Source organism: Lactiplantibacillus brownii, from assembly GCF_031085375.1.
Taxonomy (GTDB): Bacteria; Bacillota; Bacilli; order Lactobacillales; family Lactobacillaceae; genus Lactiplantibacillus; species Lactiplantibacillus brownii.
Genome location: NZ_JAVCWF010000001.1, coordinates 2,479,874 through 2,710,559 on the forward strand (window position 1 = coordinate 2,479,874; position 230,686 = coordinate 2,710,559).

A 230,686-nucleotide genomic window follows, 5' to 3' on the forward strand; every position below is an offset into this window, starting at 1 on the left:
CTGATTATTGATCGATTCAATACATTCAAAGAGCGTATCTTCTGAATTATGAACCGGCACAATAATCGTTACCCAAGGCCATTTACCTGGCGGGATTAACTTTGGCTCATGTTTGTGCATCCGCATCAACTTAATCGTCGATACGATTGCTGGAATGATTTCCACGACAATTGGGATTAGCGCCCAAGTGATCCAGAAACCCATTCTGGTCAGTGCTAGATTAATCCAGTACATCACAACTTATCGTGCCTCCAATCCAGAAATTCTCGATAGATTCCACGTGCCAACTGTGAATAAGTAAAAACGTTGTAATACAAGGCAATCACTAAAACGTAAAACACCAGTCGTCCAATGATTGAATGGGCAATAAAGAACGTTTCACCACCGCCAAAATGCACGATAACAATCACAACAACCAACCGTAAAACATTAATCAAGTAAATATAAACTAGGCCAAAAAGGCCATAGAACACTTTTTCTTTGCGTTCATACATCGGGAAAAACGCCACCAAAGCAATAAACGCACAGGTTTCAATAATTCCAGAACATTCATAATCAATTGACATCATGACCGCATTTTGACCATTACCGATGTAAACAAGTCCAGATTTAAACAGGACAGTGCACCAATTCGTGATATCACTGAATAGGGCCACACCATGGATAACTGCATGGGTGAAAAACCACACCCAATACGGCCGACTAATCGCTGAAAGGATAAAGAAAAGTCCAGCACTCCCAATAATAAATAAATAAGCGGAAAGCTGGGCTCGCTTTAGCACTGACAGGACGTAAAGCCATACTACAGTTCCCAGTATGATAGTTACGTTCATTTCACATCAGTCCTATTAATTAACTTGTCAAACATTGTAATCCAAATTACTTACCACTCATTCGACGTCCTTTACGCGTCAATAGACCAGCTTTGCGAAGCCGATAATAACCAAATCCCACAATGGCAACACCAATACCAGAAATCAAGATCGGCCCTGTTGACCCACCGGCCACTGTGACTTTCTGACTCGTAATGTTTGGGTTGTACATCGTAATTGTTTGCCCTGTCATCGAAGATACACCAAGCTTACCCAAACTAACTTTAAACTCAGCAATATTATACCCATCTTTACTGGAAACATAGCCAGTCCCAACATCAATGCCTTGGTCGTCAGCCTGGTTATCGGCACCTTTAAAGGTAACCTTTTGCGCACTGCCCTCAGCGACCTGAGAGCTCGGCATGTCTTTGGACCAAACATAAACTTTTTTACCACCAATATCGAAGTCATAATCACCATAGCCTGGCACAGTACCATACTTCATGACAACATAGACATAAACAGCATCGCCATCACTTACCATGGCAAACTTACCACTATCGTATTGACCACCTGTCAGTGTGACATTCTTCCAGTCAGCAAATTTACCATCGATCACAATATTCAGATTATCATTATCGTTATTTGCATTGCCATCCGTGGTCGTGGTGTCTTTCGAACTAGAATCCGCTTTACCATCAATGACCCCGGCAGCCGTTGAGCTAGAGCTGACACTACTGCTAGAGCTACTTGAAACAACACTACTACTGGTGCTACTACTGCTTGAAGCGGCACTACTACTATCACTACCTGAATTTCCCATTGAGGTCACCGTTGTCGTAGCTGCATTACTCCCAATATTAGGGTTAGTGAAAGAGGCTTGTTTTCCGACAACTGTGCCATTAAGTCCAAATGACTTCAGGTTGACTCTAAATTCGCCATAATTATTTTTACCATCATTCATCACATAACCGTTACCCACTGTGCCGTACTGTGTGCCATCATAGTCGGACCCACCAGTGACCGTAACCGCTTTGGTTTTACCACTGTCAACACTAGTATCGCTCAACCATGCATGATAAGTTTTACCATTGATTATAAAAATATAATCACCATGTGTTGGCACATTACCATTTTGCATTTTGACATACACATTGAGGTAACGACCATTATCAACTAATGCGGTTGACCCGTTATAACCATTAGTCAATGTCGCGCCACTCCAGTCCGAGAACTGACCATCAATTGAAATGGCTGAACTCGTACTGTTGGCTGCCGACGAAGCGGCATTAACCGTCGTCGGTCCCGTTAGCGTGACAAGGCCTGTCAAACCTAAAACTGCCGCGCCCAAAATCATTAATCTTCGTAACTTCATAATGTCAGCTTCCCTCCAAAATTAAGAAACTTTCAATACTCTACTCGCTGTCTTCATCGTGCTTGCATCATTATGCTTATTAATTATCGGTTTCTGCTTATACTATGCCACTACCACAATGATTAAACAAGATAACAATTGCCACGCTCAAATCGTCCCTACCACCAAGCTTTTCGAGGCTTAAATGTTCGGCTTGATTACTAACTAATCTTCGTAAAGACACATAAGATTAAGCTTTTAATCAATTGATTCAATCAGTTTAAGTGCTTTAACTATTATTGCTACCAATAAATTTAAGTGGCAACAAATAAAGTTAAACCAATTCGATTTTATAGTCATATCTTATGTCCACCTACATTGTACTAGCTTTCGTCGAAATTGGCGAACGATATTCTCACAAATTGACAACCCTTGCGTTGTGCCACCAATGGCCGCTATAATAGCCTTACTACACTTTATTGGGAGGAAATTTCATGATTAAACCGGTTGTGCATGATCCAGCTATTTTGAGTCAAGTCGCCGTCCCCGCGACTAAATTAGACGCAAACACTGTCACTGATTTATTAGATACATTGCAAGCCAACTCAGCTAATTGTGTCGGGATGGCGGCCAACATGATTGGTGTCAACCAACAAATTATTGTTGTGCAAATGGGGCCTGTCGCAGTACCAATGCTTAATCCTAAAATCATTAAACAACAACTGCCCTATCAAACCACGGAAGGTTGCTTGTCGTTAACTGGTGAGCGGCCCACTAAACGTTACAAACAAATCACGGTTCAATTTTTGGACCGTCAATTTCAATCACAGCAACAAACATTTTCTGATTTTATTGCACAAATTATTCAACATGAAGTCGACCATTTGGCCGGTATTTTGATTTAGCATAGGACTGATAAATTATGGAAACAATCAATTTTAATGGTCGACCGGCAACGCCAATGCTGGCACAACAACGGCGCCATATGGCTCATTTTGCCCTTGGCACCGATATTGATCTGACCCTCTTTGGTAGTGACAGTAACGCTTATCTTCAACACGCGTGTGACTTAATCGACCAATATGAAGATCGGCTGACAGTGAATCGTTCACAATCGGAAGTCATGGCTATCAACCAAAGCGCTCGCGTCACACCGGTTCAAGTTAGTGCCGCCACCTACAGTTTAGTCAAAAAGGCAATTACGTTGAGTCAGCAACATTTTGGCTTTAATGCTTTAATTGGGCCATTAGTAAAGCTATGGCGAATCGGATTCAACGACGCCCAAGTTCCTACACCAGCGGAAATTGACGACCGTCTATTACTAGTCGACCCCGAACAGGTGAGTTGTGACGATCAAAACCTAAGTGTTTATTTAAAACGCCCAGGTATGGAACTAGATCTGGGCGGCATCGCCAAAGGTTACATTGCCGATCGTATCCAAGATTATTGGGAAGCCTTTGGCCAACGTGCCGGCATGATCAATCTTGGCGGCAACCTACTGATGGTCGGTGATTCCCCACTTCACGCAGACCACGATTGGCGCGTGGGCATTCAAAATCCCCTCTCACCACGTGGCAATGCGATTGCCAGCGTCCAAATCGGCCCTTGTTCGGCAGTCACCAGTGGTATTTACGAACGCCACTTGGAGGTAAACGGCAAATCCTACCATCATATTCTGGATTCAAAGACCGGCTATCCTCGTCAAAATGACTTGTTGAGCGTCACTATTTTTTCAAAAGCTTCCATTGATGGTGAGATTGAAACAACTCGGCTTTTCTTCGCTGGTAAACCTGAAGCTGGTTGGGGCATTGACCGTGATGATTTGTATGGCGCAATTTTTGTCACCAAAGAAAAGCAGATTCAGGTTGTGGGCTTACCAACTGCAAGTGTTACTTTGCTGGATGATAACTTTACGATTGATTAAAAAATAACGTCACGACTAATTGACAGCCGTGACGTTATTTTAGTGTAGTGCTTTAAATGATCAAATCTTAATTTGTGGTGATTGTTTTTCCTTCAACGGTAATGCGATCACGACCAGCTTTCTTAGACTGATAGAGATACTGATCTACGCGAGTAAACCAACTCGTAAACGTCAGGTCTTCCGGTTGCAGTTGTGAAATACCAAAAGAAACGGTCACTTGTAAGGATTCCCCATTAAACTTTAACGTTTGGGCTTCTAAATCATGTCGAATCGTCGTAATCGATGTCGTGGCATCAGCCACCGGCACCGCGCGAAAGATGACAACAAATTCTTCGCCACCATAACGGAATAATTCACCATGCGATTTATGTGCCACCAATTCATGTTCGAAATGGTCCGCAACATATTTCAAAACCGCATCTCCCGTGGTGTGACCATGCAAATCATTGAACTGTTTAAAATGATCAATGTCGAACATTGCCATCGTTACTGGCACCCGGGTTCGTTTCCGGTAAACTTCAAAGACTTCAGCGGTGACGGTATCAAAGCTGGCCCGGTTACGCACACCCGTCAGCTCATCAAAGTTCACCTGTTGGCTCAACAACGTGTAACGTTCCATCGCTTTGCTCATCCACTGAATTCCCATATGCAATAGACCAATGTAGCCCATAAAGCCAACCAACATAAATAACGTAAATAATAAATTAAATGGATGGATCGACCAAATGATGAACCACCAAGTCCCACCGTACACAGCTTGAAGTGAAAAGTATTGCCACTTGGAGGCCATGACTTCGGTCCGATGACGAGAGAAATAGATAATTCCGACAATTAATAGCGCAACCATAATGACAAAAATCGGGATATATTGCGTACTTGATCCCAAATAAATCCCCTGGCTATAAATAAAAATTGGCATAATGATATTGATCATTCCAATTGTCGGACCCCACATGGTATACAACGCAAATAATAAAATGGTGAGTTGCGCTGTCGCATAAGACCACGTCAACACGGAACCAGAATTGATCGCATAGACCGCCGAACGGACGATCAACATGCTTAGCAGCACACTGCCTGTTTCAGCGAGATGTACGAGCAACGTAAAATGACGATTTCGTAATCGTAACGCGCGATGCTCAAGGACGTACGTCATAATTGACATCAACGCAATCAGACCGGTTGTCATGAATGCGATGATAAGTGTCTTCATATTAAAAATATTGGTTAGAAATTGGACTAAATGTTGATCTATTTGCACATTAGTTACCTCGTCTGATTAAATCCTAAAAAGATATCGTTGTTAAGCGTACCATGAAATCCAGCACATTGTTAGTCACAAAAAGACGGAAACTAGCAATCAGCGCTTAAATGTAACCGCTTCATAAAATTCTCATGTGATAAAGTTGCTGCCAAAATAAAGTAACCTAAAATTACGTTAATTATTTTGGACGGTTGACTAACCATTCTACTGGCAATCACTACTTTTGGCAATGATTTTCTATCAAGCTGTCGAAATCTATTGCCGTTACCACGTAGTCTTTTAAGTTATTAGCCTAAAAAAATTTGCTAAAAAGCCGACCCGTTTTTCAACGACTCGGCTTTTTTTACAATTATTTAGTGACGTTTGCGGGCAACAACATAGGCCATTGCGCCCATTAATAATGCGCCCAAAGCTTTGAACCAACTCGCATGAGTTTCATCGGTTTGTGGTAATTGATCGCCTTGATCAGCCGTGTGACTGACCGGCTGTAAATTTGAATCATCCGTTCTGGTTGCCACCGGTGCCGGTGTGGCGTGGCGTGGTGTCACGCCAACACTAGGCTGCACTGCCTCAACACGTTTTGACTCAGTAGTAGGTGTTGGTGTGCTAACAGGTTCAGCAGTTTTAGACTTATCAGCTTCCTGATGGCTTGCCACTGATTGACCTACTTCAGGCATTTTATCATCAGACTGAGCAGTTCCTGAATCATCCTGTTCTGGGTGATCTGATTCGGGAGTTTCTAACCCTGGCGTTTCTGAGTCCGAATCATCCTGTTCTTTTTCTCCTGGCTCTGGTGCCCATGGTCCTGGTGTACCCGGTTCTGGTGTTCCTGGTTCTGGTGTTCCTGGTTCTGGTGTTCCTGGCCCTGGATTCCCTGGTTCTGGATTCCCTGGTTCGACGTCAGTTTCAGCAAGTTCATAGACAAATGTTAAGTTCCCGCCATTTTCATCAAAAGTTCCGGTTGCTGAACCCTGGGTTGTCTTCAGACGATAACCGTCAATTGTCAACGCGGCCGTTTCATAAGCACTACCAACTTCACCAGTTAATACGACCTCTTTGGCGATGGCTTGTCCTTTTTCATCAACATAATGAATCGTAAGCGTCCCATTTTTAGCCGCAATTTTTCGATAAATAAACTTGACAGTCTGGGTTTGATCACCCAACGTGCCACTAGTTTCCCCCTCTACTTTGACAAGTTCGTAGCCAGCAATCTGCTTGGCTTCGGCAGAATACGCTTCGCCCATTTTCCCATTAAGGGTCATTTCGTCCGCAATAGTTTGGCCGTTTTCATCCACATATTGAACCGTGATCGGTTGTGCTTCACCCGCATCCGCAGCATCTTTCACATAATGGTAAACCACGGTTGTCGATTGTTTAGCAAACTGACCGGTTTGATTTGCCGGTGTTTCAACGAGTGTATAGCCGTCAATTTCTTTAGGCTCAGTTTGATACGCACTGTCCACTTTACCCGTCAACTTTTCGTCGGCACTGATTGTCTTCCCGTTTTGGTCGACATATTGGACCGTCACTTCACCCGCCTTGCGATAAATAACCGTGTAGCTGTTGTCCCAATCTTGATAGTAAGCGTCAGGTAAGCTATCTGCAAAATAGCCCGGAATCTCTTTAGCCGTTGGGAACTTGATCTGATCGCCAAACTTCCCGGTTAGTTGGACGTCCGCTCCCGCTGAAGTACCATCTTCATATTCATAATGGACCGTCGCCGTTTTTGATTTGATACGGAAGACCAGTTGAATCGTCTGGTCGCCAACGTATTTTCCGTGAACCTGATTACCGGTTACTGTAACCAATTGACCGTTATCCGTGGCTTGCACAAAGTCATAGCCAGGTAAAAATGGTAAAGTTGCTTGCCAGTCATCGCCAAATGTCCCTTGTTGACCAGGAATAGTCGCGTTCGGAATTGGTTGGCCATTTTCGTCTACGACTTCGAAGTTGACCGCTGGCTTCACGGGTGCCAACACATAAGTCAAATGCGCCAGGTCCTTGTTTGGTGTCCAATTTGATGACCCTTTAATTTCTTTGATACCGTAATGTTGTCCCTTCAAGGCCTGTAACCGATCACGAACTTGCTGATCACCATTGACATCATAAGGCTGATCTAGTGGCTGATTGAGCACGACATCTGATCCTAAATGTTGGCCATTTTCATCCACAAACTCAATTTGAATCGAGCCACTGTCATCATTCACGATTTCAAATGGAATCAGAACATAACCGTCACAAGGATAACCATGCGCGCCCATCCAGTCGTCATGCCATTGATACTTCAAATAGCCGCTCTGCTTAAAATTCGTCCATTCAATTGTCGTGTCAGTTAGGTTAGTACCATCCGCATCCGACCCCGCCACTGGTGTAATGGCTAAATTCTTATCCCGGTTTTGTCCAAAGGCAAAAGATGGTGTCACTAATTTGCCAGTTTTTGGATCAACATTTAATTGGACCGTGTCTTTCAGAGTCACTTTTTGATTAGCAATCGTCACTGACTTAGGTAGCGTGGATAGTGAACTTGCTAGCGGTGAAAAGTCAGAAATGTGATTATAGGATAAACTCAACTGTTCCAAATGCAGTCCTGCCAATCCCGAAATATCATCGATGTCATTCATTTGAACATTGATTTCGACCAAATGCTCATGATTTTTTAATGCACTGATATCCTTGAGTTTGCCGTAAATAACTAATTTATCTTGCCATTTCTCATTAGCATCCAAGTCTGGCGTAAACCAGAAATTTTCTAAATTAGTCGCGTATTCTAGTCCCGCTAAGCTAACTGTATTCATCACCGCAAAATAAAAGTCGCGATCCTGTTCTTGATGGTCTGTCGCAATGAAATACTTTTTAAGCTGACTCATCATCGCTTGCGTGATTTGATTGACATCGGTTAGTCCAAGACCTAATTCATCGTTAATAACCCATAATGTCACTAATTGGAAATTCTTATCTGGCATCCAAGTATTGATATCCACTTCAGCTTTAGCATTTCTGACCGGTGCGGCCGTTGCCGATTGTGACATTGGCTTGGCAGATTCTGCTTGCGTTTCAGTTGGCTTAGCCGATTCACTTTCAACAATCGGCTGAGTCAAATTCACATCTGCCGTGGATTCAGCAGCTAAGTCGTCACCGTTGCTCGCAACCGCCATTGAATCGGCAGAAGTTGCGACTGAATCTGGTGCTGAGGTCGCTGAATCGGCTAAGCTGTCAGCCGGTGCTGACTGATCAGTCGTCTCATCGGCACTCGTGGTGCTAGAAACAGGCTTTTGGTCATTAGCACTGGTAGCAGGTTTCGAGGCTGAACTCGTGGTCACTTCTGGCGCAGTACTCGTTGCCGACCCAGTTGCCTCTGGCGCTTCACTGGTATTAGGCGCATTTTCTGCTTCTTGCTCAGTTCCAGTAGCGGTTGACTCAGTTGCAGCTGGTGCTTCACTAGCCTTTGCCGTGCTAGCCGCTGAGGTCTGACCTTGATCTGTCGCACTGGTTTCAGGTTTAGTTGTAACCATTGACTCAGTTGCGGCTGGTGCTTGTGATGTCATCAATTGATCCTTGTCAGCGCTGTCATTTTTAGTTGCATTTAATTCTGGCAACTTGACTTCGATTGGATTCGTGACAGGTTTATCTTTGTCAACGGTTACATTTTGACTAACTGCTTCTGTCGCTGGTTCGTTATTTGCGGCCAACACTTCAACTTGGCTCCCGACGATGGCAATGGTTGCGGTCATTCCCATAATAACCCACATTTTACCTTGTTTGTACATTTTATAATGACGCTTAGTTTTTGATAATTGCATTTGTTTACTCCCCCTGTTTTGGCTTATCGTTATCAATCAACTGCTATAGTATACATTAGGTTTATTCAATTGTTCAACGCTTTTTTGTCAGCAATAAAATTGCGTGCTAACGATTTTACGAGCATTACAGGGTTTCAAAGCACATAAAAAAAGATATTTTTTTTTGGCAATTAAGCGATAAAACAATTGATATCAACAATTTTATAAAACGCTTTCACACGCTAAAACACTGGATTTTCAGCATTTATCCGTCATTATTTGTCAAATTATAATTAGATTGAATAAAAAATTGATCTTTTTCCAGAAATAATGATTCATCCGTTTAAGCCTAAAGTTCAACTCCAAGTCGATTCAACGATTTGCTTAGCGTTCATATAATTGGTATTTCTTATAGTTGTAACTGACCCCAACCCTAAATGCTTTCAGCACAGTGCAAAAAAAGTAGCCAACATCGGCGTCAGCTACTTTTAGAATCAGCTATTAACTTATTTTGGCATCTGTCATCATTTTTGTAACCCTTTATTCCGCTGCTTCCAATTGATCAATAATTGTCCGCACTTCATCAGTCGTCTTTGTCTGCATCAAATCGTTGCGAATTTCCGCCGCGCCCCGCATGCCTCGCACATAAATCTTGAAGAAACGTTGTAATGGCGCAAAGTGCCCTTGAATGCCCATCGCCACGAATTGATCATATAGTGCTAACTGGTAACGTAATAATTCTAGGAGTTCATGGCTCGTATGTGCTTTCGGCGTTTTTTCAAAAGCATATGGGTTTGTAAAGATTCCCCGGCCAATCATGATGCCATCAACACCGGGGTGCTCTTGTGCCAATTTGATTCCGGCTTGATAATCGGCGATATCCCCATTAATCTGCAACAAAGTTTCTGGTGCGAGCGTATCACGCATCTGAACCAAGTTATCAATCAATTCATAGTGTGCAGGAACTTTACTCATTTCAGCCCGGGTGCGAACATGTACGGTTAAGACTGGTACTTGTTGTTTCAATAAGAAAGGTATCCAAGTTTCGTAGTCATTTAAGTCATCAAAACCAAGTCGCGTTTTCACGCTCACCGGCAAGTCCGCTTGTCGCGCGCCTTCAATGACTTCTTGGGCACGGTCAAAATGTCGAATCAAGTCACTCCCACTATGATTTTTGATGACTGCAGAATCCGGACAACCCATGTTCAAATCAATTGCTTCATAACCTTGCCGTTGGACTTCCTTGACGGCTTTCGTGAAGTCGCCACCAGCATTACCCCAAAGTTGGACAATCGGTTTGGGGTCTTCACTGGGGTCAATGTACAGGCGTCCCCGCGTGGTAAATTTTGCCTTTGGATGAGTGATACTTAAGGCGTTCGTGAATTCGGTATAAAAAACATCTGGTGCGGCCGCCCGCATGACGACGCGGCGAAAGACGGACCCCGTCACCGCTTCCATCGGTGCTAAACTAAAAAACGGTCGCTTTTCTGCCTGAGCCTGCGCGGCAATCCGGTTCCAATATGCTGACTGGGTCACCCCGATCATCTCCATTTCAATATTTTACAAAGTTAATAACACTATAGCGATTTTTACCAGCGCAACGCAAGCATTTTACGCGAAAATCGACAAAAAAAGAGTTCAGGATTGCCCCAAACTCACTTGCTAATAATGGCTAAATTAATAAATCAAGATTAATGCCCAAGCTAAAATGCCTAGCATTAAGATAATATTGATAAATTCAATCCGAAAATCGGATAACTTAATCGAGCCGAACGAGACACCGGCACTCGCATCCATATATCGGAAGAAGACCCCACTTAGTAAAATTCCAACCATCAACAAAACTAGGAAAACAACTCCAGTCATCATCATCGAACTCAACTCCCTACAATCCTTATTTAGCGTCTGAGAGTTCCCTCTCAAAGGCCATATTTATTGTCGTTCTCACACCTTGGACTTGCAAGTTATTTCAGCTGAAACCCTTGAGTTCTTAGCATTTTTTTATTAAATAATGAGTTAATAAGACTGTGATTAACAGACTAGTTTTGCCTCCCGTGTTAGAATGAAAACAATTATTGTAAACAACCGAAAGCGGTGACAAAAAGTGACGATTAACGATATTCAAGCCTATATTATGGTTTACGATTTGCGACATATTTCAAATGCGGCGGTCGAACTGCACATGTCACAGTCAGAATTATCAAAACGGATGAGCGCCGTTGAAAATGAGCTCAATATTAAGCTCATTGATACTTATAACAAGCGCCGATTACAAATCACCCCAGCTGGTGAAACTTTTTATCATCATGCCTTAAAAATGATCAACGATTACGAGGCAATGATGCACGATCTCGCCCCCAATCGTCCGACGACGCGCCATCAACTCAAAATTGGCTCAATTCCAGTTTCCGGACAATATAATATCGCGCAAAAAATCGCCAGTTTTGACGCCGCACATGCCGCAGTTGAACTACAACTCATCGAAGACGAAGGCAATCAAGTCCTCCAGCGTTTATTGGATGGTGAATTTCAAGCCGCTATTATTCGCGACACCCAGACAAAAGGGTTACAGCCAACCGAGTTTCAAAAGCAGCCCTTGCTCGCTGACGAATTAAAAATAATTTTGCCCATCGGACATCCCCTTGCCAACCAGAAGACCATTCGGATGTACGACTTAGTTAACACCCCAATCGCCACTTTACCACCGGGTTCTGGTGTCTATGAACCAATCATGGCCTTATTTGCCCGTCAAAACTTGAAGCCGCATATTTTCTTTGAGAGCACCCATATCGAAACGCTATTAGGCATGCTACCAGGCAATAACAATATCACCTTTCTCTTCAAACAATCGGTCACACCATTTATGACTAGCGATTTTGTGATGCGCTCATTGGCGATTCCGTTTATTAGTCAACTTAACTTTGTTTACCCACAACGCGAAGGTAACCAGCTGATGACCAATTTAATTGATTACTTGATGACTAACGCTCAAAAGACGGCAACTAACAAACTATGAAGACTGTTTTAGCTGGACTTAAATGACACGCTCACTTTATTCACAAGGAAGGGACCACATCATGAAAAAGAATGACCGCATCGTTGTCTATCCCGCAATTTTAACGCCAGATCCCGATGAACCAGATTTTTACGCCGTTGAATTTCCAGATGTTTCTGGCGCCCTAAGCCAGGGTAAGGGCATTGCTAATGCGATGGCTATGGGCTCCGAAGCACTCGGCTTAATGCTTTCCGATGCGCGAAATTTACCCACCGCGACCGATATTAAAACGATAAAACAGGCTAATAAAAACGCGATAATCACTTATATCACCACAAACTTAACTGAAATTGCTAAAAAAGTAAGAAAACCACTCGTTCGCAAGAATGTCACTATTCCAGAAAATTTGGCTGAACAAGCAAAAGCTAATGGCATTAATTTTAGTGAGGTGCTGACGCAAGCATTAACCGAACGATTAGAAGCCTAAAACAACCGGTAGACTTGGTATTCGTCTACCGGCTGTTTTAAATTTTTAAGCTAGTCCAACTAAATGGAACCAGAACATTTCAACAATTGCCACGACGAAGACCACTGCCGTCAACGGAATTCCGAGACGCATCACGTCTTTTTGAGTATAACCACCACCGGTATCTGGATCACTACCGACTAAGATGGCCAAATTATGGAATGGCAAAATGTAGTGCAAGTTAGTGACCGAGAAAACTAATAGTGAAACGGCTAATGGACTGATTCCCATATGCGCGGTGGCCGCGACAAACGCTGGAATCGTAATCCCCATAACCGCAATAACAGACCCCATGAACATATGGATAATCATGGCAAAAACGGTAATGACAATCGCTAACAAGTAAATATTTGTTGGCAAATTGCTTGGGATCAACGTCTTAGCAATCCAACTATTCATGCCAGTCACTTTACCAACATTCCCAATCGCAATTGCCGACGTTAAGAAGACGAGCACGTTAACGGGCACACCTTCCCATGATTTGGCCGTCAAAATGCCACCGACGACTGGCAAACTCATCATTAACGCCACAATCAACGTTAACCAACCGACATCGAGACCTGTAATCCCACTCGTTAACCACAGCCCAATGGCAATGATTAACCAGATAATCGTCCGAATTTCTTTACCCGTAATGCCGCCTAATTGTGCTTGTTGCTTTTTCAAAGCTTCAACGTCAATATGAACTTCTTGGCTAGGTTTGAACAAGAATAAGAACAAGAACATCGTCAATAAGGCTGCAATAATCATGGGAACACCCATGTAAACGAAATAAGAAACGAAGTTGACCGATTGTCCAGAAGCAGCAACTGCTAAGGGGTTAAGTGACGTATCACCAGTATAAAAGACCCCTGACAGTGGACAAGATGCCGCAAAAACTGCCAGCCCTAATTTAGCTAAATCGCGTTTAGGCATCTTCGCCGTTTCTGCCACCACGGTAATGACCGACATGATCATGAAAGCTCGTGGCCATGGATGTGGAATGAGTAGTGCTAAAATGAAGGTCAACGCAAAGATAGAAATCACGATACCTTTCCAACTTCGGACAAATTTAATAATAAACGCGTAAGCAATGCGTTGCCCCAAGCCAGATTCATTCACGGCCCCAGCAATCAGGTAAGCCCCGATAACCAGCCACATAATAGAACCCGTCCACGCGGATGAAAAGACTTGAACGGGCGTTGCCACGTTCATAATAATCAGTAACATTAAATAAATACCACCGATGAAAGCTGGTTGCGCAATCTGCGTAGCCCACCAAACGACGGTCATGAGACTTAAGGCTAAGTCCATCTTACCTTTAGCAGATAGACCGGGAATTGGGAGGAGGTAAATGATTGCAAATACGACAATCCCACTAAAGAAGCCAATCGTCTTTTTGTTCATGAGAGCAAATGCCCCTTTCAAATAGTTCACAGAAAATCCGCTATTCCAGCGCAGTTTTAGGCTTGTCGGACTAGCGGATTCCATGCTAAATGTTTATTTTTTTATTGCTATTTTGGCAGATTTACGCCTTTGTCCCCGTTTGGCGGTATAAGGGACCGGTTGGCTCAACTGTCAAAACGTGTTCAACCTTATTTCAAATACTTTTCCCAATCGTCAACCTTCATAAACTGAGCTCGTTCAAATTGATCTTTCATATCGAATGGGACAGTCCCATCGATCACTAATTTTGAACTCATCCCACGGAAACGAATAGATTTAGGATCGTATTGTGGGCGTTCAGATGGATCTAAGGGATGATTCCGCATGCCAGACAAGACCATTAAGTCTTGATCGGCTTGAAAACGGGTATTCATGGTCCAAATAACGTCATTCATATCAAAGATATCCACATCTTCATCAACTAAGATGACGGTCTTTAATTCTTTGAACGCTGAGAAAGCCAGCAATGCTGCTTGACGCTGAATCCCTTCATCGGCTTCATTTTCCTTATGAATCTGCATGATGGTCATTAACTTCCCACCACCAGCTGGCGGATTATAGACATTTTTAACCTTGCCAGGAATCGCACGGTTAACCAACTGCAAGATGCTAGCTTCAGTTGGAATTCCGGCCATGCTGACATGTTCTTCAGATGGTCCGATAACTGATTGCATAATGGCATTTTTACGATGCGTCACAGCGGTCACTTTGATCACTTGTAAAGCAGGATTAGCGTCGCCATCATAACCCGGAAATTCTGGCATGGCTTTACCAGTATGGGTATTGATGTCTTCTTGAATCCGTTCGTTAGGCATGATGTAGCCTTCCAAAGTATATTCAGAACGCGCAATGGCTTTTTCGTCAACCGTGATACCATCAACTAATTGAACGGCCTGATTCCGGATTGCGCCGGCAACGCCTAATTCGTTATAACCGAATGGCGTGGTCGGTGGTTCGAAAGTGGCCCCAATGGTTACGGCTGGGTCCAGACCAATATTAATTGTAATTGGCATTGGTTTATTAGCTTTTTCAAATTCTTCAGCGAATGTCCCAATATGACGCCCACCAGGCATGATGTAAATGCCTAATTTATCTTTATCTTCGAGAACCATCCGATGAATCGTGACATCGCTCTTAGACTTGTCCATGTTCGAGCCAAAGACAACCCCCACGGTAATATATGGGCCGGCATCTTGTGGCGTATTGGTTGGCGCAGCGACTAATTTACGAATATCAAAGCCTTCATCAGTGGCTTTATAAACGACTTCATGTGTTGGCGCATCGGCCTCTTTTACGGTAACTGGCGCGATGGGGTTAGAAACAGAATCGTTCAAGAATTGGCCAAGCGTTTGGTAGTCATGATGGAACATTTTACCAACACGACGCCGGCTAGCCATTAAACCAATTAAAACACGAGTATCAGGGAAGCCTTTCACGTTGTTAAACATCATTGCAGGACCTTCTTTAGTTGGCCGTTCAACGGTACCACCAGCACCGATGTAACGGTAAACACCAGAAAGTTCAGCATCAGGATCAACAGGGACGTCAGTTTCATGATAGTTCTTTGGATCATCTTTGATCTCATCAAGCACACGACGTAGGTCCCATGGTTCTTCTGCCATTAATGTCATCTCCTTTAAAATTTACAAGTTCATCATACGGCCGATTGAAAACGGGTTCAATTCGAAATCGGCCGCGGTATTATTCTGTATTGGAATATTAAGAGTGTGAAGTGACACGGGTTGCTGGCGAGCATTATCGTAGTACGATGATTACTCGGTGATGTTCCGAGTGGTCGTCGTACTGGGATAAGCGGAACCCGTAGCGTCACTGAACACGTTTCGATAAGAGTGTGAGGAGCAGCGGGTAGCTAGTGAGCATTATCGTAGCTAAGTAATTACTCGGTGGGCTTCCGAGTGGTTGCTTAGCTGGGATAAGCGGAGCTCGCTGCTGAACCGAACACGTTTCAGATATAAGTATGAAAATCAGCAAGTAGCTAGTTTCATTTATAACTTGCCGCTCCGGTTGGTCTGGACTGATGCTGGAACGTGGTGGCCACGTTTGTGAGCCAAAGTGCGGTCTCACAAGCCGGGCTTTTCCTAAGCTGGAAGTTCACCAGCAAAGGAAAACTTCACCACTGAGCATCATCCAGCCCGCCTTGCGCTAATCAGTGATTCTAATATCAATTGTTCTTTCGTTAATACTGGGTTTATCAATGTTTCCTTAGTTAGGTCACTATTTAACGCCGGAGTGAACCAGTTCGTTTGCCGTGTTGAGACACTTAGCTGGGTGGTTTTACCCAGGTTAGTGTCTGGCCGATTTTTAAGACGTGGGCTGCGGCTTGAAAGCGCCCTGCAGACCGATTTTGGGCTGCAGGTCTGCCCCCACGGCGAACGTGCTGGTTCACGGAGACGGACAATCAATCGCTTATTTTAACTATAAACATTCCGCCGATACCCCAGCAGAGACACTACTAAACTGAACACAGTCCGATAAGAATGCTGTGTAAAATTTTCTAATGTTTTAAAAGTTATCAACCGTCATTCATCAATGCGCCCAAAACATTAATCAAATTATCCACTTATTCCAGACCAATCCACAGTTAACTGTGCGTAACTGCTGAGTTATCCCCTTTTAATCCCAAATAATTACCTAAACCTAACTTTTATCCACAGGACAAATAAAAAAGGCACCAAATCTTGGTTATCTGTGGATAACTGCTAGATTTGGTGCCTTTTATTAATCAGTAATGCCACGACCGGCTTGAAAAGATTCCCAGCCTTCGCTCGCAATAAAATAGACTAGAATTAAAGCGGCAACCGAATCGGCCCACCACCAATTAAATAGCGTGGTCACGACTGCACCGACTAGCACCGTCCCCGCCATATAGGCACAGGTAATATTGCACATACCGTCTTCGACCAGCGCCGCGGAATGCAAGGCGCGACCCAATCGTCGTTTTCTCAGGGTTAAAAATGGCATCAAAAGAACTGAAGCAATTGCAATGCTAATTCCCATCAAGCTTTCATCAGCCACCTGATGAGTCGCCAAATTATAAACTGAAACCAGCGTCACATAGATTGATAATCCCAGCAAAACCGTTCCCACAACTAACGATGAGCGCCGTTCAGCCTGCTCGATGGTGGCAGCCGGCGCTCCAGTTGCTTCTTTACGCAATCGCCAAATCAGGGTTGATCCTGCAATAATTTCCAAGAAACTATCTAGGCCAAATGCGATTAATAAAATTGAGCCAGCTTGCAGTCCAGCCGTTAACCCAACCACAAACTCAAATGCCATCCAGCCGGTTGAAAAATACTCCGTCCGAATACTTTGTTGAACTAGTCGCTCCTTATTCACCATGCCGGGCACCTCGAATCACGTGGTCAGCATGCGCTAACATTTCATTAATAATATCTAAGATATGTGGATCATCTAACCGATAATAGCTCGCTTTACCGACCTTGTGTGCACTAACTAGCTGGTGCTGACGCAACAAAGCCAATTGGTGTGAAATCACGGATTGTTCCAGTTGTAGCAAGGCGCCCAACTCGCTCACATTCAACTCCTGCTGTTCTAAAACATAGAGTAATTGCAATCGTGTCGGATTACTGAGTAGTTTAAAAATACGATCTGATTCTTGTAACTTTTTGCTTTCAATTAATTTAGGATTCCCCATATCACATGTCATTCCTTTCATATGTTGATATTAACATATGAAAATGCCATTATCAACCTAAAAAAGCCACCTAACCAATCTTGGTCCAGTGGCAATTTTAATATGACGTGGCATACACATCACCCGGAAAATGGGCATTGCCAATTAATTTAGCTAATGACTGACTTGTAAAATAATGTTCATAAGTCCATGTTTCCACACTGTTAGTTTGCGTTAGGACTGTAACGGTTTGTTGTTGATACCGTCGTTGCTCAACGTGGTAATTCGCCCCAGTATATTCCGGCTGATTCCAACCAGTGAGCCGTAAATGATGCTTGCCGACTAATCGTGCAGCACCCCACTGCGGATGCCTGGACCGCTTAAAAAAGCGACTGTTAACTGACCGGACATGTAACGTCATAGTATCCGTCAAACGGTGCGGACTATTTCGATCCACAGCCTTGAATGACTTGGCCGTGAACTCCACCGTGTCAAACTTACCGTTGTTATCATAATGATACCAAGTTCGTTGATACTTTTGGGGGTATTGCGATAACGTTTTGGCAGTTATAACCGTCCTTTTAACCGTCCCTAAAGGTAATATCGCCAACACTACCACGGTCAAAATAGCCAGCCGTTTGCGTCGCATTTTCGTCATCTCCCGTAGATTAGTATAACGTGGTAACGACAAAATTCAACGACTCTGACCACTTCTAACGTCTTACTTAAATCCTTTTAAAACTGTCCGATAGATGCAGATCATTGCGACCATCAAAGTACTAGCAGTTAAAATGGTTTTAAAAAATGCTTTCACTTGTTGCAAGCAGATCACCTCTTTACCGTTTTCGATTCATCCAATCATGTTTACTAATTTGTTGATTTAGCCAACGGAAACTAATCCCGATCAGAAAAAACACCAGCCAAATCACAATGAGGAATGCGAACAAAAAACCGAGCATTGCCCATCGTGACTCAGTCTCCGCTATGAGCCATTCATGGATCAAGCCATGCAAAAGTGGTCGTCCAATGAGCCAGTCAAATGGCATCGTTAATAACGCAAAACCAATGCCATACCATAATAAATGCCACGCATCCTGTCCTGATTTTCTGACCATTTGCCCCACCTCTTTATGGGTAGTATAACAAAAAAGTAGCCATCCACTGACAGCTACTTAAAAATATTAATCAAATTGTGAAGCATCCCCACAATGCCCATGAAAACCACCATCAATACCACACGTTCGACCAATGCTCATCAACTGACTTAACAATAGATTCTGCGTCTGCGTTAATCGAATTTTGTTAGTAAAAACGGTATAAGTAATATAATTTGCGAGTCGATCTACCAAGACCACATCCGTTGTTTGATGGGCATTCAACCGATCATAGACCTTCTGCAAAGCAACCTTGATTTCGGTACTGCCCGCAACTTCTGACTCACGGAAGTTACGCGTCAATTCTAAGATGATACCCTTTGCTTCATTTTGCATATAATCCCCCGATTCCCACTACGCTTTAAGTATACCAACCTTAGAATCACATTAAAAATTGTGCACAACATAAAATAGCTCATTCCACAAAAAAACGTGCGCCCAGTTTGACTGACTGGGGCACGTTTTAAAATTACACAATTTCCAACTGCAGTTGCTGAGAATCGACCCATTTGGCAGCTCGCACGACCCGATAAAGCACCACATAGTCATATTCGTAAAAGCGAGCATTATTGGGGTCCAATCAAGGAATTCAGGCCTAAGCCAGCCAACTTATACGTCGGCGAATAATTGCAAACAATGGTGGCGATCGGAACGGATATGCCGGACCAAACAAAACTTGGGCAATTCCACCGATTTGGTACAAAGCCTGCCAATGGCAGAAATTAGCTAATGATTGCAGTAACAAGCCGATTCCCAAACAAATCAGAATCGCCATTCGAAACCCCAGCAGAAACTTTGTAACCCTCCGCCATCGTTGTCATTTTATGTGTTGATGCCGTAGCATCGGTTGTTTATGTCATATGTAGAACGTTTTTATTAATAATAATTAGATTAAAAACATGTGAGAATGTCTATAATTTAACCATTGATTTGTGAAACTGTCAACCGTTTTGCCAACTTTTTTCATAAAATTGTGTTTGCCAATGATTGACGTCACAAAAAAAAACGGCAACCCATTACGGCTACCGTTGCAAAAAAACTATTTTTCAGGCGCTAAGCCTCGCACTAAGAAATGCGCCGCATCACGACTGGCTTGTTCAACATCAAGATTTGCGTCAATCCCCATTAAAATCTGTGGCACCACATAACTCGCTAATGTCCCCACAATATATCGCGCAATTCGCATCACCGGCCAATCAACTAATTGACCATTGACCTGAAACTGATGCAATAGGTCACCCATGGGGCCAGCAATCAAGCGTTGCAATTTATCCGCAATGCCTTGCGTGATTTCTGGTTTGCGGATGATTTCTTGGACAAAAACCTTCAATTGTTTGCGATTGGCGAGTGCGAACACCATCCGATCTTTAATTGCGTAGGTTAAAAAGCCCTCAAAATCTGAAATTTGTGACGTGTTGATTTCGGTTAAGAATTCAGAAGCGGCCATTGGGACAACTTGCTCAATCATCGGATCAAGCAAGGCTTTCAAAATACCGTCTTTCGTCTTAAACTGTTTGAACACCGTGCCTTCAGATACACCCGCTTGCTTTGCAATTTCACTCGTACTTGTGCGGTCAAAGCCTTGCTCAGCAAATAAATTGAGGCTAACGCTTAAGACCGCTTGTTGTTTTTTAGTCAGTTCTGACTCTTGGAGGGTCTTTTCAAAGAGCTCCTCGACATTATTAACTTGCATGCTAATCCCTCACAATTATTTAAAAACGCTCATTACAGTATAGAACATCTAACTCACCCACGCCAACCAACAATATCTTGAGATTGCCAAGTTGGCGTATAGGCTTCACCATAAGCTTGTTCATACGCAACCTTTTTCTGTTGCCAATCTATCGCCATCATCCGCTGACTATTCTCACGGACACTCAAGCTGTGGTCCGGATAAATTGGACTCAGCACATTACCGGTATAGTGAATTTGATTAAATTGATCATTGTCTGGACGACCTAAATCAGTCATGCTCACAAAACAAGAAACGATTGGAACATTGAAGCGGGCAGCATAGTAATATGGCCCACGCTTGGGTGGCCGTGGTTTACGATAATTAAACCACATTTCTTGTTCTGGGTAGATCAAGATTTGACGTTGTTGCTCAAGTTCTTGCTGCAACAATTTAGGAAATAGTCGGCCCATATATTCTGGTTCCGTGGCAATAGGAATCGTGTCCGCGTAACGCATCAGAAAGCCCACCGGACCCGTCATCGCCAGATTAGTGGTTTCACTGACAATTGCTAAATGTCGGCGACCCGTTCGACGCATTGCCGCGCGAATGACTGAATTTTCCAATGGGTTAAAATGGTTGCTTGTAATGATACTGGCTCCAATCCCAGCGAGATTTTCCAAGCCATGAAAAGTCGTGGTGCGATTGAGAACCGCTGTCATACTTGTTGCGACTTGATTCGCCACCCAATTAGCCGTCCGATAAGTTGGACCATCCAGTCGTTGCAAATAAGCTTCGATCAACGCTGATTGTGCCGCGGGACTTAGAACTGGATCATCAACTTCCACCTTCAGATGCCACTGTTCATTTTGCACGGCCTGTTTAATATTTGCGACGACCAGCCGTTTGTCGCCCCCAATAATCATTGATTGATCAAAGGAGCAGACGTTTGTGCCATTTGAACCGTCCGGGCGATTAACGCTTGGGCACCCTCTCGATCGTGTTCACGTTCGGCAGCCGTATAAGCATTGCGTTGCGCTAACAATTCCGATTCGTAAGGCGTTAAATGTGCAAAATGCCAGAAACGCTCGGCATAGGTCACATTCAGATAATGCCAAGGCTTTTCAAATAAACAAAAATGGATAATCTTGGGGTTGTCCACTTTAGGCGTGGCCATTGAGTTTGCATTCCAAATTTGTGGTAAAAAGACGACCTGTCCCGCACACATTGCATTCAAGTAGTCTTGATCTGGTGCAATCGTTTCAACTGCCGTTGCGGCATGTAGCGCTGCAAAGCGTTCACTGAAATGATCCGCTCGCATTTGAGCAAGATTCATGACCAACACGCCAGAATTAATATACTGATTGATTGGCAAACCCAGTACCTTTTCCGCATAACCCGCTGCTTCAGGATTATTTCCTGCAAAAACATCTGGGGCAGCGGCAATCAGCTTATGACCGAGATTAATCCGTGCCAACTCTGCAATATCACATTCAATAATGGTGTCAGCATCCAGATAGACGGCCTGATCATACTCTGGAAAAAGTTCAGCGATGAATAGTCGGAAGAAAATGGTTAGCGTCATGGTGTCCCCACGCAATTTACCAGTTTCACCAGCTAATACTTGCTTGAACTGATTCCCCATTGAAACTAAATCAACCGAAACATTCTTGCGTGCAAGTTGTTTCAGACTGTGTTGATGTTCGGCAGTCAACCCGTCATTTAACACAATCAGGTGATATTGCTGATCATTCGCCACATGATGAACTAACGATGTCATTGCGACCGTCAACGGTGCAACATACTGATCATTAACGGAAAAGATTACTGGAACTGTCATGATATTACCCTCTAATCAAGTTAATTTTGGGCATCAGTGCTCATTTTAAAAATTGGTTTACTTTGTAAAACTCGCCCACGCGACACAATCATGTCGCATGGCACGGCTTGGTTATGCTAGACAAGCCACTTTAATTAACGACCTATTTTAATAGATCTGAACGCGCGACATTATTAATCAACTTTTTCAGTGAAACTTACTTCCGAATGGCTCGAACAATCTGATCAATTATTTTAGGTAGCGCTTGTGTTTCTGCTAACACGAGCCCAGGCGCATACTTCATTTGAATAATATAACCAACAAGTTGTCCCGCTAGGAGTCGTAAAATGTCCGCGGCGTCAATATCTGACCGCACTTCATTGGTTCGGCGGAACAATAAGACAAGTTGTCCTAAAAAGTTATTATCGCTAGTCAAGAATAGTTGCTTTAACAATTGCCGCATTTCAGGACTAATCATCATCTCAACCGCAATAATTTTGACCGCTTCGGCATTAGCCATAATAAAGTGATACCGATCAGTGACGATGTATCGAATCATCGTCTCTAAAGTCGTATACTGTGCCAAGCCGGCAAAAAATTGATCACGATACTCTGGAAAAAGGTTCGCCATAACAGGTTTGACGACCGCCACTAACAAGTCTTGTTTAGTATGATAATACTTAAAAATCGTTGCTTGGCTGATTTGGGCATGTTTGGCGATATCATTAGTCGTTGTACCATCAAAACCTTGTTCGGAAAACGATGTCATGGCCGCAATCAAAGTTGCTTTTTGACCTTTTGGCATCACTTGACGATCCAGCCAATCATGATAATTTACAAAGATGTCAGCTGCCACCAATCACACCTCCCGCACCATTGCTAGCCAATTAAACTTTTCGATAACGCTTCAACCCAACAATGTTAAGGAAGGTTAAAACAACTAAGAAAATAAGCAAAATACCGATATCAAAACCTAAGTGCCAAATGGAAGTCCCGCGCATGATAATATCGGTGACCGCGTCCCCAGCATACTTAATCGGAATAATGTACGAAATATCTTTGACCCAAGCAGCCATGGAATCCAATGGAATAATTCCTGAGAAGAAGACCTGTGGCACGATGACAATAGGAATGAATTGCATCATTTGGAATTCAGAGTTCGCAAACGTGGACAAGAGAATCCCGAAAGCTAACGCAACTAATGCCAAAATCAAGTTAATGACGATGACACTCGCCATATTGCCGACGACCTCAATTCCGAGCATCCAAACTGTGGCTAACACGATTAAAATCGTTTGAATGATAGCCAAGACACCGTAGCTTAGCATATAGCCAAAAACGATTGATGAGCGTCTAACTGGCGTCGCTAATAAACGATCCAAAGTCCCACTGGTTCGTTCTTTTAACAAGGCCATCCCAGAGATCAGGAAGACGAAGAAGAAGACGAAGAAACCCATTAAGATTGGTAACATTTTAGCAAAGTAGCCAGTATCTTTGTCGCCGTAAACATAATGGTTCGTAATCTTAGGGTTCTTTTGACTAGTGCTCTTAGTAGCAGTCGTCGTCGAAGTTGCCTTAGTTGAAGCAGCCTGTTGCGCCGTGGTTGCGCTACTATTAGATTTAGCAGCGGCGGTTGCAGCAGCTTGTTGTGTTTGGATTGCTTGTAGTTGTGCTTTTAACTTCATAGTGGCTTTGGTACTCTTGGTCAATGCTGACTTCAACTGATTCACGCTGGTAGTCGTCAAAGCATTCTTAAAGGCCATTTTTACGGTCGCCGTTTTAGTTGAATCCGTGTTGGCGTACGTTAAGCTATAGTTGTTGCCATTTTTCTTAACGATAGCATCAATTTTTTCATTCTTTAACGCCTTTTTTGCGGCCTGCTTAGTCCCGTACGTTTTGACAGAAACGTGCTTAATATCTGCCATTTGCTTATTCAATTTGTGACTGACAGAAACCGTCCCAATGCTGACATCCGTTGAGGAATTCGTGTTGAAAATAACACTCATCAGTAGCATGATTAAAATTGGGGCAATAAACATCAAGGCTAGCGTCCGTTTATCCCGGAAAAGTTCCTTGAGTACCCGGTTCATAATTCCAATTGTTCGCATTATTCAACACCCTCCGCCTTCAAAAAGACCTCTTCAATCGTCTTAACTTGGTACGCTTGCTTCAAAGCAACTGGCGTATCAAACGCCATGACTTTACCATCTAGTAGTAGGGCGACCCGGCCACACAATTCCGCTTAGTCCATCACGTGGGTCGTGATCAAAATGCTACGACCTTCATCACGAATCCGACCAAGTTCAGCCCAGATTTGCCGCCGTAATGCGGGATCAATCCCAACGGTAGGTTCATCTAAGATCAATAGGTCGGGTTTACCTAACAATGCAATCGCCAGTGACAACCGCCGCATCATCCCACCTGAATAGCCTGAAACCCGCTTGTCCAAATCCGCGGTTAAATCAACGACCTTGGCCACATAGTTAACTTGTTCATTGAGCGCCGCCTTAGCAATACCTTTCATCAAGCCGTAAAATTTCAAATTTTCTCGGCCAGACAAAGCATCATATAAAGCATCCGTTTGCGCCATGTAACCAATACGTCCAAGCAATTCACGATTTGGCATCGTCGTCCCGAAGACTTTTGCCGACCCGCCACTGGTTACTTCCATGCCGAGTGTCACCTTGATGACTGTCGACTTACCAGCCCCAGATGGTCCGATCAGTCCGACAATTTCACCCGGATTAACCGTTAAATTAATATCTTTTAAAACGGTCTGATTACCAAATCTTTTGGCTAGATGTTGCAAATCAATAATGGCTTGACCCATAATGTTGCCTCCTAATAAATTCATATCATTTTTAAGCCTGCCAGTGAGTAAGTAGTTACTCACTTAGCTTACAAAAGTGAGTATACGCTCACTTTCAATTGCTGTCAATCACATTTCACTCATTCTCTCAAAGTAAGTGAGTCTGTACTCACTTAAAATGCCTGTTTCAGTCGACTTTTGACCAAAAAAAAGATAAATTCTTTTTCCAGAATTTATCTTTTAACCCTCACTTTGTTTAAACCAATATCGTCCATGGTTGTTGACTAGTAATCATTTAAGCTTTGAATCCGAGTTTTGATTTCATCACGAACCTGTCGAAAGACGACTAATTGCTCGGCTGGTGTACCAGGTGCTTGGGCAGGATCTGGTAATGGCCAGTGCAATTTTTGAACAGATGGTGGTGTCACTGGACAACGGTCACGGGCATCACCACAAAGCGTGATCACTAAATCAGATTCCCGTAAATAAACTGGATCGATTTTTTTAGACTGTTGACTGGCAATATCAATCCCAAGCTCTGCCATCACTTGTACCGCCCGTGGATCTAGCCCATGGACTTCCACCCCTGCTGACTGGATAGTCCAATCCGCTGGTAACAATTTTTTAGCGAAGCCTTCTGCCATCTGACTCCGACAAGCATTTCCTGTACATAAGAAATATAATTGTTTTGGCATCTGTATCACCTCTATTTTTTATTAAAACTATTGTAACAGATTACTTGTTTCGCTATCGGCCTGTTTTAATCACTAAAGCCGGCCTCTTTGGCAGCGATAAATTGTAAGACAGTAACGCCAACAATCATGATGGCGCCTAAAATACCATAAAAATTGAATGTTACTCCTAAAAATAACACACTCAAAATCGTAGCGGCTAAAGGCTCAATGGCACCAAGCACACTGGCAGTTGTTGGCATAATGGCTTCCAAACTTTGTAAGAAAAACAAGTAGGCTAGCATCGTCCCAAAAATGACGACAAACCCGACTTCTAGCCAGGCGACCGGTGATAACGTTGGAAAATGACGCCAGGCTTGCGTCGCAATCGCAACAATCAACCCACCGATCAACATCGACCAGCCAACAATCGCGATGGACCCATACGTTTTCAACAATGATTGCGGCATTAACGTGTATACAGCGGCACCAACCGCCGCTAACAATCCCCAGATAAGGGCAGCCACTGGTAACGCTAGTGAATTCAACTGGCCTTCTGTTACAATCAGGATTGTTCCTAAAATCGCCGAGACGACTGAAATAACATCGATTTTACTCGGCCAAGACCAATTCACAAAAGCTAAGAAAATAATGATAATAACTGGTGATAAAAATTGCAGAATTGCTGCGGTCGCTGCATTTCCAGTACTAATCGCCATGAAATACGTCAACTGCACGGACGCCATGCCTAACAGACTAAACGCCACTAATTTGACTGCTGCTCTTGGTTGGTGGAACACGTCGAATACTGGCGCCCGTCGACTCAAACCATATAAAATTAATAATAATCCCGAAATTAGCATTCGAATTGAAACTAACCACAACGGTGAAATTGCGGTGGTATTAAATAAGTGTTGGGCCACCGTTCCCGAACTTCCCCACAAAAATGGTCCGACACTTGCCAAAATTAATCCGACTGTTTTCTTTTGCACACAATCACGCCCCTCTAACGACCTTTCAATCCAGTCTAACAAGACTTTCATCGCTTTCCAAGGGTGAGTCGTCAAAATAGTTAGTCCCACATAATCTTAGTACTCAACCGATATTCTTCACTAACTGGTTAACCAAGTTTACAACTGGCAATTGACAGGTTACGGCCACTAAGCTAATCTAAGAACGTCCACAGGAGGAAATTTATGAAGCATCAAAAATTAATTTATTGGTTGATTGCCATTTTTGCAGTCATTTTTATCGGCGGCGCCCTGATTATTCCAACTCCCGCAGTCAAACAGCGTGTAGTGACGATCAGTCATTTTATTACGGGCCATCAACAAACCAAAGGGGCTACCCGGGAAGTTGCCAATTCTAAGCTCGGACAAAAATACCAACTTTCAACAGCCGAATTAACCCAGCTTAAACAACTAAAAGTTACCGGTATCGGGGACTCCATTATGGTTCGAACCACTGATGATTTGAAACAAGTCATCGGGACATTCAATGTTAACGCTAAAATTGGCCGCCAAGTCGCTGCCGCACCAGCAATTATTACGCAACTACAGGCGAACCATGAGATTGCCAAAAATGTCTTGGTCAATCTTGGGACAAACGGTCCAACGAGTGCGAGTGCTATTGATGGTATTATCAATCAAATTGGCACCGATCATGAAATCTTCTGGGTCAATACTCGTGTGCCAAACAAAAAATGGCAAGATTCGAATAACCAGCTGATTGCTGCGGCCGCTAAGAAATACACCAATGTCCATCTTGTTGACTGGCTATATGTCAGTCAAGACAATGACAACTGGTTTGCGGATGATAATTTGCATCCGAATACCTTAGGCGACCGCGAATATGTCGCTACCGTGGGACCAGTACTTGCTAAGTATGGCAAATAAATCTAAAAGCACGACTTGATTTCAGGCAAACGCCCTAAATCAAGTCGTGCTTTTAATTTATTAACCCATTTCAGTAATCACTCGGTTCCCCCAAGATTCAAGATGTGCTAAATCATGTTGCAACGTCATGCCTTCGTCAGTTAACCCATAGGTATAATTTGACGTGGAGATGACTAGATCCAGTTGTTCTAATTTAGCCAACACCGTCAATAACTTTAGGGTTGAAATACCACGAACTCGGTTGCGTAACACCATGAAATCCACTGGTACTGCAGTCAAATTACTCAACGTTAACGCATTCCATTTGTTGGTCAGTAATTCCAGACCAACTTTGGTCCCAATATTTAAATCTCGCATCACCATCATCTTGCCGCCTCACAATTAATTGTTGTTACAATTTTATAATTGTTTCACGGAAAATGCGACTGATAAGTCTGCTCGCTAAATACTCAATTCAGTCTTTTTAGTCAGAATCAGTCTTCCTTCGTTTCCTGCTGACGTCGTCGGAAAGTAAACCAAGTCCCACCACCAATAACCATCACTGCTAGAATCAACCAGATCATATTAGACGATTGCCGATGTGCGGATGTCACGACAGGTGCGGTTTGTTTGTACTTAGGACTAGCAGTATTCGCAACTTTCTTCGTTGATCTGATTTGACTGGCCTTCTGTTTAGTCATGACTGTCTTAACGACTGGCTCAACAACTAACCGATTTCCTCCTGACAACTTCATCATCTCTACCCGCTGTTTAGGCCTTAACGAAAAGTTGTACTGTCGCGATTGGCTTTCACTTTTCTGACCGCCATTTTTAAAATTGACTATCGTAAACGGCTTAACCACTTGTATCTTAGCTGACATTGGCCGATCATGTTCATCTAGTTGAACACCCTTTAAAGCCTGATTCTTTTGACTATTAGTATCCTTTGTTTCAGGTTTGACGGTTGCCAAATTTTTAGGCTCATTAGCCACTTCGGTTGTTACAGTCAGTTGTTGATCCCCATTAACGCCGATATCGGGATTCAACGTTATCGGCAGACCATCATGACTACCGTTCACATTAAAATCAGGATGTCCTGGTGCAACACTATTTTCCGAATGGTTGTAAGTAGGCTTAGTTCCTATTGACTGCTCGGTACCAGCAGCCGAACCGTTTTGATCATGACTATCATCAGGTTTCGGTACTGGTGCTGGATCTGGCATCGGACTCGGCTTAGGAGTCGGGACTGGACTCGGTGCCGGTTCTGGTTTTGGTGCCGGTTCTGGTTTTGGTGCCGGTTCTGGTTTTGGTGCCGGTTCTGGTTTTGGTGCCGGTTCTGGTTTTGGTGCCGGTTCTGGTTTTGGTGCCGGTTCTGGTTTTGGTGCCGGTTCTGGTTTTGGTGCCGGTTCTGGTTTTGGTCCTGGTTCTGGTTCTGGTTCTGGTACCGGATTCGGTTTAGGTGCCGGGACTACTGGATTTGGCACCGGCACTGGAGTTGGTGCTGGTACCGGTTCTGGACTTGGTGCTGGTGCTGGATCCGGTTTTGGCGCTGGTATCGGATTCGGTTCTGGTGCTGGTACTACTGGATTTGGTGCTGGTTCTGGCACTGGTGTCGGTTCCGGTTTTGGTGCCGGGACTGGACTTGGTGCTGGTTCCGGCACTGGACTTGGTTCTGGCATCGGACTCGGCGCTGGTTCCGGCATTGGTGCTGGATCCGGTTTTGGTACCGGGACTGGACTTGGTACTGGATCCGGTTTTGGAACTGGGACTGGACTCGGTTCTGGTGCCGGTACTGGACTCGGCTCTGGCATCGGACTCGGTGCTGGTACTGGCTCTGGATCCGGTTTTGGAACTGGGACTGGACTCGGTGCTGGCTCTGGTATCGGATTCGGTTCTGGTTCTGGTTCTGGTTCTGGTTCTGGTTCTGGTTCTGGTTCTGGTTCTGGTTCTGGTACTACTGGATTTGGTGCTGGTGTCGGATCCGGTGTCGGCACTACTGGATCAGGTTTTGGCGCTGGTATTGGATTCGGTTCTGGTTCTGGACTCGGTTGCGGTGCTGGATCAGGTTTTGGTGCCGGGACTGGACTTGGTGCTGGATTCGGTTTTGGTGCTGGCATTGGATTCGGTTCTGGTGCTACCGGATCCGGCTTGGGTGCTGGATTTGGTTCTGGTGTCGGATCCGGTTGCGGTGCCGGTACTATTGGATCCGGCTTGGGTGCTGGATTCGGTTCTGGTTCTGGATCCGGCTTAGGAGCTGGTACTGGACTCGGTTCCGGTGTCGGATCCGGTTGCGGTGCCGGTTCTGGTGCTGGTTCTGGTGCTGGTACTATTGGATCCGGCTTGGGTGCTGGATTCGGTTCTGGTTCTGGTTCTGGTTCTGGTTCTGGTTCTGGTTCTGGTTCTGGTTCTGGTTCTGGTTCTGGATCCGGCTTAGGAGCTGGTACTGGATCCGGTTCTGGTGTCAGATTCGGTTGCGGTGCCGGTACTGGATTTGGTACTGGTGTTGGATCCGGTTGCGGTACCGGTTCCGGACTCGGTGCTGGATCTGGTACCGGCACTACTGGATCCGGTTTTGGCGCTGGTATTGGATTCGGTTCTGGTTCTGGACTCGGTTGTGGTGCCGGTACTGGGCTTGGTGCTGGTTCTACTGGATTCGGTTCTGGTTCTGGTGCTACCGGATCCGGCTTGGGTGCTGGATTTGGCACTGGCTCTGGTATCGGATTCGGTTTAGGAACCGGTACTGGATTTGGTTCTGGTTCTGGTATCGGATTCGGTTTAGGAACCGGTACTGGATTTGGTTCTGGTGTCGGTTCCGGCTTAGGTGCCGTTACTACTGGATTAGGTTTTGGCGCTGGTATTGGTGCCGGATTCGGTTTAGGTACTGGTACTGGCTCTGGTACTGGCTCTGGTATCGGATTCGGTGCTGGTACTACTGGGTTTGGTTCTGGTGCCGGTATTATTGGATTCGGCTTGGGTGCTGGATTCGGTACTGGTTCTGGATCCGGCTTAGGAGCTGGGACTGGACTCGGTTCTGGTGCCGGTTGCGGTGCCGGTACTGGACTCGGCTCTGGCATCGGACTCGGTGCTGGACTCGGCTCTGGCATCGGACTCGGTGCTGGATTCGGTTTTGGTACTGGCACTGGAGTTGGTTCTGGCGTCGGACTCGGTGCTGGATCCGGTTTTGGCACTGGTATTGGATTCGGTTCTGGTTCTGGTTCTGGTTCTGGTTCTGGTTCTGGTTCTGGTGTCGGTTCCGGGACTGGCACTATTGGAGTTGGTGTCGGTACTGGATTCGGTTCTGGTGCCGGTTGCGGTACCGGGACTGGACTTGGTTCTGGACTTGGTTCTGGACTTGGTTCTGGACTTGGTTCTGGACTTGGTTCTGGACTTGGTTCTGGACTTGGTTCTGGACTTGGTTTTGGTTCCGGAACTGGACTCGGTACTGGTGCTGGATCCGGTTTAGGTGCAGGGCTTGGACTTGGCGCTGGTTCCGGTGCTGGTTCCGGTGCTGGTTCTGGTTCTGGTTCCGGTGCTGGTGCTGGATCCGGTTCTGGTGTCGGTACTGGATTTGGCACTGGTGCAGGACTCGGTGCTGGTTCCGGTGCTGGATTTGGCACTGGTGCTGGTACCGGATTAGGTTCTGGACTCGGTTTTGGCACTGGTTCTGGTGCCGGTTTAGGGACCGGTACTGGACTTGGTGCTGGTACTACTGGATCCGGCTTGGGTGCTGGATTTGGCACTGGCTCTGGATCAGGCGCTGGTTCTGGATCAGGCGCTGGTTCTGGATCAGGCGCCGGTTTTGGATCAGGCGCTGGTTTTGGATCAGGCGCTGGTTCTGGATCAGGCGCTGGTTCTGGATCAGGCGCTGGTTCTGGATCAGGTTTAGGGGCCGGTACTGGACTCGGCTCTGGTTCTGGTACTACTGGATTCGGTTTTGGTGCTGGTATTGGATTCGGTTCCGGTTCCGGACTCGGTACTGGAGCCGGCTGTCCCCCTTGTCCATCCGAATTTTCCTCATTATTACTATTAGAATGATTGGTATCCGTTTGATGATCTGTTGACTGTCCAGAATCTGAATTACCGATCCCATTTTCATTGGTAGATCCAGTCTGGTCTGTTCCTGAACCATTATTGGCATTGTCAGGTTGATGACTCACATCAATCGCTAAAGTTGCACTATTTTGGGCATCACGAGCAATAGCCGCTGCCGTTTTCTGTTCATGTAATGCCTCAGCTGCTGCCGAAGTTGCGGCTTTCGCGAAGCGATTAGCCAAAGCATTATCGCCTTGTGCTTCGGCCGAGGTCGCGGATTCAGCGTAATCTGCCGCTGCGCTTTGCGCTACTTGAGCCTGACTAGTCGCTAAACTCGCAGCCATCGCTTTTTGACTAGCACTTGCGGCCTGTGATTGATTTTGCTGGGCAAGATCGACGTATACCGTGGTGATTTTCCCATAATTAGTTGTATTATTGAAGGCAACCAATGCTTTTTTAGCGGCTTCAGCTGCTTTTTGCGTTGCAGTCGCAACCACAATCAGCTGGGCTTGCCCTAACTTGATCTGTTGTCGATCCACATTACTACTACCACTAGTTACCATTAAATAGTAATAACCACTGTCATTCAAATCAACATCCGTCTTGTGAAGTGTTGCCTCAGTCTCACCAGTCAGCGCGACATATTTACCACCACGAGTTGGCGAATAGTACCATTGATAAGTAGGAAGCTCCTTGTCATGAACTTTATCACCATTGTCCGGCAGCCAATTTAGCTCACTGCCACTCATGACTGTTTGATTTTCCAAACCATTGCCAATCGTAATAGTTTTAGTGGCTTCAATAAATTGGCCATCAGCATTTTGAATTCGAGCAGTTAATTTAACTTCCCCAACTCGCTTAACAACCAACAGCCCAGCTTCATTAATTGTCGCAATATCAGGATTATCGCTCTGCCAGCTGATTCGCCCAGTCGCATTGCCGGGATTTGTCACAGCCGTATATTGTGCCGTAATCGCATTAATCGCCTGACTATCACCGTTTTTAACTTTAGACAGCGTAATGTAATCAACACCTTGAATCTCAATCTCAGTCGCAGAAATGTTGCTAGCGTAAACATCCACCTCAGCAATATTACTGGCAATCTTTACCATAGTGTATTTTGAAATCCATTGAAATAGTAGTGATCCAACAAAATTCTGATTCACTTTAAAATGTATCAGTCCAAAGTCGGAGCCAGTAAACTTATGTTTGCCATCATTATTCTGGGTCTGCACTGAGGTGAGAATTTCCGGACACTTAGTCACATCTTGCCATTTACCGTTCACACGTACTCGCCAAAAACTACTAGTACTAAGATTAGGAGTACCAAAACCAATTTGAGACGCTGCGGCCAAATCAACCTCACCACCCGCTACCACGGCAGTCATCGGAGCTGGCTGAGCCGTCATACCACTATTGATCACAACCCCAAATATGGCATGAGTATCTCCTGACGGCTTAACTGGAAAATCCAACACATCATTGGTATATTTCACCGCATTTTGGGCCGTCATTTGAGTCGTTTCTGCCGACTGACTGGCTTCAGCCAACGTTTCTTGTGCTTGAAGAACTAACTTAGCAACTTCTTTGAGGCTGTCAACAGCCAAAGTAAGCTGATCCGTATTCATGGCTTTTTCGGCCGTAGCTGTTTTTTCAACGATGCTTCTAGTTAACTGATCCGTAGCCTGAATGAGCTGTTCAGTATTATTAGCATTGTTTTCAGTTTGATCAATCCATGACGTTCCCAACGTAGTATTTTGTTTGACTTGACTATCCGATGTCCAGACAGCCTTCAACGCAGCATTTATCGTGTCTTCCGCGCTTAGATTTTTCTCTCGAATAGCGTTAACTAAATTAGCATAATAATCAGACTGTGCTTGTGCTATCGTGCTAAGTACCATTCGTGTTTTTTCAATTGCCATAGTATTGGCCTGATCAACTTGATGGTTAGCTCCAGCAACAATCTCAGCAGCGGTTGCAGCTGTTTCATAATCTGCAGTTTGAGCGGCTTGAGTTGCCGTACTGGCAGCGGATTGTGCTAAATTAGCTGCTGATTCAGCCTGACTTGCTGCCTGCAACACTACCGCATAATCGCTACGGGCAGCTTCATTGACGTTAGGCGCGGATTCATAGACTTGTCTCGCTTTTGTAGCAGCTTCATTAGCTTTTTCGGCCTGTTCAACAGCTAAACTGGCTTGTTGATTGGCTGCTGCAGCAGCACTAGTCGCTAAATGTTGGGCAACCGCAACATTGGGTTTCGACTGGAGTGCCACTGTCAAAAGTTGTTGCATCATTTGATTGGCCGTCGTAATACTCTTAGACGACTGTGCTACGGCCGTCTGCGCCGCTTTAGTTTTGATTATCAACGTCGCAAGGGCTTGCTTGGCTCCTTGATAATCATTGCTAGCCTCACAAGATGTTACAGTCGTGAAGGCTTTTCCAGCATCGTCAAGTGCTTGAGAAGCCGCCTGTGCTTCGGTGTTAAAGGCCTGTTGAGTAGCCTTTAACTTTTCAAGATTAAGCTGATAAGTCTGATCGGAGTTGGTCGTCACATCAAGCCACTCATCAGTTTGCGAATTAAGCGTCTTAGCGATTTTTTTATTGTCATCAATAATCTTTTTTATAGCTTGAATTTTCTTAAATTCACGTTCAGCCTGCGTTAAATAACTACCGCCAGCTTCGGTTGCTTTGACCATCATGACATTTGACGCAGTCACTACCGCGTGATTATCAAGATAATTATGTTTTGTGGCATGCAATACGACTTGAAAATAATAATTGCCGGCTGCTTCTAGACCATAGTTTAAAGTACCAGTTGCTTCGGAGGTTAGTTGTTGCCAATGGTTGCCATCCATCGAAAAATACCAATCATAAGTTGCCGGTTTAAACACGTGCCAGACACCATTGATATTATATTTTGCACCGCCGCTACTCCCTAAATGACTAATCATGGTCGTTAATTTTGCCTGACTACCGACCGCAATTTCAGCCTGTGCGACATTAAGCTGTATGTTCGCGCCTTTAAGATCAGTTTGAATGTTCGTATAATTAGTTGAAAATTGCTTTGCTAAATTACATGATTGTGTCGCATCGCGCTGTAACTGTTGCATTTGAGCGACTTTAGCCTTAATCGCTTGGGTATCGGTTGCCAAGTGTCCTAGGGATTGATCCGAAGGCAGCGTTGTGAACATCTTTTGGACTGTTTCTAACATCGTTTGTGTCTCATCTGACTGCTTAGTAGCCAAGTCCGCATAAACGCCTGCTTGTTCACCATGATATTGGGCCGCTTGACTTGCCGATAAACTAGCACTACTAGTTGCCGTTTTTGCAGCAATGACCGCCGCTTGGGCTGTATTGATAAAATCCGTTTTGGCCAACTGTTTAATCGCTAACTCATCAGTTTTAACTTGTTCATTAGTCCTTTGAATCGTTTGGGCTTTTTCCGCAATACTTTTAGCATCTCCTAACAACAACTCATAGGCCGCTTTACCGGTCACATAATCCTTAGTCTTGCCCGCCTCATTGATTACTTTAACCTGAACCATCACTGCTGCAACTTGCTCAGTTGTATCCCGCGATAAGCAGTCAGTTTGCCGATTAAGTTGATCAATCGTTTGAAACTTTTGTTTGGCATCTGAATTGGTTAAATCATATTGATAATCCAAATAAGCGGTGTTGCTAGCTTTCTTAATAACCGTTGCTGTGGCCGTAATAGTTGATGCCACCTGATTAACTTGGGCTGCAATCTGATTTGCTAATTGTGCTAAGCTCACCGCAGCAACTTGTTGGGCAACTAGGGCAGCACTACTAGCGGTTTTTAAATTTCCAGTAGCCGCCGTGACTATCGCTGCATCGTTAGCAAGCGCTTGCTGACACTGGACTTGACTATCGGGATTGGCACCATATAAGTTCGCTAAATAAGCATAATGACTAGCCAAATCAGTGTTCACCATTGCTTGTTGGGCAGCGTTGCTGGCGACCATTGCCGCACTTTGAACGACCGACGAATCCGAAACCACTTGGGCACAACCACTAGCCACTGCCGCATAACTAGCGGCGGCGGCCTGTGCTTGTTTAGCAATCATCACGCTATTTTGAGTCTTACTAGCAACTGATACCGTTTGAGATCTCACTGGTTGTTGGCTAGGTTGTGATTGACTTTGTTGCTTGGTCACGGGGGGAACCTTAGTGACCTTAACTTCAGGTTTAACTGCTCGTGACTGAATATCACTTGTTTCCGGCTTTATACTTTCAGCGCGAGTGGCAGTTTGTTTTGGTTGAGATATCGCAACCTTTCTAGTCACCACTGGAGCCGCTTGTGACGCCACTTTAGGCAAGAACGGTTGCCTTGTCGGTGTCGCAATTGTCGAAACTGGCGCTGAATGTTGGTCCGCCCGTGCTGTCACTGTCATCCCGCCGATTAACCCAAGCATCGTCATTATTGCGAAAACCCATTTTTTGCCAGCTTTAAACATCTTATAATGTAACTTTGTGTCAACATTTAAATGCTGTTTCCGTAAACCATTCACAATCGTAGCCGCCTTCTGTTTTATTTGACTATAAGGGGGCAATTGATGTCCAACGAATTAATTACGTCCCTCAATCATTGCTTACATCTATAATAGCATTAACTTTTGAAAATAGGTACGCTCTTTGCCACTTTTTTTCACCTTCAAAAAAAGTGTGGAGAAAGTCAGTGATGCCAGTTAGAAAACACAAAAAGAGCCTGGCATTTTCGCCAGACTCTGAAATAAATTGACAGGTTTGTCTTATTCTTTGAATTGAATCTTAACATAATCCCGATATAATGGCGTATTTGCCATTAATTCTTCATGGGTGCCGTGCCCGCTGACATGCCCATTTTCAATGAAGTAAATGTTGTCTGCGTCTACGATTGTGCTCAAACGATGCGCAATAACCAGCGTCGTGCGGCCTTTCATCAGTTCACCTAAAGCTTGTTGCACCATCGCTTCAGACTCTGAGTCCAAACTAGACGTGGCTTCATCTAACATCAGAATCTTAGGATCACGCAAGAATGCTCGCGCAATCGCCAAGCGTTGGCGCTGACCACCGCTGACTTTCACGCCACGCTCGCCAACTTGAGTCTCTAGGCCGTCTGCCATTGCGCTCACGAACCGATCAGCCGAAGCTAATTTCAAAACGTGCCACAATTCAGTATCACTGAACTTTTTCTTCAAACCATACGTTAAGTTGTCGCGAATCGTCCCGGCCATGATGGCTGAGTCTTGGCTCACGTAACCAATTTGTGACCGCCAATCCGTTAAGTTCAACTCAGCCACATTTTGACCACCAATCGTGACCTGCCCACTGGTGGGTTGATAATAACGTTCCAACAAACTAAAAATCGTTGACTTACCACCACCGGATGGCCCCGCAAAAGCAACAACAGTATTGGGTTTAGCTTCGAAGTTCACATCACGTAAAACTGGTTGATCGTCATCCGCATAAGCAAAATCAACTTTTTTCATCGCCAACGTTTGATCAGCGACCGATTGAACTTCTCCTTCAGTTAACACTTCTTCGGGTTCATTTAATAAGTCTCGAATCCGTTCTGTCGAGCCATTAGCCTTGGATAACGTTGTGAAGAATTGCCCTAAAGTCCCGGCAGGTCCGATGATCTGGAACAGATACATCAGAAATGAGACCAAAGTCCCCATCGTCATCGTGCCACTCGCAACTCGTGCAGCGGCATACACCAACACCCCAACAAACAAGGCCATCATGCTCGCCGTCATCACTGGTCCCGCAACTGAATCATAGATGGCTTCCTTCAATCCAATCCGATAAAGCTTTTGGATCTTATCACCACCAGCAGTCGTTTCAAAATCTTCGGCGTTAGATGACTTCACCAAGCGAACTTCACTCAACGTTTCATCCGCCGTGCCATTAAAATCAGCAAGAGCATCTTGACGTTGACGCCCAATTTTTCCGGTCGCTTTCATAATTGGGAACATGACCAGTAGCACAATTGGAATCGCCACGATCATGACCAGCGTCATTTTCCAATCCATCAACGCCATAATGACCAACGCGCCAATTAATTGCATCAACGAAGTGACCATTTGTGGGAATGAATTCGCCAATAGTTCCTTCACTTGAGTCGAATCATTGACCAAACGAGAAGTCATCTCACCGGTTTTCACATCATCAAAATAAGCGACCCGTAACCGGACCAACTTATGCCACAAAGTCGCCCGTAAATTGGCGACAACGTTCTCACCAAATACCCCTAATAGGGTGCCTGAAATTGCACTAATCACCGCACTAAGCAGGAACAACCCAATCACGCCACCCAACAACATTTGGTTGAGGCCATGGCTAAATCCATTGATTAGTGTTTGGGCAAACTTGGGCACCATTAATTGCGCGCCGGTGGCCAATAAGCCTAAAAACAGACCCAACCATAACTGCCAATAACGCGGCTTGGTTTGCCGAATTAACTGTAAAAACCCTTTTAAATCAAATTTACTTGCGGTCTGACGACCCGCTTGTGGTGCTGCCACTCTTCTTGTCATTTCTCAAATGCCTTCTTTTTGTTAAAGTTAAAACCAACGCCGGCCCCAACCTGGACGTTGTGGCCAATCATGATCACGCTGATTGGTCATGAAATCGTGTAAATCAAGCTCCGGCGCATGTTGAGCCAGCTTGTCTAATAATTTTTGTAACATGACTTGTTCGTCTGCAGACAAACAACCAAACAACTGATCCGACAAGTCATCGACACCTTGGTCCCGATGATCGGCCATTTTTTGGCCTTTTTCACTCAGGCGAACGATCACTACGCGCTTATCCGTCTTGCTTGGCACGCGTTCAACAAGACCAACTTCTTCCAAACGATTAATCGTGGCACTAACTGAACTTGGCCGAATATCCAAAATCTCAGCAATTTCCGCATTCGTTAAGCCTGCTGGCGACTCTGCTAATAATTGTAATAATCGTAATTGACCCCGACCAGTACCATGATGACCACCCATTCCGGCCATATCGTGCTGATGAGCCACCGCCATCAAAAAGACCCGATTTTGCATAAGTTTACCAAAACTATTAAATAATTCTCGACTTTGATCTGACATAAAATTTCCTCCTCGTATTTTTCAATGTCATTATGTTAGCACCATAGTTAGATTAATACAACAAAAACTAACTAAATTGCTAACTTTATAGACAAAAAACGCACTAACCCCTGTGATATCAGGAATTAGCGCTTCAAAAAAGTCATTAGTATTTCATTGTTGGCTCATTCAAACTGACCAGATGTGACCTTAAATAAAATCAGTCAACGTTTTAGCGGCATAACGTGTGGATTCGATCGGTTTTTCTGCGGATTTCCCAATCGCGATAGCCACAACCGGCACAAACCGCTTAGGATCTAAGCCAAAGGTTGTCGCAACTTTGTCTGCCGCATAACCTGCAATGGGATTCGTGTCATAACCGTGACCACGAGCAACCAACATTAATTGCATCGCTGCCATACTACTGTCAATCGTCGCATCGCCGATCAAAAATTCTTGGCTAGCACTTTCATATAATGGCAGGAAAGTCTTAAAAATCTCATCCCGCTTTTCTGGCGTAATGCGACCATCTTCACAAGCCTGATTCCAAACATCCCGATAGGATTCGTATGACTTAGTATCGCCTAAGACAAAAATTATCGCCGAACACGATGCTGTTTGTGGATAATTGAATGGCATCATGACTGACTTAGCCTTGGCCTTGCCTTCATCACTATCAGCAACCACAAAATGCCAAGATTGCAAATTACATGCTGAAGGTGCGCTAGTTGCTTCTTCAATCATTGCTTGTAATTCTTCGTGCGAAATCTTAACTTCTGGATCGAATTTACGAACAGACTGACGTTTGAACATCACGTCCGTAAAATCATTATTGACCATCTTTTTTGCTAAAGTTGTTTGAGTCATGTGAATTCTCCCTTTCTGAAACCGTTTACTTGAATCTAGTATACTCGATTTTGTGTTCAATTTCACATTACAAATTTAAGTCTTACACAAAAAAGAGAGTGGGACAAAAGGCGTTTTGCTACCGAGCATAGCCTAGAAAGTCGAATAATTGGCATTTTCAATCGTTTGACTTTCGTAGCTCGGTTGCATCAAAGCCTTTTGTTCCACGTTTCGGCTATAAATATTAGGAATACTAAAATGAGTCTGGGGTTTTGTCCCAGACTTGATTCAGCATTATTTGGCTTGTGCCACTGCAAAATAGTTTCCTTCTGGGTCAGCAAAATTGAAAGTTAACATGCCATCATGATCAACAATGTCACCAACTGTCGGCAACTTAGCGTGTAGCGCTTTAAACTGCTCACTAAAAAACAGTAATGATGGAGTATTTCCCAAGACTTCAGGCGAATACTTCGCTATGAAGGCCTTCGGAAAAAAAGCTAGTTCCACTGTCGGCGAGATTGTCAGCACAATTGATTTAAAATTATCGGGTAGACTCGAAATCGTTTCAATTCTGGCCTCAAAATAATCCTGCCAAAATTTCACGACTCGATCCACATCTTCAACATAGATCATAATTCGCGTTTTTTGCATGTGACCACCTCATCAATTTCTTCTAGTTATGGTCGATTATACGCAATAAGTCGTCACTTTACCTGCTCAAAGCGCTTCTAAACTCGTTGGCAACTGTTGTAACACCGTTTGGGCGTCGGCCATTAGTCGTTGAACAATCGTCGCGGCCGGTAATGCTTCATTGATTAGCCCCGCAACTTGACCACTAAATATGACGCCGTTCGTCACATCATCAGTGGTCACTGCTAACTTCAGCCCCTGATTCAGTGCTTGATTAAAAACAATCCGATCAGTAGTCTGCGTTTCAAGGGCTTGCAGTTGTTCAGTTTGCTGATTCTTCAACGCCCGGCTAGCATCTCGAATTGACCGGCCAACGACCACGGTCGCCGTATCCGTTGCCTTAATAACCGCTTGCCGCCAGCGGTCACCCACCGGACTTTCTTGGGCAATCGAAAAGATCGTCCCACATTGGACCCCGGCTGCACCTAAGGCCAAGGCGCTCACGACACCTCGGCCATCCGCGATACCGCCGGCCGCAATCAAGGGAATATCAATTGCATCCGCAATTTGTGGCCACAAGACCTGTGACGTCAACTCCCCGATATGGCCGCCACCTTCCATACCTTCTGCAATCACTGCATCCACCCCAAGCGCGGCCATCTTTTTCGCAATAGTGACGTTTGGAACGACGGGTATCACTTTAATCCCAGCGGCTTTCAAAGTGGGTAAATAAGCTTTCGGCGTCCCAGCACCCGTTGTCACGACAGGCACTTGTTCCGCAATGATCACTTGAACTAATTCAGAAGTATTAGTTGCCATTAACATCAAATTGACTGCAAACGGGTGGGACGTCAATTGCTTAGCTTGACGAATCTGGGCACGTAGTTCGGACGCACTCAAGCCCCCGGCTGCGATAACGCCGAGACCGCCACCATTTGAAACAGCCGCAGCTAAGTTGGCCGTTGCGACCGTTTGCATGGCCCCCTGGATCACGGGATACTTGATCCCAAGTAAAGTCGTTATTTTAGTCATTTCCTAGTGCCTGCTTTCATCAGAGATAAGCAGCATTAAGCCACTTTACTTATAATAATAGCGGTTTTTCTGAACGATTTTAACAAAAACGCCCTTAAAAATTTAACGCCACTTTAAAATTCAGCTACAATGAAGGTGGAAGGAGTGGTCTGAATGACCCCAAATGAAATGTTGTCTGATTTGCAAAAGCTTAAGCTATTGCCAAGCCAACCATTACATTGGCAAATTTTCAGTCCAACCAGCCTCTGCGTTGAGCTAGATCAAAAGCGCTACGTTTACCAACTTGATTTAGTTCGCAATGTCGTCACTGTCTATCTTGCCAGCAACGATACCGAAGCGTCAGAGGATTTCCACTTTGCTAAAACCATTCATCTGACTGCGGCACAAAAACAGTTGTTGCATCCTGACACACCGTTAGCCAGCTAGAATCAAAAAGGACGAGCTCATCATTAGAGTTCGTCCTTTTTGATTCTCATTGTGTTGGCGTATCTTGTAAAGTCCAGTTAACTTTACCCGCATAAGTATCGGCGTAAACACTAGGTTGAGCATCCAGCATAATCCCTTTGGTACTCGACCAGTCACCTGTAATTGCAGTATTAGTCGTCCCTGCAACCTTACTCCCAGATGCAATCAGAGTTGAGTTGTCCGTTAAAACGGTTTGGTTGCTGCCATCCTTGTAAACAAGATTGCCCGCCATGGTTCGAGTTGCTGATGTTAATGGCGTAGCGGTTGCGTACACTTGCCAAGTCGCGCCACTAGCCCGGGTATCACTAACATTGACGTCCCAAGCAGTCGCTGGTTGGAATAACGTTTCGCTAGTTGGCACTTCTAAGCTGCCAAAACCAATCTTGTCAGAAATAGTTCCAAACTGTAAAACGCCCACATGATTCGTCACCGTCACCGTGATTGGCTCAGATTTCAAGCCATCACTGTCTTTCGCATAAACCGGTACTGCGAGCGTCTTGCCGTCCGCTAAAGCTTTTAGCTTAGTAGCTAAATCAGTTGTATCTGACGTAAATGTGACCCCATCCGCAGAACTATTATCAGAATATGTGGCCTTAATACCGGCCTTTTTTACGAGCCAACTAATCACATCACTATCGCTATTAAATGAAGCTAGATCATCCGGATAAGTATCAGCGGTAGTGGCCGCGCTAGTGAGTGTCAGAGATTTAGAGGATACTGCACCATCAACACTACCACTGTCACCAAATTCGTTGCTTTCAGTGACCTTAACATTGCTTAGCCCCGATAAGGTTTGACCAAGATCTAAGGTGTAGGTTCCATCTTGACTCACAGTTGTCGTCACACCATTAACATCACTAGAAATGATATCACCAACATTCGTACCAGTCCCTTTAATAACAGTGTCTGACGCATTTAAATCACCAGTAATCGTCGGTTTCAGACTAGCACTTATGGCATTATCACCATAAAACTGCCCAAACCTATACGCAACTTCGCCATCCGCCGAAATATATCGAAATCCAACATATAATGGAAAAACATTTCTTAAATTGGATAGATCTACAGTTAATGTTTGAGACGTCCCTGAAGAACCTAAATCCTTAGAATTAGTTCCGTTAACAACGTAACTAGTTGGCGTCTTGGGCTGCACCGATCTGCCATCAGCCGTCATCACATCATAATACAATTTACTAATATTTCCTTTTTTTGCAGTAATCGTATCTGAAAAGGTAATTTTTATTTGCGTAGTAGCTGTTGTAATACGGTTATTCTTAGTATTATTCGCCGTTACGGCAGTAAGGTTTGGATATAACCCAAGTCCATAACCGGAATTACCGAAAACAATATTCCCAGAAGTTTTTGAGAAAGTTGAGCCAGTTCCAGTGGTTACATCGGTCATAGTGCTAGCAGCATCACTGTTCACTGGCATCACCAGACTCAACAATACCAGTGTAAACAGTGTTAATCCTAACAACTTACCCCATTTCTTACCGTCCCACATGACTAGCCGCCTCCCCACGTTGCGTTTGTTGAATCAATTTTACTAAACCAACCACTAGCAGGAGCATGATCCCCAAGATCAGCCAATAAGTGGTTTTGACTTCATCAGTCTGTGGCAACTGCAGTTGTGAATTAGTGGTCTTCAACCAGCCTGGAATTCGAGCCACCTGCTCAGTTCCAGCCCCCTCAGAATGAGTGGTTGCAATCATTGCTGGGGTCGCGGTTTCACCATTTGGAATCTGTCTGTCAATCACTAAGCTTTGACGATTGATCCGGGTCGTGGCCCCTTGATAAAAGCTCACTTGTCCGGTCGTTTGACCGTTTGCGGCCGCTTGAACGGGTCGCATTAAACCAAAAATACCGATTAACCCTAACCCGATGATTAAAATTATCTTTTTCAATTTGAACGCCTCCCCATTAGCGGTCACTTAGTTATTTTGACGCCGTTTTTTGATAAAGAAGAATAACCAAAGTCCTAATAAGACCAAGATCAACATGCCGAGGGCCCCGAAAACAATAAACCAAATCACATTGATGCCAGAATTATCAACAGACTTTTCATTAACCCTTTTAGCCGCTTGAGCCGTAATCGTAAAGTCCTTTTCAAAGACCCACTTATGGTCACTATTTTTAACGACCATCTTCAAATGATACTTGCCCGCCTGCAACTTGGTTTTCCCAGTCAACATGGGGTAACGATAAACGGAATTTGGCGCTAGTTGAACGTTAGACTTTTTAGCGGTCTTAACCACCTTGCCACTGTTCTTACTCGTAATCGTGGTCGCCATCTTCAAGTTCGGCACAATCACCACAGAAGTATTCCGCAAGTAAGGGAAAATACCACGATGATAGTTACTCATCCCGACTGTCACTTTAGCCAATTTCAACTTAGGTGTTGGGACTTGACCCACGGTATATTTCAGACCAATGACATAGGAATACTGATTTTTGACATTCATCGTTCCTTTAACGTCACTGGTTACTTTTTGGTCGACCCGCTTAAAATACCAACCGCCTAAAATCACACCATTGAAATTGCGGTTAGGCATTTGGACTTTAGCTGAAACGACCTTAGAACTATTCGCCGGAATGGTGATTGTCTTGGCACCTTGAATCGTTGTCAGATCACTCATCTTATAATTTAATGACTGGTCAAACGTCTTCGTCGGTGTCACGTATTCAATCAGACCATTTTCATTTGTATAAGCAGTATGAATCGCCGTACGTACTTTGATATCTTGATTGGTTACATTGTAAACGGTCGTCTGCAAGGTCTCGCTTTGTCCCTTGGTCATTTTCAAATCGAAAAAAGAATTTTTCTTATTTAACTGATTATCAGGAATTTTGGCGGCAACACTAAAACCAATATTGTTGCTTTTATTAGTACTCGTAGCTGCTTGAGCAACTTGGCCCCATTGCAAACTCAACAATAGTGCCACTACCAGTCCTAAGCCATACCATAATTGTTTCACTGTTCGCATCTCATGACTCCCCCTTATGACCTAACTACATATGTATGAAAAAGGTGTGCACCGTTCTCACAATGTCCACCTTTAATAATTAAATTAACGAATTAACTAGCTGGCGTATCACTCAAAGCCCAAGTAATGTTAGTGCTGTAAGTTTCAGCCTTGGCCGTGTTGGCAGGAATGCTTAAGGTAATATTTGCTGGATCAAGTTTATCCACTGTGACCCCAGCACCGGAACCATTCTTGGCTCCTAATAGTTGTTGCGTGCTACCTTTTGAATCAAGATTCAAAGTCGTGATACTGTTTGTTGGTGTGGCGCCATTTGAAGTCCCAGTGACCCCACTATTTGATACCTTCCCACCAGGTAAAGAAATCTGAGCACCTTTGATCGTGTCAGTCCCTAAAGTCTTAGGGGTCGTCGTGCCATCCGTCACATTAGTTAAAGTTCCAGCTGTTGCTGTCAAAGTCCAACCGGCATTCGTCCCACGAACATCAGAAACTTCAAGAACAGCATTGCTCTGCAATAACTTCGTATTGGCACTAGTTGTATCCAAGTTATAAGTTTTGTCGTTTAAGACATCAATTTCATGACTCCCAAAATCAAATGACGTTGGCGCATAAATCAAAGATAAACCGCCCCCAGCATGAGCCCCGTTGTTATCACCAGGATCAATTGGCTTGTTAGGATTATCAGGATCAACAGGTGTCACCGTTTTTGTACTTGGTGTAAATGTTGTCGTAACTTCAGTCGAGCCCGCGCGGTTTTCAGTAGCTGCGGTTGTATCATCCGCATTTGCAACTAATGGTGCAACAACTGTTCCCAATAACGCCCCGGACATTAATAAACTTCCAATAACTTTTTTCATAAATGTGCATCCCCTTTGTGTATTAACCATATTTATAATTTACCACTTTAACTCTTAATATCAATACCTTTTGTTCGTTATAAATCGCCTATATTGTCTAAAGTCAAGCATGTCAACCATTTGGCCGGACAAATTTATTTCAAAAATAAATCACAAATTGGTCTACTTTAGAATTTAGCCGACCATTTCGGGGATTATTTGGTGTGAGCAGGAGGCAATTAAGTCGTTTAAACTGACTGAGTAAGTCTTTTGAATGCTATCATGTCAGTATTGCGTCGTTTTCTCAAATTAATCATTTTTCGTCATGTATTATCATTAACATGCTGTTGATTCAATCAGAAATCAAATCGGTACAAGCCATAATTTGAATATAAGTTATGGTTACCAATAGAAACTAAAATAATAATCACCCTAAAATAAGACTGGTTAACTATTATAGGTAAAAATGAGTCATAGGATTAAAAATCAGTTTAATAATAATATGATTCAAAATATTTCAGATTATTTAACCCTATTAGCTAATAACTTTCGTGTTAATCAACAATTATCAGTTTCTTATTATGTGAATTTGGAAAGCCTTCATGTAACTATTGTTATTACGGAAGGCTTTACCAAATAGACTGTCTGCTTTTCAAGGGCCTAACACAGTACAAAGGGACGAGACTCATGCTTTTAACTTTTCTCGTTTAACGCTAAGCTATCAGCAACCGCTTACTTTACTATTACTGTGTCACATTCCAGTATCAAGCTAGGCAGATACTTAGAAATGTAATAGCTACAATGCTACCCAACACAAAAAACGTGTCTGTAGAATCACTTCTGATTCTGCAGACACGTTTCAGTTAAAAATTCAATTGATTATTCCGAACGTAACGCGGTTGCCGCATCCTTCTTAGCCGCCATCCGTGCTGGAATATGACCACCGAGTACCGTTAATACCGTACTAATAATGATCAAAATAACACCATGCATTGGATTCAAGTGAGCAACATTGTTCAAGCCGGTCACGTTGCTTAAGACCGCATTGATTGGGAATGTCAATAACCAGGCAATAACCACCCCTAAGACACCAGAAGCTACCCCAAGAATGGTGGTTTCAGCATCGAAGACACGTGTAATATCTTTTTTACGTGCCCCTAACGCTTTCAAAATCCCAATTTCCTTGGTTCGTTCTAAGACTGACGTGTAGGTAATAATCGCGATCATGATCATACTTGTCACTAACGAGATACCCGCAAAGGCAATCAAGACGTAAGTAATGGCATCCATCAAGCCACCGGTCAAACTCGAAACCGTTCCGGCTAAGTCCGTATAAATCACTTTATCCGCTTTAGCTTTACCCTTATTATATTTGTCCAAGTAACTCAAAACTTTATCCTTGTTCTTGAAACTATTCGGGTAAATCAAGATGCTAGCTGGTGTGGTAGAACCACCAAGTGTGCTGACCAAAGTCTTGCGTGCATCGCTATCGACTTTCGTTCCAGTCATCACATTAGTATCGCTCGTTTTTTGAGCCTTAACGATACTAGAAGTCTGATTCGTTTTAATAATATTTTGCGTCAATTTATCACTGTAAGCAATCCCAGAAGCTAACACGTTGTCGGAGTCTTTCGTCCGGGCCCGCATCACACCGACGACCTTGATCGTTTGATTGTCGGCCTTGTCGTATAACGCATTAGTGATCTTATTCGGCAAATAATTGCCAGTTGGTAATTTCTGATAGTAATCATTATTGGCGACCACTTTTATTGTGGTACCCACGATTTGGCTAAATTTGAAATTCTCGCCTGCTTTAGCTGAATATCCCAAGTTCTTCAATGCATTGATATTCACCGTATTATCACGGTTTGCAATCAAAACAACTTCATTCGCCTTCGTAGGATATTGCCCAGAAACCACTTTGTAATGCTTTTTCAAGAAACTGGCATCGCCGCTTTGACTCGTTGGGTAAACAGACGTTGCAACGCCGGACATGCTGCTCATCGCCGCTGACATTGACATCGCAGTGGAACTCTTAGTGTTTTGATTCGAAAACGAAACAGATTTTGTTTTGCCATCGACTTGCCGCAATAAGTTCATCCCGGTTGAGTAAGTATAAGTCACGTTCTTACTCAAGCTTGGCGACATATTCTTGATGTACGTGAGGTACTGACTCGTCAAATTGTTCGTGTGCGTTGCTTTATCCGCTTGACTAACTTTCGCGGTCACCGACTGATCAGAATCTTTGGCCGTCTTAATCTTGTCCGATTGCGTCTGCTGTTGTTGCGCCGTTTGTGAGATCGTAATCGGCATTTGAGCCAAGGTGTTCGTCTGGGTTTTATTGACTTGTTTTTGAAAACCAGTCGACAACGACAAGACAACGGCAATCCCGATAATCCCAATACTGGAGGCGAAAGCCGTTAACGCAGTCCGACCTTTTTTCGTTTTAATATTAGTAAAGGAGAGTTTCAAGGCAGTCCAATACGTCATCTTAGTCTTTTGTAAGGCAAACGTTTCATCCGCAGCCTCTTCATCATATGGATTGGAGTCGTGTTGAATCTTCCCATCCGCGAATTCAATGATACGGTTGGCATATTCTTTCGCTAAATCGGGGTTATGCGTCACCATGATGACTAATCGTTCGGCAGACAATTCCTTGATCAGATCCATGATTTGGACACTGGTCTCCGTATCTAGCGCCCCAGTTGGTTCATCACATAACAGAATTTCCGGATCATTTGCAATCGCTCGCGCAATGGCGACCCGTTGCATCTGCCCACCAGATAACTGATTGGGCTTCTTGTTCATATGCGGGCCAAGGCCCACACGTTCCAACGCTTGAATCGCTTTGGCTTTCTTTTCAGTATTGCCAACGCCACTCAGGGTCATCCCCATTTCAACGTTATCCAAAATACTCAAATGACCAATAATATTGTAGCTTTGGAAAATAAACCCGACGGAATTGTTCCGGTAAGCGTCCCAATCACTAGCCTTAAAGTCCTTAGTCGACTTGCCTTTGATGATCAAATCACCAGAGTCATAAACGTCTAAGCCACCGATTCCATTCAGCATCGTTGTCTTCCCTGAACCACTTGGTCCTAGAATCGCAACGAATTCTCGTTTACGAAATGCCACCGAAACGTCATCCAATGCTTTGGTCACCGAATCGCCGACATGGTAATATTTTTTAATGTGTTTGAGTTCCAGCATTTAAATTAATCCCTTCCCTAAAGATCCCATTTTTCTGTTAAACTAGCATTAGTGCAACACTGTGTCTCAAAGAATAACCGAATTTAGCATGACTGACAATCACCAATCTAACGTGATTTGTTGTGAATGCAACAAATTCGCCAAAAATGTTGCAGTTAAGGAGCAAAATCAAATGGTCGCAACCAAAAATAATCGGCGGGCGAAATATAGCCGCCAAACCATTGAAGATACTGTCTTAGAATTACTCGAAACCAAACCCGTTACGGCGATTTCTGTCACTGAAGTTTGTCAGCGTGCAGACGTGAATCGGACAACCTTTTATCGACATTATACTGATATTCCGCAGTGTCTGGAAAGTATTGAGCTCGAATTTTTAAATTCTTATCCTTTTGATAAACAAGCTAGTCCCATGGCCAACGTTGAGAGTATCTTAACCGCCTTTTACCAACAGCCACGACTGAGTAATTTAGTTTTTGTGGAAGGTAAAACAAAACTATTGGCACGGATGCGGATGACTACTCCTGAAGACATCCCGACCACCGATCCTTATCAGATGGTCTACATCTGGGGTGGGGTCAAAGATATTATCCGTTATTGGGTCAAACGTGGCATGCCCGAAACGCCCAAAGCTTTGACCCAAATCATCTTCGATAACGTCCAAGCGAAACATTTACCACCATTAAAGCCAAATTGCTGATCTGTCATCATATTTATAAGTATCTGCCTAATCTGCCGTTCCGGTTGGTCTGGACTGATGCTGGAACGTGGTGGCCACGTTTGTGAGCCAAAATGCGGTCTCACAAGCCGGGCTTTTCCTAAGCTGGAAGTCCACCAGCAAAGGAAAACTTCACCACTGAGCATCATCCAGCCCGCCCTGCACTAATCAGTAATCCTTAATATCAATTGCTCTTTCGTTGATACTGAATTTATCAATGTTTCATTGTTAAATCGCAATTTAACGTCGGAGTGGACCAGCACGTTTGCCGTGTCGAGACACTTAGCTGGGCGAATTGTCCCAGGTTAGTGTCTGGGCCGACTTTTAAGACGTGGGCTTCGGCTTGAAAGCGCCCTGCAGACCGTTCTCTGGCTGCAGGTCTGTCCCACAGCAAACGTGCTGGTTAACGGAGACGGACAATTAATGAGTAGTTTTAATCAATGCACTAGATTACTTTTTAAGTCAAAAAATGATTGATAACGACTCAAAACACTGAGTGGTTATCAATCATTTTTTGACTTAAAGGTTAGTCGTGTAGCGTTTCATCGAATGGCTGCGTCACACCTTCAACTGTGATGCGATCGCGACCGGCTTCTTTTGACAAATATAGATAGTGATCAACACGTTTGAACCAATCTTCAAAATTGGTGTCAGACTTTTGTAGCATCGAAACCCCAATCGAAACGGTCACCGTTAAACTTTTTCCACCATAGTTAAGCGGGGCTTTTTGTAAGGTGTTTCGAATCACCGTGACCACTGGTTGCACTTCCGTCGCACTTTCACCACGGAAAATAATCACGAATTCTTCGCCACCATAGCGAAACAATTGACGTTTTTTATTCGCAACATTTAATGATTGGTTAAAATGCTGGGCGACGTATTTCAGCACATGGTCGCCCGCCAAATGACCATAGTCATCATTGAACTTTTTAAAATGATCAATATCAAACATCGCCATCGTCATTGGTACTGCTGGATTTTGCCGATGAAGTCCGACAACCCCCAGCGTCGTCGCATCAAATTTGGCGCGATTGAGTACTCCGGTCAATTCATCATAATTAACTTCCTGATTAAGTAACATAAAATGTGCCACTAGGCGATTGATTCGCGTGACAAAGAACCGAATAACTAGCATATAAACGACAAATAGCACTAACACATTGACGATATAAAAGAATTGATAACGATAGACCGACCAGATCATTAAACACCACGTCAGTCCATATAGCGTTTGCAAGACGATATAGCGCCACTCTGACGCAATCACAGCTTGCCGATGATGATTAATATAACGTATCGTTGCCGCTAATCCCAGCCACATTACGACAAATAAGGCCAACTGTGGCACGCTATGAGTGGACATCATAGTTTCAGCATAAAATGCCCAAGGCACAATTAAATTAATCACCGTAATGGCTAAATTATGCATCGTATATAAACTCAGTAATAAAATGGTCAATTGCGCAATAATATAACCCCAACTCACCAAATTACCCGGATCACGAGCAACAAATTCTGCCCGCAGCAACGCGACACTACCGATGACCAAGCCGCCTTCAATCAAATGAATCCAACGATGGTAACGTGATGGCATGCGGGTCGCGCGATATTCCAATAAATATGTCGTGGCGGTCATAATGACAATCAAACTAATGGTCAATAAGGTTAAGACCACCGAATCCAAATTTAAAATATCACTGAAAAAATTATTAATAAGAACCAAATGATCACCTCGTTAGCCATTAGCTGAAATTTAATCGTGTATCGTAGGGTTATTTTAAATCATTACTCACTGTCCGTCCTCTATTAATCCGGAGCGGCAGGTTAAGTCAATATATTTATACATTAGCCCTTAACCCTCAATATTCTACTCATAATTAGCACTTATTCAATCTTACATTGTGGTCAATCAAATCATCAAAACTGAATTTATCGCATTAAGGACGGACGATTCAGCGCCTTGAGACAATTAAACCATCACTAAAATCTACATGACTTATCTTAACTCTAAATAAGTATAAAATTATCATTTAATTGAAATTTTTTGCACAAAAAAACACGCTGCACAACTGGTAGCGTGTAAATAATTTAATTAAAGAAAATTAAGTTGTTTTAAGCCTTCAAGAGCTTTTCGACGGCTTCCTTTAACTTGCCTTCGTCCATGTTCATGTAAGGTGCTACTTCGTCAGACGTCTTATCCGTATCATGGTTATCATCATCCATGAAATGATTCCAAATTGCATCTCGTACAGGTAACTTGGCGTCACTCCAATCAAATACATCACTCATTGATTCGTCTAAAATACTAGTCTTTTCAACATCTGCAGCCATAAAAAACAACTTCCTTTCTTTTATTAGGTACAAATACATTATAGTTCAAATTTTGGGGATAAGCCGTTTTTTGCTCACGGAAATGAAAATAATTTGAACCAGTCAAAATTAATTTGCTATAAACGCTGTTATAAAAGGTTTTATAGTGTCATACCAGTTGGTTAGAAAGTCTGATTTTCATCGGCGTTACACCCTATTTTTAGTCGTAAATAAAAAGAATGAGTTTAAAACCCATTCTTTGAAGTCATCCTATTTTTCTTGATCCTTAAGTTGCTGCTCTAAATCCTTGATTCGTTTTTGCTTCCGACGAATGTACCAGATGAGTAATAAGATAATAATCAAAATCAATACGATCAGACTAATGATCAATAGCCATGGCGTTTGTTTCTGCGTAATGACTGCCTTTTGATTTAACTTTTTAGCTGTATTTCCAGTAATCGTAAAATCTTGTTTAAATGTCCAATGCTGTTTTTTGGATGTGACTTTGACAACAGCACTATATTTGCCAGCAGTTAGTGCTTTGTCTCCCAACTTTAATGGTAACTTATAAATTGAATTAGGCGCCATTTGACCATGAGCTGTTTTTTGCTGGTAAACAACTTTGCTGCCACCACGGTGATAGATCTTGACCGACGTAGCGACCTGATTCAAAAACGCTGCCGTGTGATTTTCCAATGGAATACTGATCACATTTCTCGCATTAACCAAGTTTGCTTTAATTTTGCCTAAAGTCAATCGATTGGTGGTTAAATCATGATCCCCATGCAACACGACCGCAATCGTATAAGCATATTGATTGTTGATTGTCATCCCGCTACCAGACTTACTTTTGGCAACCGGCTTAACAAATGTGATTCCACCAGCTAATACGCCATTAAAACTTTTGGCCGGCATTTTGACCTGATAAGTGACGGTTTTAGTTTGTCCACCGGCAAGTTGAATCCGGTTCGTTGAAGTGGTCACTAGGTTTCCCAAGTCAGCGGGTAAATCTTCGCTTTTGTTCATCGCGACTTTCTGATAATTGACCGCACCACTGATACTGGTCGTCGCTTTTGAAACGGAGGTATCAATAGTCAGTGCTTCTTTGTCAGTATTCTTGACCTTGACCGCAATCGTTTCCGTCGCACCCGGCTGCAATTTCAAGTCAAAATAGCCCACTTTCGAATCAACTTGCTTTGATGACGCTACCGGCGCCACTGTAAAACCAACACTGCTTGCTTGGGCGGAAGAAACACTACCTAAGATTGCCATTAAGCTAGTTAAGGCAACCATAATTAACCATTTAAATTTTTTTGACAATTCCCATCACTCCAATTTTCGTGGAAAATAGTCATCATCAAACTAAGTCATGCGTTAACGCCCATTCCCCGATTATTAATCTGTCTTACTTATTTGTTGGTGTATTGCCTAAGTTCCAAGTTAACGTTGTCGTGTAGGCTGAACCAACATATCTAGCTGCCGAAGCTGGTATAGTCAATTTTGACGCTACATAATTCATACTAGATGTACCCAATCCTTGATCTCCAGCGGCAGTCATCAAGGCATGATTATCCCCGGCGTCGGCATTCAGATCAACACCAGGGTCACTGTTTGGAAATGTTGGCCGGTTAGTTGAATCACTTGTTAAAGACCCACTCAATGTGATAACTGCTCCTGTCAAAGCCTTACCATCCGCATTTCTAAATTGTCCTCCCTGAACAACCGTTAAGTTCCAGCCATCACCGGTCCCACGCAAGTCAGCAACAGAGACCGTCGTTTTTGCAGTATTGGCAAAAGTATCCGAACCAGCCGTAATTTGATGAGTTCCAAAATCCAGACCAGCTTCACTTGCATCCAGGGTCAGGTCACCACCAGTAAACGTGACATCACCAGTTGAGTTACTGGTCGTCGTGTCCGCAGTGTCCGCCGCATTCGCTGTAACCGCAGTCCCACCTAACAACGTTGCAGAAAGTAACAATCCTAATAGTACCTTTTTCATGATGAATGCCCCTCTTCTTTTTATCTAGAACACGTCTTAAATACTGCCTGCCAATTAACCTTCAAAAACTAATGTCCGACTTACAATCGACTGATAGCGACACGGCTCACAAGATCCAGGGGACTCATTCTTAAGTGCCTTTAACATTCAACTGATTCCCGCAGTTTTTATGACAAGACAAGTAATTTTATGACTACACAAAATCCAAATTACTTATCGCATCGTTGAGCCTCACGCAGAAAGCGCTGTCATTCCGTGATAATAAATCAGGCAGAACTAGTTTGCTTTTGTTAATTGAACTAATAAACATGATACATTCATAACCACGTCTTTATATTAACACATTTAACTATACGTTCAATCATTTTTACCAAATAATTCAAAATAATTATAAAAGACTATTCTTAAACCAATATTTAAATTGGCAAATTTATCTTTACCAGCTAAAAGTATTTACATTTAGCCGTTTAACGCCACTTAATCAAAATTGGTCTAATTTATTTAAGCCAGCGATTAGCTCAATCATTGCACCTAAAATCACTAGTCGCTGTGTCAGTAGTTCACCATTTAATCACCCCACCCACATGAGTTGTTTCCAAAATCAACTTAGTTATTGGGGACACCCTCAACTACGCCCCATTCAATCTGTCCAACATACTTTTCCGCTCTAGTCGTATTACCAGCAACTTGTAGGTTAAGACCACCCGTGCCAGAGGTCCAATGATCAGTAATGACCACCGGATTCCGACTATTACTTGTCTGCGTCATAATCGATACTGGGCTTGCTTGTCCAATTTCAGTCTGGTCCCCAGTATCCGGCGATTGATAATACAGTTTAGCCGCTAAATTAGCGCCACTGCTTTCGCTAACAAACCCAGCACCAAGCAATTGGGCCGTAACCGTCCATTCGGACCCAGTGCGACGAGTATCCCGAACACTGATCCCCGTTCCAACCGAACTTAAAGGAATCGTCATGGTCCCCGCACTAATTGGCACTGATTTAAAACTCATCGTTGGTGAAGCCGTCGCAAACGACACCAATCCTGTATAACGATACTCAACATTAATCACACCAGCCGCATAGGTGCCAGTCGCATTTTCAGGTTGTTCGGCAATGTTCCCGTAGCCTTCAATGGTTTTGGCTTGAGTTTCATAAGTGTCACCTAATTTACCATACAAGGTATCCGGTTCAGCAATCTGATTGCCATCACTGTCCACATACTTTACGATCACGGTTCCTTTCTTAGCCCAATAATAGTCCCCCGCAGGCATCGTTCCCTCATCATAATTAGTCATCAGCGTTGACGCGGTATAAGACTGCCCATCAGAACCATCTTCATAACACCACTCACGAAAATAAGGGGCTACCGAACTAGCCGCAGTCAGCCCCGCAGTTATCCCATGAAATCTGAAGTTTGGCCCAATTTTTAAGTGTTTTAAGTTATTAGAAGCACCAAACATTCCATTCGAATCAGTCGCTGCACGTGTATCCCAATCTGAAATATCCAGAGACGTGAATTTCGTGTTCGAGAAAGTCTTTGTCAAGTCTGTCACTTGACTGGTATCCCAATGATTAATCGCCAGTTCCGGTATCTTAGAATAAAAAAATAGGCTATCAAAACTCGTTGCGTGACTCGTATCCCAGTCACTAATCTTCAAAGTAGTTGTTTCACAGTATTTAAATGCACCCTTGAATAGTTGCACCTTACTGACATTCCAACTTTGTAAGTCTAAAGTTTTAATTTTAGACCATCCAAAGACTTCTGTAATATCGGTCAAACTGTCTGTATGCCAGTCAGCAAAGTTCAGTTTCAGATCGGGAACACCCATGTTTGTGAAGGCCCGCTGTAGCCCTGTGACTTTGCTAACATCCCAATGATCAATCGGTAAAGTCTCCAAGGCCACGCAATTTTGGAAAATGCCAGACATATCGACGGCACTGCTAACATCCCAGTTTGAGACATCAATTGTTTTTAACAATCTACATCCCGAAAAAGTTTGACTCATCTGTCTCACCGTACCGGTCTCCCAATTTGACACATCCACAGCAGTTAAGTTCTCACAACCCGCAAAGAGATTCTCTATGGTGATTGCCTTTGGCATTCGCCATTTAGAGACATCTAAACCATTGATTACGGTGCAGCCGTTAAAGACATAGGATAAGCTAATGATATTTTCAAGATTCCAATTACCGACAGCTAACGTCGATAGTGACTCGCAATCATTAAAAGCATAATTCATAGTTGTCACCGTTGACGTATCCCAACTGCTTGTGTCTGCTTGTGTTAATCGCCTGCATCGATTAAACATCGCCGCAATACTGGTGATACCAGTTAATTTGAGCTTACCTAAGCCTTCAACCGAGACTAAGGAAGTTAGATTGGCAAATAAATAGCTATATTCCGTACCCGCTAAAGGTGTAATCTCACCATCAATCACGACTTTCGTAATCGAATCACTCAAACTAACCCAAGGTGAGTTCCCATGCAGTGTGGACGTCACATTTTCTTGGTAAGGTTTCAGACTGTCCTCAAAGCTACCACCACTTAAATGTAACTCGCCAGCATCATTAAGATACCACGTCACAGTGCCGAAGGTTTCCGGAATAGGCGTCTCCACCGTGGCCTTAGTTAAAGCAGTTTCACTCGCCGTAGTCTGCTGATCAACTTGCTTGTCAGCGGACCCACTAACTTGGTCAGTAGTCGCCGAACTGCTAGAACTGGCAGCGCTAGTTGCCGTGTCAGCGGGGGCAGCATTAGCAGTGACCATGCTACTAGTTCCCTGTAAAACCTGATCAATTGCCGCATCCGTTTTAACCGTTGTTGACGAGCTAGAAGTTTGGGTGCTCGCTAAAACTAAATTGGCCGTCAATGGTAACGCTGTCATTATCAAAATTGTTAAAACCGCCAACATAATGCGCATGACTGATCGTCGTCTCATGGTTACTGCCCCCCTTTTTCCATGACTAGTTAGAAATAACAATTAACTAACTGACTAATAATTGTTATTTTATATTAACATGTTTAACCATTTGTTCAAGTATTTGAACTCACTATGTTGCAGGGTTCGACTAAAGATCAAGCTCCGGCGCTGCATCCTATTTTAAACAGGCTAGCACATCTTTAGCAGCACTAAAACATGATTTTTGGGCATCAAGAATGGCAAGTCTGAGACGAACATCAGACTTGCCATTTTTTCAGAATTATTAATTATTCTTAACAAGATCACCAAGCGACCATTGAATCGTCCCATGGTAACTCTCAGCCATGGTCGAACCTGCCGAGGTTTGGAGTTCCAACGTATAATCTGACGTTGACCAATTGTTCGAAAACACAAATGACCGCATATCATTATAATACACATGTTTATTCATTATTGGTACGCTACCATTTTGCCCGATTTCAATCGGCTTATTTTGCGTTGATACAGTACCGTTTTGATAATATAATTTAGCATTCAGATTATCATGATACTTATCTCCAACGAAACCAGGCGCAAGTAATTGAGCAGACAAACTAAAATCCGACCCAACCGGACGATTGACCTGTGCAACTAAATCTCCACCAGTTAGCGTGGGCCTTTCTAAAGTCGTTGTTCCAGGCGCAATCTTGTGGCTATCAAATGATATGGCTGTGGGCACATTGGTAAAGTACATCAGGCCATTATAGTGATAGGTCACATCAATAGTCTTTTCAGTATAAGTCGCGTTGGCATTCGCTGGAACCTCACTACTCAGTTCATAACCCTCAATTGTTGGTGCTGAAGTTGTATACGAATCACCAATCCAACCATGTGTGGTCACTGGATTTTTGAGTACCACCCCAGCGCTATCGACATAATGAACGATCACAGTCCCTTCTTTTGCCCAATGATAGCTACCCGCTGGCATGGTCTCACCATCATAGTTAGCCATCATTTCCGCCGGCGTATACGTTTCTCGCTTTTCCCCATTTTCATACCACCATTTACCAAAATAAGGCAGGGGTTGACTCAGTTCCGGTGCCATTAGTCCAGAATTAGTCCCGTTATTTTGGAAAAAGCGGAAATCTTTTCCTAATATTAACTGTTGTAAGTTTGGGTCTTGAAGAAAGGCTCCGTCTCCAACAGTGACTGATTGTGTGTTCCAACCACTCAAATCAAGTGATTTCAGATTAGTCATTGCCATAAAGGCTGCTGACATATTGGTTACATTTTCAACATTAAACTTGCTAACATCCAGTGTTGTCATTGCCCGATCATACGAAAACATCCTATTAATATTCGTTAAACTAGGCGTATTCCATTTTGAAAAATCAATACCGGTTACGCCAGAATCAGCAAACATACTGCTCATATTTTTCACATGACTAACATCCCATTGACTGACATCCACCTGTGCTAGGCTAGAACATTGATTAAACATACTGGCTAAGTCAGTTACATTCGAAAAATCATCCGTTCCAAGATCCACTGAAGTTAAGTTATAACAACGAAAAGCCAACGCACTAGCATTTGAAAATTTCCAGTTCTTAATGATGATCGTTTTTAAGCTTGAGCAACCACTAAAAAAGGCGCTCGCATTAATAGGATTTGAAACGTTCCAATTGCTGATATCATAACTAGTTAATGCCGTACAACCCATTAGAAAGGAACTAGCGTTAGTCAAACTACCAACACGCCAATTGGTTGCGGTGATACTGGTTAAACTAGTGCATCCACCAAACATATCTGTTAAAAATTGGACACTACTAAAGTCTAGATTGGGATCATCCACACGGGTCAAGCTAATACAACTTGCATACATACCTGTCATCGTTTTCACATGGCTAAGATTCGATAATGGCAACTCAATCTTTGTTAATTTTCGGTTTCCAAGAAACATATTCTCAGTACTAGTTACCTTACTAGTATCCCAATTCTCCAAGCCTGTTATCGTCAACTGATAGCAACCATCAAATGTGCCTTCCATCACGGTCACATTACTAGTATCCCAATTTCCAACATTGAGACTGATCAAGCTTGAACAGCCGGAAAAGATATATGCTGTACTAGTTAGACCACTAGTATCCCAATTTGTCACACCGATGGTCGTCAGGGCCTCACAAGAACTAAACATATTTTCCATTGATGTCACTTGGCTGGTATTCCAATTATTCAAGTCCAAGCCAGTTAAAAGTGAACAACCATAAAACATGCCTGACATATTCGCAACATGCTGCGTATTCCAACCAGCAATATCCAGATTAGTCACCTTTTTGCAAAGATAAAACATATTTGATGTATCACTAGCCTGTGATAAATCCAAATTATCAAGATTCGTAAAAGTAACTGCTTCTTCTAAATTTCCGAAAAAATAGTTGAGATTGGCATTAGCGACTGTCGTAATTTTGCCATCAATAACTACTTTTAAAATTTCAGACTCATATTTTTTCCAAGGTGTTGTCCTATCAACCACTGAGCCAAAGGTCCCACCTTCCAAATGCAACTCACCTTGATCATTGACATACCAATCAATTCCGGCGGCACCATCTGTGTTCCCGGCAACACCTGAATATAGGACACTACCATCAGTCGGTATGTCGGTAGAACTAGTCGAAGCAGATTTAGCTAATGACTGTTTGCTTAAGTCCGTAGCAGCTGCTTTATGACCACTCGTGGTACTAGTTGAGGTGCCAACTGACTTAGCAGTCGTGGTGTCGGACTCATTTACTGCCGCATTAGCTGTTTCCATGGCGTTAGACCCTTGTAAAACTTTAGTCGTTGCGGTATCCGTCTTAACTTGATTAGTGACTGAACCACTCTGATCACTTGCCAATACTAAATTAGCCGTTAATGGTAGCGCTGTCATTACTGCTATCACTAAAAACGTCACCACAACTAAACTCACGGATCGCCATTTCATTGTCTCTGCCCCCTGATAGCCATCAACACATTTCAATAATTTTTAATCAATCTAATCATAATCCTCACTTTATGTTAACACACTTAACCATTCGTTCAATGACTTTTACCTAATTTCCATCACTTATTTTTAGTTACATCAAAAAAAGACGACCCTTACAGTCGTCAATAACTTAAATTTTAGGATTGATATATGGATCGTAACGCTGCTAAATCATTAGCAGTCAATTGCGTCCGACCTTGACTGACGGGATACATCACTGATTTGAGATCAGTGCTGTGATCCAGTCCCAGCGCATGTCCCAATTCATGGACCGCGACCGCATCGCTATAAGCCATCCCATAATCACCGTTCAAACTAGCAGTCGCTTGGTTATGATTCCGCGTGCCTTGCCAACTCACTTGTTGATAGATTTTGGGCCCACCTTCACCTAATTCAATACTGGTCTCACCTTGTGGCATCTTTTTATGATAGACCGTAAAAGCAATCGAGTTACTATCTTTAGGTGCTGATCCAGCCACTAAATGCACAATCCCAGTCTGGTTATATTCCGCAATCGCATCTTTAAAGACTTGGCGACCAGCCGCCGATAATTCTTTATCAAAATAGTAATAATAAGTTTTTGACAATTTGACGTTTTGAACAATTGACTCCACCGGCGTGGCATCCGCCGTGGTGGCTGAACTAGCAGTATCATCGCTAGCTGAACTGGCAGTTGTCGAGCTAGCCGCACTGGCTGAACTCGCCGTCTGACTTGAATGGGTGGTTGTCTGAGACTGACTGGAACTTTCCGCGTCTGAACTGATTAACTGACTACCTAAACGACCAGAAAGTGCCGCCGATACTTTTGCCTGAACATTACTGGCAGTTGCCCAAACAACTGGGACTAACGTGGTTCGATTCTGGACGCCCCAGATAACAGCAATAATTGCCACTAGCGACCAGAAGGAACGTTTTACAAATTTCACACCGCATACCCCTTCTATTAATAACCTAACTTCATACTAAAAACAAACTAGGCATTAGTTATACCACAGAAATCACCTCATTTGGGTCCTGAGCGGCTTTCCTTATAAACTCTTACACCTTTTAGTTACGTCAACCACACTCGGTCCCATGTGGCCGACGAAAATAACTTTCCAACCACAACCTTAAATATCTGAGTCACGCTCCAGACTCGTGTTGTGATCCACGTGCATCACACTAAATCAGGTTTAGTACCAAATTCTGGCACGTTTAGCTGACAAACACGTTTTCAGAAAAAGGCTTGCTATTTTCCAAGCGTCTTTGACAGTCTTACATAAAAAGTCATCATACAATGGATATTGAACCGGGTTAATAAATTACCATTGGTTACAAATACAATAGGTTTTAATATGTTGACATAAAGTCAATTATCCAAAATATCAATAGCTTAAAATGCATCGATTCTACAACCAATCTTAGACTGGCTTTGACAACTAGTTTAGCTCAGGTATAATCAAGCTAATATATTGATACTTAACGAACATTCTTTTCAAAAAGGACTGGAGAAAATGAAGAAACGTTGGCTATTCGAGGGGCTAGTTGTGCTGACTTTGATTGGGTTAGCAAACTTTAGCTTGTCGACATCAAAGCAACAGCAAGCCCATTATACTTTGGATCATCAGCGAATCATTTATGACGGTGGCATGCTGAAAAACAAATTTAACGGTCAAGGAAAATTAAAATTAGCCAATCAAGATTATTATGTTGGTCATTTTAAAAATGGCCAATTTTCTGGTCACGGCAATTTCAAATCTCATAAGAATTGGCAATATCAAGGAAATTTCACAGCTGGCGTCCCTGATGGCAAAGGTGTCTTAACCACTGCTAACAAAAAAACTTATCGCGGTCTTTTTAATAAAGGGGAACTCGTTCATGCGGATTAAATGGTTTAGTTTTGTCCGGATTGCAGGCTTACTGTTAGTCCTAACCTATCATTTCTTTAAAAACACCTATCCTGGAGGCTTTATTGGCGTAGATATCTTCTTTACCTTCTCAGGATTCTTAATTACCGCTTTAATGTTGGACGAGTTTGCAGCGACCCAACATTTTCAACTGTTGGCTTTTTATCGCCGGCGTTTCTATCGAATTGTCCCGCCATTGGTCTTGTCAATTTTAGTGGTCGTGCCCCTCACCTACTTGATCAGCCCAAATTATATTACGGGACTTGGCAAACAAATTGCCGCGGCTATCGGTTTTACGACGAATTATTTTGAAATCATGACGGGAGGCAGCTATGAATCCAAGTTCATGCCACATCTCTTCGTACATACTTGGTCACTAGCCGTTGAAATGCACTTCTACCTAATTTGGGGCTTCCTAATGGCGATTTTTACCCAAATCATTCGCCGCTTTAACTTCGACAATGCCCGTAAAGCCCAAATCTTTCGTCTGAGTGTTGGCATCGTCTCACTCATTTTGGCGCTTGAGAGTTTCACTGCCATGGCAATCGGGAGTGCCGGGCTCACTGATTTCTCAAAAGTTTACTTTTCAAGTGTCACACATAGCTTCCCATTTTTCGTTGGCGCCTTACTCGCCAGTTTTACTGGTATCAAGTCGATTCCACGAGCCTTTGAGCGACTAATGGCCCATGCGAATGCTTTCGTCGTCAGTTTTGAACTCATTTTGACCTTTGCTGTCCTAGGTCTTTTAGGCTTACGGTTACAATTTTCAAGCCGCGCGACTTATACTGGCGGTATTTTATTGGCAAGTCTACTAGCCGCCCTGGCAATTCTTTTGGCGCGAATGCTCCATCACTGTACGCCCAATCAGCAAGAACCGCGCTGGGCAACTTTTATCGCTGACATCAGCTACAGTCTGTACCTCTATCACTGGCCATTATTCGTCATCTTCTCACAACTCGTCAGTGTCCCTTGGGCAGTCGTCATTACGCTGGTTATTGGCATCCCTTGCTCGGCGTTGTCCTATTACATCATCGAACCGTTGATTGCCGGTAAACAGCCCCACGCATTGCACAATTTTCACGACTTACGTCCCTTAAAACAAGGGTTGTTGGCCGCAACCGTTGCCTTGATGGCCGTGACCGGTTACACCGCCTACCACGCACCGGTCCTGACTGGTCTGGAACGTCAACTGTGGATTGGTGGTATTTATCAAGCTGCTGACCAGATGACGACCACCAAAAACGTGGTGATGGCCGCTGTAAAACAGCACAAGGTTAAACTTAATGCCACTGCAAAAATTCAAGCACCAAAAGGCGTCTCAATTATTGGCGATAGTGTCACGCTGGGGACCCGCGATTATCTTGGCAAACATGTCGCTGACAGTACGATTGACGCCAAAGGTGAACGAACCATGGATCTCGCGTACCAAGTTATGATGACCCAGCAGAAGAACCATGTTTTACGCCAAAATGTGGTCATTTGTATCGGTACCAACGCCCTAGACGGCTGGCAAGCACAACTTGATCACCTCATCCGTGATTTAGAACCCGGCCACCATCTCATTTTAGTCACCCCTTATGATCAACGGGCAACCCCGGATTGGAATTCATCTAAAGTGGCCGATTATGAACGCACCTTGCCGGCTAAATTTGATTTCATCACGGTTTCGGACTGGCAGCGATTAGCCGCAAAACATCCAGAAGTCTTCAAGGGGACTGATGGCGTTCATTTTGCTGGTCGTGAAAGTGGCGACATCATCTACGCGCAAGCGGTAAACGACGGCTTAAAAGCCGCTGCCAAAACACCGTTGAAAAAGTAGCCCTAATTGATTTCAATGACCCTCAAACAAAAACACTGGTAGAGATGTGCTAACTGAATACGCGTCTCTACCAGTGCTTTTAAGTTTAGAAGTTTCATAGCATCACTAAAATGGGTCTGACAAATCTTTACGCAGCGTTTTTTTGAACCTGATACCCATTAACGAGTAATTGGTTCCGGAACCACGTGTTGAACATGGCGCCATACCAAACTGCGCCGAGAATGTTAATAGCAAGCTGAACGTTGGTAGTAAACAGTGCTTGAACCAACATATTGACCGTCATCAAGGCTAAAAATGGCACTAACGCTTTGATGATAAAAAACGGGGTACGGTAACGAAAACTAAATAACGCAAAGAACCAAGTAAATAGAAATGCCAACCAGTTGAACGACCCGCGGACTACTTTAGTATCCTGCTGGCCATCAACGGTTTTCACTAACACTTGATCGTGTTTGACCCGCCCTTTAAAATTAAACCAATCTGCAAAAGTCACGCCAATGCTTCCTTTCTATTGACTCAATTAATTATGACCCTAGTAAAAAGCCTTATCAATATAATAACAGTAATATTGGCGGAGTTGAAATCTAAGACCGGCGCTAGACCTTATTTTGTCGTTAACAACTGATTTAATTGCCGATACTGACTGAGCATCCACTGCCGATAGTTTTGGTGAGCAGGCATGGTCTCGGTAACTTGTAAAACGGGGACGTTCTGTTTTTTAGCTAAATCGACCATCGCCGTGACCAAATGATCGGTCACTTGTTTATTTTGCACAAAGAAAGCGACTTGATGGGTTTTCAAATCTTTTTGCATGGTTTTAATCACTTGCGGTGACGGATCGGTACCCTTTTCAATCGCGTTCTCAAATGCCACGTTACTGACTTTAAATCCCATTGCAGTTAACGCGTCGTCAAAAACAGGCTCACTAACCAAAACTTGGCAATGAGTCAGTTGATCAGCGCGCTGCCGTAACTGAGTTAATTCCTGTTGAATTGGTTTGAGCGTAGCAATATACGCTTGCGCCCGTTTCTGAAAATAGGCTTTGTGCTTCGGCTGTGCTTGCCCATATTGCTTGGCTAACGCTATCGCCAACTTAGGCATCGTGGTCGGGTCATACCAAAGGTGCTCATTGACCCCCACTTGCTTGCCCATAACATCTTCCCCAACTTGCACAAACTTGGCCTTCGGTGCATTTTTAACCAGTTTTGCCATCCAGTTATCGTAGCCTAGACCGTTCGCCACCACAATATCGGCCTGCGCAACTTGGGTCGCAACTTTACTCGTCGGTTCATAATCATGCGGATCAACGGTTGGCGATTTAATCACCGCCTTGACCTGTACCCGTTTACCCCCAACGGCTTTGGCAACTTCACCGTAAAAATTTGTCGTCGTAACAACGGACAACTTATCCGACGGCGTATTCTGCGACCGTGCTTGCCGACAACCGGCGAGTCCAAGTAGCATCCCGCTCAAGCCTAATATTCCAAACAACTTTAAAAATTTCAATCGCAATTTCCTCCAATAGCCTTTAAATCGTAATCATTACTCTTTAAAGGTTATCAGTAATTGCTGCTTTTGTAAATAGTAATAATTACTTTTTACAAAATTGATTATTAAAGAAAAAATTGTACACAAATAGCTGACTGATTCGAATCAGTCAGCTATTTAAACCATCACCTAAAGGTTGAAAGTTAAAAATTGCCGGTCTGCACCACTACGTCAACAATCCGGTAATGAAAACTAGTCGACTACTGCCGCTTCCGGTTGTTGCCGATAACATGCGGACGAGGGACCGGTTCAAGCCATAGAAACGTCTTGAACCTCGCCCGGAAACTTTGCCAAAGCCGCAAATCTCCCGGACCGTCCGTGGTGTAAGGCCGGCAAAAGAACGCCGGTCAAACACTACCTGCACGCCCGATGCTATCAGCAACAACCTCCAGCTAAGTCAGTAGCTATTTATGCTTAGCGGAGTCAGTCAAAATCGGTGTGCAGTGTCGGCAAGATTAATCGGCGTTCTTTGCTGACTAATCTCGCGGGGCAATTCAAAGACGTGTTTTGTCGGCTTGGAATTGAGGCGTCAGACCGTACCTTGGCTGGCGCCGTCACCCACAGCACACCGATTTTGACTGACGGAGCGCTAAATTTAGGTGAGTCTACTTTAGGCTTATGGGTTTACTACAACATTTGTGATGCTTTTGAGTCTTTCAACCTTTAGACCATTACTTTAAATGACCACCACTAATTTGCCAAAGCTGTGCTTACCTTCAATCTCACGATGAGCCATCGCGACCGTTGCTAAGCTAAAGACTTTAGCTGGCGCAAGGTCAACATGCTGCGCTTGAATGAGATCTAGCAACGCTTGCAAAACTTCAGTTTGAACATCGCCAGAATAAAACGAGGTTAAGTAGCAATTATTAGGGATCGCCGAAATTGGCTCGAAGTCCGTCAGATCCCATTGACCGCCAAGTTCACCGGTAGAGCTCACAATGCCACCAGAATTCAGATGCTGCAACGAATCTTTGACTGTCTTTGGTCCAATTAGATCCAAAACTTTGTCGAAACGGGCTTCTTTAGGCAAATCGGCTTCTCCGCCAATCAACACCTGATCAACGCCCGCCGCAGTCAATAACGCTGATTTAGCAACCTGACGTGTCGTACTTGTGACTTGAATACTTGGATCGATCGCATGGGCCAACTTAGCCGCGGTCACCCCGACCCCACTCGTACCACCACGAATCAACAGTTGGTCATGGGCCTGTAATCGCAATCCTAGTAACGCCCCATAAGCGGTATAACCAGTTTCTGGAATCGCCGCTAAATCGGCCCACGACAAGTCTGTCGTCACTGGATAAATTTGATCATTAGGTAATAGGACATATTCGGCATAACTCCCGCCAAATGCACGACCCATTTCACCCATGAACGACATGACCTTTTGACCAACCGCTAACTTAGGGTCAGCGGTTGATTCAGCGACTTCGCCAACAACTTCAATCCCCAAGATTCGTGGAAAATGTACCGTTGGTGAAAGCCCCTGCCGCGTAAAGATTTCAGAATGGTTAATGCCAAATCCGCGCACCTTGATCAGACTCCACCCCGGCTTAACAGTCGGTTTCTCAACTTCACAATACGTTAGCGCATCCGGTCCACCTGGTTGTGTCACTACAACGGCGTGCATTTTGCTCATGACTAATTCCTCCTTGAATCGTTTAGTTTATTGTAAGCCACAACTGGACAATTTGATGGTTGAAAGCCTTAAAAAAGTGATTGCCAATTGATCGACAATCACTTTTTTAACTTAGGCTTGTAACAGCGGTTTAAATTTCCAATAATAAAATCCCAATCCAATCAAGACCGTTAAGATATCCGCGATTGGTTGTGACCAAACGACCCCCAGATAGCCGAACCACTGATCCGCCACCACGATGACCAGCAAGAACACAAGACCTTGCCGCGCAATCGACATGATAAAAGCACCTAAGGCTTGGCCAGTGGACTGAAAAACCGTTGTGAAAACTAAAATAATGCCAATTAGTGGCGTTGTACTTAATAAACTACGTAATAATAAGCTCCCAGCTTTGACAATAATGGCTTGTGGCATAAACCAGCTCACAATTGTCGGCGCAAAAATCATTAATATTGCCGCTAACACAAAAGCCAAGCCAGCTTCGACAAATAGATCAAAATGAATAATTTGCTTGAGCCGGTGAAACTCTTTAGCTCCGAAGTTGTACCCAATCATCGGCTGAACCCCAAAGGCAAACCCAACAATCAGTAACATCACAATCATGTAAATCTTGCTAGCAATCCCAAAGGCGGCAACTTGGCTCGCACCATAATGTGCCAAATAATTATTCAATAACGCCGTCCCAAAACTTTGCATTAAATTCGTTATTGACGCTGGAATCCCAATGAGCAAAATGGCCTTGATCAAGGCCCCCGTTAAATGCCGCTGATGCCAATCAACACTATTCACCTGGCACTTCGTTAGGACAAAATAGATTAAAATAGCGTCGGTCAAAGCATAACCGATCACGGTCGCTAAAGCTGCCCCAGCCGCACCCAAACCCAACGGAAAAATGAAGATGGGATCAAGGACAATCGTTAAGGCTGTGCCCGAAACCGTCGCAATCATTGATTGTGTCGCCAGTCCTTCGGTTCGAATCATATTGCTAGGAATCAACGAAAAAATGATAAAGCTGGCTCCAAGTGCCATGATACGATAAAATTGCGCCGCATAACGATAGGTTTCACTGGTTGCACCAAATAGGGTTAAGATTTGACGCTCAAAAACGAGTAATAATACCGTCACCACAAGACCAGTCGCTATGCCGACGTAGGCACTAAAACTACTGACCCGACGACTAGTCCCGTCATCCTGTGTGCCGAGTAGTCGTGACATCAGTGCGCTCCCACCGAGGCCAAAGATATCGCCAACTGCCAGCATAAACGAAAATAGTGGCGTACAGAGCGCAACCCCGGCAACTAACGCGGTATTCTGGGTTTGTGAAACAAAAAAGGTGTCGGCCAGATTGTAGATCATACTGGCTAACATCCCGAAAACGACCGGTAAAGCCAGTTGAAAATAAGCCTGTGGAATCGGCTTTTTAACGAATAATTCTTCCATAGTGAATCCTCCAAGATAACTTGTTTGGATTGGCATGATGGCATAACCTAGGTTTAATTCAAAATCATGATTGACTTTGAGACTATCAAACTTGGCTAAATCCATGGAAGCTCGTCTTTTCAACTGGATGGCTTTTGTTCTAATCACATTCTAGATTTGCGCAACGAAGCTAATCATCAGCGTTGCTATTCTGATAAAGCTGATACATTTAGTTTAACAAATATCTTTATTGAATTCACGGGGTGAACGCAAATTTTATGATTTAGCTGACAAGGCGTTGGTACTAGCAATTAAGTATGGTATAACTGAAATTTGTACTGCCGCAGCACAGCTCTCCCAACTAATTAGCCGATGGGCTTGGCCTTGGGAATCAATATATAACTGAAGATAACGGAAAAATGTTGGCTTGCCATCTAATTGTCGAGTTTCCCGAAACATTTTTTGTAAACTAGCGGTCAGCGTAGCCAGCGTCCATTGTTTCATTCGTCGATGGTAGGTCGTAACCATATCATGGTGTAGCTGTAAAATCACTTCATGGTAGCATTGACGATCTGCTTCGGCTATTGGCACATCTAAGGTTTCGTCTAAAGTCGTTAAATGCTTGCGAGCACCATTTAAATCTAAATCAAGCTGGTGCTTTGTCAAAGCTTTTTTCAAAACCATTGGCGTCGTTTGTTTAGGAGTATAATCCCTAACTTGTGGTTCAATTTGCCAGTCCATTAATAATTGTTTAATTTCAACAAGATCAGCGACACCGTCTGTACCCGGAAAAGCCTGCCTGAGATCCGCAGCAGTAATTTTCACCGCATGCTTTTCCGCGACAGATGTGATCAACACTTGATTTCCAGATTTAAGTAATATCGAATAATCGTGTTTATCTAGTAATGATTGAGTTACACAGAAGCCTAAAAAGTCTTGATAAACTTGAAAGCTTGCTAAAATTGTCTCAACATTCCACTCTTCAGTGCCGCCCCAAAAATTTTTCATGAGAAAATAGACATCTGTTGGATCATCAATATCTTCCTCATCAATAAAATCAATAATTTTTGCTGCTTTATGCTGACCAAATTCAAAATACGTATAGGCAATCTGTAATTGTACCGACCGGTATCTGTGATTAATTTGTCTAATAAATTCATTAAAATCAATCTCAACTGTTTTAAAGTGAATTTGATAGCCAGCTTCTGATTGTGAAAAAAATGGCGTTACATTATCACTAACCAGCTTTAGCGGTTGGTTGGCAAAAAAGTCTGGATCTAGTGGCTCACTAGGGTCTGTTTGAAAACATTTATTTTAGGTATAATCTTTGTAAAAACGAATTGAGGTTTTACCATGACAACGCCTAAACGTTATGAACTTGAAGATGATCAGTGGGAACGCATTGCCCCATTATTTCCACCATACCGAACTGGACGTCCATCCAAAATTGATGACCGAACTGCCTTTAACGCCATTCTCTGGGTTATGCGTAGTGGTGCGGCTTGGCGTGATTTACCAGAACGGTACGGCGCTTGGCAAACGGTATATAGTCGTTTCCGTCTTTGGGTTGAATCTGGGCTCTTCGAACGTATCTTTGAAGCACTCATCGATGATCCAGATATGGAAAACCTTAGTTTAGATTCGACGATTGTTCGAGCTCATCAAAAAGCAACTGGTGCAAAAAAAACGCCAAATGTTTGGTCGAGAATCAAGCCATTGGACTAAGTCGTGGTGGCCGTACGACGAAGATCCATGCGGTCGTAGATGGTCTAGGCAATCCGGTTCGCTTTTTACTAACAGGCGGTCAAGTCCATGATAGTCGTGCAGCACAAACTTTACTGGCATCATTGGACATATCTGAATCAAACGTCATTGCGAACAAAGCTTATGGAACCGCCGAGTTACGGCAATATATCACGGCAGAATCAGGGACCTACACGATTCCGCCAAAAGAGAATGCCAAAAATAAATGGGCATGTGATTATTACGTTTATTGTGAGCGCCATTTGATTGAAAATTTCTTTAACCTATTAAAGAACTATCGACGAATAGCAACTCGTTATGATAAATTAGCGCATGTCTTTTTATCAGCGGTGTATGTTGCCTCGATTTGTATTTTACTCAAGTAGTTTTCAAACAGACCCTAATTTCAGGATAATAATTCTTAGTCCGCTTCACAAAAAAAGAGCCCAGATTATCTAGGCTCACAAGTTAAATCGTCTTTTGCATCAAATAATTGGTTAATAAAATCCCCTGCCGTTCAACCTGTTGGGAACAACTGACTTGATAGCCTTGGCATTCGAAAAATGGCCGCGCGGTAATCGATGCAGCGGTTGTATAGCGTTTGACCGCTACGCCAGCTTCCAATGCCGTGACAAGTGCAGTCGCCACCCCTTGACATTGGTAATCTTTCGCCACATACAGGCGATCCAAATAGCCGCTCGTGGTCATGTCCGCAAAACCAATGAGCTGACCAGCCTGAATCGCCACTAACGTCAAATGTGCTGACAAGGATTGTTGCCAAGCGGTCCGCGTTTGCTCATCATCTGTCCCAATCCACGCAGCCAATTGGGGAGCCGAATAATCTTTGGCATTGCTTTGTAAAATGGTCCGTTTAAATAATTGGCGAATCGCCATCAAGTCGGTTGACTGATAGGTTCTGATCTTCATTGCCAAAGTTCCCCCTCCAATCCTCATTATCGCAAAAAAAGCTGGTCATCTGGCCAGCTTTTACGATGTTTAAGCTTTAATTTTTAGCGTTGCCAATTGGTCTCCTTGGGAAATTAACCCAGTCTTGCTAACTTCAAAATCAGTTGCTGACCGTTCAATTAGTCCACAAGTAATTAGCGCCGACTGGTTCGCAGCATGAATCGCATCAATATCTACACTCGCAACAATAACATCTGCTGAGATTGCATCACCCACTGACACTTGCCAATTAACGACTTGATCCTCTAAGTTAGCTGTTAAATCACCCAGTTGTAACAAGTATTCACAGCCGAAATCTGCCGCGATCGTGATCGTTTGAGCCGTTACCTTAGTCACTTGACCTGCAATTGGTGCATGAATTTCGCCTTCCATCGGTTCAATGGCAAAGCCTGCCGTTACCGCAGTTTCCGTTGCTTTTCGTAAATCCACATACATGCCATTAACAGGCGCAGCTAAATTAACGGTGTGTTTCCGTTGAAATAATTTCATCATCATAAAAACCTCCATTAAGTCAGGGTTCAATTACCGGTGGCCACCAGTATCATTAATTTATTAAGCGCTTTCTTAATTCACCTTTAGGATAACTTATCGAACGGGTTTCACGTCAAGGGAATCGGCCAAACTTTTTTGCTGAATAAATTTCCCACTTAATTATTGGTCTGAGTTGATCAGCTCATTTTCAACTAGAAGCTAATTTACGATGAACTAAAATGAGTGACAATGGCTTAAAAACAAACGGACACGGGTCAATCATTTTTTTAAGTTCAAAGCATTCGTTGCACAATTGTCTTCAAGTAAGCTAGTTGTCCTTGCTCAATCCGCATTCTCTCTGCCATATGACACCCCATCATCTCTTATGCCAATTTTTTTATTAAATGCCGCAATATCTTTCGGATCATCATTCCAAATATCGGGAAAGTCTTGCTTACCAGTCGGCACAAACGGCAGCTCATTTGTCTTGGTCAATTCAACCAAAAACATATTAACTGCTGTACTTAAATCGATCCCCATACCTGCGACAACTTCCGAAGCCTGCTCCTTGATTTCTTTGTTCAAGTGAATGGTCAGCGTTGTATCTTTTAGCATTGTCATCACCTCCGCCAGCATTGTGCTACTTTGTGTGTGCAATGTAGCAACACTGTTCCTGCCAACTTTTCCATCTGAAGTAGTTTAAATATAGCACACTCACCGAAACATTCGTTCCCATTTACAGAAACGATATAAAGTTTACCAAATCAATACCTTCGCCAAAACAGCCGTTATGCCTTCATCCCTACTTCTCATAAGATGGGGCCGCCTATAACACCAGAAAACAAAAAAATGTCACCTCCAAATTTGGAAGTGACAGCTATATATTAATCACAATTTATTTTTGATTTAACGATTAGTCGTTTGCCGTGTCCGTACTTCATACCAGATCCAGCCAAGGAGACCAAAGACGACTGGCCCAACCAGCATCCAAATCGTACTTTGAACCTTGCCATGTTCCAAAATTGGTTGCAGCAAGGTGAAAATATTGGCCCCTAAAACCACAACAAACACGACCCAACTAATAATTGTCGTCCAAGTTTGTGATTTATAAACTTCAAATGGTTTATGGATAGCTTTATTCTGTTTGAATTTAGGAAAAGCATATAGCAAGAACAAATATGGGAGCGTCATCGATACGTTCGCCATCAACGTCAAAATATTATAGAACGCTGAAGCATTTGGCGTCACAAATGACGCTAATAAGATAATGACAATTACGACCGTACATTGGACGATCATCGCATAACTAGGCATCCCATTTTGATTTAACTTGGTGAACTTCTTTGGCCACAATGACTTGGGTGTCCCAAGAATCAAGGTCTTTAGTGGTGAATAAGTTAACGTGAAGAATGCCCCTGAATAAGCTAAAAACATGCCTAACCCAGTATAGCGAGCAAACCACAGACCAATCGTGGTGCTTGTTGCTGTGGTCAATCCAAGCGATTGTCCCAACACATAACCGAGATTCTTCATCATCACGTAACTGATATTTCCCATATTCGTGGAAGGATCAGATAAAACGGCTTGCCAGTTCGTACTAAAGCCCCAGCACAAGATTCCTAACGCATAACCTAAAGTAATAATGACCGCCGAAATCATGATACCACGTGGAAAAGTCTTCTCAGGATTTTTCGTCTTATCAACCATACCCCCTAAGACTTCTAGCCCGCCATAGGCAAAGATTGCGAAGACGGCAAAACTCATCAACCCCACTGGTGCTTGATAATCTGGATTTGGCGAATGGAGGATATGCACAAAAGGCTGCGCCAGTTTACCATGGTTTAAGGCCAATACCACGCCCGAAACCACTAACAAAATGGCATTCAAGCTCGTGACCGCTACGCCACCTAAACTCGTCACGCGCACAATACCTTTGACCCCTTTTATTGAGACCACGGTCACTAGCACCATCCATAAGCAAGAGAGAATCCCAATCACTTGGGTCGCATTTAACCCCCATAATGCAAACTTCTGCGTTTGATCACTCCCGAAAAACGTTGTTGTAAAGGGAATCCAAACCTTTGCTGAAGTCGAAACGAGCCAAATGATATAAGAAGCAAACCACATGAATGTCCCCACGAACGCAAACTTGGCATTCACGCTGACTTGCAACCATTGATACATCCCACTACCATCATCCGATTTGACCGCAGCCCCGTATTCTGCCATCATCAAAGCAAACGGAATGAAAAAAAGTACCGCTGCTAATAAATAAAATAGAATTGACGCGTAGCCCATCAGATAAAATGCGACCGTACTGTTGGCAAAGCCGAAGACCGTCGTAAATATCATCATGACTAATGCCGTTAACGTAATTTTATTATCTTTTTCCGCCATTATTTCGCCCCATCGTTTCTGAATTGTTGTAAATTTCCCGACTCTTGGCAAATTCACATTTAACTTTAAGCGTACCGGAAGCACAAAATAACGACGTTGAAATTTGGTAATAAGATTATAATTTCTCTATGTGATTATTGGCATTAAATTTAATTAATTGAAACTAAAGGAAATCATCATGCCCGCAAAAAGAAAACTCAAACTGGTTATTACCCTAATCGGTTTACTAGTATTAGGTGGCGGTTGGCTAATCGTCAGCGCTCAGAATCATCCGTCAAGCCAACCTGCCCAACAAACGCAAGCAAAGTCCAAGCCCAAATATCGCACATTGACCTTGGATGAGTTACATCATGACCCTACTTTGACCTACTGTAGTATCATCTACTATACTGTCAAACACGGTAAAATCCAACGCTGGCAAGAAGTCTCCAAGGTTTCACTTGGCTGGCAGATTGAGCAATATCCAACTAATGATGGTTTCAAAGTACTCGTCTGGCCAGATATGAACATCAAAAAAGAAGCCAAACAACTCCAGCCCAATTGGTTTGCCCTCACCAAAAATGATAGCGTCACTTATCACAGTTTCATCATTCACTCATTTCGTGATGATATGACCGCGACGACCAATCTTAAAACCATTGTCGACCAGATCAACCATGATCATGCGGCCATGAAGGTCCGGCAGATGACGCCCAAAATGCTTATCGTGAAACACAAAAATTCTGCCAACTGATTAACGGTTGGCAGAATTTTTTATAAACTGGCACTGGGCTCATAATTATGGCGGCAGATAACTATGAGTAGGATTTAAGCTAAATCATCTCCATTAGTTTTAATAACTTTTTGATACCAGTAGAACGAATCCTTTTTAAGTCGCTTCAAACTACCTTTACCGGTATCATCTTGATCCACATAAATAAAGCCATAGCGTTTCGACATTTCCGAAGTCGAGAAGCTAATCAGATCGATTGGTCCCCACATGGTATAGCCCATGAGTTGTACCCCATCGGCGACGGCTTCACGCATTTGCGTGATGTGCTTGCGTAAATAATCAATACGATAATCATCATGAATTTGATGATCCGCCGTTAGTTGATCTACCGCACCTAAGCCGTTTTCCACGACAAACAGTGGTTTTCGATAACGATCCCACAATTCATCTAAGGTGATCCGCAAACCAACCGGATCGATTTGCCAACCCCAATCGGATTCTTCCAAATAAGGGTTTCGACCACCCGTGGCCATATTGCCATTGACTTGTTCACCGGCATCAGCTTTGGTGACGGTCGTCATGTAATAACTAAAGCTGATGAAATCAACCGGATACTTGGCCAGAATTGCTTGATCATATGGGGCCATTTTGATTTCAATAGCGTTATCGGCAAAGAACCGATTCATGACTTCTGGATACTCACCACGAGCTTGGACGTCGGTAAAGAACAAGTTCTTATCGTCTTCCAACTGTGCGGCTTGAACATCAACTGGATTGGGGGTTGCCGGATAGGTCTGCATCCGTGCTAACATTGAGCCAATTTTAGCCTTTGGATCAATGGCATGCAATTGTTTGGTCGCAATCGCACTAGCCACGAATTGATGGTGTAGCGCTTGATAGCGAATTTGCATTTGATCATGTTTTGACATAGCGGTATCAATCGCACCAGTTTCATGGAAACCCCACGTCCCAGTGTTGATTTCGTTAAATGTCAGCCAATAAGGCACTTTTCCTTGATAGCGTTTGAAAACTGTTTCGGTAAAGTGGTTGAAGGCAGCAATCGTCTCCCGACTAGCCCAACCATTTTGCTTCAGCGTCAAGTTAATTGGCATTTCATAGTGCGATAACGTCACCAAAGGTTGAATTTTGTATTTGTGTAACTCATCAATCACGCGATCATAAAAGGCTAACCCAGCTTCATTGGGTTGTTGTTCATCACCCTGAGGAAATATCCGTGACCAAGCGATTGAAAAACGATAGACTTTAAAACCCATCTCGGCAAATAATTTAATATCTTCTTTATAGTGATGGTAAAAATCGACACCACGACGCTTCGGATAACGTGTATCGGTTGGGTCCGCAACCGCGGCCTTGATTGAGTCTGTCGTCACGGCATCCATGGACATCTTTTTACGATCCGTGGCTTTTTCCACAACTTCGGCCGTCGTGAGGCCTTTACCATCAACATTCCAAGCACCTTCAACTTGGTTGGCGGCTGTTGCGCCACCCCATAAGAAATCCTTGGGAAAACCTTTGGGATAAGTGGTTTTATACATTAAATCGTGGCTCCTTCCTTGCTAGTAGCTGTTTCAGGCTTTGGTTGTAACTTCAATAACCAGTTACCTTGTGCTTCAGTCGCAGTGGTTGGTTCAACGGCCTGATAGCTGGCAGTATTGGTTACGATGATCATTACCGTCGTGTCATATCCAGCGGCTTTAATTTGGTCGACGTCAAATTTTGTCACAACGTCACCCCGATCAACATGGGCATTTTGTTTCACTAAAGTTTCAAAATACTTGCCGTTCAATTGAACGGTATCAATCCCGATATGGATCAAGATTTCAGCACCATTATCAGAAGTAATCCCGATTGCATGACCAGTTGGATAAACCGCGCTCACGGTTCCGGCAACTGGCGAAACGACTTCACCGTTAGTCGGCACGATTGCTAACCCTTTACCCATCGCTTCAGAAGCGAACACTTCATCTTTGACACTGGTCAACGGAATAATCGTCCCTTCAACTGGTGCCATGATTGTATCATCATCAATTTCGGCTGTTTTTGGTGCTGTCGTAGCCTTAACTGGCACGTCATTCGTCACACCGAAAAAGTAAGTTAAGATTGCGGCACCTACAAAGGCGACGGCTAACCCAATTAATTCACCCGCAAAACCTTGACCTAAATAGGTCGGTAAAGCCAGCAAACTTGGTAACGTAAATGAACTGGCATGCACTTGAAAGGCCCCAGCAATCGCGCCACCAACGGCCCCACCGGCAACGGCACAGTAGAATGGTCGTTTGAGCTTCAAAGTCACCCCATAAATCGTTGGTTCAGTAATACCAAAGAAGGCGGTAATCACCGATGAACCCGCTAAGGCTTTCATTTTAGGATCTTTTGACTTTAAGAAGACTCCTAACGCAGCTCCCGCTTGTGATAAAACGGCGGCACTCAAGATTGGCAACAACGGATCGTAACCCATCTTGGCAATGTTATTCATCATCAATGGTACAAAAGTCCAGTGAACCCCAAAGATTACGAAGACTTGCCAGAAAGCGCCCATAATGAGCCCGGCACCAATTGGTAAGAAGTTGTAAACTGCCATCATACCATTAGCTAACGCGTTACTAATGGCACCACCGATTGGCCCAACAACCATCATCGTTAAAGGCACCATCACGATCAATGACAATAACGGGGTAAAAATATTTCGAATCGCTTCTGGGAATAATTTATCAAATAATGGTTCCAAGTAGGACAAGACCCAAACGGCTAACAGAATTGGAATCACCGTAGACGTATACGTCGTTGGGACGACCGGAATACCGAAGAAATGCAGTGTCGCTGACTTCGACATCACGCTAACTAACGTTGGATAAAGTAACGCTGCCCCCAGTGAAACACTCACAAATTGATTAACATGTAACTGTTTGGCCGCCGTAAACGCTAAGAAGATGGGTAGGAAATAAAAGATTGCATCCCCAGCTGCATACCAAATCTTGTAAGCCCCACTATTTGCGGACAACCAATTTAAAGCGACAAATAAAGCCAATAAGCCTTTCAAAATCCCGGCACCTGCTAAGGCACCCAAGAATGGCGTAAAAATACCAGAAATAAACGCAATGAAGCGGTTCACGATATTTTGTTTTTCACCAGCAGCTTCAACAGGTTGCGCCGCCGCATTATCATTGGCTAAACCAGCCAGATCAACTAAGGCATCGTAGACTTTAGCGACTGAGTTACCGATCACGACTTGATATTGACCGGCACTTTGAACAACTGTAATCACACCATCTAAATTGTTAATCGCATCTGTATCCGCCTTGTCAACCGCTTTCAAGTTGAAGCGAAGCCGGGTGGCACAGTGCCAAGCTTTAACAATATTTTCCTTGCCGCCGATATTCGTTAATATCTGTTGGGCGAGTGCTTTATAATCCATATTCTCTCTCTCCTTACAAAAAACTAAAAACCCAAGTAACCCACTGGTCGCCCTAATAGACGTCGACTGGATTACTTGGGTTTTGCCTAATTTAATAGTTACAATCCCACTAATTATTATTGTGCTTCATTCAACATGCGCTGGATGTGAATGGTTAAATAAATTTGTTCATTCATCGAGACCGGTTGAGCCGTGGTCGTCTGAATGAATGCCACAATTTTCTCAACGCAAGCAAACGCCCGCGGATACTTTTGTGACACATGTTCAAATAAGAATTCGTCTTCGGTTCCTGCCGACTTATCGGCTTGTTTCAGCGTCAAACGCTCGGCAAAGAATCGTAAATGGACTAAGAACCGTTGCAAGCTTAAACTCTCTTCACTCATCGTTAACGATAACTGATATTTGACAATATTTAGAATATCATTGATTAATTTTGTCATGGCCACCGTTTGATCACCATTGGAATCCGCCATACTGTTTTCCACGAACTTCATTGCAATGAATCCCGCTTCGTCATCTGGCAATTGGACTTGAAAACGTTTCGCAATTAAAGCTAACGCCTGATGACCCACTTCATATTCATGATGATAGATTCGTTTGATTTCCCAAAGAATCTCATTTTTAATGTCCATCTGATGTTGATGCCGATAGACGGCAAAATGAATATGATCCGTCAAAGAAATCAATAAGTAACCATTAAATTTAGTTTGGAGCTGTTTTTCAGCCAAATCAATAATTTCAGACGTTAATTCAAAGTAGTCGGGTTCAATATCACTCATCAATGACTGGAAATTTGCCAACCAATTATCAGCGGTCGGTGTATAAGTTTTCGTCACTAAATGCTCATCCACAATTTCGCCCGTTTTCTTTTGAAAACCGAGACCTTTGCCAATCAACACCACTTCGTGACCCTGTTGTTCAGCAAGCAACACATTGTTATTAAAGACTTTCTTGATCCGCATGCCTCACGCCCCTCGACTCTTGGTCCAAAATTAAAAACCCAACAATTTTGCGACCAGTGATAGTTACTAGTATATCACGGTCCACAAAATTATCAGGTTTTGCCCACTAACGTGTTAGCGGTAACAATCCTTATTTACAGTTTCCTAGTATAACGGCGCAGGAAAACGATTGCAAGGATTTTATTTGCGCTTTCATCCTTGGACTTAGCCCAGCTCGGCTAAAATCCCGATTCTGCACCAATCGTCGGCCTAGACCAGTTGCAAAATTAATTGTCAGTTTCAGGTTGACTAATGATCTGTCTGCCACCAGGCAATTAACATTGTCATTTAACGCAACTCGAGGCCTAATCTTGATGACCACTATAAACAGGAAAGGCACTATCATTGCCATAGTCTGCCATTTTAACTGCTTCCAAAGTTGTCATATCAACCGCTGAAATCTCAAACGCTAAGTCGGCATTGTTTTGCATGTGAGCGACACTGCTAGCTTTCGGCAATGGCACTAATCCCAATTGCAACGCATATTTAATGGCTAATTGTGGCACACTAACCTGATACTTTTTCGCCATGCGCGTAATCTCAATCGATTTCATCATCGCACCATGCGCAACTGGTGAATAAGCTTCCACTAAAATTCCTTTACTTTGCGCATAATCAATCAAGTCAAATGGCGTATTTCCAATATGTGCCAAGACTTGATCAACCATTGGTGCCACCTGGCCATTTTCCAGCAAGTTATCAAGATCAACTTTTTCAAAATTCGACACGCCAATTGCCCGCAATTTACCGGCTTGATACGCTTCTTCCAATGCTCGCCAGGCTTCTTGATTACCTTCAAAATAATGATTGCCACTGCGGAAATCAGCCCACGGTTCAGGGCTATGAATAATCATCATGTCAAAGTAATCCAATCCGGCGCGTGTCAATGAATCATCGATCGCCTGTTTTGCACCAGCATAAGTTTTCAAATCAGCCTCTAGTTTCGTATTCACAAATAGTTTATCACGTGACACATCACTAGTGCGAACTCCTTCGCCAACCCCACGCTCATTTCCATAACCTTGGGCTGTATCGATGTGTCGATAGCCGAGCTTAATGGCTTCGCGAACTTTGGCCGCCGCTTGATCATCTTCAATCATCCAAGTACCAAAGCCAAGTTTGGGAATTTTAACCCCATTACTTAATTGAGCCGTTTCATTTAAAATCATTTTGAGACATCCTTTCCTGGTTGCAATTGCTTTATTAAAAAATCCGTACAATATAACTGCTGCTGCCCTCGATGAACCCTTACCAACAATCCTTGCCGATAACGACCGAGCACCAATCGTTGCTGCGGTTGAGATAATTTGAGTACCTGCTCGACTTGTCCCACTGACATGCCAGCATCCTGTAACGCGCTCGCTGTGAGTGATTGTTTCATTTTTACCCTCCTCAACTGAACAACTTGATTATAAAGGGCATTATAAACAATTACTAACACTTCTTTTACATGGCTAGTGATGCTTTTTATTCATAGCTAGATATGATAGGATTAAAATGGATTTTTAGTGGAAATGAGGTCGATTTAATGGACGTTCGAATTTTAAAATATTTTTTAGCAGTTGCTCAGGAACAAAATATCACGCGTGCAGCTGAAACATTACACACATCTCAATCTAACTTGTCCCGCCAATTAGCGGCCCTAGAGGCAGATCTTGGCAAGCCACTAGTCATTCGTGGCAGTCGTCAGATCACCTTAACGGTTGAAGGAATCTTTCTTCGCAAACGGGCGCAAGAAATTACTGATCTAGTTGACCGCACGACAGCCGATCTAACTCATTTCGACGAGGCTATTAGCGGCGATGTTTATCTGGCGGCAGCTGAAACACCCGCCATGCGTTTATTAGCTGATGTCATGTTGGCCGTTCAAGCGACCCATCCACAAATCATCTTTCACGTTTTCTCTGGCAGCACAATTGAGGTCACTGAAAAATTAGACACTGGTTTAGTCGATTTCGGCATTCTGGTTGAACCAGTTGCACTTCAAAAGTACGACCATCTTCGTTTGCCAGTCAATGATACTTGGGGGCTTTTGATGCGTCGAGATAGTCCGCTGGCAAAGTTAGCTACGATTACACCGGCCGACATTCGTGACCAACCCATTCTCGGCTCCCGCCAAATGCTTGATGGCAACGTTCTGTCAGGTTGGCTCGGTAGTGATCCCCATGAGTTGAATGTGATTGCAACATTTAATTTGATCAATACCCCAGCCATGATGATCGAACGAGGAATGGGCTATGCCTTTACTTTCAGTAACTTGATCAACACAACCGGCAATCCCAATCTTTGCTTTCGACCACTCAGCCCTAAACTAGAGACTGGCTTACATCTCCTTTGGAAAAAGTATCAAGTACTCACGCCAGCAAATAAATTGTTCTTGGCCGCACTCCGTAAAAGAATGCAATTTTAATCGTAAAACGTGGGACCAACGACTATTAATCCGTCGTTGGTCCCACGTTTTGTTTATTTTTTCGTAATCGTACTTTCAATCCCAGTATCAATCAGCGTTTCAATTCGGTCCAACAACATTAACAACCAACCAAAAGCCATCAGAAAGCCGACCACTTCAAAGGCCGTCAATGAAAAATAGCCAATCCCCTGAAAAAGGATTTCAGCGAGAATAAGTGCCCCGCCAACACCGTATGACAAGTACAAAAAATCTTTCGAAACATTTGGAAGTAGCCAGCGAATCCCCACGATCAGCGCAATAATCAGATAAACTAATATAATCGCAAACTGATCGTGGACCGCGTGCGACCACGCATTATTGGGAAAAACGCCCACTAATCCCAGATCAACGGCTGTTAGCGTGAGTAAAATTCGCAAAACAAGCAACCGTCGTGAATGAGGAAAAACACCATGCAAACTGACGAACAAATAATCGATCAACGCAATCATCAACAGCGCCGCAAAAATCAAGGTGGCATTAAAGCCCCAACCGCTCGATGCATTGCTAGTCCCAAGAAAGCTCAAATTATGCTGCCACCAATAACGCTGGTTGTTCACCGCCATGGAAATCGCCACACCGCTAATAATCACCAGCGTTAAAACCGTGGATAATAGGCTGGCATCCACGATCAAGGACAGGTAGACCATCGCAAAATTAGTAACGATTACAAAGACAAATAAAATAATACTGGCAGTAAAGAAATCAAACGTGGCGCCATTAAAAAGAACACCCAACAACCACATCGCGCCAATTAGGACTAACGCCAAAATTAAAGCAAAAGATAACACAATGACCGGAAAATTTCGCCAATAAATGTTTTTAATGAAATGATTGTGTGGATTATTGCGGTCATGAATAAAAAAGCCTGCAAATAAGAGCATACCCATGACCACGCCAATTAAAATAATTGCTGTAGCCAACGAGTTATCACCACTTAATTTGATGTACTGAATATTCTGAGTCAAGCAAAAAATATAATAGCCAATACTTGCCAAAAAGGCCATCACTACTGGCCAGATCCACACCCGTTTTTGAAAAATACTCAAACGCGACTCCTCGAATTGAACGACGAGCCGCCCCCTTTTAACAATCAACTTCGCTGAATCTTGATCTTTAAGTTGAAAATGTTCCCCGATTTCTGCCGGGATGGTTAACTGATAATCCTGCTTTTTCATTGATTCCTCCGCGTGTCCTGTGCAACTCATAAGCTTCATTATAGCAAATTATGACACTGGGATTGAACAGTTAACCTGATTAAAAAAATAATTAGCTCATAATTGATAATGATTAAGCTAATACGTGTTTTACAGACGAGGCGATCAACCTTCACACGAGTGTATCGTAGCGATCATATTTATCAATTGTCCGTCTCAGTGGACCAGCACGTTTGCTGTGAGGCAGACCTGCAGCCAAAGGACGGTCTGCAGGGCGCTTTCAAGCCGAAATTCACGTCTTAAAAGTCGGCCAGACACTAACCTGGGTTAAACCACCCAGCTAAGTGTCTCGACACGGCAAACGAGCTAGTCCACTCCGATGTTAGATAGTAATTTAACAAGTGAACATCAATTAAACCAGTATCAACGAAAGGTCAATTGATATTAGGGTGCAGATTAGTGTAGGGCGGGCTGGATGATGCTCAGTGGTGAAATTTCTCTTTGCTGGTGGGCTTTCCAGCTTAGAAAAACCCGGATTGTGAGACCGCCCTTTGGCTCACAAACGTGGCCACCACGTTCCAGCATCAGTCCAGACCAACCGGAACGACGAGCTAAGCAGATATCCATAAATACACTAGCTACCCATATTAGTTTGACAAGTTAATTTATTTACCATTTTTTGGCACATAAAAAAATGGATGGGCACTGCGCTCAAATTAAAAGCAGTACTCACCCATTTCTAAAACTAAACAGACAAAACGACATTAATGAGCTGCGTGCACATCAAAGGCACCCAACAGCATTTCCTTAACACCGGCAGCATCGGGATCATGCCGGCCCTTACCAGTATCTAATTGTTGCATGGCCGTCAACTCTGAATCAGTCAATTTGAAATCAAACAACGCTAAATTACTTTTGATTCGGGAAACATGAACAGATTTTGGAAAAACGATGATACCACTTTGATTTTCAAAGCGTAAGATGATTTGACCGGCGTCCTTGTCATACTTTTCAGCCAATTTCGTAATCACTGGGTCATTTAATAAGGCTTGGTTTCCTTGACCTAGGGGTGCCCAAGCTTCCAACTTAACCTCATCCTTGGCTAACAACTCCCGCAACGGCTTTTGTTGAAAATAAGGATTAAATTCCACTTGGTTCACGGCTGGAATGGTCTCAAATTGTGGCATAAAGTGTTGCCAAATCTTGGGAGTCATATTAGAAACCCCAATCGACCGGATTTTACCCGCTCGTTGCGCAGCACCCATCGCCCGCCAAGCCCCTGGCACGTCGCCATATGATTGATGAATCAAGTAGAGATCCATGTAATCTAAACCAAGCTGGCTTAAAGACGTGTCAATAGCTTTCGTCGCCGCTTCAAAGCCAAAATCTTGAAGCCATAATTTACTGGTCACCCAAATTTCATCGCGCGGAATCCCACTTGCTTTAATGGCTTGGCCCACTTCAGCTTCGTTAAAGTAAGCTACGGCCGTATCAATATGGCGATAACCAATTTTCAAAGCCTCACTAACAGCACGGTAAGTCGATCCGTCATTCGGAATCTGAAAAGTCCCAAAACTGATGGCTGGAATTTCATTACCATCATTTAATTTAATTGTTGGTGTCATCATAATTACCTCTTCAATTTTTTGAGATCAGCGCCGAAAATTTGTTCAATCGTGACTGGATCACGGTGATCAAAGAACTGACTCTCTTTCCGGTCCAAACTCGTCATCGTTTGCATCTCAGCTTCAGTTAATTTGAAATCAAAAACAGCTATATTTTCAGCCATCCGCGCGGGATGCACCGATTTAGGAATCACTGTAATCCCCCGTTGTAACAACCAGCGCAAAATAACTTGCCCAACTGATTTACCATGAGCCTGCGCAATTTTGGCAATGGTTGGATCGGCGAAAATACCATGCTTACCTTCCGCAAACGGCGCCCATGCTTCGACTCGGACTTCTTCACGTTGATTGAAAGCCACTTCTGTCGGTTGTTGATACCAAGGATTCACTTCAATTTGGTTAACTGCTGGTTTCACAGTCATCGTTAACTCTAAATTTTTCAATTGATCCGCATAAAAATTAGAAACGCCAATTGCGCGAATCTTCCCAGCCTGGTAGGCTTCTTCAAGAGCTCGCCATGCGCCCATCACATCGCCGTATGGTTGATGTAATAAATATAAATCAAGATAATCTAATCCTAATCGTTCTAAAGACGCGTCAATCCCCTTTTTAGCACGATCATAAGTAAAATCTGAAACCCATAACTTCGACGTGATAAATAGATCTTCTCGTTTAAGTCCACTCTTCTGAATTGCACGCCCAACTGCCGCTTCATTTTGATAAGCCGTCGCGGTATCAATCAAGCGATAACCGGCCGACAACGCTGCCGTAACTGCGGTTTCACACTCAGCTAAATCTGGCACTTGGAAAACACCAAAACCAAGTTGTGGCATTTCAACACCATTGTTTAATTTAATTGTTGGGATAGTTGTCATCTTATCGTCCTGCTTTCTTCGTTTGTATGAGACTACTTTAACCCCAACCATATTGTCTGAAAATTACTACTTTAGCATGCTAGCATACAGGCAACGTATACTGAGGTGAGGCTAAATGCTAGATAACTACCTATTACAAGAACTCGTCACCTTTTCGGCCACTGGTACCCTCGCTAAAACAGCGGCCAAACTGAACGTCACTCAACCGACCGTCACCCGTGGCATGCAAAAACTAGATATTGCTTTGGGCGTCCGTCTCTTTGAACGTCAACCCAATCGACTTAGCTTAACCGTCACCGGGGAACTGGCAGCAAAAGAAGCCACCAAGTTATTGCAAACCAATCACCAATTGGTTACCACCGTCCGCAATTTTGACCCAAGCCAACAAAGGCTCAGAATTGGCATGAGTGATATTGGGCCATGGCGACAAATCATCCAACGAGCGATTTCCGGCGCACGTTTCTTTTATCAGAAACAACGTGACGCCTTCATTGAAATCACAAAACATTCTGAATAGGCCGGACTATGAGAGTCACCAGTTTAGACTTCGAACCATAAAAAGAACTCATCATCTTATGCCACGATGATGAGTTCTTTTTGTCGAATAGTGATTAGTTAGACTAAAGCTAACACTAAGAAGTTGATTACGAATAGCGCTGAAACACCCCAGATTAAGGGATGGACCGTCTTAGCCTTGCCATTAACTGTCCGAATGATGCAATAGAAAATAAATCCGGCGGCAATACCGTAAGTAATGTTGTACGCAAAGGCCATGATGAACGCCGTCATAAAGGCTGGAATGGCTTCATTTAAATCTGACCATGGAATCTTGCTGAAAGAACTCATCATCATAATCCCAACCAAAATCAAAGATGGCGCGATCGCTGCGGTTGGAATAATTGATAAGAGTGGTGAAGCTAAGGAACTTAGCAAGAATAAGATTGAAACAACCACACTAGTTAAACCGGTTCGCCCACCGGCACCAATCCCGGCAGAGCTTTCAACGTACGTCGTGATGTTGGAAGTCCCGAAGATAGAACCAACCCCCGTAGCGATGGAATCTGCAAATAATGCTTTGTCTAGTTTTGATTTAAAACCAGGCGCCTTTTCCAAAGCTAATTCTTTTTCACCAGAGAAGATTCCCGTCTGACGACCAGTCCCGATAAAAGTTCCTAAAGAATCAAACGTATCTGACAAACTAAATGACAAAATCGTCATCAAAACTAAAATGATCCGATTTTGAGAAGCAAACAGCGACCCCATCCCTTTTGATGAAAATGCCGCGAGAAAAGTTGTGCCTAATTGATGAAACGATGCTCCCAAAGAATAATCACTCGCCAAATGTAAATCAGTGACCCCCATCGGAAACCCAATAATTGTCGTTGCGATGATCCCAATCAATAAAGCTCCAGGGACTTTCTTTACTTTTAGAATGACGGTCAAAATCAAACCAATCAACGCTAAAACCAAAGCTGGCGAATTGAACATTTGTAACGCCGGCGTGACACTCCCGTTAGAAACGACTGTGCTAATACCGTGTTGGAATGTCGTTTGAGCGGCGTGATAGACTTTGCTGTTAATTGATGTGATGCTCGTCGCATCGGTCGTGAAATTAAGAAAGTTCGCGTTTTTCAATCCTGCATAAGCAATAAACGCCCCAATCCCACCACTAATGGCAAGCTGTAGATTGATTGGAATGGCTGAAATCAGCATTTTTCGAATCTTCGTTGCCGTAATCACAATATTGATAATGCCACAGAAGAAAACTAATGCTAGTCCTTCTTGCCAGGTAAAACCTAAGCTCATCACAACGGTATACGTGAAGAAAGCGTTCAAGCCCATTCCCGGAGCCAGCGCGTATGGCACGTTGGCGAACAGTCCCATGACTAAAGTTCCGGCGACTGACGCAATAATTGTAGCCAAGAAAACCGCCTGTTGTGGCATTCCTGTTTGGCCTAAAATCTGTGGGTTAACGAATAAAATATATGACATGGCAAAAAAAGTTGTAACACCCGCACCAATTTCAGTCCCAACAGTCGTTCCTGATTCCTTGAGCTTGAAAAATTTATCCAAAATCAATTCCTCCTTGAAATACGAACAATTCGTGTCAAAAATAATTAAATGTTAACTATTTCATAAATACTATAACAGAACTTTTCATAAAATAACAGTAAATTTTATAAAATAGTTGAACTTTATTTTGTTCATTATCATAATTGTTCGTATTTTACACACCTACGCGTAAAATCTTGGGTTAACCACCTATTTGTTCGTTATTGGCTATATCCTAGTTTTGAATTAGTCTGTCCGTTTATATTTATCCACAAAGTACTGTGGGAATTATGCCACGCTTGCTCGAAACAGCCGCTAAGTATCCTTTTGTTTAATTACCGATTCACTTAATAACCTGTATACTCATAAATTCCGTAAAACACACCAAAAAAAGTCTTTGCCAGCCATAATTTGCTCGCAAAGACTTTATATTTTCCATCATCATAAACTATTTATGACCAATAGACCTCATTTAAACCCAAAATACCTTTCAATATTTCAAACTGGTTGAACTTTCGAACCAATCTTCGCTCGATTCAATAAAACAGAACTCGTGACAACCGAAAGTGAACTAAATGCCATCGCTAAGCCAGCTAATTCGGGGCTTAACGTGAGGCCAATGGCAAAGAAGATTCCAGCAGCGACCGGAATTCCAAGCACGTTATAAATGAACGCCCAGAACAAATTAAGTTTAATACGGTTAAAAGTTTTTCGACTCAAAGCCAGGGCTTTGTCAACATCACGTAAATCATTTTTAACGAGGACAATTCCTCCAGCATCGATGGCAATATCTGTCCCAGAACCCATCGCAATACCCACATCCGCCATGGTCAAGGCCGGTGCATCGTTGATGCCATCACCAACAAAGGCGACTTTACCCGTTTGTTGGAACGCCTTTACTTGGTCGGCTTTATCGCCTGGCAAAACATCCGCAATCACTTCATCGATCCCAACTTGTTGGGCAATCGCTTGTGCAACCCGCTCGTTATCACCAGTCAGCATGACCGTTTTTAGCCCGCGAGCCTTCAACTTCGCAATTGCTTCTGCTGACGTGGCTTTAGCAACATCCTGAATCGCAATCAGCCCAATAATACGCTCGTCTAAACCAACAAATACCACTGTTTTAGCTTCATTTTGCAACCGGATTTCTTGTTGAGCCAACTTATCATCAAGCTTAAAATCAGTCAATAATTTGTGATTACCAACAAAGCCGTTATGCCCATCAAATTGAGCCGCCACGCCTTTTCCTTCAATCGCCCGAAAACCGCTGACCGGTTGTGCCGAGATTTTAGCCGCTTGGGCCCGTTTGAGAATTGCCGCTGCCAAGGGATGCTCAGATGATTCTTCTAAGCTGGCCGCAATTCGTAAAACTTGCGCTTCATCTCCCACGATATCAGTCACTTGTGGTTGACCAACCGTGATCGTTCCCGTTTTATCAAAGACCACTGTTTTGACGTCATTGACTGCTCCCAAAACTTCCCCATTTTTGATTAAAATACCCATTTTAGCACCACGTCCGGTCCCAACCATCAATGCAGTGGGTGTGGCCAAACCAAGCGCGCAAGGACAAGCAATAACTACTACGGAAACCGCAAAAATCAACGCACGGGCGACACTGGCATCCAAGAAAATAAACCAAGTTAGAAACGTTAGGATTGCCAAGATCAGCACGACCGGCACAAAAATGTCGGACACTTTGTCGGTCAACTTTTGGATAGGTGCGTGGCTGTTCTGCGCTTTTTTGACGAGAGTCACAATTTGTGACAGCATCGTCTGATCACCAACTTTATTCGCTTTCAATAGGAAAGTTCCGGTACTATTCATCGTCGCCCCGATGACCTTATCATTAACTTGCTTCGCCACTGGCATGCTTTCGCCTGTGACCATCGACTCGTCGACCGTGGAACGTCCCTTAACGATCACGCCATCCACGGGAACTTTTTCACCCGGTTTCACCCGAATGACATCATTCAAAACGACCGCTGATAACGGTAATTTCACGAATTCACCATCGCGTAAAACTTCAGCGTCCTTGGCCTGTAGGTTCGCTAACTTTTCGACCGCGTCAGACGCATTGTTGCGCATCCGTTCTTCGAAGACCTGCCCTAATAACACAAAGGTCGTCACAAACGCAGCACTTTCAAAAAAAACGGCCTGTTGCGTTAGCATCGCATAAAGACTGTACAGATAGGCCGTGACGGTCCCAATCGCGACTAGCGTATCCATATTGGCGTGATGTTTCTTGAATGATGCCCAAGCACTTTGAGCAAAGGGACCCGCTGAAACCACCATAATGATCGTCGTCAACCCCAGTTGTGTCCAGTTGCCACCCGGCAACATCCAGCCAAATGGCATCAAGATCATATTCGCCAACATCGGTAAGGATAAAACCAATGATAGCCAAAATCGTTTGGTCACAGTCATTAGACAATCACCACTTTTCCATGAAACATATCCATCCCACAACTAAACTCAAATTCACCAGTTTGGTCGGTCGAAATTTTGATCGTTTGGGGCTGATTTAATGGCAGCTCAGTTTCAAAATCCAAAGCCTTAGAATGAACCACGTCTAGACAGCCTTGCGCCTTCGTCCGCGTAAAAGTTAGTTCTGCGGAAAGCCCTTGTTTCAAGGTGACCACTTGAGGTTGGTAACTGCCTGCCACCGTAATGGCCGCTACTTGTTTATTTTCAGTCATGCGCTTTTCCTCCTATTTAATCGTCAATTTGCCATGAAACATATCCATCCCGCAGGCCCATTCATAATCGCCCGGCTTGCTCGTATCAATTTCAATTGATTCACGATGATTCTGCGGCAATTCTTGATTTATCCCAAAATCACTGAAAACCACGCGATCGAGACAAGTTGACGCATCTTTACGAGTAAAGTTTAAGACTGCCGGAACCCCTCGCTTCAAAACAATCTTTTCTGGTGAATACCCACCACTTACTTCGATATCCACAGACTGATGATTATCCTTTACCGCGGCTTCGGCGCTCGTAACCTGATGTTTCCCAAAGAACCACCATACAATAAATCCAATAATAGCAACGCCAACAAGTAAAACAATTAATTTTGTCATCAAACAACTTCCTCTCTTAAACCAGCTTTATTTACGATTACATTTGTAAACCACAAAAACCATCTTAATCGTATCGTTTACATTTGTCAACGATAAAATTCAAACATCGATCTTATGCTTTTTAGGCTGTTTCAACTATTCAAAATAAGTATTGGTTAATTCGGCAACTTGTTCCTATAATTGAGCTGGTTAATTAATTATGAATAGAGGCGTTCTTTAGATGAAAAGTGCAATTTTTATGGAACCTGGTAAGGTAACGGTTGAAGATTTAGCTAAACCCACGTTGAAAGCCCCCGATGACGTCATCATTCACGTTGTCCGGACTTGTGTTTGCGGCTCTGACCTTTGGGCTTATCGTGGTCTGGAACCTAAGGCCGCTCATTCAGAAAATTCTGGTCATGAAGCAATTGGCATCGTTGAAAGCGTTGGTGAAGCCATCACAACCGTTCAGCCTGGCGATTTCGTGATTGCCCCATTTACCCATGGCTGCGGTCATTGTGCCGCTTGCCTAGCGGGTTTCGATGGGGATTGTCAAAATCATGATGACAATTTTAGTGATGGTGTCCAAGCCGAATATATCCGTTTCCAGCATGGTGACTGGGCTTTAATTAAAATTCCTGGTCAACCGGCCGACTACAGTGATGCTATGCTGAATTCTTTACTTAGTCTCGCAGATGTCATGGCGACTGGCTATCACGCTGCGCGAGTTGCGCACGTTAAAACCGGTGATACGGTTGTGGTCGTTGGCGACGGTGCGGTAGGACTATGTGGGGTCATTGCTGCTGAATTACGTGGGGCCAAACGCATTATTGCCATGAGTCGACACGCTGACCGTCAACAATTGGCTTTGTCATTTGGCGCCACCGACATCATCGCTGAACGTGGCGATGAAGCCATCGCAAAGGTTATGACCTTAACTAATCAGGCTGGCGCGGATGCAGTACTTGAATGTGTCGGTACGGAATTATCAACTGAAACTGCGCTAAAAGCTGCCCGTCCAGGAGCGATTGTCGGTCGCGTGGGCTTGCCGCATGAGCCTAAGATGGACATGAGTGCTTCCTTCTATAACAACACAGCGATCGCTGGTGGTCCGGCCTCCGTCACCACTTACGACAAACAAGTCTTGTTGAAAGCTGTTTTAGACGGCGACATCCAACCGGGTAAAGTTTTTACAAAGCGCTTTAAACTAGACGATATCGATGCTGCCTATCAAGCCATGACGGCTCGTGAAGCAATCAAAGCACTGATCGTCATTGACTAATGTCACCGTATTGATCAATAAAAATTTATTTAGCTGGTGGCGCTTTCACATTCGACTTGTGTATATGTTATACTTTAAAAAAGTATACATAAGGAGTCCCGTTAATTATGGCTAAACAAATTTTAAATGATAATACTAAATATTATCGCCGTCATTCCACTGCTGACATTATTTTCGTCGTCGCTTTTCTACTATCAATCTTCATGATGCAAAAACTATATGCCCCAATTTTAGTGATTGTAGTTTATGTTCTTTACGCCGAATTTAGTAAAGTTGTGTTAGTCTCACCGGTCGATAATAAGATCGACAAAATACAGATTGATAAAGCAACTTGGAAATCCTACAAGAAACGGCATCATATTTCTACTTGGACAGAATATAACGCAGCGATGATCGATAACAAAAAATTTTAATCAAAAAAGGCCTGTAATTGCTTGGCATACACCAAGTCGTTACAGGCCTTTTCTAGTCTCAAAATTTACTTTTCGATAGCAAAGCCACCGGTCCAGCCAATCTTTTCTTTGGCTGCTAAAGTCATTTGTAAGAAGCCAAAACGCTCTAATTCACGCGCACGTTTCAACGCACCGGCATCAATAAATGCCACGCCACTATCCTTCAACGCAGCTTCCAAGGTTGCTTTAGCCTCGTTAGAATCACTAGCGGCCATGACCGTCGTTTGTTGATCACCAACTTGACGACTCTTCAAGGTTGCTGCAAACGTCGTGTTGAACCCTTTGATGAGCTTGGAATCAGGTAATAATTGTTTGAGTTGTTCAGCAGCTGAGCTATCAGCTGGCACAACCAAATCATCCCAAGTTTCAAAGTTCAATGGGTTGGTAATATCGATCACGATTTTACCAACTAATGCAGTCGGATTTGCTTTTGCAATACTAATTGCGGCTGGGTATGGCACCGCTAGCACCACGATATCGCCTAAATTTTTAACTGGATCACCATTGCCCAAGTAGCTGACTTGATTGCCACCTTGCTTGAAAACATCACCAATTGCTTGACCCATGTTACCTTTACCAAAAATCGTAATTGCTGCCATATAAAACCAACCCCCTGATTAATTTAAATTTATTTGTTTACGCTTTCAAGTTACGATAATTTACCGCTACTGTCAATTAATCCGTTTATAACGTAAAAAGCTAACCAGCACAATTAACAGGCTGGTTAGCTTTTCTACAATTAATTTTGATCAGTTTCAGTGTGTCTTATTGATGCCGTCGACGTAGCCAAAGGCCAACGCCACCAGCAATGGCTAGTATTACCCCACCTAAAACAGATAAGGCCATTTGAACCTGTTCGCCAGTTTGTGGCAACCAGCTTAATCCACTACCCGAATGCTTAGTATTAGCTGAATGACCACTATTGCTACTGTCATTTCCTGACGTTTGGGCGGTATTTTGATCCGGCTTTGCATCCGCTTCCGCACCATTATTAGCTGTTCCTGGTTTGGTATCTGAACCTGGAGTCGTGTCTGACCCTGGTTTAGTATCAGTACTTGGCTTCACATCTGAACCTGGTTTTACATCTGAACCTGGAGTCGTGTATGACCCTGGCTTAGTATCAGTACCTGGTTTCACATCTGAACCTGGCTTTGCGTCTGAACCTGGCTTTGCGTCTGAACCTGGCTTAGTATCAGTACCCGGTTTCACAACTGGATTTTCATTATCTGCAACCAATTTAGTACTATTGTCTAAATCGACCAGTACTTCTGAGCCTTGTGCTGTCCCCAACATAGCCTGCTTAACCGCAACTAATTTGTCGGCTTTCGTCTTAGCAGGTGTTAATTTAATCGTTGCTAAATTAGCCGTTGGTTGTTTTTTAAAGCTCAGCACAAGTTTCAAAACGCCGTTCTCAATAGTTTGACTCACAATCGTTGTGCCAGTTGGAACTTGAACTTGATCAATCGTCCGACCAGCCAAATCGATATGCATTTCAATTGCACGCGCTTCGTGTGACTTTTGTGCATTCGTTAGTTGCAAGGCAACTTGTTGACTAGATTGTGTTAGCTTAACTGTTTCAACTTGGCGTTGTTTTTTCTTTAAGTCCGTTTGTGCTAAAAAGGCCGTTTTATCGAAGACTTTCCCAGTCATATAATCTGGTTTCGGCACTTGTAAGGCATTTAAAACTAACGCACTAATATCCGCGTTACTCCCACCTTGTAATCGTCGACCACTATCAATGGTTTCGCCACCCATTGCCAAGAAAACATTCGTATTTGGTTCTTGCGTATCTTGACCGTGACCAATCCCGTGACCACCGTGATCCGCATTCGCAATTACTAACGTATCATGAGCATGACCAGTGGCTTCCAATTGATCCATGACCTTTTTAAACAAGCTATCATATTGCGCATATTGCGCCCAATAATTGTCGTTATACCAGCCTTTACTGTGTCCTTGACCATCCATGTAGTCACTTTGCATGTAGACTAAGGACGTATTAGAAAATTCTGGCTTACCAATATAATCAGCAACATCATCGAATGATTTCAGCTTGGCTGATGGCTGTGTCATCACTGCCGCATCTGGTTCTGTAATCCCATTTAGAATCTGTTTCCATTCTGCAAATGCCGCTGTACCTTGATGCGGATTATTTTGTTGTAAGACTTTGAAAATTGACGCAAATTCTGGTTTTGCTTTTCCAAAGTCAGCAAAGTAATGTTGTCCCGCACTGGCATTAGTGGCTTGGTATGGCGCTGGCAAGGTTCCCCATGGTCGGCCATGTAACATTGAAATATAATTTTGGGCCGAAATCGCTGGAATAACCGAATGGGCAGTCGTACTCATGGCAAATTTCTTATTGAATAAATCTAAGGTATACGTATTCTTACGTTTGGCTAAAATATCTGGATTTGCGGTCCACTGAGCCAAATCTCTGTTATTTGGTGAGTAATACATACCATTTGGATCCCAGGGATTGCCCCCGCCATCGGTGGTCAAAACAACCACGTGCTTATAAGGCTTAATTTCGGATTTGGCCGCAATTAAACTTTGTTCGACTTCTGGTGCTAACGCCACGTCACCGATTCCAATCACACCATCATTGTTGTAATCTTGGATATCCTTTGTGTGAATGTTCATTTGTTGTGAGGCAATTTGGGCCGTTTTACCATCTGGCTTAAAGGTTCTCAAATTAGCCCAACCCTGACCACTGGCTTTGGCTTTCAAATTAATATGGGCCAAGCGAGTCACATCATAACGTTCAAATTGTTCGTCGCTCAATTGTGCCGTCGTCGTAATCTTGATAGTTCCTGGCTTAACCGCCTCAACGGTTGTCGCGTCACCACCTAAAGTTTGATTAGCACCGACAAAATCAAAACTAGCCTTATCATAGATCAATTCAAGTGTTGTTGTACCATTGTTACTTTTCTTTGCTTGACGCGCATGGACATTTAACCCATAAGTATGACCGACAACAACATCTTTGGCGCCAACTAAGCCAGGAATTACGATTTGTGCCGTTTGACCGGGATCAACGACAACAGGTTCTTGCTTACCTACTTGTGCTACCTGATTTAAGTTGGCAACTTCAGCGGCCGTTAAAGCCCGCTTATACAATCGGGCTACTTTTACCGCACCGGTCAAGTTTGCTTGAACTTTATTATTAGGAGCACTATCGCCACCGACAACAAAGTTAGAGATGCCGTCGCCCTTTGGTTTGTTTAACGTACCCGGCGCCTTGACCGTTGAAACAAGTTGACCATCTAAGTATAATTTTGCGGTTTGATCCTGTTGATCATAAACGCCGACCGCATGGACCCATTTACCAGTCCGTAATTTCCCTTGGGGCTGCTTGTAGCTCTCCCCAACGTGGGCATAAAATATCACGTTACCGTTCTGAACCCCAAGTCCTAACCCACCTTTTTCTTGGTTAGAAAAGATTTCATGCTCAGTACTTTGGCCGGCATCATCTTTAAAATAGGCTTCAATTGCCATCCCATGTGCCATTTGGTCATAAAGATCATTTTGATAAGGTAACATATATCCAGAATGACCATCAAAACGGGCAACTTTGCCAGGGACAGCCTTGTCCGTCGTCAACTGCGGCTGACCGGTTGTTGAAATAGTTGCATCTGGATGTTTAGTATCCTGTAAAGCTGATTTCGAAAAATCAACATCAACCAACGCATGTTGTGAAAGATCAGCCGCTGGAATTGGCTTTGGTTGAGCAACAACGGCCGCAATTGCTGGCGATGCTACTGTGATGATTGGAGACATTGACGTGATCAAAATCGTTGAACAAGTCAGGGTCGTAATTAAGGCACGAGACTTCATAAAATAAACTCACTCCACTTAAATTAATAGATTTACTAAACTTAAGCATAGTCAATCGATGTAAACTTTTGACACGGTGATTGGTAAAGAAATGGTAATTTTTAGACATAGTTTCATAACCTGACATCAAAGTTGAGTCTCAAGATTAACTCTTTTTAGCTGATTCTAATCAAAAATAAGTCCAGGACAGTTGTCGTCCCCAGACTTATTTTTGAAAACTTATTTAGTTGTTGCCGTTAAAATCTTCGAACTGGAATCAACTTCATTAGTCATGATCTTAAACTTCAACAAACCAACCGCCGTCATATTCGTGATAATCACGATCATCGGTGTTTGTTTGCCAGCCGCTTTGATTGCGGCGAGATCAACCTTAGCGACCACATCACCATGCTTGACGGTTTCACCATCACTCACTTGAACATCGAATGGGGCGCCTTTAAGTTCGACCGTATCGATTCCCATGTGGAGTAAGACTTCTAATCCTGAAGTGGTCTTGAATCCAATCGCATGTTTGGTTGGAAAGACAGTCGTCACAGTCCCATCAACTGGGGCAGTAATCGTGCCAGTCGTAGGTTCGATAGCGAAACCATCGCCAAGCATTTTCTGTGCGAAGGTGTCATCTGGAACTTGTTCAATATCCATATAAGTCCCAGTCGCAACACTATAGAAGTCAGCAGCTAAGCCAGCTTTAACATCACTCATGGGTTCAGTCTCAACGGGCGCAGCCGTGGGTGACGTCACCGTAATTGGCGCATTGGTAGCTTTTAATTGTGACAAAGCATCCGCCACGAACTGGACTTCAGTGCCGACAATAATTTGTAAATTATGCTGATCGAGCACGTTTAGCCCTGGTACACCGGTCCGTTTGATGGCCGCCTCATCGATCTTAGCGGTATCCGCTAATTGTAACCGTAAACGCGTCGTACAATTATCGACCACTTGTAAGTTTTCTGAACCGCCTAAAGCGGCATAAATCTTTTTCGCTTGAATCGTATATTTATCATCAGTACTATCAGCTGGCACATCAATCGCCTCTGCTTCATCCGCAGCGGTCAATGGTTCGCGACCGGGCGTCATTAAGTTGAACTTCTTGATGGCAAAATCGAAACCGAAGTAGTAAACCGCAGCCATGACCAACCCTTGTAAGACAAGCATTAACGGATGGTTGGCAATTGGGTTTTTCAAACTCAAAACAAAGTCTACTAATCCAGCACTAAATGCGAAACCGGCCGTCCAATGCATGAAGGCCGCAAACGCCAACGATAATCCTGTGAAAATAGCATGTAACACGTACAGTGGCCAAGCCACAAACATGAAAGAGAACTCCAACGGTTCCGTAACCCCAGTGAAGAATGACGCGAATGCCCCCGCCATCATCAGTGAGGCCGTTTCAACTTTTCGTTCTGGCAAAGCATTACGATAAATCGCGTAGGCTCCGGCTGGCAACCCGAACATCATCACTGGGAAGAACCCAGCTTGATACATCCCAGTCACCCCTTTGACCCCTTTTGAAGCCAAAAACTTACCAATATCGTTAATGCCAGCAACATCAAACCAGAATACTGAATTCAAAGCTTGGTGTAACCCGGTTGGAATCAGCAAACGGTTGAAGAAACCGTATAGCCCAGCCCCAACTGCGCCTAAACCTAAGATGAACTTACTGAACGCCACTAATACATTATAAACTGGCGGCCAAACTAGCAGCAAAACGACACTGACAACCAGCATCACTAACGCGGCCAAAATTGGCACAAGGCGTTTTCCACTAAAGAACGATAACGCCATTGGCAACTTAGTTTCATGGAAGCGATTATACAGGGCCGCCGCAATCAAACCAGATAAGATCCCGATAAAAACGTTTCCAATTTGTGCAAACGAGGGATCAACAGCGGTAACTTTGAGATTTAATAACGTTGCAACTGATTCTGGCTTCAACACATTGGTAGGCATTTCAAAAGCCACTAACCCTGCTAAAGCCGCCGCCCCATCTTTGTCCTTGGACATACCTAACGCTAAACCAACCGCAAACAAGAGTGGTAATTGACCAAGGACCGCATTCCCACCTGCTTGCAAGAAATGGGCCACGACGTCAGGACTATATGACGCCCACCAATTCCCGATACCGACGAGCAACGCGGCCGCCGGTAGTACCGCAACGGGTAGTTGCAAAGAACGACCCATCCGTTGTAAATAAACTTTCATGTGATTCCCTCCTAGGAATAAATAAGTGCTGTAATCTTAATTCGAAGCTAAGCTTACAGTAAAGAAAGCGCTTTTTCAATCACTTTTCATTGGTCTATACAGGTATTATCAATAATACATATCAGCAGTTCCCATGTGGTCTAGGTTCAATGGAACCCGTTTTATTGATTGTCATGTAAGCAAAAATGTAAGCGTCAAAATTATCGGTCTAAGCTTTTAACCCCAACTAAAAATAATTTTAAAAATATTGGTTTACTACCAAAAGTGTTAGCTATGACGAACAGCCTAGCATCGCCTCGTAACCTCGGCATTTCCAATTATTTCAGCGTGATTGTTGCTACGATCAAAAAACTTTAGAACTCAAAAACTGATTGATAAGGACTCAGTCGTTCAAGTCGTTATCAATCAGTTTTTGTCGGCAAATCACTGAAAGGCTCATCACATCGTGCAACTGAGAGTGAAACCTTTCCAATTTTAAGTTAGTGGAACTATGGCTTCAGCAGTGCTACCAAATCGTCTTTTTGCCATTGGGTAGCTTGGCCGGTTTTGCCGGTAATCGTTTCAAAACGATTAATGTTCGGGCCGAAAATGCGATGGCAATGACCCCGATCACATAAAACCATGGATTATTTTGAATGCTGAAATAAGGACTAACCGCGGCCCACATATTCGTTGGTAAAAACGAATTAATCGTCCCAATCAAGATAACAATGGCTAAGCCCTTTGAGGCGCCCAACTGAGTACCACGCTTTTCCCAATATAAACCAGGCATGATGCCCATTAAAATATTTGTAAAAATATACCATTTGAACATCGCCGGATCGTTCATAAAGACTCGGAATAAATTGACCGTCGCAATCATTACGATGACCCAACCAGCGACCCGGAACCACGCTTCACGAATTGTCACATTGGCGCCCCAAATATCGGCTCGCTCCACATAAACACATTTAATTAAGTTGTAAACCTCAAACAAGGTCCACACTACTTCGGCCACTGCCGCAAAACTGAAAATCCAAAAACCGCCAACCGCATGTGAGGCCGTTGCAAATACCAAGATTCCCATCGAATCAATGGCAAAATAATAAGTATGCATTAATAAATTATAAGGTGACTTACCTTCACGATTCACTAACATGAAACTATAAATGTACTCAATAAAGCCAATGGCGAAAGTCAATCCCGCGACGAACAACGTCCCCATAAAATGCGGATTACTAGGACTAAATGCCGTCACAAAATCCGTTAATTGATAGCCATTCCCATGATAAGTCGCCACTAAACTAGTCAAAAAATGCCACATATTTAATCTACTCCTCGTTATTAATTTGATTGTGTATTATCATAGGCTTATCAATAAAGAGTTTAGCGTCACTTTTATAAAAAGTGTGCATTAACTGGAGATGATTTTTTGGACATCCGCGTTAGAAAAACAAAACAAGCTTTAACCGCTGCCTTATTTGAACGATTAGCAACACAACCCATTGACAGCATTACCGTGACCGCACTTTGTCAGACGGCAAAGATCAGTCGACGGACATTTTATATCCACTATGAACACGTCACGGATATTTTTGAAGACTATCAGTTGCGGCTCGCGGAACAAGTTGCCAATTCATTAAGTGGCCCTCATCTAGACGCGAGCACATTAATCGCCACTTTTGACCATATCTTAATGACCAACTTTTCTGGGTTCAAATATCTCTGTCTTAATCAGCAACAGCATCAACTGGTCGATCAATTACAACAAATGCTATTCGAAACCCTTTACGACACCTTACCCAAATCGCAAAAAACTCCCGCCAATCAGTTGGTCTTAACCTCACTGGCAGCGGGAGTGATGCAAACCTATATTTACTGGTTCAATCACGATCAGGCGTTGACCTATGCACTCGTTACTAAAACGAACCAAGCGTTAATTCATGCTAATCTCACCTTGCTGGAAAATAATTAATTTTCATAAATAAATCGTTTATCTGTAAGCAGTAAATAAGATGACGTATTTTAAGTCCTCCATTTTCTTGATATCCTTAGGTTATCAAAGTTATGGAGGCCTTTTTATGTCAGAAAGAATCATTCCAGTTGCGCTGAGCGATACACCAACAATGTCTTCTACGAAGCCATCTTCAACTAGGCAAGTTATTTGTCAGTTACATTGTAAAGATTGTACCGTAGAGATTTACAACGGCATTCAATCACGGGTGCTCGACACATTGTTGAAAGCCATTTTAAATTATGGATAGTGTCCTAGATTTTAAGCACTTGTCTCAAGTTTTCATTGTTTGTGGCAGAACCGATTTACGTAAAGGCATCGACGGCTTGGCAGCGGTCGTTCAAGAGGAATATGATTTAAATCCTTTTGCGCCGGCATTATTCTTGTTTTGTGGTGTTCGACGTGATCGCTTCAAAGCGTTGTACTGGGAAGGCGACGGTTTTCTATTACTGTACAAGCGTTTTGAGAACGGACACCTACAATGGCCTCGAAGCCGTGAAGATATTATGGAATTGACCACTAAACAATTGCGGTGGCTTTTATCGGGAATGTCAATTGAGTCGACCGTTCGGCCGGCGAAAATTGGTAATTTATATTAATAACACCAAGAGGCTAAAAACACCTAGTCATCTTGGTGTTATTCGTGTACAATTCACTTTATTGGAAGAAGGTGAAAGCGTTGCCAAATACATTAACATTAGAAGAAGCATGGGATATTATCCAGGAACAAAGAAAACAAATGCGACTAATGGAAGAACAAATCAAGTTATTAACTCAAAAACGTTTTGGAAAGTCCTCAGAAAAGAGCGATGATCCAGGACAATTATCAATTTTCGATGACTGTATTAAAAATAACGAGGTTAAAGATAGTCGTGTTTTTGAACAGCCAGAGACAACTGGAAGAACTAGACCTCCCAGATGACGAAAAATTTTGTGCGCATTGTCATGCTCAAATGCAATATGTAGGCCATCGTTTCGTCCGTGAACAAGTCTGCTTTATTCCTGCCAAACTGTTTAGAAAGCAGATTTTTCAGTATACATACCGTTGTCCAAGCTGCATTCGGCACTCCGACGAACCAAATCAATACTACAAAAGCAGTCCAGCACCCACACCGGTCATTGCACATAGTTTGGCATTCTCTTCACTTATAGCAGAAATCGTTCACAATAAGTATGAACTCAGTGTCCCCGGATATCGGCAAGTTAAGGATTGGCAACGGTTGGGTCTTAGCCTTTCAGCACCTACAATTGCCAATTGGCTAATTAAAGCTGCGGAATGGCTTCAACCACTCAATGAGTTATGCCGGAATGAATTAATGAAACAAACACATATCCATGTGGATTCAATTGAGTAGTGTAAATGTTTTTGATCGACTTTTTTGGCAAGTTGATATTGTCACAAAACAATGTACAAATTTTGTAAAAAGCGATAAGAATATTTTGGTTAATCTTGACAAGATTCAATCTCTGGATTTGCATACAAGTAGCATCATCTTCAAAGACGGTAATGAATGTCATGTTTCAAAGTTATACCTTGGAAAATTCCGAAATAATATTCACGTTTCAACACCATAATACAAATAACCTTAAGCAAAGCAAACAAGCTAGCTTCAGTGGGTTACCTAACCTACCTCTGTTGGCTTGTTATTGAGAGGAGACATTTTTATGAGTAAATCATCAAAGACGATATTGGGAATTATTTATATTGTGTGCACCATAATTCCGCCTATTATCTTAATTTTCCAACGAGAACTGATAGTAGTCGGCGGAATTGCATTGCTATTTTTTGCATATCTTGGCTGGTTTATCTTTTTGAAGCAACATACTGAATTATAGAAACACTATACTGTAAACGGGTACGACAGCATTAATTAGCAATATCAGTCCTGAGAACTTGATATTTTCTTTTTGTGAATATATTGGGAAATACAAAAAACAACCTCAGAAATTAAGCCATGCATGGGTTCACGACACTACGCTTCAAACTATTGCATATTCCGGCTAGGATTGTGTCGCATGCGCGTCAAACGTGGATTCAATTGAGTAGTGCAAATGTTTTTGATCGACTTTTTTGGCAAGTTTTACATCGAATACAACATCGATAGTCTCACTTTTTTTCAAAATCTGTTCAACCAAGGGGTCAATCTAAGCAATTTAGGCAACACAGCGTTTCAAGCAATCAAACACCATTCAAATATACTGGTTGTAAATCAAAAATCACGATCTAATTGTGGCTGGAATTTGATCGTGATTGCTTTTTCTTGAAGCTTCGTGAATAGATTGGGCTAAAGGTTGAAAGTTAAAAATTGCCGGTCTGCACCACTACGTCAACAATCCGGTAATGAAAACTAGTCGACTACTGCCGCTTCCGGTTGTTGCCGATAACATGCGGACGAGGGACCGGTTCAGGCCATAGCAACGTCTTGAACCTCGCCCGGAAACTTTGCCAAAGCCGCAAATCTCCCGGACCGTCCGTGGTGTAAGGCCGGCAAAAGAACGCCGGTCAAACACTACCTGCACGTCCGATGCTATCAACAACAACCTCCAGCTAAGTCAGTAGTTATTTATGCTTAGCGGATTGCTAAATTTAGGTGAGTCTACTTTAGGCTTATGGGTTACCGATACTACAACATTTGTGATGCTTTTGAGTCTTTCAACCTTTAGTTGTTTATTTTATAACTGATGAAGTAGTCACCGACACAAAAAATCAACCATGATTGGTTGATTTTAGTCGTTATTAACAAGACTTACCATCCGCAGCCACACCTTGTTCGAACGCTGCCAGAACGGCTTTTCCATCTGCAATTTGTACACCCTGATCTAAGATATGGGCATCATCTTTGATTGAAATTCGACCCTGACCATAATCCAATGTGATTCCAGCCGTCAGAAACATCAAGTCGTAAGCTGAAGTCCACAATTGTATACCAGCCGTATTCGTTAACTGCACTGGGTAATCCGCGTCCGGCTGATCTAGCACAATGATCGTGAACTTAGTCCCAATCGTACAAGCACCACCATGTAAAGAATACTTGCCACCACCATCATCCGTCAGTAACACTAAATTTTTATTGGTGAGTTGTTTCCGCTGTAGTAAGTCCACAAAGGCCTCACTTAACTTAATTGTCGTCATCACAATTACCCCCTCACGACCTTAATCGATCGTCATCTGCATGCGTCCGTGTTGTTTGGAATAATATAAATTTTGATCAACCCGCTGATAAAAATCAATCGGGGTCTGGTCATCCACAATCATCGCACAAAGTCCGACTGAAATCGACAATTCAATCTGGTTAGTCTCAACGGTTACTTGCAAATGATTGACCGCGTCAAAAATCTGTCGGACCATGGGCTCAGCGGTCTCCGTATCATAACCTGGGAGCACCACATTAAATTCCTCGCCACCAGTTCGGTAGAGCCGTACGCGCGTATCGTTAGCCGTAATCACTGTCTGGGCCGTTTCCGTAACGGCTTGTAAGACGCGGTCTCCCGCGGCATGCCCATAGGTATCATTGATATGTTTGAAATGATCGATATCAAACATCATCATCGATAACGGCAACTTATGCTGCCGACTTTCATTAAAAAGATACTGAATGCTCCCACTATAAGCCGCATAATTTTCAGTTCCGGTCAGTGCGTCATGACTGGCAAATTGGGCCAGCTGTTGTTTAAATTCACTTTCACGCGTCAAGAGGTTGACATAAACATAGAGCAACACTTCAAAAATGACCAAATACAGCCACTCTTGTCCAAAGGTGATCCAACTAAAATCAAACTTCAGCTTCATCCAAAACCACAATAGGCCGCCAAATGGGACGGCGATTATCATATAAATCAGTGGCGCGATTCGATGCTGCTGATAATGCTCACGAAAAAGATTTAGTGACCAGAAAAACAGCATCAAAGTCACCGCATGGCACCACGACTCCCAATCAGTCAACGAGCCATTGAACAACATATAGACCAACACGATGGGCACAAAAAAATAGTACGGGACATGAATATCCAAAAAGTAAGCACAGAAAATAATCCCGATAATTTGAAAGTTCATAAACTGCCACGAGTAGTTTGTGCCAACGACGAAGGTTTGAATCCCGAACACAAAGACTAGCATGTAAATAACGCCGTACCAGCGATGGATCTGTTCATCCGCAAAGGGCACATGCCAATCATGTGCCAAGACGGTAATCCAATTAATTGAGAGCCAATAAAGTGCCAACACGCCCAGAACAAAGAAAACACTGGTAACAAATGGTGGGACTTGCCAATTAATCCATGTCATAATTAACCTTCTTTATTGTACTAGTGACAAAACGACTGTCCGATGGGTCTCTTCACTGCTATTATTTTAAATAATCGTTCCGGCTGCAACGTGGTCACCACGTTTGCGACGCACAATCAATCTGATTAATTGGTCCAAATAAACGACCGGAACATTCCTATCATAAGCTAATTGTTTCGTAAATAAAAGCTTAAATTGCTATGTAGACCAAAGACGTCGAACTAACGACGTCTCGGTAGTAGCCTGAAGGAATTGCCGTAACCAATTTGTGATTACGACGATTCCTCATCGGCTTATTGATAATAACTGGCAGCCATTTGACTCATCATTTTCTTAAAGCGGCGTTTTCGGAACCAACCGAGCAGCGTCACACCGATTCGATTGTTTGCAGCGGTTCGCTTGTCTTTTCCCAAGAAAGTCTCCGCGTAAGTCAAACCAGCGCCATCATCGCCATTGCGCGTAAACTGGTAGTCAACCATATAATGATCATGGGGTGTCTCCAACTCGTAAGCGTATCGCACACCTGGTTCGGCATGGGTCACCTTTAGTGAGCCTGTCAAACCGTTTTTCCATTTCTTTTCATATTGCACCCCTTGCAAACTTTGCTTGGGAGCTGGCCGACCAGTTTGCTGCTGAATGTCCGCCTGAGCCGAGTCAATCAGTTGTTGATAAAGATAGTCCACTGGGGCTTTCAACGTCATTTTAATTTGCATTAGTTTGACTCCTTTCAAGTTTGACCACACGACGATAAAGACCGAATAATACGGCACTGACCGCTAACCCTAGTCCGAGCGTTACCCACTGACCAGTCGACCCAGCCATGGGACTCAAAACTACTGTTAACAAGCCAAGATTCATCCCGATGAGTAAACACTGCTTTAAGGTTTTCATAAGTTAATTAATCTCCAATTTGTTCAGGTTTAATTTTATTAGCAGCCTTAACGAATGGCACGTAGATAGCAAAGGCAATCAAGCCATTGACCACTTGTAAGACAACTGAACGCCAGTCCATCGTAGCAACTAAAGCATTCATAATTGGTGGCATCGACCAAACAATATTGTTAGTGATTGGTGCAACCCAACCGGCAGTAATCGCTGCATAAGCAGTGGATACGGTTACAACTGGTGCCAAGATAAATGGAATAAAGTAAATTGGGTCTAAGACAATTGGTAAACCAAACATGACTGGTTCGTTAATGTTGAAGAAACCAGGACCAATGGCTAATTTAGCAACAGAACGTTGGTCATCACGCTTACTAAAGATCAAAATAGCAATCAATAGTAGCAAGGTCGAGCCGGCCCCACCGATCCAAGCGTATAAATCGAAACAGTTCCGTGTCCAGAGGTATGGTACGGCTTTGTGTGCTTGGAAGGCGTTAACGTTGGCCAATTGTGCGGTCAACCAAATCCCATCTAAGACTGGTGCTAAGACGTTTGAACCGTGAATCCCAAAGAACCAGAAAACTTGAACCAATAAGGTCATCAATAAAACGGCCCCATAACCTTGACTCATGTTCAACAGTGGTTCTTGAATAACTTTGGCGATCCATTCGATAACGGTCGTTTGACCAAAATTACTGAATAACCAGTTGATAATTGCCACAACATAGAATGCAGCCGCCGCTGGAATGATCCCAGTAAAGGCATTGGCAACAGCCGGTGGCACCGTGTCAGGCATTTTAATCGTAATGTGCTTCTTCATCAAATAGATGTAGCAGGCACTCGCAATGGCCCCTAAAATCATGACAGTAAAGAAACCATACGAACCAAAGTACGTATTGAAGTTAAAGTAACCCCAAGCAGTCACCTTTTTACCAGCAACCGCCATACCTGAATCCGTTAAGATCTTAGTGGCACCAGCACTTAGAGACTTCGTCAAGGTACCAGTAAAGTTTTGTGGCAAACTCATGATGAATGTTCCGAGTGTCACGATCCCACCGGTAATTGGTTCAACTTTGTATTGAACTGCTAATTGGTAGCCAAAGGTGAACGAGAAGATCAACCCTAAAATGGCTAACGTCCCGGTCCAAACCATCGCGTTGATTCCAATGAGCCATTGCATGGAGTTGACAAACCCCAGCCAACCAAACTTAGTTGGAATGTCTCGAACTAAAGCGTTTAAAACAGTGGCGATTGATCCAGCCATCATGGCCGGCATAATTGCAATAAAAGCGTCACGTAATGCGACTAACCAACGGACTCCGCTGATTTTCGCTGCGACTGGGACTAAATGTTTATTTAGCCACCCAATAAATGAATTCATTTGACTCACTCCTAATGTTTTTTCACGTTGGACGGCTCAGATTCCCCCTCTGATCCGCTTCCCGTACTAATTTTCGAGATCAATATTCTCAGTATGATAGTAGAGTTCCAAATCTTCATAAACGAAAAATGTTTTTGAAAAGTTGAATACGTCGCCATTAGCCAAGTAGTTGATCCCGTCTAAACACATCGTTTTATCGCCTTCTGGCAGACCTACGAGCTGTGCGCGTTCTGCAGTCAATCTGACTTGATGCACATAGTTTTCCGTGGTACTCCCGGTGATGCCATATGCTTCACGTAAAAAGGCAAAAATCGACTGTTGGACACTTTCTTCCGATAAAAACGGCACGATGGCTCTAGGAAAATACGATTCTTCCAGATCATACAAGCATTCTTTGAGATACCGGAGTCGAACGACTCGATAGAGCTCATCACCGATCTCAATGTTGCCTTGCTTAGCAAGTTTTGCGTCTGCCTTGAGCTTATCAAACGTGACGATCTTAGATACCAATGGTCCCCCTTCGACCATGGCCGCGCGGTCAAAACCAATTGATAAGTTCAAAACAGTGGCTGAGTCGTCCGGTTGCTTAATAATAAAGTTCCCACTCCCTTGGACTCGGCGGAGTAAACCGTGCCGAAAGACGACATCGATAGCTTTTCGAATCGTATTCCGGCTCGCATTAAACCGCGCCATTAAAACTTTTTCTGTCGGTAATTTAGTCTCGTATTCATCGGCTATTATCGATTTAATAATATCTTGCGCAATTGCTCGATACATGGAAATTCCTCCTTTCACATGTAATTGGTAGGCCCCTATAAAATTTGTGCCCACAAGTAGGATAACATAATGCGGCTGAAAGCGCTTTAAAATTCAAAATTTTATACCAAAGAATTTTAAAATTGGTCAATACCAATTGTGACGGTGCTTTCACTGGGTCGACCGGTGCTTATTTTTATAAATATTTTTATTAAGCACGTTGATGATTGTACTGTCCGTGTGAGTTTATAGCCGGAAATAGCCCATTAGTTGTCGAATTGTCCGTCTCCGTGGACCAGCTCGTTTGCTGTGAGGCAGACCTGCAGCCTAAAAGCGGTCTGCAGGGCGCTTTCAAGCCGCAACCCACGTCTTAAAAGTCGGCCAGACACTAACCTGGGTAAACTCGCCCAGCTAAGTGTCTCGACACGGCAAACGAACTGGTCCACTCCGACGTTAAATAACGATTGTAATTTAGGCAATAGTAAAGTCAGGCCTGAATTAATATTAGGCTCACTATTTAGCACAGGGCGGGCTGGAGGATGGTCAGTGGTGAAATTTTTCAGAGTGTGAGGGCCAACGGGTTGCTCCTGAGCATTGCCTAGCCATCACAATTACTCGGCGGTTTTCAGAGTTGTTGTGATGGCGTAGCAAGCGGAGGGCGCAGTTGGACCGAACACGTTTCAGTTGCTGGTGACCTTTCCAGCTTAGAGAAAGCCCGGCTTGTGAGACCGCCCTTTGGCTCACAAACGTGGCCACCACGTTCCAGCATCAGTCCAGACCAACCGGAGCGGCAAGTTAATCAGATACTTATAAATATGATAGCTACGGATTAGTTAGCCATGCTACTTCGGTCTGAATTTGACACTGGAACGTGCTAGTCAATGGAGACAACCACATGAATCGTCGCACACAGACAAAAAGGGATTACTCCGATAAAACAAAGTAATCCCATCATGAAATATCGTTTCGTACTGACTTGGCTCACAAAGCAAAATTCAACTAGCCTAGACACTCGTAATTTGCATCCGCCCGTTCCGTTTAGAATGATATAAATTGCGATCCACACGATTGTAAAAATCAATTGGTGAACCATCATTTGGCGACAATGCCGAAACACCGACGGAAATTGAGATTTCGAGAGGCCCATGTTCTGTTGGAACCGACAAGTGGTTAATCGCGCTAAATATTTGTTGCACCATAACCTGTGCTTGTGCTAACTCATAATTTGGAAAGATGACATTAAATTCCTCGCCACCCGTGCGATAAAGTTTTACTTGCGGGTCATTGGCCGTCAACACTACTTGGACAACACTTGTAGCTTGTTGCAAAACACGGTCACCAATCATATGACCATAAGTATCGTTGACCCGTTTAAAATGATCAATATCGAACATCATCATGGTTAAAGCGGTCTGGTTTTGCCGACTAGCTGAAAATTGATCCTGAATGGCGGCCGTATACGCCGCAAAATTCTCCGTTCGCGTGAGCGCATCATGACTTGCAAATTGGGCCAAACGCAACTTCAGCTGGCTATCGTGCGACAGCATCGTCACGTAGATATATAGCAAAACAACAAAAATTGCTAAATATAGCCATTCTTCGCCGAGCGTTTGCCAACTAAAGTTGAACTTAAATTTCATCCATAACCACAAAAGGCCACCAAAACTTACACATACCGCTAAATAACTCAATGGCGCCCACGGATAAGTCGTCACTTTAACACGAATCTGATTTAAGACCCAGAAAAATAGCATTAAAGTCAACGCATGTCCCCAGGATTGCCAATAACCGAGCGATTGATCAAAAACCATGTAAACAAATAAAATTGGGATAAACGCATAGTACGGCACATGACTATTCAAGAAATACGCGCAAAAGATAATCGCAATCAATTGGAAATTCATAAATTGCCAAGCTTCACAGCCACCAACGACTAAAGATTGAATGCAAAAAACGAAGACGACCATGTAAGTGACACCATACCACGTACTAAGTTGATCGTCCGTTACGTTAAAACGTCGCTGATGATGTACCCATGAAACTAGCCAATTATAGGTCACCCAATATAAAGTGAGCATGCCTAAAACAAAGAAAACGCTAGTAATAAAGGGTGGAACTTGCCAATGGGTCCATGTCATGGTCTAACGGCCTTCCTTGCTAATAATTAAAGTAATTCCTCTATTAGTTAAAATCTATTGACCTAAAAAGTCAACCACTGACTAGGCTAATGTCGGCTAGTCTGGAAGATAGTTAAGGCTACACAAAAAGACCAGTCACTGACAAGTTCCCGCCAATCACTGGTCTTTTGATTCTATTAAAGCCTACCGAATCAACTCGTTTTGTCCATTTGAAGCCAAGTAATCAAAAACATCTTGTTGTGTAAAAAGTGGCGTGTCATTCAGCGTCGCTTGTGTTAGCACAGAATTAGCAACCGCAAAATCTAAGGTCTTATCAATCGGCCACTTTTCAATCAAGCCAGTGATCACGCCGCTCGCAAAAGCATCACCACTGCCAATCCGATCTAAAATACGAATTTCACGAGGATGAGACTGAAAAAGCTTCCCCGCATGCATCATAAAGCCTTGAAAATATTTCCGTTGATTATCGTTGGTTCGACGCGTTCCTGCAAAAGTCGTTACGTGGTAATCCGCGGTGAATTGGGCATAACATTCTTCATCTGACCTATCAGGATAATCTAGCAGCTCAACCAAGTCACGTTTACTCCCAAAAACCACATCCGCATACGGTAAAATCTGTTCATATCGTTGCTTCATGGCACGATGAGAATTGCCAGTATTTAGGCTCATCCGAAAGTTAAAATCAAAACACACTTGAATCCCTTTCGCATGTGCTAACTTAGCCAAGGTATACACGGCATTGCGCGTCTGATCAGTCAAACTCAAGGCAATCCCACAAATATGCACGTAGTTTACCCCTTCGAGTGCGGTTTCAAAATCATACGTCGTCGCGTCGGCGGCACAAAAAGAACTGGCTAACCGATCCTGATAAGTCACGCGTTCCGGTCGGGAACCATGCCCTAATTCCACGAAAAAGCTGCCTAAATGGCCGCCAGAATAACCAACGAATTGGTCGGAGATTCCAAGTCGTCTCAAATCTGCCGCGACCCGTCTACCCAACGGATTGGCCGGTAACTTGGTCATCAACACGGTTTGATACCCAAAATGCGCTAAGCTGCCTAATAAATTAACGCCCGTACCCACCGTCGATAATTGCACGAGGTCACTTTGTTCCAACAGCAGGTGATCAGGCACGGTAAAACGTAGTAAGACTTCCCCAAATGCTAATATTTTCATCCGCAACCCCTAAAATTGTTGCAACATCGTATACAACTTAGCCACATCTTCTGGACGAGTCTCACCACTCGCTTGATCAATAATCGAACTATAAACGTGCGGAATAATCCGCTTTACTCCGGCATTTTTAGCAATTGCGACAATTTCTTCAAAATTTTCTAAATCAATGCCGCCCGTTGGTTCAAGGTCAAAGTCATTTTCGGCACAGGCTTGAGCGACTGCCTTGAACTCTTCAATATGCGCTAAACCCTTCATCGGAAAGAATTTGATTGATGAACCACCCATGTCTTTGAGTAAAGCAATCGCCGTCACGATTGGCACTTCGGTCGGGAGTGCTTGGCTGCTGAGTGGCCCAGTCGCAATATTCACCACACCTACTTTACCCGTTGGTGAAACTAATCCGTTGATGATCGTTTCATTTTGCCCCAACAATGCCCGGCTAGCGCCAACGCCTGTAAAGACTTGATTCACATGTTGTGGCTGAACGGCTTTCGCCACCCGAACGACCATGGCGCTTTGATTCGGATCACCAGCACCTAACCCAACGGAGACCGCATTATTAATCACTGCCTTATATTTCAACATATCTTCAATAGCGGCCGCATCAGTCGGGTAATTCTTCGTCAAAACACCCAGCACAACATGGCCTTCAGCCGCGTCATAACACGCTTTAGCATTCTCAATTGAATTCGCTAAGACATTCAAACATAGCCCATTGGCTAAATAGTTCGGTTTTAAATCCATTAGTAAGCCTCCATAATTTCTCGTAATCGCGTGACAATTTGAGCCATTTCGGCCTGATTAACCGCTCGAATATCAAACTCGATCACACCTTCATTGACACGATATTCACGGGCATAAATTGCGATTGATCCCTGTCGTAATTGGTCACAAACCTCAATCGCATGCGCTGTTTTAACACTAGCCCGATAAATTTCGCGACCAGCCCCATCTTGTACAATGCTGACCGCCAAGCCTGGAATCGTCTGTAATTCAGCAACAAATGGCTTTAAACGGGCAATCATGGCCGCCCCTGTCTCTGGTCCTTCAGCCAGATATTGTTCAATCGCCGCTGTCAAACCAATAATATTTTCCTTGCCGATCTTCATTGCGCGGCCGATTCCTTTGCTTTGTAGGCGTGCCCATTGAATCAGCTTCGCTTGACCAAATACGACACCGGAAGCCGGACCTTCAATGGCCTTAGCGCCACTATAGATCACCGCGTCCGCGCCCATTTTTAGATATTTCGTCAGGTCTGATTCCGCGGCCGCATCTAAAACCAGTGGCAACTGATGCTCATGGGCCACGGCAATGGCAGCGGGGATTGACAACATGCTCTTCTGGACAGTGTGATGACTTTTGATATACAAAATTGCCGCGGTTTGTGGCGTAATTTGCATTGCCAAATGTGCGGCGGTGCAACTGTTGGCATATCCGGCCGGCACCATTTTAGCCCCGGCAAGTCCAAGCATCACGTCTACTGGGGCACCGTAATCGACATCGTGTCCCATTGGTAGAATAACTTCGCGTTTCGTAATGCGATTAGTGTACGGGTGATAAACGTGGTACCCACTGCCTTGTCCGATAATCCCGGCCAAGACTTGCACGATTCCGGCTGAAGCCGAATTGACGATTAGTGCATCTTCCGCACCGACTAGCTTAGCCACGTAATGCCCGGTCTGTACAACTAAGTCGGCGATTTCAAAAAAATTCTGGCCTCCTATTTTTTGTGCCGCAACCACTTGATCAGAAACCTTCGAAACACCTAAAATGGTCATTTTGCCATCGGCGTTAATCACGTGTTTCAATTGGTATTTTTCATACAAATCCATTTAGAGTTCCCCAATCATGTAAACTTTTCCACCAACGATACTGTACTCCGGTTTCACTAACCTATCAGTTATCCGGGTGTTACCATCCGAATCCGTTAATTTTTTCGATCCATGTTTGATTTCAAAAATGGTAATATCCGCATCATAGCCAGGAGCCAGTTGACCTTTCGTCGTTAATTTAAAATTCTGAGCGGGCCGACTAGTGACCATTGGAATGATTTCAGACAGTGGATAGCCCAGCAACAACATTTTTTCAATACAGGTTGCTAGATTATAAACCGGACCATTTTCGCGATTGCGATGATAACTATCCGTGCTCAAGGTTTGCGGATACAGCCCCTGTGCAGTCGCCACTGCCGCAGTATGGAAATTAAAACTATCGGTGCCATGACCCACATCAAAAATAATCCCTTGCTCGTAACCACTTTGGACAAACGGCTTAATCCGATCATCCGTCGTCAAAATTCCATTTGCCTTCCCATTAAAGCAGTGCGTCATAATGTCGCCCGGTTTTAATTGCGCCATAATCGCTTGTAATTCAGGTGGATTCGTCCCCACATGGACCATCAAAGGTAAATGATGCATCAACTGTGCCTGAAATTGTTTCGCCAGAATTAGCGGCTGCAGGCCATTTCCAACAACCACTGATCGACTCATCCGGGCTTTCATCCCCACGATAAAATCTGGATATTCATTTACCGCATTCTGAAACGTCTCAAAATTGACCCGACTCAGATCACCTAACTCGTCTTGCGCCAAAATTCCGGTCCTAGAAATGTTCAATAGCGCATAAACGTTGGTTCGTTTAGCACGGGTGCGCGCATAAAAGTCACTAATATTATCAGCACCACACGATCCCGCGTCAATGACTGTCGTGACACCAGTCATATAACCGACTTGATCTGGATCATCGTAGTAAAGTGTCAACTTTTCATAACAGTGTGTATGATCATCGATCCAACCGGCTGAGACAATCGACTGACCTGCCAAATCAATCGTACGGTCGGCGGTCGTCCCTGCTAATTTTTGACCAACTTGCTCGATTTTGCCATTAGTCATCAAAATTTCAATCGGCTGTGATTGCACATCGAGGCCATTCTTCAAATATAGGTCCGCCATTAGTGAATCGCCACAAATTTAAACTTGGCCCATGGCGTCAGGTAGTCTAGCAAGAAGCGTTCTGTTGCTGGGACCGTTGCCACTTTATTTTTCCGGTCATCATGATGTGGTGCCAAGACAACTTGCAATTCATTTTTATACTTGCCAAAACCATCATTACCGATGACGACATCTCCACGCTCAAAATCGTGTGAGCAATTATTTTGGGGATTAGCGGCTTGCTGATATTTTTTCCGGACATCCGTGGAACGCACCACTAAATCCGTAATATCCCCGCGCCGAACATGTTGATTAGCCAACAAAATAGTTCGTTCAACGGGATGAATCTGCTCACAAAGGGTCACGTCCAAAACGACTTGGTAACGATTTAGCCGTCCTAATTGGGCCAACTCTTCATCCGAAGCATAGGCGTTCCCGATAATGACACAATCGATCAGATCCGTTGCGAACAAATGCTTGGCTTGCAGGTCAATCGGTAAATCCCGATGCATCTCTAATGTTGGCAAACCGTCATTCACATTCCACGGTCCAATCTTGCCCACTTGTGACGTCACAAAGGCCGCCGTCTCAATGCCATAGGCTTTAAAACGTTCCGAACAATCATTGAAGAAATCCAGTGGTAGACCCGTTCCACGTTGCGGATAAAAATTGTGACAGCCAAAAATAAAAGGTTGATTAGCCCCATATGACAGAATGTTGTCCAAATAGGCCACGTCATTACTCATGTTGAGCTCAATATTTAATTGCTGAGGATTGTAAGAAATCAGGGCTTCTTGCCGACCATCGAATCCCTCATCCAATCGAATTCCATCTGCACCTAATTCAGCAAAAAAGCTTAAATCTTGATAGGAGATGCCCAATTGATCAAAAATGTTGGGAGCCACATCCAAGGTTGTTGTAAAACCGAGTCCTTTGGCATAGCGGATCAGATCTTGATATTTTGCCATCACGGCGGCCTTGCCGTCACTCACTTCCAACATGCTCATGAAGATTCGTGAGAAACCATTTTTGGCGGCTGTTGCTAAGTAGGCTTTATCTGTCGCCAAATCACTATGATCTGGATAAACCGAAACGCCTAATGTTCGTTTAGTCATTCTTTTTTACCCCTTTCCATCGCTGAGAAAATCACTAAATACTTATTAGAAATCACGGTTGCCAAATAAATCGTTGCTAGAATCACGAGGGGGATTGCTGCTTTGACAACCATTCCCAACACAGCTAGACCAATCAAACTCAAAAGTGATCGTAAAATCAGTTGCCCGGCACGAATATCTTTAAGAAACTTAGGCACCCATTTTTTCTGAGCCGCGTATTCACAAACCAGAAAAAAGACTGCTAAGCCTAGCATATAAGCCATTTCCTACTCCTTTGCAAGTTGTTGCTTCTCGAAAACTTTGAAAAATGGATAGTAAATCGCCAGGTCAATCAAGAAGTTTACACAGCTCAATATCATCGCTGGGATACTCCAATTGGTACTCATAAATGCGCCCAAAGGTCCAGGCATCGTGAACGGTAACCGCGCCATCATCATCGGCACCACCCCGGTCACCGTCATAATATAAGATAAGGTCCCCGTGACTAATGGTCCAACAATGAAAGGAATCCCTAGAATTGGATTCATCACAATTGGTGCCCCGAAAATAACAGGTTCATTAATATTAAACAGACCTGGTAAAATGGCTAATTTTCCTAAATCCTTTAAATAGGCCGATTTAGAAAACATAAATAAGACGACTAACGCTAACGTCCCACCGGCACCACCCAGCCAAATAAACCATTGTAGAAATTGTTCGGTAAAAATGGTTGAGAGATGATGTGCATTCGTGCCACCCGCAAATTCACTCATATTTTGCGCAATCGACATTTCCCAGAAAGGCCGAACGACAGGACCAACGATTGCGGCCCCATGAATCCCCAAAGTCCAAAACCCCGTAATGAGAAAAATCGTCAGCAGACCACCGAACAAACTGTTCCCGACTAAGACCCCTTTTAGCGGCATCAACAAGGTGCCCAAAACAGCCGAAATATCAAAATCAAAAATGTAACGCACAATCCAGAAAAACAATAGAATGATGGCCGCTGGAATTAACGCGACAAATGAGTTCGAAACTTCTGGTGGCACACCCGCGGGCATTTTGATCGTAATATTTCGATTCTTTAAGAACCGGTACATTTCAACGCTTAATAAGCCTGCGACAATTGAAGCAAATAACGATGAAGCACTTAAATTTGCGATGTTGATGTAGCGACCAGCATCAATAACGTTTTTAGCATCCTCCGTCACATGAATCGGTGCAGCTGTCGAAACCAAGAATGCCAACACGGCCAGCATCCCATTCGTTAATTTGTCGAGTTTATAGCTCTCAGCAAGTGAAGAAGCAATTCCAAACGTGGCATACAAGGCTAAAATACCTACCGTATATCGAAACGGAATATCCAAGATTTCCTTATACGGCAACAACGCATTCGCGACTGATTCAATCGGAATGTTGTTAATCAACGTGAAAAATGACCCGACAATTGTTAATGGCAAGGTCGAAATAATTCCCCTACGAATCGCTGTCATGTGGCGTTGAGTCCCAATCTTATTGGCTACTGGCAGCACTTTCGCATTGAGTAAATTGACAAAATTATCCATCGAGGCACCTCCTTAAATTCGAAGACATCATAACATTATAATGTTTTAGTGTAAACGTTTTACACATAATGGTTAGACTTCATAGTCAATTTCATAAGGAAATTTATTCGTATCATAAACCGCAATCGAAAATTCAATTAGGTTGCCAGCACGATCAAATCCTTGTCGTTGCCGCTTCATTGCCAACCCATTCGCACTCTGCAGCACCTTTTGATCCGCGGCATCCAAACGAACCGCTTTAAAGGTATCTTTAAAGTGGTTAATCTCCTGACCGCTGTCCTTTAAAATCTTATACAGTGACCGATGACGGAGTTCTTTGAGTTCACTTTGAATCGCAATATTAGGCAAATAATGTTCAAAAATAATAAATGGTTGGCCATTCAGCGTATAAAGTCGCTTAATGTACAATACTTTTTGATCAGAAGCCTCAAACGGCGTTGCAGTGGGTGAAACCAGCTTGATTTTCAAAATCGTTTTAGTTAGCGTGCCATGTTCATTTACGATTGACGCATATGACTTAGCTTTGGATAATTTATTAAAGAGATTATTACTGATAACTTTAGTACCAATCCCACTCTTCTTTTGCAGGTAGCCTTCAGCAACGAGTAATTCAACCGCTTTACGAATCGTAATCTTGCTGACACCATACATCTTTTCCAGCTGATTTTCAGTCGGAATCAGTGCCCCAACTTCATAATTACCAGCTAAGATATTCTTTTTAATATCTGTCGCAGTAGTTTGATATAATGCCCCATTGATCATGCTGATTCCCCCTTGTCCGAATATTATTTTAATCATATTATATTATGCCATTAATAACCAAAAATGGAAATAATCATCACTAGTCGATGCTAGTTGGTTAACTACCCTTTTGATGAGACTTGTAAATGTGACTAGTCAGAATTGAAATTCATAATAAATTTCAATTTTGGCTATTTTTAAGTCAATTTCAAATCACTTCTATTTTGACTAACTTTTTCAATCAGTCAATAGATCCTAAACCTGATTACTAGCAATTATCGCAACCAGTTAACCTACCCATATAATCACAATTCAAATCAAATGATATTAACATAACGGAAGTTCAATCAACAATTTCAATCTTAAAATACTGATATAACGGTAATTATCTAGCCAATTTGGCTTTTCTTTTTGCAAATAGATGAACCCGTTAACTAACTGTGATAGCATAATGGATAAGATACTTAATTATCAATCATGTGTCTATTTAGTTAAACATTTATTTTTAGGTTGTAATTGTTTATTTTATTAAAAATTATTCATTGTTTAAAGTTCACAAGGTCATCTACATGACCTTAGCAATTAATAATTAATCAACGGGGGGATACACATGTCTAATCAAAAGGAACATTTCCGGATGTATAAAAAAGGTAAAAAATGGCTCTTCGCCGGTGTTGTGACGTCAGTCATGGCTTTAGGGGCCTGGCAAGATCAAGTCGCACAAGCCGACACCAATGCTTCAGGCTCTACAGCTGAATCACAATCAGCAACAACCACAACGACCACCACTGAAAAGCAAGTCACCTTGCGTCATGAAGCTACAGTCACTAATCAACAACCAGCAACTGAATCCACGACGAAAACGCCAACTACTGCACCAGTGGTCAAGCCTGAATCTAGCGTTAAACCTACCGATACCACAGAAACTAACCCAAAACCAACGACGGATACGTCAATAAAAACGACCAACGCCTCGGAGACTAAACCAGCTGAAGTGACGTCAACTACCGATGACCAGCACCACGCAACTTCTGATCAATCGGCAACAACAAAAGTGCCTGAAACGACGGCCACTAAAGCAACCGAGAACACCAAACCTGACACGATCGAGACTAAACCAACAACCGTTGCAGAAACCAAAACCGATGTCACCGCATCAAGTCAGCTGCAAGCAAGTACGCCCAAGTTAGCGGTTCAATCACGGATTACCACTCGTGCAGACGAAAACATCAATGACTGGATGCCGAATAAAACGGTTCAGCAGATGGTTTTAGATCGGTTAAATTCCGACAATCATGGGAAAACTTGGACCAGTGCCGCCGAAATTACCAAGCAAGATATGTTGTTACTCACAGAACTGAGTATTCAATCCTACTCAACTTATATTGATGGCAAAAGTTCCTTTTCGTTAGCAGGTTTAGAATATGCCACTAATCTGACTAACTTGGATTTATTGAATAGCTTAAATACGCCTAATCCACATTTTCGGGGCGACATCACCGATATCAAGCCACTAGCAGCATTAACTAACTTAACCACGCTACAATTGTCTGGCCAACGTGTATCGGATATCACCCCAATCGCCGGTCTAAAAAAACTGGTTGATTTGAATCTTGGTCACGACATGATTGCTGACTTTTCAACTTTAGATGCTGCGCAATACACGAAATACTTCTACATTGCTGGTCAGGCCGTTTACGGTTCAGTTGTTCGTGTCCCACAAACTGGCAAATACACACTAGTCAACCCAATCAAGCTACCTAAAGGGGTTGCCTTGACACTACAACCTTCCGCCGGCCGCGTAGTCGTTGATATTCCAGGTGATTTGCCGACCGCTTCCGGTTGGTTCTTTTACAATGGCGCCACTAACACAATGAACGGCAACAATATCGATTATCAAGTGACCCAAAATCAGATCATGCCCGGGCCAACTACTAGTCCTTATCCCAATGTTGCCGTAAATCAAAATCCTTATACGTACTATTTAATTTCAATTTTTTATGATAGCGACAATATTGAAACCATCGACATTTTCACGCCGTATATCATTGCGGCGGATGCCGCTGCGGTGACGGTAAAATACGTCGATGCCAACAATCAACCACTAGCCGATGAAACCACGCTTTCTGGACTTATTGGTGACACGTATCAAGCGACGGCCAAAACGATTCCTGGTTATCGCTTAAAAGCTGAACCGACTAACGCCACTGGGACTTTTTCAGATACTGCTCAAACCGTCACTTTTGTCTATGAGGAAGCTACTTCGACGGTCACGGTTCACTATCAAGATCAGAATGGTCAACCAATTAAAGCAGATACTCAGACCACCGGCCAAATTGGTTCAGATTATCAATTTGAGGCGCCAAAAATTCTGGGTTACAAGTATCAAACGACCAATGGCAACGCAACTGGGACTTATACTGAAGAACCTATCGAGATCACGTTTATTTACGATGAAGTTCATTCGACCATCACAGTCCATCATCACGACAGAAACGGAAACTTACTCAGAGAAGATACACAAACGACTGGCCGTGTTGGCACCGATTATAAGCTAGATGCACCGGACATTCTCGGTTATAAGTATAGTGACATTATTGGAAGTGCTACTGGGACTTTCACCGAGGAGCCATTTGAAGTTACGTTTATTTATGATGAAGTCAATTCAACGGTCACCGCTCACTATCAAGATAAAAACGGCAAACAACTTAAAGCTGATACCCAAATTTCGGGGCGTGTGGGTACCGATTATCAATTAGATGTACCAGAAATTCTCGGCTACAAGTATAACCACACTATTGGAAACGCTACTGGCACCTACACTGAGGAACCGCTAGAAGTCACGTTTATTTATGACGAAGTTAATTCGACGGTCACCGCTCACTATCAAGATCAAAACGGCAAACAGCTTAAAGCTGATACCCAAATTTCTGGGCAAGTTGGCAGTAGCTATGCGCTAGATGCGCCAGAAATTCTCGGCTACAAGTATAACCACACTATTGGAAACGCTGCTGGGACCTACACTGAGGAACCGTTAGAAGTCACGTTTATTTATGATGAAGTTAATTCGACGGTCACCGCTCACTATCAAGATAAAAACGGCAAACAACTTAAACCCGACACCCAAATTTCTGGGCGTGTGGGTACTGACTATCAATTAGATGCACCAGAAATTCTCGGCTACAAGTACAATAATACTGTTGGAAACGCTACTGGGACCTACACTGAGGAACCGTTAGAAGTCACGTTTATTTATGACGAAGTTAATTCGACGGTCACCGCTCACTATCAAGATCAAAACGGCAAACAACTTAAAGCTGATACCCAAATCACTGGGCAAGTTGGTACTGACTATCAATTAGATGCGCCAGAAATTCTCGGCTACAAGTATAACCACACTAATGGAAACGCTACTGGCACCTACACTGAGGAACCGCTAGAAGTCACGTTTATTTATGACGAAGTTAATTCAACGGTCACCGCTCACTATCAGGATCAAAACGGCAAACAACTTAAAGCTGATACCCAAATCACTGGGCAAGTTGGTAGCAACTATTCATTGACTGCGCCTGAAATTGCCGGTTACAGCTATCACTCAACAGTTGGCTCGGCGAGTGGTCAATTCGACACGTCGGATTCGGTCGTCACCTTTATTTACCGTCAGACCGTTACGCCACCAGTCACACCCGACATGACCGGGCGCGTCATCGTTAAACATATGACCGCGGATGGGGTTTCAATTGCCCCAAATGTTGTTCTCACTGGTAAGGTCGGGACACCCTATCAAACTTTTGCACTAAATAATTCGGCCTATCATTTGATAAAGGCACCAGCCAACGCGACCGGGATCTTTACCAAAGACGACTTGGAAATCAGCTATATTTACGAAGCAGTCACGACGAGTGATGACAAAATCATGCCTGAACAGCCTAGTGAACAACCAGAGCCAGAACCAACACGGCCAACGGTCACGATTCCTACTGATAACACGGTCAAAGCCACTACAGTTAGCACGAACAAGCTCAAACCACTAGTTCCTCTGGCGACCAAATCAACTGCCCAAACATTGCCGCAAACTAACGAACGCCGCGGCACGGCTATGCTTGGCTTGACACTATTAGGCAGTCTCGTTGCCCTAGCAACTGCCTTTCGTCGTCGTAAGAATTAATGACAACATGCTTAAATAATTAGTAAAAGCTTCCCAGTCAATTTTCCGACTGAGAAGCTTTTTATTACTAAATGTGTGGGCAAAAGCTATCAAATCACTTAGACACACCGTACTCTAAAACAACCATTTCGGCCGTTCCAATTTCTCGATACAAATTATTAAATAAATCTTCACTAATTTCATGAGTACCTTCATATTGCTTGAGCAAATATGCGCGTTCGGCTTGAAAAACATTACGGTAAATGACCATTAGTTCACGCATTTGTGCCGCCGTATAGTCGTCATGTTGTACCATCCGCCGCCATTCAGTCATAAATTGCTGCAACGTTGTATGACCATTTTGAGAACGCAAATCAAAAGTCACGGCGTCCTTAAATTCTTGTGAAATCGGCATGTCCCATAGCGTTTGAATGCCAACTTCAATCATCTGTTCTCGCACGGCCGCAATGCGAGTCGCCGCATCAACATCAACTTTAACTTTTGGCAATAACCAACGAAAAACGATGGTCGGCACAATTAAGCTTAAAATAATTAATAAACTTTCAGACATCAAAACTAAATTGAAATCGGCCGTTTTCACCTGAGTCTCGGCTACGGTAAATGCTAGTGCAAATGTGACGGCGCCATGAATCCCACCGAGCGCAAAGATCCAGGCCTCCCGATTAGGTACCCGCCGGACGAGTCGGACATAACCATAGCGCGCCACTAAATTAGCCAGATATAACACGATACCAATCGCAATCCAAATCAAAGACCCATCATAAGTCACGGTACGATCCAAAGTAGTGCGTAGTAAAACAATCCCTAAAACCAGAAAAACGATACTATTCAAAATATCACTCAACAAGCCCACTAACTGATAGATATCGCTGGCTAATTGCGGGTTAGCTAGCGCGCTCCGCTCCCCTTCCGCATTGTGTATCAAGCCAGCAAAAACGACCGCAATAATACCAGATACCCCAATGGCTTCCGCACCAAAATACAGTACAAAGGGTGTCAACAAATAGATTACCTTCAACGGGGTACCGTTATTATAAGTATTATTAATGAAATTCAATTTTGAACGTAGCATGACCTGACGCAGATAAACAATGCCAGCACTAATCACCCCACCAAAAATAATGCCACCACCAGCAGAATAGACAAAATTCCACAAAGTTTGCGAGTAATTAACGTACCCATTGACGTACCAAAGAATCGCCATATTGAGCAAAATAATTCCTGAAGCATCATTAAATAATGACTCCAGTTTAAGACTGGTCTGTTCCCGTATTGGTAAACGGCGGCCCATAGTAACCGACTCAGTCGCGGTGGCATCCGTTGGCGTGCTTATAGCAGCCAAAATAAACGCCAACGGTAAGCCCACACCAGTCAGCAGGGTTGTCCCTAAGCCTGCCACGATCGCACAAAGTATGACCATGCCAATCGTTAAGCTAATAATCTCTCGAACATGACGCCCAACTAAATTTAACCGCGTATTCTGGCCTTCGAAGTAAAGCAAGGGAGCCACAATCAGACCGATGAAGATCTCGGAATCAAATTTTGCAACTAAGCCATTTAAAAACGGGATTACCGCAATTACGGCACCAATTAACATACTGACATAATTCACCGACAATCGTGGTAACCACCGTCGATTGACGACAATACTAATCATCACTGCGGTCACTAACACCGCGGTTGAAATAAGAAATGCCATTTTGGCACACCTACTTTCTTAATTAAATTAACTAATATTGATTATTATGGCTTTAATCACACTTGTAAAATATAAACACTTTTCAACCAAGATTGGCTACCACGAACAATCAATCATGACCAACTTACTTTCCTTTCAGCAAAATTAATTGTGGCGCCAAACCATCATCGATCATGCCACGTATCAACGCAGCTAGTGTCGTGGTCGGCAAGTCCCGTTGTTGTTTGATCCAGCGCTCAATGACAGCAATGACCCCCGATAAGTAAAAATCCACCACATACATCAACTGTGTATCCGTAGTTGCCAATTGATAATTAGTGGTTAACCAGCTTGTAATCATCACCTTTAATCGCTTGGTAAATCGTGCCTGATCACTGTCAGTCAAAACAACCTCATAATAACTAGCCAAGGTCGCGTGCGCTTGACTGAACGCGGTCACAAATGTTTCGGCTAATGTCCCTTGATCAAAACTATTCGCCAAATTTTGCATAATTTGGGTCAAAACCAAATCTTCGATTGCCGTTAATAAGTCATACACATCATCAAAATATTGATAAAAGGTGCTGCGATTATAACCGGCTCGTTGGGTCAATTCACGGACCGTTATCTTGGTCACCGGTTCAGTTTGACTTAACTGGCAAAAAGCCTCAATAAAGTTCTGGCGAGTTGCCGCAGTGATGCTAGGATTCTTGATCATTTCAGACACTTCACTTTCCGACATCATCGCACTAATTGTTGGTTGATGATGTCATCTGACGCTGTTACGCTTTGATTATACAACACGTGTTGGACAATTCTCTGCAAAGGAAGTTATGAAACTTATGAAATTTTATCGTCAAAATTGGTTCTTTATCGGTGGTATCCTCTTCGTCGTGTTAGCTTATTTCACAGGATTTTTCGGCGATCATCTGAGCCATATTCAACTCATCTTGACCTATAGTTATATGGCGATGCTGGTCCATCAATTTGAAGAATACGGCTTACCAGGTGGATTCCCCAGCATTTTTAACATTGCTGTCAATGGCGAAAAAAATGTGCCAGAACGCTACCCCTTAAATGCCAATCAAGTCATGATCAACAACGTTTTCATGGCTTATCCTTTTTATATTTTGGCCATCCTCTTTCCCGGAGCGATTTGGTACGGTCTCATTCAAGTTGGTCAAGGCATGGTCCAGATCGTCAATCATGGCTTTTATAATAATTTCAAACTCAAAAGCTTTTACAATCCCGGTGAAGCTTCCGTTGTGCTGCTACATTGGCCGTTAGGAATTTACTATATTTGGTATGTTGTCTCTAATCAGCTTGCGACCCCCACAGATTTAATCGTTGGTTTTATTGGTGCTTGGGCATCCGTCTTTATATTGTGGCTCGGACCAGTTAACCTTCTAAAAAACAAGCAGTCAAAGTATCCATTTTCACAAAACGAGTTTTACGGTTATGCCAAGGCTAAACTATTACGGCTCAAAAACACCAAATCATAAGACAAGGGCAACGCAAATTCACTTTTCAACAATCACTGCTAGTGCGGCAACTGCGACTGAATCAAGGGCATTTAGCTCTGGTCATCGTTTCATATGCCCCAAGAATAACGTTCTAATTTTCAAAATTTAGCCTTGTCAAAATGGCTGATTTCCGCTAAGATAGACTGAAATATTAATTCCGATAGCGAGTTTTGACTCGTCATGTTACTAGTTAAGCACTGCTTCTAGGCTGGGATAGCCTAAAGGAGTGCTTTTTTGATGAAAAAAATGACCTTATTAATGTTACTTGCCGCAATGAACCTTCGCCTGTCTGTGACGGCGTTACCCCCATTATTTCACCTTATTCAACAAGATCTGATTATCAGTAAGCCACTAATTGCCTTGCTAGTAACGATCCCGCTACTTTGTTTTGGCGCCGGATCACTCTTGGCGCCTCGCTTAATTCAAGAATTGGGAATCAAGACGATGTTGTTACTGACCACTGGCTTACTAATTCTCGCCAACTTAATACGGCCCTTTAATGTCTTCACCCTGATCAGTGGCACATTTTTGGTAGGACTAGCTATCGCCGGTTTAAATATCACGGTGCCCACAATGATTGCCCAAATGAACCAAGCTAATCCGACACGACTGACCAGTGACTATTCCTTGGTCATGACGGTTGTGGCAGCTATCGGTACGGCTGTAGCGCTCCCTTTAGCCAGTCGAATCAGTTGGCAAGCTGTGATGGCCCTATTCGCATTGCCGGCAGTGATCACCTGGCTCTGCACTTATTTCTTATTACCACAAGCCACACGACCTACTAAAACGCCTCACCCATCCCAGCACAACTTGTTGGCGATCTTTAAACATGATCGTCAAGTCCAAAAACTAGCGTTGTTCATGGGTGGACAATCACTGATTTTTTACACCTTAGTCACTTGGTTACCCACAATCTATCAAGCTATCGGCGCCACCAGTACCGAAGCCGGTACCTTATTCGCCGTATTTCAATTTATCGGCGTCCCCGCAGCCGCTTTACTCAATATTTTTCGCAGTCAACGACAAACTTTACGCTGGCTGTTAGTCGGCTACAGTTTAGGCTTTGCCTGTTTAGCTTGGTCAGGAATCGGTTGGTGGCTTTCGGCACTCATCTTAGGCCTGACCTGCGCGTTAATGTTCAGCTTTGCACTCAATCTAATCGCCACCAGTAGCCGCGATACCACGACCATTACCAACCGTTCAGCCATTGCCCAAGCCATCGGTTATTTACTCGCCGCAATCGGTCCGGTTCTGATCGGCCAGTTGCAAAATCTCACTCAAAGTTGGCTGATTCCAATCTTGAGTTTAGTTGGTTTAATGCTACTGACAATCTTGATTGGTTTCAGAACTACCAACGACTAGCTACTGAGGCATCAAAAAATACCGCTCAAGAACCTTAGCTTGCGCTAAATGCTTGAGCGGTATTTGTTATGACCTCAACTTAGTTGTCAACGACCTTTAACAAGGCATTCAAATCGGCCTGTTTGTTTAAAACAGTCACTAGGGTCTGTCCGTTTTTATCATAAGTCATTGACTCAAAAACTTTGACCGCTGGCTGGCCGTTAGTGGTCAACTGTAGTTCCGCCAACTTGGCAAAAACGTTAACACTCGGATTCACATCAAAAACGGCTGCCACATCCGGTAACATTTCTCCCAAGGGCAAGTTATTCGTATAGTTGCCGCTATTAAAATAGGCCCGCAAACAGAACATTAAAATTGCGCGTTCATACATTGAAAGTGTTGACAATTGTTTTTTCAAATCTGACTTCATCTTTAATCGACCATCCTAATTTTTGACTTCCTAATAATCATAGCACACTGAAAATCGCGTCAACACAAAAAGCACTAATCTGAAGTGTGTCCAGATTGGTGCTCTAAGTGACCTAATTTCAGAAAAAGTTCTGAATTAGATGTGATGGTTCTATTTCAACGAGGTAACCTTAATTAAGCTGGACGACTATTTCCAGTCATAGTCGGTCGGATCTTGTAATCCCCGGCCAGTAGCATGATCCAACATGATCCGCTGTTCGAAGTGAGCCACGTTGCGCTTAGTTGCTTCGACCATATCTGGGTTGACGGAGACGTAATCAATCCCACTCTGAATCAAGAAGTTGGTGAAATCAGGGAATTCAGAAGGCGCTTGACCACAAATGGAAACCGTCTTGCCATCTTTATGCGCTGTCGTAATCAAATGACGGATAGCACGTTTAACAGCTAAGTTCCGTTCGTCAAAGAGACTCGCAACGGTATCATTATTCCGATCACAGCCAAGTAGTAACATCGTCAAGTCATTCGAGCCAATGGAATAGCCATCAACGTATTCGTTGAATTTGTCGGCCAAAATGATGTTTGATGGAATTTCAGCCATCATGTAAACTTTGAAGTCGGCATTCCGAACTAAGCCTTCACCTTTCATGATGTCCGTTACTTTTTGGGCTTCATCAAGGGTCCGAACGAATGGAGTCATGACATTCAAGTTCTTCAAGCCAAACTCATTCCGAACTTTCTTGACTGCGGCTAATTCCAACTTGAACGCATTGATATACTTTGGATCGTAATAACGTGAAGCACCACGCCAGCCTAATAAGTCCGCTGGTTCATGTGGTTCAAACTTCTCGCCACCCTTAAGTTTACGATATTCACTCGACTTGAAGTCAGATAACCGTAAAACAACTGGCCGTGGTGACATTGCCCGGGCAACCTTGGAAATCCCGTCGGCTAACATGTCAACGACTTTTTCTGGGTGACCTTCTTCAATCAAATAGAGTGGATGTTCGTGAATATAAGTCGTCCAGAGGAACTCTTCACGCATCAAACCGATCCCATCTGCTGGTAATGAGGAATACTTGTCCGCTAACTCTGGGTCACCTAAGTTCATCATGACACCCGTAGCAGTTGGTGCGAAGGTTTCAGCAGCAACGACTTGCCCAGTCGCTTGTGCAACTGGTGTGGCTTTCTTGAGGATGCTTTCAACTTTGCCTTTATAAACAACCCCATTTTTAGCATCGACCGTCACAACATCGCCGGTCTTCAAGACAGCCGTTGCAGCAACGTGCTTGCTTTCAGTCCCAACGATACATGGAATTTCCATTTCCCGTGAAACGATCGCAGCATGGCAAGTCATCCCACCATTATTGGTCACAATGGCGGCAGCCTTCTTCATAGCTGGAACCCAATCTGGTGACGTCATCAAAGTAACTAAGACTTCACCCTGCTTGAATTGGTCAATGTCCTTAGGATTATCAATGACATGGACGATCCCACTGGCTAAACCTGGGCTGGCAGGTAAACCACGAACAGCAACTTTAGCATCAGCTTCTGCAACCACGTTATCATCTCCAGTAGTACTCGTTTTTGCTTTATTACGCTGTGACCAAACCGTTTCTGGACGTGCTTGCACGATCCATAAGCGATTCGTGTTAGTATCCAAAGCGTATTCCATATCCATGTAACAGCCATAATGCTTTTCAATTTCTTTAGCATACCCAGCGAGTTCAATGACCTGAGCATCCGTGAGAACTTGTTTATCTTGTAATTCAGTAGGAACGGTCTGCTCTTTGGTCCCACCATTAGCGACCCGCATTAATTCAACAGGCTGCTTAACAATATTTCTTTCAACAATCTTTAAAGAAGCCTTATCAATGACAAAGTGGTTAGGAGTAACTTTGCCCAAAACAATATATTCACCTAAGCCACGAATCCCATCGATCACGATCTTGGAATCGTCACCGTTAGCCACGTTGACGGAGAACATAATCCCAGAAGCCTTGGAGAAGACCATCATTTGGACCGCTGCCGACAAAGCCACTTTTTCATAAGGGAATTGTTGCTTGTGACGATAGTAGGTCGCCCGGTCAGTAAATAGCGATGAATAACATTCTTGAACCCGGTTGACGACATCCGCAGCGCCTTTGATATTCAGATAAGATTCTTGTTGCCCAGCGAATGAGGCATTCGGCAAATCTTCCGCCGTTGCAGAAGAACGAATGGCAACGAAGGGATCTGACTGACCAACTTTGTCAGCAAGATCGACATAAGCTTTCTGAATATCATTCGCTAAATCAGTTGGCATTGTGGCACCAACGATTAAATTACGAATCTGTTCACAAGCTTTATGCAATTCATCCGAATCTTCGTAGTCCACAATACCGTTAAGCAAAGCGTTGACTTTATCGTTTAACCCCGTCTTTTGCATGAAGTATCGGTATGCACGGGCGGTGGTTGCGAAACCATAAGGTACTGGAACGTCCATCGAAGAAGTCATTTCTCCTAATGACGAAGATTTCCCACCAACTAAGTTCACATCTTGACGATGTAATTCATTAAACCATAAAACATTTGCTGTATCGCGACTACTCATAATATTACCTCCTCGAAACTATCAACATCAAATTCAGTCAAACAAAACGATTTATTGAAAGCGTTTTCATTTACAACTACATTGTAGTTCAACTATGCACAAAGTTCAAAGGGATTTCTTGGATTTTTTAGTTTGTTTTTTGATAAAAAGCCACTAAAGCGGAATGTTAGTTATCTTTATCATCAGCTAAGTTGATTGTATATTTAGTTCACACTATCACAATGCTCGCATTTTGCGACCATTTAGCGAGTCAACTAGGCCAACCACGGTGAGGTTATTGAGTCATCTACCTGATTTAATTTGCTGGCCTAAAAAAATCTCACCCTGGCTGGCGTAATCCAAACCATGGTGAGATTATAAAAATATTATTGCTTAACTTAATGTTGTTTACGCTTTAGTCCCATACCCGCTAGACTAAACAAGCCAAGTAGCATCATGCCCAACATGCTCAAAAAGCCGGCATGTTGTTCGTTAGTTTGTGGCAAGGTAGTTGTTGTAGCTTTCGCTTTAAGACCGTTAGCAACATTGGTTGTCGTGGCTCCAACTGTCGCCGCTGCATCAGTAAGTGTGACTTCTGTATGATGCGTCGTGGTGGCTAAATTCTGGGCCTTAGGTTGGCCATTAAGTTGACTATGAGTCGTTGCTTCAACCGTTTTAAGCGCTTGTTCACGAGCAGTCGCTTGAGCCAAATTAGCTTTAGCAGTATCTAGCGCTGCTTTAGCCGCTTTTAAGACGGCAGCCGTTGTATTAGCAGCCGCCACTTTTTGATCATAGTCAGCTTTAGCTTGATCATAGGCCGTTTGTGCCTTAGCCAAGTTTGCTGTCGCCGTAGCTAAATTAGCATCGGCATTTTCAAGACCTGACAAGTAGGCTTTAGCTTTGGCAACTTTATTAGCTGCAGCCTGTACGGCAGCTTGAGCCTTGTCATCAGTGGCTTTAGCCGTTGCAAGTGTTTGCTTAGCCGTCTTCAATTCAGCCGTCGCCGTGGCAACATTGGCCTGGGCCGTAACAACCGCGGCCTTAGCACTAGCTAATTCTTCCGGCGTTGCATTGTAGGCTTGTGCTTGCTTGAGTGTTGCTTCATCGGTGGCCAATTGTTGTTTCAAACTAGTTAACTTGTTGGTCGCAGCGGCAGTGGCCTTCTTCGCTGTAGTCAGCTTATTTTGTGCCGCAGACAAGGCTGTTTTAGCAGTCGTCAAGGCTGCAGTTTGTGATTTAAGCGTTGCTTGCAAAGTACTATTTTTAACGACAACATGACTAATTGGTGCCGGCGTCGTTGTATTCTTGAAGAATGAAGAACCTTTAGGAATGATATTGTCATCATTAGAAATTAGGATAAGGTGAATAGTACCCTTAGAATCAAAGGTTGTCACTAAGTATAAATCAAGTGTCTTGTAATCTGTAATGTAGGCATCCCCCGCTTCAGTAGCCATAACATCTAAAATGCTGCCATAAGATGCTCGACTCCCCTCAACAACAGTGTCATCACGTGTATCCAAATGAGTATAGAGATAGTCCGCAATACCTCCCTTTAACTCCGCCATCGTATGATTATTGGTATGGTAAAGGCTCCAAGGCCACTCAGAAAAGTCTTGAATCATTGGATATAAGAACTCCCCATAAGGTCGTCCATCATCAACATAATCAACAACAGGTATTCCAACCTTTACACCAACCCCCTTGGTGAATGATGGCTCACTACCACCTTGCACTCCAAAGGTATCGCCGCTACCCTCATGCTTATTGATCATCAAATAGCCAAGTTTAGCCGAACCGTCTGAAACTTTTATCGGCTTAAATCCAAATTGAGCTCGAACATCATTAATGATCGATGCTGTGAAATTAGATAAATCACGCACTTGTGCCTCTGTTAAATTGCTAACATCATCAATCACTTCATTTTTATCTGCAGTCGTTGGTTGATAATCAATTTCAGTAACTTTCTTTTGAATAGCTGCTAAGGGTTCTAGGGCTTTATTACCCGCGGCAATAGCTTTATCCTGAGCATCCTCATCCTTATCCTTAGCTTTATCAAATACGGCATTGTACGCATTATTGTATAAAGCACTCCTGTTGGCATAAGCTTCTTTATACCCCGCCGGCATCACAACCCCACCAACTTCAACGGTACTATCAGCATTTTTGATCTGTGTATTAGTAGCATCAACAGCTGCTTGTGCGGTTTTAACCGTGGTTTGAGCTTTTGTCACGGTATCATTAGCTTGACTTTGGGTAACTTGCGCATCAGAGACCGTCTTGGTTTGCGTGGCAACATTAGTTTTATCTTGACTAACCGCAGTTTGGGCAGTAGTCGTATCTATTTGCTTAACTTTGTTTTGGGCTTGGTCCAAAGCTTGTTGTGCCGCCGTTACTGCACTGCTCTTAGTGTTGACTTCAGCTTGTGCTTGGTTCGCCGTTGCCGCAGTTGTATCGGCTTGTGACTGAGCCTGGCTTTGAACGGTTGTCGCTGCTGAAACAACTTGCTTAGCGTTGTCGATGTTTTCAGGAGTTGCCGCAGCCTTTGTGGCAAGAGCTGCTTGTTGAGTAGTCGTTGCAGATTGAACGGCTGTGCTAGCTGAATTCAAAACCTTTTGTGCCGTATTCTTGTCTGTGCTGGCATGATTAGCAGCGGTTTGTGCTGTGGTAACCGTGGTTGAGGCCTGACTAACCGCACGTTTGGCAGTAGTCGTTTTAGTTGTTGCTTGACTAACAGCTTGTTGACCATCCGTAGTAGTTGTAGCAGTTGTCTGAGCTGCTGTGCTAGTCGCAGTTGCGGCCTGAGCATTTAACCCTTGATTCCCCACCATTCCGATTGTTCCGGCAGCCGCCGCGATTGTCGCGAGCGTTGCCACTTTTTTCTTTGACATTATTAGTTCCTCCTAAGTATTGAAACTCCTAAAGATTCAGCTTTTCTTGTCATCAGTCTGTTGGACAATTGATTGCGTTTTCATTAACAGCAATAATTGTATCAAAATGGTCTGACACCCTATGTCGTTTTGTGCTATAAAACAAAAATAATGATATATTTTTTAACAAATTAATTATCATTCAATCACCTGCCATCAAAATAACCAATGTTGGCTATAACAAAAAAATGAGCACCAGTCATCAACAAGTCAATCGACTTGGATAAACAGTGCGCATTAAACTACTTTCAACTAGTCAGTTTCCTTTAAACTGGCACTTAGAATGCACTGCCGTAACTGATGCCAACATGATCCATTAGATTCAGTCACTGTTCAATTTAAGCACCAAAGACTAAACTATTAATGACTCAATCTCCCACTATCTCCCGCTATTTCTCAATTCGCTACATTAGTACTTTCTTTGCCACTTGGCTGAATCAATCCTTCTCAGAATCCACCCAAGTTTGTTCACGAAAATAAGTCCAACACCTTTGTCTGTGACTCTCAAAGGTATTGAACTTATTTTTAATAAATCTAAGTTTTTAATTTAAATAGGCCAAGCGCCCCTAATATTTCACTTGACGACAACATATACGACTTTACGAATACTTGACCGTACTTCCAAATTTCAACGGAATAAAGCCATAATGTGTATATCGATCCAAAACCTTTGCATCTACTTGCTTTAGTTGTGGCGCGATAAAATCATAAATATCACGATGTTCTGCTGGTAACCCAGCAATGCGATTCTTGATGTTTAAAGATAAATCCGCTTGTAGTAAAGCGGTTCTTAAACCAAGCATGATTTTAATATAATCCTCATCATGATTCAAAGCCTTAGAGAATTGCGCTAATTGTTGGCTAACCTTATCAAATTTAGGTAATTGTACCTGCTCATAGGCCCGATCTACCAGCGTTGTGAGTTTTTGTCGTTGTTCTTCCATGTGCTCGCCCCCGTTAACATTCTTAACATGCCATCTAAACGAGATTATAAAAATTGCGTCATTCAGAAACCACACTAATAATGGTACACCATTGCAACTTCTAACAAAAACGGCCCGGCTAAGCAACTGCCGTCATATATAACTTTTACTTTAATGCCAGGCTCAAATTTCAAAATTGCTTTGTACGTCGCAACTACTTCCAAAACCAGATTAGAAAGTTACAATTACAGCCATCAGTTAACCAAAATGAGACAATACTGCCACACTCAGCGACTTAATTTCTTCTTGCGTTCTTTTCTCATGTTAGTTTCACCAACTAAACTACTTTTTTCCAACAAGTAAAAAAAGCCTTCGAATTTTGCAATTCGAAGACTAATTACCTCACAACGCAATTGTCAGGATTTTCGAACATGCCCGACCATGGGCAACGTCTACGGATATAAGCATACCATGACTGGTCACCGTTTAACAGTTAAATTTTGTCACGATTATCCCAAAACTCAATCTGCCACTTATTCGATCACGTATTTTTAGACAAATTGCTATCTTCTAAGCACTCAAAATAATATGACTTCTGGATGCTAAAACATCCTGCCACTTGGTAGTATCCACTGATTAACTGATTAGTATTTTTTATATTCCATAATCGAAGTTTTTCGTTTACAATCAACTTTTATCTCCAAAATGCCTTTTGCTAAGATTATCATGTAGCGTTCTTGCTGTCAAAGAATTTTGTATAATGCCGTCTTTACTTTATTAACCGATAATATTGATTAGGAGACGTAGGCGCTGATGCAACCCGCTCTAAAATCCCAATTGTCGTTAAATGTTTCAGTCCATTTCTAACTGAGCTCATGCTATAATTATCAACCGCTGCGGATAACTCACGGGTACGTACACTTCCATGCTCATAAGCTAGCCCTACCGCCGCTTTTTCAATAAAGTTTAGTTTCTGCCAGTCAGCACCAATCTTGGATTCCAAATCATCGTTTTTCCGAAACGAACGCACAATAATATTATTTTTCAGAATCAAATTAACACTATTAGAATCAACTCTATAAACTGGATCATCCAAAAAGTATTTATTCATATCAATATAAATACGATCAACGCCTTCACCAAATTCACGTACCCAACCAGAATCAGTTAGTGCTCGTGCAATATAGGGATTTCTTGAGTAATGGGTATGTCGTATGTTTTCTGTAGTAACTACTGCTGGCAGACCGCCTGGGCTATGAATCTCCAATCGATCATCAAACATTAAGATCCGAATATCATCACCAGTATAATTATATCCGCGATGCGTTACAGCATTAACAATTCCTTCAAGCCAAGCTCCCTTAGGATACTCAGGAACATCGATAAACTTTCCTGATTTAGTGTCCAAGCTAGAAAAAGTTCGCAATTGTGCCTCTAGACTCTCACTTGCTTGTTGCAGCATCTTTGTTAACGGGCCTTCAATTCTAATCTGCTTAACAATATTCATATCCGCGCCAGTCTTCGCTTCTCGTCCTTCATATCGGATAAATCTAATTCTTGCGCCTGGGATAAAAGCAGTTGGATATTTTGAAAGCAGTAAAACACCCGCTACGGTTAATCGATAAATAATATGATCATTTTTATCCCTAATACGTTTAGCCAACCCTTTTGGAAAAAGTAGATCCCAAAGATTATCTCCTTCAAACCCATATAATTTTTTATATTCAGCAACAGTGTCCTCATCTAAATCATCCAAAATTGCTTCATTAACAATCTGACTTTCAAATGCACGAATTCCCTTGTCAAACTCAAGATTTTTACGTTCTTCATATGTTGTCCGATGAGTTTCATCACCTATTCTAAGGTATACTTCATCTTTTTTATTCGCATATATTTTGTCATCAGCTGGCTGTACTGTTAATAACCAAACCTCATCAGTCAATCCTTGAATATTCACGACTGGTTTTCGAGTTATTTCTATCTTTATTGTTGGAACTATTCTTTGCGAACCAATTTGAAGGATATCATTCTGCTTTTGAGGTGCTAGTAAATTCACACCCTCGTATCTTTTATTGTTAATGCCTAAAGCAACTGTCCCACCATCAGCGTTCGCAAATGCAATTAAAATATTCGCAAGCTTATTTAAATCGTATTTAGCACTTTTACGATCAAATGTTTTTCCCTCTGGAATACTTAACAAATCTTTTTTATCGTATTTTGGAATATTCACTATTACACCTCATATTTTATAAAGCATTCGATAGCTTCATTTTTTTGATGAACGTAGTTGTTAGAAAAACTATTTTCAACAATTTAAGACCTATTTAAGCGCTAAATTACTTGCTTCAGCTCCGTAATCCTTGCTTCAGCTCCATAATCCTTGCTTCAGCTCCGTAATCCTTGCTTCAGCTCCGTAATCCTTGCTTCAGCTCCGTAATCCTTGCTTCAGCTCCGTAATCCTTGCTTCAGCTCCGTAATCCTTGCTTCAGCTCCGTAATCCTTGCTTCAGCTCCGTAATCCTTGCTTCAGCTCCGTAATCCTTGCTTCAGCTCCGTAATCCTTGCTTCAGCTCCGTAATCCTTGCTTCAGCTCCGTAATCCTTGCTTCAGCTCCGTAATCCTTGCTTCAGCTCCGTAATCCTTGCTTCAGCTCCGTAATCCTTGCTTCAGCTCCGTAATCCTTGCTTCAGCTCCGTAATCCTTGCTTCAGCTCCGTAATCCTTATTCTAGCTCCACAATGACAACTCTTAATCTATTTTAGTATACCAGCTTTAAAACCAGTAACCATTTCATAATGTGTAAAAAAGGATGGTGTTACCATTTCTGCCAGAATTAAACTGCTTACTTCGTAACGATATGATTCTCAGCCAATATCTATCGGAAGCTACCGCATTCTCTTTCAAATTAATAGTCACCGTCATCCGATGTCTTAAAGAAATGGCGTTAATCATCATTTCACATTGAACCACTACTTGCTAATTCACTGTTTTTCAAGTGAATACGCTTTTATCGACAGAACTGTTGTCACATGTTCTTTTAAAACAAGACACAGACATCAAGGTTGTTCCTGAATAACCAATCAATCTGGTGAAATCTATTACGCTGATTTAGATCCTGCCAGGGTAGCACACAAAAGAAGAAGCGCGTTTGTATTACCTGCCGTGAACGGCCAACCATGACCGCTATGATGCATGAACACAAAAAAAGACTCATCACCAAAAATTGTGCTTGTGTGATAAGCCCTTACCTTCATATTTAATCAACGTATTGTTTTAAAACCGTAGCTAGTTGGTCTTTCATCCGTAACCCGACCATCTGCTCAACAACCTTGCCATCCTTCTTTACAATTAATGTTGGAATGGACATAATTCGAAAAGCAGTCGCCGTTTCTGGGTTGGCATCGACATCCAACTTCGCAAACTTCACTTTATCACCCATTTCAGCATCCAATTGTTCAATCACTGGTCCTTGCATCTTGCATGGTGGACACCAAGTTGCCCAGAAGTCGATCAGGACTACCCCCTCATCCGTTTCTTTTTTAAAATTTTTATCCGTTAATTTTGTTGTCATTGATCATATCCTACCTCTCATTAAAAGTGCTTATTTTTCAACCATTTTTTTATCACGTCATCAGACGGGACCGTCGCATACCTTGCTACGACCTGCCCTTCCACAACTAACACAACGGTTGGCATTTTTGTTATCGCCCACGTTACTGCAACAAAGGGAGCATTATCAACATCTATTTGTGAAAAATCAAAATAGCCTTGCCATTTAGTCGCTAGAGTTAGAAAATGCTCAAATTGCCAATCGCAGCGCTCACCGGCAGTACAGAAACGGGTCGTTAAAATTGTGAGCATCGGTTTAGCGCGACCAAAATCCTCAAAGTTGGTTTCATCTAACGACATCATCAAGTTACTGACCAGCTAAATCATGAACCTTATATGCCAATGATGGGAATACTGGGATGGCCACTTGATGCCACGCCTTTTTAGTCGTGTTTGACCCAATTATATCCACAAAATTATTAATATCATCTACCGCAGTCTGACTGACTTCCGCGGCGCCAACGAGCTGTTCCCGTTGATTAAAAATTAAGGCGAGCTTAGCTTCCATATCGTTGGTCCCAACATAGGCATGGGCCGTTTTAGCTAGATCGTATTCTTTAACCTGATAATCATCACTACTTTGAGCTTCCTCTAGGCTTACCCCAACTTGGGCAATCTGAGGAAAGGTAAAGGCTGCCGTAGCAACTACTGGATAATCTAACTTGCCAGTGACTTGCTGCGTTAAATACGCGCTCAAATATTTTCCTTCATAGTGCGCCGTTGAGGTTAACTTAGGCACTCGTTTCTTAGCAACATCACCTAACGCATACACACCAGTAACGTTGGTTTCAAAATGATCATTAACGATAATCCCTGCTCGATCATAATCGATTCCGGCAGCGGCTAAATTCAGTTTTTCAACGTTGGGCACACGGCCACTAGTATCAACAACCATGTCAGTATCAAGTTTTAAACCTTGCGCTGTCGTAACTTGATAACCCGCTGTGAGCTTTTCGACTTTGGCAACTGCCTGTCCAAAGTGAAAGTTAACGCCCTGTGCACGCATTTCGGCCATGACAATTGCAACGTGTTCCGCATTAAAGGCCTTTAGTGGTCGTTCTGCAAATTCAACAATGTCAACCACTGACCCAGCCGAATTTAGCATTGTAGCTAGTTCCATGCTTACAAAGCCACCGCCAATAAAAGTCACGCGTTTTGGTAAAACTTCCATATTAAAAACATCATCACTGCTCAACGTGTACTCACTACCGGTAATTGGCAATTTGTTAGGTTGTTGGCCCGTGGCGATCATAATATTTGTAGCTTGGTAGCTTTCACCGTTAATTTTCAAGACATGCGCACTAACAAACTCAGCCGTGCCATGAACCGTTTCCGCGCCCAGTGCTTGGTACCCCTTGACTGAATCAGTAGGATAAGGTGCAAAAACTGCTTTTTTTCGTTGAATAAGCTGTTACCAATTTAAAGTTGCTGGCGAGTCAACACCTAAGTTTTGTAATTTTTGCGAAGTTAGGGCGGCAGTGACCGCGCCTTCTAAGAATATCTTAGGTTCACAACCACGATTGGGGCAAACGCCACCGAAATCTTGGTTCTCCACAACTAATACTTTTTTATGCGCCGCGGTTAATCCAGGTACCATTGTAAAAGCAACGGGACCACTACCAATGATAATATCATCGTACATTTTCATCCTAAATTACGCCTTACTTTCTGTGACTGACTTTAGACTTTCCAAATAATTAAATGCTTCCTGACCGGCAATTCCAGCATCACCAACGGCTGTCGTGATTTGACGTAACTTCTTTTCTCTGACATCACCGATCGCAAAAACACCAGGAATTTTAGTCGCCATACTGTCATTCGTTGGAATCCAGCCCGCTTCGTTAGTGAGCCCTAATTCTTTAAAGGGTTCGGTCATCGGGTGAGCCCCAACATAGATGAATACGCCATCACTTGGGACGGTTTCAGTCGTCCCGGTTTGCTTGTCCTGCACAACCACCCCAGTGACCTTCTTACCATCACCAATAATTTCTTTCACCTGGCTATGCCATGTAAAAGCCATTTTGTCATTAGCAAAGGCGCGTTGTTGCAAGATTTGCTGCGCTCGTAACTGATCGCGGCGATGAATGACATTGACACCCGTTGTCAGATTTGCTAAATACATGCCTTCTTCTACGGCTGAATCACCACCACCGATAACCGTCACGGCTTTGTTTTTATAAAAAGCCCCGTCACATACCGCACAGTACGAGACGCCCCGGCCACTGTACTGTTCTTCACCGGTTACCCCTAATTTTCGGCTTTCAGATCCGGTTGCAATAATAACTGCACGGGCCGTTAGTTCTTCACTATCCGTTTTTATCCGCTTGAGACCAGTTGTCGCATCCACTGTCATTGTCTCGACGTTGCCATAAACCAATTCAGCACCAAACTGTGTTGCGCTATGGTACATCTGTTCAGCTAGTTCTGGACCTAAGATTGAAGTGAATCCGGGATAATTTTCAATAGCCGCTGTATTGTTCATTTGACCGCCGTAAATACCGCGGTCTAGCATAGCTACTTTTAAATTTGCTCGCGAAGCATATAGCGCAGCCGTCATCCCACCCGGACCAGCACCAATCACGATCACATCATATGGCTCTTTCATACAACCCGCCTCCGTTTCAAAGATAATAACTAATTAATGTTTTTAGTTGCTCATTGGTCATGTAACCAGTTGCCGTATACAGCACCTTCTGGTCACGTTTAATCACGAAACTTGGGACGGTCATTAATTGGTATTTCGTAACCAACTCAGGAACCTCATCGCGGTCAAATTGGCGCAATTGTAATTGGCTCTGAAATTTGGCTGTAAGCTGCTCAATTATTGGTTGTTCGGTATAACACTGAGCGCACCACTTCGCTTTAAAATACAATAACTGCAATTTGGGCGATTTTACCATTGCCAATTAAGTCATCTCATTTCGTTTGTCATTTTTACATTCAATCAATCAATTGAATGATAATAATATAGCATGCTTATTTTTAATCGTCAACAGTTTTGCTTACTTTTTATTAGTGACTAAAATCAACCCCAACAAAAAAGCCGCTACTATCAAGACTTTTCTCCTGATAATAGCGGCTAAAATTTATTTAATTGCTTGTTGCCAATCGTAGTAACTCTCATTCAAGCTATAAGCGTGGTATCCCTGTTCATTCAATTCGTGAGTCGCCATATTTGCATAGGCACATAACGACCCCCGACAATAAACAATTATTTCTTGGTCTTTTGACAGTTGCGTGACCCGCGCTTGCAGATCATCAATTGGAATGTTTTCTGCCTGATCAATATGACCATGGCTGTATTCTGACTCCGGACGGACATCCAGTAGGACCACGTTACCCTGCTTCATTTTTTCCAAGGTCTCTGGTAACGTGATGCTCTCAATTTGTTCCGAACGGTTAAAATCAGCTTGGATCTGGCGGATTGCTGACAATTGTTCCTCGCCAACATCACGCAATAGATAAAATAACGCGACAACTTTATTCGTCGCCAACGTATAATAGACGAATTTACCTGATTTTTGACGAGCTACCAGGTTCCCTTCACGCAAAACTTGTAGATGACGCGAGGTATTCGCAATGCTCATCTTAGACTCAGTTGAAATGGCTTCGACCGTTTTGGGCCCCTGTGCCAGTAAATCCATAATTTCCAATCGGCGTTCGCTAGAAAGGCTCTTCCCGACCTTTGCCAATTCACCATACAGGCTATCTTTATAATTTATTGCGGTTGCATTTAGCATTCTTTCACCACCCTATATTGCTTGCTGTTATTTTTTGTCAGCTTAGCGTAATTAGTTTCGCTAGTCAATAATTTGTCTTCTGAGCTGAACCATTCGCGCTTAATAAAATAACTATTTTAGTCTAATTGAGCATACCAGTTTTCAAATTAATAGTCACAGTTATCCTGTTGTGTTTAAAAAAAGAGAGTGGCCTTAACCACCCCTTTAAATCGATCTATTTACTTAGCAACAAACTGATTCTTAGCCAATATATCCCGGGTCAGTTGGCGCATATACCGTGATAGATCATGCTTAATTTTAGTCGTGTCGATATCATCGCGGTTCCTAATCTAACCACTCGGAGTTTCAAATTTCCTTGGCAACCAAATTTCTGAGCACTCCTGTGCGTAACGCTTATACCGAAATAGTTATCCCCTTGTAGATAACCAGATAACCGGCCAACCTTTATTCACATATCCCCAGCTTTCTTAAAGAATCGGGGATAAGTCGGTAATACCTTTTATCACTCATCTCAAAGGAACCGGCCGAGGCTTGTTCTTCTAAATCAGCTCATTTTTCGCCAACAACCACCTAAACGAGTTTGTGACCCAATTCTTGCGCAACCCGTAGTTCATCAATCATATACCACATTTCCTGAATTTTCCCGTCTTTATTGAACTTAAAGATACCAATTTCATCCCATTCAATCCGCTTATTAGTTGCAGGCATCTTAGTAAAGGTCCCACTATGCAAAACGTTGTAATGAAAGTGAGCAATAACTTGATTATCTTCAGCAACAATTGACACTACCCGTACTTTTTGATCACTTAATGCCGCGTGCAACACATCCCAACCATCCCGCATCCAATCCATGAAGTTACCATCTTGAGGGATAGCATCGCCCGTTGCCTGATATAAAGAGGCAAAACCAGCACGATGGGTCACAGCACTTGTAGCCACCAAATCTTTAACAGTTGCAACATCATTGTTCACCAGCGCATCCACGATTAATTTTTCTACGATTGTTTTATTTTCCTTATTTGTATTCATCATAAAATCCTCCATTTAATTTATTAAAGTCGTATCAATATTACTTATATTTATCGTCCGTTCTACATATCGCAAATTGTAGATGCATAGGCTTAAAAATAAGAGAAGAGTTAGCTTATAACTCTTCTCTTATTTGTGACCTTAAACTTTGAATGCCGGCCTCATTACGACGATAATACGTCCATTTGCCATGGCGCTCTGAAACTAACAAATCACATTTTTCCATCATTGATAAGTAACTTGAAACAGTTGATTGTGCTAACCCAGCTTTCTTGACCAAATCCTGAACACAAATTCCTCCTCTTTCGGTCATCATAAAGCGTACTGTCTCACAAGAAACCGAGGTAATTTCTTCTTCTGGATTCTTAAGCCACTTAAGAATGTCTAAACGTGTCTGGTTCGACAAAGCTTTAAAAACATTGACATTTAATATCATGAAGATTATTATATCGTTATATTTCGATATGTCAACATATAAACTTTTGGAGGTCTTATTTTGGAAAAAGAAACGCTAGAACTACTCTTACCGCAATGGCAAGGTGGCAATAATCCTGATTATCAGATTGGCAATGAAATATTAGCAGCAATTGTCCCCCACGGACAAAATATTGAACGACTCAAAGTCCCAGTTGCAACCACGCCTCTGCCTGATCAGAATCAGGGTATTGATGGCGAAACTGCCTTACTGACACAGTTTCAAATAACGACTGATATTTTAAAACTTCAGCAACCTCGTCGTGTAATTACTTTAGGTGGAGACTGTTCCATTTCAGAGGCTCCCTTTGACTATTTAAACGGGCACTATGACCGACTTGGTATCATTTGGTTAGATGTACATCCCGATGTTTCTAATCTCAGCAATTCACACCATCTTCACGAAATGGTCCTAGCTAATCTACTAAATGCTGGTGCCCCTGTATTTAACGAACAAGTTAAAAATCATGTTGACCCCAGTCACGTCATGCTTGCCGGGCTTAAATATGATGAACTACGACCAATGGATCAAACCGTTAATGAGTTATCCTTAAATTATGCAACGCCCGATGACTTAGCAAAAGATAATCAGATTATTTCGAATTGGATCGCCACAAACAACATTCAACATGTCGCTGTTCATTGGGATCTAGATGTCTTAAATCCTGATGACTTTCGCTCTATTTATCCCGGACAGCCCCATACCAACCCGGATAACTTTCCGGCCGCCGTTGGTAATATGACTTTAAAGCAAGTTTTTTCATTACTAAACATGATTGGGCTACAAAATGACTTAGTCGGATTAAGCATTGCTGAGCATATGCCATGGGACGCCATCAACCTTCGAAATGGTTTGTCAGACCTTGCCATTTTTAAATGAAAAGTTGTCACATTAATGAACAAATAAGTCTCGACCAAGACTGCCCATCACCCGCGCTATTTGGATAACTAAAGTAATTGCTAGTCCTGCACTTTTTCTTGTAATTAGCGCCGTGGCATCACACACTGATTTATCCCCACTTTCTTTGAGTGACTGCTCAAGAGATCTTTGGCTGGTCGCTAGTGGGAGCCGCGGTACAAACAATGCTCAGCATTTCAGCCTATAAATACTATCAGTATCTCTTAAAACAGCAGTCGAAGTAATCCAAAATGAGCAATTTTTATGGAATGCTTTGCTTGAAAACTCATAAATTAAAATCGGTTACGAAAAATTCAAGGATTTTTCCGTAACCGATTTTTAATTCGAAACGTCTCTGACCCAAAAATCCAACAGCAACCTAAATCGACTAAGGAAGTTACACCAAAGGGAGATATTTAAGACGATTATTGATATTCTGACCATCAAACAACTCTGAATCCACTTGTTCTTCCTAAAAAAAGCAGGTCAATCACAATTCGTAGTCCTACAAAGTCAGCAATATCAAAGCTAACAATAAATTATTCGAATAATTCTTGTATCAAAAGCACCATGTAAATATGCGCAATTACATAGCATGCTTCTATCTCCCGGTATCTCCCGGTATCTCCCGGTATCTCCCGGTATATTTATTTGCTAAGAATTAGATGAGCCAGTACATATCTTGTTGCGCGGCCTACACCAACCTTTTTCAAGATATTGGCGTCAACCAGTTGTTTTAAATATATATTAGCTTGTGTCCCTTTTACTTCCAGAAGCAATTCAACAGTTGCTCTAGTAATGTATGAATGGTCCTTTAAATATTCAACAATCTGTCCTTGCTTATCCACAACTTCCTTGACTGTTCCTGAATCGTCTATCGCTATAACGTTAGGAAATGCTGGCTTAGACAATTGTTTGCCATAATTTAAATTTGGTAGACTAACTTTTACAAAATCCTCACTAGTTTTGAATTCTGGTTTTTTATCTTCATCCGCATAACTGCTCAAAATTCTTCTAATTCCCGTCCCATAATCCTCAATATACTTCAACTTATTAAGAACCTTGACCACCTGGGGATTTCTAGGAAGTGTTTGTCCTGCCAAAACTGCTTTTAATTTCATTCCACCCGGCAAGGGGCCCGGAGACATAATAGTCAATCGGTCGTCAAAAATCTCAATTTGGACAGGAGATTTACTAAAGTAAGAGCGATGTACAATCGCATTAATTACTGATTCACGAATCGCCACACTAGGATAGCTTCTCTTTTCGTCTCTCATCGGTTGCCCAGTAATCCGTGCTGACAAGGAATTATTAAGGCTGATAAATGTTAAAATATCGTCAATTTGCTTTGGCAAACAGCCACTAAACTTTCGTCGATCTTTAAACTGATCAACTGTTACACCATCAAAAATGGCAACTTTTACTGAAAAATAGTTTTGACTACTCATGAGGAAAGCAACATTCGTGAATAGGCCTTGCGGGTTTAAGAACCCTAAAGCCTTAGCTTTAAAGTTGATTTTTTCCCGTTCAAAGACGCTTTTAATTTCATCCAATTTCAGATCTTGCATGGGCGATTCTGTGGCATCAAATGAACTTAAGTCCTGAAGTACCATCATCTTAGTAACACGTTCTTGGGAGGCTTTGACCGATTCTGAACCATTCCTGACGTATGCCCTGCCATCTAAGAAATACGGCTTAGCCTCTCCCGGATGAACCTCAATGCAGAAAAGTTTTTGCCCAGTCCACACGTGTACAGCACCCACAGGGCTCGGGTAATAGGTTGGACTGGATAGCCAGCGTCCCACTTGTTCTTCAACCGCATGCTTCTCATCATCAGTATAGATATGTGTGACTTTACGACTAACATCATTCACGCCAAAGTAAATATAAGCTGTTTGTGTACCATTTAGAAAAGCAGCAATTTCCTTTTTACACTTTTCATTGAATACTTCCTTATATTCTATAGATTCATTCTCTATTGGAAATGGTTGTATATCATCAAGACTCAGCACATGTGCCACCTCGTTTTTATATTCCTTTATTCAATCAAATAACTCAGCAATAACTAAATCATTCTGGTGAGAAATTTTCTGAAACGTGTACTATAAAAACTAAATCTACTTTAAGTATACAGCTTTCATAACAATACATATGACTAAAAAGAGATGGCATTAACCATCCCTTTTAAATCAATCAATGTTGCTTAGTAACTTCATACTTTTGATCCAGCTACAAGTCGGCAATAAGCTAGTCTTGTGTCAGGTATGTTAGTGATTAATTAAGCCATCACCGTTGTCGCTGATAAAATTTGGGAAAAGCCGCCGTCAATTCAGCATGCCCATCTCTAACCGCCTGGCTAATATCGACGCCCTGTGTCTGAGTGCCTTGAATCCGAACCATGTAAAAGGCGTCAAAGCCCATAATTTCAGTAAACATTTTATCCAAGTACATCCGTGAAAATTCCATCGGTGTGTAGCGGTCATTCCGAGTATAAATTGAGCCGCTAGCTTGTAACAACATGACTTTATAATCGTCCGTCATCAAGCCCACTGAACCAGCTTCCGTGTACCGAAACGTTTCTCGCGCCACTAAAATATTATCCATATAATCTTTTAGCTTCGACGTCACGTTAAAGTTATGCAGTGGTGTGGCGATGACGATACGGTGATGCGATTTAAATTGTGCCAGTAACCGCTGATTAAGGTCATAAACATGTTGCTCTGTAGCGCTCAAGCTAACATGTGCTGCTTGCTTTTCCCACACACCCAGCAATTCTGCCGTCGTGGCCCGCGGAATTTCGGTATCATATAGGTTCAAAACATCGACTGTCTCGCTGGGGAAAGCCGCCCGAAACTGTGCTAAAAAATCCTGTGCCATTTGAATAGAGTAGTGAGCAGCGTTACGAAAATCAGGGTGGGCATTAATCAGTAAAGTTTTCATCATTAGTCAGTCCTCATTTCTTTTATCTTTCAACAAGGTCTATACTAACTGTTAAAGGTGCCAAGTGCCGTCACCATTGAAAACTATTTGCGGAGGAATTTAAATGGACCGATCTGAACGTTTAAACCAAGAGTTGATTTTCTTAAGCTACAAAAACGAGTTCCACGTCAACGACTTAATGGCCGCTTTTGACATTTCCAAACGCACCGCTCTGCGTGACATTCAATCCTTAGAACAGTTAGGACTTACCTTTTACGTCGAACCCGGCCGTTACGGCGGTTATAAACTGACTAAACGCCAACTATGGGTTCCCGTATTATTAAATATTCAAGAGATCAACGCGCTCTTTTTTGCCATCAAAGCACTAAGTTTATTATCAGCGACCCCTTTCGAGAAATCTTACACCACGATTTATCAGAAGCTCATGGCCACCTTACCCTTGGCTGAACAACAAAAAGTGACCCGTTTGCAGGAAGTCGTTAACTACTATACGATTCCTAATCTCGATGGGCCTAAACTTTTGCGACCACTGTTAAGCGCCATTTTGAACGAAACTGTGGTCACTCTGCAGCTGAAGGCCTCCAAAATGCCTCAGCGATTTCAGTTATTCGATCTACTTTTCCGTAACGGTGTTTGGTTCGTCAGTGGTGTTAACCTCACGACCCAGAACTGGGAAATCATTCGTTGCGATACGGTGACTGCCCTCACCGAAACCGATCAACCGGCCCAGCTCAGCTATGAAGCTCTCAAGCAACGCCAAACGACCTATGACCAACAACATCACGATATTGCGTATCGGTGCAAACTCACCCCACATGGTCGTGAAATTGTGCAGCGTAACCACTATGCAAACATGCAACTTGAATCTATTGACGGTCAGGACTATTTGTATGGTGGCTACAACCAAGATGAGTATGACTACATGATTCAATATTTATTGGCTCTCGGAACCAATGTTCAAATTTTAGCGCCTGAAGCTTTGCAAACCGGGTATTTAGCGGCTATTGATAGGATCAGGGACATGTACCGCTGAAAGGTGCAGCCCATAATTAAAATTGTCAAAAATCCCTCCGCGATAGTTAGATAAGTGATAACATTTCGTCTAACTATCGCAGAGGGATCATAACATCTAGCACATTTCTAAATGAAGCCCGTGTCAGAAACCAATCTGCACTATTCTGTTTTTTAATGTATAGATAACTTTAGTCAACGTATTGGTTTAAAACTGCTGCCAACTGATCTTTCATGTGTAAGCCGACCAACTGTTCAACAACCTTGCCATCCTTCTTAACAATCAGAGTTGGAATCGACATGATTCGAAAAGCCGTCGATGTTTCCGGATTAGCGTCCACATCTAACTTGGTAAACTTAACCTTATCGCCCATTTCGGCATCTAATTCTTCAACTACGGGTCCTTGCATTTTACATGGTGGACACCAAGTTGCCCAGAAATCGATTAGGGCACTTCAATTATGACATTTCTGAAAACTCATTTTGATTTTGTCCCAGCCCTATTTCCTTTACCCTAGTTTATCGGCTCAGTTTCATCAGCTACTAGCGTCAATTTTAAAATGAACTGTGTCGTCGTCATCAGACAGCGCTATTGAAAATCCAGTCGTGAATATTTGATAACCTATTTGACTCCGTTCGATAACTGGGTATTCCCAACTACCAAGCTCACGCCACCGGTTTAACCGCCAATTTGCGCGCGCCAACAATACCAAGTAACGAGAGTGCGGCCGTCTCCACCATGGTGGCCTGAAACCCGCTCGCAAAAGTTGGGCCAGCAAACTGGTAAAAGCTTATAACTGCAAAGGTCGTTCCTAAGGCACCCCCTAATAGCCGAAAGACGTTATAGATCCCAGAAGCTTTCCCAATAGCTACTTTGGGAACGGCGCCAATGACGGCTTTTTGTAAGGCCGGTCCCGCCATTGATAATCCGACCCCCGCTAGCATTAGCGGCAGCACTAACCAACCGTACGACCGGTGCACAAATCCTGCAATCAGCAGGTAGCCCATTCCCTGAAACAACAATCCAATCATCGCAATTTGACGCTCGCCAAACCGGTCGACCGCCCGGCCCGCAAACGGCGCGACCACGACCAGCGTTCCCGTCCAGGGTAAAAGTTCCAGACCAGCCATTAACGCCGTTGCCCGCGCACTGGCCTGCAAGTACTGGGGAAAAAAGAACACCACGCCGTACATCGATCCGTAAAGGCAGGCCGTTGCTAGATTGCCACCCGTAAAAGTTGCTTTACGAAAAAAGCTCAGCGGAATCATCGGCAGTGCTTCGTGGGCTTGGCGATAAAGTAACCAGCCGCCACCAAGCAAGCTGGTCATCCCAATCAGTAGCGGCCATTTAAGTCGTGCGCCCCCCGTACCACTAGTCATCACCGACAGTGCCCAAATGAGACCCGTCGACGTCCCAATCATCAAGCCGTTATCAATCAGATTAAGCGGCTCGTTTTGACCCCGACTTTCTGGCAAATAGCGTCTGGATAACAGGATGGCGAACACCCCCACCGGAACGTTGATCCAAAAGATCCACTGCCAAGCAAATTGAGCCACAATCAAGCCGCCCAAAGACGGGCCAACAATTAGGGCCAGACCACCGATGCCACCCCAAATTCCTAGTGCGCGTCCCCGCTGGTTATCCGGTAGCGCGGCGCTTAGAATTGCCATTGACATGGGGGTCATGACGGACGCGCCCACCCCCTCAACGATACGGGCAAGAATCAGCCAGTTAATATTTGTGGATAGCGCGCAGAGAACGGAACCCACCGTAAAAATCAACAGTCCCCAATTATAGATTCGGCGTCGGCCCCACCGTTCACCAAACGTAACCCCAACTAGCAAAACCGCCGCAATGGTAATGTTGTACGCGTTTAAAGCCCACTGCAATGATCTAACTGAAATTTGAAACTCCGTTCGAATGGCCGTGGAAGCCGTGGTGACGATCATCGCATCCATCATCGCCATGAAAAAGCCTAACGATGTCAGCGCCAAAACCCACTTAGTACGTCTACCTTGCTCTACCATTTCCAATATTATTCCCCCTAAGTGTCTTAGAATATAGTTCAAAGTATTTTGAACTATATAACCATATCATTACCGTATTATACTGACAAGCCTTTGCAGCAAAAAAGAGCATCCCAACTGGTCTGCTCTCCACTGGTCTAATAACCTATAAGTCTTGCCAGAACTGAATCAAGTACTGGTCAAAAGTTGCCCGGTCTAACGCCACGTATTTTTCGCGTGCGACTTTATGGGTGGTGATCAATCCCGCCGCTTGCAAAATTTTAAAGTGATAGGAACCGGACGTCTTGCCAATCTGCATCGCGCGGTCCACTTCACCGCAAGAAACGCCATGGTCGAGCTGATTTAAGTAACGAATAATCTCCAATCGAATCGGATCAGCTAACGCTTTAAACACCTTGACCCGTGCTTGGGTCGTTTCAGTTTGTTTTGTCATACTCTCATCCTACTAAAATTAGCGTTTAAAGCAAGTCTTAATTCCTGTTAAAATAATGACCGCCTTAACATAATGACTGATGCTCGCACGCTTATTTTGTGGCCGCCATCTTAAACCCAATATTCCGGGTCCCCATCTTGGGATGATTATTTTAAGACGCCGTTAATTTATTCCCCGCGCCAACTCGGCGACTTCCTCAAAACGAACCCTATCCGCTAGTCTCAACTGACTTGACACGTTGGATAACAGTGTTATCATTTATTTAAGATAACACTGTTATCCAACGTGGAAGGAGCTCTTTTATGACGCAACTCATGATGCCCACCAATCAACAAATTATCAACGAAGCCATTCGCCAGATTCATGCCGATGGTTATGAAAAAATTTCACTGAGACAGCTTGCCAAACAAGTTGGTCTAACGACTGGTGCGTTCTATAAACATTTTAATAGCAAAGCCGCATTATTCAAAGAGGTGACCGTTATTCTTTCGGGGGATTTAGCAACTGAAGTCACACCCCGTTTAGATTTAAGTGCGTCACCGCAGTCCCAACTGCTGCAAATGGCCGACTGGTTAATGCAAAAATTCCAAACGGACGCACATACGATGGACTTTTTGTTCTTTAATCCGGTCGCCCAACGGCTCCTGAGTCATCCCGCAGCATCCGATCAGTTCAGCTTTTACCAACTGACCACCGGGCTGATTGACCAGTTGAAGCCACAATATCCCAAGCTCGACTCGCAACGCCTGTTTATTCAAATTTGGGCCTTTATCCAGGGATACGGCCTCTTGATCATCAAACGAGTCGTTCCCTATGAACCAGACCTATTATCGTCAACCTTAACTGCCCTCCTGAAAGCGTGAAAAAATTGTCCAACACCCTTATTATTTATTGCCATCCGTATGATAAAAGCTTTAGCCACGCCGTTTTGTCCGAAGCGCTGAAACCACTGGCCCACAATCAAACTGGGTATCGCTTACTTGATTTATACGCCGACAACTTTAATCCGATCTATGATGAACAAGAACTGCAATTATACGCATCCGGCGCCACCACCGATCCCTTGGTCACGCGATACTTGGCCGCACTAAAAGAAGCTGACCAACTGATTATCATTACCCCCATCTGGTGGAACGACCTTCCGGCAATGCTGAAAGGTTTCTTTGATAAAGTCATGAAGCGAGGGCCCGAACTGGCCTATACGTCAACCAGTCGGGGCGTAGCTGGCCATCTTGACAACATCAAATCAGCACTAGTCTTGACCACTTCCACCTCGCCAACGGTTTATCAGCGCCTATTCTGTGGTGACGCAATCAAGCGGATTCTAATTGGCGCCACCCTCAAACAACTGGGCATTCAAAATGTTAAATGGCACAACTTCGGTGGCATCACGGCCGCTACGGTAGAAAAACGGCGCACCTATTTGACCCACGTTGGTCAGTGGGTCAATCGACTATCCTAAATCACCACCAAATAAATCGGGTGCTGGTTGTAAATCAAAAATCACGATCAAATTCTAATTGTGGATAGAATTTGATCGTAATTGTTTTTTTGACTATTTTGGGGACTCCGTGAATAGATTGGAAATGTTTAGTTTATCAACATGTTAAAAAATTCTGGTATATTCTCAAAAATTGTAATAGTGCATCTACGAAAGACCACAACAATCACTAAAAGACGTATTTTCCATGAAATATGAATAAACTGGGACGTGCTAAAAAAAAAAGAGACGACCGTAGCCATCCCTTCCAATCAATCTATTTACTTAGCTACTTCATGATTCTCATCCAGCATATATTGGAATTCAATGGTTCCACTCAGCAAGTCAGCTTTGAACAAGCCTTGCGTCCCGTTATTTTCATCGGACATGACGACAAAGTAACTGGCACCCTCATCTTCATCCACAACGTGCTGGAAGCTCACGTATTCGCCCTTAAAACCGTTCTTGCGGAACAACCCAATAATCCGGATCATTTCACGCTGTGTTACTTCATTCGCTGCTGTTTCACTCATGCTATTTAAATACCCCTTATCAATTCTTTACTAATCTCAAGCCATCTCTATCGGTGGTGCGGGAGGCCCAGGAGGTGAAATTTCAACCGATGGCCGAGCCTACTTAAATCTTAACTACTAGCGTCCAACTAGTGACCACTACCGGCCTTCAATTCAGCTAGCTTCTCTTCAATCAACTGATTCGCGATGCTAAAAGCTTTTAGTCGGCGTTTGGCAAAAGTCAGTTGAGACTTATACCGTGACGGATCGTCTTTAGCTTCAAAAGTCTTCTCGACTTCACGGATCTTATGCAAGGTCGAATCAATTTGCCGTTTAGCTTCTAATAACTCAGCTTCATCGTACATGTAAAACCCCCTCGATTTTCAGAAAGTTATTTTGACTAATTAAAAAAGTCCCCTGGGCCAAAACTATCTTGGCTCAGAGGACTCCTATCACTTACTTTACGCATAACTTATGCTTCATAATCTATTATTATCAAACATTCAACTTTCCAATCGACTTAGTACGTCGCAATATCAAGAAAACAATATTAATGACAAAAATAATTACGAAGATAATTGCACCCAATCTATAAACACCATTCACAGATGAAGTCCCCGAGATACTACCGAGAAACTTAAGACCGTATGGTGAAATGGATGATCCTAAGTTGGCACCTACTAACAATAATGATGTTGAAAGTGCCTCAGTCCCTTTGGGAGCAATCGCATTTACTTGGTTAAATAAGTATGGTACAACAATCGAGAAAGCAAATCCCACAAACAGTGCACCAATACCGGTCAATAAAATACTATTTGAAAAACTGAAAAGACCATACGCAACTGCCATTGCCAAAATGGCAAATGGTAACGTATATTTCTTTAACGACTTGTAAATCATCCCAAAGATGAAACCTGCAACCATTCCGGCGATCGACATGATACTCAAAATGTTACTTGCGTCAGTAGGAGTCCCATAGCCATTACTAGTCACCAACTCCGCCAACTTCACATTAGATGCAGAAAAGATAATGATAATCACAAGCAAGAAAGTAGCATATCCTAGCACTTTTGGATTCAAACCACTTTTACTTTCCACTGTACCATTGGCTTGTTCTCTGACCTGTTCCTTAGGAATCGCTGGAACAAATAACGTGAACAACACAATAATTGGCAGAATAATAGCGTATACCCAAAAGCTTGTATGCCAATCAATTTTTAGTAATTGACCAGCAACGAATGCTAAAATAGCGGTACCTAAACTTTGAAATGCACTTTGAAAGCCAATCAGTTTTGCACGTTCATCACCATCGAAAAAGTAACTAATCATCGAAACCGCTAAGGAATTAAATAAACCAAAACCAATTCCTAATCCAGCTCTAGACAATAAGATAGCCGTAAAGTTAGTACTAAATACAGGAATCAGACCAGAAATCAATGAAATAATCAGACCTAGCTGAACAGTTTGCTTCGTACCTAACCATTTCGCAAAAAAACTACTCAATAAAACAAAAATCAGAACCATGAGGGCCGGAACAGTGGTTAACATTTCAATAGATGATAATGGAACGTCCGGGAAGCTTTTTGCCATTGCTGGAATATTTCCAGAAATCACACTTGCCGAAGTTAAAACCAATGAAATAGAAAGCAATGAAAACTTCATTAGCCATCCTTTTTTCATAAAAAAACACTCCTAACAAATTTATTTAGCAATCAACAGCAGTGCAATATATTGTTGATCATTTGGCATTTTGAAAAACTTTTTACTATTCAGATTTATTGGAAATACAGTGCTCGTCATATTCCAGGTATCAATCAACTGTGCAGAATATTCCTTATCTGCTGGTAAGAAATCAAAGATTTCAAATCCTGGCTGACTATCTCCAAAATAGATTAGGACCTTATTAAAATCATCTGTTGCACCACCATAAAGTTCCCAGTGTGGGCCCGTGGTGGCGATTGCATTCAAATGCCCTAAATGATTATTTTGAAAGATATCATGTAAATAATTCATTCTTAAATAGCTTTGACCAACAAGCTTTGCACCGTGAAAAGACCATACAGGTGCATGTGGCACTTCACCATCAACATAGGATTCTCCATGAGTAACATAACCGCCGCGTGCAACAATTTTCCAAAATGAATCAGTCATATGCTGAGGAGTTAAATCCCCCCATCCATATTGGGTATTGCCCTCATACCGGCATTCATCAATGACAACCGGCTTACGATATTCTTGTTTCCATTGATCCACAAAAAACAAATTATCCGTTTGAACACTTAAGTGTGTAATCCATGGCTTGGTATGGTCGTACCAGTTCTTAGTAGTTCCTTTATGAATTGGCGGATCATAAAAGTTATGAATGGACAGTAGATGGCGATTAGGATCCTCTAAGTAGACCTTTTCAGCTAAATCATCCCAGTCCGCCAATTTTTTTTGTCCAGTCATATCAGCCAAATCGTATTCATTAGCCATAGACCACCATATATTTTTATATGAAGCCAATCTAGCTACCAAATATTCAATATACTTAAAATCCTCTTGCTGGGTCATAGAACATAGGCCACGTGGCGTATCATTATATGGATGGAAAAGGATTAAATCAACTTGAATATTCAAAGCCGTCAATTCATCAATGCAGTTTTCTAGGTGCTGAAAATATGCTGGATTGAAGATCTGATGATCTAATTCAACCGTATAATTATCAGGATGCTCGGAACTACTCTTTTTATCAATCTTTTCACGTTTGATAACTTTATACGGATAACTTGTATATTCCGTTTGAAACATATAATTCCAAATAGGAAAGACAGTCATCCGTACTTTATTAAACTTATTTTCTTTTAGTGACTCTAAAGTCAGATTTTGTCGCTCATCACTTTGTAAATGCCATCCATACAGGGTAGTCCCAAATGGGGCAAAGTCTGTTCCATCACTATATTGAAAATATGTTTTATTTTTTGTAACAACCATGCCATGATTTTCCTGATTTGGTTGACTACATTCAAAGCTGCCCGTCAGATTAGCAAGTTCTGATATATTTGACTGAGTATAATAATTCCAGATACCTAACTCGGTTGGCATGAATCTTAGTTTAAATAATCCATCACCATCGTAGAAACCACGAACCTTTTTAGTGGTTTTTCCATTACTAAAATATCCAAAAAGTTCGACATCAGAAAAAGGATTTTTTGATTCTGTGTAGGTTTTAGTTAATTCAAACCTTTGATACTGTTCAATTACTTGCATTTCGAGCCTCTCTACTTAATTAGATTTAATACTTAAAATTCTCTACAAACAACCCTAAATATCATATATATAAACGTCCCGATTATTGAAATCGTTTTACGAAACCGTTTACTTGATAAAGTATAGCAATCCTAAATTGTGATACAATATCTATTAACAACCAGTTTTATGTCATAATCAAACCAAGGAGTTAATATGCAAAATGACTTTCTAACCATTATTACTCAAAAAAATATTATCGAAACTACTGCTAATCAACTTCATGAAACCAATGACCTAATTGTTTGTGACTATCTTAATAAGCATTTTATTTTTGACTCACATGGTGTTAGAGAACTCATGGCTGACCAATATATGGATGCCACCGAGCAAATTACCTTTAACCACCACCCTCACTATGTAAACGTTGGTATACACAAACACGACTTCATCGAAATGACGTACGTTTACCAAGGAACTTATCAACAAACCGTTAACGATAAACAGATCACCATGAATGCTGGTGATCTGTTTATACTGGATACTTTCGTAGTTCATTCAATGAAAAAGATACCCGATGACTGCATCGCCGTTAATTTAATGATGCGAAAATCTTATTTCTTAGATAATTTACTATCCGAATTGGCTGATAATAACGTAATGTCGGCTTTCATCACTTCCGCCCTCTATAAAAGTAATTTAACTGGTAACTACTTAATGTTTCACAATAAAAGCAATAAGAAAGTTCGTGATTATATTGAAAATATCGTTCTCGAATTAAACTACAAACAGATTGGCTGGAAAGAAGCTGTAAATAGCCTAATTATCTTACTATTCACCGAAATCATTCGTCAGAATACTACCTTAAATTACGAACAGGATAAGTTGCAAACACAAAATAGTATTTCCATTATTGATGTTTTAAATTATATTAGTGTCAACTTTAATGACCTATCTTTAACAACTTGTGCTCAACATTTTGGTATCCATCCTAATTATTTAACACGTTTTTTAAAAAAGTACACTAAAAAAAATTATACACAAATCATTCAACAATTTCGGTTAGAAAAAGTCATGCATCTACTCCTAAATACAGATTTGTCGATAAATCACATTGCTGAACAAAGTGGTTTTTCAAATCCTAATCATTTTTATAAACTATTCAAAAAAAAGTACCAATGCACCCCTAAAGAATATCGACAAAGGGCTCGTAGTTCCACTTAAAAATCAATTTATCATAGATAAAAAAGCTCCCTCTAGTTTTCATTTTCAACTAGAGAGAGTTTTTAATTTCTATTTTGCTACTGCATGATTTTCATCTAGCATGTATTGGAACTCAATCGTCCCAGTCAATAAATCGGCTTTAAACAGGCCTTGTGTCCCGTTGTTTTCGTCTGACATCACGACAAAGTAACTTGCTCCTTCATCGACAACATGCTGGAAGCTCACGTATTCGCCCTTAAATCCGTTCTTACGGAACAACCCAATAATCCGGATCATTTCGCGTTGCGTGACTTCATTTGCTGCTTCATTCATTTATTAAAACTCCTATCAATTTCTCTTTGTGGATAACCTTTATGCCGTAAAAGTTATCCACCTGTGAGCAATAAATACTCACATCAATCATTCTTTTTATTCACTTATCCCCTTCATTTTAGAAATTCTGGGGATAAGGTCGTTTACTTGGTTTAATTAGTATCTGACATCCTCTACATGGGTAATACGGATATCATGGGTGCCATGTTAAAACTACGCCTTAGTTTCCACAGAGACCACTAGCGCCCGTTCAGCGTCCGTTTTCCACCTAAAATTGTCACAAATTGCCGACTTCATCTAATGATATCCAACATTAATTGCTTTTTAGGATCGAGTAGGAGGTAATTGATTATTTCACAATTACCGACCTCTCACACCACCGTACGTACGGATCCGTATACGGCGGTTCAATAATTTAAGTATTCTGAATAAGCTGGAGTGTCTTGGATAAATTTATCAATCCAAGACGCTCTAGCTTTTCGTTTGTATACGTATATTTCATTGTCTTACTATGAGCCGTTCTCCAATATCCCTTTCGGGTATTGGCATTGGTATTGGCATTGGTCTTAGCTTGCTCTACTGTCATGCCCATTTTCATCAGTTGACGAATTCGGGTTTTGACCTTTTTCCAACGTTTCCAAATCAATTGTCTTATACGACTTCTAAGCCATGTGTCCAATTGCTGAATGAACGTCTTCAATTTACCAATCCCATAATATTGCAACCATCCTTGCATTTTCTGACGAATTTCTTTCATCAATTGTTGCCAACTGATACTTCGGCTTCGAACTGTCATAACTTTAAGTGACTGTTTGACACGTTGCTTGGCAATTCCATGTGGACGCGGATACGCCCCATTTCGATCAACACCCAGCGTAAATCCCAAGAACTTTAGTCTTAATGGTGACCCAACCGTTGTTTTCTTCTTGTTGACTGTCACTTTTAAACTGTTTTCTAGGAATTTAGTAATATTCCTCAGGACTCGCTCACCAGCACGCTTACTTTTGACATAAATGTTACAGTCGTCCGCATAGCGTACAAATTGGCGGCCTCGACTGACCAGTAATTTATCTAATTCATTCAGATAAATGTTGGCTAGCAGTGGTGATAGGTTCCCACCTTGTGGGGTGCCCTTCGTTGTTTTCTGGAACAACTGACCATTTTAGGAACCTGCGGATTAGATGTAATAGCCATGGGTCATGAATTTGCTGTTGAACAAAGTTCATTAGTAAATCATGGTTTACCGTGTCAAAGTAGGCTTTTAAGTCCAGGTCTACCACGTAGTGATAGCCCTGATTATAAAGACTCATGACTTTTTTGATAGCGTCATGCGCACTTCGTCCAGGCCTAAAGCCGTAGCTATTGTCGGAAAATACTTGTTCATAAATTGGTGACAACACTTGGACTACCGCCTGTTGGACCATTCTGTCAATCACAGTCGGAACACCTAGCTTTCTGGTTGACCCGTCCGGCTTGGGAATTTCGACACGTCTGACTGGTTTCGGGCAGTAAGTCCCGTTACGCAAACTCTCTAAGAGTTCATCTCGATGTTTGTAGATATATTCGGATAGCTGGTTGATGGTCATACCATCAATACCAGCGGCTCCTTTATTACGCCTGACTCGTTTAAAAGTGAGGTTAAGGTTGCCTCTCGCAAGCACCAAGTCTACAAATGGAACACCATTCTGCACTGTACTTTCACCGTCAGTAACACTATGCGCCCCAAGATTCCCTTTGTCTTCCAGACTATCTATCCCTTGGTGGTCAGCTTGTTCTGTTTTCTGCAATATTCGCATTACCAACACCTCCAGTATCAGTGAGAATTATTATTGTTCGGTCCTTCGTTTGCCGATTGGCAAACTACTATGACCTCGGCTGACTCCTGAAATACTCAGTTAGCCATCACTGGCTAAGTTATTCCTGTACACCATATCGGCGTTCTAGTCGGGAACTTGTAAATCAGGCCTCCCCGGGTAAGAATGATAGCTTTCGTACCATGCAACTGTTGGCTCTACTCTAGTCATCTTTGAGTAGTATTGGACTTTAGTTTGTTGAGCAACCTTATCCAGATGACTCTAGCCTTATAGCCACTTCTTATTCATCAGTTCAGTACCTTGTTTTAGGCTTCCTTCAGATTCCGTCTCACGGCGGACACCCTTGCCCTCAACTCGTGGTTCCGACTACTACGGCCCACAGCGGACTTACACCGCCTAGTTATCACCCATGCCGGGCGCACCCATAAAAAAGCGCCCCCCACAAGAGCGGGCGCTTCTTGAAAATCTAGTAAATAATCAGCTGATTATTTGCCTAACTTTTCTTTGCCTAATACGTTCAACTTTTCATCGAAGTCATAGACAACTGGTTCGCCAGTAGCCATTTCAAGATTCATGATGTCGTCATCAGAAATCCGTTCGATGTACTTGCTTAAGGCACGTAATGAGTTACCATGGGCTGCGATGATGATGTTCTTGCCATCTAATAACTTAGGTGCAATTTCATCTTCCCTTCCAAATCAATCTATTTACTTAGCAACGGCATGATTCTTATCCAACATATATTGGAATTCAATCGTTCCACTCACTAAGTCTGCCTTAAACAACCCTTGTGTCCCGTTATTTTCATCGGACATGACGACAAAGTAACTAGCCCCTTCATCAACGACGTGTTGGAAACTCACGTACTCGCCTTTAAAGCCATTCTTACGGAATAAGCCAATCAATTTAACCATTTCACGTTGTGTAACTTCATTTGCATTTGTTGCTTCACTCATTTATTCAAATACCCCTATCAATTCTCTTAATCTTGCCTAATCATTCATCTAAGATAGTTTTACAACCAACTACCATGTAACTCCCAGTCAGTGGTGTTGCCCACCAACCATTGAAGCCTAAACGTTTCAACTGCGTTACTTGGACACCAGCTGCTTGTAAAGTCTGACCGTATTCATTCATATTATGACCAGTATCAATAATCATAATCTTACCGTGCGGTTTTAAAACTCGTACAGCTTCATTAATTGCTTGGTCACGCGCCTGCTTATTTTTAATATTATGAATTGCAAAACTTGAAGTAATAATCTCAAAGCTTTCGTCAGGAAAGTCTAACTTAGTCATATCGCCCGTCACTAGATTGACCCGTTCAGTTAACCCCAAATCATCAACGTTCTTCTGCGTCGTCGTCATCTTATTGTTAGATTGATCTCGGGACAGCCACAAATCTAGTCCAACAACTTTCCCTGGCACCTGCACCTGGCTTGCCAACCGTGTTAATAGCGCTCCACGACCACAACCTAAATCTAAGATCTGGTCATGTATGTCTGGTCTTAGTTGTTCAACAGCATGATCAAAGATTCGATATTTTCCGCTAGTCGTTGTATGCCAATAAATTGCGGCCCCAACAATTAAAACAATGCCAATAACTACTTCAATGCCAATCGGATAGTTTGAACGATTCAAAAAGGCATGTCCAAGCAATCCAATTCCAAAAACGGTATAAATCAATAGTGCAAATGGCGCATCAATCCCATAACGTTTTACGTTCATTAGCTTCCCCCAAATCTAAGAACTCTCATTTAGTACACAGAAATTATATAGAAGCTTTAATGGCTAGCGTCCAACTAGTGGCCACTACCTGCTTTCAATTCAGCTAGCTTCTCTTCAATCAACTGATTCGCGATGCTAAAAGCTTTTAGTCGGCGTTTGGCTAAAGTCAGTTGAGACTTATACCGTGACGGATCGTCTTTAGCTTCAAAGGTCTTCACCACTTCACGAATCTTATGCAAGGTTGAATCAATTTGACGTTTAGCTTCTAATAACTCAGCTTCATCGTACATGTAAAAAGCCCCTCGATTTTCAGAAAGTTAACGAACTAACATGAAAGTGGCAGTGTCCATTTAGCGTCCGAATTTGTCACTAATTGCCAAACTCATCCCAAGTTATCTTAACCTAGCTAGTTTTAAAGCCATAAAAAAGCGCCCCCCACTTAGCGGGCGCTTCTTATAAAATCAGTAAATAATCAGCTGATTATTTGCCTAACTTTTCTTTGCCTAAGACGTTCAACTTTTCGTCGAAGTCATAAACAACTGGTTCACCAGTAGCCATTTCAAGGTTCATGATATCATCATCTGAGATGTTTTCAATGTACTTCGAAAGGGCACGTAATGAGTTACCATGGGCTGCGATGATGACGTTCTTACCATCAAGCAACTTTGGCGCAATTTGATCTTCCCAGAAAGGCATGACACGTTCCAAAGTAACCTTCAAGTTTTCGCCACCAGGGACGATGTTAGGGTCTAAGTCAGCATAACGACGATCGTTAACAGCTGAACCTTCGTCATCTGCACTCAATAATGGCGGTAAAACGTCATATGAACGACGCCAGATATGAACTTGGTCGTCACCGTATTTTTCAGCGGTTTCCTTCTTGTTCAAACCTTGTAAAGCGCCATAATGACGTTCGTTTAAGCGCCAAGTCTTGGTTTCAGGAATCCAAAGTTGGTCAGATTCTTCCAAAACGTAGTGCAATGTCTTGATGGCACGAGTCAAAACTGAAGTAAAGGCATAATCAAACTTCAAGCCAGCTTCGGCAACTTTCTTACCAGCAGCTTTAGCTTCTTCAACACCCTTTTCACTTAAATCAACGTCAACCCAACCCGTAAATTGGTTTGACAGGTTCCATTCACTTTGACCGTGACGAATCAATACTAATTTTGCCATAGCAGTTAATGACCTCTTTCATTTATTATTTACTCCACTTATTTTACACTGAAACGCTGAAAAATCAAAATATAATCAGGAGTTATTTCCCGAATCATGGTCAGAATTTAAACTTTTTTTCAAATGAATTTTCGGTTTCAGCCCGTGAACCGGTTTCACGCCGATAATATCCAACACAAAGTTAAAAATTGGTACCCCGACGATCAGTCCCCAAACACCGAATAACCGTTCACTCACGAGCAACACGACGAACGTATAGAATACCGGAATCTCCGTTCGACTAGCCATGAACTTCGGATTCAGCACATACGCTTCTAAGGTATGCACGATGGCAATCATGATCACCATGTAAACCACATATCGCACACCACCAACTGAATAAGCAATCAGGCTCAGTGGAATCAATGAAATAATCACGCCCGCTACCGGAATCAAGCTGAGCAAGAAGATCATCAAGCCCAGACTGATCAATTGTGGCATATGCAAGCAGGCCATAAAGATGACCGTGATCACCGTGTTTACGAGCGCAATCAAGAACTGGGCTTCCAAAACAACCCCAAAACTATTGACGAATTTCTTCGCAAAGAAGTAAACGTCTTGGAAGAACCAGCCAAAGGTACTCGTCAAGAAGCGCTTAGAGAAACGTCTCATCTGCTGATCCTCAACCGTAAAGAAGAAACTGAGCACAAACGACAAGAAGAACGTAATTCCCATATTACCAATATTCGTAATATATTTAAAAACAACTGAAATCCCAGTTTTAACCTGCTTTAAAATCTCAGATTCTTGAAAATAATTCGTGACCCACGCTAAAAATTCGTTCGTGTCGTGCGTCGGGTCTTGATAGAATCGGTAAACCGATTCAAACGTTGAAAAGGTTTGTTTTATCAACTTGGGCAAATACGCCGTCACAGCAAAATACAGCCCCAGTACCACCAACGCATAGACGGCAATCACGATCACCGTACTCGGAATCTTCACCCAGTGCTGCACGAAACGAACCAACCGCGTCACCAGGAAGGTAAAGATAAACGTTAGCAAAATAATACTCAGCATACTCGATGCCAAATACAGCCCCAAACAAATCATCAACAACACGCAAGCTCGCCGCAACCGTACGTTGTGGACAAACTGTGACCAAAGTTCCACGCAACATCCACTCCCTCTACTAGCCTTACGTCCATTCTAACTGAAAACACTAGGATAAACATGAAAAGTCCGTCATTATTACGCAAAAAACGTGTAAAGCCGAAATGAGCTTTACACGTTTGATTACAACTGATTAACTTTATGAGAAATGCATCTTAAGACTTTCGAGACCTAACGCTTGGTGGATAATCTCAGAAGCCCCACCAAGTAAGGCGGCCGATTGAACATTCTTAGTCGCGATAATTGGCACTTGGCGCGTTGGCGAAGACATCTTTGCCGTTGTGTTTCGGAGATCCGTCAACAATTGTGGCAAGATTTCCAAGACACTGGTGTTCAAGACGACCACATCCGGGGCGAAGGCTGTGGAAACGTTTGAAACGACCTTTGACAAATAGTAAACAAAGTCGTCAAAGACTTTCGTGACTTCTGGGTCATGATTAATATAATCATGTTTAACCGCCGTCAAGTCCAACCGGTCCACGTGTTTAATCGCTTTCAATTTTGCCCATAAGGACTTTTCGGAAGCATATTCGTTAGCTGATTCCATATGATTTTCAACGGATCGGTCTTCAAGTAACGCGGTCCCAACTTCACCGGCTTCACCTTCATGACCAGAGTATAATCGTGAATCTGCAACGATTCCGGCATGGATTTCATCACGGACCACCACTGAAACCACATTATCGAAGATTTCATTGTTGTGGAAGTCACGTTCAAATACGGCCGTTAAGTTTGCTTTCTTTTCCAGCATAACTGGGATACGCAGTTTGTCGCGTAAATACTTCGCCAAGTCAAAATGAGCTAAACATTTGATTGGCGTCTTCAAGATTTTGTTTTCGTAAATAATACCGTCTAGTGCAATTGCGACCCCCATCAAGCCATGGACGGTACCATAATCGTCAACATTCCGTAACTGGTCTTCAATCAGATCGATAATATCCGTTAAGGTCATATCGTTCGTCTTGAAGCTTTGGAAATGCAGAATTTTACCGTTTAGCCGTGAATACATTAACTTCACAGCATTAGCCGATAAGTCGATGCTGGCGACAAAGCCATAGTTGACGTTGAGTTCCGCCATCACCGGTTTACGGCCACCATTCTTGGTGCTGACCCCACAACCGATTTCCTTGATAAACTGTGCCCGGAGTAACTGGTTGTAAATATCGGAAACAGTAACTTTATTCAAACTTAAGTTACGGGAAATTTGACTACGACTAATGGGACCTTCGTTAATAACTTGTTGAAGGACTTGCTTTTCGTTCGTACTACGCATGACATGTTTATTAATAATCATACTAAATTTCGGTGTTTATGCCGCATGATCGGATAACCTTAAATGACCAAACTTGACAAACAATCTTGCCCGTTGGCGCTGCCATGTATCCGATCAATCGACCGCACACCTTAACCCCCTAATCTTGTTAATATTCTAAAGCATCAAACAGAAATAGTACACAAAATAGTCATTTTTATACCCGTTTTGACATTAATTTGTAAAAAAATGCCCCAAATAGATATAAATCCGACCGCCCCCATGGTTCAAACGCCACATAAAAACAGAAAATAATCTGTCCTTACTCCTATATTTATAACAGTTTTTATAAAAAAATCACCGATTCGCACTTAATTTCAAGTGTTTTCTCGATGATTGTAAGGTATGCTTCCATACCACTATTAAATTATTAATAAATTATGGTTGTTGCGCCAAGTGTTGCGCAGCTTGAACTGGTGACGTATGTTCCGCCGCCGCTTTTTGCATAATCGCCTGAATTTCAGCATCCGTATAACGGTTCCCATTCAAGCCAGCTTCATTGAATTCCTCACGAGTAGCCTGAATCCCAGCACTATTCGTGATTGAACTCGTGGTTGCTGAAGAACTGGCAGCTGGTGTGCTGTTATTGGTTGCCGAATTGGCACCCGAAGTTGCTGACTGCGTCGTTGTTTGATCCGATTGGGTCGTGGCTGTCTGTTTATCATCTGCACGTTGTGACTTTTGTTGACTATCGTTAGGCTGAGTTGCTGGTGCCGACTGACTTTCACTGGTTTGATTAGCCGAAGTTGTTGCACTTTCCGTTGGATTATCCGTGATTGGTGTTGAACCCGTTAGCGACTTCAAAGCCGCATTGTTTTCTTTACGGAGTGCCTTCGCCTTTTTATAAATATCATTATAATAAGTCCCATGAAACGACTTACTTTGGAACAACACTGCCAGGACTCCGTTAGAATCTGTAAATTCATTGGCCCGATTTAGTGACAGGGCTTTTTGATACTTATCGGTATAATCTTTACGCTTGCTAATAATCTTTTTGACTAACTTAACTGAAGTCTTGGCCCGGTCACCCAGCACACCAGAACCCTTTTTGGTATTTTTGACGGTTGTAAAACTCGCTTGCGCTTCTGAAAATTGATGTGATTTTAACGCTTGGGTCCCGTTCACATAAGTTTGGGTCTGCGTTAAATAGCGTTGTGCCGCCACATCGCTAGCTTTAGTCCGCGTTGCACGTGTAAACGCACTTTCTGCTTGTGTGTACTGTTCAGACTTTAGGGCCTGTTTGCCTGCTTGAATATCCGCGGCATATGCACGTTCTTGCAGTTGCTGTCGCGAATATGAATAACCGCCGACCCCCAATGCAACGACAATAATCGCCAAGACCCACACCCATTTTTTCATGCTGACGCCCCCATTCATTGAATGTCTCATTATACCATTTTGACAAATTAACCGGGGTGCATTGTGCTTACAAAACTGTTTTCATTGGCGTATAATAATGATTGTATTTTTTATGGAGAAAGGATCCTTATTCTAATGCTAGAAAAGACTTTTTATCACACCTTTTTGAGCCGCTCATTCAACATTCCCGTTAAAGTTAATTACTGGGATGGCAGCAGCGAAACCTATGGTGAAGGCACCCCAGAGGTAACTGTGACTTTTAAAAAGGCGATTCCAGTTCGCGAAATCACTAAGAACGCTTCAATTGCGTTAGGCGAAGCTTACATGGATGGCATCATCGAAATTGATGGTAGTATCCAAAAGTTAATTGAATCAGCTTACGAATCAGCTGAAAGCTTTTTCAATGATTCCAAGCTCAAAAAATTCATGCCTAAACAGTCTCATTCTGAAAAGAAGAGTCAAGAAGACATCCAAAGTCATTATGACGTTGGGAACGACTTCTATGAAATGTGGCTTGATCCCACACTAACGTATTCATGTGCTTATTTCCAAAATGAAGACGATAGCTTGGAAACTGCCCAGATCAATAAAGTTCATCACATCATTCAAAAACTCAATCCACAACCCGGTAAAACATTGCTTGATATTGGCTGTGGTTGGGGAACATTGATGTTGACGGCCGCTAAAGAATACGATTTGAAAGTGGTCGGCATCACGTTATCTAAAGAACAATACAACCTCGTTGCCAAGCGGATTCAAGACGAAGGTTTGAGTGACGTTGCCGAAGTTCGTTTGGAAGATTACCGTGAACTAGGTAATGAACAATACGACTACATCACCAGTGTTGGGATGTTTGAACATGTCGGTAAAGATAACTTGGCAATGTATTTCCAAGACGTCAAAAAGTATCTTAAAGACGATGGTGTGGCCTTGTTACACGGGATTACCCGTCAACAAGGTGGCGCAACTAACGGCTGGTTAGACAAGTATATCTTCCCAGGTGGCTATGTTCCTGGGATGACCGAAAACCTACAACACATTGTTGACTGTGGCTTACAAGTCGATGACGTGGAAACCTTACGTCGGCATTACCAACGGACCACTGAATTATGGGACCAAAACTTCAATGCTAAACGAGCTGAAATTGAAGCCAAAATGGGCATCCGCTTTACACGGATGTGGGATCTTTATCTCCAAGCCTGTGCTGCTTCATTCCAATCAGGAAACATTGATGTCATGCAATATCTCGTTTCTAAGGGTGCTTCTTCACGGAACCTCCCAATGACACGTGAATATATGTACGACGACAATACCGTTAAAGCTTAATAGTAAACACAAACAGCACTGAAATCAGGATTGACCTGGTTTCAGTGCTGTTTTTTTATATTTATAACTAAAGGTTGAAAGTTAAAAATTGCCGGTCTGCACCACTACGTCAACAATCCGGTAATGAAAACTAGTCGACTACTGCCGCTTCCGGTTGTTGCCGATAACATGCGGTCGAGGGACCGTCCGTGGTGTAAGGCCGGCAAAAGAACGCCGGTCAAACACTACCTGCACGTCCGATGCTATCAGCAACAACCTCCAGCTAAGTCAGTAGTTATTTATGCTTAGCGGAGTCAGTCAAAATCGGTGTGCAGTGTCGGCGAGATTAATCGGCGTTCTTGGCTGACTAATCTCGCGGGGCAATTCAAAGACGTGTTTTGTCGGCTTGGAATTGAGGCGTCAGACCGTACCTTGGCTGGCGCCGTCCCCCACAGCACACCGATTTTGACTGACGGAGCGCTAAATTTAGGTGAGTTTACTTTAGGCTTATGGGTTACCGGTACTACAACATTTGTGATGCTTTTGAGTCTTTCAACCTTTATATTTATAACACAATGTCCTAGTCAAACTTAATCCATCAGTCAAAACATAATTGCGCTAACTAATTTTAGCGATTATGCAACCTGCATAAGCTTTAGCCATCGAAACCAGTTAAGCTAGGTTTTGTACTCAGGGACAAGGCTACATGAAGTGACCGACATAACTAATCAAGAGGATGATCACTACGGTTTCGGCGGCGCGCAGCCAACCACGATAGTGATGCCACTCAAGATTAGCAAATCGGTGATAAAGCCAGCGATTTAACCAGTGCATCATGACTGGGAGCCCGAAGAAAATAAAGATGGCCGCTAAGAAAGTGACCCGAGTCAGCCAGTTGGTCTCAGTGAGACTCGACAATAGCAGCAGGACCCAGCCAATGGCATAGGCCCACCAGAGGCCTTTGCGAACCGGCGGCCAATAACGACTCACCCAGTGTCGTGCCGGCCGTAATCGCATTACCGGTTTCGTTGGTGGCTCAATCGCTGTCAGCAACGCGGTGGCATTTTGGTAGCGGCGTTGGGGATCAAGAGCAGTCGCTTTTTCAATGATTGGGCGCCAGAACGGTGCTGTCGTTAATTGCGTCAACGAAGCTTGTCGACTCACGGGAACTTTGCCAGTCAATAAGCAGTTCAACACGATGCCCAGGGAGTAAATATCACTACGGCCATCGGTTTGGGCAAAGCCATAGTTCTCCGGCGCCGCAAAACCACTCGTCCCCAGTAATCGCGTATCGCTACTTTGATCACGTTGGTGCTGACGGGCAGCACTGATATCAATTAAATAATAATGTTGATTACTCACCATAATATTGCTTAATTTGAGATCACGATGCACGATTGCCAGCTTTTCTAAATGCTGGAGGCTCTGAATGAGATCAAGCGCCACTTGCTTCACTTCATCGGAACTAAATGTCCCCTGTGCTTGCAGTCGTGCTGCCAACGACTGACCGTTAATCAACGTTTCAATACTAACGAGACAATCGTCCTGATGCAAGATTTCTCGAATCTGGGGCATCAGCGGTGTGGGGTGTGCCTTTAATTGTTGCATGACGGCCAGTTCAGACGTGGCAACTAGTTTAGCCACGTAAACGACCTGTTGTTGCTGTACTAACAACGGAAATTCACGACCCGTCACCAGCGGTCCCAAGGGCGTATATGTATTAGCGGTTAATAGCTGCATCGCTTGGACAATCAGTAGCATGTAAAAACGTCCTTTCTTACAAGACTTCGACACTTAATCACAATTAAAATTTTGGAGGAATTACAATGTCAAAACAAACAATCATCGATGAAAATGGTCAAAAATACGTGCAACAAACAGTCAAAAGTACCCACCGGTCACGAACAGCTGAGTTAGTTTTAGGAATCATCGGCGGGATCTTCGGCATGTTCGGTGGCATTTTAGCCATGGGTCTAGGCGGCTTAGGGAGTGCTATTGGCGCCAGCGGTAGCAGTAGCTTAGGCAGCTTGGGCGGGGCTTGTATTGCCGTGTCAGCACTGGCAATCGTCTTAGCCGCACTGATCAACAAGAACCATAAACTAATGGGTTGGCTCATCATTATCTGTGGCGTTTTAAATATTGTTTTTGTGAGCTATTTTGGCATTCTAAGTGGCTTATTAATCATCATCGCGGGCGGCTTAGCCCTAAGAAAGTAGGCCCATCATGGCAAAAAAGCGCATCGATGCCAACGGGAAAACGTTTATCGCCGTCAAACCATGGTATCAAAAATGGTGGCTGTGGTTACTGATCGTTTTCGGAATCATTTTAGCCATTGGCGTTCTCTCACCAACTCGTTCGAACACTAAGCAGACAGATAAAGTGGCAAAACCAGCTCGTACAACGACACAGATTTTAAAAGTTGGAGAAACTGCCAAGCTTGACCACATGCAACTAACAGTGAATAGCGTGAAAACTGCCAGTAGTTTTGATGACGATCTCAGTAAGCCCAAATCTGGCAATCAATATTATACCGTGAATCTCACTTTAGAAAACATTGGCAAGTCCAAAGTAAGTTACAACCCCTATGATTTCAAAATTAAATCGGCCGGCAACCGCACTGATTTAGATGAAATTAATACCAATGACCGCGACACCTTAGACAGTGGCGAACTATCCGCCAACGGCAAAGTGACTGGTGATCTGATTGGTCAAGCAAAACAGTCTGGGACTGTAACCTTGATTTATACGCCGAATGCCCTTTCTAACCAACATTTAACCGTTAAGTTGCAATGATTTCTGGTACACTTAGACCATTAAATGACTGGCGAGGTGATCGACAAAATGGAACAGAAAACTGAAGAACTACTTAACGAAATTACTCATGCTAAAGGGGCGGATCAGTTTATGACCTCGATTGAGTCCAACTTTGTTCATTTTGAGCCCGCTGAATATTTAGTCGAGTTGCTGCACATTAAAGGACTGACTAAAAGTTTAGTGATTCGACAGGCAAATCTAACCCCAACAACGGGATACCAATATTTCGATGGCAAACGTCGGCCGAGTCGCTCACGCACCATTGCGTTAGGCTTTGGCTTTCAGCTAACCTTAACTGAAATGACCACCATGTTAAAACGGACCGGCTACGCGCCGCTATATGCCAAAGATGAATGGGATGCACTGGTCATCTTTGCCTTAGTCCAACGTTTCGATTTAAACAAAACCGACGACTTACTTTTTCAATACGGCTTAGGCACTATCACTGCCGCTAACTAAAATCAAGAATCGCAAACTGAGTCTGGGGAAATTCCCTAGGCTCAGTTTTCGTTTAAAATGAGTCACTCGGCCCAAAGGCTAGAAAAACAAATAGTAAAGCCCGCTCAACCCGATAAAAGTATAGATACCGCGCCGAACCATGTGCATATTCATCCGTGGTAGAATCCGCCCCGCCAGAACAGTTCCTAAAATAGCGCCCAGCATACCAATCAAAACAATCGGGACATCTGCAGCACTGAGAATCCCATTTGCCACTCGAATACTCGTAATATAGACGACATCAATTAAGAAAAATGTCTGCAAATTGGCAATATAGTCCCCGGTTTCTTTTGACAACGATAAGAAATATAAGGCCATCAATGGGCCCCCAATACCGAACAAGCCATTGAAAAAGCCAGAGATAATCATGAACCCGCCAGCCACATAAAACGGGTAACGCTGCGTGCCGGCTTGTTTGGACACTGTAAAGTAAATTGCCAGTCCGACCAATAAGCCACCCAGCAAAATTCTGAGTAACTGCACATCCAAAACTTTACCTAGGTGGACCGACCAAGCCGCAACACTGGCATAAACGATAAACGGTATCATAATCCGTTTCAACTGAATATGCTGCCGGTAACGGATGACCATGGTGATCACACTCGCAAACATGATCAATCCTGCCACCCCTGCACTCTGATCCATGGGTAACCATTGGGGTAGAAAAATCATCATAATAATTGCCGCACCAAAGCCAGTTAGACCTTGCACTAGACCGGCCAGAAACCCCGGCAAGATCACGAGTAACCATGTCAATTTGAATCCCCCCCTTATGTCGTGTTGGTATGCTAAGGTCAGAATGCGTCTTAGCTTTATAGGAATGCGTCCTAGCTTTATAGCCGAAACGTGGTAAAGTCAACTGCCGCTTCCGCTTGCTACACCAAAGCCAGAATGCGTTCTAGCTTTATAGCCGAAACGTGTTTGAGCCCACTGCGTCTTCCGCTGGCTACGCTAACCAACCACTCGGAAAAACACCGAGTAATTGGTTAGCTAGGCCATGCTCAGAAGCAACCCGTGGGCTCAAACACTCTACAAAAAAGAACCAGCATCCGCCAGTTCCATCATTAACTTCATATTCACATATGCAGGACTAACACAAATATCATCACCGACACTAATCCAATAACAACGGATAACGTCATTGACCGGGTTCGAAAGGCAATTATCCCAACGATGATCGCCGAGATGATCATGCCTAAATTGCCGGTCGTCATGATCTGATACTTGCTGTCGATAAAGACACTTTTGACCACGAGTGCCGTAAATAATGACACTGGCACAAATCGCATCCATTCATTAAACCATTCCGGAATCTTGCGCTTCGTAAAAAACAACAACGGAAAAAAACGTGGAATGAACGCCACAATGGCACAAAAGATGACCAACCAAAAGTGGTCCAAACTACTCATTGAACTGACTGATTGCATAACTAAAACCCCTCTGTGCCCTACTTGTCAGAGTCTTCTTCCATGGCCGATTGACCAGTGGGATCGTGGACTTTATATAATAAATGACTTTCCGGCTTATGTGCTAGTAAGTGACGTTCAATAAAGTAGCCAGTTAACGACGCTAATAACGTCGCCACGACTAACCCTAACGTACTCTTCATCCAAACTAGGAAGAAGATCGTCAGAACCCCAGATAAAGCACAGACTAAAATGGTTAAGCGACTCTTAGTTTGCATAATGGCCATGTAAATAAACAGGGCAGTTAATGCAAAATCTACGACGCTTAAATTAATGGTCAAGGCGCTACCAATTAAACTCCCAATAATATTGCTGACAGTCCAAAATAGTAACGAGTAGTGCTCAACTAGCAATGCTTGACTTGGTTTCCAATGTTTATCCGTCGCAAATTTCAAATAATTCACAGCGTAATTTTCATCATTCATCGAAAATGCAAAAAAGAGGATAAACGGTAGCCGCTGTCCTTTTAAATAACGGGACAGACTTGATCCTAGCAATGCATAACGTAGTTCCAAGAAAAACATCATCAAAATAATTGTTGTCATTGGTGCATTGATGGTCAACATCGATGCAATCAAAAATTGGGCGCCACCGGAAAAGACCATGACTGAAATTAACGCTGTCAGTAAATGGTTGAACCCGGCTGCATGCAATAAAACCCCACAAGCGAGACCAATGGGAATATAGCTAAGCCCAAGTGGCATGACAGTTCGCAATACCACTAACCAATTTGGCTCGTTCTTTTTCACCAAGAATGCCTCCAGTACCTTACCAGTAAAGAATTCTAGCAACATTGTCTGATGTCTATTTGTTTAGACATTCGGGTTTAATTTTAACATGTTTCTAACGGCAATCCTACCTCTAACATTAGATTGTTCGCTTATTAACAATTAGAAAACGTTTACATCATTATTTTCTAGTCGAAATGCTTACCCAAGATCACTAAATCGTTGGCACGATGATCAAGTTCGGCAACGCCTGGTAAAAAGCCCCATTGGTCATAACCAAATTTTTGGAATAATTTGATGCTGGCTAAGTTACTTGAAAAGACGTAGGCCAGCAAAACATTGAGTCCCGCTAACGTGACTTTACCAGGAACCATTTCCAAAACTTGGCTGCCAATCCCTTGGCCTTGAACACTTCGGTCTAAATAAATCGAAATTTCAGCTGTTTTAGCATAGGCAGCTCGGCCATAAAAAGCCGAAAAGCTCAGCCAACCGACAATTAAATCGCCGTTGCTGATCACCCATAATGGATAATGAGGCGCAGTGTGTCCCAAGAACCACTCCCGCCGTTGATCAACGGTCACTGGCTTTAGGTCAGCCGTGACCTGATGACCTGGTATGACTTGATTATAAATATCGACAATAATTGGTAAATCTGACATGGTCGCAGTACGCAGTGTTATCCCCATGACTATTGAACCTCCCATTCACAATGCCCCATTTGTAAAACCCTTACTTATTATACAATTATTCTGGAAAGGCTGATATTTCTTTTTTATGTCACTTTTTCTAACACCTTTCCAAGTGCCCGCCAGCCTTGTCAGAGTCACAAGGACCAGTGAACTCACAAACAAGCCTAACGCAAAAACGAGCCTGAGGTTTCCCCCAGACTCGTTACACAAATAATCACTTGATTCAGTTTAGAACCAACTCTTAACCCCACGCCACATACGGACGAAGATGTTGGCCTTTTCGATCGATTTCTTTGGTGTCACGTTGACCGTGAGTGGCTTGCTCTTTGTGCCATCAACGACTTGAATAGTCTTCTTATTCAACGACAAGTTGGCCGTCCCAACCGTTTTACCATTCTTAACCGGTGCTTGTAATTTTCCAGCAGTCGTAGCTGACTTCTTCAAGCTAGCCTTACCAGTAACCTCAGAAGCATCCGTCCCTGTTGGCAAATAGATCTTTGTGCTAGTCCCATTAGCAACCAAGTCTGATGTCAAAACTTTCCCATCTTGAACATCCACGGCTTTGACACCCTTGATCGTGTTGTTCTTAGCTAAGGTCGTATTAGTATAGTTATGATAAACATATGACATGATCTGGGCCGTTTGCGTGAAACGCTCCGTCCCATTATCATTAGCGGCACCCGCATGCATCACAACCGTAATAATTCGATTACCGTTGCTGAGTTTAACCGTCCCAGTAAAGGCATTCCCGGCCTTAGTAGACGTCCCAGTCTTCAAGCCATCTACTGGCAACGCTGCATAATGCTTAACTAACCCTTTTAACATGTAGTTCCGGTTATCCATCTTCGTTGCGGAACTCGTGCCTTTTTCGAACCAGGCATGGGCAATGCTAGAGGTCGTCAAAACTTCAGGGTATTTAGCCAACAGTTTTTGAGCAACCGTCGCAACATCTTGCGCTGACATTTCGTTTTCAGCGTTAGCCGCAACATTGCTATAACCGATTGCGCTACCGACTTCTTTGTTAGTCAAGCCAGAAGCGTTAATGATCGTCGCATCCGTAATGCCAAATGATTTAGCCGTTTGCCGCATCATCGTGACAAACTTATGTGGCGTGCCAGCGACCGCATCACCTAACGCCGTAATTGCCGCGTTGGCTGAATAAATTTCGGTCGCATTGTATAACTCACGGACTGAATAAGTCTTTGTTGCTAATAATGGCACATTCGCATATTCCGTATTTTGACTCATCTTAGCGACATCTTTGCTGACGCTAATTTTTTGGTTCCAAGATAATTTGCCTTGATGGATCGCTTGTAAGACTAAATAAGTACTCAACATCTTCGTCATTGAGGCAATCGCCATTGGCTTAGTACTATTTTTGTCATACAAGATCTGACCAGTTCCCGCGTCGACCGCGATAGCAGCCTTAGCTGAAATTGATGGCGTGGTAGCGGCTTGCGCCGTAATACCGGCCCCCGCAAGACCTAAACCAGCCGTCGTGAACGTCACCGCCGCAACCAAACTGATCATAACTTTCTTTAACTTTCCCGCAACTCTCATTTCTCAATTATCCCTTTCTTGAACGTGTTAAATTTAAGTTTAATTAATTCTGCGCCCGTACACAAGTTAATTTGAAACTTTTTGTGCGGTTTTTGTTAGCGGGTGATCATGCTTGACAGGTAAATGGATCACAAAACTCGTCAAGGCATCGTCACTTTGCGCGTAAATATAGCCGCCATGGTGCTGTACAATGCTTTGCGCGATAGCCAGACCTAACCCAGAACCACCCGTCGCTTTTGACCGTGATTCCTCCACTCGGTAAAATCGTTCAAATAACATACCTAACGAATCTGCTGGAATCCGCTGTCCATCGTTCGTCACGTGGATCACAACTTCTTCACCACGTTGCTCCGCCTGCAAGATTACCTTGTGCGCGCCAGTCCCATATTTAAAAGCATTTGTGATTAAATTGTTGAAGACCCGACCAAGCTTTTCAGCATCCGCTTCTAAATAAATCGGTTGTTGGCCACTTTCGACTTCCAACGTCAAATGCTTCTTATTCGCTTCCAATTCAAAACTAGCCGCCAATTGTTCTAACATCGCAGTCAAATTTAACCGGCTAATATTCAACGGTGTTTCCGTTTGCCGAACCTTCGTATATTCAAACAGATCTTCAACTAATGATTTCATCTGAGTCGCTTTGAGATACGCAATGTGCGCGTATTTGACCAAATCATCTTCCGATTGATACTGCTGATTCTCAATCAGGCCCAGATAGCCAATAATCGACGTCAGTGGCGTCCGAATATCATGACTCACATTGGTAATCAAGGCATCTTTGGAATGCTCAATTTCGCGTTCCTCGTCCATTGAATGGATTGCTGAATCGACCAATGCATTCACACTTTCGACGACCCGCTGCGTATCACCCGTTAAATTAAAATTAATTCGATGATCAAAATGACCGGCAGCAATGTAGTGCAATTCACTAATAATATGACGTAACTGCATTTGCTTATAACGCCGAATCAGGCGCCAATACAGCACGAAACCATCCGCAATAACCATCAACGCAATAAAGATATTTTCATAACTCCACAATTGATAATTATTGGGACCAATCATAATCGATCGTTTGATCTGGAAAATCCCACTTTGCAAGCCGGGGTTATGCGCAATCGCACTATTGATCAAAACCACGATCGACAAGTTTAAAAGGAGTAGCAGAATAACGGTCACTACTCCTTCAAAAAATAATTCACTTTTTTCGCGTCCTGTTAATTTCAAAAGCTAACCTCGCTATTAGCGTGATTCAATCTTATAACCGACGCCCCAAACAGTTTGGATCACCTTTTCACCATCTGTGGCTTCTTCAATCTTATCCCGTAAATGGCTAACGTGCACCATGACCGTTTTCGCGGAAACAATGCTTTCTTGTTGCCAAACACGTTCAAAAATATCGTCAGCGGAAAAGACCCGATTTGGATGACTAGCTAATAGGTATAGAATTCCAAACTCCAACGCTGTCAGTTGAATATCCTTACCAGTCAACGTTTTTACTTCATGAGAGTCTTTATTGATGGTCAATGGTCCGATGTCCAAAATATCTGGTTCGGTAGTTGTCACGTTGTTTTCTGAACGTCGCAGTAAAGATTTGACTCGCGCCATAATTTCTAATGGATTAAACGGCTTCGTGACATAGTCGTCAGCCCCAGTAATTAAGCCTTGAATTTTATCCATATCACCAGTCTTGGCAGATAATACTAAAATTGGTAATTGGGAATCTTTCCGAACTTCCTTGATAACTTCGATACCATCCATTTCAGGCATCATGATGTCCAAAATCATCAAAGCAATATCGGGATTCGTGTTTAATTTCGTTAAGGCCTCTTTACCATTATAAGCACTAATTGGTTCGTAGCCTTCGTTTTTGATATAAATTTCTAATAATTGCGCAATTTCTTTGTCGTCATCGACTACCAAAATTTTCATATTAAATTTCTCCTTAAGTAATTCTGATTATATTCTACCAAAAAGGACTGCTTTAAGGGCGCTTGACGGCCTTTTTTAGAGAAAACGCAAAGAATTAGGTCAATTTAGGGCTTCTTTATGAGTTTAGTAGTTACGTTTATGAGTATTGACTTAGTTTGCCGTTCCGGTTGGTCTGGACTAATCAGTAATCCTGATAGTAATTGGTTTTCATCCATACTAAGCTACTAATAGCTCACAAACACCCTCTAACGTCGGAATAGAACAATTCGTTGGCTATATCGAAACACTCCGCTGGGTGGTTTTAGCGTCTGACCAACTTTTAAAACACGTGGCCTTCGGTTTGAAAACACCTTACAGCGAACGGACTGGTCAACGGAGACTTAAAATCATAAAAATGAACACTATGATTCACACATTTCCAGATGAAATAAAAAACAGACAAAAAGCTCACAATTGCGATACTTCTAAGGCGATTAAACTAGACAGAAAGCTCACAATTGCAAGGCTATTTTAGAAGCCAAAAATGGCCCGCGAAACTTATCCCGTTTCGCGGACCATTCTAATTAATCGCAGCTAATTACCCATTTACAGAGTAGTTAGGCGCATTTTTCGTAATTTGAATTTCATGAGGATGTGATTCTCGTAAACCGGCGCCAGAAATTTCGACGAACTGGGCATCTTCAATTAAGGCACTAATATCTTTAGCCCCAACATAACCCATCCCGGAGCGTAGGCCACCAAGCATTTGGAAGATAATGTCATTGACACTACCCTTAAATGGTACTCGACCTTCAACACCTTCAGGTACTAACTTGTTGGCTTCGTTGACACCACCTTGGAAGTAACGATCAGATGAACCATGCGCTTGTGACATCGCGCCAACTGAACCCATACCACGATAGAACTTATATTGACGACCGTCATCAAAGACGATTTCGCCAGGTGCTTCCGTCGTCCCAGCTAACATACTGCCGAGCATAACGGCATTACCACCGGCAGCCAAAGCCTTCACGATATCGCCAGAATACTTGATTCCACCATCAGCGATGATTGGTTTGCCATATTCACGCGCCACTTCAGCTGAATCATAAACAGCGGTCAATTGTGGTACGCCGACCCCAGCAACGATCCGAGTGGTACAAATTGAACCAGGGCCAATCCCAACTTTCACAACATCAACGCCGGCATCAAATAATGCTCGCGTCCCCGCAGCCGTAGCCACGTTCCCAGCAATTAAAGTTTGCTTAGGGAAGTGTTCGCGAATTTCCTTAACCTTCCGCAAAACGCCAGCAGAATGACCATGCGCCGTATCGATCACGATGGCATCGGCGCCAGCTGCAAACAAAGCTTCGGCCCGATCAAAGGTATCACTCGTTACCCCAACCGCAGCGACCGCTAACAAATGATTAGATGCGTCAACCGCAGCGTGCGGATGATCAGCGTCTTTTTCGACTGCCTTGACCTTGCTGACTTCTTCAGCTTGGGCTTGAATGCTAAGGTTCTTATGAATAACTGCTAACCCACCTTGGTTCGCCATTGCGATCCCCATGGTAGATTCGGAAACAGTATCCATCCCGGCACTAATAATCGGGATGTTTAATTTCAAATTATCGGCGAGTTGCACACCTAAATCAACTTCATTCGGTAATACATGACTTTCGGCTGGAATTAATAGGACATCATCAAACGTATAACCTTTTTTTCCAAACTTTGATTCCCAATTAGACATAGAACGTTAGCTCCTTATGATTTTATTTTATCTGTAAAGGTAACAAAACATCGGCACAAATGCAAGGATTCGACCAAATTTTCAGTGACTTTTCATTTAAGCGACTTTTTCAAAAAAGAAACCTAAGCGCCTGCCTAGATTTCTCAGTGTAAGTTTAAAATAAACTAGTGGTAATATTAAATTTCCGTTTAAGCCACATCCGTGCGAAGAACACAAGGGCAGCAATCACGAGATAAACCGCAGCTGGTAACGCTGGGTTTAATGCCTTTGGTAACATCGCAGCGGTGGTGAAGATCAACATCCAGACCATTACAGCCAAAATTGACCATAAAATCTTTCGCCACATTGGCACTTTCGGCTTATTCTTGTCTGGTGCCAAATATTCAAACAATTTGGCAACACCCAAACCACCGACCACAGAGGTCAACAGAATCGCGGTGATCCCGTTGGCACCCTGCGATTCTTGTGAAGCTTTGGAAATGAAGCCCATGACCCCATACATCAAGCAGAAGATCATGAATAACATCAGCCCATTATCAAGTGATGTCACCCAATAATTTGCCTTAGCTTGTTCACGTGGCGTTTTTTTAGGACCCGAGATGATTGCTTGCGTCCGTTCTTGAACCGTCCCGTACAATTGACGCGCAGTTGTCCCTTTATGCTGTTCCGCTAACAACGTCGCCATCATTTCATCGAGAGCTGCTTTTTTCTTTTCACCTGACAAAGCTGTCTCATTTAGTGACTTACGCATTTGTCGCATGTATTCATCATTACGCTTCGTTAATTCGGTATCATCCCGTAAAGGATGTTCCGCCGCTTGGATCTGCTTAGCACCCGCTTGAGCATTCCGTGGTTTATTTGGCCCTTCACTCATGAGCAGTTCCCCCTTTTCTTAATTAGACGTTGAATCGGAATTCAACGATGTCGCCATCTTGCATGACGTAATCTTTACCTTCAAGTCGTAACTTCCCATTTTCTTTAACTTTAGCTTCGCTACCCGCTGCATCTAAATCAGCGAATGACATCACTTCGGCACGAATAAAGCCACGTTCGAAATCAGAGTGAATAATCCCAGCCGCTTGCGGTGCCTTAGTGCCACGTTTAAACGTCCACGCACGGGTTTCCTTGCCACCAGCAGTAAAGAAAGTTTCCAAGCCTAAGAGCTTATAAGAAGCCCGAATAAGCTTATTCAATCCAGGTTCTTCGACACCTTCCGCAGCCAAAAAGTCAGCTTTGTCGTCATCGTCTAATTCTGCAATTTCCTCTTCGGTTTCAGCGGCAACGCCAATGGCTTGGGCGCCTTCTTTTTTCGCATAATCCGCAACGACTTGATAATATTTCGAGTTTTCAGGATCAGCCATGTCATCTTCAGCAATGTTCGCTACGTACAAAACCGGCTTCGAAGTTAATAAGAAGAGTCCCCGCACGATTGCTTGATCATCTTCGTCGAAAGTCAATGACCGGACTGGTTGTCCAGCTTCCAACGCTGGCTTGATTTTCTCTAAAACCGCCAATTCAGCCTTAGCTTCCTTGTCACTACCTTTAGCAGCGCGTTGAACTTTGGTAAAACGTTTGTCAACGGCTTCCAAGTCAGCCAAACTCAATTCCAAATTAATGGTTTCAATATCGTCTTGTGGATCAACTTTCCCAGTAACATGTGTGATGTTATCATCATCGAAAGCCCGCACCACGTGGACAATCGCATCAACTTGACGAATGTTCTCTAAGAATTTGTTACCTAGACCTTCACCCTTGCTAGCACCCTTAACGATTCCGGCGATGTCAGTAAATTCAAACGTCGTTGGAACGACCTTTTTAGCGGGAATAATTGACTGAATACGGTCTAAACGTTTGTCGGGGACTTCAACCATTCCCACGTTTGGATCGATCGTCGCAAATGGATAGTTCGCCATTTCGGCGCCAGCCTTCGTAATTGCGTTAAATAATGTGGATTTACCAACGTTGGGTAACCCAACGATACCTGCTGTAAGTGCCATATCGGTTATTCACTCTTCCTTTTAAAATAATTAAGCTTGATCGGCTTTCTTTTCAAGAATCTTCTTCATTTTCTTATCAAATTCACGACGCGGCAGCATGACAATGTGGTCGCAGCCGGTACATTTGATCTTAATGTCCGCACCCATCCGAGTAATCTCCCAACGATTGACCCCACACGGATGCGCTTTCTTCATTTCGACAATATCACCTAAATCATACATGCGCAACGCCCCTTCTCAAATTTAGTCCAAATTAATGTTTAAAATATCCAAGATGCGGCTCAGATCGTCAGTCGATAAATAAGGAATTTCAATCTTCCCGACATCCTTTTTATTCGCTTTCGCTGAAATTGAAACCTGCGTGCCAAATTTTTCTTGGAGTTGTTCTTCACTGGCCCGAATATAAGGCGATTTTTTAACGACTGGCTTAACTGGCTGTTTCGTATCACCGTTATAGTGAATCACAATCTGTTCCAATTGTCGCACCGTTAAGTTCGCTTTGATTGCGCGTTTGGCTAGTGGCACTAACTTGGTCTTGTCTTTTAATGACAACAAAGTTCGTGCTTGGCCCATCGACAATTGGCCTTTTTGAATCATTGCCTTGACGATTGCTGGCAAACCCAACAAACGCAAATAATTGGCAATGTACGGCCGACTCTTCCCTAGACGCTTAGAAACTTCAGCTTGGGTGAGTTTCAAATTTTTCATCAAAGACTCGTAAGCTTCAGCTTCTTCTAGTGGCGTTAAGTCTTCTCGTTGCAGGTTTTCCAACACAGCAACTTCCATCATCTGTTCTTCGGTCACATCACGAACAATCGCGGGAATCGTCGTCTGGTTTGCGAGCTTTGAAGCTCGGAAACGCCGTTCGCCAGCAATTAATTCGTATTTTTTAACTTCAGCATCTGGTTGGCGCACAATGATGGGCTGGAAGACCCCAGATTTTTCAATGGAACTAGCCAATTCTTTTAATGCTGTTTGGTCAAATTTACGTCGCGGTTGATAGGGATTGGCCCGAATCGCCGTTAACGCTAAATCGACAACTGATTCTTCAGTGGCTGGTTCGTCAACATCGGCAAATAAAGCCCCAATGCCACGCCCCAACGCTTTATTTTGATCCTTTTTACTTGCCATGAGCAGCCAACACTTCCTTTGCTAACGCTAAGTAGACTTGCGCACCCTTTGAGCGGGCATCGTAATCGATAATTGACAGTCCATGACTGGGCGCTTCAGATAGCCGCACATTCCGTGGAATAATCGTTTTGTAAACCGCGTCCTTAAAGTACTTACGCACTTCATCGTTAACTTGTTGACCAAGATTAGTCCGCGCATCGTACATCGTTAATAAAACGCCTTCGATTTTCAATTGTTTATTAAAATGTTTTTGAACCAACTTAACCGTATTTAATAATTGGCTCAACCCTTCCAGCGCATAATATTCACTTTGCACTGGAATCAAAATGGAATCACAAGCCGTAAATGCGTTGATGGTTAACAACCCCAGCGAAGGTGGACAATCGATCAAAATAAAGTCGTAGTCCTCACGCACTTCGTCGATGGCGTCTCTTAACCGGGTTTCGCGAGCCATCATCGGAGTCAATTCAATTTCAGCCCCAGAAAGTTGGATCGTGGCTGGCACGATATCTAACCCTTTGTGACTTGTTGGAATAATTGTTTCTTTAATCGGGGTATCATTGATTAAAACATCATAAATTTCATTTTCAATCGCCGACTTTTGAATCCCCAACCCGCTCGTGGCATTTCCTTGAGCGTCCGTATCAATTAATAGTACTTTTTGACCTTGAGCGACGAGACTGGCACCTAAATTAATACTAGTCGTCGTCTTGCCAACGCCACCTTTTTGGTTAGCGAGTGCAATTACGGATCCCATAATTATTGACCACTCCTTGGTTGATTTTTTGGAATTTCAATCGTGATACGATACCCGCTGTCGGTTTCTTCTTCATGGGTCTTCACCGGCAGGCCAGCATCGGTCACCATTTTAATAGACTGTTTAATTGTATTGACCGCGATACGAGTATCACCAGACAAACCGCGGGCCCGCTTCTTTTTGGGCTTCGGCGGCGTGGTCAATTGTTGAATGAGCCGTTCTGTTTCTTTGACCGTCAACTGTTGTGCCAAAATTTTTGTCAGTACCTCAGCCTGTTGTTCTGTAGGCACGGTCAACAAAGCACGCCCATGTCGTTCACTGATCTGCCGTTTTAACAGCGCTTGTTGGACTGGTTGTGCCAGTTTCAACAAGCGTAATTTATTCGCGACAAATGACTGACTTTTACCAAGTTCTTTCGCCAATGCGGCCTGCGTCAATGAATTTAGTTTCATTAACTCTTGATACGCGGTCGCTTCTTCAATGACGGTCAAATCTTGACGCTGTAAGTTTTCAATCAACGCCATCGACGCCGTTTCCCCATCATCCATTTTCTGAATGATTGCCGGCGCATCCGCCCAATGTAAGGACGTAATGGCACGGAATCGGCGTTCTCCGGCAATAATTTCGTATTTTTTAGGCTCGTATTCACGTAACACGATAGGTTGCAACAACCCGTGTTCCGCAATTGTCGCCGCTAACTCGGCAATCCCAGCTTCATCAAACACCTGCCGTGGTTGAAAACGGTTGGGAATGATTGCCGTTACCGGAATCCGCACGATTTGCTGGTTATGATTAGCCGCTGGGGCGGTTTTATTTTTATCTTTATCACGATTAGAACCAAATAAAGAGAATGGCATCTAACTTACCTCCCAACCCTATTCAGGTGCCGTTAACGGCTGTTTTGCTGGTGTTCCAGGCTTCCGTGGATAGCGTTTCGGCGTTGGCCGCTTCTTATCAATCACGATGATATGCCGTGGGTCACCGGTTTCCGGCAACTTAAAGGCTTCATCTGTTACCAGTTGACCACCCAATTGTTTAACCGCGTAGTCACCTTCAGCCGTTTCAGTCCGCGCATTTGACGCTTTGAGCGCGACCATTTGACCACCAATTTTAACTAATGGCAAGCAAAATTCACTCAGCACAGAGAGCCGTGCAACGGCCCGCGCTGTGACCAAATCATAGCTTTCACGATGAGGAGATTTCTTGCCTGCAAAGGTTTCGGCACGATCATGAAAGGTCTGCACCCCAGTCAAGCCTAACGCGGCAATCAATTGTTGTAAAAAGTTGATACGCTTGTTTAATGAATCCACAATCGTGACTTGCAATTGTGGAAAAACAATCTTCAACGGAATCGAGGGAAAACCAGCCCCGGCACCAACATCACAGAGTGTTAGTGGTTGATCACGCAAAGCTGCCACATAAAAAGCCGGCGTCAATGAATCATAAAAATGCTTCAAATACACTTCCGGTTCAGCAGTGATAGTCGTTAGATTGAATTGACGATTAGTCTCAACTAGCAACTGGTAATACGTCGCAAACTGAGCCATTTGATGATCATCGAGAACGATGTCATGGCTCGCCAAAGCTTGTTTAAATTCAGTTGGATTCATGAATAGAACTCCTTAACTAAGGTCGAATTAACCTTACAGTTGTGAAACAACTTGAATGTTTCACGTCACCTCATAACTTTAACTTAAATTCTAGCTAAAATCAATGCTCCAGTTTGGATTATCGACTTGTGAGAAGCCTTGTTAATAAGCTGTTTTGCGTCGTTTAGGTCAGACGTTATTTTCAGTAAAAAAGGTTGCTCATTTTCAATTGTTTTTTTAGGCTACGGGTTAAAGCTCACACAGTTTTCAATTAGTCCGCTTACTTCGTCTCCAGACACCGGCAAGCTCACCGTGGGGCAGACCTGACGCCAAAAAACGGTCGTCAGGGCACTTTTCAGCCGACAACCCACGTCTAAAAAGCTGGCCCAGCCACTAAGCTGGAACACCCCCTCCAGCTAAATGGCTCGACACGGTGTGCTTACCGGTGTCCTCCGACTACGTGGCCGCATTGAACCCTCTATATATGAACATCAACATAATAATGATCAGTCAACATCCATCAAATTCATATTTATCAGATTAGATACTACAACCAGTTAGCGCATGCTTCGTTTCAAATAATCAATTAATTGGCTACCAAGATGTTCATCGTAAAGACACTTTCAAACCAAAAATCACAGCTTAAAAGTCTAATTGACACTAACTTGAGCAAAATCAAGTGACTCACCATAGTAGCCAAGCTGGTCTACTCCAACGTTCATATAGTGATTTCGACAACAGACTATTCCCATGACAATAAAGCTACCAATTTAGCGTAGGGCGGGCTGGATGATGGATGCTCAGTGGTGACCTTTCTCAGAGTGTGAGGGCCAACGGGTTGCTCCTGAGCATTGCCTAGCCATCGCAATTACTCGGCGGTTTTCCGAGTGGTTGCGATGGCGTAGCAAGCGGAGGGCGCAGTTGGCCCGAACACGTTTCGACAAATTAAACATGAGAGAAAGCCCGGCTTGTGAGACCGCCCTTTGGCTCACAAACGTGGCCACCACGTTCCAGCATCAGTCCAGACCAACCGGAGCGGCAAGTTAAGCTTATATTTATAAGTACGGGAACAACAATGTACTGAATTTTTAGAACCCACAAAAAACGACCTCTCAGCCTAAACTGAAAGATCGCTTCATAATCATTATTTATATCAAATTTACCAAACGAATAATCCGACGACACCTGCGGATAAGAGGGAAACTAAGATCCCAGATAACAGCATGTAGCCGACGTTTCGTGAAATAACATCGTTCTTTTCACGGTTAACGATCCCTTTGAACGCCCCAATGATCATACCGACCGTTGAGAAGTTGGCGAAGGAGGTTAAGAATACCGTCAAGACGGCTTTGAAATGGGGTGCAAAGGTATTGACTTTGCTAGTCACTTCACCCATGACAACAAATTCGTTCGTTACTAACTTGGTTCCCATGTAAGAAGCCATTTGGAAGGCATCGTGTGGGTTGAAACCTAGTAACCAAGCAAATGGGAACATAATAATCCCAAAAATATTTTCGAGTGACAAGTTAGAATTGATTAAGCCTAACAGCTTATCGATCAATTTGGCTAACGCGACGAAAGCAATAACGTTGGCAGCGATGATTAAGATCAACTTACCAGCGCCCAAGATTGAATCGCCTAAGAATGAGAAGAATGGTTCGCGAGCGGGCTTAACAGCCTTAACTTGTTCGTCTGCTAAATCTTCTGAGCCACTAGTTTCAGTCGTTTCAGTGTTCTCTTCAACAGCTGCACTACCGCCAACTTTGGCAATCGTGTCTTCTTCAGGAGAAACTTCGACTGGGTTCAAAATTGCTGCAATAATTGCCGCATTTAAGACATTCATTGGTACCGCAGTCAAAATAAATTGACCGGGCATCATTTGAATGTAGGCCCCTAAAATGGAAGCCGTGACACAACTCATCGACATCATGGCGATGGTCAAGTTACGTCGTGCATTCATTTGTTTTAATTGTAATTGTGAAACGGCTAACGCTTCAGTATTACCTAAAAACATCATTTCAACAACGAAGAATGATTCGAACTTTGGTTGACCGGTAATGTAAGCTAATCCGCGGCCGACCCATTTGATAATCCATGGTAAAACGCCGATATATGTCAAGATATCAAATAATGGCACAATCAATAAAATCGGTAACAACGAACTTGTAACAAAGTCCATTTGTTTAACATTGACCCAGCTGGCTAAAGCAAAGGCAATCCCATCATATGAAACATCAACGAGCCAAGTGAACCCATCGGCAGCAGCCTTAACTGCGTCGACACCGACTTGTGAACCTGTCAAGAACCATGCTAACAAGATTTCTAATACCAGCATGATACCGACCGAACGCCAATGAATGGCGTGCTTTTGCTTGGAGAATAAGTAGGCGATCGCGATGAACACCACAATCCCAATAATATTAACAACCAAGTTAAAGACCATGTGACTAATCCCTCTTCCCTATAAATGTTGGCAACCCAATAAGTGACTGAAAAAACTACCTTTATTAATTTAACATTTTCGCCAGGTTTATGGTAGGCATATTTTAAGAATTTCTAAAGCACCAGTCATTGATTGCAAATTAAAAGGCGACCGCACTAATTAAAGTGAAGTCGCCGAAAAATAATCAAGCACGAGACTAATCTAGCCTCGGCCCCTGCCAAGGAACCTCATTATACCCTGTTTAGCCTTTGTGCGAACTAATTAGTTGACCCAACTGCTTAATCGACGTAAACTGTGCTTAATTAATTGAAAGGGGGTGATGCTTTTTGAGTACCAATCGAAATCTTAAAGCATCAGTCTCTGCGCTAAATGGTGCACTGAACTGATAGCCTTTAAGGAGACCCAGCCAAAGATTTGGCTGGGTCTTTTGCTGTTCTCAGCGTCGTTTTTAACGAAATAACCAGTTGCAACTGGCCGCTATTTAAGCTAAGTTTAGTAGCGAACTGAGAAGGATGGCGGGAGACAAAATGAAAACGACAACTAAGCAAGGTTTAGTGGCAGCAACTTGGCTACTGATATTATTTGGCGTCATCGGCGGAACGCTGCTGTGGCAACGCCAAGTTCGACGTCCCAAACAACAAATTGCGACGGTGACCGTGGGCTCGACGACGCGGATTCCTACCATTCTACTACTAGACCATCAAACCACGACGCAACAACGCCGACAATTTGTGGCTGGCCTGCAACGCAATAGTGGTAATCAATCCGTCGTCATCTTGCAAGTCACTCGTCACGGCACACTCAAATTTAGTGGTCGCTTTCAAACCTACGACACCCGCCCTATTTTACATTTGGAATTACCAACCAATGCGTCTGCCATGCAACAAGCCGCTTGGCTCAAAATAGCTTTGCAGCAGGCACAGCAACAGCTCAAATTCAAATCATTTAATCTCATCACTTATGGTACCGGCGGGCTCGCAGCGACGGCTTATTTAGAGCAAGCGCCAACAGCCCAACGTCCCCAACATTTAGTCGCCATCGGGACCCCATTTAATGGAACTAGTACGCAAAAAAATGCGAACATCACGGGCCCAGTGAAGCGCGCCAATCAAACAAACCGTTTGGAAAGTCTCATTGCTAAACAGCTCACGATTGATCCCCAATTACGGGTCTTACTCATTGCAGGTCAAACTAAGGGTCACAGCAACGGCGATGGTGTCGTTCCTGTTCAAAGCGCACTCGCCGGACAGACGATTTATCGGCCAATTGTGAAACACTACCAACAGGCAGTCCTTAATACTTGGCGCGCCAGCCATACAGGCATGTATGATAGTTGGAAACTCGTCAATCTAATTCAAACATTTATCAACTAAATTACCGCCATAACATTTGATCCCCATAGTCATCCGTCAAGAATTGTTTAATAGCCCGAATCATCATCGCGGTCGAAGGGGCCGTCGCTTGAGTTTTATTCGCGACTAACGCAATTTCTCGATTATACGGTTCGGCAAACGGGTAAGTGTTAACTTCCCCGGTTAACTTCTTCAACGCTAATTTTGGTAAAATCCCCATTCCTAAACCAGATTCCACCATCGAAATAATCGACTGATCATCAATCGAGAACCGCAGAAAGTTATTGGTGACGTGGTAATGATCCAAGGCTAGTTTAGTATCCCGGTCATAATCACTTTGTTGCAGAATAAAGTTCTGATCAGCCACATCATCCGTCGTCATAAATTTGCCATTTTCTGGGACAAATCCTGCCGGCGTGACGCAATAGATTGGATCATTGACTAGCGGATGCACGAGCAGGTTATCATTGACCGGCATCGAGGTAAAACCGATATCAATCGTCCCAATCTTGGCCCACTTCGTAATCTCATTAAAGTCCCCCTGCACGACCGAAATCTCGATATCTGGATATTCGTGATTAAAGCGCCGGATGATCCGCGGCAGCCAATTAATGCAAACACTACTAAACCCACCGATTCGAACGGACCCAGAATGCATCCCTTGTATGTTGTCGGCCACTTGGCGTAGGTTGCTTTCCGTATTCAGGATTTCTTGCACATATGGCAAGACTTGCCGGCCATCACTGGTAAGTTCAACCCCCGAACGGTTGCGGATAAATAAAGGGAAGCCGAGTTCCTTCTCCAATTGGTTCACCGAATGGCTCACTGCACTGGGGGTCACGTTCAACGTCGCAGCCGCTTGGTAAAAGGTTTTCTGGGCAACAACAGTCGCAAAAACTTCGTATGAAAAATTAGCCATGCTTGATCTTACTTCCTTTAGATGAATTTTTTTCATGTATGATTGAAAAAGCTGAGCTTTACTAAATCTCACTGCCATTTTATCATACAAGTAATCAATAAATTAATTGTGAGCTAGAAAAATTCAAGTGGGGGATTTCATCATGAAAAAACTATTTGCGAACCGTGTGTTAAACAACGATACTTCTGATCTCGATAATATTTTCAAGAATAGTGCCAATCCGGCCAATATTTCTTTTGCTGGCGGCTTTCCCGATGTCGACTTATTCCCAGCAACTGATTTGAAACGAGCTTATCAAGACGCGATCGATCACGATGGTCCGGCCATTTTCCAATATCAATCCACGCAAGGCTTACCCGCGTTACGGCAAAAATTAGCGCAACGGATGGCCAGTCACGCTGGTGTCATGACCACCGCTGATAACGTCATGTTGACGCAAGGTGGTCAACAAGCTATTGATTTGGTGGCAAAACTACTATTGAACCGTGGGGATTCAATGGTCGTTGAAGGACCAACTTACATGGGCGCGTTGGCGGCTTTCGACACTTACGAACCAACTTACTATGAAGTCCCAGTCGATAACCATGGCATGAACATTCAGAAACTACGGCAAACGCTGCAAGCGCATCCTGAAATCAAATTAATCTACACGGTTCCAGATTTTCATAATCCAACTGGGACGACCTTAACTGCTAAGCGCCGTCAAGAGATGGTCGCGTTAGCCAACCAATATGACGTCATAATTTTGGAAGACAGTCCTTATCGTGACCTACGTTACAGCGGCAAGTCAGTGCCCGCAATCAAGCACTACGATACCGAGGGCCGAGTGATCTTCATTTCCAGCTTCTCAAAGATTCTCTCACCCGCCTTGCGGACTGGCTGGATCGTTGCTGATGACGAAATCATGCACGAGTTAATCGGCCTGAAGTCTGCCATTGACGTACAGTCACCTAACATTACGCTTGCTGCTATCAACGCTTATTTAGACCATCATGATATTGATGAGCACATTAAGACGATTAACCAAGCCTATCGTGTCAAACGCGATGCCATGTTAAAAGCGCTCGATAAGTATATGCCTAATAATAGTCACTATACGCGTCCGGCTGGCGGCTTCTTCATTTGGGTCACCTTGCCCGCAGGTATGGATGCCAACCAGCTTTTAACCAACGTGGTGTTGCCCCAAGCACATGTGGCTTACGTGCCTGCCGCTTGCCAATTCGCCAGTCGCCAAGTCAAAAACGCCTTTCGTTTAAACTTTACGAGTTTAGACCCAGAAACCATTACGACTGGTATCAAGCGACTCGGTGGATTACTTCAAACCAAACTGGCAGTCGTGCCTGCAACACCAATCATGCCAGCGATTCAATTCTAATCACGTTTCTTAGAGACTGCCTTGTGCGTGGTCTCTTTTTAATTTGACAAAAAACGGCCGTAACTATCAGAAGCTCAAATGATGCGCTGTCCAAAATGGCAATACAATTAACAAATTATTACAAAATGGTTTGACATCCCTCATTTTGCGCGCTAAACTTACCCTAATAAATGAAACGTCCCGATAAGATGAGTAGTCTTAATTTTCAGCTCAGAGAGTTGCCAGCACGGGTGCAAGGCAATCTGAAAATACGATGAAGATGGTCTTTAAATGGTTACGGTGAACCTTTGTCAGCCGTAAACGCCCAGTACGCGTTACCCTACTCGAGTTAATTTAACTCATGGAGCTGAATCGTGTGAGCGATTCAGAAACAAAGGTGGTACCGCGATCGCAATCGTCCTTTTTTATTGGATGATTGTTTTTTTTATGGTCAAAATTTAGTTTAGGAGTGGATTGTAAATGCAAAAATGGGTAAAACAATTAGGAATTCTCGCTTTAGGACTCGCCTTGGCTGTCACATTGACTGCCTGTGGCAAAAGTTCCAGTAGCAGTCGTACCAGCGCCGCCAGTTCAGATTTAAAGTTACAACAATCGGGGACTTTAACGATTGGCCTAGAGGGTACCTTCAAACCATATAGTTACCGGAAGAATGGCCAATTGACTGGTTTTGAAGTCGATCTTGGTAAAGCTGTCGCCAAAAAATTAGGCTTGAAAGCAAAATTCGTTCCCACTAAGTTTGATTCTTTAATTGCCGGCTTAGACGTGAACAAATATGATGTCGTGATCAACGATATTGCCGAAACACCGGCTCGCGAAAAGAAATACTTATTCTCCACGCCTTACATTTATTCCAAATCTCAGTTAGCCGTGAAAAAGTCTTCTGACATTAAAAAGATCACTGAAATCAAAGGCACCAAAATTGCTCAGACCACGACTAGCAACAATGCCGCCGATGCCAAACGGTTAGGTGCCACGGTGACCCCGACCGATGGCTTCCAACAATCCATTGACCTCGTGTCACAAGGTCGAGTCGCAGGCACCATTAATTCCCGTGAAGCCTTTTACGCCTACTTCAAGCAAAATAAGCACACGGCGATTCGCCTGATTGACGCCGGTAGTGCCATTAAAACTTCAAAAATTGGCGCTATTTTTACTAAGAAACATTCTAAATTACAAAAACAAGTTTCTAAAGCCATCCAAGAATTACGTCAAGACGGTACTTTGACTAAGCTCTCGAAACAGTACTTTGGTGGCGATGTGACTCAAAAGTAGTCACTTACGCAAAAACCTTAACCATTTTTGGCTATCGTGAATTAAGTTCCTCGGCTATAATAAACACGGTACTTATTTTTTGTCAGTTGTTTCACTTTCAACTATGATGGAATAGTGTCAAAAAAATTAGGGAGTGTTTTGCGGATTATGAAACGATTCATGAAGAAGCTCGGCCTAGCTGTATTCGGGATTGCCTTAGCGGTGACTTTAACCGCTTGTGGCAGCAACAGTTCGAGCAAATCTAGCGCTGCAGGATCAGATTTAGGCTTACAACAATCGGGAACTTTGACCGTTGGATTGGAAGGAACTTTCAAGCCTTACAGTTATCGTAAAGATGGTAAGTTAACTGGTTTTGAAGTTGATTTAGCCAAGGATATCGCTAAGAAAATGGGCGTCAAAGTCAAATTTGTGCCAACCAAGTTCAACTCATTAGTTGCTGGACTCGATACGGATAAATTTGACGTCGTCATTAATAATATGGCCGAAAACAAGCAACGGAAAGAAAAATACTTGTTCTCAACCCCATATATTTACTCTAAGTCAAAGTTAGCCGTTAAAAAGAACAATCAAAAGATCAAAACGATTACCGATATTAAAGGTAAGAAAGTCGCTGAAACCACGACCAGCAACAACGCTACTGATGCTAAGCGCCTTGGCGCAACGATCACACCGGTCGACGGTTTCCAACAATCGATCGATTTAGTTTCACAGGGCCGCGTTGATGGGACCATTAATTCTGGTGAATCCTTCTACTCTTATTTGAAACAAAAACCAAACGCTAATATTCGTTTGATTGATGCTGGCGATTCGATTGCGTCACAAAAGATCGGCGCTATTTTCACTAAGAAACACACTAAATTACAAAAACAAGTTAACAAGGCCATTCAAGAATTACGCAAGGATGGCACGTTGACTAAGCTTTCCAATAAATATTTTGGTGCGGACGTGACTAAAAAATAGTCTGCTCGCCACTGATCACCAGTTCGCTGGTGATTACTACATAGCTCCACAATTATAGTTTCACAGGAGGATCTTCATGGCAGCCATTTGGCACATTATCGTGACCTCGACCCCACAAATTGTGGCGGCCGGGCTCAAATATACAATTCCAATTGCAATTATTTCTTTTATTATCGGACTTATCTTAGCCGTCCTAACCGCCTTAACTAAGCTTTCACCTCGACGCGGTTGGTTTTCAATCGTCAAGGCGATTGCGTACTTCTACGTTTGGTTATTCCGGAGCACCCCATTGCTAGTTCAATTATTTATCGTCTATTTTGGCCTGCCCTACTTAAAGGTTAAAGGAATTTGGCCAAATGGGATTCAGTTAGACCCTTGGACTGCTGGTATTGCGACCTTTTCACTCAATACCGGTGCCTACTGTGCCGAAACCATTCGTGCCTCGATCTTATCGATTCCCGAAGGCCAGTGGGAAGCCGCTTATTCCATCGGGATGACCAAGCCACAAGTTTTACGGCGCATTATTTTGCCACAAGCGGCGCGGGTCTCACTGCCACCGTTATCGAACAGCTTTATTAGTTTGGTCAAAGATACTTCCTTGGCTGCGTCCATTACGATCATCGAAATGTTTGAAGTCAGCCAACAAATTGCCGCCGAAAATTACCAACCACTGGTCATGTATTCCTTGGTCGCCGCGCTATATGCCGTCTTATGCTCCATTTTAAGTTGGCTACAAGGCTACCTTGAAAAACGGACCTCACGTTACATCAGCCCAATTAATTAGGAGGAACAACTTTGATTAAATTTGAACATGTCAATAAAACGTTCGGTGACCATCCCGCTTTGATTGATATCAATACTGAATTTAAAGAACATCAAACAACCGTCATTGTTGGGCCTTCCGGTTCCGGAAAATCAACCTTATTACGGTCACTGAATTTGTTAGAACGTCCAGAAAATGGGCAATATCATTTTAATGATTTAAATATTGATTTTGCAAAGCCCCTTTCGAATAAAACCATCTTAACGTTACGCCGTAAAACCGGGATGGTCTTTCAAGGCTATAACCTCTTTCCACACCTAACTGTCGTCAAAAATGTGATGGAGGGACCCGTTCAAGTCTTGAAACAATCCAGTGCAGCGGCGCAAAAAAACGCCCTCGAATTGCTGGCTAAAGTTGGACTGGCAGATAAAGCCGATGCCTATCCCAGCCAACTCTCCGGTGGGCAACAACAACGAGTTGCGATTGCCCGTTCACTGGCGATGAATCCTGAATATATTTTACTTGATGAACCCACGAGCGCTCTGGACCCCGAACTAGAAGCTGGCGTCTTACGCGTTTTACTGGAGCTAGCTCAAGAAAAAGATTCCATGATCATCGTGACGCATAACTTGGAATTTGCACGAGCTGTCGCTGACAAAATCTTATTCGTTGAAAATGGTAAGATCCTATTCGACGGCACCCCGGCTGAATTCTTTAAGCAGCCCACCCAACGTATTTCAGAATTTCTCGCCGCGATGACCTTCACGGCAATTTCAGATAAAGCTAATCAATAATAATGTTCTCACCAAGTCTGGCCATTGTGTCAGGCTTTTCTTATGCCAATTAACATTGGTCAGGTAGCGTACTTTGAAATCCTAGTGTGGTGTAGCTAGCATATTTATTAAAATAATTTATGAATTGTCCGCCTCCGTTGACCAGCACGTTTGCTGTGAGGCAGACCTGCAGCCAAAGACCGGTCTGCAGGGCAAACGAGCTGGTCAACTCCGACGTTAAATAGTGATTTAACAAGGGAACATTAATAAACCAAGTATCAGTGAAAGATCAACTAATATTAAGGATTACAAGTTAGTGCAGGGCGGGCTGGATGATGCTCAGTGGTGAAATTTTCCTTTGCTGGTGAACTTTCCAGCTTAGGAAAAGCCCGGCTTGTGAGACCGCTTTTTGGCTCACAAACGTGGCCACCACGTTCCAGCATCAAGCCAGACCAACCGGAATGGCAAGCTAGGCGGATACTTGTAACTATGATAAGCCACACCTCACTAGTCCTAACTTTGTGTACCTCAATCTAACCTTTTGAATTTAATTGTTAATTCATCAATATCATTATTTTTATTGACGGATATTATAATACTCGTTATACTATTAATCGAGCAATACTATACGACGTATAATATGATAGGAGGACTAGTGATGGCTATTCAGATTAGTTCGGAACTGCTCGATGGCTGTGTTTTAGCGCTGTTGAGCACCGAGGATTATTACGGTTATGCTTTAACCCAACGATTACAAGCTTCTGTTACCGTTTCGGAATCGACCTTATACCCAGTTTTACGCCGACTAAAGAAAAATAGTTGGGTCACCACCTACGATCAGGCCTTTCAGGGACGTAACCGCCGTTACTATCAGATTACGGCAACCGGGGTCCAACAATTAACGAGTATCCAAAAGGAATGGGAAACTTATCAAGGGGCCATTCAATCATTATTAAAGGGGGCAGCGGCATCATGACGAACTACTTAGACAAATTTGAAGCATTACTCGTCCAGTTGAACGATGATGAACGCGACGAGGTACTTGAATTTTATCGCGAATATTTACTCGACGCGAACATCCAAGATTACGACGATTGTGTGGCAGAATTGGGCACACCCAAACAACTCGCACGGAAAATCTTGGCTGACTATTCAATTCGTTTCAATGAGAATTTAACGGCCGAATCAACCAAGCGTCAAAAAGGGCAAGCCGGTGTCCGGGCCATTTGGTGGGTCGTGTTGGCGTTACTTTCGACGCCCATCACCATTCCAGCGCTGATTGTCATTTTAGCGGTCTTATTCGCCTTAGCGGCCGTTGTCTTCGCCATTGCTGTCGCTGTTTTTGCCATAATTCTCGCTGCGACCCTCCTAGCTTTGTCCGCCATTACCGCCGGAGTCGGAGTCTTCACCCAGTCGCTATGGACCGCCATCTTCTATATTGGTGGTGGCCTCACAATTATCGGGATCGAACTACTGATTTTCCCACTGGTCATGTGGTTCATCAATCTAATCATCCAAGGCGTTTCAACCATTGTGCAACGTCTATATCATCGATTTGTTAAACGTAATCGTGCTGAGAGAGGAGGTCGCCATCATGAAAAAAACCGTTAAAATTGGTTTCTTACTATTAATTTTAGGAATTATTTTAGTTATTTTTGGCGTCGCTAACAACGGCATCAAAACGGTCTACTGGCATAACGGTTTTCATGTCGCCAAACACTACGTCAAAACGAGTCATCCCAGTGAAATTAAGCAAATCACTTTAAAGACGGGGTCTGACGTAATCGTTCGTTCCGGCAGTACTAACAGCGTTCGTGTCACCAGCACCAATGAGCGACCCACGATTAAGAACGATCATGGTCATGTGACGATCAGTTCTAAATCGAAGAATTATAGTTCATTTAATTTTCAATTAACGACCCCCGTCGTGAATCAAACGATCATTACCGTTGCTAAGAACACTAAGCTCGACCAACTTACTGCCGGACAAGCGCAAATTGGGGACGTCCGTCTCAGTGGTCTGACCATTGATAAACTCACTGCACAGCCACAAGGGGCTTTAACGTTACGCGATGTTACCGTCACCCAACCGCTAAAAGACCTCACGGCATACGATGCGCATTTCACCAGAGTCACGGCCCCTAGTCTAACCGTTAAAAGTGACGGCGACCTCACCATTGATCAAAGTCAATTCGAACAAGCCGCTTCCTCACTAACGAGTAACGACGATATGACGATGCGACAAACTAAGCTTAAAAGTGGTCAAATCAACAGTAGTGCCAGCGATGTCAGTCTCGTGGATAATCAATTGTTGGGACAATTGACTGTCAAATCAACCGACAGTGATATTCATGTCAAAACCGATCAAAACAATGGGATCAATGCCCATACCGACACTGGTGATTTATCTATTTTTGGTTGGCACAGTGACACTCAAAAAAGTTACCAACATCAAATTAAAGCCAGTCAGCAATATCGGCTCATCTCAACTAATGGCGACATTACTGTCACTGACTCATAATCATAAAACGGGCCTGTTAATCACGGTGCTCGTTTTTTTATCGAAAATTAATAATTATTTATTGTTTATCGATAACAAGCGGGTATAATTAAACTAAAAAAAGATGAGGTGTTCTGTCATGAAGAAACAGACTTTATTACTCAAATTAGCCTTAATTATTATTAATTTTATGGTGCTAGTCGCCGCGACCATTGTTGTTCCGACCATTACTCGCTCAACGCGCTGGGACTTTGGCATCTGGGTTTGGCCGTTTAGTATCGGATTATACGCAATGCTCGGACTAGTTTTACTGGCGATTACTCAGGCTTGGCAATTGCTTAAATTAATTGACCACCAAGCTGTCTTTACTGCTGCGTCAGTCATTGCGCTCACTTGGATCAAACGGGACGCCTACAGTGTTGCGCTGATATTCACCGTTCTTTTACCATTCTTCTACATCTGGGTCCAAGCGGAAGACGCCCCTGGATTATTATTACTCGCCATTATTCTCACTGGAATCGCCTTGGTCATTGGCCTTTTCGCAAATATTCTGGCTCAATTATTAGCTAGTGCCATTCAAATCAAAGCAGAAAACGAGTTGACGATATGATTACGATCAATTTAGACGTCATGCTAGCCAAACGTAAGATGAGTCTCACTGAACTTTCCCAAATCGTTGGCATTACGATGGCCAACTTGTCGATTTTAAAAAATGATAAGGCTAAAGCCGTCCGTTTTTCCACCTTAGCTGCCATCTGCCAAGCGCTAGATTGTCAACCAGGGGACCTCTTGAGCTACGCTGCCACTACTGAATAGCACATCATAACTAAATATACGCTTAAGTTGCTGCTCCGGTTAGTCTGAACCTAGACCGTGTTTGTGAGTCAAAGGCCGGTCTTCATCAAGCTTTCATTAGACACCGATTTACTAGTATTTTATTGATTACAACCATTATTCAACCGCCGGAGTTGACCAGTACGTTCGCTGTGTCGAGACACTTAGCTGGGCGAATTTCCCCAGGTTAGTGTCTGGGCCGACTTTTAAGACGTGGGCTTCGGCTTGAAAGCGCCCTGCAGACCGACTTTTGGCTGCAGGTCTGCCCCCACAGCGAACGTGCTGGTCAACGGAGGCGGTGTCACAATGAAGACGAAACAAAAACAACTTAAAATAGCGCTGATATCCGCATCAAGCCGAATATCAGCGCTATTAGTTTAACCCACTGCTAGGGTATTGCCTTCTACAGTAATTCGATTACGACCAGCCTCTTTTGACTGGTACAAATAGTGATCGACGCGACTAAACCAATCATTAAACGTGACATCGTTTGGTTGCAATTGTGAAATGCCAAAGGAAACCGTCACTCGCAATTTTTGTCCATTAAAATCAACGGCTTCATTTTGAAGGTCGTCTCGAATCGCGGTGATGGTCGTGCGGGCCTTGTCTGCCGGAGTTCCACGAAAGATCACGACAAACTCTTCGCCACCATACCGAAAGAGCTGACCATGCGTTGTTTGTTTATACAAGGCAACTTCAAAATGTTGCGCAACATGCTTTAAGACTGCATCACCGGTCATGTGACCGTATTGATCATTAAAACGTTTAAAATGATCGATATCAAACATCGCCATGGTTACCGGTAGCTTTGGTCGATCCTGATAAGCTTTGAAGACCTCCGCTTGTACCGTGTCAAAGCTGGCTCGATTGCGAACTCCGGTCAATTCATCATAGTTAACCTTTTGATCAAGCTGCGTGAAACGGTCGATCAACCGACTGATTCGTTGAACACAGAACCGAATGATCCACATATAGACGATAAACACGATCAGCACATTAATGGTGTAAGCGAGTTCAAAACGATGCACGGACCAAATAATGAACCACCACGTCCCGCCGTAAACAAGTTGCAACGCCAAGTAACGCCACTGTGATCCCATAATAGAAGATCGGTGACGAGAAAAGTAAATAATAGCGCTGGAAAGTAACACAGTCATTGTGATAAAAGTCGCTACAAAATGTGCGCCTCTACCAAAGTACATCCCCTGACCGTAAAAGAGAATCGGCATCAAAATATTGATGATTTCGACCGCTAAGTTGCGCATCGTATACAAACTAAATAGTAAAACCGTCAATTGCGCCGTCGCATATGACCAACTTAGCATACTGCCAGAGTTGATCGTAAAAAAGATCTGCCGCAACAACAACATACTCACCACTAAGCTTGCCGCTTCCAACCCATGAGCCACTAATGTTACGCGGGGCTGTCTTAACCGTAATGCGCGATGTTCAAGGAAGTAAGTCAGGATCGTCATCACCGTAATCAGGCCAGTGGTAATCAAGGCAACGATGACAGTATTGATATTAAGAAAATCATTTGTAAAATCTTCAACTAGCTGCACCTGACTCACCTCTTTGACACTACGTCCAAATTTGTTGTCCTATTAAGGATAGTACCATAAAGTGCTTTGAACTGTTAGCGCCTTAAGCAAAAAACCCACCTGTAATTAGACGATAAGAATGCGGTCATTTTGTTTAATGACACACAAAAAGCCCGCCAGGCGGGCTTTATATTGTTCAATAATCAACCGATATTAACCAAATGTTACCGTTAACTTTTTTCAAGGGTGAATCACTCAGAGTTGACCGCTATACAGATCCAACCAAACCATGACAACGGACACGAGCAACATGCCTAGCGTCGCGGCCGCGTGCCACCACTTGTGACGTGCAAAAATTGCGATATATTCTCGAATAATGGCGTCTGGCAAGAAGAACCGTGCTGTCCGGGCACCAATACCATCAGCTTTCAAACCGGCTTGTTTCGCAAACATCCCGGCCCGAAAAGTGTGATAATTATTCGTCACAAAGATCGTGCGCGGCGCCTGGATCTGACCTTGATCAATCAAGCGTTTACTGAACCGCATATTCTCTAAAGTCGTCGTTGATTTGGTCTCAGCCCAACCGGCCGCTGCTGGCAAACCATGTGCAATCGCATAGGCTAACATTGCCTGACCTTCAGGTACCGTTTCATCTGGCCCTTGTCCGCCCGAAAAGATCATGATTGCGGGATGTCCCGTCTTGCGTTGCTGCTTCTGATAAAATTTCACCCCGCGCATGATTCGTTGTGCTAACAACGGCGAAACTTCGTCTCCATTTAGCAAGCCAGCGCCCAGCACAATAATGTAGTCTTGTCGCAACCGCGGATGATTAAACTGATAGATGACCAGCATCGTCAAATAATTATAGAACCAAAAAGCGACATAAAAGATCACCAGATTTGGAAAAATCGTGATGAACGTATTAACAGGTTGTGGCACCCGATTACCAATCGCACTGGCAACGAACGGTAAAATTAAGATAGCTAATCCCAGAATCAGCGTTAACATGTTGGCCAACGTATGACTTTCATGTCGCCAAACAATCCAAGCATTCCATAGTAGTAAGAAAGCTTGTAAAAAGAACAACACCCCTAATAACAGAATAAAGCTGATAAAAATCGCGCCACAAATGATGATCAACCAATGATTATTCGTCCCAAAAATCGTCATCGCCAGTAACGCTAAAAATGAATAGAAAAATAGCGAAAACCAAATGCCATTACTCAAACGAGCCTTATCGTGCCGGTATCGCCAAGTGAAAATCACCCCAAAGACTAGTGGTATCAACCAACCCCAATAGTACTCGGTAGGTATTGGCACCCAAACCGCTGTATTACTCAACCACGCACACCCCCTACAAAATTCAATCTATCCTAGCATAACCAAAATCAACCATTTTTTCACCATAATTATTTCAATTGTTTCTGTTCGCTATAAAAATTTCGATAGGCCAAGTAACAAGCAATAATCGACCCCAAGCTCGTGGCCGATAACAGCATAAACGTGACCATAATCTGGTATTTAATCGCGCGTACCGGATCGACCCCCGCAAAGATCAGTCCAGACATCATTCCCGGTAGACTAACCAACCCCACCGTTTTGGCGGAATCAATAGTCGGTGACATTCCCGTGCGGATGGCTTCACGTACAATTGCAATCGAAGCATCCATTAAGCCTGCACCTAGCGCTAACCGTTCTAAGACCCCTTGTCGTTGATCGTGAAACTGGCTATTCAAACTACGATAAGCCAGGCCAATTGCGACCATTGAATTAGACGCAATCATTCCTGAAATTGGAATCATCTGTGCCGGAATAAATTTGATGGCACCAGCCAACACGAGCACCCCCAAGGTAACGCTTGTGCTGATAAAAATCGCCAAAAATGAGATTGGCAAGGCATGCGCAATCCCGGCACCACGTTTTTGTGCATTCCATGCAGCGTTAAAAATAATGAACAAAATCATGGCGGTCGTTAACCAAAAGTTATTCACTCGGAAGATATATTTCAATAAATAACCCACCAAGAATAACTGAATCACTGCCCGGACAACACCAATAATAATATCGCGATCCAAGCCTAATTTTTGCCATAAACTAATTGCCAACGCAACCAGCACTAACATCGCTGCTAAGAACAACGACGTGTTGTTAACAACTAAATTCATGCGCCCACCTCCAGACGCCCATCGACCACGCGTAACAACTGATCCGCGGTATTAATTTCCGTGGTATCATGCGTAATCATGAGTGTGGTGACTTGCCGTTCCTGATTCAAATGTCGTAACCATTGATGAATAATGGCCTTATTATCAGAATCTAACCCGGCAGTGACCTCATCCAACAATAAAATCCGTGGCAAAAAAAGAATGTTTCGAATTAACGCGACTCGTTGTCGTTCACCGCCAGATAAAGCTTCAATCTTTTGCGACAACATCGTACTAGGCAATCCGACGTAAGCTAGTGCCGCTATAACGTGGGCTTTATCCATTGGTAGCTTGCGGATCTGATAAGGAAAAGCTAAATTATCAGCTACGGTAGCCCCGAATAGCGTCGGTTGTTGAAAGCAATACGAGACTTGCCGTCGATACATGATCGGATCGTAACGCTCAATCGGACGACCTTCAAAAATCAACTCACCACTCGTCTTCGAAATCATCGCGGCCATCAATCGTAACAAGGTACTTTTACCACTACCTGAAGGACCCGTGATCGTATAGTGGGCCCCCGCTGGCACGGTCAAATTAATATCTTTCAGGATCAACTTATCCCCAACCTGATAATTGACCGCTTGCAAACTCATCAAAGTTGCCATGCTCATTCCTCCAAGTAAGCTCAATTTACTTTCAGTTTAGCATGTTCGGATTCAGCTTAGAATTTTTGTTACTTGGTCTAAAGGTTGAAAGTTAAAAATTGCCGGTCTGCACTACTACATCAACAATCCGGTAATGAAAACTAGTCGACTACTGCCACTTCCGGTTGTTGCCGATAACATGCGGACGAGGGACCGGTTCAAGCCATAGAAACGTCTTGAATCTCGCCCGGAAACTTTGCCAAATCCGCAAATCTCCCGGACCGTCCGTGGTGTAAGGCCGGCAAAAGAACGCCGGTCAAACACTACCTGCACGTCCGATGCTATCAGCAACAACCTCCAGCTAAGTCAGTAGTTATTTACGCTTAGCGGAGTCAGTCAAAATCGGTGTGCAGTGTCGGCGAGATTAATCGGCGTTCTTGGCTGACTAATCTCGCGGGACAATTCAAAGACGTGTTTTGTCAGCTTGGAATTGAGGCGTCAGACCGTACCTTGGCTGGCGCCGTCCTCCACAGCACATCGATTTTGACTGACGAAGCGCTAAATTTAGGTGAGTCTATTTTAGGCTTATGGGTTCAACATTTGTGATGCTTTTGATGCTTTTGAGTCTTTCAACCTTTAGTTACTTGGTAAAAAAGGCGCTGGATTTCCCACTTAAAATTACGATGATTAAACGTGGTAATCTCACAGTTTACGTGCCGGTTTCACCCGCACCCTAGATCGACATGCTATAATGATTTGAACGCAGTCAACAGAAAACGAGGTTAGTTAAAGCTAATATGACACAATCGAATCATTATCCAAATCGGCGGCCAGCGCGACCGACTCAACGCCGCCAACCAACCGAAAAAGTCCAAAGCGATATCACCCTTGGTCAACGCTTCCCATTAACTATCAAGCGTCTAGGGATCAATGGCGAAGGCATCGGCTACTATAAACACGTCATTACTTTTGTCAAAGGTGCATTACCTGGTGAAGTCATTGTTGCGGAAGTGACCACGGTCCACCCACGTTACTTAGAAGCTAAAATTCGGAAAATTCGGAAATTTAGTCCTGATCGTGTCGACCCACGCGACGCCTATGCCGATGAAGTCGGTGGCTTCGAACTAGAACATTTAGACTATCCAGCACAATTGACGTTTAAACAAGACTTGATTCGTCAAGCCTTGGAAAAGTATCAGCCAGCTGGGTTTCGTCAATATGATATTCGCCCAACCATTGGGATGGCTAATCCTTATGAATACCGTAATAAGGCGCAATTTCAAGTTCGGCTGATTGATGGTCACGTGGCAGCTGGGCTCTACAAAGAAAACAGTCACGACTTAGTCGACCTCCCCACTTGTTCCGTCCAAATGCCAGTGACCATGACCGTTATGCGGGCCGTGGTAAAGTGGCTAGAAGAACTCGCGGTGCCAATCTATGACGAAGAGCACAACTCTGGTATTGTTAAAACTGTTGTCGTCCGTGCAGCTGCCGCAACCGGTGAAGTTCAATTAGTTTTCGTGACGAATACGCCTAAGTTTCCCAAAAAGCACCAACTATTAATGAAGATTGCTGACAAGTTGCCAATGGTCGTTTCCGTGATGCAAAATGTCAATATCGGTAAAACTTCTTTGATTTGGGGCGACCAAACCACGTTGCTTGCGGGGAAACCAACGATTACTGAAGAACTCGACGGCTTAGCCTTTGACTTGTCTGCTCGAGCCTTCTTCCAATTAAATCCAGAACAAACGAAGAAGCTTTATCAACTCGCACGGACTGCCTTAAATCTGGCCCCACATGAAACTTTAGTGGATGCTTATTCCGGTGTCGGTACTATTGGCTTATCTTTAGCGGATGTCGCGCAAGAAGTTCGTGGGATGGATACCATCCCAGCTGCCGTCGCCGATGCCAATGAAAATGCCAAGCGCAACGGCATCACGAACGCCAAGTATGAAGTTGGCGAAGCAGAAACGTTGTTACCACAATGGTTAGCTAGCGGTTTTGCCCCAGATGCTATTGTGGTCGATCCGCCTCGCACTGGCTTAGATGATGTCTTGATCGACGCTATTTTACAAAGTGCGCCTGAAAAACTGGTTTATATCTCATGTAATCCTTCAACCTTAGCGCAAGATCTACGTCAATTGACGCGCGGTTATCAGGTTGATTACATTCAATCGATTGATATGTTTCCACAAACTGCCCGTTGTGAAGCGGTCGTTCGTTTCACCAAGCGGCATTAATCAGTAAGGGAGTTATTGCTTATGGCAGATACGGATAGCCAAATCGCTTTGACGATGACCTTTAGCTTACGGCCACCGTTCAAGACCCATTTCTTATTGTTGAAAGATTATATTGCCGATGTCCGAATTCCAGAACGCGATGGCATGCTCACGACATTGATTGCCAAGAACATTCCCATGTCACCGGCGTTAGAACAGTTAAAAGCCATTTTTGATGACGTTAAGAATCCCATCTATTGGCAATTGCATGATCACGCCGTGCAAGAATTCTTCGCCAATCATCCTGACAAACGTCCCATTTTGCCGTTGGACTTATTGCAAGTCGTTCTCAACACGCTCAGTGCTCAGGGTTTGACGAATGATCAGTTGATCGTCATTATGAAAGATATTTTTAATCGTCTGCAAACTAATCAGTTCAATGCACAAGCGTCACAACGAATTCTGACGGAATTTACGAAATAAGAGCCAAAAAAATCCAGCGTTGGCTGGATTTTTTTATCTTCACTTTTAGGCAAAATACTGATCTAAAACTTGTTGTATCCCATTATGATTATTATCGGTCGTCACGACAGTTGCGGCAGTCTTTACCGCTGCGGGGGCATTGCCCATCGCGACCCCAACCCCAACGAGCTTCAACAACGCTAAATCATTAAAGTTATCCCCAAACGCAATGGCTTGAGCTGGGGATAACTTTTCATCTGCAATTAAAGTCTGCAATGCCGCTGCTTTTGACACCCCAGCCGCCACAATTTCCAAATAAGTTGGTTTTGAGCGATACGCTGAAATACCAGCGAAGACGGGTGCTTGTAAGGCCTGTTCAATGGCTTGAATTACCGCCGGAGCTGCCATGATCATCACTTTATGACTCACTGCGGTTGGTCGTTGTAGCCAAGCCGCTTGGTTAACAACTTCCGGTTGATAGCCAATCCCAGTTGCTTCCTGTGTTTCCCATGACCCCATTTCTGAGACCAACCACTGATTGCCCGTATAAATGTTAATTGAGGCTTCTGGCCAATTTTGGGCTACTAATCGTTGTACCTTAGCCGCTAATTGAGGTTCAATCGGACGTTCTTCTAACACGGTTAACTTGGTCGCGGTCATTTTTGCAGTCAACGCACCATTGTAAGCAATCATGGTTGAATTGAGACCCAGTTGTTGTGCCAAGCCAAACATACCTTTTGGTGAACGAGCTGAAGCCAATACCATGGTAGCGCCAGCGTTCACGGCCCGCTTTACACTCATCACGGTCGCCGGCAAAATTTTGGCCTCATCCGTCAATAAAGTCCCATCGATATCGCTCAAAATTAATTTTGGTTTAGTCATCTTGAAGTCCCCCCGTTAAAGTCATAAAAGTTGTCGTTGGTTTAAACCAAGCCCGTTCGGTTGGGCGTAGTGGCTCATCCGTTACAACCACTTGCAATTGTGCCAATGTCCCACCTTGAAACCGGGCTACTTGGCCAAACTTGCGATGTTCACAGACTAAAACGCCTTGTGCTGTTTGTGCCAACGCTTGGCGTTTCACCGCCGCATCGGCCTCATCGCTAAAATAAATTCCCGTGGCGGTGACCGTTACCGCGCCAACAATCACTTGATCAAATTGAACATGTCGTAAGGCGGCTAACGTTTCGGGGCCAGCCATAAATCGGTTCATCTGATTAAGCTCGCCCCCCAGTACATGGAGCGTTATAGCTGGATTCGTTGCCAAACTAATCGCGTTGTCCAGTGAATGCGTGTACACCGTAACCTGCTGCGTTAAAAGTTGAGTTAATTTAAGCAACGTGGTCGACACATCAATAAACACATATTGACCAGCCGTAATCAATGGTAAAACTGTCTTGGCTAACCCAATTTTAGTCGCCGTAAATTGTTGCAACCGATCTTGAAAGCTCGGAATCTTCGACCCAAAATTAAGCACCTGAACACCACCATGAATCCGCTGTGCTAACCCTTTTTCCGTGATTGCGACAATATCACGCCGCGCCGTATCACGCGAAACATTTAACTGCTGCATCACATCCGCGACACTCATCTGGCGCGCTCGGTCTAATGCTTGCAATAATTTTTGTTGTCGTAACTGTTGCACCATCCACTTAGCCTCCAATTCATCTTGTTAAAATCATCATAGCACGTTTTAAGCATTTGTAAGCATTTAATGATTATTTTTAAGTATTAAATAACCATTCGTTTAGAACCTTTTAGGATGATTAAACGTATTTGACATTGTATTAAGACCACTTTGGCCTAGATTAAGACAGCGCTCGAACGTTTAAGACAACTTATCACCACTTTAAGATATCATTCCAAAAAATTACGTACTCAGCCTAGTTCATTCTCAGGGAGGCCCATTGTATTTAGACATTTTAAAGCTTATAACGGTAGTTGTTCGGCAAAAGATATAATTAGTTATTGTATGGAGGCTAAAAAATGGCACGGCGGAAAAAATTATTTTTATTAATTGGTATTGTGCTGATTGTAGGCCTATTTACCGGACACAACATTGTTAAGAATCGGACTACGGCGGCTAAAAGTCCAGCAAAATCGACAATCATGCGCACACCCATCAACTGGCGTAAATCATCAGAAAAAGTAGCTTACCCAAATGTGACTCACGATCCAAATTTGTGGATTCGAGTTTCATTAAAAAAACAACACCTTTATTTGATCAATCATCAACATGTACTTTACACGATGTATGTTTCAACCGGCCTACCAACCGCTAATCATCATACACCACGAGGAACTTATCACGTTCAAGCCGAACGAGGGAAGTATTTCTATAGTGCAGCAGTCAACGAAGGGGCCTACTATTGGGTCTCATGGCTGAATCATGGCGAATATTTATTTCATTCCACTCCGGTCAACGCGCAAGGCCACTTCATCAAGTCCGATGCCGCTGATCTAGGCAAAAAGCCTTCCTCACACGGTTGTGTTCATTTAAGTCTCGCAGATTCAAAATGGCTTTATCAACATATTCACTATGGCACCAAGGTTGTTATCGAATAAACCTGATGACGTTAGCCTTTTGTCACATTTCACCTATAGCTCTCAGAAATGACAAAAACGAGTTTGGAATTTTATCCCAAACTCGTTAATCTCAATCATCACTGATTTTTAGCCTTCAAAATAAACTTCGGTTGATCATTCACTAACTTGGCAAAAAGTTCTTGCGTTGGATCTGGATCAAAAGTCCCCAGATCAACCAATAGCTGGCCATCATCCGCCACTTCAAAGCCTTGATACCGACCAAATAAAACACGATACATCGTTTGAGCCGGCCGCATCCGTTCATCTACTTGTGCGGCAGCTGCTTTCAAAGTATAACCGGTCTGCAACAAATTGCTCATGGCGGCTGCTTTAATCACCATTTTCATGGTATAAATACGCGCACGCCCCGGTTCGTCTTCATTTTTAGGAATAATGTATCCTTTTTTTTGCCAATAACGTAGCTGGCGTGGCGAGACACCAGTCATTCTGCTTAACTCACTGATACCAATCGTCAGTTGTCCCCGATGAAACAAGTCACGGAAATCCGGACTCGGTTGTTCAGCCATGCTAGCGTCCCCCTTTCCAAATGCTTTCGTCAATTTAAATTATAGCATGGAATGGCGCGACGCCAGTGGATAAGCCGTAAATTTTAGTGGTTTTTAGGTTCTAAACGATAAGTCATTTGCAAAAAGTCATGCAATGATTGTGCTGGTTGTCCCATAATAATCTCGTAATCGGCACTAACCTCGCTCAACAAACCCTTGGCACCACCAGCATACATCGACCCTAACATATGGCCCTCATTGCCCTGATTATACATTGTTTCAAATTCACTCAGCGTGACTGGTTGGTAGCCAATCGGTTGATTCGTAACGTCACTCAACACTTGTGCCAAAGCCGGCATCGTATAAGCTTGTGATTGTGTCAAAGTATAGATGCGGCCGTCCGTTAACAAAGCCGGGGTTGTTGCAACTTTGGCAAAGGCTGCGGCACTATCTGCCTGACTAATAAAACTCAGCGCCTGATCAGCCATCGGATAAATGACATTTTGGCGTTCAATCAATTCAGGTAAATAAGGCACCAATGGGTCAGCGTACAGAGCATTGCGAATGATGGTGTAATGTAGGCTAGATGCGGCTAAACGTCGAGGAACATAGCCATAAAATGCGGACAAAGCAAACGGATTATTCACTTGGTCTGCAATAAAACCCATGACCAAAATATGCTTGACGCGACTAGTTTCCGCCGCTTGAATGACATTTTCAAACTCACTGACCCGTGAATAACTGTCATGACTCTTACTTGGCACATAAATAAAAACATCACTGTCCGCTAAAACTGGCTTTAAACTAGCAACATCATGATAATCCATCGCCATGACTGACATGCCTTGTGCGGCAAACGCTGTGGCTTTGCTGACCGTGTGCACGCCTAAATTCAATTGAGTCGTTGGGACTAGTTGGCTGAGCGCCTTTACAATTTGGGTTCCCAAATGACCTGTAGCTCCGGTAATCGTAATTTTCATGATTAAATTCCCACTTTCTTGTAACTTTATTAGTTACATTAAAACAAATTTAATTCGCCCTGTCAACTAATCACCAATCGACAGGCTCAATTAAGATCGCCCCAGTGATAGTCACACTGTATTGACCATCAACGTCACTTTTGCACGACAAAAAATCAGTGACTGCTCGCTAAATTATCAAGCAGTCACCGATTATTTAAGGGTGTTATCTGATTTAAACTAACTATTCAACTGGTGCGGCTTCTTCACCTAAATGTTTCTTCTTAGGCGCAGTTTTAACATTCTTAACATCCGCATCCGAGAAACCAAACATGTAAGTCAACGTGAAGGCGACAATGATGTCAGCGATTGACGCAATCCAGAAGCCCCAGAAACTGAAGTCCAAGCCTTTCGGGTTAACGAAAGAAGTGAAGCCAATCAAGGAACCCGCGAAGCCCCACATGTTAACATGCATCAAACCAGTTAAGAAACCACCGACGGCCCCACCAATGCTGGCAGTGACGAAGGCCCGGCCGTACTTCAAGTTAATCCCGTACATGGCAGGTTCCGTTACGCCGGAGAAGGCTGAAATCGTTGCGGGCCAAGCTAATTCTTTAATGTTAGCAACTTTAGACTTCAAGGCGATGGCTAAGACGGCCCCACCTTGAGCAACCATCGTTGCGGAAACAATCGCATTTAAGTAACTGTGACCGGTCGTGGCAATATCGTTGGCAACAATTGGAATAATCGCCCAATGGAGCCCGAAGATAACCAAGACCTGATAGAAGCCACCAATGATCAACCCAGAAATCGCTGGACTGAGTTCGTAGATTTTGACGATCCCAGCGGCCAACGCCCCTGAAAGTGCCGTGATGATTGGGCCAAGGAATAAGATAATCGCACCGGAGATAATGATGACTTCGAGTAATGGCACAAAGATCATCCGCAAAACAGTTGGAATCACTCGTTTGAGCCATGGTTCAAGCTTGCTAGCGAGCCAAGCGCCTGCAATCATTGGGAAGATCGAGTAACTGTATGACGCCACGTGAACGGGAAGTCCGAAGAATGTCGCGTTGATTCCCATTCCTAATAAATGACTCGTCACTTTACCCGTGCTGGCAATGGCGACAATCGTTGGATAGGTGAGTACCCCACCGATAATCCCCATAATCACTGGATCAGAGCCAAGCTTTTTCGCGGCTGTGAACCCAACAAAGATTGGTAAGAAGTAGAAGACGGAATCACCCATGGCATTGATAATGACATATGTGGTGGTCGTTGCCGAAACGAGCTTGAAGGAGGTCAGTAACGCTAAGACCCCTTTTAAGATCCCGGATGCAGCCAATAACCCAATGACTGGAATCATGGAACCGGTAATGACTCCGATTAATGCACTTAAACTATGTTTAACTTTTTGCCAGACCGTCATCTTTTTCCAAGCGGCCTTATTCGCTTCTTTTTCACTCGCTAACGCGGAAGCATCGTCATCACCGAAACCGGGTCCGAGTTGGGCCACAATGGCATCGTAGACATCCGTCACCGCTGGGCCGATAACAACTTGATATTGACCGCCAGCTTTCGCCACATCAATGACGCCCTTTAAGTCACGAATGACGTCATCGTTAGCCCGGCTTTCATCCTTTAAATAAAACCGAACACGGGTAATACAATGAATGACGCTCTTAACGTTCTCAACACCACCGATGTTCATGATGATTTGGCTCGCCAAGTCATCATACTTACCGCCATTACCTTTAGCTGCGACTGGTGCAGCAGCAGCTTTAGTTGCAGTCTTTAAATCAACTTGAGCCCCAACAGCCCCGGCTGTCACGTTGCCAAGACGTGGTGTTAATTGGGCCACTTTATCGGCGGTATTGGTCACGGCGAGGATCACAGTCGTCTGTTTACCAGCCGCTTTGACCGCCGCGAGATCCATCGTCCCAATATTGTCACCCGCTTTAACGTCGTCACCAACGTTAATATTAAGTTTGAAAGGTGGCTTATCTTTTAGCTCGACAGTATCAATCCCTAAATGAACTAATACTTCCAAACCGGACGCCGTAACAAAACCGATCGCATGTAACGTGGCTGCCACCATCGTCACACGCCCACTAACGGGTGCCACGACCTGGCCGTTGGTTGGTTCAACACCAAACCCATCACCCATCATACCTTGTGAAAAGACTGGATCTTGCACATCACTTAAGGGTATTAGTTGCCCTTTAATTGGAGCTAATAATTGCACTTGTTTCATCGCGAAACTCCCCCTTTGTTTATATCGCGTAATAAGGCAATTGACTCATATGGTTGTAAAATAACGGCGTTGCCACCCACTGTCGCCCCATAATTCGAAATTAGGACGTGGGCATCGACAAACTCTGGTGGTAACTCAACCGTGGTTTTTCGACCAAAAAAGTTATTCAAAACGGCCATCTGCTGCTGAGCAGTCGTTCGCAGATAGGCCAACACTTGCGGATGATCCAAAAATAATGGTTGATAATTCCCCTCTGAAACCACCGCAACTTGCTTCCTTAACTGAATTAACCGTTGATAATAATTGAAAATCTCACCGTGTGCCAATTCATCTTCGACATTGATCGTCGCCTGATTAGTTGGCCGCAACCAAGGTGTCCCAGTCGTAAAACCGGCCGTCTTGGGTGCCGCGGTCCATTGCATTGGCGTCCGCGCATTATCACGAGACTTCACATGAACTAAGTGAAACGCGGCACGATCCCCATGACCTTGCGCTCGCAACTGCCGATAAGCATTCTGACTCTCAATATCGACATAATCTTCAATATGATGATATTGTGGATCGGTCATCCCCAGCTCCTCACCCATGTAAATGAATGGGGTGCCACGTAGTAAATGCATCACGGTCGCCAACATTTCGGCCGACTTTTCACGATAATGGACCACATCACCAAACCGATTCACAGCCCGCGGTTGATCATGATTATTCCAGAACAACGCTTGCCAACCATTGGCAGCCGCCATGCCTTCCGACCACTCATTGATAATTTGCTTCAAGGCCATGAAGTCAAACTGCCGGTCTGTCCATTTATTCCCATGATCATAATCTACTTTGAGATGATGAAAGTTAAACACCATCGACAATTCATGCCGATCAGGGCGGGTGTATGCGACACTATTTTCAAGTGTCGCCGAGGACAGCTCACCCACCGTGATATCTTCTTGATGCTGTCCAAAACTGGCATGATTCAATTCCTGCAAATAATCATGAACAATTGGTCGATCGGTGTAGAGCATCTTGGCACTCGTCTTTGGTGGCGCGTCAACTAACTTGAGATCCTTCCCAATGACATTAATCACATCGAATCGGAACCCATGAACCCCTTTGCGTTGCCAATAATTGATAATATCCGCACACGCACGGCGAACCGCGGGATGATGCCAATTCAAGTCCGCCTGTGACTGATCATACAAATGTAAGTAATACTGACCGGTATTACCGAACGGTGCCCAGGCAGAACCACCAAACTTCGACTGCCAATTTGTGGGTGGCGTCCCATCGGCCTTCGCAGGTCGAATGTAATAATATTGCTGAAACTCAGGGTCACCGGCCAGTGCCTTTTGAAACCATTCATGCTGAATCGACGTATGATTGAACACCATGTCCAACATGACGCCAATGCCAACCTTTTTTAACGCCTGTACCAATTCATCGAAGTCCGCCATTGTCCCAAACAAGGGATCAATTTGATAATAGTCTTCAATATCATAGCCATTATCTCGTTGTGGCGAAACGAAAAATGGATTAAACCAAATCATATCAATATTCAAGCGTGCCAGATAAGGCACCTTGTCAATGATTCCCCGTAAATCACCGATACCATCGCCGTTGCTGTCATAAAACGACTTGGGATAGATTTGATAAATCACCTGCCGTGAGAAGTGCACGTCATACCCCCTCCAAACCTAACTCGATTTAAGTAAATTAAACAAAGAAACCGCTTTCATTTACTTGTAATCATCATAATCGCCTCTCACTAGGTGGTCAAATATAACAGAGTAATTTGTTCGTCTATATGTTGACTGAACAAACGGCTTTATTAGTTAACTTACTTTCTAATGCAAGTGCAATTGCTGGTCAGCTAGGAAGGACTGTTGAAAGGCTTTTGGCGTCTTAACTTGCTTCCCAAACTCAACGATAAGCGCATGAAATTCCCGAGCCGCCGCAAAATCATACTGCCAGTTAGCAGCAATCAGTGCTTGGGCTTTTACATATGGACTGGGGAGCGTTACGCCTAACCACATAAACAACCGCCGCAAATAAGTATCCACAATAATCGTCGGTTGATCAAACACATACATCGTAAAATAATCCGCCGTTTCATCACCAATTCCCTTGAGTGCTTTTAACTCACGCCGAATTTGACCAGCGGGTTGGGCACGGATTTTGGTCAAATCGAAGTCATATTGGCCACTCCAAGCCGCCAATGCTTGCAAAGTTGGGACTTTACGCGTGTAGAATCCCGCCGGCTTAACCAAGTCAGTTAGTTCAACTGCGGTCAGCCCCAAAACACGCCGGGGTTCAAATTGAGTGACTCGTTTTAAATTTTCTAGGGCATAATCCACATTCCGCCAATTCGTATTTTGGACCAGCACACCACCCCATAATATTTCCCATGGCGTTTCAGCTGGGGCAATCCCAGGTTCCAGCCAATGTTGTGGGCCCATCGTCGTCAGCATTAAGTGATAGAGTTCATCGATTGTCATTATTTTCCTCCAACTAAAAAAACGCCGGTAGACACGCCAGCGTTTAACTTACTATTCATGATAATTGAAATAACGGTTGAATGACAGTTAACGGTTCTAAACTGGTCAAACTAGTCGTCAGAAACACTAGTCCGCTTAACTGTTAACACGATATCGGCCTTGTGATTAGCTGGTTTGACTTTTTCAGCAAAGTCCAAGTCAGCGTCTTTGAACAAGTTTTGGATTTCAGTATTTACGACTGGCAAATCCCGTGGATCACCTTTTTGTTGGCGAATATAAACCACATATTGATCTGGCAATTCTTCCAAATCATATTCAACATCTTCATCATTTAAAATCACATAGATCAACTTACGTTCTCTGTTCATCTGAAATTACCCCTCAACACTTATTTTTTAATACCTATTCTTTGACTGTGTTCAATTGCTGTACAAACTTAAGGTAGTCCTGAACACAGTGATCTAGCCAATCGATACTTGCTTGGTCCGTTAACTGACCAACATTATCGAATTTATTTTGAACCGTTCCCATCAAAAATTCATCACCGGGCATCGTCAAAGCCGCTACTCCGGGTGAATCTAGAATCTGACGTAAATGGCCTTGTGCACGCACGGTGCCAAGTGGACCCATCGTCGCACCAAGAATCATGACTGGTTTACCCTTTAATGGATGTTCAACCCGCGATAACCAATCAATGGCATTTTCTAGCACACCAGAAATACTATGGTTGTATTCCGGTGTCACAAAAATGACGCCATCTGCGTCGAGCACCGCTTGTTTGAAAGCCTTAACATTATCGGGTGCTTCTAATTCAATATCTTGGTCATAGAACGGTAGGTCTTGCAAAGCCGGGATGGTCACATCCATTTGTTCAGCATAACGCTTTTTTACATATTCGGCTAATTTTCGGTTGTACGAGGCATGGCGAATGCTACCAACAAGCGCAACAATTTTCATGTTCTGGACACTCCTTTAAGCTGTATTTAACTTAAGTATACCCCTTTTTAACGCTACGGGCGGAACCGTTTTCAAGTATTTTCAGAATTTTTGTAACTTATTGAGCAAGTTAGTTAGGATTCACTACTAGACACTAACTGAGGATTAATGGGTGCAAAATTTCCGCTTCGGTTGGTCTGGACTGATGCTGGAACGTGGTGGCCACGTTTGTGAGCCAAAGGGCGGTCTCACAAGCCGGGCTTTCTCTAAGCTGGAAAATCACCAGCAAAGAGAAATTTCACCACTGAGCATCATCCAGCCCGCCCTGCGCTAATTAGTGATCTCAATATCAATTGGATCTGAGGAACATTAAGATTACCAATGCTTCTAGTCGCAAGTACTGCCTCACGATGAACGAGTTGACCAAGAAAGACGGACAATTGGTTCATTATTTTAGTGGATTAAAGGGACAATGACTAATCAAAATTGGTGGTAGTTCTATCTGGATTTACTTTTCAGCTACTTAACTAACAGGAAAATCAAATTTACCTTTTAGTTAGCCGTGAGGTTGGCAGCTTTTAGGGCTCAGTGATGAAATTTATCTTAGTCAGCAGTGGGTTGCTGGTGGCTTAGATAAAGGCCGGCTTTCGAGACCGCTTTGTGGCTCGGAAACGTGCCCATCACGTTCCAGCCCTAAAAACTGCCAACCGGTAAGGCGGAAATCAACAACTATCTGGGTTGCAAGACATAAATTGGACGAAACACGCAAAAAGTAACCAACAGCCATTACACGACATCCAAGCAGTCAGTTTATTAACTTTTTTCAAAACAAACCCTTCCACGCATCCCACACATACCTAGTCTGTTATACTGTTTATTAGAGAATTTGATCGGGGGTTTTATCTGTGTATTATCGTGGTGAAGTACTAGATTTTGTAAATATGTTGCTAACAGATACCACCGCGCCTTTAATGCGATCACGGCTGGTTTTTTCTAGTAAGATCGATGTGGAACGCCTCAAAGCTGCGGTGCTATCAACTGCGCAAATTGTCCCCGAAATTTTTGCGCACTATCAAGCAGATCATAATCGCTTTGAAGTCATCAATCAGCAAGCGAATGATATTGTGATTGAAGCTCAAAGTCCGTATAGTCCTGAAAATTTTGACTTTAATTTTAAAACTGGCCCGCAACTGCGTCTATTTGTCATTCATCATGATCAATACGATGTTTTGCAGGCATTCATGAGCCACCTACTCACTGATAGTGTTGGCTTCAAAGAATACTTATACTTGTTATCACAGGCTTATAATCACGATGATCTATCAGAATTGACGAATGAACGGCGCTTGCGTCCAATCATGTCGCAACTACAACGCCAATTTCAGCGGCCCAATCACCACTCTGAATTACCTTTGAATGCCGTTAAATTACCCCACTATCAAGGCATGAATTTGCGCCATGTTGGCCACATTATGCTGACTAGTAAACAATTCATGCGCGTCCGACGGGTGGCTAAAGCTCAAGATGTCGGCATTACTGAAGCAATCTTAGCAGCTTACGCCAAAGCCTTGCAAGTGTTGACAGGGCACACAACGATCACGTTGCCATGCCCAATTAATTTCCGCCACTTTGCTGAAGAAGAAACCAATACGATTCGGATCGCGAATTTAACAGGGGCGGTTTATCTCAACGTTAAAGTTGATGTCGATGCACCGTTTTCAGCGCTCGTTCAACACGTCCATGATTTGCTTGCCACCGAGCGCACCCATGCAGCCTTTTTGTACCGGCTCACTAACCTACAAAAAATGAATCATACGATGCCGGTCAGTTTAATGCGTAAATTGACCAAGCGTTGGCTCGCGCAACAACCCCTGACTTACACAAACTTTGGAGTTGTCGATCAGCAACGGTTGCAATTTCATGGCCTAACCGTTGTCAATTGTGTCTTTTCTGGGGCTTTTCGAACGACACCCACTATGGAAATTGCCGCCAGTACTTTTGCCGGAACTTGCACGTTGAGTTTCAATAGCATTGGCTCTGAACGCGACTATCAGCTGGGTATGAAGATTCTTGAAAATGTACAAGCACAACTGCTCGTCTGGTCTCAAACAGCCGTTTTGGACGAAGCACTCAAACAACCCACACCAGATAAACACTAAAGACCAGTTCCTGAAAAAACGGAACTGGTTTTATTTTGACTGTTGATAGTTAAGATTATCAAAAAGTTTTTACTAATAACGTTTCTAAATTGGAATCCTTCTAATAAGTGTGGTTTAATAGGGTTGAATCTTAGCAAAGGAGGAACCGCGTCGTGGCAGAAGATATGTTAACGCAAGCCTTGCAACAATTAAAGGATCACAAAATTCGGGTAACCCCGCAGCGTCAGATCATTCTGACTTACCTCGTTACTCACCATAACCATCCTTCAGTCGAGACTATCTATCAAGCCTTGGAATCTCAACTGCCCAATTTAAGCTTGGCGACGGTTTATAACACCTTAAAGCTGTTCGTTGATCTGGGTATTGTGATCGAATTACAAAATGGGGATGCCGGAACTCATTATGATTTCTTTGGCCGGCCTCACTACCATGTTGTTTGCGAAAATTGCGGTAAAATTACTGACGTTTTCGAACCAGATTTAAGTGGGATCGATACGACCGCTGCCAGACTTTCTGGTTACTTAGTCACTGGTCACAATATGGAAGTTTATGGTCTCTGTCCTGAATGCCAGGCCAAACTTGGAATACACCATAAAAGCGAGTTACAACGATTAAATTTGAGTCATACTGAATAAGATAAAAGCCGACCATAGTACGGGTTAGGCGTTAAGTGGCTCATTTAATGTCAGTCTTCTACTAAAACATTTTTGTATTGGCCGCTAAAAAAGCTCATTCGAATTTTCTTTAAAATGAAAATTTGGATGAGCTTTTTGGTTTCAATTCACTTTATGCCAGATACTAAATTAATTTGATCTTTGCTATTCTCCCAAAGCTCTTTGGGTGTATAACGATCTTTTTCAAAAAGGACGACTGTCCCGTCCTTTTCAATGTGCGCATGGTTACCCTGCCATTCCCATGTTGGTGGAATAAACAAATTAAGTCTTTTCCCTTTGCCCTTTTTAGGTGACCAAGCAGAAACATAATTATCAATATAGTGTGTTCTCATAAATCTTGTTTGACCATTATCAAACTCGATCTGCATTAGATTAGCACCCATCCAAACCTTGACTGCTTTAGGTATTTCTTTTGACATCATTAACACCCCACCCGTTGCTTCAAAACAATATTCTGACCAATCTTGTTAAAGGTTAAAAGTTGCTACAAAACGTGTGATCACCCACAGGCTCAATATATCACAATATAGAATTTATTCAATCACAAAATGTTTAGACAACGATGAAGCATTTTTAGGCCTAATAAAAGAGCCACCAGCTCTGGCAGCTCCCATTATTTAAACGATTAATCTCGTGTTTGACCAAACATGAAGTATAACCAAGGTCCAATCGGTTGCACAAAGGCTAGTAAAAGCCAACCAATCTTGTGGCCACGACGAACTGATTTGGCGCGAATAATATCTGTAATCGCAATACTAGACGCAACGAACTCAAAAGCTGCGACTGGTGCGATTTGTTGACGAACTCGGCGTGATAATTTGGGACGCTGCTGATGGTGCAAGTGACAATGTTTGAACATTTCAAAAGCCCCCTTTTACATTTATCTTCATTATACGTGATTGTTAATGTAAACGCTAACAGTGCTACAAATTTGCCGGTCGTTTGGTTAAAAAACGGGTTGAGGGAATTTGTAATGTGTCTAAAACGGGCGCGTTCTGTAGTAACTGACGCGTCGTTACTCCGACTTGACCACGATCAACCGTAATAATCTGATAACTACTACTTTCTCGAATCTCATGTAATTGTGGGTCCGTACAATCAATATCAAATGAAGCAGAGCCGGCAACGACATTCAAAATACTATCCCCATTCAAATAACTGGTTGGGAAATGAACGTGTCCAGAAAAGACGCCACCAATATTGTGACCACGGAGCGCTGACAACAATTCCGGAGTGTTTTGTAAAATTGCATAGTGCATATTTTCCATAGGCGCACCATCTAACGGATGATGTAGGAAAAGAAAGGCCCGTTTAGTAGGTGCCTGACGTAAATGCTTGCCAAGCCATTGTAATTGCGCAGTTGGCAACCAGCCGGCTTCATAGCCATCAATTTTTGAATCTAAAAAATAAAAATCATTATTACCAATACGCATCCGATTGGCATAATATGGTCCAGGATCAGCTGGTAAATAACCTTCATAAAAGGCTTGGCGTGTATCATGATTGCCGAGAATTACTCGGACATGGCAATTGAACTCATCCTTCATCATATGCACAACCCCGTGTAGTCGTTGGTAATCATCCGCAGACCCACTATGAATTAAATCACCTGTAAACACGATCAAATCTGGCTGATATGGTAAAGTCCGAATATCCTGAATGATGGCCGTCAGTTTCATCCAGGGATCAATATTTTGATGATGGGCTGGCATTTGACCGTGGGGCGTTAAATGCGTATCCGAAATCTGAATTATATGCAACCGTTGCATCCTATCACTTCTCTACTCTAATATTCACCAAATGGTTAACTCAAGCATACTAATTGGACGTAAAGTTTCGACAAGCTAATCTGTAAAATAAATGTAAACATTCCGTTAGTAGTGCTTTTTTGTTGAGTGAGCTATGATAAGAGTATCTGTTTAATAAGTGAGGAATTTACTTTGAAAAATATTTTAGCTGGGCCACGCGTGACTTTAGCCGTTCCACAACCCGAAGATTTTGATGAAATCAGTGATTGGTATACCGCAGGCGAGTTTTTACGCAATCTTGACACCGCCCCTGCCCGTCCACTTTCTGGCGAAGAATTAGAACAAACTTATCGTAACATTGATCGAAACACCGAATTCTATTTTCATGTTCGTAGTCAAGAAGATGACCGCTTATTAGGGTTCATTACCCTTTATAACATCGAATGGTCAAACCAGATTGCCCAACTTGCCATTGCCATCGGCGACCCCAGTGACCGTGGACAAGGTTACGGGACCGAAGCACTAAATTTAATACTGAATTATGGATTCAATGAATTAAACTTATACAAAGTTTGTTTGGACGTCATCGCAACTAACCATTCCGCGATCGCCGTTTACCAAAATAGCGGCTTCGAATTTGAAGGCACAAACAAGCTTGCCGTCAAGCGTGACGGGGAACGTTACGACCTCTATAGTATGGGATTATTCGCTGAAGATTTTCAGCCGCGAATCAAATTAGATTAATCTCCCAGCGCAATTAGTTGCAGCCGGTAGCGTTTGCAATTATAATAGTCGCAGATTGATAGAAAGTGTGTAACCAACTATCAATCATTAATATTCTTTAGTTTTTAGATTGTGGTCGGTGTTGCTGCCATAATACCGATTAACAATCACATTCATTCATAGACTCCCCCAAGTCTTATGAATGGGGTTCATCAAAGCCCCCACTTTGATGTTTCCTACTCCTTGACCACTGCATCCTTGATGTGGTGGCTTTTTTTGTGCAGCTTGCCGTTCCGGTTGGTCTGGATTGATGCTGGAACGTGGTGGCTACGTTTGTGAGCCAAAAGGCAGTCTCACAAGCCGGGCTTTTCCTAAGCTGGAAATTCACCAGCAAAGGAAAACTTCACCACTGAGCATCATCCAGCCTGTCCTGTACTAAATAGCACTTCTAATACTAATTGGTTTTTTGTCAGGTTCTGGCTTCGCTATTAACGTCGGAGTTGCCCAGCACGTTTGCCGTGTCGAGACACTTAGCTGGGCGAACTGACCCCAGGTTAGTGTCTGGTCAACTTTTAAGACGTGGATTTCGGCTTGAAAGCGCCCTGCAGACCGGTCTTTGACTACGAGTTTGCCCCACAGCAAACGTGCTGGCCAACGGAGACGGACAATTAATGCCGTACCTTAAAACACTAATAACAACTGTTTCACCATAAAAAGTATTAAATCCGACTGGTGCTTAATCTACCCATACGGTAAATTCAACACCACCCGGACCTAACTAACCTTATGTTTAATCTTCTTCTACTTCCACTTGATGACGGCGAGCCATCAAACGTTCCTTCACTTGTACTAAAACCCATGCTATCCCAGCAGTAAAGAGCAACAGCATTAACGTTGAGACAATAATTACGATAATAATCTGGACGCCCTCAGCCTTTAACACATCAAGTTTCGTTACTAGTGCGACTCCAGACGGAATGAAAATCAAACTGATGATCTGCACGAAGAAGTTACTGACGCCTTCGACTTGTTCTAACTTCACGATCTTCAACGTTAATAATAGATAGAGCAAGATCATCCCAATCAAGGCTGGCGGCATTGGGAAGCCCGGCCAAATCTGATTGACTAATTCTGAAATCAAACTACTGACCAATAAAATCACACCATAGATCATAATTTGCTTAATAAATTTTGCTTTTTTCATATACGCCTCCTATCCTAAACCAACTAAGTGAGCAAAGCTTGGTACCATGAAGTTCACCAAGATTCCTGCAACAACAAAGGCGATCGCGCCAGTTGCGCCAGCAGCTTCACTAACTTCAATCGCTTTAGTCGCCCCGACAGCATTCCCAGCGATACCAAAACCTAACCCTGCACCCAACGGATTTTTGTGCAGTTTGAACCAGCGGATAAAATGATCACCCAAGGCATAAATCAGGACAGAATTTAAAATAACGGCAAAGGCCGCAATCGCTTGATCACCACCGACCGATTCAGCAACCGGTAACGCAATGGCAGTTGTTGCCGCTTGAACCAACATGGCGCCTAGCGCTTCATCCGTCAAGCCCATCAACTGAGATACCCCATAAATACCAAATAAGGACAGTAGTAACCCCAAGAATAAGGCCATCAAGATAACATCCCAATGCTTTTTAAAAATATCATTTCGTTTATATAATGGGACGGCAAACGAAACCGTCGCGGGGGCAACAAACCAGAATAACCAATCGCCACCGATTTGATAGGCTTCGTAAACTTTGTGCAATGGTGCTCGCAGGGCCGACGCAATCAATACCAGCAAACCAATCCCGAGCAACATTCCAAAAAATAATGGTTGGAATAATACAAAACGATTCGTCTTATGATACAAATACTCGCCAATCCCATACACCAGCACGGTTAACCCGATGCCAAAGAATGGATTATTGAGAAGATATGTCAAAAAGTTTTCCACCTTTCTTCTACGTGGGAAAAAGTGTCAAAAAAATAGCGCACCCATCCGGGTCTAGTCATCATTAAAATGGTGGTTAGGCTCAGAACAGTGCGCCAACACGGCTCTAAAAATATTATGTTTTAATTATAGCAAACTAAAGGACAAATTAATAGTTTTTTGTTCAATAAGTCGCTAATCCACGACATAAAGCATCAAAGCGTACGCACCGACTCCCGTATGAGTCGCAATAATTGGGCTAGTGCGTGCGACCAACAAATCCGCTTGTGGCGCCACTTCCTGCATCAATTTACGTGGTGCCGCCGGGACTTGATCATCGCCCACATATGAGATGCCGGCCGCTTCAACCCGAGTCGTATCGGCTAACTCATTTAAAATTTGCGTCTGCGCTTTAATCAGTGCTTTCTTCCCACGACCACGTGTATATAATTTCAACTTGCCATCCACTAATTCAAAAACAAATTTCAATTTGATCAAATTAGTCACAACACCGGCAATCTTGGGGACACGACCACCTTTGACCAAATTATCTAGCGTATCGACAAACAAATAAACATGGGTCTGTTGTCGAATCACCGCAATCTTAGCTAGAATAGTTGCCATATCGGCACCACCGTGTGCCATCCGTGCCGCCGTCAGAACTTGAAAGGCCATCCCCCGATCCGCAGACTTAGAATCCACAACGGTCACTTGACCACTCGCTAACTGGGCCGCCTGACGCGCCGCATTAACGGTACCACTGAGGGTTTCTGTAATATGTAACGATAAGACCTGGCTCCCATCAGCGGTCAAGTTATCATAGCAGGTCACAAATTCACCAATCGGTGGCTGGCTGGTTGTTGGTAAAAGATCACTGGCTGCCATTTGGCGATCAAAATCAGCGCGTGAAATAGTCGTATCCGGGGCTAATTCGCCGCCAAAGCCGACTAATAAGGGCACAATCTGAATATCATATTGCTTAATCTCGGCAGCGGTTAATTGTACCGATGAATCTGTTACGATTTTGATGGTCATTTAGAATCACACTTTCAAGTTGTTTTGCCAGCAATTATAGCATGGTTCGGATGGCACACCAGTCAAAAGACTGATATCACAACGTTTAGGAGCTTTCATAACGAAGCAATCTAATGAATTTGATTATAAACTTTGTAAAACGAATACACGCCGTTACTAAAATGGCTTAATTTTTTTCAACTCAAAATCACGACTTTAGCGCGATGACATCATACTTTCTTCACGGCCCGCCGCTATACTGTATCCATAGTCATTAAGGAATTCCCCGTTTCTTGATGACCTCCCTAACTTAGAATTCAATTACTCCCCCTAAAGTAATGAATTAATGTGTGTAGACAACCTAATTTCTTCCCTTTTTCCACCGTATTCCCCGATACGGTGGTTTTTTGTTCCACATTTGGCATCATGAATTGTCGTGAACCGTGTCTAGAATTAGCCAGGTGTCCCAAGCTGAACCTCCTAACTTTGCGATAGTAATAACCCATCAACTCCAGGTCTAACTTATTTCAATCCAAGATCACAATTTCAGCTTTTCAGCATCATACTTTCTTCAAAAGTCCTCGCTATACTGTGTTCATAGTCATTGAGGAACTTCCCATTCCTGAGTGATCACTAACTTAATTCATTTACCACTCCAAGAAATGAAATTAGCTTAAACACAACCTAACTTAATTTACTTCCTTTCAACCACCGTACTTTCCCCGATACGATGGTTTTTTTGACCACTGATTCAAGTTGGTTGACGATACGATTCTTATTCACAAAGCCCAACCACTCTGATAAAATACCCCTTAACAATCAAACTTCTAAGGAGGCGTTCTTTTTGTTCTATTCATTTTTCGATCCCACATATTTACTGGTCATCATTGGTTTAGCCCTCTCTATGGCAGCTTCTAGTTATGTGAACCGGACTTTTCGCCACTATGATCGGTACCGGAGTCAATCCACGACTACCGGCACGGCTGCCGCGCGCTTCATTTTGTCACAATCAGGAATTACCGATGTCGGTGTGCAAGGCATTAGTGGTGATCTGACCGATAACTACAACGGTCAGACCAAAGTATTGAGTTTGTCAGAGTCGACTGCCAATTCAACTTCTGTAGCAGCGATTGGGGTAGCAGCTCACGAATGCGGCCATGCTGTCCAAGACCATGTCAATTACTGGCCGATGCGTTTACGAACTGCCTTAGTCCCGGCGGCTAATCTAGGTTCTACCCTATCGCTACCAATTATTATTGTCGGCGTCTTATTAAGTTACAACCAAGCTTTGATCAACCTAGGCATTTTGCTCTTTTCACTGGCCTTACTTTTTCAATTAGTGACTTTACCAGTCGAATTCAACGCTTCGCGGCGCGCCTTAAAAATTCTATCTGACGGTCAAGTACTCACTCATGACGAAGTTCCCATGGTGCGTAAAGTGCTGATTGCCGCAGCGTTAACCTATGTCGCAGGTGCACTCTCAACTTTCCTACAACTGCTTCGACTAGTCCTGCTATTCGGCGGTCATCGCGATAATGATTAGGGGCTTAACAAATGCTTAGGGAATTCTTCACCACATTGAATTGATTCATTCACATATTCTTCACACGGTCTGGTTATGATAGCATCATAGCAATTGAGGAACACCTCAACGAGCTATAACACAACCTAAAATTTTTCATTTACTCCTCCAAAGTAATGAAATTCATAGTGACATGCGACTCCCCATCGCATGTTTACCCTACTCCTTTTTCCACCGTATTCCCCGATACGGTGGTTTTTTGGCGCCTTTTTGGCCTAAACTGTTCAATTTACCACCTGTTTTTAGCAAACCTTACAATTAAGTAAACTTACTAGTCATGACGCTTACCTTTTAACTATCAAACGGGTATACTAATAATATGGTGATTGACCTTGTCACTCAAGCACCATATCTTTTTCATTTACTCCTCCAAAGTTAATGAAAATAGTCTCGTTAGGCACTCCAACCTAACGAAACGAACTACTCCTTTTGCCGTCGCGTAAAGCGATGGTTTTTTTATTACACTCTCAATCATCGACGTCGCATTTTCAGAAAGGTTGCAAACTCAAATCACTAGGGCGTATCATTAACCTGTAAAAACTTAAGGAGTTGATCTTATGAAAAAACGGAGTTGGGTCGCCGTTCTTGGGACCCCGATTGCCTTATTTTCGGCAACCTTAATCGCGAGTGAAAAGTTATATAACTTTGCTTTCAAACGGGTCGACTACGTCCCTGAAACTTCCGCGGACAAACAAAAGTACGCCGACGCTTACTGGTCATACGTGGACTGGCTGCATCGCCAGCCCGCTCAAACTTGGCAACTTAATCTTGATGATGAAGCCAACCGTTTGGTTGCCAAATATGTGCCAGCAAAAAATACCAGCCGCCGCACAGTCATCGTTTCCCATGGCTACAAAGGTGATGGTGAAACGATGGCGAATTATGCTTATATGTTCCATAATATGGGCTACAACGTCCTGCTGCCTGACGATCGAGGACATGGTGGCAGTGCTGGTCAATACATTAGCTTTGGGTGGCAAGATCGCCGGGACTATTTAGGCTGGATCGATCAAGTCTGCCACCAAACCGGGTCACAAGCTGAAATCGTACTATTCGGCGTCAGCATGGGTGGTGCCACCGTTGAAATGATGAGTGGTGAAAACCTGCCAAACCAAGTTAAGGCCATTATCGCCGATTGCGGCTACACCAGTATCGAAGAAGAATTGGCTTATTTACTCAAACGCCAATTTCACTTACCTAAATACCCGTTCGTGCCAATCGTCAGCTTTATCAATCGACACCGGATGGGCTATTTTTTGAGTGACGTTAGTTCTGTCGAACAACTACGACATAATAAGCGACCAATCTTCTTCATTCACGGGGATAAAGACGTTTACGTCCCGAGTTGGATGTTGAAGAAAAACTATCAAGCCGCTGGCGGTTCCAAAGAACTGTGGGAAGTTCCAAACGCGACCCACGCGGAAAGTTTTTGGATTGACCCAGCCGAATATCAAAAACACGTTGATGCTTTTCTCAAACGCTATTTAACCGACTAAAAATAACCCACTTTCCAGTCAAAGACTGACCTGGAAAGTGGGTTATTTTAACGAACAGTATGTTTTGCTTTCAGCCAAAATGACAGGATAAAACCTGCGACTGCCATTAGAAAGGCCATCAAAAACGAGAACCAGTAACCGTGATTCAATTGGGCCACAGTCGAGAGCGACGCACTAGCATGACTGTTAGTCCCAAAGGCCACCATCATCATCAATAGCGCCGTTCCTAAAGAACCAGAAATTTGCCGAACCGTCGATGATGCGGCATTGCCATGAACAGAAAGCTCATTAGGTAACGCATTTAATCCTTCCGTGAAGGTCGGCATCATCACAGTGGCAACACCGATAATCCGAAATGCATACGCCACTGCAACGATCACGAGAGCCGTTTGGGGCGTGAAAAATAACATTGGCAAAGTACCCACCGCAATAATTCCAAAACCAATCAAAGAGATCGGTTTGATGCCAAAACGGTCATATAATTTACCGGCAATCGGACTAATTAATCCTTCTAACAACGCGCCTGGTAATAACAGTAAGCCTGAAGTTAAGGCGGATAAGCTATGAACCCGTTGCAGATACAGCGGCAATACCAATTCCACCCCTAATAACGCAATGTTGCTCAACGCACTCAGAATAGTCGTTAAACTAAAAGTCCAATTTTTGAATACCGTTAAATTAATCAGTGGCTCAGCAATCGTCAACTGGCGATGAACAAATCCAATCAAAACCACGATTCCAACCACTAGCCACAATAGACTGCCAACACTGACACCACCAATATTACCAATCATCGAAAACCCATATAATATGGCTGCAAACCCAATCGATGATTCTGTAATTGACAGCCAATCCACTTGGGTATTTTCAGGTATCACTACCGGTCGAACCCAAATTACTGCTGCAACGATCAAAAGAATTACGAGCGGAATCAGCACGCCAGAAAGCCATTCTAATCCCCAAGTATCAATAATCCATCCGCCAACAGTCGGTCCAAGAGCAGGACCAAACGCAACCACTAGCCCAATCATCCCCATCACCGTCCCACGGCTTTGTTCTGGATAAAGCATCAGAACCACATTTTGAATCAACGGAATCATGGAACCGGCCGCAATGGCCTGAATCAAACGACCAGCCAATAACCAGCCAAAATTTGGCGCTAAAAAGCCTAAAATACAGCCTAATAGAAAAACTACTGACAGTGTCAGAAAAGTCCATTGCGTATTAAACCGGTGAAAGACCCAGGCAGAAATTGGAATCATCAGTCCCACCACTAGTTGATAACCAGTACTGACCCATTGCGCTGTCGATTGACTGACCGCAAAAATTTTGATGATTGTTGGTAGTGCATTGTTGAAAAATGTTTCGGTCAATAACATGGTGAAGGCGCCGATAAGCAACACCGCCAGCATACTATTGCGTTTCGATTTACTCGAATTGATTGTTATCATTAAAATTCCTCCCATTTAGTATAGCTAGCTACACTTTGTATTAAAAATAATAGCCTCGTATCGAGGCTAGCTCATATTTTGAATCATTTGAGTCAACAAATGCTGTAACGATACTCGATCTGCTGCCGTTAAGTTTGCCAGCAATTGTTCCTCAACACGCGCCACTTGTGCTTGGAGTTGCTCAGCGTAATTAGCCATCAGAGTTTGACCGGTCACCGTTAAGGTCAATACAATTTGCCGTTGATCAGCCACTTGAGGCCTAGTCTGAACCAGTCCCGTCGTCACTAAACGTTTCACAATACCACGAGTCGTGGGATGACTTAATTTCAGCGCCAATTCAATTTGTTTTTGCGTCATGGGTGCCCGTCGTTGCACCATCAACAAGACCCCAACCTGCGTCCCAGTTAAGTTGAGACCCAACTGTTTGAGCCCATTATTCATCGCTTTTTCCACGAGAACATTCAAAACCTTTAGCTGTTGGCCTAAACTGTTTAAAAAAAATTCTTCGGCCATTACATCAACTCCCTTCAGCAATGTAGTATGCTACACTATTTTAAAAATGTCAATAAAAAATCAGTAACAACCAACTGGCTGCAACTGACTTATTTTAGTGATTGGCTGCTAACACCCGTGCTAATCGATCCGCCATTTTGGCAAGGTTAGTCGGTCCTTGTTGCATCGCTTCAGCCAACGTCGAAACGTGATCGACAATGGGCAAAACAGCCGTCACGCCATGTTCGGCAAAAGCTTGATTAGCGCCTTTTTGATTACCGACCAATAAGTAACACGGCTTACCGGCTTTTTGGGCCAGTTCACTAATCTGAATTGGCACTTTACCCATGAAGCTTTGGTCATCTACTTGGCCTTCGCCTGAAATCACAAAATCAACTTGTTGAACAGTAGCCGCCAACTGACTGATTTCAGCAATCAGCTTGAAGCCTGATTTAACCTGCGCCCCCAAAAAGTGGCGTAAGGCAAATCCGATACCACCGGCCGCACCATCACCTAAATGATCGCTCACTTGTCCAGTAACGACACGCATATAATTTTGCATTGCATGATCATATTCACCAACATTGGCAGTTGCTAACCCTTTTTGCGGGCCAAAAATCGCCGCGGCACCCTGTTCACCAGTTAATGGATTGGTCACATCTGAGGCATTGATGAATTGAGCTGTGGCCAAACTCGGTAAAACGGCGGTCTGATCAACTTTGACCACGCGTGCCAAATCAGCGCCAACCATCATTAACTCATTTTGTTGCTCATCATAGAATCGATAGCCCAGGGCACGCAAAATGCCAGCACCACCATCCACCGTGCCACTACCACCTAAACCGATAATAATTTTCCGTGCACCATGCGCAATGGCGGCTTTGATGATTAGCCCAGTGCCATAGGTGTTCGTCTTAGCTGGCGGCAATGACTCATCTAAGAATTGAATACCCGAAGCTACCGCAACTTCAATCACGGCTAAGTGTTTTGTTGGAAAATAGCCATAGGTTGCTTGAATGGGCCGCTGAGCAACATCGACAGTGTCCACGGTAACCGTTTCGCCGCCGGGTTCGTTCGCCAAAAATGCCGCGACCGTGCCTTCCCCACCATCCGCAATGGCGATCTGTTGTGACTGAATGTCATGTTCAGCGAATGCCGTCGCTACGGTCTGGTTAGCTTGAATACTGGTCATTGAATTTTTAAATGAATCAATGGCAATTAATGCTTGCATTAAAACCCCTTCTTACTTTTTAAGTCGCTGAATCTCCAGCGTTTGTGTGGCGTCTTTAATTGGAATCAATTGAAAATCTTTGGCCTGATTATTGAGCACATAAGTCCCCGCGTAACGACCGGCCTGAATCACCAGATCATCATCCGAATTGAAATAATAAGACCAACACACTGGTGATCCCGATGGCGGACTCACTTTAATTTGAGTTGGCGTAAAGCTTGCGCGACCAAGTGTCCGGGCTTCAGGTGTGACAACGACTAACCGCCATTTTTCACTCTTTAAAACCTCTGGATTACGCTCGTCACACGCGGTCAAGCTCCCCAATAATAGCGCCAAGCTCAGTAACACACCCAGCCATTTTATTTTTCGTAACATGTGTTTACTCCCCCTGTAACCACAAGTATATGATAATCGAGATATTAATAAATTAATAGCACAAAAAGGCCTTAATTCACGGTATTACCGTTAAATTAAGGCCTTTACACGAAAAAAGCCCCACTTAGCAAACTCACTAAGCGAGACTCCTAACACTAACGATGATTAATCATCTAATCCTAAACGTTTAAAGATATCATCCACATGTCGTAAATGGTAATGATAATCGAACGCGTCGTCGATGGCATCTTGATCCAAATGTTGACGAATCTCTGCGTTGCCTTCAACTAATGGCTTGAATTGGAGCTGTTCGTCCCATGATTTCGCCGTCAAAGGTTGTACCAAATCGTAGGCACTTTCACGTGACATCCCAGTATCAATCAGCTTCAACAAGACCCGTTGGCTATAAATTAAGCCATAAGTCGCATCCATATTTTGCTTCATCCGTTCTGGGAAAACAGTCAACGTCCCAATAATCTTATTGATCCGCGTTAAAATGTAATCCGTTAAGATCGTCGTATCTGGTAAAATGATTCGTTCAGCGGAGGAATGTGAAATATCACGTTCATGCCATAATGGCACATCTTCATACGCCGTTAACATATGACCGCGAATCACCCGTGCTAAACCAGTGACATTTTCTGACCCAATTGGGTTGCGCTTATGTGGCATAGCAGAAGAACCTTTTTGACCTTTATTGAAGAATTCTTCAACTTCATGTGTCTCAGATTTCTGTAAGCCACGAATTTCTGTGGCGAAAACTTCGATACTCGTGGCAATCAAAGCCAGTGTCGCGACGTATTCGGCATGCAAATCACGTGGTAAAACTTGGGTCGAAATTTCTTGCGCGCGAATTCCTAATTTATCACAGACAAATTTTTCGACAAACGGTGGAATATTGGCGAATGTCCCCACGGCACCACTAATTTTACCCGCTTCAACTCCGGCAGCTGCATGTTCAAAACGTTCGATATCCCGATTGATTTCTGAATACCACCGCGCCAACTTCAGTCCAAAGGTCGTTGGTTCGGCGTGAACACCATGTGTCCGGCCCATTTCGACGGTATATTTATATTTTTTAGCTTGTTGCGCTAACGTTGCTCGTAAATCTTGTAAATCTTGGCGAATAATCGCATTGGCTTGCTTTAAGCGATAGCCTTGCGCAGTATCGACCACATCAGTACTGGTTAACCCATAATGGACCCATTTACGTTCGTCACCGAGTGATTCGGAAACATCGCGGGTAAAAGCGACCACGTCATGATGGGTTACGGCTTCAATCTCCGCAATCCGGTCAACATCAAACTTAGCATTTTCACGAATCTTAGCGACATCACTTGCTGGAATCTTGCCTAATTCAGCCCAGGCTTCATCGGCAGCAATTTCAACTTCCAACCAAGCTTGGTACTGGTTTTCCAGGGACCACACTTTGCCCATCTCGGGCCGCGTATAACGATCAATCATTGCTAATCCTCATTTCTATTTACTGATTTACCAACAAAACACGAACATTATTATATCATATCCCCCTATCGAATCATAGGACCGAACAATGAAAAATTACACTTGTTTTTCATTGCTTTGCAACTTGCAACCGATTTAAGGGACTGATTTTCAAGTAACTATGAACGTTTATTAACTATCAAATCAAGAACATTCGGGTTTAGACTTGCGTTTGGCCGTCAAAATTGCTATACTCATTCCTGTTGGAGTGGTGAACGTTTGGCCACTCACTGCTATTAATCATTCATAATTAAAATAATTTAATGAGGTGGAAAATATGGCATCAGTCGTAGTAGTAGGTAGCCAATGGGGCGATGAAGGTAAAGGAAAGATCACGGACTTTTTAAGTCAGGAAGCAGATGTGGTATCACGTTACCAAGGTGGCGATAACGCCGGCCACACCATCGTATTTAATGGTAAGACTTTCAAATTACGGTTGATTCCATCTGGTATTTTCTTCCATGATAAGTTAAGTATTATCGGTAACGGTGTCGTGGTCAATCCAAAATCACTTGTTGAAGAACTTCAATATTTACGTGATAACGGTGTTCAACCAGATAACTTACGTATTTCTAACCGTGCCCATGTCATCTTGCCTTACCATATCGTCTTGGACGGCGCCCAAGAAAAGTCAAAAGCCGGTGGCAAGATTGGGACGACCAATAAAGGGATTGGCCCAGCTTACATGGATAAAGCCGAACGGATCGGGATTCGGATTGCCGATTTACTCGACAAGGATACTTTTGCACAACTATTAAAACGTAACTTAAAAGAAAAGAACCAAATCATCACCAAGTTATATGATTTGGAACCCCTTAAATTTGAAGATATTTTTGAAGACTACTATAACTATGGTCAACAATTGAAACCATTTGTGACCGACACTTCAGTGGTCATCAACGATGCGCTCGATGCTGGCAAACGGGTCTTATTTGAAGGCGCCCAAGGGGTCATGCTCGATATTGACCAAGGAACCTACCCCTACGTGACCTCATCTAACCCCGTTGCTGGGGGCGTGACGATTGGTAGTGGCGTCGGACCTTCTAAGATCGATAACTGTGTCGGTGTTTTAAAAGCCTATACGTCACGTGTCGGTGATGGGCCTTTCCCAACGGAACTCTTTGACGAAGTTGGAAACTTCATCCGTGAAACTGCGCATGAATATGGTACCGTCACTAAGCGGCCACGGCGAATTGGCTGGTTTGATAGCGTTGTGTTACGCCATGCCAAACGCGTTTCTGGCTTAACACACCTTAGCTTGAACTGCTTGGACGTGTTAACCGGCTTAAAAACCATCAAAATCTGTACCGCTTATGATTTAAATGGCGAAAAGATCTATCATTATCCAGCCAGTCTTAAAGAACTCGAAGCTTGCAAACCAATTTACGACGAATTACCCGGTTGGGATGAAGATATCACCGGCGTTAAAACTTGGGATGAATTACCCCTTAATGCCCAAAAGTATTTGCAACGCATCGAAGACTTGGTCGGCGTTAAGATCGCGACTTTCTCAGTTGGCCCCGATCGTGAACAAACGAATGTGCTTAACCACAACATCTGGGACTAGTTTAAAGGAGTGTTTGACCCATGGAGATTTTTGATTACGAAGATATTCAATTAATTCCGAACAAATGTGTCATCAACAGTCGCTCAGAAGCCGATACGACCGTCGCGCTTGGCAATCGTCGGTTTAAGATTCCCGTGGTTCCAGCCAATATGGCAACCGTGATCAATGACGATTTAGCCAAATGGCTCGCCAGCAATGATTATTTTTATATCATGCACCGATTTGCGCCTGAAACGCGGCGAGCTTTCATTGAAACCATGCATGATCAAAAACTATTTGCGTCGATTTCCGTTGGCGTTAAACCGAGTGAACATGATTTTATTGATGAACTCGCTACAGCTAAAATTGTCCCCGAATATATCACAATTGATATCGCACACGGCCATGCTGATAGCGTGATCGAGATGATCAAGCATATCAAACAGGTCTTGCCTACTAGTTTTGTCATCGCTGGCAATGTGGCGACTCCTGCAGCTGTCCGTGATTTGGAAAATGCGGGTGCGGATGCCACTAAAGTCGGCGTGGGTCCTGGTAAAGCCTGCATCACTAAGGTCAAAACTGGCTTTGGGACGGGCGGTTGGCAACTTGCCGCCGTACGTTGGTGTGCAAAAGCTGCTAGAAAACCAATCATCGCGGATGGTGGCGTGCGAACTAACGGTGATATCGCCAAGTCAATCCGGTTTGGTGCAGCCATGGTTATGATTGGGTCAATGCTTGCTGGTCATCAAGAATCACCCGGTAACATTATCAAAATTGACGGCAAAACTTACAAACAATATTATGGTTCTGCCAGTGAAACACAAAAAGGCGAACATAAAAACGTTGAAGGTAAACAAATGCTCGTCCCATATCGGGGCCATTT

The 230,686-nt window shown here is 43.3% G+C and carries 210 protein-coding genes, 5 pseudogenes and 1 other annotated feature (2 of these 216 cut by a window edge); of the genes and pseudogenes, 55 read left to right on the plus strand and 160 right to left on the minus strand.

The window, feature by feature from the left end:
• The 3 genes in view from RA086_RS11655 to RA086_RS11665 are tightly spaced (at most 46 nt apart) and all read right to left on the minus strand, a layout consistent with a single transcriptional unit that may run on beyond the window.
• Positions 1-234, minus strand: partial view of a TIGR03111 family XrtG-associated glycosyltransferase gene (locus RA086_RS11655; RefSeq protein WP_308703956.1) — the start only. Its footprint begins 1,122 nt before the window's first position; only the first 234 of its 1,356 coding nucleotides appear in the window; its start codon is at positions 232-234; the stop codon falls past the left edge of the window.
• Entirely contained in the window at positions 234-833 is a 600-nt protein-coding gene (gene xrtG / locus RA086_RS11660) for an exosortase family protein XrtG (protein WP_308703957.1), read from the minus strand. Before xrtG ends, RA086_RS11655 begins: the two co-directional genes overlap by 1 nt.
• 46 nt (positions 834-879) lie before the next feature.
• Complete coding sequence (locus RA086_RS11665) at positions 880-2,187, minus strand: Firmicu-CTERM sorting domain-containing protein (RefSeq protein WP_308703958.1); 1,308 nt, start codon at positions 2,185-2,187, stop codon at positions 880-882.
• Positions 2,188-2,660: 473 nt separating this feature from the next.
• Here RA086_RS11665 and RA086_RS11670 point away from each other — a divergent pair, with 473 nt between their 5' ends.
• Both RA086_RS11670 and RA086_RS11675 read left to right on the plus strand, forming a co-directional pair.
• Entirely contained in the window at positions 2,661-3,071 is a 411-nt protein-coding gene (locus tag RA086_RS11670; protein ID WP_308703959.1) for a peptide deformylase, read from the plus strand.
• A gap of 17 nt (positions 3,072-3,088) precedes the next feature.
• On the plus strand, positions 3,089-4,090 hold the full coding sequence (locus RA086_RS11675) for an FAD:protein FMN transferase (RefSeq protein ID WP_308703960.1): 1,002 nt from the start codon (positions 3,089-3,091) through the stop codon (positions 4,088-4,090).
• 67 nt (positions 4,091-4,157) lie between these two features.
• Here the strand turns inward: RA086_RS11675 and RA086_RS11680 are convergent, their stop codons facing one another.
• From RA086_RS11680 to RA086_RS11695, 4 genes are all read right to left on the minus strand, one after another.
• Entirely contained in the window at positions 4,158-5,351 is a 1,194-nt protein-coding gene (locus RA086_RS11680; protein ID WP_308703961.1) for a GGDEF domain-containing protein, read from the minus strand.
• A 356-nt stretch (positions 5,352-5,707) separates the two neighbouring features.
• A complete protein-coding gene (locus RA086_RS11685) occupies positions 5,708-9,154 on the minus strand; it encodes a MucBP domain-containing protein (RefSeq protein WP_308703962.1) in 3,447 nt (1,148 codons plus the stop codon).
• A 519-nt stretch (positions 9,155-9,673) separates the two neighbouring features.
• Entirely contained in the window at positions 9,674-10,669 is a 996-nt protein-coding gene (locus RA086_RS11690) for a tRNA dihydrouridine synthase (RefSeq protein WP_308703963.1), read from the minus strand.
• Between the two features lie 141 nt (positions 10,670-10,810).
• Complete coding sequence (locus tag RA086_RS11695) at positions 10,811-11,005, minus strand: hypothetical protein (RefSeq protein ID WP_308703964.1); 195 nt, start codon at positions 11,003-11,005, stop codon at positions 10,811-10,813.
• A 232-nt stretch (positions 11,006-11,237) separates the two neighbouring features.
• Between RA086_RS11695 and RA086_RS11700 the strand changes: the two genes are divergently transcribed.
• The gene (locus tag RA086_RS11700; protein WP_308703965.1) at positions 11,238-12,149 is read left to right on the plus strand and encodes a LysR family transcriptional regulator; all 912 of its coding nucleotides are present in this window, start codon (positions 11,238-11,240) and stop codon (positions 12,147-12,149) included.
• 61 nt (positions 12,150-12,210) lie between these two features.
• Positions 12,211-12,615, plus strand: coding sequence for a type II toxin-antitoxin system HicB family antitoxin (locus RA086_RS11705; protein WP_308703966.1), 405 nt, complete (start codon positions 12,211-12,213; stop codon positions 12,613-12,615).
• Positions 12,616-12,660: 45 nt separating this feature from the next.
• Here RA086_RS11705 and RA086_RS11710 read toward each other — a convergent pair whose 3' ends face one another.
• From RA086_RS11710 to RA086_RS11785, 16 genes and pseudogenes are all read right to left on the minus strand, one after another.
• Entirely contained in the window at positions 12,661-14,040 is a 1,380-nt protein-coding gene (locus tag RA086_RS11710) for an SLC13 family permease (protein WP_308703967.1), read from the minus strand.
• Between the two features lie 188 nt (positions 14,041-14,228).
• Positions 14,229-15,701 (minus strand): UbiD family decarboxylase, encoded by a 1,473-nt coding sequence (locus RA086_RS11715; protein ID WP_308703968.1) that lies wholly within the window; start codon positions 15,699-15,701, stop codon positions 14,229-14,231.
• Between the two features lie 1,117 nt (positions 15,702-16,818).
• Positions 16,819-17,439 (minus strand): cation transporter, encoded by a 621-nt coding sequence (locus tag RA086_RS11720; protein WP_308703969.1) that lies wholly within the window; start codon positions 17,437-17,439, stop codon positions 16,819-16,821.
• Positions 17,429-17,755: an ArsR/SmtB family transcription factor gene (locus RA086_RS11725; RefSeq protein WP_308703970.1), complete on the minus strand. Its 327-nt coding sequence runs from the start codon at positions 17,753-17,755 to the stop codon at positions 17,429-17,431. The genes RA086_RS11720 and RA086_RS11725 overlap by 11 nt, the downstream gene beginning before the upstream one ends.
• A 97-nt stretch (positions 17,756-17,852) precedes the next feature.
• Complete coding sequence (locus RA086_RS11730) at positions 17,853-18,383, minus strand: hypothetical protein (RefSeq protein ID WP_308703971.1); 531 nt, start codon at positions 18,381-18,383, stop codon at positions 17,853-17,855.
• Positions 18,384-18,570: 187 nt separating this feature from the next.
• On the minus strand, positions 18,571-18,849 hold the full coding sequence (locus RA086_RS11735; RefSeq protein ID WP_308703972.1) for a hypothetical protein: 279 nt from the start codon (positions 18,847-18,849) through the stop codon (positions 18,571-18,573).
• 66 nt (positions 18,850-18,915) lie between these two features.
• Positions 18,916-19,224 (minus strand): bacteriocin immunity protein, encoded by a 309-nt coding sequence (locus RA086_RS11740; protein ID WP_308703973.1) that lies wholly within the window; start codon positions 19,222-19,224, stop codon positions 18,916-18,918.
• Positions 19,225-19,543: 319 nt separating this feature from the next.
• Positions 19,544-19,709, minus strand: a pseudogene (locus tag RA086_RS11745) (PTS sugar transporter subunit IIC); the annotation flags it as partial.
• 218 nt (positions 19,710-19,927) lie between these two features.
• Entirely contained in the window at positions 19,928-20,581 is a 654-nt protein-coding gene (locus RA086_RS11750) for a TetR/AcrR family transcriptional regulator (RefSeq protein WP_308703974.1), read from the minus strand.
• 53 nt (positions 20,582-20,634) lie between these two features.
• The gene (locus RA086_RS11755; protein WP_308703975.1) at positions 20,635-21,486 is read right to left on the minus strand and encodes a 1-acyl-sn-glycerol-3-phosphate acyltransferase; all 852 of its coding nucleotides are present in this window, start codon (positions 21,484-21,486) and stop codon (positions 20,635-20,637) included.
• Positions 21,483-22,400: a glycosyltransferase family 8 protein gene (locus RA086_RS11760; protein WP_308703976.1), complete on the minus strand. Its 918-nt coding sequence runs from the start codon at positions 22,398-22,400 to the stop codon at positions 21,483-21,485. The genes RA086_RS11755 and RA086_RS11760 overlap by 4 nt, the downstream gene beginning before the upstream one ends.
• A 196-nt stretch (positions 22,401-22,596) precedes the next feature.
• Positions 22,597-23,235 (minus strand): TetR/AcrR family transcriptional regulator, encoded by a 639-nt coding sequence (locus RA086_RS11765; protein WP_308703977.1) that lies wholly within the window; start codon positions 23,233-23,235, stop codon positions 22,597-22,599.
• 31 nt (positions 23,236-23,266) lie between these two features.
• Positions 23,267-24,487, minus strand: a complete 1,221-nt coding sequence (locus tag RA086_RS11770) for an ABC transporter permease (protein WP_308703978.1) — start codon at positions 24,485-24,487, stop codon at positions 23,267-23,269.
• A pseudogene (locus RA086_RS11775) lies at positions 24,487-25,209 on the minus strand (ABC transporter ATP-binding protein). Before RA086_RS11775 ends, RA086_RS11770 begins: the two are co-directional and overlap by 1 nt.
• A gap of 263 nt (positions 25,210-25,472) precedes the next feature.
• Entirely contained in the window at positions 25,473-25,883 is a 411-nt protein-coding gene (gene arsC / locus RA086_RS11780; protein ID WP_308703979.1) for an arsenate reductase (thioredoxin), read from the minus strand.
• A gap of 65 nt (positions 25,884-25,948) precedes the next feature.
• On the minus strand, positions 25,949-26,851 hold the full coding sequence (locus tag RA086_RS11785; protein WP_308703980.1) for an EamA family transporter: 903 nt from the start codon (positions 26,849-26,851) through the stop codon (positions 25,949-25,951).
• A 204-nt stretch (positions 26,852-27,055) separates the two neighbouring features.
• On the opposite strand from RA086_RS11785, the gene RA086_RS11790 reads away from it, so the two are divergent.
• Positions 27,056-27,754, plus strand: coding sequence for an SGNH/GDSL hydrolase family protein (locus RA086_RS11790; RefSeq protein WP_308703981.1), 699 nt, complete (start codon positions 27,056-27,058; stop codon positions 27,752-27,754).
• A gap of 60 nt (positions 27,755-27,814) precedes the next feature.
• Here RA086_RS11790 and RA086_RS11795 read toward each other — a convergent pair whose 3' ends face one another.
• The 7 genes from RA086_RS11795 to RA086_RS11825 all read right to left on the minus strand — a co-directional run bounded on the left by RA086_RS11795 (position 27,815) and on the right by RA086_RS11825 (position 41,346).
• Positions 27,815-28,120, minus strand: a complete 306-nt coding sequence (locus tag RA086_RS11795) for a winged helix-turn-helix transcriptional regulator (protein WP_308703982.1) — start codon at positions 28,118-28,120, stop codon at positions 27,815-27,817.
• A gap of 107 nt (positions 28,121-28,227) precedes the next feature.
• Positions 28,228-36,294 carry a KxYKxGKxW signal peptide domain-containing protein gene (locus tag RA086_RS11800; protein ID WP_308703983.1) on the minus strand — a complete coding sequence of 2,689 codons (8,067 nt, stop codon included), beginning with the start codon at positions 36,292-36,294 and terminating at the stop codon, positions 28,228-28,230.
• Positions 36,295-36,534: 240 nt separating this feature from the next.
• On the minus strand, positions 36,535-38,301 hold the full coding sequence (locus tag RA086_RS11805) for an ABC transporter ATP-binding protein (protein WP_308703984.1): 1,767 nt from the start codon (positions 38,299-38,301) through the stop codon (positions 36,535-36,537).
• 27 nt (positions 38,302-38,328) lie between these two features.
• Positions 38,329-38,859: a MarR family winged helix-turn-helix transcriptional regulator gene (locus tag RA086_RS11810; protein WP_308703985.1), complete on the minus strand. Its 531-nt coding sequence runs from the start codon at positions 38,857-38,859 to the stop codon at positions 38,329-38,331.
• A gap of 189 nt (positions 38,860-39,048) precedes the next feature.
• A complete protein-coding gene (locus RA086_RS11815) occupies positions 39,049-39,705 on the minus strand; it encodes a nitroreductase family protein (RefSeq protein WP_308703986.1) in 657 nt (218 codons plus the stop codon).
• 273 nt (positions 39,706-39,978) lie between these two features.
• Positions 39,979-40,335: a VOC family protein gene (locus RA086_RS11820; protein WP_308703987.1), complete on the minus strand. Its 357-nt coding sequence runs from the start codon at positions 40,333-40,335 to the stop codon at positions 39,979-39,981.
• Between the two features lie 66 nt (positions 40,336-40,401).
• Positions 40,402-41,346, minus strand: a complete 945-nt coding sequence (locus RA086_RS11825) for a nitronate monooxygenase (protein ID WP_308703988.1) — start codon at positions 41,344-41,346, stop codon at positions 40,402-40,404.
• 153 nt (positions 41,347-41,499) lie between these two features.
• Here RA086_RS11825 and RA086_RS11830 point away from each other — a divergent pair, with 153 nt between their 5' ends.
• Positions 41,500-41,772, plus strand: coding sequence for a hypothetical protein (locus RA086_RS11830; RefSeq protein WP_308703989.1), 273 nt, complete (start codon positions 41,500-41,502; stop codon positions 41,770-41,772).
• A gap of 46 nt (positions 41,773-41,818) precedes the next feature.
• Here RA086_RS11830 and RA086_RS11835 read toward each other — a convergent pair whose 3' ends face one another.
• The 5 genes from RA086_RS11835 to RA086_RS11855 all read right to left on the minus strand — a co-directional run bounded on the left by RA086_RS11835 (position 41,819) and on the right by RA086_RS11855 (position 48,838).
• Positions 41,819-43,315, minus strand: a complete 1,497-nt coding sequence (locus RA086_RS11835) for a cell surface protein (protein ID WP_308703990.1) — start codon at positions 43,313-43,315, stop codon at positions 41,819-41,821.
• On the minus strand, positions 43,302-43,715 hold the full coding sequence (locus RA086_RS11840; protein ID WP_308703991.1) for an LPXTG cell wall anchor domain-containing protein: 414 nt from the start codon (positions 43,713-43,715) through the stop codon (positions 43,302-43,304). Before RA086_RS11840 ends, RA086_RS11835 begins: the two co-directional genes overlap by 14 nt.
• A gap of 27 nt (positions 43,716-43,742) precedes the next feature.
• Positions 43,743-44,795, minus strand: coding sequence for a DUF916 and DUF3324 domain-containing protein (locus tag RA086_RS11845; RefSeq protein ID WP_308703992.1), 1,053 nt, complete (start codon positions 44,793-44,795; stop codon positions 43,743-43,745).
• Between the two features lie 92 nt (positions 44,796-44,887).
• Positions 44,888-45,649, minus strand: a complete 762-nt coding sequence (locus RA086_RS11850; RefSeq protein WP_308703993.1) for a WxL domain-containing protein — start codon at positions 45,647-45,649, stop codon at positions 44,888-44,890.
• 858 nt (positions 45,650-46,507) lie between these two features.
• Positions 46,508-48,838: an ABC transporter ATP-binding protein/permease gene (locus RA086_RS11855; RefSeq protein WP_308703994.1), complete on the minus strand. Its 2,331-nt coding sequence runs from the start codon at positions 48,836-48,838 to the stop codon at positions 46,508-46,510.
• A 172-nt stretch (positions 48,839-49,010) separates the two neighbouring features.
• Here RA086_RS11855 and RA086_RS11860 point away from each other — a divergent pair, with 172 nt between their 5' ends.
• Positions 49,011-49,535: a TetR/AcrR family transcriptional regulator gene (locus RA086_RS11860; RefSeq protein WP_308703995.1), complete on the plus strand. Its 525-nt coding sequence runs from the start codon at positions 49,011-49,013 to the stop codon at positions 49,533-49,535.
• Positions 49,536-50,079: 544 nt separating this feature from the next.
• On the opposite strand, the gene RA086_RS11865 is transcribed toward RA086_RS11860, so the two are convergent.
• The 7 genes from RA086_RS11865 to RA086_RS11895 all read right to left on the minus strand — a co-directional run bounded on the left by RA086_RS11865 (position 50,080) and on the right by RA086_RS11895 (position 60,711).
• The gene (locus RA086_RS11865; RefSeq protein WP_308703996.1) at positions 50,080-51,276 is read right to left on the minus strand and encodes a GGDEF domain-containing protein; all 1,197 of its coding nucleotides are present in this window, start codon (positions 51,274-51,276) and stop codon (positions 50,080-50,082) included.
• Between the two features lie 389 nt (positions 51,277-51,665).
• Positions 51,666-51,884, minus strand: a complete 219-nt coding sequence (locus RA086_RS11870) for a P8 family protein (RefSeq protein WP_308703997.1) — start codon at positions 51,882-51,884, stop codon at positions 51,666-51,668.
• A gap of 249 nt (positions 51,885-52,133) precedes the next feature.
• On the minus strand, positions 52,134-53,156 hold the full coding sequence (locus tag RA086_RS11875) for a DUF916 and DUF3324 domain-containing protein (RefSeq protein WP_407659093.1): 1,023 nt from the start codon (positions 53,154-53,156) through the stop codon (positions 52,134-52,136).
• A gap of 112 nt (positions 53,157-53,268) precedes the next feature.
• A complete protein-coding gene (locus RA086_RS11880; protein ID WP_308703999.1) occupies positions 53,269-53,862 on the minus strand; it encodes a WxL domain-containing protein in 594 nt (197 codons plus the stop codon).
• Positions 53,863-54,468: 606 nt separating this feature from the next.
• Positions 54,469-56,802: a BspA family leucine-rich repeat surface protein gene (locus RA086_RS11885; protein ID WP_308704000.1), complete on the minus strand. Its 2,334-nt coding sequence runs from the start codon at positions 56,800-56,802 to the stop codon at positions 54,469-54,471.
• 265 nt (positions 56,803-57,067) lie between these two features.
• Positions 57,068-59,743: a BspA family leucine-rich repeat surface protein gene (locus RA086_RS11890; protein WP_308704001.1), complete on the minus strand. Its 2,676-nt coding sequence runs from the start codon at positions 59,741-59,743 to the stop codon at positions 57,068-57,070.
• 179 nt (positions 59,744-59,922) lie between these two features.
• A complete protein-coding gene (locus tag RA086_RS11895; RefSeq protein ID WP_308704002.1) occupies positions 59,923-60,711 on the minus strand; it encodes a matrixin family metalloprotease in 789 nt (262 codons plus the stop codon).
• 567 nt (positions 60,712-61,278) lie between these two features.
• Between RA086_RS11895 and RA086_RS11900 the strand changes: the two genes are divergently transcribed.
• Positions 61,279-61,653 (plus strand): MORN repeat-containing protein, encoded by a 375-nt coding sequence (locus tag RA086_RS11900; RefSeq protein ID WP_308704003.1) that lies wholly within the window; start codon positions 61,279-61,281, stop codon positions 61,651-61,653.
• Positions 61,643-63,490: an acyltransferase family protein gene (locus RA086_RS11905; RefSeq protein WP_308704004.1), complete on the plus strand. Its 1,848-nt coding sequence runs from the start codon at positions 61,643-61,645 to the stop codon at positions 63,488-63,490. Before RA086_RS11900 ends, RA086_RS11905 begins: the two co-directional genes overlap by 11 nt.
• Before the next feature lie 127 nt (positions 63,491-63,617).
• Here the strand turns inward: RA086_RS11905 and RA086_RS11910 are convergent, their stop codons facing one another.
• The 5 genes from RA086_RS11910 to RA086_RS11930 all read right to left on the minus strand — a co-directional run bounded on the left by RA086_RS11910 (position 63,618) and on the right by RA086_RS11930 (position 69,104).
• Positions 63,618-63,983 (minus strand): hypothetical protein, encoded by a 366-nt coding sequence (locus RA086_RS11910; RefSeq protein WP_308704005.1) that lies wholly within the window; start codon positions 63,981-63,983, stop codon positions 63,618-63,620.
• Between the two features lie 110 nt (positions 63,984-64,093).
• Positions 64,094-64,954 carry a metal ABC transporter solute-binding protein gene (locus RA086_RS11915; protein WP_308704472.1) on the minus strand — a complete coding sequence of 287 codons (861 nt, stop codon included), beginning with the start codon at positions 64,952-64,954 and terminating at the stop codon, positions 64,094-64,096.
• 760 nt (positions 64,955-65,714) lie between these two features.
• Positions 65,715-66,668 (minus strand): zinc-binding dehydrogenase, encoded by a 954-nt coding sequence (locus RA086_RS11920; RefSeq protein WP_308704473.1) that lies wholly within the window; start codon positions 66,666-66,668, stop codon positions 65,715-65,717.
• A gap of 120 nt (positions 66,669-66,788) precedes the next feature.
• Positions 66,789-68,117, minus strand: coding sequence for an MATE family efflux transporter (locus tag RA086_RS11925; protein ID WP_308704474.1), 1,329 nt, complete (start codon positions 68,115-68,117; stop codon positions 66,789-66,791).
• Between the two features lie 255 nt (positions 68,118-68,372).
• The gene (locus RA086_RS11930; RefSeq protein WP_308704006.1) at positions 68,373-69,104 is read right to left on the minus strand and encodes a hypothetical protein; all 732 of its coding nucleotides are present in this window, start codon (positions 69,102-69,104) and stop codon (positions 68,373-68,375) included.
• A gap of 345 nt (positions 69,105-69,449) precedes the next feature.
• Between RA086_RS11930 and RA086_RS11935 the strand changes: the two genes are divergently transcribed.
• A protein-coding gene (locus RA086_RS11935; protein WP_308704007.1) for an IS5 family transposase occupies positions 69,450-70,225 on the plus strand; the annotation gives its coding sequence in 2 pieces (ribosomal slippage) (positions 69,450-69,774 and positions 69,774-70,225; 777 coding nt in all).
• Between the two features lie 82 nt (positions 70,226-70,307).
• Here the strand turns inward: RA086_RS11935 and RA086_RS11940 are convergent.
• The 4 genes from RA086_RS11940 to yjeM all read right to left on the minus strand — a co-directional run bounded on the left by RA086_RS11940 (position 70,308) and on the right by yjeM (position 73,673).
• Entirely contained in the window at positions 70,308-70,766 is a 459-nt protein-coding gene (locus RA086_RS11940) for a GNAT family N-acetyltransferase (RefSeq protein ID WP_308704008.1), read from the minus strand.
• A gap of 69 nt (positions 70,767-70,835) precedes the next feature.
• The gene (locus tag RA086_RS11945) at positions 70,836-71,300 is read right to left on the minus strand and encodes a PTS glucose transporter subunit IIA (RefSeq protein ID WP_308704009.1); all 465 of its coding nucleotides are present in this window, start codon (positions 71,298-71,300) and stop codon (positions 70,836-70,838) included.
• A gap of 318 nt (positions 71,301-71,618) precedes the next feature.
• Positions 71,619-71,891: a type II toxin-antitoxin system RelB/DinJ family antitoxin gene (locus RA086_RS11950; RefSeq protein WP_308704010.1), complete on the minus strand. Its 273-nt coding sequence runs from the start codon at positions 71,889-71,891 to the stop codon at positions 71,619-71,621.
• Positions 71,892-72,182: 291 nt separating this feature from the next.
• Entirely contained in the window at positions 72,183-73,673 is a 1,491-nt protein-coding gene (gene yjeM / locus RA086_RS11955) for a glutamate/gamma-aminobutyrate family transporter YjeM (protein WP_308704011.1), read from the minus strand.
• A 178-nt stretch (positions 73,674-73,851) separates the two neighbouring features.
• Between yjeM and RA086_RS11960 the strand changes: the two genes are divergently transcribed.
• Positions 73,852-74,406 carry a hypothetical protein gene (locus RA086_RS11960; protein ID WP_308704012.1) on the plus strand — a complete coding sequence of 185 codons (555 nt, stop codon included), beginning with the start codon at positions 73,852-73,854 and terminating at the stop codon, positions 74,404-74,406.
• Positions 74,407-74,480: 74 nt separating this feature from the next.
• Here the strand turns inward: RA086_RS11960 and RA086_RS11965 are convergent, their stop codons facing one another.
• The 5 genes from RA086_RS11965 to RA086_RS11985 form a co-directional block, all read right to left on the minus strand.
• Complete coding sequence (locus RA086_RS11965) at positions 74,481-75,941, minus strand: glycoside hydrolase family 1 protein (protein ID WP_308704013.1); 1,461 nt, start codon at positions 75,939-75,941, stop codon at positions 74,481-74,483.
• Positions 75,941-77,821, minus strand: a complete 1,881-nt coding sequence (locus RA086_RS11970; RefSeq protein ID WP_308704014.1) for a beta-glucoside-specific PTS transporter subunit IIABC — start codon at positions 77,819-77,821, stop codon at positions 75,941-75,943. The genes RA086_RS11965 and RA086_RS11970 overlap by 1 nt, the downstream gene beginning before the upstream one ends.
• A gap of 116 nt (positions 77,822-77,937) precedes the next feature.
• A complete protein-coding gene (gene licT / locus RA086_RS11975) occupies positions 77,938-78,783 on the minus strand; it encodes a BglG family transcription antiterminator LicT (protein WP_308704015.1) in 846 nt (281 codons plus the stop codon).
• A 344-nt stretch (positions 78,784-79,127) separates the two neighbouring features.
• Positions 79,128-79,988 carry an aldo/keto reductase gene (locus RA086_RS11980; protein WP_407659094.1) on the minus strand — a complete coding sequence of 287 codons (861 nt, stop codon included), beginning with the start codon at positions 79,986-79,988 and terminating at the stop codon, positions 79,128-79,130.
• Positions 79,988-80,203, minus strand: coding sequence for a hypothetical protein (locus RA086_RS11985; RefSeq protein WP_308704017.1), 216 nt, complete (start codon positions 80,201-80,203; stop codon positions 79,988-79,990). Before RA086_RS11985 ends, RA086_RS11980 begins: the two co-directional genes overlap by 1 nt.
• A gap of 147 nt (positions 80,204-80,350) precedes the next feature.
• Between RA086_RS11985 and RA086_RS11990 the strand changes: the two genes are divergently transcribed.
• A complete protein-coding gene (locus tag RA086_RS11990; RefSeq protein WP_308704018.1) occupies positions 80,351-81,232 on the plus strand; it encodes a LysR family transcriptional regulator in 882 nt (293 codons plus the stop codon).
• A gap of 53 nt (positions 81,233-81,285) precedes the next feature.
• Here the strand turns inward: RA086_RS11990 and RA086_RS11995 are convergent, their stop codons facing one another.
• From RA086_RS11995 to RA086_RS12005, 3 genes are all read right to left on the minus strand, one after another.
• Positions 81,286-82,446, minus strand: coding sequence for a DUF998 domain-containing protein (locus RA086_RS11995; protein ID WP_308704019.1), 1,161 nt, complete (start codon positions 82,444-82,446; stop codon positions 81,286-81,288).
• Positions 82,447-83,189: 743 nt separating this feature from the next.
• Complete coding sequence (locus tag RA086_RS12000; protein WP_308704020.1) at positions 83,190-84,053, minus strand: aldo/keto reductase; 864 nt, start codon at positions 84,051-84,053, stop codon at positions 83,190-83,192.
• 2 nt (positions 84,054-84,055) lie between these two features.
• Positions 84,056-84,925 carry an aldo/keto reductase gene (locus tag RA086_RS12005; RefSeq protein ID WP_308704021.1) on the minus strand — a complete coding sequence of 290 codons (870 nt, stop codon included), beginning with the start codon at positions 84,923-84,925 and terminating at the stop codon, positions 84,056-84,058.
• 115 nt (positions 84,926-85,040) lie between these two features.
• On the opposite strand from RA086_RS12005, the pseudogene RA086_RS12010 reads away from it, so the two are divergent.
• A pseudogene (locus tag RA086_RS12010) lies at positions 85,041-85,266 on the plus strand (LysR family transcriptional regulator); the annotation flags it as partial.
• A 274-nt stretch (positions 85,267-85,540) separates the two neighbouring features.
• Here the strand turns inward: RA086_RS12010 and RA086_RS12015 are convergent.
• The 4 genes from RA086_RS12015 to RA086_RS12030 form a co-directional block, all read right to left on the minus strand.
• Positions 85,541-86,998 carry an NCS2 family permease gene (locus tag RA086_RS12015; protein ID WP_308704022.1) on the minus strand — a complete coding sequence of 486 codons (1,458 nt, stop codon included), beginning with the start codon at positions 86,996-86,998 and terminating at the stop codon, positions 85,541-85,543.
• Positions 86,999-87,475: 477 nt separating this feature from the next.
• A complete protein-coding gene (locus RA086_RS12020) occupies positions 87,476-89,401 on the minus strand; it encodes a copper-translocating P-type ATPase (RefSeq protein WP_308704023.1) in 1,926 nt (641 codons plus the stop codon).
• A complete protein-coding gene (locus RA086_RS12025) occupies positions 89,401-89,673 on the minus strand; it encodes a cupredoxin domain-containing protein (protein ID WP_308704024.1) in 273 nt (90 codons plus the stop codon). Before RA086_RS12025 ends, RA086_RS12020 begins: the two co-directional genes overlap by 1 nt.
• A gap of 12 nt (positions 89,674-89,685) precedes the next feature.
• Positions 89,686-90,057, minus strand: a complete 372-nt coding sequence (locus RA086_RS12030; RefSeq protein WP_308704025.1) for a cupredoxin domain-containing protein — start codon at positions 90,055-90,057, stop codon at positions 89,686-89,688.
• Positions 90,058-90,277: 220 nt separating this feature from the next.
• Between RA086_RS12030 and RA086_RS12035 the strand changes: the two genes are divergently transcribed.
• Both RA086_RS12035 and RA086_RS12040 read left to right on the plus strand, forming a co-directional pair.
• On the plus strand, positions 90,278-91,318 hold the full coding sequence (locus tag RA086_RS12035; protein WP_308704026.1) for a zinc-binding dehydrogenase: 1,041 nt from the start codon (positions 90,278-90,280) through the stop codon (positions 91,316-91,318).
• 107 nt (positions 91,319-91,425) lie between these two features.
• The gene (locus tag RA086_RS12040) at positions 91,426-91,731 is read left to right on the plus strand and encodes a hypothetical protein (protein WP_308704027.1); all 306 of its coding nucleotides are present in this window, start codon (positions 91,426-91,428) and stop codon (positions 91,729-91,731) included.
• Between the two features lie 65 nt (positions 91,732-91,796).
• Here RA086_RS12040 and RA086_RS12045 read toward each other — a convergent pair whose 3' ends face one another.
• From RA086_RS12045 to RA086_RS12060, 4 genes are all read right to left on the minus strand, one after another.
• On the minus strand, positions 91,797-92,369 hold the full coding sequence (locus RA086_RS12045; protein ID WP_308704028.1) for an NADPH-dependent F420 reductase: 573 nt from the start codon (positions 92,367-92,369) through the stop codon (positions 91,797-91,799).
• A gap of 166 nt (positions 92,370-92,535) precedes the next feature.
• A complete protein-coding gene (locus tag RA086_RS12050; protein ID WP_308704029.1) occupies positions 92,536-95,604 on the minus strand; it encodes a LamG-like jellyroll fold domain-containing protein in 3,069 nt (1,022 codons plus the stop codon).
• Positions 95,605-95,823: 219 nt separating this feature from the next.
• On the minus strand, positions 95,824-97,806 hold the full coding sequence (nagE, locus tag RA086_RS12055; RefSeq protein WP_308704030.1) for an N-acetylglucosamine-specific PTS transporter subunit IIBC: 1,983 nt from the start codon (positions 97,804-97,806) through the stop codon (positions 95,824-95,826).
• Positions 97,807-98,311: 505 nt separating this feature from the next.
• Positions 98,312-99,109 (minus strand): hypothetical protein, encoded by a 798-nt coding sequence (locus tag RA086_RS12060; protein ID WP_308704031.1) that lies wholly within the window; start codon positions 99,107-99,109, stop codon positions 98,312-98,314.
• 108 nt (positions 99,110-99,217) lie between these two features.
• Here RA086_RS12060 and RA086_RS12065 point away from each other — a divergent pair, with 108 nt between their 5' ends.
• The 7 genes from RA086_RS12065 (at position 99,218) to RA086_RS12090 (ending at position 101,904) form a co-directional block, all read left to right on the plus strand.
• Entirely contained in the window at positions 99,218-99,760 is a 543-nt protein-coding gene (locus tag RA086_RS12065) for a TetR/AcrR family transcriptional regulator (protein WP_308704032.1), read from the plus strand.
• A 106-nt stretch (positions 99,761-99,866) separates the two neighbouring features.
• Complete coding sequence (locus RA086_RS12070; protein WP_308703452.1) at positions 99,867-100,049, plus strand: hypothetical protein; 183 nt, start codon at positions 99,867-99,869, stop codon at positions 100,047-100,049.
• Positions 100,042-100,398, plus strand: a complete 357-nt coding sequence (tnpB, locus tag RA086_RS12075) for an IS66 family insertion sequence element accessory protein TnpB (RefSeq protein WP_308704033.1) — start codon at positions 100,042-100,044, stop codon at positions 100,396-100,398. Before RA086_RS12070 ends, tnpB begins: the two co-directional genes overlap by 8 nt.
• 80 nt (positions 100,399-100,478) lie before the next feature.
• The gene (locus RA086_RS12080) at positions 100,479-100,721 is read left to right on the plus strand and encodes a transposase (protein ID WP_308704034.1); all 243 of its coding nucleotides are present in this window, start codon (positions 100,479-100,481) and stop codon (positions 100,719-100,721) included.
• The gene (locus RA086_RS12085; RefSeq protein ID WP_308704035.1) at positions 100,636-101,154 is read left to right on the plus strand and encodes an IS66 family transposase; all 519 of its coding nucleotides are present in this window, start codon (positions 100,636-100,638) and stop codon (positions 101,152-101,154) included. The genes RA086_RS12080 and RA086_RS12085 overlap by 86 nt, the downstream gene beginning before the upstream one ends.
• Positions 101,135-101,374, plus strand: coding sequence for a LytTR family transcriptional regulator DNA-binding domain-containing protein (locus RA086_RS15970; RefSeq protein WP_407659069.1), 240 nt, complete (start codon positions 101,135-101,137; stop codon positions 101,372-101,374). The genes RA086_RS12085 and RA086_RS15970 overlap by 20 nt, the downstream gene beginning before the upstream one ends.
• Positions 101,375-101,754: 380 nt before the next feature.
• Positions 101,755-101,904, plus strand: a complete 150-nt coding sequence (locus RA086_RS12090) for a transposase (RefSeq protein ID WP_308704036.1) — start codon at positions 101,755-101,757, stop codon at positions 101,902-101,904.
• A gap of 632 nt (positions 101,905-102,536) precedes the next feature.
• Here RA086_RS12090 and RA086_RS12095 read toward each other — a convergent pair.
• The 15 genes from RA086_RS12095 to RA086_RS12165 all read right to left on the minus strand — a co-directional run bounded on the left by RA086_RS12095 (position 102,537) and on the right by RA086_RS12165 (position 116,768).
• Positions 102,537-102,932: an iron-sulfur cluster biosynthesis family protein gene (locus RA086_RS12095; protein WP_308704037.1), complete on the minus strand. Its 396-nt coding sequence runs from the start codon at positions 102,930-102,932 to the stop codon at positions 102,537-102,539.
• A gap of 21 nt (positions 102,933-102,953) precedes the next feature.
• Positions 102,954-104,084: a GGDEF domain-containing protein gene (locus RA086_RS12100; RefSeq protein WP_308704038.1), complete on the minus strand. Its 1,131-nt coding sequence runs from the start codon at positions 104,082-104,084 to the stop codon at positions 102,954-102,956.
• A gap of 293 nt (positions 104,085-104,377) precedes the next feature.
• Entirely contained in the window at positions 104,378-104,797 is a 420-nt protein-coding gene (locus RA086_RS12105) for a DUF3284 domain-containing protein (protein ID WP_308704039.1), read from the minus strand.
• A complete protein-coding gene (locus RA086_RS12110; protein WP_308704040.1) occupies positions 104,787-104,975 on the minus strand; it encodes a hypothetical protein in 189 nt (62 codons plus the stop codon). The genes RA086_RS12105 and RA086_RS12110 overlap by 11 nt, the downstream gene beginning before the upstream one ends.
• A gap of 7 nt (positions 104,976-104,982) precedes the next feature.
• The gene (locus RA086_RS12115) at positions 104,983-106,347 is read right to left on the minus strand and encodes a PTS sugar transporter subunit IIC (RefSeq protein WP_308704041.1); all 1,365 of its coding nucleotides are present in this window, start codon (positions 106,345-106,347) and stop codon (positions 104,983-104,985) included.
• Between the two features lie 66 nt (positions 106,348-106,413).
• A complete protein-coding gene (locus tag RA086_RS12120) occupies positions 106,414-107,124 on the minus strand; it encodes a GntR family transcriptional regulator (RefSeq protein WP_308704042.1) in 711 nt (236 codons plus the stop codon).
• Between the two features lie 983 nt (positions 107,125-108,107).
• Positions 108,108-109,241, minus strand: coding sequence for a GGDEF domain-containing protein (locus tag RA086_RS12125; RefSeq protein ID WP_308704043.1), 1,134 nt, complete (start codon positions 109,239-109,241; stop codon positions 108,108-108,110).
• 183 nt (positions 109,242-109,424) lie between these two features.
• The gene (locus tag RA086_RS12130) at positions 109,425-110,417 is read right to left on the minus strand and encodes a sugar kinase (protein WP_308704044.1); all 993 of its coding nucleotides are present in this window, start codon (positions 110,415-110,417) and stop codon (positions 109,425-109,427) included.
• A gap of 9 nt (positions 110,418-110,426) precedes the next feature.
• Positions 110,427-111,161 carry a 2-dehydro-3-deoxy-phosphogluconate aldolase gene (dagF, locus tag RA086_RS12135; protein WP_308704045.1) on the minus strand — a complete coding sequence of 245 codons (735 nt, stop codon included), beginning with the start codon at positions 111,159-111,161 and terminating at the stop codon, positions 110,427-110,429.
• The gene (locus RA086_RS12140) at positions 111,161-112,249 is read right to left on the minus strand and encodes a DgaE family pyridoxal phosphate-dependent ammonia lyase (RefSeq protein ID WP_308704046.1); all 1,089 of its coding nucleotides are present in this window, start codon (positions 112,247-112,249) and stop codon (positions 111,161-111,163) included. Before RA086_RS12140 ends, dagF begins: the two co-directional genes overlap by 1 nt.
• Positions 112,250-113,368 carry an amidohydrolase/deacetylase family metallohydrolase gene (locus RA086_RS12145; protein ID WP_308704047.1) on the minus strand — a complete coding sequence of 373 codons (1,119 nt, stop codon included), beginning with the start codon at positions 113,366-113,368 and terminating at the stop codon, positions 112,250-112,252.
• The gene (locus RA086_RS12150; protein WP_308704048.1) at positions 113,368-114,462 is read right to left on the minus strand and encodes a DUF871 domain-containing protein; all 1,095 of its coding nucleotides are present in this window, start codon (positions 114,460-114,462) and stop codon (positions 113,368-113,370) included. The genes RA086_RS12145 and RA086_RS12150 overlap by 1 nt, the downstream gene beginning before the upstream one ends.
• On the minus strand, positions 114,459-114,725 hold the full coding sequence (locus RA086_RS12155) for a hypothetical protein (RefSeq protein ID WP_308704049.1): 267 nt from the start codon (positions 114,723-114,725) through the stop codon (positions 114,459-114,461). Before RA086_RS12155 ends, RA086_RS12150 begins: the two co-directional genes overlap by 4 nt.
• A gap of 3 nt (positions 114,726-114,728) precedes the next feature.
• Positions 114,729-116,006: a PTS sugar transporter subunit IIC gene (locus RA086_RS12160; RefSeq protein ID WP_308704050.1), complete on the minus strand. Its 1,278-nt coding sequence runs from the start codon at positions 116,004-116,006 to the stop codon at positions 114,729-114,731.
• Between the two features lie 72 nt (positions 116,007-116,078).
• On the minus strand, positions 116,079-116,768 hold the full coding sequence (locus tag RA086_RS12165; protein ID WP_308704051.1) for a GntR family transcriptional regulator: 690 nt from the start codon (positions 116,766-116,768) through the stop codon (positions 116,079-116,081).
• 589 nt (positions 116,769-117,357) lie between these two features.
• Between RA086_RS12165 and RA086_RS12170 the strand changes: the two genes are divergently transcribed.
• The gene (locus RA086_RS12170) at positions 117,358-120,915 is read left to right on the plus strand and encodes a MucBP domain-containing protein (protein ID WP_308704052.1); all 3,558 of its coding nucleotides are present in this window, start codon (positions 117,358-117,360) and stop codon (positions 120,913-120,915) included.
• 94 nt (positions 120,916-121,009) lie between these two features.
• Here RA086_RS12170 and RA086_RS12175 read toward each other — a convergent pair whose 3' ends face one another.
• The gene (locus RA086_RS12175) at positions 121,010-122,614 is read right to left on the minus strand and encodes a cation:proton antiporter (RefSeq protein WP_308704053.1); all 1,605 of its coding nucleotides are present in this window, start codon (positions 122,612-122,614) and stop codon (positions 121,010-121,012) included.
• Between the two features lie 124 nt (positions 122,615-122,738).
• Positions 122,739-123,311 carry a TetR/AcrR family transcriptional regulator gene (locus RA086_RS12180; protein WP_308704054.1) on the minus strand — a complete coding sequence of 191 codons (573 nt, stop codon included), beginning with the start codon at positions 123,309-123,311 and terminating at the stop codon, positions 122,739-122,741.
• 115 nt (positions 123,312-123,426) lie between these two features.
• Between RA086_RS12180 and RA086_RS12185 the strand changes: the two genes are divergently transcribed.
• Positions 123,427-124,095 (plus strand): HXXEE domain-containing protein, encoded by a 669-nt coding sequence (locus RA086_RS12185; protein ID WP_308704055.1) that lies wholly within the window; start codon positions 123,427-123,429, stop codon positions 124,093-124,095.
• Between the two features lie 258 nt (positions 124,096-124,353).
• Complete coding sequence (locus RA086_RS12190; protein WP_308704056.1) at positions 124,354-125,478, plus strand: MFS transporter; 1,125 nt, start codon at positions 124,354-124,356, stop codon at positions 125,476-125,478.
• A gap of 79 nt (positions 125,479-125,557) precedes the next feature.
• Here RA086_RS12190 and RA086_RS12195 read toward each other — a convergent pair whose 3' ends face one another.
• The 14 genes from RA086_RS12195 to RA086_RS12260 all read right to left on the minus strand — a co-directional run bounded on the left by RA086_RS12195 (position 125,558) and on the right by RA086_RS12260 (position 141,117).
• Entirely contained in the window at positions 125,558-125,887 is a 330-nt protein-coding gene (locus tag RA086_RS12195) for a hypothetical protein (RefSeq protein ID WP_308704057.1), read from the minus strand.
• Between the two features lie 186 nt (positions 125,888-126,073).
• Positions 126,074-128,476, minus strand: a complete 2,403-nt coding sequence (gene ppsA, locus RA086_RS12200) for a phosphoenolpyruvate synthase (protein WP_308704058.1) — start codon at positions 128,474-128,476, stop codon at positions 126,074-126,076.
• A 377-nt stretch (positions 128,477-128,853) separates the two neighbouring features.
• Positions 128,854-131,343 carry an SEC10/PgrA surface exclusion domain-containing protein gene (locus RA086_RS12205; protein ID WP_308704059.1) on the minus strand — a complete coding sequence of 830 codons (2,490 nt, stop codon included), beginning with the start codon at positions 131,341-131,343 and terminating at the stop codon, positions 128,854-128,856.
• A 638-nt stretch (positions 131,344-131,981) separates the two neighbouring features.
• Entirely contained in the window at positions 131,982-132,326 is a 345-nt protein-coding gene (locus RA086_RS12210) for a hypothetical protein (protein ID WP_308704060.1), read from the minus strand.
• A gap of 748 nt (positions 132,327-133,074) precedes the next feature.
• Positions 133,075-134,535 (minus strand): ATP-binding protein, encoded by a 1,461-nt coding sequence (locus RA086_RS12215; RefSeq protein ID WP_308704061.1) that lies wholly within the window; start codon positions 134,533-134,535, stop codon positions 133,075-133,077.
• A gap of 1,024 nt (positions 134,536-135,559) precedes the next feature.
• On the minus strand, positions 135,560-135,874 hold the full coding sequence (trxA, locus tag RA086_RS12220; RefSeq protein WP_308704062.1) for a thioredoxin: 315 nt from the start codon (positions 135,872-135,874) through the stop codon (positions 135,560-135,562).
• A gap of 20 nt (positions 135,875-135,894) precedes the next feature.
• Entirely contained in the window at positions 135,895-136,215 is a 321-nt protein-coding gene (locus RA086_RS12225) for a thioredoxin domain-containing protein (protein ID WP_308704475.1), read from the minus strand.
• Between the two features lie 4 nt (positions 136,216-136,219).
• A complete protein-coding gene (locus RA086_RS12230; protein WP_308704476.1) occupies positions 136,220-137,317 on the minus strand; it encodes an NAD(P)/FAD-dependent oxidoreductase in 1,098 nt (365 codons plus the stop codon).
• Between the two features lie 6 nt (positions 137,318-137,323).
• A complete protein-coding gene (locus RA086_RS12235) occupies positions 137,324-137,560 on the minus strand; it encodes a hypothetical protein (protein WP_308704063.1) in 237 nt (78 codons plus the stop codon).
• 6 nt (positions 137,561-137,566) lie between these two features.
• On the minus strand, positions 137,567-138,517 hold the full coding sequence (gene trxB, locus RA086_RS12240) for a thioredoxin-disulfide reductase (RefSeq protein ID WP_308704064.1): 951 nt from the start codon (positions 138,515-138,517) through the stop codon (positions 137,567-137,569).
• A 16-nt stretch (positions 138,518-138,533) separates the two neighbouring features.
• Positions 138,534-138,812 (minus strand): thioredoxin family protein, encoded by a 279-nt coding sequence (locus tag RA086_RS12245; protein WP_308704477.1) that lies wholly within the window; start codon positions 138,810-138,812, stop codon positions 138,534-138,536.
• 186 nt (positions 138,813-138,998) lie between these two features.
• Positions 138,999-139,652, minus strand: a complete 654-nt coding sequence (locus tag RA086_RS12250; RefSeq protein WP_308704065.1) for an ArsR/SmtB family transcription factor — start codon at positions 139,650-139,652, stop codon at positions 138,999-139,001.
• A gap of 570 nt (positions 139,653-140,222) precedes the next feature.
• Positions 140,223-140,684 carry an ester cyclase gene (locus RA086_RS12255; protein ID WP_308704066.1) on the minus strand — a complete coding sequence of 154 codons (462 nt, stop codon included), beginning with the start codon at positions 140,682-140,684 and terminating at the stop codon, positions 140,223-140,225.
• Between the two features lie 112 nt (positions 140,685-140,796).
• Complete coding sequence (locus tag RA086_RS12260; protein WP_308704067.1) at positions 140,797-141,117, minus strand: ArsR/SmtB family transcription factor; 321 nt, start codon at positions 141,115-141,117, stop codon at positions 140,797-140,799.
• Positions 141,118-141,177: 60 nt separating this feature from the next.
• Here RA086_RS12260 and RA086_RS12265 point away from each other — a divergent pair, with 60 nt between their 5' ends.
• Positions 141,178-142,035 carry an arginase family protein gene (locus RA086_RS12265; protein WP_308704068.1) on the plus strand — a complete coding sequence of 286 codons (858 nt, stop codon included), beginning with the start codon at positions 141,178-141,180 and terminating at the stop codon, positions 142,033-142,035.
• Positions 142,036-142,700: 665 nt separating this feature from the next.
• On the opposite strand, the gene RA086_RS12270 is transcribed toward RA086_RS12265, so the two are convergent.
• Positions 142,701-144,065, minus strand: a complete 1,365-nt coding sequence (locus tag RA086_RS12270) for an ATP-binding protein (RefSeq protein WP_308704069.1) — start codon at positions 144,063-144,065, stop codon at positions 142,701-142,703.
• Between the two features lie 274 nt (positions 144,066-144,339).
• Complete coding sequence (locus RA086_RS12275; protein WP_308704070.1) at positions 144,340-144,996, minus strand: FMN-dependent NADH-azoreductase; 657 nt, start codon at positions 144,994-144,996, stop codon at positions 144,340-144,342.
• A gap of 100 nt (positions 144,997-145,096) precedes the next feature.
• Between RA086_RS12275 and RA086_RS12280 the strand changes: the two genes are divergently transcribed.
• A complete protein-coding gene (locus RA086_RS12280) occupies positions 145,097-146,026 on the plus strand; it encodes a helix-turn-helix transcriptional regulator (RefSeq protein ID WP_308704071.1) in 930 nt (309 codons plus the stop codon).
• Between the two features lie 169 nt (positions 146,027-146,195).
• On the opposite strand, the gene trxA (RA086_RS12285) is transcribed toward RA086_RS12280, so the two are convergent.
• The 3 genes from trxA (RA086_RS12285) to RA086_RS12295 form a co-directional block, all read right to left on the minus strand.
• Positions 146,196-146,450 (minus strand): thioredoxin, encoded by a 255-nt coding sequence (gene trxA, locus RA086_RS12285; protein WP_308704478.1) that lies wholly within the window; start codon positions 146,448-146,450, stop codon positions 146,196-146,198.
• A 220-nt stretch (positions 146,451-146,670) separates the two neighbouring features.
• Positions 146,671-148,032, minus strand: coding sequence for an MFS transporter (locus RA086_RS12290; RefSeq protein WP_308704479.1), 1,362 nt, complete (start codon positions 148,030-148,032; stop codon positions 146,671-146,673).
• Positions 148,033-148,177: 145 nt separating this feature from the next.
• Positions 148,178-148,465, minus strand: a complete 288-nt coding sequence (locus RA086_RS12295; RefSeq protein WP_308704072.1) for an ArsR/SmtB family transcription factor — start codon at positions 148,463-148,465, stop codon at positions 148,178-148,180.
• Positions 148,466-148,767: 302 nt separating this feature from the next.
• On the opposite strand from RA086_RS12295, the gene RA086_RS12300 reads away from it, so the two are divergent.
• A complete protein-coding gene (locus RA086_RS12300; protein ID WP_308704073.1) occupies positions 148,768-149,328 on the plus strand; it encodes a TetR/AcrR family transcriptional regulator in 561 nt (186 codons plus the stop codon).
• Between the two features lie 5 nt (positions 149,329-149,333).
• Positions 149,334-149,927 (plus strand): NAD(P)H-dependent oxidoreductase, encoded by a 594-nt coding sequence (locus tag RA086_RS12305; protein WP_308704074.1) that lies wholly within the window; start codon positions 149,334-149,336, stop codon positions 149,925-149,927.
• 299 nt (positions 149,928-150,226) lie between these two features.
• Here the strand turns inward: RA086_RS12305 and RA086_RS12310 are convergent, their stop codons facing one another.
• From RA086_RS12310 to RA086_RS12325, 4 genes are all read right to left on the minus strand, one after another.
• The gene (locus tag RA086_RS12310) at positions 150,227-150,478 is read right to left on the minus strand and encodes a hypothetical protein (RefSeq protein ID WP_308704075.1); all 252 of its coding nucleotides are present in this window, start codon (positions 150,476-150,478) and stop codon (positions 150,227-150,229) included.
• A 128-nt stretch (positions 150,479-150,606) separates the two neighbouring features.
• Positions 150,607-150,822: a hypothetical protein gene (locus RA086_RS12315; RefSeq protein WP_308704076.1), complete on the minus strand. Its 216-nt coding sequence runs from the start codon at positions 150,820-150,822 to the stop codon at positions 150,607-150,609.
• A gap of 130 nt (positions 150,823-150,952) precedes the next feature.
• Positions 150,953-152,137 (minus strand): MFS transporter, encoded by a 1,185-nt coding sequence (locus RA086_RS12320; protein ID WP_308704077.1) that lies wholly within the window; start codon positions 152,135-152,137, stop codon positions 150,953-150,955.
• Between the two features lie 21 nt (positions 152,138-152,158).
• Positions 152,159-153,706, minus strand: a complete 1,548-nt coding sequence (locus RA086_RS12325) for a DUF5060 domain-containing protein (protein WP_308704078.1) — start codon at positions 153,704-153,706, stop codon at positions 152,159-152,161.
• 195 nt (positions 153,707-153,901) lie between these two features.
• Between RA086_RS12325 and RA086_RS12330 the strand changes: the two genes are divergently transcribed.
• Positions 153,902-154,909, plus strand: a complete 1,008-nt coding sequence (locus RA086_RS12330) for an AraC family transcriptional regulator (RefSeq protein ID WP_308704079.1) — start codon at positions 153,902-153,904, stop codon at positions 154,907-154,909.
• A gap of 69 nt (positions 154,910-154,978) precedes the next feature.
• On the opposite strand, the gene RA086_RS12335 is transcribed toward RA086_RS12330, so the two are convergent.
• The 11 genes and pseudogenes from RA086_RS12335 to RA086_RS12380 all read right to left on the minus strand — a co-directional run bounded on the left by RA086_RS12335 (position 154,979) and on the right by RA086_RS12380 (position 163,756).
• Positions 154,979-155,221 carry a hypothetical protein gene (locus RA086_RS12335; RefSeq protein ID WP_308704080.1) on the minus strand — a complete coding sequence of 81 codons (243 nt, stop codon included), beginning with the start codon at positions 155,219-155,221 and terminating at the stop codon, positions 154,979-154,981.
• 415 nt (positions 155,222-155,636) lie between these two features.
• Positions 155,637-156,017, minus strand: coding sequence for a group II intron maturase-specific domain-containing protein (locus RA086_RS15975; protein WP_407659095.1), 381 nt, complete (start codon positions 156,015-156,017; stop codon positions 155,637-155,639).
• A gap of 135 nt (positions 156,018-156,152) precedes the next feature.
• Positions 156,153-157,017: pseudogene (ltrA, locus tag RA086_RS15980) on the minus strand (group II intron reverse transcriptase/maturase); the annotation flags it as partial.
• 503 nt (positions 157,018-157,520) lie between these two features.
• Positions 157,521-157,724: pseudogene (gene gpmA / locus RA086_RS12345) on the minus strand (2,3-diphosphoglycerate-dependent phosphoglycerate mutase); the annotation flags it as partial.
• Positions 157,725-157,742: 18 nt separating this feature from the next.
• A complete protein-coding gene (locus RA086_RS12350) occupies positions 157,743-157,991 on the minus strand; it encodes a hypothetical protein (protein ID WP_308704081.1) in 249 nt (82 codons plus the stop codon).
• 40 nt (positions 157,992-158,031) lie between these two features.
• Complete coding sequence (locus tag RA086_RS12355; protein WP_308704082.1) at positions 158,032-158,763, minus strand: class I SAM-dependent methyltransferase; 732 nt, start codon at positions 158,761-158,763, stop codon at positions 158,032-158,034.
• Positions 158,764-158,837: 74 nt separating this feature from the next.
• Complete coding sequence (locus RA086_RS12360) at positions 158,838-159,053, minus strand: hypothetical protein (RefSeq protein WP_308704083.1); 216 nt, start codon at positions 159,051-159,053, stop codon at positions 158,838-158,840.
• A gap of 190 nt (positions 159,054-159,243) precedes the next feature.
• Positions 159,244-159,936: a 2,3-diphosphoglycerate-dependent phosphoglycerate mutase gene (locus RA086_RS12365; RefSeq protein WP_137616185.1), complete on the minus strand. Its 693-nt coding sequence runs from the start codon at positions 159,934-159,936 to the stop codon at positions 159,244-159,246.
• A gap of 75 nt (positions 159,937-160,011) precedes the next feature.
• Complete coding sequence (locus RA086_RS12370) at positions 160,012-161,085, minus strand: AI-2E family transporter (RefSeq protein WP_308704084.1); 1,074 nt, start codon at positions 161,083-161,085, stop codon at positions 160,012-160,014.
• A gap of 139 nt (positions 161,086-161,224) precedes the next feature.
• Positions 161,225-162,379, minus strand: a complete 1,155-nt coding sequence (locus RA086_RS12375; RefSeq protein ID WP_308704085.1) for an ROK family protein — start codon at positions 162,377-162,379, stop codon at positions 161,225-161,227.
• Between the two features lie 396 nt (positions 162,380-162,775).
• Positions 162,776-163,756 carry a cell surface protein gene (locus RA086_RS12380; RefSeq protein WP_308704086.1) on the minus strand — a complete coding sequence of 327 codons (981 nt, stop codon included), beginning with the start codon at positions 163,754-163,756 and terminating at the stop codon, positions 162,776-162,778.
• Between the two features lie 135 nt (positions 163,757-163,891).
• On the opposite strand from RA086_RS12380, the gene RA086_RS12385 reads away from it, so the two are divergent.
• A complete protein-coding gene (locus tag RA086_RS12385) occupies positions 163,892-165,082 on the plus strand; it encodes a cyclopropane-fatty-acyl-phospholipid synthase family protein (protein ID WP_308704087.1) in 1,191 nt (396 codons plus the stop codon).
• A gap of 681 nt (positions 165,083-165,763) precedes the next feature.
• On the opposite strand, the gene RA086_RS12390 is transcribed toward RA086_RS12385, so the two are convergent.
• Positions 165,764-166,822: a protein kinase domain-containing protein gene (locus RA086_RS12390; RefSeq protein WP_308704088.1), complete on the minus strand. Its 1,059-nt coding sequence runs from the start codon at positions 166,820-166,822 to the stop codon at positions 165,764-165,766.
• Positions 166,823-166,887: 65 nt separating this feature from the next.
• Between RA086_RS12390 and RA086_RS12395 the strand changes: the two genes are divergently transcribed.
• Genes RA086_RS12395 through RA086_RS12405 form a run of 3 tightly spaced genes read left to right on the plus strand, consistent with a single transcriptional unit; the run spans position 166,888 to position 168,334 of the window.
• A complete protein-coding gene (locus RA086_RS12395; protein ID WP_308704089.1) occupies positions 166,888-167,277 on the plus strand; it encodes a DUF4064 domain-containing protein in 390 nt (129 codons plus the stop codon).
• A gap of 7 nt (positions 167,278-167,284) precedes the next feature.
• Positions 167,285-167,854 carry a DUF4352 domain-containing protein gene (locus RA086_RS12400; protein WP_308704090.1) on the plus strand — a complete coding sequence of 190 codons (570 nt, stop codon included), beginning with the start codon at positions 167,285-167,287 and terminating at the stop codon, positions 167,852-167,854.
• A gap of 48 nt (positions 167,855-167,902) precedes the next feature.
• Positions 167,903-168,334 carry a hypothetical protein gene (locus RA086_RS12405; RefSeq protein ID WP_308704091.1) on the plus strand — a complete coding sequence of 144 codons (432 nt, stop codon included), beginning with the start codon at positions 167,903-167,905 and terminating at the stop codon, positions 168,332-168,334.
• A gap of 78 nt (positions 168,335-168,412) precedes the next feature.
• Here the strand turns inward: RA086_RS12405 and RA086_RS12410 are convergent, their stop codons facing one another.
• From RA086_RS12410 to RA086_RS12485, 16 genes are all read right to left on the minus strand, one after another.
• Positions 168,413-169,129 (minus strand): sulfite exporter TauE/SafE family protein, encoded by a 717-nt coding sequence (locus RA086_RS12410; protein ID WP_308704092.1) that lies wholly within the window; start codon positions 169,127-169,129, stop codon positions 168,413-168,415.
• Positions 169,130-169,449: 320 nt separating this feature from the next.
• Complete coding sequence (locus RA086_RS12415) at positions 169,450-169,800, minus strand: AzlD domain-containing protein (protein ID WP_308704093.1); 351 nt, start codon at positions 169,798-169,800, stop codon at positions 169,450-169,452.
• Between the two features lie 20 nt (positions 169,801-169,820).
• Positions 169,821-170,633, minus strand: coding sequence for an AzlC family ABC transporter permease (locus RA086_RS12420; RefSeq protein ID WP_308704094.1), 813 nt, complete (start codon positions 170,631-170,633; stop codon positions 169,821-169,823).
• Between the two features lie 122 nt (positions 170,634-170,755).
• Entirely contained in the window at positions 170,756-171,253 is a 498-nt protein-coding gene (locus RA086_RS12425) for a GNAT family N-acetyltransferase (protein WP_308704095.1), read from the minus strand.
• Between the two features lie 231 nt (positions 171,254-171,484).
• Entirely contained in the window at positions 171,485-172,816 is a 1,332-nt protein-coding gene (locus RA086_RS12430; protein WP_308704096.1) for a D-alanyl-D-alanine carboxypeptidase family protein, read from the minus strand.
• Between the two features lie 66 nt (positions 172,817-172,882).
• The gene (locus RA086_RS12435) at positions 172,883-174,043 is read right to left on the minus strand and encodes a sensor histidine kinase (RefSeq protein ID WP_308704097.1); all 1,161 of its coding nucleotides are present in this window, start codon (positions 174,041-174,043) and stop codon (positions 172,883-172,885) included.
• Between the two features lie 15 nt (positions 174,044-174,058).
• Positions 174,059-174,748: a response regulator transcription factor gene (locus RA086_RS12440; RefSeq protein ID WP_137626497.1), complete on the minus strand. Its 690-nt coding sequence runs from the start codon at positions 174,746-174,748 to the stop codon at positions 174,059-174,061.
• Positions 174,749-175,325: 577 nt separating this feature from the next.
• Positions 175,326-176,477: an IMP dehydrogenase gene (gene guaB, locus RA086_RS12445; RefSeq protein ID WP_308704098.1), complete on the minus strand. Its 1,152-nt coding sequence runs from the start codon at positions 176,475-176,477 to the stop codon at positions 175,326-175,328.
• A gap of 154 nt (positions 176,478-176,631) precedes the next feature.
• A complete protein-coding gene (locus RA086_RS12450) occupies positions 176,632-177,351 on the minus strand; it encodes a DUF1129 domain-containing protein (protein ID WP_308704099.1) in 720 nt (239 codons plus the stop codon).
• 22 nt (positions 177,352-177,373) lie between these two features.
• A complete protein-coding gene (gene ychF, locus RA086_RS12455; protein WP_308704100.1) occupies positions 177,374-178,474 on the minus strand; it encodes a redox-regulated ATPase YchF in 1,101 nt (366 codons plus the stop codon).
• A gap of 30 nt (positions 178,475-178,504) precedes the next feature.
• Positions 178,505-178,696, minus strand: a complete 192-nt coding sequence (locus tag RA086_RS12460) for a DUF951 domain-containing protein (RefSeq protein WP_308704101.1) — start codon at positions 178,694-178,696, stop codon at positions 178,505-178,507.
• Between the two features lie 21 nt (positions 178,697-178,717).
• Entirely contained in the window at positions 178,718-179,605 is an 888-nt protein-coding gene (locus tag RA086_RS12465; RefSeq protein ID WP_308704102.1) for a ParB/RepB/Spo0J family partition protein, read from the minus strand.
• Positions 179,595-180,362: a ParA family protein gene (locus RA086_RS12470; protein WP_308704103.1), complete on the minus strand. Its 768-nt coding sequence runs from the start codon at positions 180,360-180,362 to the stop codon at positions 179,595-179,597. The genes RA086_RS12465 and RA086_RS12470 overlap by 11 nt, the downstream gene beginning before the upstream one ends.
• A 2-nt stretch (positions 180,363-180,364) precedes the next feature.
• Positions 180,365-181,219 carry a nucleoid occlusion protein gene (noc, locus tag RA086_RS12475; RefSeq protein WP_308704104.1) on the minus strand — a complete coding sequence of 285 codons (855 nt, stop codon included), beginning with the start codon at positions 181,217-181,219 and terminating at the stop codon, positions 180,365-180,367.
• Between the two features lie 18 nt (positions 181,220-181,237).
• Positions 181,238-181,972, minus strand: coding sequence for a 16S rRNA (guanine(527)-N(7))-methyltransferase RsmG (gene rsmG / locus RA086_RS12480; RefSeq protein ID WP_308704105.1), 735 nt, complete (start codon positions 181,970-181,972; stop codon positions 181,238-181,240).
• Between the two features lie 1,138 nt (positions 181,973-183,110).
• Positions 183,111-184,394 carry a NupC/NupG family nucleoside CNT transporter gene (locus RA086_RS12485; protein WP_308704106.1) on the minus strand — a complete coding sequence of 428 codons (1,284 nt, stop codon included), beginning with the start codon at positions 184,392-184,394 and terminating at the stop codon, positions 183,111-183,113.
• 527 nt (positions 184,395-184,921) lie between these two features.
• Here RA086_RS12485 and RA086_RS12490 point away from each other — a divergent pair.
• Entirely contained in the window at positions 184,922-185,767 is an 846-nt protein-coding gene (locus tag RA086_RS12490; RefSeq protein ID WP_308704107.1) for an alpha/beta hydrolase, read from the plus strand.
• Position 185,768: 1 nt separating this feature from the next.
• Here the strand turns inward: RA086_RS12490 and RA086_RS12495 are convergent, their stop codons facing one another.
• Positions 185,769-186,665, minus strand: coding sequence for a LysR family transcriptional regulator (locus RA086_RS12495; protein ID WP_308704108.1), 897 nt, complete (start codon positions 186,663-186,665; stop codon positions 185,769-185,771).
• Positions 186,666-186,807: 142 nt separating this feature from the next.
• Here RA086_RS12495 and RA086_RS12500 point away from each other — a divergent pair, with 142 nt between their 5' ends.
• From RA086_RS12500 to RA086_RS12545, 10 genes are all read left to right on the plus strand, one after another.
• Positions 186,808-188,040: an aminotransferase-like domain-containing protein gene (locus RA086_RS12500; RefSeq protein ID WP_308704109.1), complete on the plus strand. Its 1,233-nt coding sequence runs from the start codon at positions 186,808-186,810 to the stop codon at positions 188,038-188,040.
• 171 nt (positions 188,041-188,211) lie between these two features.
• Positions 188,212-188,445 (plus strand) — a binding site (T-box leader).
• A gap of 54 nt (positions 188,446-188,499) precedes the next feature.
• Positions 188,500-189,312, plus strand: a complete 813-nt coding sequence (locus tag RA086_RS12505) for a transporter substrate-binding domain-containing protein (protein ID WP_308704110.1) — start codon at positions 188,500-188,502, stop codon at positions 189,310-189,312.
• A 147-nt stretch (positions 189,313-189,459) separates the two neighbouring features.
• Entirely contained in the window at positions 189,460-190,272 is an 813-nt protein-coding gene (locus tag RA086_RS12510) for a transporter substrate-binding domain-containing protein (protein ID WP_308704111.1), read from the plus strand.
• Between the two features lie 76 nt (positions 190,273-190,348).
• Positions 190,349-191,056 (plus strand): amino acid ABC transporter permease, encoded by a 708-nt coding sequence (locus RA086_RS12515; protein WP_407659070.1) that lies wholly within the window; start codon positions 190,349-190,351, stop codon positions 191,054-191,056.
• 11 nt (positions 191,057-191,067) lie between these two features.
• Positions 191,068-191,829, plus strand: a complete 762-nt coding sequence (locus tag RA086_RS12520) for an amino acid ABC transporter ATP-binding protein (RefSeq protein ID WP_308704112.1) — start codon at positions 191,068-191,070, stop codon at positions 191,827-191,829.
• Positions 191,830-192,466: 637 nt separating this feature from the next.
• On the plus strand, positions 192,467-192,784 hold the full coding sequence (locus tag RA086_RS12525; RefSeq protein WP_308704113.1) for a PadR family transcriptional regulator: 318 nt from the start codon (positions 192,467-192,469) through the stop codon (positions 192,782-192,784).
• Positions 192,781-193,419: a DUF1700 domain-containing protein gene (locus RA086_RS12530; RefSeq protein ID WP_308704114.1), complete on the plus strand. Its 639-nt coding sequence runs from the start codon at positions 192,781-192,783 to the stop codon at positions 193,417-193,419. Before RA086_RS12525 ends, RA086_RS12530 begins: the two co-directional genes overlap by 4 nt.
• Positions 193,403-194,329, plus strand: a complete 927-nt coding sequence (locus RA086_RS12535) for a DUF4097 family beta strand repeat-containing protein (RefSeq protein ID WP_308704115.1) — start codon at positions 193,403-193,405, stop codon at positions 194,327-194,329. Before RA086_RS12530 ends, RA086_RS12535 begins: the two co-directional genes overlap by 17 nt.
• A gap of 118 nt (positions 194,330-194,447) precedes the next feature.
• The gene (locus RA086_RS12540; protein WP_308704116.1) at positions 194,448-194,918 is read left to right on the plus strand and encodes a DUF2975 domain-containing protein; all 471 of its coding nucleotides are present in this window, start codon (positions 194,448-194,450) and stop codon (positions 194,916-194,918) included.
• Positions 194,915-195,124 (plus strand): helix-turn-helix domain-containing protein, encoded by a 210-nt coding sequence (locus RA086_RS12545; RefSeq protein WP_308704117.1) that lies wholly within the window; start codon positions 194,915-194,917, stop codon positions 195,122-195,124. The genes RA086_RS12540 and RA086_RS12545 overlap by 4 nt, the downstream gene beginning before the upstream one ends.
• A 395-nt stretch (positions 195,125-195,519) precedes the next feature.
• Here RA086_RS12545 and RA086_RS12550 read toward each other — a convergent pair whose 3' ends face one another.
• The 4 genes from RA086_RS12550 to RA086_RS12565 all read right to left on the minus strand — a co-directional run bounded on the left by RA086_RS12550 (position 195,520) and on the right by RA086_RS12565 (position 199,495).
• Positions 195,520-196,704 (minus strand): GGDEF domain-containing protein, encoded by a 1,185-nt coding sequence (locus tag RA086_RS12550; protein WP_308704118.1) that lies wholly within the window; start codon positions 196,702-196,704, stop codon positions 195,520-195,522.
• Between the two features lie 234 nt (positions 196,705-196,938).
• The gene (locus tag RA086_RS12555) at positions 196,939-198,024 is read right to left on the minus strand and encodes a YdcF family protein (protein WP_308704119.1); all 1,086 of its coding nucleotides are present in this window, start codon (positions 198,022-198,024) and stop codon (positions 196,939-196,941) included.
• Between the two features lie 68 nt (positions 198,025-198,092).
• Entirely contained in the window at positions 198,093-198,848 is a 756-nt protein-coding gene (locus tag RA086_RS12560) for an ABC transporter permease (RefSeq protein ID WP_308704120.1), read from the minus strand.
• Positions 198,845-199,495, minus strand: coding sequence for an ABC transporter ATP-binding protein (locus RA086_RS12565; protein ID WP_308704121.1), 651 nt, complete (start codon positions 199,493-199,495; stop codon positions 198,845-198,847). Before RA086_RS12565 ends, RA086_RS12560 begins: the two co-directional genes overlap by 4 nt.
• Before the next feature lie 776 nt (positions 199,496-200,271).
• Here RA086_RS12565 and rlmD point away from each other — a divergent pair.
• Both rlmD and RA086_RS12575 read left to right on the plus strand, forming a co-directional pair.
• On the plus strand, positions 200,272-201,714 hold the full coding sequence (gene rlmD / locus RA086_RS12570) for a 23S rRNA (uracil(1939)-C(5))-methyltransferase RlmD (protein ID WP_308704122.1): 1,443 nt from the start codon (positions 200,272-200,274) through the stop codon (positions 201,712-201,714).
• Between the two features lie 21 nt (positions 201,715-201,735).
• Positions 201,736-202,176 (plus strand): hypothetical protein, encoded by a 441-nt coding sequence (locus tag RA086_RS12575; RefSeq protein ID WP_308704123.1) that lies wholly within the window; start codon positions 201,736-201,738, stop codon positions 202,174-202,176.
• Between the two features lie 45 nt (positions 202,177-202,221).
• Here the strand turns inward: RA086_RS12575 and RA086_RS12580 are convergent, their stop codons facing one another.
• The gene (locus RA086_RS12580) at positions 202,222-203,037 is read right to left on the minus strand and encodes a Cof-type HAD-IIB family hydrolase (protein ID WP_308704124.1); all 816 of its coding nucleotides are present in this window, start codon (positions 203,035-203,037) and stop codon (positions 202,222-202,224) included.
• Positions 203,030-203,800 (minus strand): DeoR/GlpR family DNA-binding transcription regulator, encoded by a 771-nt coding sequence (locus tag RA086_RS12585; protein WP_308704125.1) that lies wholly within the window; start codon positions 203,798-203,800, stop codon positions 203,030-203,032. Before RA086_RS12585 ends, RA086_RS12580 begins: the two co-directional genes overlap by 8 nt.
• 338 nt (positions 203,801-204,138) lie before the next feature.
• Here RA086_RS12585 and RA086_RS12590 point away from each other — a divergent pair, with 338 nt between their 5' ends.
• On the plus strand, positions 204,139-204,717 hold the full coding sequence (locus RA086_RS12590; protein WP_308704126.1) for a L,D-transpeptidase: 579 nt from the start codon (positions 204,139-204,141) through the stop codon (positions 204,715-204,717).
• Positions 204,718-204,815: 98 nt separating this feature from the next.
• On the opposite strand, the gene RA086_RS12595 is transcribed toward RA086_RS12590, so the two are convergent.
• The 7 genes from RA086_RS12595 to RA086_RS12625 form a co-directional block, all read right to left on the minus strand.
• Complete coding sequence (locus RA086_RS12595) at positions 204,816-205,265, minus strand: MerR family transcriptional regulator (protein WP_308704127.1); 450 nt, start codon at positions 205,263-205,265, stop codon at positions 204,816-204,818.
• A gap of 83 nt (positions 205,266-205,348) precedes the next feature.
• On the minus strand, positions 205,349-206,224 hold the full coding sequence (locus tag RA086_RS12600) for an SDR family oxidoreductase (protein WP_308704128.1): 876 nt from the start codon (positions 206,222-206,224) through the stop codon (positions 205,349-205,351).
• Positions 206,225-206,447: 223 nt separating this feature from the next.
• Positions 206,448-208,457: a glucose PTS transporter subunit IIA gene (locus RA086_RS12605; RefSeq protein ID WP_308704129.1), complete on the minus strand. Its 2,010-nt coding sequence runs from the start codon at positions 208,455-208,457 to the stop codon at positions 206,448-206,450.
• Complete coding sequence (gene treC, locus RA086_RS12610) at positions 208,454-210,124, minus strand: alpha,alpha-phosphotrehalase (RefSeq protein WP_308704130.1); 1,671 nt, start codon at positions 210,122-210,124, stop codon at positions 208,454-208,456. Before treC ends, RA086_RS12605 begins: the two co-directional genes overlap by 4 nt.
• A gap of 168 nt (positions 210,125-210,292) precedes the next feature.
• Positions 210,293-210,943, minus strand: coding sequence for an endonuclease III domain-containing protein (locus RA086_RS12615; RefSeq protein ID WP_308704131.1), 651 nt, complete (start codon positions 210,941-210,943; stop codon positions 210,293-210,295).
• A gap of 110 nt (positions 210,944-211,053) precedes the next feature.
• The gene (locus RA086_RS12620) at positions 211,054-211,311 is read right to left on the minus strand and encodes a hypothetical protein (RefSeq protein WP_308704132.1); all 258 of its coding nucleotides are present in this window, start codon (positions 211,309-211,311) and stop codon (positions 211,054-211,056) included.
• A gap of 34 nt (positions 211,312-211,345) precedes the next feature.
• Positions 211,346-211,900 (minus strand): NADPH-dependent FMN reductase, encoded by a 555-nt coding sequence (locus RA086_RS12625; protein WP_308704133.1) that lies wholly within the window; start codon positions 211,898-211,900, stop codon positions 211,346-211,348.
• A gap of 884 nt (positions 211,901-212,784) precedes the next feature.
• Here RA086_RS12625 and RA086_RS12630 point away from each other — a divergent pair.
• Both RA086_RS12630 and RA086_RS12635 read left to right on the plus strand, forming a co-directional pair.
• On the plus strand, positions 212,785-214,038 hold the full coding sequence (locus RA086_RS12630; RefSeq protein ID WP_308704134.1) for a hypothetical protein: 1,254 nt from the start codon (positions 212,785-212,787) through the stop codon (positions 214,036-214,038).
• A 152-nt stretch (positions 214,039-214,190) separates the two neighbouring features.
• Positions 214,191-214,673, plus strand: a complete 483-nt coding sequence (locus RA086_RS12635; RefSeq protein WP_308704135.1) for a Fur family transcriptional regulator — start codon at positions 214,191-214,193, stop codon at positions 214,671-214,673.
• 146 nt (positions 214,674-214,819) lie between these two features.
• Here RA086_RS12635 and RA086_RS12640 read toward each other — a convergent pair whose 3' ends face one another.
• The 3 genes from RA086_RS12640 to RA086_RS12650 all read right to left on the minus strand — a co-directional run bounded on the left by RA086_RS12640 (position 214,820) and on the right by RA086_RS12650 (position 216,481).
• Positions 214,820-215,131 (minus strand): hypothetical protein, encoded by a 312-nt coding sequence (locus RA086_RS12640; protein ID WP_308704481.1) that lies wholly within the window; start codon positions 215,129-215,131, stop codon positions 214,820-214,822.
• A 206-nt stretch (positions 215,132-215,337) separates the two neighbouring features.
• Positions 215,338-215,571: a PLD nuclease N-terminal domain-containing protein gene (locus RA086_RS12645; protein WP_308704136.1), complete on the minus strand. Its 234-nt coding sequence runs from the start codon at positions 215,569-215,571 to the stop codon at positions 215,338-215,340.
• Between the two features lie 64 nt (positions 215,572-215,635).
• Positions 215,636-216,481, minus strand: coding sequence for a metallophosphoesterase family protein (locus RA086_RS12650; RefSeq protein ID WP_308704137.1), 846 nt, complete (start codon positions 216,479-216,481; stop codon positions 215,636-215,638).
• Positions 216,482-216,652: 171 nt separating this feature from the next.
• Between RA086_RS12650 and RA086_RS12655 the strand changes: the two genes are divergently transcribed.
• Complete coding sequence (locus tag RA086_RS12655; RefSeq protein WP_308704138.1) at positions 216,653-217,204, plus strand: GNAT family N-acetyltransferase; 552 nt, start codon at positions 216,653-216,655, stop codon at positions 217,202-217,204.
• 769 nt (positions 217,205-217,973) lie between these two features.
• Here RA086_RS12655 and RA086_RS12660 read toward each other — a convergent pair.
• The 3 genes from RA086_RS12660 to RA086_RS12670 all read right to left on the minus strand — a co-directional run bounded on the left by RA086_RS12660 (position 217,974) and on the right by RA086_RS12670 (position 220,148).
• Complete coding sequence (locus tag RA086_RS12660) at positions 217,974-218,387, minus strand: CidA/LrgA family protein (protein WP_308704139.1); 414 nt, start codon at positions 218,385-218,387, stop codon at positions 217,974-217,976.
• Between the two features lie 9 nt (positions 218,388-218,396).
• Positions 218,397-219,125: an LrgB family protein gene (locus RA086_RS12665; RefSeq protein ID WP_308704140.1), complete on the minus strand. Its 729-nt coding sequence runs from the start codon at positions 219,123-219,125 to the stop codon at positions 218,397-218,399.
• A gap of 183 nt (positions 219,126-219,308) precedes the next feature.
• The gene (locus RA086_RS12670; protein ID WP_308704141.1) at positions 219,309-220,148 is read right to left on the minus strand and encodes a DegV family protein; all 840 of its coding nucleotides are present in this window, start codon (positions 220,146-220,148) and stop codon (positions 219,309-219,311) included.
• An 823-nt stretch (positions 220,149-220,971) separates the two neighbouring features.
• On the opposite strand from RA086_RS12670, the gene RA086_RS12675 reads away from it, so the two are divergent.
• Positions 220,972-221,670, plus strand: coding sequence for a zinc metallopeptidase (locus tag RA086_RS12675; protein WP_308704142.1), 699 nt, complete (start codon positions 220,972-220,974; stop codon positions 221,668-221,670).
• 596 nt (positions 221,671-222,266) lie between these two features.
• A complete protein-coding gene (locus tag RA086_RS12680) occupies positions 222,267-223,205 on the plus strand; it encodes an alpha/beta hydrolase (RefSeq protein WP_308704143.1) in 939 nt (312 codons plus the stop codon).
• A 47-nt stretch (positions 223,206-223,252) separates the two neighbouring features.
• Here RA086_RS12680 and RA086_RS12685 read toward each other — a convergent pair whose 3' ends face one another.
• From RA086_RS12685 to purB, 5 genes are all read right to left on the minus strand, one after another.
• Positions 223,253-224,656 (minus strand): DHA2 family efflux MFS transporter permease subunit, encoded by a 1,404-nt coding sequence (locus RA086_RS12685; protein ID WP_308704144.1) that lies wholly within the window; start codon positions 224,654-224,656, stop codon positions 223,253-223,255.
• Between the two features lie 66 nt (positions 224,657-224,722).
• Positions 224,723-225,169 (minus strand): MarR family winged helix-turn-helix transcriptional regulator, encoded by a 447-nt coding sequence (locus RA086_RS12690; RefSeq protein ID WP_308704145.1) that lies wholly within the window; start codon positions 225,167-225,169, stop codon positions 224,723-224,725.
• Between the two features lie 94 nt (positions 225,170-225,263).
• Complete coding sequence (locus tag RA086_RS12695; RefSeq protein WP_308704146.1) at positions 225,264-226,379, minus strand: glycerate kinase; 1,116 nt, start codon at positions 226,377-226,379, stop codon at positions 225,264-225,266.
• 12 nt (positions 226,380-226,391) lie between these two features.
• On the minus strand, positions 226,392-226,754 hold the full coding sequence (locus RA086_RS12700) for a hypothetical protein (protein WP_308704147.1): 363 nt from the start codon (positions 226,752-226,754) through the stop codon (positions 226,392-226,394).
• A gap of 165 nt (positions 226,755-226,919) precedes the next feature.
• On the minus strand, positions 226,920-228,218 hold the full coding sequence (gene purB / locus RA086_RS12705; protein ID WP_308704148.1) for an adenylosuccinate lyase: 1,299 nt from the start codon (positions 228,216-228,218) through the stop codon (positions 226,920-226,922).
• 316 nt (positions 228,219-228,534) lie between these two features.
• Here purB and RA086_RS12710 point away from each other — a divergent pair, with 316 nt between their 5' ends.
• Both RA086_RS12710 and RA086_RS12715 read left to right on the plus strand, forming a co-directional pair.
• Complete coding sequence (locus RA086_RS12710) at positions 228,535-229,824, plus strand: adenylosuccinate synthase (protein WP_308704149.1); 1,290 nt, start codon at positions 228,535-228,537, stop codon at positions 229,822-229,824.
• Between the two features lie 20 nt (positions 229,825-229,844).
• On the plus strand, positions 229,845-230,686 hold the 5' portion of the coding sequence (locus tag RA086_RS12715; protein ID WP_308704150.1) for a GMP reductase. 130 nt of this gene lie beyond the right edge of the window; only the first 842 of its 972 coding nucleotides appear in the window; the start codon lies at positions 229,845-229,847; its stop codon lies off the right edge, out of view.

Excerpts from the sequence above, each read along its gene's own strand:
- RA086_RS11705 (WP_308703966.1), top strand. The coding sequence starts at position 12,211 with ATGAAAAAGAATGACCGCATCGTTGTCTATCCCGCAATTTTAACGCCA.
- RA086_RS12005 (WP_308704021.1), bottom strand. The coding sequence starts at position 84,925 with ATGACAACTATCCCAACAATTAAATTAAACAATGGTGTTGAAATGCCA.
- RA086_RS11815 (WP_308703986.1), bottom strand. The coding sequence starts at position 39,705 with ATGACTCAAACAACTTTAGCAAAAAAGATGGTCAATAATGATTTTACG.
- RA086_RS12615 (WP_308704131.1), bottom strand. The coding sequence starts at position 210,943 with ATGACAATCGATGAACTCTATCACTTAATGCTGACGACGATGGGCCCA.
- RA086_RS12110 (WP_308704040.1), bottom strand. The coding sequence starts at position 104,975 with ATGAAAACCTTAAAGCAGTGTTTACTCATCGGGATGAATCTTGGCTTG.
- RA086_RS12485 (WP_308704106.1), bottom strand. The coding sequence starts at position 184,394 with ATGGTCTTTAACTTGGTTGTTAATATTATTGGGATTGTGGTGTTCATC.
- RA086_RS11855 (WP_308703994.1), bottom strand. The coding sequence starts at position 48,838 with ATGCTGGAACTCAAACACATTAAAAAATATTACCATGTCGGCGATTCG.
- rsmG (WP_308704105.1), bottom strand. The coding sequence starts at position 181,972 with ATGAATCCAACTGAATTTAAACAAGCTTTGGCGAGCCATGACATCGTT.
- RA086_RS12310 (WP_308704075.1), bottom strand. The coding sequence starts at position 150,478 with ATGAGTGAAACAGCAGCGAATGAAGTAACACAGCGTGAAATGATCCGG.
- RA086_RS11850 (WP_308703993.1), bottom strand. The coding sequence starts at position 45,649 with ATGAAAAAAGTTATTGGAAGTTTATTAATGTCCGGGGCGTTATTGGGA.
- RA086_RS12430 (WP_308704096.1), bottom strand. The coding sequence starts at position 172,816 with ATGAGAGTTGCGGGAAAGTTAAAGAAAGTTATGATCAGTTTGGTTGCG.
- RA086_RS12650 (WP_308704137.1), bottom strand. The coding sequence starts at position 216,481 with ATGCAACGGTTGCATATAATTCAGATTTCGGATACGCATTTAACGCCC.
- RA086_RS12275 (WP_308704070.1), bottom strand. The coding sequence starts at position 144,996 with ATGATGAAAACTTTACTGATTAATGCCCACCCTGATTTTCGTAACGCT.
- RA086_RS11675 (WP_308703960.1), top strand. The coding sequence starts at position 3,089 with ATGGAAACAATCAATTTTAATGGTCGACCGGCAACGCCAATGCTGGCA.
- RA086_RS11825 (WP_308703988.1), bottom strand. The coding sequence starts at position 41,346 with ATGACTAAAATAACGACTTTACTTGGGATCAAGTATCCCGTGATCCAG.
- RA086_RS12045 (WP_308704028.1), bottom strand. The coding sequence starts at position 92,369 with ATGGCAGCAATTACGATTTTTGGTAAAGGTAACATGGGTCAAGCAATT.
- RA086_RS12300 (WP_308704073.1), top strand. The coding sequence starts at position 148,768 with ATGACGCAACTCATGATGCCCACCAATCAACAAATTATCAACGAAGCC.
- RA086_RS11950 (WP_308704010.1), bottom strand. The coding sequence starts at position 71,891 with ATGCTAAAAGATACAACGCTGACCATTCACTTGAACAAAGAAATCAAG.
- RA086_RS12490 (WP_308704107.1), top strand. The coding sequence starts at position 184,922 with ATGAAAACGACAACTAAGCAAGGTTTAGTGGCAGCAACTTGGCTACTG.
- RA086_RS12500 (WP_308704109.1), top strand. The coding sequence starts at position 186,808 with ATGAAAAAACTATTTGCGAACCGTGTGTTAAACAACGATACTTCTGAT.
- RA086_RS11820 (WP_308703987.1), bottom strand. The coding sequence starts at position 40,335 with ATGCAAAAAACGCGAATTATGATCTATGTTGAAGATGTGGATCGAGTC.
- RA086_RS12495 (WP_308704108.1), bottom strand. The coding sequence starts at position 186,665 with ATGGCTAATTTTTCATACGAAGTTTTTGCGACTGTTGTTGCCCAGAAA.
- ychF (WP_308704100.1), bottom strand. The coding sequence starts at position 178,474 with ATGGCACTTACAGCAGGTATCGTTGGGTTACCCAACGTTGGTAAATCC.
- RA086_RS12380 (WP_308704086.1), bottom strand. The coding sequence starts at position 163,756 with ATGAAAAAATGGGTGTGGGTCTTGGCGATTATTGTCGTTGCATTGGGG.
- RA086_RS12470 (WP_308704103.1), bottom strand. The coding sequence starts at position 180,362 with ATGGGATCCGTAATTGCACTCGCTAACCAAAAAGGTGGCGTTGGCAAG.
- RA086_RS11905 (WP_308704004.1), top strand. The coding sequence starts at position 61,643 with ATGCGGATTAAATGGTTTAGTTTTGTCCGGATTGCAGGCTTACTGTTA.
- RA086_RS12325 (WP_308704078.1), bottom strand. The coding sequence starts at position 153,706 with ATGCAAGTAATTGAACAGTATCAAAGGTTTGAATTAACTAAAACCTAC.
- RA086_RS12225 (WP_308704475.1), bottom strand. The coding sequence starts at position 136,215 with ATGATGTCGTTAGATGAAACCAACTTTGAGGATTTTGGTCGCGCTAAA.
- RA086_RS11945 (WP_308704009.1), bottom strand. The coding sequence starts at position 71,300 with ATGATGATGAAATTATTTCAACGGAAACACACCGTTAATTTAGCTGCG.
- RA086_RS11740 (WP_308703973.1), bottom strand. The coding sequence starts at position 19,224 with ATGCAAAATGAAGCAAAGGGTATCATCTTAGAATTGACGCGTAACTTC.
- RA086_RS12450 (WP_308704099.1), bottom strand. The coding sequence starts at position 177,351 with ATGAGTGAAGGGCCAAATAAACCACGGAATGCTCAAGCGGGTGCTAAG.
- RA086_RS12185 (WP_308704055.1), top strand. The coding sequence starts at position 123,427 with ATGAAACTTATGAAATTTTATCGTCAAAATTGGTTCTTTATCGGTGGT.
- RA086_RS12660 (WP_308704139.1), bottom strand. The coding sequence starts at position 218,387 with ATGAAAAAAGCAAAATTTATTAAGCAAATTATGATCTATGGTGTGATT.
- RA086_RS12020 (WP_308704023.1), bottom strand. The coding sequence starts at position 89,401 with ATGACTGTGACCAAACGATTTTGGCTATCATTGGTTTTATCCTTACCG.
- RA086_RS12645 (WP_308704136.1), bottom strand. The coding sequence starts at position 215,571 with ATGTTCAAACATTGTCACTTGCACCATCAGCAGCGTCCCAAATTATCA.
- RA086_RS12000 (WP_308704020.1), bottom strand. The coding sequence starts at position 84,053 with ATGATGACACCAACAATTAAATTAAATGATGGTAATGAAATTCCAGCC.
- RA086_RS12390 (WP_308704088.1), bottom strand. The coding sequence starts at position 166,822 with ATGCTACTGATTGTCCAAGCGATGCAGCTATTAACCGCTAATACATAT.
- RA086_RS11925 (WP_308704474.1), bottom strand. The coding sequence starts at position 68,117 with ATGGAAGAATTATTCGTTAAAAAGCCGATTCCACAGGCTTATTTTCAA.
- RA086_RS12540 (WP_308704116.1), top strand. The coding sequence starts at position 194,448 with ATGAAGAAACAGACTTTATTACTCAAATTAGCCTTAATTATTATTAAT.
- purB (WP_308704148.1), bottom strand. The coding sequence starts at position 228,218 with ATGATTGATCGTTATACGCGGCCCGAGATGGGCAAAGTGTGGTCCCTG.
- RA086_RS12680 (WP_308704143.1), top strand. The coding sequence starts at position 222,267 with ATGAAAAAACGGAGTTGGGTCGCCGTTCTTGGGACCCCGATTGCCTTA.
- RA086_RS12100 (WP_308704038.1), bottom strand. The coding sequence starts at position 104,084 with ATGACATGGATTAATTGGCAAGTCCCACCATTTGTTACCAGTGTTTTC.
- licT (WP_308704015.1), bottom strand. The coding sequence starts at position 78,783 with ATGCGGATCAAGAAAGTCTTTAATAACAATGTGTTGCTTGCTGAACAA.
- RA086_RS11810 (WP_308703985.1), bottom strand. The coding sequence starts at position 38,859 with ATGTCAGATCAAAGTCGAGAATTATTTAATAGTTTTGGTAAACTTATG.
- RA086_RS11790 (WP_308703981.1), top strand. The coding sequence starts at position 27,056 with ATGAAGCATCAAAAATTAATTTATTGGTTGATTGCCATTTTTGCAGTC.
- RA086_RS11715 (WP_308703968.1), bottom strand. The coding sequence starts at position 15,701 with ATGGCAGAAGAACCATGGGACCTACGTCGTGTGCTTGATGAGATCAAA.
- RA086_RS12255 (WP_308704066.1), bottom strand. The coding sequence starts at position 140,684 with ATGATGAATACAAATAAGGAAAATAAAACAATCGTAGAAAAATTAATC.
- RA086_RS12165 (WP_308704051.1), bottom strand. The coding sequence starts at position 116,768 with ATGATCAATGGGGCATTATATCAAACTACTGCGACAGATATTAAAAAG.
- RA086_RS12210 (WP_308704060.1), bottom strand. The coding sequence starts at position 132,326 with ATGGAAGAACAACGACAAAAACTCACAACGCTGGTAGATCGGGCCTAT.
- RA086_RS12415 (WP_308704093.1), bottom strand. The coding sequence starts at position 169,800 with ATGCAATCAGTCAGTTCAATGAGTAGTTTGGACCACTTTTGGTTGGTC.
- RA086_RS12035 (WP_308704026.1), top strand. The coding sequence starts at position 90,278 with ATGAAAAGTGCAATTTTTATGGAACCTGGTAAGGTAACGGTTGAAGAT.
- nagE (WP_308704030.1), bottom strand. The coding sequence starts at position 97,806 with ATGAAAGTTTATTTACAACGGATGGGTCGTTCTTTGCAACTACCCGTT.
- RA086_RS12425 (WP_308704095.1), bottom strand. The coding sequence starts at position 171,253 with ATGGGGATAACACTGCGTACTGCGACCATGTCAGATTTACCAATTATT.
- RA086_RS12085 (WP_308704035.1), top strand. The coding sequence starts at position 100,636 with ATGACTGTATTAAAAATAACGAGGTTAAAGATAGTCGTGTTTTTGAAC.
- arsC (WP_308703979.1), bottom strand. The coding sequence starts at position 25,883 with ATGCCAAAACAATTATATTTCTTATGTACAGGAAATGCTTGTCGGAGT.
- RA086_RS12070 (WP_308703452.1), top strand. The coding sequence starts at position 99,867 with ATGTCAGAAAGAATCATTCCAGTTGCGCTGAGCGATACACCAACAATG.
- RA086_RS12620 (WP_308704132.1), bottom strand. The coding sequence starts at position 211,311 with ATGAACAGAGAACGTAAGTTGATCTATGTGATTTTAAATGATGAAGAT.
- RA086_RS11885 (WP_308704000.1), bottom strand. The coding sequence starts at position 56,802 with ATGAGACGACGATCAGTCATGCGCATTATGTTGGCGGTTTTAACAATT.
- RA086_RS12465 (WP_308704102.1), bottom strand. The coding sequence starts at position 179,605 with ATGGCAAGTAAAAAGGATCAAAATAAAGCGTTGGGGCGTGGCATTGGG.
- RA086_RS11725 (WP_308703970.1), bottom strand. The coding sequence starts at position 17,755 with ATGGGGAATCCTAAATTAATTGAAAGCAAAAAGTTACAAGAATCAGAT.
- RA086_RS12585 (WP_308704125.1), bottom strand. The coding sequence starts at position 203,800 with ATGGTGCAACAGTTACGACAACAAAAATTATTGCAAGCATTAGACCGA.
- RA086_RS12405 (WP_308704091.1), top strand. The coding sequence starts at position 167,903 with ATGGAACAGAAAACTGAAGAACTACTTAACGAAATTACTCATGCTAAA.
- RA086_RS12320 (WP_308704077.1), bottom strand. The coding sequence starts at position 152,137 with ATGAAAAAAGGATGGCTAATGAAGTTTTCATTGCTTTCTATTTCATTG.
- RA086_RS12600 (WP_308704128.1), bottom strand. The coding sequence starts at position 206,224 with ATGAAAATTACGATTACCGGAGCTACAGGTCATTTGGGAACCCAAATT.
- RA086_RS12130 (WP_308704044.1), bottom strand. The coding sequence starts at position 110,417 with ATGAAAATATTAGCATTTGGGGAAGTCTTACTACGTTTTACCGTGCCT.
- RA086_RS12510 (WP_308704111.1), top strand. The coding sequence starts at position 189,460 with ATGAAACGATTCATGAAGAAGCTCGGCCTAGCTGTATTCGGGATTGCC.
- RA086_RS12195 (WP_308704057.1), bottom strand. The coding sequence starts at position 125,887 with ATGAAGTCAGATTTGAAAAAACAATTGTCAACACTTTCAATGTATGAA.
- RA086_RS11920 (WP_308704473.1), bottom strand. The coding sequence starts at position 66,668 with ATGCACGCCGTTGTAGTGACACAACCAGGTGGACCGGATGCGCTAACG.
- RA086_RS12595 (WP_308704127.1), bottom strand. The coding sequence starts at position 205,265 with ATGGCTGAACAACCGAGTCCGGATTTCCGTGACTTGTTTCATCGGGGA.
- RA086_RS12460 (WP_308704101.1), bottom strand. The coding sequence starts at position 178,696 with ATGTATGATTTAGGTGATATTGTCGAAATGAAGAAAGCGCATCCGTGT.
- RA086_RS11695 (WP_308703964.1), bottom strand. The coding sequence starts at position 11,005 with ATGATGATGACTGGAGTTGTTTTCCTAGTTTTGTTGATGGTTGGAATT.
- RA086_RS12125 (WP_308704043.1), bottom strand. The coding sequence starts at position 109,241 with ATGACATGGACCCATTGGCAAGTTCCACCCTTTATTACTAGCGTTTTC.
- RA086_RS12120 (WP_308704042.1), bottom strand. The coding sequence starts at position 107,124 with ATGTATCGAGCAATTGCGCAAGATATTATTAAATCGATAATAGCCGAT.
- RA086_RS11940 (WP_308704008.1), bottom strand. The coding sequence starts at position 70,766 with ATGAAGATCAGAACCTATCAGTCAACCGACTTGATGGCGATTCGCCAA.
- RA086_RS12105 (WP_308704039.1), bottom strand. The coding sequence starts at position 104,797 with ATGCAAATTAAAATGACGTTGAAAGCCCCAGTGGACTATCTTTATCAA.
- RA086_RS12235 (WP_308704063.1), bottom strand. The coding sequence starts at position 137,560 with ATGAAAATGTACGATGATATTATCATTGGTAGTGGTCCCGTTGCTTTT.
- RA086_RS11730 (WP_308703971.1), bottom strand. The coding sequence starts at position 18,383 with ATGCGACGCAAACGGCTGGCTATTTTGACCGTGGTAGTGTTGGCGATA.
- RA086_RS11845 (WP_308703992.1), bottom strand. The coding sequence starts at position 44,795 with ATGCGAACAGTGAAACAATTATGGTATGGCTTAGGACTGGTAGTGGCA.
- RA086_RS12355 (WP_308704082.1), bottom strand. The coding sequence starts at position 158,763 with ATGAACGTAAAACGTTATGGGATTGATGCGCCATTTGCACTATTGATT.
- RA086_RS12115 (WP_308704041.1), bottom strand. The coding sequence starts at position 106,347 with ATGAATTCATTTATTGGGTGGCTAAATAAACATTTAGTCCCAGTCGCA.
- RA086_RS12420 (WP_308704094.1), bottom strand. The coding sequence starts at position 170,633 with ATGTTGCTAGAATTCTTTACTGGTAAGGTACTGGAGGCATTCTTGGTG.
- RA086_RS11995 (WP_308704019.1), bottom strand. The coding sequence starts at position 82,446 with ATGAAAAAGCAGGATTATCAGTTAACCATCCCGGCAGAAATCGGGGAA.
- RA086_RS12515 (WP_407659070.1), top strand. The coding sequence starts at position 190,349 with ATGGCAGCCATTTGGCACATTATCGTGACCTCGACCCCACAAATTGTG.
- RA086_RS11670 (WP_308703959.1), top strand. The coding sequence starts at position 2,661 with ATGATTAAACCGGTTGTGCATGATCCAGCTATTTTGAGTCAAGTCGCC.
- RA086_RS12250 (WP_308704065.1), bottom strand. The coding sequence starts at position 139,652 with ATGCTAAATGCAACCGCAATAAATTATAAAGATAGCCTGTATGGTGAA.
- RA086_RS12640 (WP_308704481.1), bottom strand. The coding sequence starts at position 215,131 with ATGTCAAAAGAAATACCTAAAGCAGTCAAGGTTTGGATGGGTGCTAAT.
- noc (WP_308704104.1), bottom strand. The coding sequence starts at position 181,219 with ATGCCATTCTCTTTATTTGGTTCTAATCGTGATAAAGATAAAAATAAA.
- RA086_RS11685 (WP_308703962.1), bottom strand. The coding sequence starts at position 9,154 with ATGCAATTATCAAAAACTAAGCGTCATTATAAAATGTACAAACAAGGT.
- RA086_RS12535 (WP_308704115.1), top strand. The coding sequence starts at position 193,403 with ATGAAAAAAACCGTTAAAATTGGTTTCTTACTATTAATTTTAGGAATT.
- RA086_RS12375 (WP_308704085.1), bottom strand. The coding sequence starts at position 162,379 with ATGATTATTAATAAACATGTCATGCGTAGTACGAACGAAAAGCAAGTC.
- RA086_RS12670 (WP_308704141.1), bottom strand. The coding sequence starts at position 220,148 with ATGACCATCAAAATCGTAACAGATTCATCGGTACAATTAACCGCTGCC.
- RA086_RS11755 (WP_308703975.1), bottom strand. The coding sequence starts at position 21,486 with ATGATTATTGGGGGCGACAAACGGCTGGTCGTCGCAAATATTAAACAG.
- trxB (WP_308704064.1), bottom strand. The coding sequence starts at position 138,517 with ATGAAAGAGCCATATGATGTGATCGTGATTGGTGCTGGTCCGGGTGGG.
- xrtG (WP_308703957.1), bottom strand. The coding sequence starts at position 833 with ATGAACGTAACTATCATACTGGGAACTGTAGTATGGCTTTACGTCCTG.
- RA086_RS12030 (WP_308704025.1), bottom strand. The coding sequence starts at position 90,057 with ATGACAAAATTAATTGTTTTACTTGTTGGCGTTGCTATTATTGGATTT.
- RA086_RS12565 (WP_308704121.1), bottom strand. The coding sequence starts at position 199,495 with ATGGCAACTTTGATGAGTTTGCAAGCGGTCAATTATCAGGTTGGGGAT.
- RA086_RS12685 (WP_308704144.1), bottom strand. The coding sequence starts at position 224,656 with ATGATAACAATCAATTCGAGTAAATCGAAACGCAATAGTATGCTGGCG.
- RA086_RS12095 (WP_308704037.1), bottom strand. The coding sequence starts at position 102,932 with ATGACGACAATTAAGTTAAGTGAGGCCTTTGTGGACTTACTACAGCGG.
- RA086_RS11835 (WP_308703990.1), bottom strand. The coding sequence starts at position 43,315 with ATGTGGGACGGTAAGAAATGGGGTAAGTTGTTAGGATTAACACTGTTT.
- RA086_RS12060 (WP_308704031.1), bottom strand. The coding sequence starts at position 99,109 with ATGTGGCATTTTTTGACTAGTTTAGTGGCGACTTATCATGGGAATGGC.
- RA086_RS11960 (WP_308704012.1), top strand. The coding sequence starts at position 73,852 with ATGCCCGCAAAAAGAAAACTCAAACTGGTTATTACCCTAATCGGTTTA.
- RA086_RS11720 (WP_308703969.1), bottom strand. The coding sequence starts at position 17,439 with ATGGTGAATAAGGAGCGACTAGTTCAACAAAGTATTCGGACGGAGTAT.
- trxA (WP_308704062.1), bottom strand. The coding sequence starts at position 135,874 with ATGACAACAAAATTAACGGATAAAAATTTTAAAAAAGAAACGGATGAG.
- RA086_RS12700 (WP_308704147.1), bottom strand. The coding sequence starts at position 226,754 with ATGTTACGAAAAATAAAATGGCTGGGTGTGTTACTGAGCTTGGCGCTA.
- RA086_RS12505 (WP_308704110.1), top strand. The coding sequence starts at position 188,500 with ATGCAAAAATGGGTAAAACAATTAGGAATTCTCGCTTTAGGACTCGCC.
- RA086_RS11735 (WP_308703972.1), bottom strand. The coding sequence starts at position 18,849 with ATGGTCAGAAAATCAGGACAGGATGCGTGGCATTTATTATGGTATGGC.
- RA086_RS12330 (WP_308704079.1), top strand. The coding sequence starts at position 153,902 with ATGCAAAATGACTTTCTAACCATTATTACTCAAAAAAATATTATCGAA.
- RA086_RS11870 (WP_308703997.1), bottom strand. The coding sequence starts at position 51,884 with ATGGCTGCAGATGTTGAAAAGACTAGTATTTTAGACGAATCAATGAGT.
- RA086_RS12710 (WP_308704149.1), top strand. The coding sequence starts at position 228,535 with ATGGCATCAGTCGTAGTAGTAGGTAGCCAATGGGGCGATGAAGGTAAA.
- RA086_RS11915 (WP_308704472.1), bottom strand. The coding sequence starts at position 64,954 with ATGCTACTTGGACTCGCCGGTTGTCGGCAAGCACGGTCGCAGAATACG.
- RA086_RS12155 (WP_308704049.1), bottom strand. The coding sequence starts at position 114,725 with ATGGCTTATATGCTAGGCTTAGCAGTCTTTTTTCTGGTTTGTGAATAC.
- RA086_RS15975 (WP_407659095.1), bottom strand. The coding sequence starts at position 156,017 with ATGACAGTTCGAAGCCGAAGTATCAGTTGGCAACAATTGATGAAAGAA.
- dagF (WP_308704045.1), bottom strand. The coding sequence starts at position 111,161 with ATGGATTTAAAACCGAACTATTTAGCCAATGGGCTATGTTTGAATGTC.
- RA086_RS11750 (WP_308703974.1), bottom strand. The coding sequence starts at position 20,581 with ATGCAAGTTAATAATGTCGAGGAGCTCTTTGAAAAGACCCTCCAAGAG.
- RA086_RS12205 (WP_308704059.1), bottom strand. The coding sequence starts at position 131,343 with ATGTCAAAGAAAAAAGTGGCAACGCTCGCGACAATCGCGGCGGCTGCC.
- RA086_RS11760 (WP_308703976.1), bottom strand. The coding sequence starts at position 22,400 with ATGACAGTTCCAGTAATCTTTTCCGTTAATGATCAGTATGTTGCACCG.
- RA086_RS12140 (WP_308704046.1), bottom strand. The coding sequence starts at position 112,249 with ATGGATTTGTATGAAAAATACCAATTGAAACACGTGATTAACGCCGAT.
- RA086_RS11770 (WP_308703978.1), bottom strand. The coding sequence starts at position 24,487 with ATGCGAACAATTGGAATTATGAACCGGGTACTCAAGGAACTTTTCCGG.
- RA086_RS12530 (WP_308704114.1), top strand. The coding sequence starts at position 192,781 with ATGACGAACTACTTAGACAAATTTGAAGCATTACTCGTCCAGTTGAAC.
- RA086_RS12580 (WP_308704124.1), bottom strand. The coding sequence starts at position 203,037 with ATGACTAAACCAAAATTAATTTTGAGCGATATCGATGGGACTTTATTG.
- RA086_RS12690 (WP_308704145.1), bottom strand. The coding sequence starts at position 225,169 with ATGGCCGAAGAATTTTTTTTAAACAGTTTAGGCCAACAGCTAAAGGTT.
- RA086_RS12150 (WP_308704048.1), bottom strand. The coding sequence starts at position 114,462 with ATGACTAAACGAACATTAGGCGTTTCGGTTTATCCAGATCATAGTGAT.
- RA086_RS15970 (WP_407659069.1), top strand. The coding sequence starts at position 101,135 with ATGTGGATTCAATTGAGTAGTGTAAATGTTTTTGATCGACTTTTTTGG.
- RA086_RS12280 (WP_308704071.1), top strand. The coding sequence starts at position 145,097 with ATGGACCGATCTGAACGTTTAAACCAAGAGTTGATTTTCTTAAGCTAC.
- RA086_RS12365 (WP_137616185.1), bottom strand. The coding sequence starts at position 159,936 with ATGGCAAAATTAGTATTGATTCGTCACGGTCAAAGTGAATGGAACCTG.
- RA086_RS12290 (WP_308704479.1), bottom strand. The coding sequence starts at position 148,032 with ATGGTAGAGCAAGGTAGACGTACTAAGTGGGTTTTGGCGCTGACATCG.
- RA086_RS11830 (WP_308703989.1), top strand. The coding sequence starts at position 41,500 with ATGACCCCAAATGAAATGTTGTCTGATTTGCAAAAGCTTAAGCTATTG.
- RA086_RS11665 (WP_308703958.1), bottom strand. The coding sequence starts at position 2,187 with ATGAAGTTACGAAGATTAATGATTTTGGGCGCGGCAGTTTTAGGTTTG.
- RA086_RS12245 (WP_308704477.1), bottom strand. The coding sequence starts at position 138,812 with ATGGTAAAATCGCCCAAATTGCAGTTATTGTATTTTAAAGCGAAGTGG.
- RA086_RS12350 (WP_308704081.1), bottom strand. The coding sequence starts at position 157,991 with ATGAGTGAAGCAACAAATGCAAATGAAGTTACACAACGTGAAATGGTT.
- RA086_RS12400 (WP_308704090.1), top strand. The coding sequence starts at position 167,285 with ATGGCAAAAAAGCGCATCGATGCCAACGGGAAAACGTTTATCGCCGTC.
- RA086_RS12260 (WP_308704067.1), bottom strand. The coding sequence starts at position 141,117 with ATGATATTAAATGTCAATGTTTTTAAAGCTTTGTCGAACCAGACACGT.
- RA086_RS11875 (WP_407659093.1), bottom strand. The coding sequence starts at position 53,156 with ATGGTTGCCTTAACTAGCTTAATGGCAATCTTAGGTAGTGTTTCTTCC.
- RA086_RS12295 (WP_308704072.1), bottom strand. The coding sequence starts at position 148,465 with ATGACAAAACAAACTGAAACGACCCAAGCACGGGTCAAGGTGTTTAAA.
- RA086_RS12050 (WP_308704029.1), bottom strand. The coding sequence starts at position 95,604 with ATGAAGTCTCGTGCCTTAATTACGACCCTGACTTGTTCAACGATTTTG.
- guaB (WP_308704098.1), bottom strand. The coding sequence starts at position 176,477 with ATGTCTAATTGGGAATCAAAGTTTGGAAAAAAAGGTTATACGTTTGAT.
- RA086_RS12170 (WP_308704052.1), top strand. The coding sequence starts at position 117,358 with ATGTCTAATCAAAAGGAACATTTCCGGATGTATAAAAAAGGTAAAAAA.
- rlmD (WP_308704122.1), top strand. The coding sequence starts at position 200,272 with ATGACACAATCGAATCATTATCCAAATCGGCGGCCAGCGCGACCGACT.
- RA086_RS12395 (WP_308704089.1), top strand. The coding sequence starts at position 166,888 with ATGTCAAAACAAACAATCATCGATGAAAATGGTCAAAAATACGTGCAA.
- RA086_RS12625 (WP_308704133.1), bottom strand. The coding sequence starts at position 211,900 with ATGAAAATTGTTGCGCTTGTTGGTAGCATTCGCCATGCCTCGTACAAC.
- RA086_RS11860 (WP_308703995.1), top strand. The coding sequence starts at position 49,011 with ATGGTCGCAACCAAAAATAATCGGCGGGCGAAATATAGCCGCCAAACC.
- RA086_RS12175 (WP_308704053.1), bottom strand. The coding sequence starts at position 122,614 with ATGGCATTTCTTATTTCAACCGCGGTGTTAGTGACCGCAGTGATGATT.
- ppsA (WP_308704058.1), bottom strand. The coding sequence starts at position 128,476 with ATGAGTAGTCGCGATACAGCAAATGTTTTATGGTTTAATGAATTACAT.
- tnpB (WP_308704033.1), top strand. The coding sequence starts at position 100,042 with ATGGATAGTGTCCTAGATTTTAAGCACTTGTCTCAAGTTTTCATTGTT.
- yjeM (WP_308704011.1), bottom strand. The coding sequence starts at position 73,673 with ATGGCGGAAAAAGATAATAAAATTACGTTAACGGCATTAGTCATGATG.
- RA086_RS12575 (WP_308704123.1), top strand. The coding sequence starts at position 201,736 with ATGGCAGATACGGATAGCCAAATCGCTTTGACGATGACCTTTAGCTTA.
- RA086_RS11795 (WP_308703982.1), bottom strand. The coding sequence starts at position 28,120 with ATGATGGTGATGCGAGATTTAAATATTGGGACCAAAGTTGGTCTGGAA.
- RA086_RS11970 (WP_308704014.1), bottom strand. The coding sequence starts at position 77,821 with ATGGATTATAAAGCACTCGCCCAACAGATATTAACGAATATCGGCGGC.
- RA086_RS12590 (WP_308704126.1), top strand. The coding sequence starts at position 204,139 with ATGGCACGGCGGAAAAAATTATTTTTATTAATTGGTATTGTGCTGATT.
- RA086_RS12180 (WP_308704054.1), bottom strand. The coding sequence starts at position 123,311 with ATGATCAAGAATCCTAGCATCACTGCGGCAACTCGCCAGAACTTTATT.
- RA086_RS12040 (WP_308704027.1), top strand. The coding sequence starts at position 91,426 with ATGGCTAAACAAATTTTAAATGATAATACTAAATATTATCGCCGTCAT.
- RA086_RS12385 (WP_308704087.1), top strand. The coding sequence starts at position 163,892 with ATGCTAGAAAAGACTTTTTATCACACCTTTTTGAGCCGCTCATTCAAC.
- RA086_RS11805 (WP_308703984.1), bottom strand. The coding sequence starts at position 38,301 with ATGACAAGAAGAGTGGCAGCACCACAAGCGGGTCGTCAGACCGCAAGT.
- RA086_RS12315 (WP_308704076.1), bottom strand. The coding sequence starts at position 150,822 with ATGTACGATGAAGCTGAGTTATTAGAAGCTAAACGGCAAATTGATTCG.
- RA086_RS12090 (WP_308704036.1), top strand. The coding sequence starts at position 101,755 with ATGCATGGGTTCACGACACTACGCTTCAAACTATTGCATATTCCGGCT.
- RA086_RS12525 (WP_308704113.1), top strand. The coding sequence starts at position 192,467 with ATGGCTATTCAGATTAGTTCGGAACTGCTCGATGGCTGTGTTTTAGCG.
- RA086_RS12560 (WP_308704120.1), bottom strand. The coding sequence starts at position 198,848 with ATGAATTTAGTTGTTAACAACACGTCGTTGTTCTTAGCAGCGATGTTA.
- RA086_RS11710 (WP_308703967.1), bottom strand. The coding sequence starts at position 14,040 with ATGAACAAAAAGACGATTGGCTTCTTTAGTGGGATTGTCGTATTTGCA.
- RA086_RS12605 (WP_308704129.1), bottom strand. The coding sequence starts at position 208,457 with ATGAAACAAGTGCAATTATTAGCTCCAATTAAAGGGCAACTAATACCC.
- RA086_RS12360 (WP_308704083.1), bottom strand. The coding sequence starts at position 159,053 with ATGTACGATGAAGCTGAGTTATTAGAAGCTAAACGTCAAATTGATTCA.
- RA086_RS12545 (WP_308704117.1), top strand. The coding sequence starts at position 194,915 with ATGATTACGATCAATTTAGACGTCATGCTAGCCAAACGTAAGATGAGT.
- RA086_RS11930 (WP_308704006.1), bottom strand. The coding sequence starts at position 69,104 with ATGAAAAATTTTTGGGGCGGCACTGAAGAGTGGAATGTTGAGACAATT.
- RA086_RS11890 (WP_308704001.1), bottom strand. The coding sequence starts at position 59,743 with ATGAAATGGCGATCCGTGAGTTTAGTTGTGGTGACGTTTTTAGTGATA.
- RA086_RS11985 (WP_308704017.1), bottom strand. The coding sequence starts at position 80,203 with ATGAAACAATCACTCACAGCGAGCGCGTTACAGGATGCTGGCATGTCA.
- RA086_RS11990 (WP_308704018.1), top strand. The coding sequence starts at position 80,351 with ATGGACGTTCGAATTTTAAAATATTTTTTAGCAGTTGCTCAGGAACAA.
- RA086_RS11880 (WP_308703999.1), bottom strand. The coding sequence starts at position 53,862 with ATGAAAAAGGTACTATTAGGATTGTTACTTTCTGCAACGTTGTTAGGT.
- RA086_RS12335 (WP_308704080.1), bottom strand. The coding sequence starts at position 155,221 with ATGAATGAAGCAGCAAATGAAGTCACGCAACGCGAAATGATCCGGATT.
- RA086_RS11965 (WP_308704013.1), bottom strand. The coding sequence starts at position 75,941 with ATGTATAAAACCACTTATCCCAAAGGTTTTCCCAAGGATTTCTTATGG.
- RA086_RS12025 (WP_308704024.1), bottom strand. The coding sequence starts at position 89,673 with ATGACTGAAAATAAACAAGTAGCGGCCATTACGGTGGCAGGCAGTTAC.
- RA086_RS12160 (WP_308704050.1), bottom strand. The coding sequence starts at position 116,006 with ATGGATAATTTTGTCAATTTACTCAATGCGAAAGTGCTGCCAGTAGCC.
- RA086_RS12695 (WP_308704146.1), bottom strand. The coding sequence starts at position 226,379 with ATGCAAGCATTAATTGCCATTGATTCATTTAAAAATTCAATGACCAGT.
- RA086_RS12145 (WP_308704047.1), bottom strand. The coding sequence starts at position 113,368 with ATGGCGGACCTATATTTGAAGAATGGCCTCGATGTGCAATCACAGCCG.
- RA086_RS12190 (WP_308704056.1), top strand. The coding sequence starts at position 124,354 with ATGAAAAAAATGACCTTATTAATGTTACTTGCCGCAATGAACCTTCGC.
- RA086_RS11900 (WP_308704003.1), top strand. The coding sequence starts at position 61,279 with ATGAAGAAACGTTGGCTATTCGAGGGGCTAGTTGTGCTGACTTTGATT.
- RA086_RS12440 (WP_137626497.1), bottom strand. The coding sequence starts at position 174,748 with ATGAAAATTTTGGTAGTCGATGACGACAAAGAAATTGCGCAATTATTA.